This window comes from Streptomyces sp. W1SF4 (assembly GCF_003950035.1).
In the GTDB taxonomy this organism is placed as follows: domain Bacteria; phylum Actinomycetota; class Actinomycetes; order Streptomycetales; family Streptomycetaceae; genus Streptomyces; species Streptomyces racemochromogenes.
Map to the genome: position 1 here is coordinate 1,063,438 of NZ_CP034350.1, position 228,446 is coordinate 1,291,883.

Below are 228,446 nucleotides of genomic sequence, written 5' to 3' on the forward strand. Positions count from 1 at the left end.
CACCTCGGGTCCTGGTTCGCGTCCGTGACGGGCGTGCGCTGCTCGCCGAGGTCGATCCGCCCGTCCGCGGTCGAGATCGTCGCCGTGATCACGTCACCCGTGTGCAGGTAGTGCGGGTTGCGGGCCTGGGACTTGAAGAACGCCTTCCACTTCACGGCGGGCGGCAGCAGCGCGCCGATCTTCTCGACCGCCTTGGGCGGGGCCTTGAGGGCCGTGCCCCCGGGGGTCCCGGTGAGCAGCAGGTCTCCGGGGCCGAGGGTCTGGAAGCGGGCCAGCAGGGTCAGCGCCTGCGCCGGGCGGACGATCATGTCGGCGAGGGTGCGGTCCTGACGCAGCTCGCCGTTGACCGACAGCTTCAGCCGCAGATCGAGGAGGTGGACGAAGTCCTCGGGCTCCAGAAGCGCCAGGTAGGGCCCGGTCGGTGTGAAGGTCGGGTACGACTTGCTCTCGTAGAACTGCGTCTTGGTCAGCTGCACGTCACGGGCGCTGACGTCGTTCGTGAGCACCAGCCCGGCGACATACGAGGGCAGGTCCCGCTCCTCGACCACGGTGCCGACGGGCAGGGGTGCGCCCATGACGAGCCCGAGTTCGATCTCGTAGTCGAGGAACCTCACGTGCGACGGCCGGACGATCGCCTCGTCCGGGCCGCTCACCGAGCCGGACGCCTTGCGGAAGAAGGCGGGCGGGATGTCGCCGGTGAAGCCCGAGTCGCGGGCGTGGCTGCGGTAGTTGACCATCTGGGCGACCACCCGGCAGGGGGTGGTGACCGGCGAGAGGGCCGCTAGATCGACGATGGGCGTGCCCGTGTCGGCCGAGAGCGCCGCCTCCCGTACGGCGTCACGGTCGGCGATGAGTTCGGCGGTGGTGGCGGCCTTGGTGTCGATGGAGACGGCCCGGTTGCCGCGGAGGATCCACCAGCCGTCGGCGGTGCGCAGGACGTTCGTGCTCATATCAGTGCCTTCGTGAGGGGGTTGGGGTTCAGGACTGGGCGGCCTTGAGCAGGCCCAGCAGGCGTGCCGGGTCCATCTCGTTGTCACCCCGCAGGGCTTCGATGACGTCACGGACCCGCTGCGGGGAGGGGCTCGCGCCGAGGAAGTCACGGGTGGCAGGAGGTCCCCACTGGGCGAGGCCGGAGGTCGACATGGGCGCCCAGCCGGGCTCCAGGTCGCAGGAGAACAGGTCACCGTCGGCGAAGTGCTCCAGCATGAAGCGGTCGGGATCGCGCCAGTAGTCGAAGAGCTGGCTGCCCTGGACGTGCCGGCCGATGCCCCAGCTGCGCTGGTAGCCGCGCTCGGCCAGGTACTCGCCGCCCGCGGCGATCGAGTCGAGGTCGGTCACCTGGTAGGCGGAGTGGACGTAGCCGTTGCCCGGGCCCAGGTGCATGGCCAGCGTGTGGTGGTCAACGGCCCGGCTCCCCTGGTCGCAGCGGATGAACGCCATCGTCGGGCCACGTCCGCGCCGGCCGTCCAGGAACAGGAAGTCGGAGACGATCATCCCGAGGGTGTCCAGGTACCAGTCCAGGGCGCGCCCGAACACCCTTGTCTCCAGGACCACGTGCCCCAGACGCTGGATGCGGGAGGGTTCACGCGGCGGGCGCTGGGCGACGTTCGTGCGACGGTGACCGGTGCCGAAGTTGAGCAGGAGCGGCTGCTGCTCGGGCAGTGCGGGCAGTTCCTCCCCGCAGTGCACGACCTGGACCGGGAAACCGGAGGGGTCGAGCAGGTCGACCACCTTGCCGCCGCCGGGCACGTCCGCGTCCCGTACGGACGTGCCCGTGGCGCGGGCCAGCCGGTCCAGGTCGGCGCGCTCGGCGGCGCGGAACGCCGGGCCGATGAAACGGGAGGTCCGGCCGCGCCGGATCACCGTGCACGGCGAGCCGGCGAAGGTACCGCGCAGCCACAGCTCGTCCGCGCTCCGGGCGGCGATGCCGAAGCCGAAGTCCCGGGCGAAGACCTCGGCCCGGTCCAGGTCGGGCTTCTCGAACTCCAGCCAGGCCAGGTCGGCCACCTTGATCACGGGGTTGCGGGACCGTCCGGGGTGTTCGCCGCGCAGGGCGCCCTGCGCGCTGTGGAGGTCCTGATGGGCCGTCCTGACGTCCGGGACGCCGACTGCGGTGACGCGGGTTTCGGACATGGTGCCCTCCAAGCGACATTGCCGTGATGAGGAAATCATCAAGTCTGACGGTTCTGTGCGTCAAGGCGTTCGCGCCAGGAAATGATGAATTCATCAGGACTGCGATCGTCATCGCCTCGGCGGCTAGAATCCGGGCATGCCTACGTCAGCCCCGCCCAGCAACCGATTCGAGCGGCGTCGCGCCGAGACCCGCGGAGCCCTGGTCCGCGCGGCGCGCCGGATACTCGCCGAGACCGGGGACACCAGCGTCAGCATCCAGGTGATCGCCGAGCGCGCCGACGTCGGCTTCGGCTCGTTCTACAACCACTTCGATTCGAAGACGGAGCTGTTCGAGGCAGCGGTGCAGGACGCGCTGGAGGAGTACGGCCAGGCCTTCGACGATCACCTGGCCGGCATCGACGACCCCGCGGAGCTCGTCGCGACGGGCTTCCGGCTCAGCGCCCGCATGGCCGAGTCGCACCCGGAGCTGATGCAGGTGCTGCGCCGCCGCGGCCTGGGCCACATCCACGCGGACAACGGTCTGACCCGGCGAGCGCTGCGGGACCTGGAGGTGGGCATGGCCTCCGGCCGCTTCACCGCCGTCGACACGGCGGTCGCCCTGTCCGCCCTGGGGGGAACCCTGCTGTCCCTGGTGGAGCTGCGGTTCGCCCGGCCCGACGTGGACGGCGACGACGCCGCGGTGAACCTCGCCGAGATGGTCCTGCGCATGCTGGGCGTCCCGCCGCAGGACGCCCACGAGGTCGCCCGGCGCCCCCTCCCCGACCTCGCCTGACCGTCGTTCCGCGGACGGGACGGGCGACGTACGCGTCAGCCGGCCCGGAGGCCGACCGCCAGCGTCAGCTCGAGGATCCGGCGGGGCGACGCGAGGTCCGGAAACAGCTCCCGTACCTGCGACATCCGGTACCGGACGGTCTGGGGATGGACGAACAGCGCCGCCGCCACCTCGTCCCGCCTGCCCTGGTGCAGCAGCCACGCCCGCAGCGTCTCCTCCAGCCGCCGTGCGGTCGCGACGGGCAGGGCCCGCAACGGTGCGAGGGCTCGGGCACGCAGGTCCGCGAACGCCTCCGCGTCGGCGCTCAGCACCAGCTCGGGCAGGTGGTCCTCGGTGTCGCGGATGTCGGCGGAGAGGGAGCGCGCGCGTACGGCTCGTGCGTACGAGGCGGACGCACGGGTCCAGGGCCGGGGCGGGCCGACCACGGCGGTGCGGTCGGTCAGCTGTCTCAACAGGTGTGACCGGTCGGCATCGGGGACGAGCAGCACACCCGAGGTGTCCGGCAGATCGTCGAGGACGAGGGTGCTCGGGTCCAGCGTGCGGTAGGCGGGCCGGGCCTGGGCGGCCGGCAGCAGGACCGCGGTCAGCGAAACCGGAGGCTGCCAGCCGGCCCGTTGGACGGAGGCCAGCAGCACGTCCGAGGCCGCGCCCGTGAGGAGGTCGCGGGCCAGGTGCTCCAGGTGCCGCTCGTGCTCCCGGCCCCGGGCGGCCAGCTCGTCGGCATGGCCCGCGGCGCTCGCGGCGGAGAGCTCGTCGATGTAGGCGAAGGTCAGCTCGGCGAACTTGGCGACCTCGGCGGCGGGCAGACCCGCGGGTACCGCCCCCGCCGCCAGACATCGCCATGCCACACGGGCGCCGACGCGGTAGGCGCTGAGCAGGGCGTCCATCGAACGGCCGTCGCGCACCTCGCCGCGACCCAGCTCGTAGGCGGCGTCACCGGCGTCGCCGCCCGTGGCGTTCCCGCTCGCGAGGTCCAGGTAGTGCCCCAGGGCGGTGCGGACGGCTCGGCGGATGGTGCCGCCCATACGGCCGGAAAGGGCGTTGGCGTAGGGAGGGACCTCGTCGATGATCGCCTGGACGACCTCGTCGGCAGTGGTCTTCAGCGCGGCCCGAAGTGCGGTGACCGTCGTCGCATCCAGAGACAGATCGGTGACTCTCCGAATCGGATGACTCATCTTCATTCCCTGCGAACAATTCAGTCGGGCAGATTTACGTCCTGCGGTCAGGACTTTACGCCTTGAGGCGGATCAAGCTGGAGTCATGACGAGTGCAGCCCTCCGCAGTGGGGCGTGGAAACTGCTGGAGATGGTCACGACGCCGCTGCTGCCGTCGGATTACCTCGACCTGGTCAGTCCGCTGCGTGCGGGCGCTGACCTGCGGGGGCGCATCGAGGCCGTGCACCCCGAGACGGGTGACGCCGCGACCCTCGTGATCAGGCCGGGACGGGGCTGGCGCGGCCACGCGGCCGGTCAGTACGTGCGGATCGGGGTCGACGTCGACGGGAGGCGCCTGTGGCGCTCCTACTCCCTCACCTCGCCGCCACACCGCCGGGACGGCCGCGTCACGATCACCGTGAAGGCGATCCCGGGCGGCAAGGTCAGCAACCACCTGGTCCGCAGGGCGAAACCGGGCACGCTGGTCCAGCTCGACCAGGCGACCGGTGACTTCGTGCTGCCGCAGACCAAGCCCGCCAAGGTGCTCTACCTGACGGCCGGCAGCGGCATCACGCCCGTGATGGGCATGCTGCGTGACATCGCGCTCGATGACGTCGTCATGATCCACTGCGCGCCACAGCCGCAGGACGTGATCTTCCGCAAGGAACTCCACGACCTGGTCGCGGACGGCAGGCTGCGGCTCACCGAGGTGCACACCGACGCGGACGGCAGGCTCGACCTCGCCCGTCTCGACGAACTGGTGCCCGACTGGGCCGAGCGCGAGACCTGGGCCTGCGGGCCCGCGGGCCTGCTCGACGCCGCCGAGGAGCTCTGGAGCGCACACGGCGTCCGAGAGCGCCTGCACACCGAGCGCTTCCGCCCCGCGACCGTCGTCGCCGGTGACGGCGGCGACGGCGGTGGCGGTGGCGGTGGCGAGGTCACGTTCAGCACCACGGGCAAGACCGTCGACGCGGACGGCGCCACGCCGTTGCTGGACGTCGGCGAGGAGGCCGGCGTGCTCATGCCCTCCGGGTGCCGCATGGGGATCTGCTTCGGCTGCGTCACGCCGCTCAGGGAGGGCGCCGTCCGCGACCTGCGCACCGGCGAAATCACCGAGGCCGCGCCGGGCGTCCTCATCCAGACCTGCGTGTCCGCCGCGGCGGGCCCTTGCGACATCGAACGGTAGGAGCACCTTGACCGCCATCGACCCCACCGCCCACCTGACCGCGGAGCAGATCGAGGAGCTCGGCCGCGAGCTGGACGCGATCCGCGATGAGGTGATCGCCGCCCGCGGTGAGGAGGACGCCGCCTACATCCGCAAGGTCATCTCGGCGCAGCGCAAGCTCGAGCTGGTCAGCAGGGGCGTGCTGCTGTTCTCGTTCTTCCCGCCCGCGTGGCTGATCGGCACCGCCGGGCTGTCCGTGGCGAAGATCATGGACAACATGGAGATCGGGCACAACATCCTGCACGGCCAGTGGGACTGGATGCGGGACCCGAAGATCCACTCCACCACCTGGGAGTGGGACCACGTCTCGCCCTCCGACCAGTGGAAGCACTCGCACAACGAGCTGCACCACACGTACACCAACGTGATCGGCAAGGACAACGACCTCGGCTACGGCATCATGCGCGTGGACGAGGACCAGAGGTGGCACCCGTTCCACCTCGGCCAGCCGCTGTGGAACTTCATCAACGCCTGCTTCTTCGAGTACGGCATCGCCGCGTACGACCTGGAGCTCGGCAAGAACCTGAGCAAGCGCCGCCGCAGGGACCCGGAGTTCCGCGCGCGGGCCAAGGCCGTGGGCCGCAAGATCCGCAAGCAGGTGCTCAAGGACTACGTGATCCACCCTCTGCTGTCGGGCCCGTCGTTCCTCACCACCCTCGCCGCCACGTTCACCGCGAACCTGGTCCGCAACATCTGGACCCACTCGGTGATCATGTGCGGGCACTTCCCCGAGGGCGTACAGGTCTTCGAGCGCCGGTCGATCAAGGGCGAGACGCGTGGCCAGTGGTACCTGCGCCAGATGATGGGCTCGGCGAACATCAGCGGCAGCAGGGCCATGCACTTCATGACCGGCAACCTGTCGCACCAGATCGAGCACCACCTGTTCCCGGACCTGCCGAGCAACCGGTACGCCGAGGTGGCGGTGAAGGTGCGCGCGCTGTTCGAGAAGTACGAGCTGGAGTACGTCACCGGGCCGCTGCCCAAGCAGGTGTTCTCCGCATGGAGCAAGGTCTTCCGGCTCTCGCTGCCGAACAGGAAGCCCAGGGCGAAGACGCCGGACGGCGAGCGGGAGCTCGTCGCGGCCTGACTCCCCCGCCCGTCCGGACGCCGACGGCGGGCGGCGGGGTCAGCGGCCCCAGCGCAGCGCCGCCGTCTGCACCGGCGCGTCCCACAGCCGCAGCATCTCCTCGTCGGCGCGGCACAGGGTCACCGAGCACCCCGCCATGTCCAACGAGGTGACGTAGTTCCCCACGAGGGTCCGGGCCACCGGGACGCCCCGGGCCGCCAGTACCCGGGCCACCTCCGCGTGGAAGCCGTACAGCTCCAGCAGCGGGGTCGCGCCCATCCCGTTCACCAGGGCCAGCACCGGCCCGTCGGCGGCCCGGCCCACGTGCGCCATGCCGTCCAGCACGGCGCCCACCGCGACCTCCGCGATCTCCCCCGCCGGCATCATCGGGCGCCGCTCACGGCCCGGCTCGCCGTGGATCCCGATGCCCAGCTCCAGCTCGCCGTCCGGCAGGTCGAAGGTGGGACTGCCCTTGGCGGGAGTGGTGCAGGCGCTCAGCGCGACGCCGAAACTGCCCGAGGCCTCGTTGACCCGTCGGGCGACCGCGGCCACCTGCGCCAGCGGCGCGCCCTCCTCCGCCGCCGCCCCGGCGATCTTCTCGACGAAGAGCGTGGCCCCGGTGCCGCGACGCCCGGCGGTGTACAGGCTGTCGGTCACGGCGACGTCGTCGTCGACGAGCACTCGCTCGACCCGGATGCCGTCCTCCTCGGCGAGCTCGGCGGCCATGTCGAAGTTCAGTACGTCCCCGGTGTAGTTCTTGACGACGAACAGCACCCCCTGACCGGAGTCCACGGCCTTGGCCGCCCGCACCATCTGGTCCGGCACCGGGGAAGTGAACACCTCGCCCGGACAGGCGGCGGACAGCATTCCGTATCCGACGAAGCCGGCGTGCAAGGGCTCGTGTCCGGAGCCGCCCCCGGAGACGAGACCGACCCGCCCGCCCTGCCGTGCGTCCCGCCGTACGACGACCCGGGCACCGGCGTCCACGTCCAGATCGGGGTGGGCTGCGGCCAGCCCCCGCAGGGCGTCCGCGACCACGGTCTGGGGACTGTTGATCAGCATCTTCATAATGTGCCTCCCGGTCGGGGCCGACGGGTGAGCGTCAGGCCCTATGACCAGTGTGCTGCCGTCCCGCGGACACGAGAACCCGGGCGACCGCCTCGGAGAAGGCCGAGGAGCCTGGAGCGGCACCGCTCTCCACGCGGCCGGACCGCTCTCGCCTTTCCGGTACGGACGACCCGCCTTACGCTGAACCGGGGGGCTCGGGGCAGTCGAATGCCGGTCTTCGGACCGGCGGGAAGCGGGCACCCATGAAGGACCGCCTCACAGCACATGGGCTGGTCGGCGAACTGTCGGCCGAATTCGCCGGCACCATGATCCTCATTCTCTTCGGCTGTGGTGTCGTGGCCCAGGTCGTCGCCGGCGGAGGCCTGACCGACCCGGCGGGCGGCCTCGGAAACCACGACAGCATCGCGTGGGCCTGGGGTCTCGGTGTGACCCTGGGCGTCTACGTCGCGGCGCGGCTGAGCGGCGCCCACCTCAATCCCGCGGTGACCGTCGCCCTGGCCGCTTTCAAGGGCTTCCCCTGGAGCAGGGTGGCCCCCTACGCGCTGGCGCAGCTGGCCGGAGCCTTCGTGGCGGCGCTGATCGTCCGCTGGAACTACACGGAGGCACTGGCGAAGGCCGACCCGGGCCACACGATCAAGACGCAGGGCGTCTTCTCCACCCTGCCGGCCAACGGGAACCCGAACCTGCCGGTGACCGAGTGGGGCGCACTGCGCGACCAGATCATCGGCACCGCACTCCTCCTGATCCTGATCTTCGCGGTCACCGACCTGCTGGGCACGCCTCCCGGCGCCAACCTGGCACCGTTCATCGTCGGCCTGATCGTCGTGGCGATCGGCATGGCCTGGGGCACCAACGCCGGATACGCGATCAATCCGGCCCGTGACCTCGGCCCCCGGCTGGCCAGCTTCCTCACCGGGTACGGCGGGGCATGGAGGGATCAGTACGGCAACCTCTACTTCTGGGTGCCGATCGTCGGCCCGTTCATCGGCGGGGTGCTGGGAGCGGGCATCTACAAGCTCCTCATCGGCCGGTTCCTGCCCGCCGCGGAACCGGAGCCTCCCGGACGTGTACCGGCACCGGAGGAGAGCTGATCGCATCCCCGGCGGGCGGGACGGATCCGGCACGACGGCTCTCCCGTCCCGTCCCGTCGCGGATGACAGCCCCACACACGGCATCCCAAGAGGAGGCGGCACCCCATGGCTGACTTCGTCGGCGCAGTGGACCAGGGCACCACGAGCACCCGTTTCATGATCTTCGACCACGCCGGCAACGAGGTGGCGCGGCACCAGCTGGAGCACTCCCAGATCCTCCCGCGCTCGGGGTGGGTCGAACACGACCCGGTGGAGATCTGGGAACGCACCAACTCGGTCATCCAGAACGCCCTGCGGCACGGCAACCTCGACGCCTCCGACCTGGCGGCCGTCGGCATCACCAACCAGCGCGAGACGACCGTCGTCTGGGACCCGCGCACCGGGCGCCCGTACTACAACGCCATCGTCTGGCAGGACACCCGTACCGACTCCATCGCCGCCGCGCTGGAGCGCGGCGGCCAGGGCGACGTCATCCGCCGCAAGGCGGGGCTGCCACCGGCCACGTACTTCTCCGGCGGCAAGATCCAGTGGATCCTGGAGAACGTCGACGGCGTGCGGGAGGCCGCCGAGCAGGGCAACGCCCTCTTCGGCAACACCGACTGCTGGGTGCTGTGGAACCTCACCGGAGGCCCCGACGGCGGCATCCACGCCACCGACGTCACCAACGCCAGCCGCACCATGCTCATGGACCTGGAGACCCTCGACTGGGACGACGAACTGCTCGGCTTCTTCGACATTCCCCGGTCCATGCTGCCCACCATCAACCCGTCCTCCCACCCCGAGGCGTACGGACGGACCCGCACCTCCCGGCCGTTGCGGGAGGCCATTCCCATCACGGGCGTGCTCGGCGACCAGCAGGCGGCCACCGTGGGCCAGGTCTGCTTCGCGCCCGGCGAGGCGAAGAACACGTACGGGACCGGCAACTTCCTGGTCCTCAACACCGGGACGGAGCTCGTCCGGTCGCAGCACGGGCTCCTGACCACCGTGGCCTACCAGTTCGGCGACAGTCCCGCGATCTACGCACTCGAAGGGTCCATCGCGGTCACCGGCTCCGCCGTGCAATGGCTGCGCGACCAGCTGAAGATCATCGGGGACGCCGCCGAGAGCGAGCGCCTGGCAAGCACCGTGGAGGACAGCGGAGGGATCTACTTCGTCCCCGCCTTCTCCGGCCTGTTCGCCCCGTACTGGCGTTCCGACGCCCGCGGCGCGATCGTCGGCCTCGCCCGCTACCACGACAACGGCCACCTGGCGCGCGCCACCCTCGAAGCCATCTGCTACCAGAGCCGGGACGTCGTGGAAGCCATGGAGCAGGACTCGGGCGTACACCTGGACGTGCTCAAGGTAGACGGCGGGGTCACGGCCAACGACCTGTGCATGCAGACCCAGTCCGACATCCTCGGCGTACCGGTCAGCCGTCCCGTCGTCGCCGAGACCACCGCGCTCGGCGCCGCCTACGCGGCCGGCCTGGCCACCGGCTTCTGGCGGGACACCGACGAACTGCGCACCCACTGGCAGGAGTCCAAGCGCTGGAGCCCCCAGTGGTCGCAGGAACGCCGCACCGAAGGGTACGAGGGCTGGAAGCGGGCGGTGGAGCGCACGCTCGACTGGGCCAAGGTCGAATAGGTTCCGGCCGCCCCGGGTTCCGCCCGCGCCCGCAGCACCGAGGAGGAGACCATGGCCGATCCGGTGGCCCTCTCACCGCAGGCCCGCACACGGGCCCTGGCCGGCATGGGACGCGGCGAACTCGACGTGCTCGTGATCGGGGGCGGCGTCGTCGGCGGCGGCGCCGCCCTGGACGCCGCCACCCGGGGCCTGAGCGTCGGGCTCGTCGAGGCCCGCGACTGGGCCTCGGGCACGTCCAGCCGCTCCAGCAAACTCATCCACGGCGGCCTGCGCTACCTGGAGATGCTGGACTTCCGCCTCGTCGCCGAAGCCCTCAAGGAACGGGGTCTGCTGCTGCGGTACCTCGCCCCCCACCTGGTGCGTCCGGTGCCGTTCCTCTACCCCGTGCGACACCGCATCACCGAGCGCCCGTACGTCGGCAGCGGCGTGCTGCTGTACGACGCGATGGCCAGGGCCTCCGGCACCTCCGGCGGGCTGCCGCACCACCGGCACCTGAGCAGGAGCCGGGCCCTGCGCGAGGCCCCGGCCCTGCGTTCCGACGCCCTGGTGGGTGCCATCCAGTACTGGGACGCCCAGGTCGACGACGCCCGGCACACCATGTTCCTCGCCCGCACGGCCGCCTCGTACGGGGCGCTGGCGGCCAACCGGGCCCGCGTCAGCCGGTTCCTGCGGCAGGGCGAGCGGGTGGTCGGCGCCGTCGTCACGGACCTGGAGAGCGGCGAGGAGACGGAGGTGCGCGCCAAGCAGGTCATCAACGCGACCGGGGTGTGGACGGACGACACCCAGGCCATGGCCGGCACCCGCGGCCAGTTCCACGTCCGCGCCTCCAAGGGCGTGCACCTGCTCGTCCCCCGTGACCGGATCAACTCCCGTACCGGTCTGATCCTGCGCACGGAGAAGAGCGTGCTGTTCGTCATCCCGTGGGGCCGGCACTGGATCATCGGGACGACCGACACCGACTGGACACTCGACAAGGCCCACCCGGCCCTCAGCTCCAAGGACGTCACCTACCTGCTGGAGCACGTCAACAGCGTCCTGAACACCCCCCTGGCCCCCGAGGACGTCGAAGGCGTCTACGCCGGCCTGCGCCCCCTGCTGTCGGGCGAGGCGGCGGAGACCAGCAAGCTGTCCCGGGAGCACCTCGTCGCCCATCCCGTACCGGGACTCGTCGTGGTGGCGGGCGGCAAGTACACCACGTACCGGGTGATGGCCAAGGACGCGGTCGACGAGGCCGTCCGGGGCCTGGACGAGAAGGTTCCCCCCTGCGTCACGGACCGTGTTCCGCTGCTGGGCGCGGACGGCTACCTGGCGCTGTGGAACTCCCGGCACCGGCTTGCCGAGCGCTCCGGGCTCCATGTCGCCCGCATCGAGCACCTCCTGAACCGCTACGGCTCCCTGGCGTCCGAACTGCTCGCCCTGGTGGCCGCCGATCCGACGCTCGGCGAGGCGCTGCCGAGCTCCGACGACTACCTGAGGGTCGAGGCCGTGTACGCGGTGACCCACGAGGGCGCGCGCCACCTGGAGGACGTCCTGGCCCGGCGCACCCGGATCTCCATCGAGTCCTGGGACCGCGGCGTGGACGCGGCGCCGACCGTGGCCCGGCTGATGGCGCCCCACCTGGGATGGGACCGGGCGCACCAGGACCGCGAGGTCGACCACTACCTGGGGCGCGTCGCCGCCGAGCGCGAGGCCCAGCAGCAGCCGGACGACCTGACCGCCGACGCGGTGCGGCTCGGCGCCCCCGACATCATCCCCGTGAACTGAACGGGTGCGCGAACGTGCGGTGGCGCCCGAGTGATGCCGCCAGTTCGGCGGCGGCGCGGCGGGCGGCTGCCGCGTGGTGCGGGGAGTGCCACGCCAGCGCGACGCGCTCGGCGCGGGCGTAGGCCTCGGCGGCGGCCGTCTCCTCGCCGAGCAGGCGGTACAGGTCTCCCAGCGGGTGGGCCAGCGGCCGGGAGGCGTAGGCGGCTCCCGCCGCGCCCCCGAACTGGTCGCGGAGCGGCAGCAGATGGCGGACCAGCAGGCCGGCGGTGTCCACGTCGCCGCACAGGACGGCCAGTTCGCCGCGGTAGTCCAGTTCGATTCCGTACAGGTGGTCGGTCACCGGCGCGGCGGGGAAGGGGATCGCGCGGGCCTCGTCCAGCCGGCCCTGACGGGCCAGCAGGAGGGCGTGCGCCACGGCGACCGGCGCGCCGACCGCCTCGTGGACCTCGCGGACGCTTCGCTCGATGTCCGCCGTCCGCCCCTGGGTGAAGCGGATCGTCCACAGGCCCAGGGTGCGCGGCCCGTTCGCGTGCTGCGCCCCCACCCTGCGGAACAGCTCTTCGGCTCGGGCGTAGCGTTCCTCCGCCTCGGTGAACCGTCCCGCGATGGCGGCGAGCATGGCCTGGGTGGTGACGTTGATGCCGCGCGCCCACAGCATCTCGTACCGGTCGGCGAGGTGCAGTCCCTCGCCGGTGTGCCGGTCGACGCCCGCCGGGTCGTTGCGGGCGGCGGCCGTCATGGCGTCGAGGTGTTCGCAGACCCACCGGTACGCGGGCAGGTCGTGCGCGGAGGCCAGGAGGCGCAGCCGGGCGACGAGGGGGTCCCGGTCCTCGGCGTGGTGTTCGTGGGGAAGCAGTCGGGCGGAGGTCATCAGGGCGGAGGCCAGCAGTTTCGGTTCCCCGGAGGTACGGGCCAGCGCCAGCTGCGCGTCGGCCGCCGCCCGGGCGCGCGTGGCGTCCTCGCCGGCCACCGCGTCCGCCAGGACCTGGAGGACCCTGGCCCGGGTCTCCTCGTTCAGGGAGCGGTCCGCGGCCAGCCGCTCCAGCCGGGCGAGCGCCGTCCGGTCGAAGAGTCCTTCCAGCCGGCTGCGCCAGGGGGAGGGCTCGGTCCAGGCTCCGTAGACGACGGCGACCAGGTCGTCGCGGCGGGCCCGTACCGCGAGTTCCACGGCGCGACTGCGGGTGTGCCGGGCGGCGTCGGTGGCGCCGGCCCGGATCTGGGCGCCGAGCAGGCGCACCAGCAGGCCGACGGTCGCGTCCGGTGCCGCGTACGGGTCGGCGGCGGCCGCCGTGTGCACGTCGATGGCCTGCGCGAGCAGTCCGACGGCGACGTCGTGCGCGTACCTCCGCTCGGCCAGCTCGGCCGCGCGCAGGGCGTAGTCCACGGCCAGCGGGGCGTTGGCGGCGCGGCCGGAGCGGGCGAAGTGGTGGGCCAGTGCCGCCAGGTCGTCGGGGCGGTGGCGGCGCAGGACCGCGGCGACGCGGTCGTGCAGCCGGGCCCGGCGCACGCCGGTCAGGTCGGTGTAGACCGTGTCCCGTACCAGGGCGTGCACGAAACCGACCCTGCCCGGGCCCGGTTCGGTGAGCAGGTCGGCCGCGAGCGCGGCGTCGAGTCCCGCCAGGACCGTCTCCTCGTCCGCGTCGGCCGCCTCCACCAGCAGCGCCGCATCGGCCTCCGCGCCCATGACGGACACCAGGCGCATGGCGGCGAGCGCGGCATCGGGCAGCAGCGCCAGCCGGCGGCGCAGGACGTCCCGGACGCCTTGGGGGACCTCCGAGAGGGCGACGAGTTCGCCTTCGCTGTCCAGGAGCCGTGCGCTCTCCCACACGTAGAACGGGTTGCCTCCGGTACGTGCGGTGATCGCGGCCAGGGTGGCCGGGGCCACGGCGGTACCGCACACCGTGGTGACGACGGTGGCCACGGCGTCGGCCGGCAGCCCGCCCAGCGCGATCCGGTGCGGCGGCCGCGGAGCGAGCTGGGCGAGCGTCTTCGCCAGCCGGTCTCCCGCCTCCGAGGGCCTGTAGCAGGCGACGGTGAGCAGGGGTACGCCCGCGACCGCGCCCGCTGCCTCCAGCAGCGCCAGCGTCTCCGCGTCGGCCCGGTGGAGGTCCTCCAGCAACACGGCGAGCGGCCGCTCGGCAGCCGCGGCGGACAGCCATGCGGCGAACGCCCGGTGCATGCGGAAGCGGCCGGCCGTGGCTTCGTCGCGGGTGGCGACGGGCGCCGTCGTCGGCTCGTGCAGCAGGACGGCCAGCTCCGCCGGGGCGGCGGGCCCGGCCCGGCGGTCGAGCGCGCCCAGCGCCTCGACCCAGGCCCAGGCGGGCGGCGCCCCTTCGTACGCCGGGCAGCGCCCCACCACCACCGTCCAGCCGTCGCCCGCCAGCCGGTCGGCGAGCCGGCCGAGGAAGGCCGACTTGCCGGCTCCCGCCTCGCCGGTGACCAGCATCAGGCCTCCGCCCGCCCGTGCGGCGTGCGCGGCGGCCTCGGCGGTGCGCAGCTCCTCCTCCCGGCCGAGGAACAGCCTCCCCGCGTCGGCCCCGAGCGTCGGTGCCTGTGCCGGTGCCGGTGCTCCGCCGGCCCGGGCACTGTTCACGGCGGCCGCACGGGACACCGAGGACGGGACGGCCGTTCCGGGAGCCGCCGCCGTCGCGGCGCGCAGCACGTCCAGCCGCTGCTCCAGGATGGCCCGCTCGACGCCCCGCAAGACGGGGGAGGGATCGCAGCCCAGTTCCTCCCGCATGACGGACCCGGCCCGGCGCAGCGTGGTCAACGCGTCCGCCTGCCGTCCGCACGCCCACTGGGCGAGCGCGAGCAGCCGCCACCCTTCCTCCCGCAGCGGTTGCGCCGCCACCAGTTCGGCGGCCGCCCGTGCCGCCCCGGCCGGGGACCCGGTACGCAGGTCCGCCGCGGCGGCGAGCTCACGGGCGTCCGCCAACAGCTCGGTCAGCCGCGCCACTTCCGGGGCCGCCCAGTCCTCGTCGGCGTGTTCCTGGAACGCCGGCCCCCGCCAGCAGGCCAATGCCCCGGCCAGCAGTTCCCGGGCCTGGGGTGCCGGAGCCTTGCGGGCCAGCTCCAGCCGGGCCTCGAAGTGCCAGGCGTCCACCGCTTCGCCCGGCAGCCGCAGGGCGTACCCCGGCGCGGAGGTGACGAGCAGGCGCGCGGGGGCGCGGGGCGGCCGCTCCGGTTCCAGCAGTCGGCGCAGGTTGGACACGTAGGCGTGCAGGGAGACGAGGGCCTTGGCGGGCGGGGTGCCGTGCCACAGGTCCTCGGCGAGCCGGTCGACCGAGACCACGGCGCCGCGGGCGACCAGCAGCCGGGCCAGCACGGCACGCTGCCGCGGGGCTCCCAGGGGGACGGCCGTACCCTTCGTCGCGGCTTCCAGGGGGCCCAGCGCTCGTATCTGCAACACGCCGGTGAATGTACCGGAGATGGCGGAGACGACCGGTGGACGGAATCTAAACAAGCCTGCTCAGAGGGGGTTTCGGGGCCGGCTGGGCGACGGCGGCCGTGCGGGGCGGCGCCGATCGCGCGCTCCCGCCAAGTCGGCGCCAAGCGGGTGGGAAGCGAACGCCAAGGGGCGGTCGGCACGCTGCTCCTCCCCCGTCCGCCGACCGTCCCGGAGCAGTCAAGCGTGTCCTCCAGCCCCACCCCCGGCCCCGCCCGCCCGTACACCCACGAGATGGTGGTGGTGCACCGCGTCTTCCGGCGCGAGTCGGCCCTTCTCCCCCGGCTGGTACGGGCCGTACCCGACGGCGACACGGAACGCGCCGCCGTCGTCGGCGCCCACCTGACCGAGTACGTCACCGGCTTGCACCACCACCACACGGTCGAGGACGAGACGATCTGGCCGCTCTTGCGCGAGCGTGCCGACGCCGTCGCGGCCGGCACGGACACCGTCGCGCGCATGGAGGAGCAGCACGCCCGCATCGACCGGAGCCTGACCGAGGTCACCGCCCGGGCGCCCGCCTGGCAGCGGACCGCCGGCCGGATGTCCGCGGAGGAACTGGCAACGGCCCTGGAAGAGCACCGCGCCGCGCTCCTGGAGCACCTCGACGACGAGGAACGGCTGGTCCTGCCGCTGGTGGAGCAGCACTTGTCGGTCGCCGAGTGGGACGCGGTGGGCCGCCGCGGACTGGAGACCGTCCCCAAGGACAAGCTCATGCTGGCCCTGGGTTCGCTCCTCGAGGACGCCGACCCCCGGGAGCGTGCCTACTTCCTGGACAAGGCGCCCCTGATCGGCCGCCTGCTGTGGCGGGCCTTCGGCCGTCGCCAGTACGCCGCCGCCTGCCGGGCCCTGCGCGCGCCTCTCCACGGAGGTCCGCAGCGGTGACCGCCCCGGAGCAGGAATCGGCTGAAACCCGCTCTTACCCGGACGGGGTGGGCCTAGGGTCGGATCATGACCGCATTCAATGACACCGCTTACGAGTTCCGCACCGCCCGTCCCGAGGACGCCGAGGCCATCGAGGCCGTCGACGGGTCCTTCACCACCGGTACCGTCTTCGAGGTCGCCGTCAGCGAGGACGGCTTCGCCTTCCGGGAGGTGCCGGTGGATCCGCCGCTGGTGAAGGTGTTCCCCGAGGACGACGGCGGCGAGGACGGGGCGGACGGTGAGGACGCCGACGGCCTCACCTTCGTGGCCGTCGGCGCCGGCGGCGAGCTGGCCGGCTTCGCCGCGGTGTCCTACTCCCCGTGGAACCGTCGCCTGACCATCGAGGACATCGAGGTGGCACCGGGGCACCGGGGGCGGGGTGTGGGGCGGGAGTTGATGGAGCGTGCGGTCGGGTTCGCGCGGGAGCGCGGTGCCGGGCACATCTGGCTGGAGGTCACCAACGTCAACGCCCCGGCCATCCACGCCTACCGGCGCATGGGCTTCGCCTTCTGCGGCCTGGACACCGCGCTCTACCACGGCACCGAGTCCGAGGGCGAGCACGCGCTCTACATGAGCATGCCCTGCCCCTGAGCCGCGAGCAGGCGGGCGACGGCCGGGCCGGAGCCGTCGCCCGGCGCGACCGTCACGGTCAGCAGCCAGTCGGCGGCGCCGCCCGGCTCGGCGGGCGGCGCGTACCACTCCACCCGGGCGTCCAGCAGCCGGTCGCCGGCCTCCCGGCGGGCCGCGTACCAGGCCCGGAACGGCTCGGTCCGCCATACCGTGAGCGGTACCGCCCGCTCGCCGCCGCTGCGGGCGCCGCCCGGTCCGACCGCCCGCAGGGCCGCCGTGGCGGCCTCCGCGAGGGTCCGGGCCACCGGCACGTCCCGGGCACCGGCGAAGTGGAGCAGGTACTCCATGCGCTCGGCCTGCGGCGGGGTGCCGAGCACGGCGCGGCCAGAGTCGTACCACGTACCCCATTTGACGTTGGACACCAGGCCGGGCAGCCGGGCCATGTCCCGCGGGATCCAGAACAGGACCACGTCGGAGCGGCTCATGGCCTCCTCCTCCCAGGCGATCTGGTCCGGGTACGCCGGGTAGTCGCCGCCCGGCGCCGGCTCGGGCAGGAACACCACCAGCCGCCCGGCTCCCGACCACAGCGACCGCAGCGCGGCGACGGCGTCCGGGCGCCAGGAGGGCTCGGCCGGGTCCGTGGGGGTCGGGCCGCACAGGTACACGGCCGCCGCCCAGGACGCGGGCGGTTCCTGGCCGACGTGGACGACGGTGACGGGGCTCTCAGGGGACACGGGACACTCCGGGATCGGTCGTCGGGGCGAGGGTGGTCAGGAAGTCGAGCAGGACGGTGTTGAAGGCCCCGGGCCGTTCCAGGAAGCCGAGGTGGCCGGCGTCCGCCAGTTCCGTGTAGCGGGCGCCGGGGACCGCCCGCGCGACCTCCCGGCCCAGCGGGGCCGGCGCCAGCACGTCGTCGGCGAAGCCCACGACGTGCACGGGCACCGTGATCCGGCCGAACTCGGCCAGTCGGTCCCGGACCGGCGGACCCGGCCGGTGGCCGGCCGACCGGCCGGTCAGCGCGGCGAGTTCGAACAGATCGAGCCAGTGCGCCGTCGCCGCCTCGTCGGCGAGGGTCCGGGGCGAGAGGTTCTGTACGAGCCGGACGAAGGCCTCGTACTCGGGGGGCAGCGGGGTCCCGGCCCGGGCGGTGGCCGCCTCGGCGCGCGCCAGGGCCTCCCCGACCGCGTCGGGCCGGCCGCGGGTGGCGGCGAGCAGCGCGCCGCCCACCAGGCCGGGGTCGGTCAGCAGCAGTTCCTGGACGGCGAGCGAGCCGAGCGAGTGGCCCACCAGCGGGCACCCGGGGAGATCGAGGGCCAGCAGCAACTCGCGTATGCGGGCGGCCAGTTCGAAGGGGCCCGCGGCGGTCGGTCCGTGGTCGAAGGTGACGGCCCGGCGGCCCGCGGCGGTGAGGGCCGGGACCTGGTGGTGCTCCCAGATGCGGCCCGTCCCGCCCGCGCCGGCCACCAGGACCACCGGCGGGCCCGCCGCTCCGTGCACGGTGTACGCCGTCCCGCCCGGCGTGCGGCCGCTCGTGCGCGCCCCGGCGCCCGGGGCCGTCACGGCGCCATCCTGCGCAGGGCCGTCTGCACCCAGGCGGGGCGGCCGGTGTCCAGGCCGCGCAGGGCCACGTGGACCCACAGGAAGTCGGCCCGGGCCCGTACGTGTTCCCGCAGGCCGGGTCGTACCTCGCCGCCGGCCTCGCGGTAGGCCGCGAGGAGCCGGTCCAGGACGGCGGGGCCGCCCGCGTACAGCAGGTCGACGAAGTCGACGGCGGGATCTCCGACATGGGCGTTCGCCCAGTCCAGCAGGCCGGCCAGGACCGGCGGCCCGGAGGGCGGGCGGGTCACCAGGGTGTGCCCGGGGTGGACGTCGCCGTGCACCAGCGCCAGCCGCCCGGGCCACAGCCGGTCGTCGTCCAGCCATGACTGCCAGCGGCGCACCCCGGCCGCGGGGAGGGGGAGTTCGGCCCGGGCCCGGGCGAGCCGGTCCGCGGTGCGGGCGCGGACGGCGCCGGGGTCCGCCCCGTCCGCGGCCGCCCGTGCCGCGAGGGCCGGGGAGACGTCCGGCGGGGTCGTGTGCACCGCGACCAGGGTCCGGGCGAGCGGCTCCAGGTACCGGCCGGGGTGGGCCAGCGGGTCCATGGACCAGCCGTAGACCAGGGTGTCCGGGTCCTCGGTGCCCGCGGGCGTGCCCGGCAGGCGGGGGTAGGCGACCAGGTCCGGGGCGTGCAGGCGCCAGTGCGGCACGGGCACGGGCACGCGGTCGCGCACGGCGGTCAGCACGGCCCCTTCGAACGCCAGCAGCGCGGCGGCCTCGGGCCGCCGCGGCTGGCGCAGGATCCACCGCGTGCCGTCGGCGGCCCGCACGTGCACGACCCGGAAGTCCCAGCCCGATTCGTCGACCCGGGCGCTCCCGGGCTCGAGTTCCGCACCGAGCCGCCGCGCGGCCTCCCCGACGAGGTCCTCGGCCCGTGCGCGGCCGTCCGCGTCCGTGTCGGCGCGGCCGGCCGGCACGGACGGGCCGGGGCCGCGGGCGGGTGCGGCCGGCTCCGCTCCGGCGGGCCGGTTCACCGGTCCGCCCCGGTGGCGGCGAGGTACCGGTCCCGCGTGGCGTCGCGGTCCACCTTGCCGGTGTGGGTGCGTTCCAGCGCCGGGACGGGGACCAGCACGCTGGGGACGAGCTGCGGCGCGGCCGTGGCGGACAGGCGGGCGCGGACGGCGTCCGCCACCTCGGCGGGGTCGTGGTCGGGCAGGGGGACGAAGAACGCGGCCAGGGTGCTGTGTTCGGCGCGGTCCACGCGCGCGGCGGCGGCCTCCAGGACGCCCGGGCAGCTGCCGACCAGGCCCTCCACCTCGATCAGGTCCACCCGGTGGCCGCGGATCTTGACCTGGTGGTCGGAGCGGCCCCGGAACACCAGGGCGCCCCCGGGCGCCTCGGACACCAGGTCGCCGGTGCGGTACCAGCGGACGCCCTCGTGCTCGGTGAACCGGGCGGCCGTCCCGCCGGGATCGGCGTGGTAGCCCAGGGCCAGGCCCGGCCCGGACACGGACAACTCCCCCGTCGCGTCGACGCGTTGTCCGACGTGCGGCAGCGGGAGCCCGATCGGCAGGTCGCCGCCGGCCGCGGGGAGGGCGGGCGCACCCGGCCCGGCCAGCTGCACGGCGTGGGTGACCAGGGCGGTCTCGGTGGATCCGTACGTGTTGAGCAGGCGCACCCCGTCGGTGCCGAGCAGCCGCCAGCGGTCCAGCATGTCGGCCCGCACCGCCTCCCCGCCGATCACCACCGTCCGCAGGGACGCCGGAAGCCCCGCGCCCTGGTGCAGCAGGTCTCCGGCCAGGCCGTGCCAGAAGCCGGTCGGCAGCACCGCGACGGTGACCTCCTGTTCCTCGGCCACCTGGGCGAACCGCTCCCGGGCGGCGTCGTCGACGACGAGGGTGGCCCCGCCGGTCAGGGCCGGGAGGATCTCCTCCAGGCTCGTGTCGCCGCCGGCGCCGTGGAAGTGCAGCACGGTGGCGTCCGGCCCGATCCCGTACAGGGTGCGCAGCGGCGGCACCACGGCGGACAGCGCCCGGTGCGGCACCACGACGCCCTTGGGTTCACCGGTGGAGCCCGAGGTGAACAGCACGTACGCCGGGTCCTCGGGCCGGGCGCCGGCGGCGGGCGCGGCGGCGCTCCCCGGGGCGGGGGCGGCGGTCGCCCAGCGCGGGCGGTGCACCCGTGCGACCGGCGGCTGCCAGCCGGTGTCCGCGGTCGCCACGGCCTCCTCGACCCCCAGCCGGGCCAGGACCGACTCCAGCCGGGCCGGCGGGTGTGCGGCCTCCAGCGGTACGTAGGCCCGGCCCGCGGCGAGCACGCCGAGCAGGGCGGCCACGTCCCGGGCCGAGTGGTGCACGACCACCCCGACCGGCGGCTGCGGCCGGCCCGTGCGCGGGGCTACGGCGCCCGCGACCTCCAGCACCCAGGCGGCGAAGACGCCGTAGCCGATGACGAGTCCGTTGTCGATGACGGCCGGGCGGGCGGGATCGGTGCGCGCCGTTTCGAAGAACGGTTCCAGCAAAGGAATTCCGGTGTTTCCGGAGGACTGCATTGTGAATTTCCTCGTCCTGATGGAATATGAGCGGGTGCGTATTGTTGTGGAACACGATCTGGAAATACCCGTGCGCGACGGCGTGTTATTGGCCGCCGACCTCTACCGGCCCGACACGGCGGACCCCGTTCCCGTCCTGGTGCGCCGCACGCCCTACGGGAGGTCCGGCGCCCCGGGCGGCGCCTCCGTCGACGGACTGCGCCTGGTCCGCGCCGGGTACGCCCTGCTGGTGCAGGACGTCCGCGGCCGGTTCGGTTCCGGCGGCGACTTCGACCCGTACTGGCACGAGGCCGCCGACGGCGCGGACACCGTCGCCTGGGCGGTGTCGCAGCCCTGGTGCGACGGCTCGGCGGGGCTGTTCGGCCGGTCCTACGAGGCCATGGCCGCGCTGCTCGCCGCGGCGGAGCGCCCGCCGGGCCTGGGCGCCGTGGTCCCGCACGTGGCGGGATCGGGCTTCGACGAGGGCTGGACCCGCCAGGGCGGCGCCTTCCAGCTGGGTTTCGTCCTGTACTGGGTGCTCTACGACCTCCTGCTGGAGGGGGCCGGGCTGAGCGCGGCGGAGCGGGCCGAGGTGGCCGGGGCCGTCGACCGGATCGACGAGCTGTACCGCGATCCGGCGGCCGCCGCGGACCTGCTGGACCGGCTGGCGCCGTACTACCGCCGCTGGCGCGAGCACCCGTCGGGGGACCCGTACTGGCTGCGCGCCGCACCCCGCGCGGCGTACCCGGCGATCGACGTCCCCGTGCTCCACCTCACCGGCTGGTACGACATATTCCTGGCCGGCGCCCTGGAGAATTACCGGGGAATTCGGGAATGCGGGAACAGGACGCGTCTGGTGGTCGGCCCGTGGTCCCACTGCATCACCGGCGGGATATTCCCGCAGCGTCGTTACGGACTGGCCGCGGACGAGGCGGAACTCGATGTCACCGCTCTGCACCTGGAGCATTTCGACCGGCATCTGCGCCGATCCGGGGAGGGTCCCGACCGGTGCGACCCGGTACGGCTGTTCCTCACCGGTGCCGACGCCTGGCGCACCTTTCCCGACTGGCCCGTCCCCGGCACCGAGGACCTCGTGCTGCACCTCGACGGCCGCGGCCTGACGGCCGGCCCCGCCCCGACGCGCTCCGGGGCCGACCGGATCCGTCACGACCCGGCCGACCCGGTGCCCACCACCGGCGGCGCCACCGCCCTGCCCGGGCAGTTCACCGGCGGCGACTGCGGCCCGCTGGACCAGCGGGAGGTGGAACGCCGTCCCGACGTGCTGTGCTTCACCGGCGAGCCGCTGGACGCCCCGCTGACCGTCGTCGGTGACACCGTCCTGACCGTGTACGTCACCCCGGACGCCGCCGGTGCGGACGTGACGGCCAAACTCGTCGACGTCCACCCCTGCGGCCGGGCCGAGCTGCTGTGCGACGGCGTCCGCCGGCTCGCGGCGGGTGCGGACGGCGGGGGCGAGGGCGGGCCGGTGGAGGTCACCGTCGCGGTGGGGGCGGTGGGCCATGTGTTCCGCGCGGGCCACCGGATCCGTCTGGAGGTCGCGGCCAGCAACGCACCGCGCTTCGACGTCCATCCGCCGGCCGTGGCCCACCACACCGTCCACCACGGCGGTGACCATCCCTCACGCCTGCTGCTGCCGCGCCTGCCCGGCGTCTGACCCGGGGCCGGGGCCGGCGGCGTCCGGGTGGAAGACCGACAGGTCGGCCACCTTCTCGATCCGCCGGCCCGCCTCCCAGTGGGCCCGACGCAGCCGGCGCAGCTGGGCGCCGGACAGCTTGGTGCTGTGCTGCGGGATGGAGCGCACCATCCGGGCCCGCTTGGCGGAGGCCGGGTAGCGGTCGCGCACCCGGTACGGGTCGTTGAGCAGGTGGTGGGCGGTGCCCACGTGGAAGGCCGCCTTCAGCAGGGCGTAGTACGCCGCCGCCGCGGGTCCCTTGTCCCGGGCGCAGTGCACCAGCGTCCGCGTGGCCTCGAACAGGCGCCACGCCACCGGCAGCGCCGGAGTGGTGAACACGCCCGTCTCCTGGGCGATGCCCTCGCCGACGCCGTAGCGGAAGTAGCTGCGCATGTTGGCGAAGCCGTGCTGGGCGTCGTGGAAGATCCGCGCCTCGGGCAGGTACACCACGGGGATGCCCGCGAGCTGGAGCCGGAAGTCGAACTCCCGGTCCTCGCACCAGTGGATCAGCTCGTCGAAGTGGTAGCCGCCGATGTGGTCGACGATGTCCCGGTTGTAGATCAGCGGCGGGGACAGCGCGCTGACGTAGTCCCCCTCGTCGAACTCGCGGACCCGCGCCGTGAGCCGGCTGAGCAGGCCCTGCGACTCCCCGTACACCACCTGTCCCTTGACCACGGGCTCGGTGAGCACCGACCGCACCATGGCGCGGACGACGCCCGGGGCGAAGGTGCAGTCGGAGTCCATCAGCAGCAGGTACTGGCGGTCCGTGGCGGCGGCCCCGGCGTTGTAGGCCGCCCCGAGGTTGCCGACGTCCTCGATCTCCGTGACGGTCAGCGGGCGCGGATGCTCGGCGATGAGCTTCAGCACGGCGTCGCTGGGGCCGTTCAGCGCCAGGACGATCTCGACGTCCTCGTCGACGGAGGCGATGCAGTCGGCGATCCGCAGGTCGTCGCGCAGGGCGATGATCACGGCGGTCCGGGCGATGCCCTTGTCGACCGCGGCCTCGTCCACCGGGTCGGTGGCCATCCCGTTCTCCCTTGTGTCGTTCGTGTCCGTACGGTGGACCCGCGCGGTGGCGCGGGCCGGTCGGTGTGCGGTCATCGGGCGGGCGCCCGCAGCCGCAGGGGCAGGGCGCGCAGCGTGCGTTCGGCGATGGCCTCGGCCTCCGCCGGAGCCTCGGCGTGGGCGATCACCCCGGCCAGCACGTCACAGCCGCCGCGGTAGGCGGGCAGTTCGGTGCCGGGTTCCAGGTCCATGCCCCAGAACACGTCGTGCACCCCGGCCCGGCGGGCGACGTGCCGGGGGTCGCCGACCCACTCGACGACGCCGCCGTCCGCCGGTACGAACCGCTGCACCACGGCCCGGCTCCGCCGCGGCGTCAGCTCGTCGAGGTCCAGGGGCTGGCCCAGGGCGAGGCGGACCACGTTGGGCAGCGGATCCACGCCGGTGGCGAGCCGCATCACCTCGGTGGCGATCCGGGCGCCGGTGATCCGGCAGGTGATCTCCAGGAGGATCACCCGGCCGTCATGGGTGCGCAGGATGTCGGTGTTGATCACCGCGGGGTCCAGGCGCAGGGCCCGGGCGCCGCGCCGGACCGTGTCCGTGACCTCCTCGATCTGCTCCTCGGTCAGCACGCTGGGCAGGGTGTCGCCGCCCTCGAAGAAGTGCGGGGCGAACTCCTCCTTGCGCCCGTACTCCCGGTCGGCGAAGCCGAAGCGGTGCAGTTTCCCGTCGACCATGAAGGCCGCCAGGGTGTGCTCGGTGCCCTCCAGGAACTCCTCGATCACGATCCGGCCGCCCGGGCTGAGCAGCAGCGCCTCCTGCGCCAGCTCCCGCACCCGGTCCGCCGACTCGACCTTCATGACGCCCAGCGAACCGGTCTGGTCGCTGGGCTTGATGACCGCCGGCAGCCCGATGTCCTCGATCGCCCGCACGGCCTCGCCGACGCTCTCGGCGGTCGCGTACCGCGGCAGGTCGAGCCCGGCCTTGCGCAGGACCGCCAGCCGCCGGTCCTTGAACGTGCAGTTCAAGGCCGTCTCCAGGGGCAGGCCCGGGCAGCCGAGGTACCGGGCGAGCGTGCTGATCACCGGCGGGTTGTCCGCGCCGAGCGAGAACACGCCGTCGATCCGGTCGATGCCGGCGGCGGACAGCTCGGCGAGGACCGCCACGGCGTCGTTGGGGTCGCACTCCAGCAGGACGTCGGCGGCGGCGCGGACCCGGTCCGTGGGCCGTTCGGTGACCACCACCAGTTCCCGGCGGGGCGAGCGCAGTTCGCCCAGCGACCGGTCCATGCCCGAACCGAGCCCGCACACCAGCAGGCGGTCAGTCACGGCCGCCTCCCGCCGCGGCCGCGGGCGGCGGGGTGCGCAGGCTCAGCACCTGGAACACCTCGGCGTGGCCGGAGCCGGCCGTGACCGCCCCGCGGTAGCGCGCCAGGCCCTCCACGCCCTCGTCCCAGGCGGCGTGCCGGAGCTGGGAGACGTACGCGCGCATCGCCTCCACCTTGGCCCCGATCTGCCCGCCGATGTCCTCGGCGTACTGGAAGCGCGCCATCGGCGCCCACACCTCGTAGCCGAGCACCAGCCCGGGCGCCGGCATCGGGGGGCCGCCGGCCTCCTGGAAGAACTCGGAGCCGGCCATCCACAGGGCTTCGAGGGTGAGCTGGTGCACCATGCGGTGCTCGACGTCGTCGTCGTTGTCGTGCGGCAGGTACACCACCTGCGGCCGTACCTCGCGCAGTACCCGGACGAGGTCGAGGTGGACCCGGCGGCTGAGCGTGAAGTCGCGCGACGGCTCGTCGAAGCGGATGCAGCGGTGCACGCCCAGGGCCTTCGCGGCGGCCTCGGTCTCGGCGGCGAACTCGGCGTCGGTCACCGCGTCGTCCAGGGCGCTGCGCTCACGGCCGATGACGATCACCACCGTCACCCGGGCACCGTCGCGGACGTGCTTGGCGATGGAGCCGCCGCAGCCGATCACGTCGTCGTCGGGATGCGGTGCGACCACCAGGACGTCGGTCACCGCGGACTGGGTTCCCAGGGTTCCCGCGCTCACGCGCCGGCCTCCGGGGCTTCCCCGGCCCAGCGGGCCCACCCGGCGGTGACCGCGGCCGCCTCGGCGAACGGGGTGCGGGCGGTGAAGCCCAGTACCCGGCGGGCCTTGCCGTAGTCGGCGCGGGCCGTGGAACGGTACAGCTCCAGCTCCCAGTCGGCCACCGGTTCCCCGGCGGTGACGGACCCGGGTCCGCCCAGCCCGCGCAGCGCGCGGACGGAGTCGAAGAACGTGCCCCAGCTCAGTTCCTCGGAGTGCCCCACGAGGAACCGCTCGCCGGCCGCCGCCGCGGTGTCCACGGCGAGCAGTACGGCCTCGGCGAGGTCGTCGACGTACACGGCGTTGCACACGCCGCCGTCGTCACCGGCCGGGAGCTGGGCGAAATCGCCCGCCGGGCGGCGGAGCTGCGCCGTCGTCCACTGGCCGCCCCACGGGCCGAGGACCACGCCGGGCTGGATCACGACCGTCTCCAGGCCGTCGCCGTGGGCCCGGACGACGAGCTGTTCGGCGGCGAGCTTCTGCTGCTCGTACTCCCGGTCGGCGGGGTCGGCCGGGCGTGCGGCGGAGTCCTCGGTCAGGGCGCCGGTCACGGCGGGGTCGTACACGTCGACGGTGCTCAGGTGCACCACGCGCCGCACGCCGGCGGCGCGGGCCGCGGCCAGCACGTTCTCGGTGCCGGCGACGGAGGCGGACCAGCGGTCGTCCTCGTCACCGGAGCTGCCGAAGGCGCAGTGCACCACGGTGTCGCAGCCCTCGAACGCCTCCCGGAGCGCGGCCGGGTCGAGCAGGTCGCCCTGGCGGAACTCCAGCCGGTCCTGCGGCAGGACCGACAGCCGGGCGGCGCGGCCGAAGCCGCGCACCACGGGCCGGACCCGGGCCTCGGTGCCGAGCACCAGCCGCTCGACGAGCCGGCCGCCGATGAAGCCGCTCGCGCCCGTGACGGCCACGGTGCGTCCGGCCAGCGCGGGCAGGGCGCCGGACCCGGCCGTGGCCTCCCGGCCCCGGGTCGTCCACGGCTGCGCGGAGGCCTCGCGGGCGGGGCCGCCGTAGCACTCCTGGATCAGCTCGACCACCCGGACGCCGTCCTGGGGGGTGGAGTGGACGGCGGCCGTCCCGCGCACCGCCGCCGCGAAGTTGGCGAGCTGCTCGCTGAACAGCCCTTCCCACTCGTCCTGCGCCGGGGCCTGGGCGGGCACGTCCCCGCGGTGCAGCTCCACGCCGTCTGCGGTGACCAGGGTGCACTCCCCTGCCGGGAAGTCGGTGCCGATGGTCACCGTCGCCCGGGTACCGGTGACGGTGCAGCTGATGCCGAGGTCGCGCAGCCGGCTGAAGTCGCAGGTCACGTCGGTGGTGCCGAACCGCAGCCGGACGTGGGCGTCCGTCTCCACCCCGCCGAGCGAGTTGTCCTCGGCGCGGACCACCTCCACGTCGGGGCCCAGCCACCACAGCAGGGTGTCGAAGACGTGCGAGGCGGTGTCGGTGAGGACGCCGCCGCCCGCGAGCCGCCGGTCGAACATCGACCAGGAGACCGGCTCGTGGGCGTACGGGTGGCCCTCGGACCAGTCGACCCGTACGACCTCGCCGAGTTCGCCGGCGTCGATGAGCCGCTTGATCCAGGCGTAGGCGGGGAAGAGGCGGCGCGGGTGGGCCATGGCCAGCACCGGCGCGCCCTCGGCCGCGGCGGTCCGCGCCAGCCGGCGGGCGTCCTCGACCGAGGTGGTCATGGGCTTCTCCAGCAGGACGTGCTTGCCCGCCGCCAGCAGCGCCTCGACGATCGGCGCGTGCAGGGTGTGGGGGGCCACCACGACGGCGGCGTCGAAGGCGTCGGCGGCCTCGGCCGGGTCGGTGGCGAGCACCACCTGCTCGGCGTCGGTGCCGCCCAGTTCCCGGTAGAGGGCGAGCGCGGCCTCGGCCTGCCGGGGGTCGCGGTCGATCAGCGCGGTGAGCTGCACGTCGCCCTTGAGCGGGGGCAGGGCAGGCAGGTGGCAGCCGCGGGCGGCTGCGCCGCACCCGACGATCGCGAGGCGTACGGGAGTCATGGTCGTCTCCAGGGGTGTGCGGAACGGGGGAAGGGGCTTTCAGAGGGCGGGGTGGTGGACCCATACGTTGGGCTCGGCGTAGGTGCCGTGGCCGTCCTCGGCGACGTGCAGCGGCACCAGCCCGCCGGGCAGCGGGTACGCTCCGGGGCCCGGCAGCGGCCGGCCGAGGAACTCCTCCCAGCGCGGGACCGGCTGACGGATCACCAGCGAGCGGTCGGCGATGCCGAGCCTGCGCGCGCCCAGCTCCAGGTGGGTGCGCAGCCAGGGGTCGAAGCAGCGTCCGTCGGGCAGCCGCCAGGCGGCGTAGTCGGCGAGCGGGATCAGCGGGTAGTGCGGCTTGCGGGTGGGCCGGACCGGGATGACCACGCCCCGGGGGGCGTGCTCGGCGGCCCGCCGGCGTACCTCGGTGAGCAGCCGTTCGGCGTGCCCGGCCGCCCGGTGGGCGGGGTCCACGGACACCGACAGCATGCACACGGCGTCGGCCCGCTCCGGCGGGCCGTGGTCGACGGCCTCCACCAGCACCTCGTCGCTGCCTCCCGGCAGGGAGGCGGGGCTGCCGTCCCAGCGGACCGGCAGGCCGTTGGCCGCCGCGACCAGCTGCCCGTCATCGTCCACCAGGCACAGCTGGTGGGCGGGGTAGCGGTCGTACATACCGTGCCAGCGCCAGTTGCCCGGGGACTCCCAGCTCATGAACTCCGGCATGTTGGCGCCGATCAGGGCATCGACGGCGGGCAGCAGTCCGGGGTCCCGGGACAGGTCGGTCAGGGTGAGGGTCACCGGCGCGTCAGCCCAGCAGCCGGGTCCGGGCGGTGGCCCGCATCTCGCGCGAGCGCCGCAGGTCCGAGGTCACGCACACCCGCTTGAGCCAGCGGTCGGTGCCGTCGTAGCGGGCCCGGAACGGCAGCCGGCCGTGCACCGCCCGGTGGTTGTCGATGAACAGCACGTCCCCCTGGTCGGCGACGACCTCCCGCATCGCGGCGTCCACCACCTTGAACAGCGCGTCGTAGGCGCGCCGGGCGTCGGGGTCGTCCTCGGGGACGGAGGTGAAGTACGGGTCGAGACGCATGTACGGGTCGACGCGCGAGCCGTAGAGCAGCGGGCCGAGCGGCCGTTCGTCGATCATCCGCTGGATGGTGGCGAAGCGCGCCGCCTCCTCCTCGGAGGCGATGGTGTTGTTCTTCGGCAGGTGCGACTCGTCGGGCGCGATGTAGAAGCGCGGCTCGAAGAGGACGTCGATGTCGTCGGCGGACAGCGAGGACAGGTCCAGCTCGCCGACCGTCGTCGGGACGTGGTCCGGGTTGCGCAGCGCACCGAGGATCAGGTAGTCGCTGCGGTAGGGGTGGAAGGCGTCCTCGGTGTGCCAGGTGAGCAGCTCCTTGCTGCCCATGCCGAGCTGGTCGTTCTCGTGCGCCCGGATCGGGAAGATGTCGTGCACGAGGTGCCCGTCCTGCTGGGTGGCCCAGCCGAAGGGCTCGCCGAGCAGCGCCGAGTAGAGCATCAGCAGCAGTTCCTCGGGGAACTCCGGGCCGGGCCGACGGCGGCCGCGCCAGTGCTCGGGGGTGGGGCCGATGCGGTCCTGGTCGAAGTCGTGGCCGCTGACCACGGCGTGGCCGTGGCGGTCGGCCAGTTTGAACTCGCGCAGGAACCGCTGCACGCCCTCCGGCAGGCCGGCGGCGAGCCGGGGCAGGTCGTGCAGCAGCCCGGGGTCGCCGAAGGACGGGTAGGCGGAGGCCAGGCCGAGGCACAGGTCCGCCGTGGCGGAGGCCTCGTCGGGCGTCAGGGTGTAGGCGTGCGTGGACTGGTCGGTGAGGTTCGACATGCCAACTCTCGCTGAGTGGTCGGGATGGTTGCTGCTGCCCGCGGCCGGCCGGAGCCGGACCGGGGCCCTCGGGTGGTGCGGTGGTACGGGTGGGTCCGGTGGGTGACGGGCGGGTGGTCCGCGGGGTGCGGGCCCGCCGGTTCAGCGTCCGGCCGGCGTTCCGTCCAAGGACGGGGTGGTGAGCGCCGCGGCGAGCAGCCGGGGCGTGGGCGAGGAGAACAGGGCGCTCGCCCGGAGTCCGGCGGCGCCGGGGTGGGACTCGCGCAGCCGCGCGAGCAGGCGCATGGCGAGCAGTGACTGGCCGCCGTGGTCGAAGAAGTTGTCGTCGGGGCCCAGGTGCGGGTCGCCCAGGACCTCGCGGAAGAGGCCGAGCGTGACGTCCAGCGGCTCGCCGGGACGGCCGGGCGTCCCGGCGCCGGCGTCCTGGAGGGCCGGGGCCTGTGCCCGCGCCGGGGCGGGCGGGGCCGGCGCCGTACCGGCCGTCCAGGCGGCCAGCAGCCTCTTGTCGATCTTGCCGTGCGGGTTCTTCGGCAGGACGGCCACCCGGTGGAGCACCCGTGGCACCGCCCAGTCCGGCAGCTGTGCCTCCAGCGGCGCGACCAGCGCGTCCCGGTCCGCACCCGTGATCCGTACGGCCTCGCCGGGCGGTGGCGCCGCCGCGGGATCGGCGGGCACGGTGAACGCCCACAGGACCGTGCCGGTCGCGGGGTCGGGGAAGACCACGGCCTGGCCCACGCCGGCCGCCTCGCACAGGGCGCGCTCCACCCGGGCGGGCTCCAGCCGGTGCCCGCGGATCTTGATCTGGTCGTCGACCCGGCCGAGGAAGACCAGTTGCCCGTCGGGGTCGACGCGGCCGAGGTCGCCCGTCACGTACACGCGGGCGCCGGGTGCGGTGGCGTACGGGTCGGGGACGAAGCGCCGGGCGGTGGCCGCGTCGTCGTCGAGGAAGCCGCGTGCCAGCAGCGGGCCGCCGATGTGGATCTCCCCGGTCTCGCCGTCGGGCACCGGCCGGCCCTCGCGCCGGACGGTGATCTCCACGTCCCGCAGCGGGGTGCCGAGCGGTACCTCGTCGGCGTCGGCCGGCAGCCGTCCGGTGTAGAAGGTGGAGCTGACCGTGCACTCGGTGAGGCCGTACACGTGGGCGAGGGCGGCGGGCTGCCGGTCCTGCCAGTCCCGGTAGGGCCGGGGGTCCATCCGTTCGCCGCCGACCACCACGGTGCGCAGGGCCGGCGGGGTGGTCGCTCCGGCGGCCTCCAGCCAGCGGGCGTACTCCAGCCAGTACTGGGTGGACAGTTCCACCAGGGTGATCCGCCCGCGGGCCAGGGTGACGTGGAGCTCCTCGGCGTCCAGGGCCCGGGTGTCCTCCCGGCACACCACCGCCGCCCCTGCCGCGAAGGCGGGGAACACCTCCTCGATCAGTACGTCGAAGCCGAGCGAGGCCACCTGGAGCCAGCGGTCGTCCGGGGTCAGCGCGAGCCGCTCGGCGACGGCGGTCGCGAACCGGGCCAGGGCGTCCCGCTCGACGACCGTGCCCTTGGGCTGTCCGGTGGAGCCGGAGGTGAACAGCACGTAGGCCACGTCGGACCCGCCGGCCGCCGGCCGGCGCCGCGTCCCGGCCGGTCCGTCGTCCGCCGGACCGTCGGCCACTGTGCCGTCGGCCACCCGGCCGTCGTCCGCCGGGCCGTCGTCCGCCGGGCCCGGTGCGCCGGGCGCCGGTGCCGGGACGTACGCGGCCTCCGGCGCGTGCTCGCCGTCGCCGAGCCAGACGGCGGCCGCGGTGCGGCGGACCAGCGCCTCCCGGGCGGCGGCCGGGAGCCGGTCGTCCAGGACGGTGAAGCCCGCTCCGGCCTTCAGCGCCGCCAGCATCCCGAGCACCGTGCGGGCGGGATCGCCGAACGCCAGGCCCACCAGCCGTCCGGGTCCGGCGCCGCGCTCGGCGAGCGAGCCGGCCCAGGCGTCGGTCAGCCGGTCCGCCTCGCCGTACGCCAGCACCCGGTGCGGGGTCACCAGGGCCGGCCGGGCGGGATGCGCGCGCACCGACCGCTCCCACAGGTCGAGCACGTCGGGCCCGTGGCCGCTGCCGGTCGCGGCGGTCACCGGCCCGGCCCGCGGGTGCGCAGGAAAGCCGACAGGCCGTCCAGGCCCGCCCGGAAGCCCTCTTCCGGACCGCCGAAGCCCAGCCGGGCGCCGTGCGGGGCCCCGAAGGCCGTGCCCGGGACCAGCAGGGTGCGGTGGCGGTCCAGCAGCTCCAGGCAGAACCGTTCCACCGCCTCGGGGCCGGCACCGGACCGCTCCAGCTCGCGGAAGACCGGCAGCGCGCACACCCCGCCCTCCGGCGGGGTCCACCGGACCAGCCCGAGGGCCTCGTGCTCGGCCATCCACTCGGTCAGGTGCGCCAGGTTGCGCCGGGCCTCGGCCGCCCGCGCCCCGATCAGCACGTCGGCGCTGCGCATCGCCCGCTCGGCGATCAGCTCGACCAGCGGCGACAGGAACAGCGTGGTCCGGTCGCGCAGCGGGAAGGTGGCGGTGAGCAGCGGCTTGGGCGCGACGGCCCAGCCCACGCGCAGCCCGGGCAGGCCGAACGTCTTGGAGAAGGTGCCGTAGGAGACGGTGTCGCCGCCGTCCGCGCCGGGATCGGGCAGCACCTCCCAGCGGTGGGCGATCTCGGCGGTGGCCGCGTCCCAGACGAGCGTGGCGCCGGTGACGGCGGTCCGCTCCGTGAGGGCCTTCAGGCCCTGGGGGGAGAGGGACACTCCGGTGGGGTTGTGCGGGAAGTTGACGATCACGGCCGCGGTGCCCGGTGTGACCAGGGCGGTCAGCACCTCCGGGTCGATCTCGCCGTCGCGGACCGCCGCCGCCGACAGGGTGACGACGTCGCACCCCGCCGCCCGCGGATAGTGGCCGAGCGAGTGGTAGATGCCCTCCTGGACGACCACCCGGTCGCCGGGGTGCAGCAGCGTGCTCAGGGTCAGCGCGATGGCCTCGCTGGAGCCGTGCGTGACCAGCACCCGGTCGGCGTCGCCGCCGGCGTACCGGTCGGCGATGGCCGCGCGGACGCCGGCGCCGCCCTGCGAGACGCTGTCGTCCATGACGATCTCGTCGAGGTCGGCGGCGGAGATCCGGCACAGGTCGCGTATCTCGGCGAAGGTGTACGGGTGGACCCCGCTGGAGCTGATGTCGTGGATGTCCGGGCCGAGGTGCCGGCGGTACCACTCCTCCAGCACCGGAGGTTCTTCACGCCGTGGACGGAGACTGCTCATGGCTGTGCAACTGTCCCTTCTCTACCCCTGACGGGTTTCCCGCCACCAGCGCTGCCCGGAGAGCGGGAGCGTGTCGATGGGGTCGTAGTAGTGGTACGAGCCGCTGTGGGCGTCCGGGTCCGCCGCCTCCAGCGGGGTGAGGTAGCTCTTGCTCCAGTGCGAGACCCCGAGTTCCCGGTCGTAGGTGTCCGCCTGGTCCACCCACCGCTTGCCGGCCATCGGCACGTCGCACACGATGCGCGGCGTGGCGAACCCCGGCAGGTAGCCCATGATCTGACGCTGGATCTGCTGGGCGCTGTGCAGCGGGACGCGCCAGTGCTCGGCGTTCGGGATCATGTCGCACATGTAGAAGTAGTACGGAGTGATGCCGGCGTGGTCGCAGAGCGCGAAGCACAGGTCGAGCAGGTCGTGCGCGCTGTCGTTGACCCCGCGCATCAGCACGCCCTGGTTGCGCACGTCGTGCAGGCCGGCGCCCAGCAGGTTCCAGGCCGCGCGGGCCACGCCGGACGTCACCTGCTGGGCGGCGTTGGCGTGGGTGTGCAGCGCGATGCGCACGCCCCGGGACCGCGCCTTGGCGGCGACGCGTTCCACACCGCGCAGCACCGGGGCGGAGTTCCAGTGCTGGGGCAGTCCGATCAGGCCCTTGCTGGCCAGCCGGATGTCGCGGATCGACTCGATGTCCAGCAGCCCGTCCACGAAGCGCTCCAGCCGCGGCCAGGGCATGTTCGCCAGGTCGCCGCCGGAGACCACCACGTCCCGGATGCCCGGGGTGGCGCGCAGGTGGGCCAGGATCCGGTCGGCCCGGTCGGCCGGCTTGAGCTGGAGCTTGTTCTTGGTGACCTGCGGGGTGGAGTTGCCGACCAGGTCCATCCGGGTGCAGTGCCCGCAGTACTGCGGGCAGGTCGACAGCAGTTCCGCCAGCACCTTGGTGGGGTAGCGGTGGGTCAGCCCCTCCACCACCCACATGTCCTGCTCGTGCAGCGAGTCCCGGCTGGCCATCGGGTGCGAGGGCCACACCGGGTGCCGGTCGGAGAGGACCGGCAGCATGTAGCGCCGTACGGGGTCGTCGTAGAAGGCCTTGGTCAGCTCGCCGGGGCGGGCCGCCGAGGCCTCCGCGGCCATCGTGTTGATCATCTGGGGCGGCAGCAGGACGGACATCGTCGCCCGGTGCAGCCGGTCCTGCTCCCAGTCCTCGTAGAACTCCTCGTCGAGCAGGTCGCCGACGACGGCGCGCAGTCCCTTCGCGTCCTTGACGCAGTGGGCGCGCTGCCACTGCGGATCCGCCCACTCCGCCTCGGTGACCTCTCGCCATCCGGGGAAGCGTCTCCAGTCGGGTTCCACGAGCGGACGGCTCCGGTACTCGTAGACGGCCTCGAGAGCCGCTGATTCCGTCTGGCTGCGTGCTGTGTCCACCAACCCGCCACCCAATCCCGTCGGTTTCGTCCGTATCGCCTGACGTCAACCGATCTTGCAGAGCGCCGGAGTTGTACACGAGGCCAGGTTGTACGGGGCGCAGCTGCCGTACGCCCCTGTACAACCGGCCGGCGGGGGCGAAGGGTTGTACGAGCCCATGTACGGGGCGCCGGACGGGTGCGACCTTGTACAGTCCTGTGCCGGACGACCGAAGCGGAATGTCCGGGGAACGGGCGGTGGCCCGCCGGTTCGACAAGGAGCCGAAATCGGACGACCCGGGCGCGAAGTGGCCGGAACCCTCGACTGATGATTGATCGATTTGTCAGTGGCATGTACCAATGTCCGAGAGATCCGGTGCTGAGGTTTCCGGTAACCCGCGGGGGCCTCCAGCTCGACGCACCACCCCGCCGTGCGCCTCGACCAGGTTGTACGGCCCGGATGGACCATGCGCTTCGTTCAACACCATCGACGAGCAGGGGGAGAAGCATGCCCAGGCCAGAGCGGTTACTGGACCCCACGGCAGGACCGTTGGAGCAATTCGCCCACGACCTGCGCCTTCTGCGCAGGCAAGCCGGGAACCCCTCCTACCGGACCATGGCCAAACGCGCCCACTACTCCGTGGCCACCCTCGCCGAAGCGGCCCGCGGGCTGCACAAACCCTCGCTGAAAGTGACCCTCGCCTACGTGGCCGCCTGCGACGGCGACCCCGAGTCCTGGGCCCGCCGCTGGTACCGGCTCAGCAGCGAACTGGAAGGACCCGACGCCCCCGCCCGCGGACAGCCGCGCGGTTCCGGCCTCGTGCCGCCCCAGCCGTCCGCCGGGCAGCGCCGCCCCGCGGACGAGGGGCCCGCCCCCGCCGGGAGGGCGGCCGCGCCCCGCTCCCCCGCGCCGCCCGAACGCGGGGCCGGCCCCGGCCGGCGCCGGATCGCCGCCGGTTCCCTGACGGCCGACGAGCGGGCCGAACTGCGGCGGCTGCGCAGCGAGGTCAAGGAACTGCGGCACGCCAACGCCGTGCTCAAGGCGGCCTCCGCGATCTTCGCCGCGGACCTCCGCACAAACTCCCAGGTCGTGTACAACCCGGCGGACCGCCAAGATCCGTTGGCATGACCGGAACGCCGGCGGCCTGGGCCCCGGCGCACCCGGCGGACCCGACGACCGACCCTTGGGGACTGACCATGCGTGTGCTCGGAGTCAACGGCTGGCCCGGCGCCAGCCACGACGGTGCTGCCTGCCTCGTCGTGGACGGCGAAGTCATCGCCCTGGCCGAGGAGGAACGCTTCACCCGCAACAAGCACGCCTACGGCGAGGCGCCCTTGAACGCCGCCGCCTACTGCCTCGCGGAGGGCGGTCTCACCCTGGACGACATCGACGTCGTCGCCCACGGGTGGGACCTGCCCACGCTCTTCGCGGACCGCGGCCTGGACTGGTTCGACAGCGACGCCGACGCCCTCGAACACCTCCTGCCCAAGGCCCTCTTCCCCCGCTCCCGCGACCCCCGGCTCACGTTCGTCGACCACCACGTGGCCCACGCCGCCAGCGCCTACCTCCTCTCGGGACGCGACCGGGGCGCCGTCCTCGTCCTGGACGGCCAGGGCGAGAACGCGAGCACCACCCTCGCCGTCGGCATCGACGGCCGGATCAAGACCCTGCGCTCCCACACCCCCGGCTGGTCCCTCGGCTACTTCTACGCCGCCGTCTGCGCCTACGCCGGTCTCGGCGCCGACAACGCCGGCAAGATGATGGGCCTGGCCTCCTACGGCACCCCCGGCGACCTCACCTTCGGCGGTGCCCTCGGCTTCACCGACGAGGACTTCACCGTCGGCGTCGTCCCGCCCGACCTGCGCTCGACCGGCACCACCGACGAGGAGACGGCAACCATCCGGTACTGGCTGGAGCACCTGGAGAAGACCCTCCAGGACGCCCCCAACCGCACCGTGCGCCGCTTCGACCCGCGCAGCGGCCGGTACGCCAAGACCACCGACCGGGACCCGTTCGAGTACCGGGACCTCGCCGCCACCGCGCAGGCCGCGCTGGAGCGGGCGGTGACGGGCCTGGTCCGCGGCCTGCTGCGGGAGACCGGCGAGACCACGCTGATGGTCGCCGGCGGGGTCGGCTTCAACGCCACCCTCAACGGCAAGCTCATGCGGATGCCCGAGGTCCGGGACCTCTTCGTCCAGCCGATAGCGGGCGACGCGGGCGTCTCGCTGGGCGCCGCGGTCTGGGCCGCCGCCGAGGAGGGCGACCGGATCCTGCCCATGACCGGCTCGGTCGCCTGGGGCCCGCAGTGGTCCGCCGGGGAGATACGCGAGGTCCTGGAGGCCACCGGCACCGCGTTCACCGAGCCCGCCGACATCGCCGCGGCCACCGCCGGCGTCCTGGCCTCCGGCGGAGTCGCCGGCTGGTTCCAGGGCCGCGCCGAGGGCGGCCCCCGCGCCCTCGGCCACCGCAGCCTGGTCGCCGTGCCGGACCCGGAGTCCACCCGGGACCGGGTCAACATCCGCATCAAGGACCGCGAGGCGTGGCGCCCGTTCGCCCCCAGCATGCAGGAGGAGGCCGCCGAGGCCCTGATCGGCACCGCCACCCCGCTGCCGTACATGATCGTCACCACCCCGGTGACCGACGCCGGCGCCGCGGCCATGCCGGCCGTGGTCCACAGCGACCGCACCACGCGTCCGCAGACCGTCTCCGCCGCCGTGGACCCGCTCTACCACCGCCTCATCGGCGAGGTCGGCGGGCACACCGGAACCGCCGTCGTCATGAACACCTCCTTCAACGGCCGTGACGAACCCGTCGTGTGCACGCCCCGGGACGCCCTCGCCACCTTCCACCGGCTGCCGCTGGACGCCCTCGCCCTCGGCCCGTTCCTCGTGCGCCGCCCCGCCGGAGCCCTGGGGGAGGCCGGCGCGTGACCGCCCCCGCACACCAGGACGCTCCGCCGGCCGGGACGGGCGCCGCGCCGCCCGTCCCGGCCGGGCCCGCCGCCGAGGAGATCCACGGCCGCCTCACCGGCTGGCTCGCCGAGGCGGTCCTGACCCCCGACACGGACCTCACCGCCCCGCTGCGCGACCTCGGCGTGGACTCCATCGACCTGATCCGCACCGCCCGCCGCATCGAGACCTCGTACGGGGTACGGGTGCAGCTGCGCGAGCTGTTCGCACCCGGACTGACGGCGGCCTCCCTGGCCGCGCTGGTCGCCGAGCGGGCCGCCCGCCGCGGCGGAGCCGAGGCCGCCCCGCCCGGCACCGCACACGACCCGGTCGTCCTCACCCCCTCCCAGGAACAGGCGTGGGAGGAGCAGACGGGCGAACGCGGCCAGTGGAACCAGGCCATGCTCTTCACCACCCGGCCGGGCATCGACGCGGACCTGTTCGCCGAGACCGTGCGGCGGCTGGTCGCCGGCCACGCCTCGCTCCGCCTCGCCGTCGAGGAGCGTCCCGCGCGGCGGCCCCGGCAGCGGACGGCGGCCCTGGCGACCGACGGGCCGCCCGCCGACGCCCTGGGCCCGGTGCTCGACACCGTGGAGATCTCCGAGCTCGCCGACGCCGACCTGTCGGCGGCCGTCACCCTCCGGTGCGAGCTGGAGCAGCGCTCCCTGGACCCGCGGGCGGGCCGCGTGGCCCGCTTCGTCCGGTTCGACGCCGGTCCCTCCCGGCCCGGCCGGCTGCTGATCGTCTTCCACCAGCTCGCGATCGACATGCTGTCGTGGTCGGTGGTGCTGGCCGACCTGGAGGAGACCTACACGGCGCTGGAGGCCGGCCGGGACGACGTCTGGCCGGCCGAGGGCACCTCGTACCCCGAGTGGGCCGAGGCCCTGGCCGCCCATGCCCGCACCCCCGAGGCGGAGGCCGAGGCCGAGTGGTGGACGCAGGTGGCCCGCACCCCCGCCACGCTGCCGCCGGACCTGCCCGCCGCCGGGCAGGGGGCGCCGGCGCAGGCCGACCCGCGGGCCGCGAACACCGCGGCCACCGCCGCCACGCACCTGGAGGAGTTCCCGCCGGACCTCACCGCCCGCCTCCACGCCGCCGCCCGGGCCCACCGGGCCCACCCCGGCGACCTCGTGCTGCACGCGCTCGGGGAGGCCCTCGGCGAGCGGCTCGGCGAGCCGGCCGTACGCGTGGACGTTTTGCGCCACGGCCGCGAGGAGAGCGTCGGGGACACCCATCTGTCCCGCACCACGGGCTGGTTCACCGCCACCGTCCCGGTCCGCCTCGACCTGGCTCCCGGAACCCCGGCCGAACGGCTGGCCCGGACCGTGGGCCACCTCGCGGCCCTCCCCGGCGGCGGGGTCGGCCACGGAGCGCTCGCCCGGTACGGCCGGCCCCGGACGGCCGCCGTCCTGCGGGGCGCCCCGCCCAGCGACGTCTCGTTCGACTACGAGGGCGACGACGGCGACTCCCTGCCGCTGGGCACCCTGCTGACGGATCCGGCCCCGGAACCGGTGGGTGACATCACCGCGCCGCACTGGACCCGTCCGCACGCGGTGGAGGTGATCGCCACCACCGACGACGGGACGCTGCGCGTCGAGTGGTGGTACTCCACCGCCCTGCACAGGGCGGCGACCGTCCGCGCGCTCGCCGCCCGCCACCGGGCCCTGCTCACCGACCTCCTCACCGCACTGTCGCCCACCGCCCCCGAGGCACCCACCCGCTGAACGCCCCACGGACGGACCGGAACCTGCTGCCATGACCCTGCCCAGCGTGCTCGACCCCTTCTTCGCCCTCGCCCGATCCGACCCGGACCGGCCCGCGGTCGTCGACAACGGAGTGACCGTCGGCTACGGCCAACTGGCCGGCTGGGCAGGGTCCGTGGCCGACCTCGTCGCCACCCGCGGCCCGGCGGGCGCGCAGCCGCCGGTGGCCGTCCAGGTCCACCACACGGCCCGCGACATCGCGGCCGTCCTCGGCGTCCTCGCCGCCGGCCGCGCCTACGTCCCCGTGGCCGACGGCCCCGCCGGCCACGCCGACGCGGCCCTGCGCCGGCTCGGCTGCCGGGAGCTGATCGCCACCGCCGGCCCGGGGGAGGTGTCCGCCGTCGACCGGGTGCTGCGGCCCAACTGGGGCCGGACGCAGGCCCCGCCCCGCGAGACCGGGGAACCGGTGCGGGCCGAGGACCCCGCGTACGTGCTGTTCACCTCGGGTTCCACCGGCGCCCCCAAGGCCGCCGCGATCCCGCACGGCGCGCTGCACGCCGTACTGCCCCCGCTGCGGCGGCAGTACGGCGTCGGGCCGGAGACCGTGGCCCTCAACTTCCACCGCATGGACGGTGACACCAGCCTGGAGGAGGTCCTGCCGGTCCTGCTGGCGGGAGGGCTCGTCGTCCTGGAGGAGGACAGCGAGGCCGACCTCGACCGGGTCCTGACCGACCACGAGATCACCCTGGTCAACCTGCCCGTCGACTACTGGCACGTCTGGACCGGCCACCTGCTGGACTCGGGGCGGACCGTGCCGGCCTCGCTCGAGACCGTCGTGATCGGCGGCGAGGCCGTCCGCCCGGACATGCTGGAGCGCTGGCGGCGGCTCGGCGCGGACGAGGTCGTCCTGCTCAACACCTACGGGTCGACCGAGACCGCGCTCGTCACCCACAGCGCGGTCCTCGCCGGGCCGGGCGCGCCCGCCTCCTTCCCCGCCGGGGTGCCGATCGGACGGCCGCTGCCCTCCGTACGGCAGGTGCTCGTACCCCGCCCCGACGCGCCGCACGGGCCGGCCGAACTCCTCCTGGCCGGGCCCCAGCTGGCCCTCGGCTACGTGGACGACCCGGAGCGGACCGCCGAACGGTTCCCGGCAGGCGATCCCGCGCCCGGCGGCGAACGCTGGTACCGCACCGGGGACCTCGTCACGGAGACCGCCGACGGCTCGCTCGTCTTCCACGGCCGCATCGACCACCAGGTAAAGATCCGCGGCCACCGGGTGGACCTCCTCGACGTGGAGGGGGCCCTGGGTCGGCTCCCCGGCGTCACCGCCGTCGCCGCGGCCGGCCACCGCAAGGGCGACCACACGGCGCTGGTGGCGTTCGTCGTCCTGTCCGGCCCGGCCGGAAGCGGGGACGGCACGGCGGACCTGCGCGAGCGGCTGCGGGAGGCGGTGCCCGCTCCCCTGGTCCCCGACCGGATCATCGCCGTGCCCGAACTCGTGCACACCCGCACCGGCAAGGTCGACCGCGCGGGCACCCTGGACCGGTACCTGTGAGCAACCGCCTCTTCGACGCCTCCGTCGACCCCGCCGCCGTCCCCGAGGCGGACTCCCGCGGCCCCTGGGCCTACCTGTGGTGGCTGGTGCGCATCCGGCCCTGGCCGCTCGTGCTCGCCGCCGCGCTCGGCGTGCTCTGGATGATCCCCCTCGCGCTGGTCCCGCTGGTCATCGGCCGGGCGATCGACGCGGCCGGGCAGGACACGGCGCAGACCGGCCTGTACCTGTGGTCGCTGCTCGCCCTCGGCCTCGGCGTCCTGCAGGCCCTCGCCGGCGCCGGCCTGATCCAGGCCGCCGTCGGGGCCGAGGCCCACGCCCTGTCCACCACGCACCGGGTGCTGATGCGTCAGGTGGTCCGCCTCGGCGCCACCCTGCGCGGCAAGGCCCGCGCCGGGGACGTCGCCGCCTCCGCCGCCGCCGACGTGGAGAGCATCGGCAACTCCTTCGAGGTCATCGGCCGCACCGTGGGCGCGGTCGTCGCCGCCGTCCTCGTGGCCGTGGCGCTCACCGTCACCTCGCCCGTCCTCGGACTGGCCGTGCTCGTCGGCGTCCCCGCCGCCGTGCTCAGCATCGGCCCGCTGCTGCGGCCCCTCCAGGAACGCGACGAGGCGCAGCGCGAGCTGATGGGCGTCGCCACCTCCCAGGCCGGCGACATCGTCGCCGGGCTGCGCATCCTGCGGGGCATCGGCGGCGAGGCGGCCTTCGCGGCCCGCTTCCGCCGCACCAGCCAGCAGGTCCGCCGGGCCGGCGAGTCCGCCGGCCGCATGGAGGCCTGGCTCCAGGCCGCCGGGGTCTTCCTGCCGGGGCTGGTCACCGTCGGGATCGTCTGGCTCGGTGCCCGCCTCGCCCTGAACGGCACCATCACCGCCGGGGAACTCGTCGCGTTCTACGGCGCCTCCGCCTTCCTCACCCTGCCCGTGAGCACCGCCACCGAGGCCGCCGAGACCCTCAGCCTCGCCAAGGTCGCCGCCGGCCGGGTCTGCACCCTGCTGCGCCTGACCCCCGACACCGTGCGGCCCGAGCTCCCCGAGCCGCTGCCCGCCGGGGCCCTCGCCCTGACCGACCCCGACAGCGGCATCACCGCCGAGGCCGGCCGGCTCACCGTGCTCACCGGCCCGGCCGACCGCATGGCCGACCTCGCCGACCGGCTCGCCCGCCCCGGGCCCGCCGGCCCCTCGGCCGTCCGGCTGGGCGGCGTACCGCTGGACCGGGTGGACCCCGCCGAGCTGTCCGCGCGGCTGCTGCGCTCCGGACCGGCCGACACCCTCTTCAGCGGCACCGTGCGCGAGGAACTGAGCGCCGGTTCCACGCGGTCCCGGGAGGCGCTGGCCCGGGCCCTGTACGCGGCCGACGCCTCCGACGTCGTCGCGGCCCTGCCCGGCGGACCGGACGCGTGGCTGGACGAGGGCGGCCGCGCCCTGTCCGGCGGCCAGCGCCAGCGCCTCGTCCTCGCCCGCGCCCTACTCGCCGCCCCCGACGTCCTCGTCCTGGAGGACCCCACCGCTTCCGTCGACGCCCACACCGAGGCCCGCATCGTCGACCGGGTCGCCGCGCTGCGCGCCGGACGCACCACCGTGGTGCTCTCCGACAGCCCCCTGTGGCGCGGCGCCGCCGACCGCACGGTCCGCCTCGCCGCGGAACCGGACGCCGCCGCCGACGGCCCCCACCGCTCCGCAGGAGTGCCCTCATGACCACCACCCCCGCCTCCACCCGGGCCCCCGCGGCGGACCCGGACACCGCCGTGGACCCCGCTCCCGCCGGACCGTCCGCCGCCGGGCGCCTGCCCCTCGCGGACCGGGCCGAGGTCCGCGCCTGGACCGGCGCGTTCGTCCGTACCGAGGCGCGCCGGCTGGCCCTCACCTTCGGACTGTTCGCCGCCGCCCTGGTGGCCGGACTGATCGGCCCTCGGCTGCTGGGGCACCTGGTCGAGTCCATCAAGAACGGCACCACCGCCGGCCGGGTCGACGTCCTCGCCCTGACCTTCGTCGCCATCCTCGTCGCCCACGCCCTCCTGGCCCGCGCCGCCCGCACCCAGGCCACCCTGCTCGGCGAACGCGTCCTGGCCCGCACCCGCGAGGGCTTCGTCCGCCGCGTCCTCGGGCTGCCCCTGTCCGAGGTGGAGGCCGTCGGCACCGGCGACCTGCTCAGCCGGGCCACCAACGACGCCGACCGGCTGAACGAGAGCATCCGCCAGGCCGTCCCGCGCATCGCGCTGGCCGCCGTCACCCTGGTGTTCACCTTCGCGGCGATCCTGCTCACCTCGCCGCTGCTCGCCCTCGGCCTGCTGGCGGGCGTGCCCTTCGCCGCCCTGTCCACGTGGTGGTACCGGCCGCGGGCCACCCGCGCGTACGAGCGGCTGCTCGCGCAGGAAGCCGACGTACTGGCCGTCACGCACGAGAGCACCCGCGGCGCCGCCACCATCGAGGCCCTCGGCCTCGGCCCCCGGCAGACCGGCCGCCACGGCGCGGCCGTCGACCGGGTGGTCCGCACCCGGCAGCGCACCACCTGGCTGCAGACCATCTGGTTCCCCAGCCTGGACCTGGCCACCATGGTCCCGATGGCGCTCACCCTCCTGATCGGGGGTCTGGCCTATCAGCGCGGGGAGGTCGGGCTGGCGGAACTGACCGCCGTCGTCCTCTACGTCCAGGCCCTCGGCGAACCCCTCAACGACCTGCTGACCTGGACCGACGAGCTGCAGATCGGGAACGCCGCGCTGCGGCGCATCCTCGGCGTCGAACGGCTGCCCAGGGAGGAACCGCGTCCGCCCGCCGTGCTCGACGGGCACGCCCTGCGCCTGGAGGGCGTCGGCTTCGGCTACGGTCCCGGCCGCGAGGTGCTCAGCGGCATCGACCTGACCATCGCCCCCGGCGAGAAGCTGGTGGTCGTCGGCGCCTCGGGGGCGGGCAAGTCCACTCTGGGCAAGCTGCTCGCCGGGGTGCACCACGCCACCCGGGGGACCGTCAGCATCGGCGGCGCCGACGTGGCCCGGCTGCCGGTGGGCCAGCTGCGGCAGGAGGTCGTCCTGGTCACCCAGGAGCAGCACGTGTTCACGGGCACGCTGCGGGACAACCTGACCCTGGCCGCCCAGGAGGCGGGGGCCGCCGGGGACGCCGAGGGGACCACGGACCCGGCCGGCCCGGCGGACGACCGCCTGTGGGAGGCGCTGGAGACCGTCCTCCTCGCGGACTGGGCCCGCTCCCTGCCCGAGGGCCTGGACAGCGAGATCGGCCCGGGCACCGCCCCGGTCTCCCCCTCCCACGCCCAGCAGCTGGCCCTGGCCCGCCTGCTGCTGTCCGACCCGCACGCGCTGGTCCTGGACGAGGCCACCGCCCTGCTGGACTCGACGGCGTCACGCCGCGTCGAGCGCTCGCTGGCGGCCCTGATCGAGGGCCGCACGGTCATCTCGATCGTGCACCGGCTGGACTCCGTGCACGACGCCGACCGCATCGCGGTGATGGAGGCGGGCCGGATCGTCGAACTCGGCAGCCACACCGAACTCCTGGCGGCCGACGGGGCCTACGCGGCCCTGTGGCGCTCCTGGTCCGGGGCCGGCGCCCCGTCCCGGGGGGAGGGGGCGTCCCCGAAGAAGCCGTGACCGACCCGGCCGTGACCGCCCCCGGCCGGGTCGGGCGGGGGCGGGTCAGGCGGGGGCCGGGTCAGGCGGCGGGCGGGAACCTGTCCCACGCCCGGTGGCCGGCCAGGGCCTCGGTGACCCCTTCGACGGCCGAAGCGCCGTCCTCGCCCAGGGTGACGCCGGGGCCGTCGGCGGCGATGCCCAGGGCGCCGAGGAGCCCGGCGGCGCCGTTCCAGCCGCCGATGGCCTTACCGTGCCGGTAGGCCTCGGTGAGCAGGAGCGCGACCCGCGGGTCGCAGGCCTCGGGCGCGGGTGCCCCGGCCTTCGCGTCCCGTGCGCCGTGGGCGTCGGAGCCCGGTGCGGGCGTGCCCGCGAGCAGCAGGGCGTCGAATTCCACGGACCGGGCGGTGGCGTAGGTGCGCTGGACGGTGATGGGGTCGCCGTCCGCGGCGAGGGTGCCGCCGGTGGGGGCGACGACGAGCGGGACCATGCCGGAGTCCAGGACGGCCTGCCGGGCGGTCCGTACGCCGTCCAGGTCGGACGCCGGGTCGGCGATCAGGCCGACCACGCGGCCGTCCGCCGGCCAGGTGGATCCCAGCTGCGAGAGGGCGGGGCTGGGATCGGGCGTCACGAGGGGGACGGTCGCGGCGGGGGCGGGCAGTCCGAGGCCTTCGGCCACCTGCGCGCAGAGTTCGGGGTCGATGTTCGCCAGGACCCCCAGGGTGCGTTCCCGGACGGCCTGCTCGTGGCACTTGCCCAGCTCGAAGGTGTAGGCGGCGATGATGTGTTCGCGCTCGGGCGGGGTCATGCTGAGCCAGAAGAGCCGGGGCTGGGTGAAGTGGTCCGAGAAGGAGGCGGGCGCCTCGCGGACCTTGCTCGCCGCGGGGACCTCGACGGGGGCTTCCACGAAGGCGGCGGTGTCTGCGCCCGCGAGGAAGGGGCAGCCGCCGTCGAGGCTGTTGGGCCGGTAGGGGGCGACGCCGGTGTGGACGGCGCTCTGGTGCATGCCGTCGCGGAGCATGTCGTTGACGGGCGCGTGCGGCCGGTTGACGGGGATCTGACCGAAGTTGGGGCCGCCCAGCCGGCTGATCTGGGTGTCGAGGTAGGAGAACAGCCGGCCCGCGAGGAGGGGGTCGTCGGTGACGTCGATCCCGGGGACGAGGTGGCCGGGGTGGAAGGCGACCTGTTCGGTCTCGGCGAAGAAGTTCTTGACGTTGGCGTTCAGGGTCATCAGCCCGATGGGCTGGACGGGGGCCAGCTCCTCGGGGACGAGTTTGGTGGGGTCGAGGAGGTCGATGCCCTCGAAGGTCTGCTCCGGGGTGTCGGGGAAGACCTGGATGCAGAGCTCCCACTGCGGGAACGCACCGGCCTCGATGGCGTCGAAGAGGTCCCGGCGGTGGAAGTCGGGGTCGGTGCCGCTGATCAGCTGGGCTTCCTCCCAGACCAGGGAGTGCACCCCGAGCCTCGGCTTCCAGTGGAACTTCGCGAGGGAGGTGTCGCCGGTCGGGCCGACGAGGCGGAAGGTGTGGACGCCGAAGCCCTCCATCATCCGGTAGGAGCGCGGGATGCCCCGGTCGGACATGTTCCAGAGGGTGTGGTGGGTGGCCTCGGTGTGCAGGGACACGAAGTCCCAGAACGTGTCGTGGGCGCTCTGCGCCTGCGGTATCTCCCGGTCGGGGTGCGGCTTGCCGGCGTGGATGACGTCGGGGAACTTGACGGCGTCCTGGATGAAGAACACCGGGATGTTGTTGCCGACCAGGTCGAACGTGCCCTCGTCGGTGTAGAACTTCGTCGCGAAGCCCCGGGTGTCGCGCACCGTGTCGGCGGACCCGCGCGAGCCGAGCACGGTGGAGAACCTGACGAACACGGGGGTCTCCACGCCCTTCGCCAGGAAGGCGGCCCGCGTGACCTCACCGGCCGTGCCGTAGCCCTGGAAGACGCCGTGCGCCGCGGCGCCGCGCGCGTGGACAACGCGCTCGGGGATCCGCTCGTGGTCGAAGTGGGTGATCTTCTCGCGCAGGTGGTGGTCCTGGAGGAGGACCGGCCCGCGGGGTCCTGCCTTCAGGGAGTGGTCGCTCTCGTAGAGCCTCGCGCCCTGGGCGGTGGTGAGGTACGCGCCGCCCTGTGCGACCTGCGACTGGTCCGCCCCGGTGGCCTGGCCGGTGGGGCCGACCGTCTCGGGGCCCTCCTGGTCCGCCTTGGGCGGGAGCGGTGCCGCGGGGTCCACCGGTTCGGCCACGGACGGGGACACCGGTCCGGGCTTGCCCGGCAGACCGGCGTCGTCCGGCCGCGATGCCGCAGGGGTGCGCTTCGTGGTCATGTGTTCTCCCGGATTTCTCGAACGGAAGCCGGGCGGAGCACGCCGTCCCGCCCCTGCTTCCTCGGCCGTTCTCGTCGGCCGCCTACCCGCTCCGCCGGAATGAACCCCGTCGCGTCGGGACCCGGGTGCGCCGGCACGTACCGGGGTAGGCGCCCGGCATGAAGCAGACAGAGCAGTGGAAACCGGGTGAGATCGTCACGCAGAGCGGCATCTACGCCTGTGACTACGGCAGGGAACACCCGTGGAGCAAGAGCACCGACGTGCGCGGGCACCGGTTCCCTCCCCTCCCCTACGACTGCCCGGGGCGGGCGTGGACCCTGCGGACGCAGTCCCACCCCGACGCGGACTGACGGCAGGTGGCCGCGCGGCTGCGGACCAGCGACCCGCACGGCCCGGGGTGGCGCCGGGTGCGGCACGGCCGCGGGTTCCGTTACCTGGGGACGGACGGGCTGCCCCTCTCCCCGGCGGACCGTGAACGGGTGCGCGCCCTCGTGATCCCGCCGGCCTGGCAGGACGTCTGGGTCTGCCCCTGGCCCAACGGCCACGTCCAGGCGGTGGGGACGGACGCCGCCGGTCGGCGCCAGTACCTCTACCACCCGCGCTTCCGGGAGCGGCAGGACGCGGCCAAGCACGCGCACGTCCAGCGGGTGGCCCGCTCGCTGCCCCGACTGAGGAAGCGGGTGGCGAGCGACCTCGACGGGCGCGGACTGACCCGCGTCCGCGTGCTGGCCTGCCTGACCCGCCTCCTCGACCTGGGCTTCCTGCGCGTCGGCGGGGAGCGCTACGCCCGTGACAACGGGAGCTTCGGGCTGACGACCCTGCTGCGGGAGCACGCCTCCTGCCGGGGCGGGGAGATCCGCCTGTGCTTCCCCGCCAAGTCCGGCAAGCAGGTCACCCGGGCCCTCGTCGACGAGCAGGCCCACGCGGTGGTCCGGGCGCTGCTCCGGCGCAGGGAGCCGGGCCCGCGGCTCTTCGCGTACTGGGAGCGCGGGGCGTGGCACGAGCTCCACGCCGAGGACCTCAACGCCTACCTGCGGGACCGGTCGGGGCAGGACGTGACCGCGAAGGACTTCAGGACCTGGTGCGCGACCGTGCTGGCCGCGGTGGCCCTGGCCGTGTCCGAGGGCACCGCCGACGGCTCCCCCGCCCGCCGGAACGGGGTGGTGGCCCGCGCCGTGCGGGAGGTCAGCGGGTACCTGGGGAACACCCCCGCCGTGTGCAGGGCCTCCTACATCCATCCGCGCGTCATCGAGCTCTACGAGGAGGGGGAGACGGTCGCCCCGGCCCTCGGAACGCTCGGCAAGGACGGCGTCTTCGGCCGGCCGGCCACCCACGGACGCGTCGAACGCGCCGTGCTGCGGCTCCTGCGGTCCGGGGACGGAGAAGGGGAGGAGGACGGGGAGGGGTGAGGCTCGCAGGGTGCAGCACGCGGCGCCCGCCGGGTTCTCGGCGGGCGCCCGGCCGGCTCCTCGGCGGGTCAGTCGGACGGCGACCAGACGGCCGCCACGGTCCCGCTGCCCGGGTACAGCCGCTCCCAGCCGCCGGGTACGTCCACCACCACCACGCCCGAGGTCGGGAAGCCCGCCGCCACCCGCTCCAGCAGGTCCGGGGGTCCGCTGCCGCACAGGCCGGCGGCCAGTTCGTGGATGCCCGAGTTGTGGCCGACCAGCAGCAGGGACCCGAGGCCCCGCCCCCGCTCGGCCAGTACGGAGACGAGCACGCTCGGGGCCGCGTTGTAGAGCCGGTCGTCGTACACGGCGGGCGGCGGGTCCGCCAGCGCGGGGGCCGCCAGCTGCCAGGTCTGGCGCGTCCTGCGGGACGGGGAGCAGAGCACCAGGCCGGGCGCGAACCCGCTGTCCGCGAGCCAGCGGCCCGTGCGGGGGGCGTCGGCCCTTCCCCGGTCGCTCAGCGGGCGGTCGAAGTCGTCGGTCGGCTGGCCCTTGGGTACGGCCTTCGCGTGCCGCACCAGCAGCAGCCGGCACGGGCCGGTGGTCCTCGCCTGGTCCATACCGGCCGCCTGCCCACGGGGCGGGTGCGGAAACGCCTGCGGAGATGCCCGCGGATGCCCCTGCGGGTCCGTCACGGGTGGAAGAGGACCTTCACCATGTTGTCCCTCTTCTTCTGGAAGTCCTCGTACGCCCGGGGGGCGTCGTCCAGGGACAGGTGGTGCGTGGCGAAGCCCTCGGCGCCGAGGGGGTCTCCGTCGGTCAGCAGGGGGAGCAGGTCGTCGACCCAGCGGCGGACGTTGGCCTGTCCCATGCGCAGCTGGATCTGCTTGTCGAACATCGTCAGCAGCGGCATCGGGTCGGCGGCTCCGCCGTAGACCCCGGAGATGGAGACGGTGCCGCCGCGGCGTACGAGGTCGACGGCCAGGTACAGGGCGGCCAGGCTGTCCACGCCGGCCTTCTTCATCAGCGCGGCGGCCAGGGCGTCGGGGAGCAGGCCGGTGGCGGTCTGCGCGGCCCTGGCGCCTGCGCCGCCGTGGGCCTCCATGCCGACGGCGTCGATCACGGCGTCCGGGCCGCGGCCGCCGGTGGCGCCGCGGACGGCGTCGACGAGCTGGTCCCCGTACTGGAGCAGGTCGAAGACCTGTACGCCGTTTCCGGCGGCACGGGCGAGCCGTTCGGGCACCAGGTCGATGCCGATCACCCGGCCGGCCCCCCGGTGGGCGGCGATGCGGGTGCACATGTCGCCGATGGGTCCGAGGCCCAGGACGGCGACGCTGCCGCCCGGCGGGACGTCCGCGTAGACGACGGCCTGCCAGGCGGTCGGCAGGACGTCCGACAGGTAGACGAACCGTTCGTCGGGCGGTCCCTCGGGAACACGGATGGGGAGGGTGTCGGCGAAGGGGACGCGCAGGTATTCGGCCTGCCCGCCGGGGACCTGCCCGTAGAGCTTGGTGTACCCGAAGAGGCTCGCGCCGCTGCCGTGTTCGTGGACCTGGGTCGTCTCGCACTGCGAGTGCAGCCCGCGCTCGCACATGAAGCAGGTTCCGCAGGACACGTTGAACGGTACGACGACCCGGTCGCCGGCCTTCAGTTCCCGGACCTGCGGCCCCACCTCGGCGACCACCCCCATCGGTTCGTGTCCCAGGATGTCCCCCGCGTCCAGGAACGGCCCCAGCACCTCGTACAGGTGCAGATCGGATCCGCACAGTCCGGTCGTCGTCACTTCGATCACGGCATCCGTGGGTTCGACGATCCGCGGATCCGGAACGTTCGCCACCTCGATCTTGCGGCGGCCCTGCCAGGTCACGGCCTTCATCACGTCCTCCTCCGCTGCGCACGGCTCCGGTTCCCCGCGGCCCGGGTTCACGGCCGCTAAGCGGCGGCTGTCCACTCACGGCCGACCCATGCCTGCGGGACGTGCCCAATGACCCGTGCGGCGGCTGCTTGGGGGCCCCGGCAGGGGGCAGGCGGGCCGGTAGCGGGCCGCCGGGACCGGCCCCGTGGCCGATCACGCCTCGGGAGGCACACCGTGACCACCGCACGCGAGATCATGACGCCGGACGCGACCTGCGTCGGGGCGGACGACAGCATCCTGGACGCGGCGAAGAAGATGACCGGCCTCGGGGTGGGCGCGCTCCCGATCTGCGGCAGCGACCAGCGGCTGAAGGGCATGCTCACCGACCGCGACATCGTCGTGAAGGTCCTCGGCGCCGGGAAGGACCCCGCCACCTGCAAGGCCGGCGAGTTCGCCCAGGGCGAGGCGGTCACCATCGGGGCCGACGACGACACCGCCGAGATCCTGCGCACGATGACGCAGCACAAGGTCCGCCGCCTGCCCGTGATCGACGGCCACACCCTCGTCGGCATCGTCGCCCAGGCCGACGTCGCCCGCTCCCTGCCCGACCCGCAGGTCGGCCGGCTCCTGGAGGCCCTCTCCAGCTGACGCCCCGGCCGGCCGCCGCCGCTCACTCTCCGAGGAGGCGGCGGGCCTGCGCGAGCAGGCGCAGGAGTTCGGTGCGCGAAGGCCCGTCCGGGGCGTCCTGCGCGTCCCGGAGGTCCGGCGTCCGCGGGGGCCGCCGGGGCGTGCGGGTGGTCAGCACGTGCAGGGCCACGGCGGCCTGCCGGGCGAAGAGGCCCAGCAGGTCGAGTTCCGGCAGGCCGGACCGGGCCTGCGGGGAGGGGTCGAGGACCTCCAGGACGCCGAGGACCCGGTCCCCGCGGACGAGGGGGGCGGCCATCAGCGCGTCCGGGACGTAGCCGGTGGACTCGGCGATGTCCCGGTCGAAGGAGGCGTTGTCGCGCAGGTCGTCGACCACCATCGGCTCCCCCGAGGCGGCGACCCACCCGGCGATCCCCCGGCCCGCCGGGAAGCGGCGGCCCACCAGGAACTCCTGTCCCTGCCCGGAGACGGCCTCGAAGGCGAGTTCGCCGGCCGCGGCGTCCAGGAGCATGACGGAACTCGCCTGCGCGCCGAAGATGGCGCGTGCGGTGTCCACCACCGACTGCAGGAGTTCCGCCACGGCGGGATCCGGGCGGGGTGTCGCGGACGCGGCGGGTGCGATCGTCTGGGCCATGGGGCTTCCCTTCCGGCGCCGGTCGTTACCGGCGTCCGTGCACACGGACGTTGGCTGCGGACAGGTACAGGGCGTTCTTCAGCTGGAACGGTGTCAGCCGGGGGCCGCTCGACAGGATCCGCGCGCACAGCCCCGAGATGAACGGAGTGGCGTAGCTGTTGCCGGAGCTGCTGATCGAGGTGCCGCCGAGCCACGCCACCCGGACCTTCTGGCCGGGGGCGAAGAACTCCACCGGGGGCTCGGGGTTGTAGAGGTGGAGGTCCGGGTCGTCCTCCTGGTGGCTGCCGACCGAGATCACCGAGGAGAAGCGCCAGGGAAAGCTCTCCACGCGCGTGTTGTGCGCGGCGGCGACGATCACGGTCTGCTGGAAGTACGCCTCGTCGGCCAGCCGGCGCAGTTCCTCCACGAAGCGGTCGTGGGTGGTGGACAGGCTGAGGTTGACCACGTCGAAGCGCTGGCGCACGGCCCACCGGATCCCTTCGAGCAGGACGTCCCCGCTGCCGGAGAACCGGTCGCCGAGCACCCGGATGCTGGACAGCTCGCAGTCCGGCGCGGTGCGCCGGATGATCCCGGCGCAGGCGGTTCCGTGGCCGCAGGCGTCCCCCTCCTCCGTCTCCTCGACGTGGACCCCGTCGTCGTCCTTGAAGACCCGCCACGACCGGTCGACCGGGCCGACCATGGGGTGGTCCCGTTCGACGCCCGAGTCGACGACGCAGACGCGTACGCCGTGCCCGGAGCCGCCGACCAGGCCCTGCTCGGGCGGGTCCGGCGGGCCGTCGGCCTCCACGGGCACGTCGGCGGCGCTCCGCCCCCGCAGGCCCCAGGTCAGTGCGGGCCCCGGTTGGGGCGCGGCGGTCATCGTGGTCCTTCCTTTCCGGCTGCGGCGGCCCGTCCGGCGGCGGGTCCGTGCCAGGGCGAGAGGCCGTGGCAGCGGGAGAGCACGGCCTCGGCCCGGCGTACGGCGGGGAGGTGGCCCTTGGCGGCGAAGTGACGGCGGGCGCGCGTCGCGGCGGCGGCCGCGTCGGCGGGGCGGTCCAGTGCGAGGTCCGTACGGGCGAGGTCGAGGGCGGCGGTGCCCTGGACGAGGGGCGAGTCGGTGCGGGCGGCAGTGGCGAGCGCCCGGGCGGCGAGCCGGGTGGCGGCCGCGGCCCGTCCCTGCGCGGCGGCGATGCGGGCGCGCAGGCCGTCGAGGTCCGCCGACTCGGCCCGCGGCCGGGCCGGCCGGGCCCGCTCGGCGTCCAGTTCGGCGAGGGTGCCGCGGGCGGTCCGCCAGTCGCCGAGGTCCAGCCGGATGCGGGCGGTGTCCAGCAGGGCGCTGCGCAGCAGGGCCGTGGCGCCCAGGTCGCGCGCGGCGGTGGCGGCCCGTTCCAGGCTCAGCAGCGCCTCCTCGCGGCGGCCGGCCAGGTCGGCGACGGCCGCGGTGAAGATCGGCAGGAAGGCGTCGGCCTCCGCGTAGCCGAGCCGCTTCGCGAGGTGCCCGGCCTCCGCGAGGCAGGCCGAGGCCCCGTCGCGGTCGTCGTGGAGGGCCAGCACCACCGCCAGCGGGCAGTTGAGCGTCAGCCGGACGGCCCGGCGGCCGGCTCCCTGGCCGGCGAGGAGTTCGCGGCAGCGGGCCACGGCGTCCGGTACCGGCTGGGGGCCGCGCCAGAGCGAGACTCCGGTCGCGCCGAGGGCCGCGGCCCGCTCCGGCTCGGCGTCGGCGCGCACGGCGTGGTCCAGGGCGCCCGCGAGGAGCCGCTCCGCCCTCCGGTGCCGGCCTTCTTCCTGGGCGCGCTGGGCGAGCCGCAGGCAGGCCCGAGCCTGGCCGAGTTCGTCGCCGGCGGCCGCGAAGACGGGCAGGGTGGCGTCGGCGGCCTCCGCCGGCGACTCGTCGGCCGCGGCGGGGCCGGGGCCGCCGGATGCGCCGGGTCCGCCGGCGGACCGGCCGGCGGAGGCCAGGGCGAGGCGGGCGTGCGCGGTCTCCACCGCCTCCCCTCCGCCGGCCCGGGCCTCGGCCAGCACCTCTTCGAGCAGCGCCCTGCCTTCGGGGGCGCGCCCGAGGTCCAGCAGCGTCTGTCCGAGCCGCCTGCGGGCCGCCGTGCTGCCCGGCTCGCCGGGCGCGTACCGGGCCGTGGCCCTGGTGAGCACGTCGGCCGCCCACACCGGGTCGGCGTGGGCCAGTGCCAGGCGGCCGGCCTCGGCGAGGGCGTCGGCGGCGCGCCGGCGCAGCCCGTCGGTGTGCGCGTCCTGGGCGCCGAGCTCGACCCGGTAGCGGTAGGCCTGTTCGAGATGGCCGCCGACCGCCGCGCTGCCCCGGCGGCGGACCGAGTCCAGCCGGGCCGCCCGTTCGTGCCGGTCGGCCCGGTCCTGCTTGGACTGGCTGGCGTAGACGACCTCCTGGATCAGTCCCCCGGCGAAGCGGAACGCCTCGCCGTCCGGCCTGATCAGGCGGTGCCGGACCAGCCGGTGCAGCACGGGCCGCAGCCCGGGCCCGGTCCACTCCGGCGCGGGCCGTCCGGCGAGTTCCGCCAGTTCGCCGGCGGTGAAGTCGCCGCCCAGGACGGACGCCAGGCCCAGGGCCCGGTGCTCGGGCGGGTCGAGCGCGTCGATCCGGGCCCCGATCAGGGCCTGGAGCGGGAGCGGGACGCTGTCCGCGTCGACGGGGTCCCCCGCGACCAGCAGCTGCTCCAGGTGCAGCGGGTTGCCGCCGACCCGTGCCAGGACCCGTTGGCCGAGCGGGCCGCCGTGCGCCGTACCGCCGGTCAGCTCGGCGGCGAGGAGCTGTGCCTCGGCGTCGGAGAGCCCGCCGAGGGGCACGGCTCCCAGGGACAGCGCAGGCCGTGCGTCGAACAGTTGGGGGCGGGTGAGCAGCACGATGAGGACGGCCGCGTCGGTGAGTGCGCGCAGCAGCCGGTCGAGGGCGTCGAAGAGGGGCTGCGCGGCCCAGTGGCAGTCGTCGATCACCAGCACCACGGGTTCGGCCGCGGAGAGGCCGGCGAGGACCTTGGCGAGGGCGGCGCAGGTGTCGGCGGGCGAGGGGTTGGGGGTCCCGTCCAGCAGCAGGCCCTGGCGGAGCAGGTCGAGTTCGGGCGAGGGGGCGGCCGCTCCGGTCCCGAGGAGGTCGGCGACGGCGTCGGCGAGGGGTCCGAGGGTGGGCTGTTCGCCCCGGGCCCGGCAGCGCCCGACGCCGTGGCGCGGGCCGCCGGCCGTGGCCGTGGCCCGGTGGAGCCACTCCCGCAGGAGGCGGGTCTTGCCCTGGCCCGCCTCCCCTCCGACGACCAGGCGGCCGGCCCGGCGGGTGCGGACCACGCGCTCCAGCGCCTCGTCGACGAGGGCGAGTTCGCGGCTCCGGCCGATGAACGCGAGGTCGAACCGGCGCAGCGCCTCCGGGCCCTCCTCCTCGTCCAGGCCGAGCAGGCGGTGGGCGGCGACCCGGTCCTTCTTGCCCTTGAGCAGCAGCGGGCCGGTCCGCGCCGTCCGCACGCCCGGCCCGGCGGCGGCCAGGGTGCCGGGTCCGATGAGGATCTCCCCGGCGGCAGCGTTCTGTTCCAGGCGGGCGGCGACGTTGACCACCTCGCCGGAGACCATCGCCTGCCGCGCTGTCGCCGAACCGGTCACCGCCTGACCGGTGTTGAGGCCGATGCGCATCTCGAGCCGGACGCCGACGCCCTGTTCCAGCCGGAGGTTGAGGCCGGCGAGCGCCTCCCGCATGCCCAGGGCGGCGGCCACCGCGCGGCGGGCGTCGTCCTCCCGTACGGCCGGCACGCCGAAGACGGCCATGACGGCGTCCCCGATGAACTTCTCGACGGTGCCGCCCTGTTCCTCGATCCGCAGCCGCATCAGGTCGAACCAGCGGAGCGTCACCGAGCGCAGGGTCTCCGCGTCGAGCGCTCCGGAGAGCGCCGTGGAGCCCACCAGGTCGCAGAAGAGGACGGTCACCACCTTGCGCCCGGTCGGCCGGGCCGTGACCGGCCCCTCGGCACACGGGCTGCCGCAGGCGGGGCAGAACCGGGCGTCGGGCGGCAGTGCGCTGCGGCACGAGGTGCACGGCATGGGTTCCTCCGGTGGACGCGGGGCGGCGGGGGCGGCAGGGGTCAGAAGAGGGCGCCGCCCGCGACGTCGGCGTGGGCCTGTACTTCGGGGGCCGCCGCGTCGAGCCGCCCCCTGATGTCGACGAGCAGGGCCAGTTCCTCCGGGGCGAGGGCGCGCAGGACCTCCAGCTGGTCCTCGCTCAGGCGGTCGGTGTCGAAGCCCGCGTCGGTCAGCGCCCGCAGGCTGGGCGCCGGCGGGGCGCCGCCGGGCGGGGCGTCGTCGTGGGGCACGGTGTCCTCGGTCACGGGTGTCCTCCGGGGTCTGCGGCGAGCGAGAGGAAGAGCCGGGTCAGCAGGTCCGCCGTGTGCAGCGCGCTGACGGAGACGGCGGTCTGCAGGTCCGGGGGGAGCGCGAGCGCGTCCAGCACCCGGTGGAGGTCGTCAAGGTGGCCGCCGTCGAGCTCGGCGTGTTCCCTGAGGGTGCGGAAGGCGGCGCCGGGGAGGCCGGTGGCCTCGGCGAGGCGGTCGGCGAGCCGGGGGCCGGGGGCGTTGCCCTCCAGGACCGCGACGTAGCCGAGCAGCGTGACGGGGTGCTCGTGCTCGATCCGGTAGTACTGCGCTCCGGCGAGTTCGACGGCGACGGGGTGGGGTACGGCGGCCGGCCGGGCACCGGCGGCGGCGAGGTCGTCGAGCAGCCAGGCGTCGTGGTCGCGCTCCTCCCCGGCGTGGCGCAGGCAGTACGCCGCGAGGGTGCGGGCGGCCGGGCCGTCGAGCTCGGCGCACCGTTCGGCGGCGCGCTCCAGCAGCGGCACGGAGGCCCGTACGAGCGGGTGCATGGCCGCCAGGTAGCGGGGGTAGCGCTGCCGCAGCCCGTCCGGCCGCCACAGGAGCGCGGTCGCGGCCCGCAGGGCGGTGGTGGTGGGCATGAGCTTGGTCCTGAGCGCGAGGGACGCGGTGGCGGTCATCGCCGGCTCTCCCGCGCCGCGGGCGGTACGGGCGGCGGCTCGACCAGGTGCGCCCAGCGGGCGCAGCCCATGCGCCGCACCAGGGCGGCGGGTCCGGCGGCGCGCTGCTGCTGCTCGGCGAGCCGGTCGAGGAGTTCGCCGACCCGGCCCCCGCCGTCGCGGGCCGCGCCCGCGAGGACCTCGGGGCGGTCGGCGAGCGCGTGGCAGCTGCGGCAGTAGCCGGCCGGGGCGGGCGCCGTCCCGTGGCGGGCGTGCAGCCGCCGGGGGCCGACGGCACGCAGCATCCGCAGGACCGGGGAGCCGAGGGAGCGTTCCCGGACGGCCGGCCAGTCGTCTTCGGCGATGTGCCCGAGCCGCAGGTGCGCGGGGACGGGGCGGCGGTCCACCGTCCACTGGTTGCAGCAGGCGGTCACGGTCCCGTCGAAGGCGACCACCGGCCAGGCCGCGAGGGTGCACGGCGCCGCGGTGGAGCCGTCCGGTCCGGCGGGGGCGGCGGGGGCGAGGCCGGTGGCCCGGCCGAGCGGGCGGACCTCGTTGACGAGGAGGGGCACCCGGTCGGCGAAGGCGCGGCGGACGTCGGCGACGACGTCCGCCAGGTACGGGTCGTCGGGGCCGGTGCCGGTGAGGTGGATGCTGGCGGGGATCCCGGCGTCGAGGACGGCCCGCAGGGCGCGCAGCACGTCCGCGCGCGGGACCTCGCGCTCGTGGTGGACGTCCAGGCTCGCCGAGAAGTGGTCGAGGGAGGTGATCGCCCGCATGATCCGGTCGGGGACGCGGCCGCCGCGGGCGAAGAACATCCCGCTGAGCAGTGCCGTGCGGGAGCCCGCGGCGCGGGCGAGGCCGGCCAGGCGGGCGGCGAGTTCCGGCAGCAGCAGCGGTTCGCCGCCGGTCAGCATGACCACCTCGGGGCGGTCCTGCGGGCCGAACGAGCCGATGAAGCGCAGCAGGTGGGCCGGGTCGGGCTGCTCGGTGGCGGCCATGGAGGAGTCGGTGGAGCAGTGCGCGCAGCTCATCGGGCAGCGCCGGGTGAGCGCCACCAGCAGGCCGCCGCAGGGCACCGGCCGCAGGCCGATGAGTTCCGCCAGCTCCACGTCTCCTCCTCGGTGCGCGTGCCGCACGCTCGTGCCGCGCGCGGGTGGTGTCCCGGATCGTGGCCGTGCGCGCCGGATTTCCGGTTCACGAACGCCTGGTGACCGGTTGGTCCGCAGGTCGCGGCGGTCGGCGCCGGGGCGTGGCGGAGCGTACGGCGGCGGTCCGGGGGCGTCGCGCGTCCGTGTGCTCGGTGCATACCGGTGCCGAACCGGCGGCCAGGCGTTCCCGTACCGGGCGTCCGTACGTTTCTTCTCAGCCGGCGGGACGACGCCGACAACCGAAGGAGACGGACATGCCCGAGAACACGAACCCGGAGACCGAGAACGAGGACATCGAGGTCGTCGCCCACAGCGAGGACGAAGAGGCCGAGGCCGGCTGCATCGTCAACCACAGCCACGAGATGTGACGATCCGTCACCGCGTGTGAGCACCGCGCGGGCCCCCCGGCTCCCGGCAGTTGTCGCCGGGGCCGGGGGCCCGCGGCCACTCTGGCACCGGAACCGCTGGGAGCGGCACGACCATGAAGATCCTTCTCTGTCCGCTCAGTGACGGCGGCTACCTCTACCCCGCGGTCGCGGCCGGCCTGGAGCTCCGGCGCCGGGGCCACGACGTCAGCGTGCTGGGCCGGTCCACCGCGGCGGCCGCCGCGGCCGGTGCCGGACTGCCGTTCGCCGCGGCGGAGGAGTACGGCGGCCACCGGGCGTTCTCCGCCACCTGGTGGGGGCCGGGCGGCGCGGCGCAGTACCGGGCGACCGTGCGCGCGGCCCGGGAGACGGGGGCCGACCTGCTGGTCACCTCCGTGCTCTGCAACGGCGCCCTGCTCGCCGCCGAGACGCTGGACGTCCCGGTGGTGGTGATCGGGCTGTCGGTGCACCTGTGGGACTACGCGGCCGGCGGCGACGACGAACCGCACCTGGGCCGGACCCGGCAGAGCCGGACGCGGGACTGCCTGCGGATCCACGCCGACCTGCGGGAGGAGACCGGTCTGGCGGGGCGTGCGCCGCGGTGGGCGGACGAACCGCTGCTCGGCGACGCGTTGCTGCTGCGGGGGGACCCGGAGCTGGAGTATCCGGGCGGGCTGCTGCCCGAGCGGGTCCGGCACGTGGGGCCGCTGTCCTGGGAGCCGACGCCCGACCCGGCGCGGACCGAGGCGATCGGGGAGCACCTGTCGCGGTCGGGCAAGCCCGTCGTGTACGTCCATCTCGGCCGTTCCTTCGAGGGCGGCAGCCTGTGGCCGCGGCTCAACGAGGCCTTCACCGGCGGCCGGTTCCAGGCCGTGGTCGAGCAGGGCCGCTCGACCGACCCGCGGCCCGCCCCGGACGCGGACGTCCTGCTGGTCCGCGAACGGTGGATGGGACCGCTCGTCGACCGCGCCGGCCTCGTGCTGAGCAGCGGCACCTCCGCGCCCGTGCTGGCCGCGCTCCTTCGCGGACTCCCCCTCGCCCTCGCGCCCAACGGCTCCGAGCAGCCCCTGCTGACGGGCGCCTGCGTGCGGGCCGGTGTGGCCGCGCACTTCCCCAAGAGCCCGGCCGTTCCGGCTCAGGCCCTGCTGGAGTCCGCGTGGCGGGACGACGGCCTGCGGGCCCGCGCCCGCGTGCTCGGCGGCCGGCTGGCCGCGATGGACGGCGCGGCGCGCGCGGCCGACGTCGTCGAGCGGGTGGCCGGGGCGTCCCCGGCTCCCCCGGCCGGGGTGTCCGCGGCTCCCCCGGCCGGGCCGTCCGTTCCCACGAAGGAGAAGCATGAGTACGCGATCAGCGGGCCTGGATGAGGCCCTGGCCGGCCTGTCGGCGGGCGCGCGGCGCTGGACGGCGCGGCACGCGCCCTACCTCGACTCCCCGGCCGCCCGTGCCGAACTGCCGGTGGTGCCGCGCGTGAAGGCCCTCCTGCAGCTCGCGATGCTCCGCCGCTCCTGGGAGCGGTGCGCGCCCGCGGACCCCCTGCTGCCCGGGGTGACCGGGGTGGTCGAACGGGCGTGGCGGGACCCGGACTTCCCCCGGCTCCTCACCCTCGAAGGCCGGCACGCCCGGCAGTTCGAGCTGATGTACGGCGCGCTCGACCCGGCCGGCGCCGCCACCGGAGCGCCCCGTGCCGTACTGGACCGGCTGGCGGCCGGGAGCTACCTGACGCCGGGACGCAAGCCGCCGTTCCTGCACCTGGAGGCCCGGTTCTACGCCGATCTCGCGGGCGTCCCGCACCGGTTCGCCCCGTACGAGGAGCTGTACGCGGCGAGTCCGCTCCCCCGCGCCGCCACGCTGCCCGTGGCGGACCTGGACGGCTGCCAGGTCGCGCACACCCTCTGCTACCTCGGGGACTTCGGCCTGCGCGGCCTGCCGCTTCCCGAGGACGAGCGGGAGCGGGCGCTGCGCGTGGTGGAACGGCTGACGGACCACTGCGTGGGGCTCGGCGACTGGGACGTCACGGCGAAGCTGCTGCTCGCCCAGTACTGCCTGGGCGCGGACCCGCTGCGCACCCCCTCCGGCGCGGCCGGCCTGCGGATGCTGCACGCCGCACAGGCCCCGGACGGGGCGGTTCCAGGACGCTGTGCCGCCGAGCGGGCCCCGGCGGACGCCACGCCCGTGGAGTACTTCCGCAAGTCCTACAAAGTGACCCTCGTCGTGGCGCTGATGACGCTCGTCGTCACCGGCGGCCGGACCGGCGAACCCGCCCTGACAGCGGCAACGGCCGTACGGGAGAACCTGTGAGCATCGACCAAGCGGTGAACGTCGGCCTGCCCGTGAACATCGGCCGGGCACCCGGCTCCGGCCCGCAGGCCCCGGCCCCCGAGCCGCTCCCCTCCGGCGCCCGCCTCCTGAAGGGCGAGCGGAACTGGTGGTTCCTGGGCCCGGGCGGGGTGGCCCGGCTCCGCGACCGGCACGTCACCCCCGAAGGGGCCCTGCTCCCCGACGCGGAACGGCGGCTGCACGAGAGCGGCATGTTCGCCCCCGGCCGGATCAGCTCCTACGCGCTGACCGTCCTCACCAGCACCCACTGCAACCTGGGCTGCGGGTACTGCTTCCAGAACACCGCCCAGGACCAGGCGGGCGGCAGCCGGCCGCCCCGGATCGGCCGCTGCCGCCTCACCTCGGACACCATCACCCAGATCCTCGGCTTCACCGAGCGGCAGATGGCCGCCGCCGGCCTGGAGAAGCTCAGGATCCTGCTCTTCGGCGGGGAGCCCCTGCTCAACCCGCGCGGCTGTCTCGAACTGCTGGAGCGCGCCGCGGACATCGCGCCCACCTCGGCCTGGATGATCTCCAACGCCACGCTCCTCACCCCACACCTGGCCCGCCGGCTCGCGGACCTGGGGCTGACCTCCGTCCAGGTCACCTTCGACGGCGACCGCGCCGACCACGACCGCATCCGGGTCGGCCGGGCGGACGGCGGCGCCACCTTCGACAGGATCGTCGGCAACATCGCCGGGGCCTGCGAGGCCACCGCGCTCCAGTGGACGCTGCGGGTGAACGTCTCCCAGGAGACCTTCCACGGCGTGGACGCCCTGATCGACCGGCTGGCCGGCGCCCTCGACCCCGCCCGGTGCACGCTGTACTTCGCCCGGATCGGCGACGTGGGGGTCGGCTACGCCAACAGCCTGCTGCACACGGGCGAACTCCCGGCCGCCTTCGGCCGGTGGCAGCGCCGGGCACTCGACCTCGGCTTCACCGTGAGCCGCCCCGGCGCCCGCAAGACCTGCGTCACCTGCGGCCACACGGACGGCCGCTACGGCGCCGTGGTGAGCGCGGACGGCACCCTGGCCAGCTGCTGGGAGACCGCGGGCAAGCCCGACTGGGAGGTCGGCACGGTCGCCGACGGCTACCAGCCGGCCGAGCGGACCCGCGACCGCTGGATCGCCTGCCAGGACCTCTACCGCTACGACGAGGACGCGCGGACCCTCGCGCGGTTCCGCGACTCCGTCGACACGGCCCTGCTCGACTACCTGCACGAGACGGGGCGCCTGTAGCCATGGCCTCCCCCCTGGAGCGGCTGTCCTCGCGCGCGCTCGGCTGGCTGGCCGCGAACCTGCACCACTTCGACCCGTTCTCCGCGGGCGCCCGGTCCGCGGCGCCCCAGGGCAGGGCGAAGGCGGCGCTGGAGCTGGCGCTGCTGTGCCACTGCGCGGCCCGCCTGGGCCGCCCCGTGGACGGACTGGACGCGGCCACCGCCCTGGTCCGCCGGCTCTGGCAGGACCCGGCCCTGCCGCCGCTGTTCGCCGCCGTCCCCGGGTACGCGTCCGCGTACGGGCTGGCCTGCGCCGCACTGGCCCCGGACGGGATCGACGGCACGCAGGTCCGGGAGGCGCTCGCCGGGGTCGGCCCCGGGTTCCTCTCGCCGCGGGGCAGGACCCCCTACCAGCGCATCGAAGTCCGCCACTACGCGGACAAGGCCGGGGTCCCCCACACCGTCGAGCCGTACGCCGAACTCCTGCCGCACAGCCCGCTCCTCGCGCTCCGCCCCGTCGGCGACGGGGACGCGCCCGGCAGGGACGGGGGCGGGGGCGGGGCTCCGCTCACCGTCCCGCAGGCGTACGCGGTGACGCACACCGCCTTCTACGTGGGCGACTTCGGCCGCACCTCCCCTGGGCTGACCGGGGACGCACCGGCGCACGCCCTGGACCTGGTCGACCGGCTGCTGCTCCACTGCGTCGGGCACGACCTGTGGGACCTGGCCGCGGAACTGGTCCTCACCCGGTTCATCCTGGGGACCGACCCGCTGGACTCGCCCTCGGGAGCCGCGGCCGTCGCCCGCCTGGTGCGGGCCCAGCGGCCCGACGGGGCCCTTCCCGGCCGGTCGGCCGAGCTCGCGGCCCGGCCGGCCGCGCCGGGCCGCGCGTTCTTCCGGAAGGCCTACCACACGACCCTGGTCACCGCCCTGATGGCGCTGGTCGTCTCGTCGCCGAGGCCGTCGTGACCCCGCGGCTGACCCTGATCAACCGCGACTACACCCGGCTGTGGATCGGCCAGGCCGTGTCCTCCGTCGGGGACGCCGTCTTCAGCACGACGCTGGTGCTGTGGGTGGCCACCGTGCTGGCGAAGGACGAGCCGTGGGCGCCGCTCGCGGTCAGCGGCATCGTGATGGCGTCGAGCGTCGCCGTGCTGGTCATCGGCCCGCTCGCGGGCGTGTTCGTCGACCGCTGGGACAAGCGCGCCACGATGCTGCGCTCCGAGGTGCTCCGCGGCGCGCTGGTCGCCGTGCTGACGGCCGTCGCCTTCCTGCCGGCCGACGCCCTCCCGGCCGGCGTCTGGCTCGCCGTGGTCTACGCGACCGTCCTCCTGCTGCACACGGCCGGCCAGTTCTTCTCCCCGGCGCGCTTCGCCGTCCTCGCCGACCTGGTGACCGGGGACGCCGACCGCGCCCGGGCGGCCGGCATCGGGCAGGCCACGGGCGAGACGGCCTGGATCGTCGGGCCGCCGCTCGCCGCACCGCTGCTGTTCGGCGCCGGACTGCAGTGGGCCCTGCTCTTCAACGGCCTGACGTACGCGGTGTCCTACGCCGCCATCCGCTCCATCCGCCTCCCCGGCACCGGCACGAACCCCGCCGGACCGGGCGGCCCGCGGCGGCCCGCCGGACGGCAACGGGCTTCGCTGCGGCGGGAGTTCGCGGACGGCCTGCGGTTCTTCGCGGGCAGCGGCTTCCTGGTGGCGCTGCTCCTGCTCTCCGTCATAGGGCAGTTCGGGATCGGGGCGCTGGGCACCCTCAACGTCTTCTTCGCCACCGACAACCTCCACGCGGACGCCCGCCTCTACGGATACCTCGGCATGGCCATGGGCGCGGGCGGCATCGCGGGGGCGCTGGCCGGGGGCCGGGTGGTGCGGTGGCTCGGGGCCCGCCGGACCACCTGGACCGCCCTGCTGGTCAGCGGTGTGCTGCTGGTCGCCTACTCCCGGCAGACCTCCTTCACCGGCGGCACCGCCCTGCTGTTCGTGTTCACCGTTCCGCTCACCGTGCTGAACACCGCGATGTCGCCGCTGCTGCTGGCGGCGGCGCCCCCGGACTACCGGGGCCGCGTGATGGCCGTGTTCTACCCGGTGACCCGGCTGGCTTCGATGCTCTCCGCGGCCCTGTCCGGCTGGCTCGCCGGATCCGTCCTGCGGGACGCGCACGGCTCGCTCGGCGGGCTCCGGTTCGGCCCCGTCGACACGGTCATCGCCGCGTCGGGGCTGATCGTCCTCCTGGCCGGCTTCTACGCGATGGCCGCCCTGCCCCGTACGGAGGACGCCGCCGGGCGGACCGCCGGGCCAGACGTCCCGAAGGGCCCGCCCGCGCCGCACCCCGTATCCCGGCCCGAACCCAGATGAGGGAGCAGCGAGTGACACCGGAGCCCCGCCGCTATCCGTACGCCGAACGGCAGGACGCCGTCGAGGAGCTGCACGGCGTGCGCGTCCCCGACCCGTACCGGGCGCTGGAGGACGCCGAGGCCCCGGACACGCTGCGCTGGGTCGCGGAGCAGGACGCGCTCTACGAGGCGGAACGGGCGTCCTGGGCGGACCTGGAGCGATGGCGGGCCGAGGTGGCGGCGATCGACGCCGTGGACCGCGTCCGCTCGCCCGAGGTCCGCGGGGACAGGGTGTTCTGGCTGCGGCAGGACGCCGGACGGGAGCATCCCGTGCTGATGGTGGCGGAGGCCGGGGCGCAGCGGGTGCTGCTCGACCCCGTCGGCCTCGACCCGTCCGGACGCACCGTGCTCGATGCCTGGGAGCCCTCCGTGGAGGGCGACCTGCTGGCCTACCAGGTGTCCCGCAACGGTACGGAGGACTCGCTGCTGCGGGTGCTCGACGTGGCGACGGGGAAGGTCGTCGACGGGCCGGTGGACCGGGTGCGCAGGTCCTCGATCGGCTGGCTGCCCGGCGGCGGGGCGTTCTACTACGTCAGGAACCTCGACCCGCGGCTGCACCCCGGCGAGGGGCGCTACCACCGGCGGGTGTGCCTGCACCGGGTCGGCACCGACCCCGCGACGGACGCCGTGGTCTTCGGGGAGGGGCGGGACAAGACCCAGTTCTACAGTGTCCGCGTCACCGCCGACGGCCGCTGGCTGGCCGTCACGGCCACGCTCGGCACCGGCCGCGGCACCGACCTGCACCTGGCCGACCTGTGGGCGGGGCCGCCCGAGCGCCCGCGGCTGCGGGCCGTCCAGGAGGGCATGGACGCCGCCACCCGCCTCTACGCGGTGCCCGGCACCGGTCCCCGGGACCCGGTGTGGCTGCGGACCGACCGCGACGCCGCCCGCGGACGCGTCGTCTCGTGCCGGCCCGCCGAGCTGCACCTGGGCCCCGGCGCCTGGCGCGAGGTGGTCCCCGAACGGCCCGACGCGGTGCTGACCCACCTCACCGTGCTCTCCGGTCCGGAGCTGGAGCATCCGCTCGGCCTGGCCGCCTGGACGCGGAACACGGTGGCCGAGGTGACCGTGCACGACCTGGTCGAGGGCCGGCAGGTCGGTGTGGTCCCGCTGCCCGGGGCCGGCGCGGTCGGCGACTTCCGCGCGGGGCCGCCCGGCGGGCACGAGGCCTACTTCGCCTACACCGACTTCGTCACACCGCCACGGGTGCTGCGCTTCGACGCCCGCACGGGCCGGGTGACGCGCTGGGAGCGCGGCGCCCCGGACGCCCCGGGCACTGGGGGCGCGGTCACCCGCCAGGTGTCCTTCCCCTCGCGCGACGGCACGACGGTGCGGATGTTCGTGATCTCCCCGACCGGCCGCCCCGACGTGCCGCGCCCCGCCCTGCTCACCGGCTACGGCGGCTTCGGCAAGACCATGTCGCCCCGGTACCGCGCCCAGGTCCTCGCCTGGGTCAGGGCGGGCGGGGTGTTCGCCTGGGCGGGCCTGCGCGGCGGCGGCGAGGAGGGCGAGGCCTGGCACCTGGCGGGCAGCGGGAAGAACAAGCCGAACACCTTCGAGGACTTCGCCGCGGCAGGCGACCACCTGATCGCGCAGGGCTGGACCGGGCCGGGCCGGCTCACCGTCATGGGCGGCTCCAACGGCGGGCTGCTGGTGGGCGCCGCCCTCACCCGGGAGCCGGGGAAGTACGCCGGCGTGGTGTGCGCGGCCCCCCTGCTGGACATGGTCCGCTACGAACGGTCCGGCCTCGGGCCCAGCTGGACGCCCGAGTACGGCAGCGCGGACGACCCCGCCCTGCTGCCGGTGCTGTTCGGCTACTCCCCCTACCACCGGGTCACGCCCGGGACGGCCTACCCCGCGGTGCTGCTGGTCGCCGCGGACGGGGACACCCGGACCGATCCGCTGCACGCCCGCAAGATGTGCGCCGCGCTCCAGCACGCCACCTCGGGCACCGGTCCGGTGCTGCTTCGGCTGGAGCGCGGCGTCGGACACGGCGACCGGTCCGCGTCCCGCGCGGTGGCCCTGCAGGCCGAGTGCCTGGCCTTCCTGGCCCGGCAGGCGGGCCTGCCGGCCCCGGGGCGCCCCGGTCGGGACACGGCCTAGGTCAGCGCGGGGGTGCCGAGGCCGGAGCCGCGCGCGTACATGCGTATCAGGTGCGGCAGTTCGTACTGGGCCGCGTGCGCGGTGACCTCCCCGCAGGGCGAGGTCACCATGCCGGCGTCGATGAGCGCCTCCACCACCCGTACGGCGTGCCGCTCGTCGCAGCCGAGGGCCTCGGCCGCCTCGGTCAGGCCGAAGGGTCCCTCCCCGGTGCCGGCGGCGAGCCGTTCCGCGTCCCGGCCCCACTCCCGCGGCAGCGCCGCCCAGCCGTGGGCCAGCCACCGCCGGACGGACACGTCCCCGGAGGTCAGTTCGTCGAGCGCCCCGGCGGGGTCGGTGAGCCGGTCCGCGAACTCCCGCAGCGGCAGGTGGCGCAGGACCGCGAGCCGCATCCCGCTCACCCGGACCGCGAGCGGCGACCCTCCGCAGGCCCGCACGATGCGCAGGGCGGCCTCCCGGTCGGCCCGTACCCGGCCCTGGCCGACGAGCCCCGCGAGCAGCTGCACCGACTCGGCGGTGCCGAGCGGCGGGACGGGGATCCGGTGGACGGGTGCCAGTCCGCCCAGCTGGCCGCGCGCGGTGAGCAGCACCCTGCCCCGCCCGCCGCACGGGAGCAGCGGCCGTACGGCGCGTTCGTCGGGGACGTCGTCCAGGACCACCAGCACGCGGTGCTCCGCCAGCCATTCGCGCCACGCCTCGGGCCCGGACGGGCCCGGCCGGCCGGTGCGTTCACCGAGTTCCGCGAGGACGGCGGACGGCGGGCGGGTGCGGCCCTCCGCGTCCCGCAGGCCGACGCAGATCCGGCCGTCGGGGAACCGGTCTGCGAGGAGGTGGGCGGCCCGCACGGCGAGGGTGGTCTTCCCGGCGCCGGCGGGTCCCGAGAGCAGGGCGACGCGGCCGGCGCCCTCGTCCTCCAGGAATCCGGTGAGCCCGCGCAGTTCCTCGCCGTGCCCGGTGAAGTCGGCGAGGTCCGGCGGCAGGGAGACGGTTGGGCGGACGGGCCGCGGACGGGGGGCCGCGCCGGTCCCGGTCCGGTCGTCGCCGGCGAGGATCGCGCGGTAGCGGGCCGCCATGGCGCCGCCCGGCTCCAGGCCCAGTTCCCGGGCGAGGAGCTGGCGGTAGTCGTCGTACGCGGCGAGCGCCTCGGCCTGCCGGCCGGAGCCGCTGAGCGCGCACATCCAGGCGGAGCGGAGCCGTTCCCGGAGCGGGTGCCGCTCCACGAGTTCGCGCAGCTCCTCGGCCACCGCGGGTGCGCCGCCCAGTTCGAGTTCCGCCTCGGCCCAGCCCTCGTAGGCCGTCAGGCGGTGCAGTTCCAGCCGTTCGGCCTCCTCGGCGAGCCGGGGTGACTGCCGCAGGTCGTCGCCCAGCGGGGGCCCCTGCCACAGGTCGAGTGCCTGGCGCAGCAGCCGGGCGGCGGGGCGGCCCCGCTGCCCCTCGGCGGACCGCACGAGGGCGCGGAACCGCAGGAGGTCGAGCTCGTCCTCGGCCACGCGCAGCACGTACCCCGCTCCCGTGTGGGTGAGCCGCGGCCGGTCGGGGCCGTCGTCTCCGAGCAGGGCGCGCAGGGCGCTCACGTACACCTGGAGGTTCTTGCGGGCGGTGCGCGGGGGCTCCTCCTGCCAGACCGCGTCGGTCAGCGCGTCGACGGACACCGGGCTGTTGGCCGCGCCGAGCAGGGTGGCCAGGACGACCCGCTGCTTCAACGGGCCGAGCGGCAGCGCCCGGTCGTCCCGGTGGACCGTGAGCGGGCCGAGGACGGAGAACCTCAGCGTGCCGGACGGCGCTGGGGGCTGCGCGGACGGACGCGGCATCGGGCGAACCTCCGTGGGTGACGGGAGTCGGTCGGTCCGTCCGATGATCCGGGGGCCGCGCCCGTCACACATCGGTGCCGGGCCCGCACAGTCGTGCGGGCCGTACCTCCGTCATGGGGGACCGGACCCCCATAGAGCCGGCGGCGGCCCCCATCCCGGCAGCGGCCGCACCGGCGGGGGCCGGGCCGTGGCTAGGGGGCGTCCGCGGACTCCGCGGACAGGGCGCACAGGGCCGAGCGGTCGGGGGAGCCGGTCTTGGCCATCAGGCTCGCCATGTGCTTCTCCACCGTGCGGGGCGAGATGCACAGGTTCTGGGCGATCTGCTGGTTGCCGGGGCGTTCGGCGAGCAGGACGAACACCTCGTACTCGCGCGGGGTGACGCCCGCGGTGCGCAGGCCCGCGGGGATCCGCTCGCGGCCGCCGCGGCGTTGCGGGACGCTGACCCCCGCCTGCCGCATGAGGGCCCGGCAGGCTCCGGCCACCGGCGGTACGCCCGCGTCGTGGAAGTACTCCTCGGCGGTCCGCAGCCAGGCGACCGGTTCGCCCCAGGAGTCGGCGAGCGCCGCCTCGGCGGTGAGCCGCAGGGCGAGGTGCCAGGCTTGCGGGAACACGGCCGCCGCGCGGCCGGCCCGTTCCACGGCGCGCCGCGCGCCCTCGGGGTCGCCGTCGCGGCCGCGCAGGACCGCGTCCGCCAGGTCGAGGAACATCCGGTTCCAGGCGAGCTGGCCGCCCGGGGAGGCCAGCGCCTCCCGGTGCGCCTCGCGGCCGGTGTCCTCGCCGTCGAGGACCCGCAGCAGGGGGCCGAGCCCGTAGCGGCCGCTGAGGTAGAAGAAGCTCGGGTGCTCCCGCTCCCAGGCGAGCGCTGCCTCGATCTCGGCCTTCGCCCGGCCCCGGTCCTCCCCCATGAGCGCGCCGACGGCCTGGCACAGTCCGCGCTGGAGGGGCACGAGCATGGAGTCCTCGCCGCCCGCCCGGCGGAACCGGAGCAGGGCCCTGTCCTGGTCCCGGGCGCGTCCCTGGTGGGCGGCGAGCGTGGCGTCGACGAGGAGCAGGTAGCGGTGCGTCGAGAGGTTCTGGAGGCGGGCGCTGGCCTGAACCGACCGTTCGGTGATCTCCCGGGCCTGGTCCCAGCGGCCGCCGAGCACGCCCTGCATGGCGAGGAACCCGTCGACCGCCTGGAGCAGGGCCAGCGAGCCGAGTTCCCGGGCCGCCGTGCGGGCGGTCTCCAGGCGGGTCGCCTCCCCGGTCCGCATGAACGCGTTGGTGCCGAGCCGTACGAGTGCCTCGGCCCGGTACACGGCGAGCCGGTGCTCCTCGGCGACGGCCAGCATCCGTTCCAGGCAGGCGTCGGCCTCGTCGAAGCCGCGCTCCCGGGACAGCATGGCCAGCAGCTGCCACGCCTGGCAGGCCACCACGGGCCGGCCGCGCTGCTCCGCGGTGAGCGCGGCACGACGGGCGGAACGTTCCGCCTCTTCGAGTCGCTCGCGGCCGTCCTTGCCGCCCGGGCCGTCCCGCTGCGGCAGCAGCGCGAGGTGTCCCTCGACCACCGCGAGCGCCGCCTCCTGCTCCGGGCGGGGGTCGGCTCCGAGCAGGGCGCGGGCCGCCCGGATCCGGCGGCGCGCCTCCTCCTTCTGCTCCGCCATGGTCGCGACCCACGCGACCTGCGTGTGCGCCTGGGCCCGTAACTCCGCGGCGAGCGACCCGGCGGGCACGGGCGGGAGGTCGTCGAGCAGTGCGGCCGCCTCGTCGAGCCGCCCGGACTCGGCCTGGGCGATGGCCAGCTGCACCGTGACCTCGTGCCGCTCCCCGTCGGACGCGAGTCCCCGGGCGCGCTCCAGCAGCACGGCGGCCGAGCCCGACGCGCCGGCGTCCAGCATCTGCCGGCCCACCTGGGCGAACTGCCGGGAAGCGGCCTCCCTGTCACCCGCCGCCAGTCGCAGAGTGGCGATCAACTGCCGCTGGTCCCCGTCGAGTCCGTCGACGGAGTCCTCGATGGCCGAGGCCGCCCGGCGGGCCAGCGCGGCCTGCTCGGCGGGCGGCAGCGAGGCCCTGAGCGCGTCCGCCGTCAGAGCGTGGCGGAAGGCGTAGTGGTCGTGGGCGGCCCCGTCCGGGGCGATGATCCCGACCTCGGAGGCCGACCGGAGGTGGGCGAACAGGGCCCGGTCGTCGAGCCCGGTCACCGCCCGGAGGGCTCCGACGGAGAACCGGCCGCCCAGCGTCGCCGCGACGAGCAGCAGTTCGCGCACCGGTTCGTCCAGCCGGTCCAGCCGGCGCGCCCAGCTGCGGACCGCGCCCGCCGGCACCGTCGCCCCGCCCTGCTCCGCGAACCGCCACCCGTCGCCGTCCCGGCTGAGCCGTCCCGTGTCCAGCAGGTCGGCCAGCAGTACCTCCACCAGGTACGGGTTCCCGCCGGCCCACTGCGCGAGGTGCCGGTGCGCGGCCGGGGGCACTTCACCCGGCGCGGCGTCCAGGCACGCGGCCGCCATGTCCCGTACGGCGGCCCCGTCCAGCGGCCCCAGCTCGCGCAGGGCGACGGTGTTGCGCAGCTCGGCGGCGAGGGCGAGGTCCAGCGCCGGGCCGGGGTCGGGGCGCAGGGTGGCGACCAGGAGGACGGGCAGCTCCGCCACGTTGTCGACGAGGTATTCGACGACCGCGATCGTCTCGGTGTCGGAGTCGTGCAGGTCCTCCAGGAGGATCACGCAGCCCCGCTCGCGGCCGAGCACCGCCAGCAGCCTGAGCAGTGCCTCGGCCAGTTCGACCAGCGATATCGCGTATCCGGGCGCCGCCGCGGCGGACCGCCACTCCGGTACGAGGCCGGCCAGCGCGGGCCGGTAGGGCTGGAGTTCGGGATCGTCGGGTGCACCGGCCGCCCGGAACCGCGAGGACAGCGCCTCGGCCAGTGGCCGGAACGGTACGACGAGCCCGGTGGAGGTGGCGCGGCCGCGCAGCACCGGCATGTCCCGGTCGTACGCGCGCAGGGCGGACTCGCCCGCCAGCCGCGACTTGCCGATCCCCGCCTCGCCGACGAGGAACACGGCCCGGCCGGCACCTCTCCCGACGCTCTCCAGGGCCTCGTCCAGCACCCGTATCTCGGCGTCCCGCCCCACGATGACCGACGACGTCGCTCGCATGGGCGCAGGCTACTTGACCTTGTTCGGGCACGGCAAAGGGCCGGGGAACCCCGGCCTCCGCCATCCGGTCACGTCCTCGTCCCGGGCACATAACGTCCCGGGCCCGTCCTCGGCCCGGGCACGCCGCCGGGGCGGCGTGCCCGCCGTCCCGTCAGAACAGCGTGAGGGAGCCCGTGGTCCAGGGCACGTCGACCGAGAAGGCGGCGGCGTCGGAGTCCGCCGACCGGAGCAGCCGGCTGCGCAGTCCCAGCATCCCGCCCGTCCCGAACACGACCTCGCCGACCGGGTTCTCGTGGGCCGCGGTCTCGGTGCCGGCGCTGCCGTCGACGTACCTCACCGAGTCGTTGATCTGCATGGTCATCGTCCGTCCTTCGGGTCCGCGGGAGTGGTGGTCGTGCCGGTCCGTGCGGTGGTGCGGTGTGCCGCGTAGTGCGGTGTGCCGCGCGTGGTGCGGTGTGCCGCGTAGTGCGGTGTGCCGCGCGTGGTGCGGTGTGCCGCGCGTGGTGCGGTGTGCCGCGTGGTGCGGTGTGCCGCGTGGTGCGGCCGTGCGGTGGTGCGGTCGTGGTGTCCGGCGGGGGTCAGGCCGGGCCGGACGTGTGCAGGAGGAGCAGGGAGGGCACGCGGTCCGGGAACCCCGCCCGCAGGAGTCCGTGCCCGATCCCGGCCAGCCCGGTCAGCAGGCCGGGGTGCGCCACCCCGTCGGGGGCGCCGCTGCGGGCACCGGTCTCCTCGACGGAGCCCAGCAGCGCTCCGGCCCGGCGGATCCAGTGCGGGCGCGCCTGCGGGACCGCGCCGTGGCCGAGGAGTTCGCACAGTCCGGCCTCGCCGTGGCAGAGGCTGTCGTCGGCGGCCGGACTGTCCCGGCCCAGCGCTTCGACGGTCCTGCGGGCCCAGGCCGCGAGGTACGGGTCGTCCAGGGCGCCCGGCGCGTCCAGCACCGCGAGCGCGATGCCGGCGCGCCCCCGGCACCAGGCGGGGTCCCCGGCCCCGCCGCCCCCCGCCCCCGGGCCCGCGCCCGGCTCCGGGTCCCCGGCCCCGGCCACGGCCGCCCGCAGCGCGGACAGCCCCGCCACCCGGTACCGCCCGCCGGCCTCGCCCCCCGGGTCGGCGTCGGCCCCGGCCCCGGCGAACCGCAGCAGGGCCCACCCGAGCCCGGCGGCCCCCGTCGTGAAGCCCGGCCCCCCGGCCGTGGGCGTCGCCCCGGTCAGCCGGTCCGCGCAGGCCCGCGCGTCCCGCCAGACCTCCTGCGCCGCGTCACCGGCACCGCCGGCGGCCCGGTGCGCGGCCAGCAGCGCGACGAGCCCGCCCGCGACCCCCGCGCCCACCCCGTACTCCTCCTCGGACCGGGCCGCCGCGCCCGCCAGCCGCAGCGCGGCGGACGCCCACGAGCCGATCTCGGGGTCGTCCAGCAGCCGGCCCGTCTCGGCCAGCGCGTAGGCGATGCCGCCGAGGCCGGAGAACGCCCCCGAGCCCACCGCGCCGAGGTCATCGGGCCGGGCGCGCAGGGCCCCGAGCAGCCCGGGCACCGGCGCCAGGGCGGTCCGGGCCGCCTCCGCGTAGTGCCCGGCCCCGGTGAGCGCCGCCAGCTGCGCCAGGAACAGGGCCGGCCCGGTGTAGCCGCCGGCCAGGTCGGCCGGCATCGGGCCGATCCGCCAGTAGCGGTCGTCCAGCAGCTCCAGGCCGATCCAGTTGCTGCGCGGGCCCGCGCGGTAGGCGAGGGAGACCAGCCGGTCCCCGACGGACCGGGCCGCCGACAGCAGGCGCTCCGGCTCCGGGGCGCGTTCCGCCGTACGGGTGCGCCGGTCCCGGGCGGGCCGGTGCGCGGGCGCGCGGGAGGCCGTCGCCATCGCGGCCCGTACGACCCACTCCTGGTCCTGCCGGTCGACGGTGTCCAGGGCGGCGAGCCGCGCGGCCACCCGGGCGGTCCCGGACCGGTCGGTGCGGCCGCCCGACGGCCCCTCGGGCGCGCCCCGCAGCCCGTCGCCGCCCGGGCGGGCGGTGAACAGCGGGACGTCCCCCGCCCAGAGCTGGGCGATCTCCTCGTCCACCAGACCGGGCGCGAGGACCCTGCCGAGCGCGTCGGTCCGCAGGGTCTCCAGGACCCGCTGCCGCTCGTCCGCGTCCTTCAGCAGGGCCGGGTGCGTGGACTCGTCGAGCATGGTGCTGTACACCCAGGTGGGCCGTACCAGGACCCGCACCTCGTCCTCCGCGAACGCCTTCAACAGGGCCGTCCCGTGCAGCAGTTCCTCCCTGGCCGCGGCGACCGCCGTGTACCCGGCGCGGAATCCGGCGCAGAGCTCCTCGACGTGGGCCGCCGGCTCGACGGGGGCGCCGTCGGCGAGGCGCGGCCGGTTGGCGGACTCGCCGAACCTCCCGGCCCTGCGCACCAGGCGCATCCGGTCGGTGCCCGCGTCGGCCCAGTCCGCCCGGACGACGGGCGACACCGCCGCGCGGCCGCCGCCGACCGCGGACACGTCCAGGGCGCTGTGGTCGCCCACCAGCAGTTGGGGCAGCAGCCCGACGCGGTAGACGGAGTCGTGGAGCGCGCGGGCGGCGGGGTCCTGCGTGGCGGTGCCCGCGAGCGGCGGGTGGAAGAGGGTCTCCACGTCGACCAGGACGGGGTGGGCGCCGACGGCGATCAGGTTCTCGTGGTGCAGGTCGGTCCCGTCGACCAGGTGCAGCAGTGCCAGCAGGGCGCCTTGGCGGCGGTAGAACGCCTCGACCTCGCGGGCGCAGGCGCAGGGCCGCGCGGCGACGAACTCCACCCATCCGTAGTCGCCCCGGTCCAGCAGCCGCAGTGTACGCAGGTCCACGGAGCCGGGCAGCTGGTTGAACCAGGCGACGAGGTCGTTGAAGTGGCGGTGCACGGACAGCGGCCGCGGCTTGTACACCAGCCGGGTCCCGTCGGCGAAGCGCAGCAGCATCACGCTCCGCCCGCCCCGGTGCCCGTCGCCCGCGCCCGGCTCGATGCCGACGAGCGGTCCCGGGTCCCCGCCGGACCGCACCAGCAGGCCGGTGGTCAGGGACCCGTGGTCGTCGGCCAGCCGTTCCAGCGCCTCCGCGACGGCGTCCGCCGCGTCGAGCGCGGCCCGCCCCAGGATCCGCGCCAGCACCGGCCGCCCGGCGAGCAGGGCCGTGAGACCGCGGCGGGACGCGGTGCGCCCCAGGAAGTCCCGGAACCGGGCCCGTGTGTCGTCCCCCACCAGGCGCCCGGCGCTCCGGGCCTCGTACAGCTCCAGCACGAGCGTGCGCGCCGCGGCCCGGGCCAGCCTGCCGCCGAGGTGCCGTTCCAGATCCCGGCGTACGGCGGCCACGTCCACGAGCCCCCGCACCCGCCCCGGCAGGCGCCGCTCCAGCCGCTCCCCCGCGCGGGCGGTGAACGGCCGCAGCACCCACTCGAAGCCGCTCAGCCCCGGGTGGTCCCCCTCGGGCGCCACGGCCTCCCGGGGTGCGCGGGCCGTCGCCCCTTCGGCGAACGCGGCCCAGTCCGGCCGCCCTTCACCGCCTCCACCGCCGACGAGCCCGGCCTCCCACCACCGCCCGACCGCCGACAGCGAGCCCCCGTACCGCCCCTGCCCAGCCACCATCGCCCCTCCTCGGCCCCGCCCCGCCGCACTGCTCCGCGGCACGCACGATCCTGGTACGCGGGGTGCCCCCGCCACATGGGGGCGGGTCCCCCATGTTTTCCACCCCGCCTCGAGCAGGGCTCCGGCGGGACGCGAGCGCCCCGTGCCGCGCCGGGGCTTCCCCGTCCGATACCGGTCGCATGCCGCCGCCGAACCGTTTCCATACCCGCCGCTCCTAGCGTCCGGTACGGCCGCCCCGGCCGCCCCCGACCACCCCCGCGAGGAGACCCCGTGCTCGAAGGCTTCGGCGAAGCGCTCGCGGACCGGGAGTACTACCTGCCGCTGACCCGCGTGGCCGACCCCGGGCCGCGTTACGCCCCCGCGGAGGTGCCGCCGGGCCTGCACGGATCCGACCAGGGCATCTGGACCGTCTGGGGCGTCCCCGGGACCGGGCTCGCCGGACAGGGCTGGAAGATCCACGTGTCGGCGCGGCTGGACCGCGCGCAGCACGTGCTCGACACGGTCGCCGGTGTCTGCTTCCGCGAAGGCGTGCCGTTCAAGCACCTCAGCGCCCGGCTCTTCTTCCTGTTCCTCCATCACAAGCACGCCGGGCGGGCCCAGTCGGGCAAGTTCTGCGCCGTCTACCCGCCGGACACGCCGACCGCCCGCCGGCTGCTGGAGCGGCTGCGCGACGCGCTCGACGGGGAGGAGGGGCCGTACGTCCTCACCGACCGGCGCTTTCGCGACTCGCGGACGGTCCACTACCGCTACGGCTCCTTCGGCGCCCGCAGCCGGCTGCGGGCCGACGGCACCCGGGAGGGGCTGGTCCGTGACGGCTCCGGCCGCGAGGTGGCGGACCTGCGGCTGCCCGCCTTCCACCTGCCCGCGGGGATCACGGACCCCTTCGTCGAGGAGGAGGAGCGGCCGCACGCGGGCCCGATCCTGATCCGCGACTACGAGGTGACCGGCGCGGTGCGCCTGGGCAACGCCGGCGGCGCCTACACGGCCCGGGACCGGCGCACCGGCCGTACCGTCTTCGTGAAAGAGGCCCGCGCCCACAACGGCCTGGTCTTCGACGGGACCGACGCGCAGGCCCGGCTGCGGCACGAGTACCGCGTGCTGAGCGCCCTGCACGCGGCCGCCCCCGGGGTGGGCCCGGAGCCGCTGGAGCACTTCACGGAGTGGGAGCACGACTTCCTCGTCACCGAGTACGTGGCGGGGCAGCCGCTGGTGGCCTGGCTGAGCCGGTCCTCCCCGCTGGCCCGCGCCGACCGCACGGCCGGGTCCGTCGCCGCCTACTACGAGGAGTGCCGGCGCCTGCTGGACGGGCTGGAGGGCGCGCTGGAGCGGCTGCACCGCGCCGGCTACCGCTTCGGCGACCTCAGCCTGGGCAACGTCCTGGTCACCGCGTCGGGCGGGGTCCGGCTGGTGGACTTCGAGGCGGCCTCGGCGCTGTCCGAGCCGCCCTCGCCGATGGGCACCCCGGGGTTCACTCCGCCACCCGGCCTGGTCCGCGGCGAGTCCGATCCGCTGCTGGGGGACCGGTACGGCACGGCGGCGGTCGCGCTGGCGCTCCTGGCGCCGTTCAACGAGACCGCCGGACACGCGCCCGCCAACCTGGAGCTGCTGCGCCGCGACCTGGCGGACGCGGCTCCGCCGCGGGACCTGTGGCGGCGGGCGACCGCCTTCCACCCGCCGCAGGAGCCGGCGCGCGACCGGGCCCAGGACGGTCCCGGCCGGCCGCCCTCCCCGGCCGAGGTGGACGCCGATCCGCGGGGCTGCCTCACCCGGCTGGCCGAGCAGGTCGCGGCGGGGCTGCTGGAGACGGCCGACGCCGGCCGGCCGGACTGGGCCTTCCCGCCCTCGCCCGAGGCGTTCCGCACCAACAACGTGTGCCTGGCCTACGGCACGGCCGGGGTGGTGCACGCCCTGCGGTACGCCGGGGCCGAGGTGCCGCGGGAGATCGGCGAACGGCTGCGCCGCGACGCGCTGGCGCTGCGCGACGCGCTGCCCCCCGGCCTCCTCGTCGGCTCGGCCGGCATCGCCCCGGTGCTGGCGGGCCTGGGCTGGGCGGACGAGGCCGTCGACCTGCTCCGGGACGCCGACCGCCATCCGCTGACCGCCGCCTGCGGCACCCTGGCCGGCGGGCGGGCCGGGGTCGGCCTGGGCTGGCTGGCCCTGCACCGGCTGACCGGCGACGGCGGCCACCTGGAGCGGGCCGCCGCCGCGGGGACGGCCCTGTTGCGCACCCCCGACCTGCCGGCCGTCCTCGGCGAGCACGATGCCCGGGGCCTGCTGCACGGCCGCTCGGGCCTCGCCCTCTTCCTCCACCGCCTGGCCCGTGAGACCGGCGAGGCCCGCTTCCTGGAGGCGGGCCGCCTGCTGCTCCACCAGGAGCTGGAGCGGACCTTCCCGCTGGACGACGGCGCCCTGTCCGTCTCCGACGACGCGCGGCACACCCGCGCCATGCCGTACCTGGCCACGGGCGCGGCCGGGATCGCGGCGGTGCTCACCCGCTACGTGGCCACCGCGCCGGACGAGCGCTGCGCGGCGGCGCTGCCGGGGCTGGTCGCCGGCATCCGGGTCTCCTGCGCCACGAAGGAGGCGGGCCTGTACCGGGGGCTGGCCGGACTGGCCTGGTTCCTGGCCGGGCACGCCGAGCTCACCGGCACGGACACCGCGCGCGGGGACGCCGTGCGCGCCGCGACCGGCCTGCTGAAGTACGCCGTCCCGTACCGGCGCGGCGTCCGCTTCCTCGGCGCGGGCTCCCAGCGCTTCACCGCCGACCTGTCCAGCGGCGGGGCCGGTGTCCTCGTGGCCTTGCGGCGCCTGCTGGCCGGCCCGCTCCTGGCGCCCGCCGGGCGGGATCCGGCGGGGCGCCCCCCTGAACTCCCGGGCACGGCGGCGAGCCGCTCCGCGCCCGGGTACGCGGTCACCGACCGGACCGACCCCGACGACAAGAGGAGAACACCATGAGCCAGATCCTCGCGCTGCAGTCCCTGGACACCGAGCCGGAGGCCCAGTCCCTCCCGCCCTGCTTCAGCGTCGCCTGGAGCATCAGCGACATCTTCCCCGAGCCGATGTAGCGGGCCCGCACCCCCGGAGGGCCGGGGCCGGTGGCCCCGCCACCGGCCCCGGCCCGGCGCGTGCGCGGGACCGCTCCAGAAGCCGAAGAGGCGCATAAGTCCCTTGTGCCGGGTGTTCGCCGTGCAGTGGGCTGTCCCCCATGAAGACGAGAAGCGTCGCGGCACTGACCGCGGCCCTGGCCTTGGCGCCGCTCCTGGCCGCGGGTGGTGGGGGGCAGCGCGCGGTGGCCGCCGAGTCCGGGGCCGCGGCCGGCGCCGAGTCGGTGCTCCTGCACGGCCTCGACCTGGACTCGGCGACGATCCCCGAGTTGCGGGCGCGCATGGAGCGCGGGTCCCTGACCTCCACGGAGCTGACCCGGGCGTACCTCCGGCGGATCAGGGACGTCGACCCGAAGATCAACGCGGTGCTGCGCACCAGCCCGTCGGCCCTGCGGGAGGCGGCAGCCAGTGATGCCCGCCGCCGCCTGGGAAGGGCGCGGGGACCGCTCGACGGCATCCCCGTGCTGCTGAAGGACAACGTGGACACGCGCGACATGCCGACCACGGCCGGCTCGCTGGCGCTCGCCGGAAGCCCGCCGGCCAGGGACGCGGAGCTGGTCGGGAGGCTGCGCGCGGCGGGCGCGGTGGTCCTCGGCAAGGCCAACATGTCGGAGTGGGCCAACTTCCGTGCGGCGAAGCCCACGTCCGGCTGGTCGGCGGTGGGCGGCCAGACGCACAACCCGTACGTCCTGGACCGCAACCCGTGCGGGTCCTCGGCGGGCTCGGCCGCCGCGGTCGCCGCGTCGCTGGCCCAGGTGGCGGTCGGCACCGAGACGGACGGCTCCATCGTGTGCCCGGCCGGGATGAACGGGGTCGTCGGCCACAAGCCCAGCCTCGGGCTGGTCAGCGGGGCCGGCGTCGTGCCGATCTCCGCCGAGCAGGACACGGCCGGTCCGATGGCGCGCAGCGTCGTCGACACCGCCATCGCGTTCTCGGTGCTCAGCGGCCACGGCGCGGCGGGCGCCGACGGCGCCTTCGGCCTCACGGGGGCGCAGGACCCGCGCACCGGCGGTCTGCGCGGCAAGCGGATCGGTCTGTGGCGGCTCCCCTCGCTCGGAGCGGAGGTGGACGCCCTGATGACCCGGACCGCGGAGCGGCTGCGTACCGCCGGCGCGGAGGTCGTCGAGGTGACCCCGCCGTACCAGGAGCGGCTCGCGGAGCTGGAGTTCCCGGCCCTGCTGAGCGAGTTCCACCGGGACCTCGACGCCTACCTCGCCTCCCGCGGCGGGCCGCGCGACCTCGCGGGGCTGATCGCGTTCAACCGGGCGCACCCGGCCGAACGGACCTGCTTCGCCGGCCAGGAGCTGTTCGAGCAGGCCCTGGCCGCCCCGCCGACGACGGACCCCGGCTACCGGGCGATGCGGGCGGAGCTGAAGGACCTGTCGCGGCGGTCCGTCGACGAGACCATGGCGGCCCACGCCCTGGACGCCATCGCCGCCCCGGCGAACCCGCCCGCCTGGACGACGGACTGCGCGCGGGGCGACAACGACGTGATCCCGTCGTCCACCCCGGCCGCCGTCGCCGGCTACCCCTCGTTGTCCGTGCCCGCCGGTTTCGTCGGCGAGCTGCCGGTCGGCCTGCCCTGATGGCCGGGGACCGGCAGGACGCCGGGCTGCTGTCGCTGGGCGCGGCGGTGGAGCGGCACCTGGACGCCCGCCGCGCCCCCCGCTACCTGCCGACGGCAGGCCCGCGCGAGGTGCCCGGCGGGCGTCCTGGGGACAGGCCCTAGAGCGCCCCGGCGGTCTTGTCCGTCGGGGTGCCGCCCTCGTCCTGGGGCTGCGGGACGGCGGGCGGCTCCGGGACGGGAGGGGTGCGGACCAGGAGCGCGACCAGCACGGTCAGCGCGCCGAGCACGGCACCGACGCCGAAGCCCCACCGGACACCGGCCGCCAGCGCGCCGGTGGCGTCGGCGCCGTCGGCTGCCGCCGAGGCGGCGTGTCCCGTCATCACGCTGATGACCAGGGCGGTGCCGGCGGCGGCGGAGACCTGCTGGAGCGAGCCCAGGATGGCGGAGCCGTGGGGGTAGAGGTGCGGTGGCAGGACGGACAGGCCCGAGGTGAAGACGGGGGTGAAGACGAAGGCCATGCCGGCGCTCAGGGCCACGTGCAGGGCGAGCACCAGCCACGGCGAGGTTCCCTCGCCCGTGAGGGCGAACAGGGCGAGGCAGACCGCCGTGAGCACGGCCCCGGGTACGACCAGGCGCGGGGCGCCGAGCCGGTCGTAGAGCTTGCCGACCTGCGGGCCGAGCAGGCCCATGGTGAGACCGCCGGGGATCAGGAGCAGTCCGGTCTGCAGCGAGGTGAGGCCGCACACCTCCTGGAGGTAGATCGGCAGGAGGATGAACGCGCCCATGAGGCCCATGAAGGACAGGCACATCAGGGCGAGCGCCACCGAGAAGTGCCGGAAGGTGAAGGTGCGCAGGTCCAGCAGCGGGGTGGAGGAGCGCTGCAGTGCCAGCTGCCGCCAGGCGAACAGGGCCACCAGCACGGCGCCCACCGCGGTCGTGACCGCCGGGGACACGGGGGCCCGGGAGGCGTCGCCGGCGCCGAGCTCGCTCAGCCCGTAGACCAGGGCGCCGAAACCGGCCGCCGCCAGCGGGACGGACAGCCAGTCGATCGGGCCGGCCTGCGGCTCGCCGATGTTGACCAGGGTGCGCCGGCCGAAGAGGGCCATGGCCGCCGCGATGGGCAGCACGGCCAGGAACAGCAGGCGCCAGCTGCCCAGCTGGAGCAGCACGCCGGAGACGGCGGGGCCGAGGGCGGGCGCGACGGAGATGACGAGGGTGATGTTGCCCATGACGCGGCCGCGGTCCTGCGGCGGCACGAGGGTCATCAGGGTCGTCATGAGCAGCGGCATCATCACGGCGGTGCCGCTCGCCTGGATGACGCGGGCGGCCAGCAGCACGGGGAAGGCGGGCGCGGCCGCTGCCAGGGCCGTGCCGACGAGGAACAGCGTCATGGCGAGGCCGAAGGCGGTCCGGGTCGTCACGCGCTGGAGGAACCACCCCGTCACGGGGATGACGACGGCCATGGTGAGCATGAAGGCCGTGGAGAGCCACCCGGCGGCCGCCGCGGTGACCTCGAACTCGCGCATGAGCCTCGGGATGGCGTTGACCATGATCGTCTCGTTGAGGAACACGACGAACGTGGACAGCACGAGGACCCGCAGCACGGCGGTGACGCGGGCGGGCGGGTGGGCGGGCGGTGCGGGGGGTACGGACATGGTGCCTTCCGTCGGGTGAGCTTCCTGTGCACGGGGCCGGTCACGAGGACAGACCGCGGCGGCGGGAAGAACTCATCGGTGTCACCCGATCCTCTCGGCACGCCGGCCGGAGCTCAAACCATTTTGTCGGTCCGGACGGGGCGCCCGGGCCGGAGCGGGCACCCGGTCCGGCCCGGGCACCCGCTCCGGACCGACCGACATGGACGACGGCCCTGCGGGTAGGCGCGGCTCCGTGGACAGGCATCGGCGAGAAGACCTGACGGGCCCCGTCCTCGGCTGGGTGCTGGAGCGCTCGCACGACGCGTCGGCGCGCCAGATACCGGCCCTGATCGACCAGGCCGCCCGACGGCTGGGCCTGGCCGGGACCCGCCTGTACCTGGCCGACCTGCAACAGGTCCGCCTGCTGGCACTGCCCCAGCTCGCCGCCCCCCGGCCGGACGCGGACGAGGCGACCGAGGCGGACCGGCGGGCGGAGGGGCTCGACGTCGACGGTTCCCTGGCCGGTCTGGCCTACCGCAGCCAGCGCATCCAGGTGTCCCGGGACGGCACCACCGCCTGGGTGCCGGTGATCGACGGGGTCGAGCGCCTCGGCGTCCTGCGGGCCACCGGGCCGGTGACGGACGAGTCCGTGCGGGAGGCCTGCCGGGCCCTGGCCGGGCTGGCGGCGCTGATCGTCGTCTCCAAGTCCACCCACAACGACCTCCTGGTCGAACGGGTCCGCAGCCGGCCCGTGACCCTGCAGGCGGAGCTGCTGTGGGGGTTCCTGCCGCCGCGCACGATCGGCACCAGCCAGGCGACCTCGACGGCCGTGCTGGAGCCGGCGTACGACATCGGCGGGGACGCCTTCGACCACAACTTCGGCGACGGCCTGCTGCACGTCACCCTGCTGGACGCCATGGGCCACGACCTGGCCTCCGGGGGCGCCAGCGCGGCCGGCCTGGCCGCGTGCCGGTCGACCCGCCGCTCCGGCGGCACGCTGTCCGACATCGCCGTCACCATCGAGCGCACCCTCCAGCAGTGGATCCCGGACCGGCTGATGACGGGGATCCTCGCCAACCTGGACACCGAGCACGGGGAGTTCACCTGGGTCAACTGCGGGCATCCGCCGCCCCTGCTGATCCGGGGCGGCCACGTCCTGCCCGAGTTCCTGGAGCGCCCGGCCCAACTGCCGTGGGGCCTGGGGTTCCACGGCCAGGAGCCGCCCCGGCAGGACCGGGTGCGCCTCCAGCCCGGCGACCGGGTCCTGTGCTATAGCGACGGTGTCATCGAGGCGCGGTCGGCCGAGGGCGAGCTGTTCGGCGAGGAGCGGCTGGCCGACACCGTGATCCGCTCCATGGCCTCGGGCGCCACCGCCCCCGAGGCCCTGCGCCGCCTGGTCCTGGACGTCCTCACCTACCAGGACCAGCGGCTGTACGACGACGCCACCATCGTCCTGTCCGAATGGCACCCCACCGCCTGAGCGCCGGTCAGGGGCCGGTCTCGAACGCGGGCGGCTTCAGCCCGTCCAGGCACTTCGTCCGCGGTGCGGCCGGGTCGTCGAAGAAGGAGACGGTGATCTCCTGGGCGCACTTCGACGTCGCGAAGACCACGTGGGGTTCGTAGGGGATCGTGAAGACGTGGGCGTTGCTCAGGTTCCGGGCCACGTACGCCCCGTTGCTCGCCGCGGTCTGGGCGTCGAAGGCGCCCGACAGGACGAGGGTGGGGATGTCGCTCGTCGTGACGTCGCGGATGGAGGCGGGTGCCGCGGGGACCTTCCAGACGTCGCAGTCGGGGCGCAGGAAGGTGAGCCCGGGGGCCTGGGCCTGGACCGGGCGGGGGAAGGACGGGAAGGCCCGCTGACCGGCGCGCAGCGCCTGCGCCTCGGTCTCGAAGGGAGTCCACTCGCTGCAGAAGACGCCGTACACGAGCCCGTGTGACAGGCGGCCGATGGCCTGGGGACTGTACTTGCCGCTCGCCCACTGCTCGGCGATCCGCTGGGGCTTGCCGTTGGCCAGTTCCTCGAGTGCCAGCGGCACCTGCGGGGCCACGTGGGTGGCGGCGGTCATCCAGTTCACCAGGGCGCTGCCGTCCAGGACGACCTTCACCCGCTTGTCGCTGCCGGGGAGCGTGACGGTGGTGGTGACCGGCTTGGCCTCCAGTTCGCGGACGAGGCGTTCGAAGGTCCCGGCCAGGTCGGGGTAGCGGCTGTTGCAGGCCGGCTGTTCGGCGCAGGCCTTGAACAGCCCGCCGAAGCCCTCTTTGGCCGCCTGCCAGGTCACGGCCGAGCCGCCGGTGGAGGGCGGCAGGACCCCGTCGATGCCCACGGACCGGATGCCCTCGGGGTGCAGGCGCATGTAGACGAGCGCCAGTTGCGTGCCGTAGGAGATGCCGAAGACGTTCCACTCCTCGAGCCCGAGCGTCTTGCGCAGGTCCGCGAGGTCGGCGGAGCTCTCGATGTCGTTGTAGGCGCTCAGGTCCGCCCCGGTCGCGGCGAGCCGGTCGCGGCAGGCCTTGGTGGCCGCGACGTGCTCGCGCTCGGTGGACGGCGCGTCGTGGACGAGGCCGGTCGCACGCGCGTTGAACTCGTCGATGTTGCGGCAGGTGAGTGCCGGGTCGGCCGAGTACGTTCCGCGCTGGGACATGAGGATGAGGTCGCGGTCGCGGTTGAGACCGCCGTCGACCGCCATCCTGGCCTCTCCGACGGCGTCGTCGCCGGGCCCGCCGGCGAGCCACACGACCGGGTCGGGGCGGGGTTCGGCGGCCTTGGCCGGGACGACCGCGACGCCGAGGGTGATCTTGCGGCTGTCCGGCTCGGTGCGGTTCTCGGGCACGGTGAGCGTTCCGCAGCGCGCCCCGTCGAGTTCGGCGACCGGGTCGGCGGTCCTGGGACAGGGCCCCGGTTCGAAGCGGGCGTCGCCCACGGTCCGGGCGACCGTCCCGACCGGTGGCGGATCCTCGGCGCCCGGGACGTACCGCGCCTGGGCGGGCGCCGTGAGCAGGCCCGTGACGAGGACGCCGGTCGCGACGGCGGCCGACCGGGCGGGGAGCCGTCGCACGGTGCGCCGGCGACGGGGCGTGGGGTTGAGAGGCATCTGCCCTCCCGGTCACTTCGGGGTGATCGTGAACGGCGCCGGCGCGAGGCCGGCGACGCATCCGGTGTCGGGTGCGGCCGGACGCGCGAGGAACGAGGCCAGCACCTGCTGCGCGCACTTCGACTGCGGGACCACCCAGTGCCCGATCCCGGGGATCAGTACGGAGGTGGAGCGGGAGAGGGTGCGGGAGGCGTCCTTCGCGTAGCTCGCGCCGGTCTTCATGTCGAACGTCCCGGAGATGACGAGGGCCGGGACGGAACTGACGGTGGCCACCCGGTGCCGGGCCGCGTTGTCCGCGACGTTCCAGACCTTGCACACCTCGTACTCGAAGGGCAGTTGCGGGGTCTGTGCGAGGACCGTCCGCGGCCAGCCGGGGAAGGCCTCGCGTCCGGCGGCGAGGACGTCGGGCTCCGAGGTGCCCGGGACCCACTCGGCGCAGGCCACCGACTGGGTCAGGCCGTGGGCGACCAGACCGGTGGGCTGGACCGAGTCCTTGGCGCGGCCCTGCGCGAAGCGCCGCGGGTCGCCGCGGCCCAGTTCCTCCAGCGCTGCCGGGATGTCCACCGGCTTGACGTTGGAGCCGACCATCGTGTTCAGGAGGGTGCCGCCGTCGAGGACGACCTTCACCGGCTTCCCTTCGCCCGGCGGGCGGGCGTCGAGCGTCAGGGGGTTCGCCTCCAGCTCGGCCACCTGTGCGTCCAGGGTCTCGTCGAGGCCGGGGTAGCGGCTCTTGCAGGCGGGCTGGGCCGCGCAGGCGCCGAGGACGGCGTCGAGGCCTTCGCGGGCGCTGCGCCAGCCCCACGGCAGGATCGTGACCTGCGGGGGGCTGAGCGAGTCGACGGCCAGCGCCCGGATCCCCTCGGGGTGCAGGCGCAGGTAGGTGAGGCCCAGGTTGCTGCCGTACGAGTACCCGTAGACGTTCCACTGCGCGATGCCGAGGGCCGTGCGCAGGTCGGCGAAGTCGGCGGCGTTCTCGGTGGTGTTGTAGGCGCTCAGGTCGGTCCCGTCGGCGGTCAGGCGCTCCCGGCACTCCTTGAAGGCCTTCAGCAGGAGCTGCCTGGCCTCCGGGGCGTCCCAGCCGAAGGCGACGGTCTTCTCGTTGGCCCGGTCGACCTCCGGGCAGGCCAGGTTCGGCTGGTCGTGGAGGTTGCCGCGCTGGGCCATGACGATCAGTTCGCGGTCCTTGTTGAGGCCGGATCCGATCAGGAAGGGGATGTCGTCGAAGGTGTCGGCGCCGGGGCCGCCCGCCATGAACACCACCGGGTCCGGGGCGGGGTCCGCCCTGACGGACCTGATCACCGCCACGGCGAGCCTGATGGTCCGGCCGTCAGGGCGGGCCCGGTTCTCGGGGACCTCCAGGTACCCGCAGCGTGCCGTGCTCAGCGCCTCGACCGGCTCGGGCGTCTTCGGGCAGGGGCCGGGCACGAACCGTGCGGACGGCGCCGCCGGGCGGCCCGCCCCGGCGGGCTGCGCGGGCGCCCCGGCGGTGGTGCCCTGGGCCGGGCCGAGGGCCGGCAGACAGGCGAGGGCGGCCGTGGCGGCCGCCGCGTGGAGGGTGTGCTTCGTCATACCGGATCCCGCTCCTCGGCCGGCGGCCCCGAGCTCGGCGGTGCGGACGGAACGCACACCACCGACGCTACCGCCGGGTCGGGGACCCTGCACATCGGCCTCGCGTCACCGGTCCTGGATGCGCCGGAAGGGGTGCTCCGCCTCCAGTTGGAAGGCGATCTCCAGCAGGGTGCGTTCGGCGCCGGGGCGGGCGGAGAACATGACGCCCACGGGCAGGCCGTCCGGCGTGCCGCCCGGCGCGGGGAGTGAGAGCGAGGGGGTGCCGACGACGTTGTCCACCGGCGTGAAGGCCACGTAGGCGAGGATCCGCTCGATCAGCGCCGGGTAGGGAACGGCCGGGCTGAGGTGGCCGATCGGCGGGGTGGTGTGGGCGAGCACGGGGGTGAGGACGAGGTCGAGCCCGCGGAAGGCGGCCGCGTACGCCTCCTTGGTGCGCCGCAGCCTGCGCAGCACCGCGGGGGTGCGCCGCCAGTTCTCCAGGTAGGTCTCGCGCAGCCCCCGGCTGAGGGCGTCCATGCGGTTGCGGTCGAAGTCCGGGCCGAGGGTGCGGCCCGTGACGCCGATGAGGAACGACAGCATGCCCCAGTAGGTGAGGAAGTCGTCGGTGAAGGCGGGGTCGATGGCCATCTCCACCGGCTCGACGGTGTGCCCGAGCCCCTGGAGCAGGGCCGCCGTCCGTTCGACGGCCTGCCGGGTGGCGTCGTCGGAGCGGACGCCGTTCGGCGAGTCCGCGAGGAAGCCGATGCGCAGCCTCTGCCCCGAGGGGCCCTCGGCCAGGCCGACGGGCGGCAGCGCGGGGTTGCGCCAGTACGTCTCCGCGGCGGCGAGGAAGGCGGCGGCGTCGCGTACGGAGCGGCTCACGACTCCGTCGCAGACCAGGTCGAGCGGGAGCCTGCGGCTCTGGTCGTTCGGCACGACCCGGCCGCGGGTCGGCTTGAGGCCGACGAGTCCACAGCAGGCGGCGGGAATCCGGATCGAGCCGCCGCCGTCGTTGGCGTGCGCGAGGGGCACCGCTCCGGCGGCGACGAGGGCCGCCGCGCCGCCCGAGGAGCCGCCGGCGGAGCGGTCCGTGTGCCAGGGGTTGCGGACGGGTTCGGCGTCCTCGTACTCGGTGCTCGGGCTGAAGCCGAACTCGGGCAGCCGGGTCTTGCCGAGCACCGTGACGCCGCTGCTCAGCAGCTGCCGGGCGAAGGGCGCGTGCCGGCGGGCCGGGCCGGGCCGGAAGGCGGTGCTGCCGTGGCCGGTGGGCAGGCCCCGGTAGTCGGTGTTGTCCTTGACGAAGGTGGGCACGCCCGCGAAGGCGCCGGCCGCCGCCGGGGAGGGGTCGGGGGTGTCCGCGTACGCCTGGACCGCGTGGAGCCGGTCCTCGACGGCGCGGACCCGTTCCCGCGCGTCCCGGGCGGCCTCGGCGGCCGAGACCTCTCCCCGGCGGATCGCCGCGGCGAGGCCGACGGCGTCGTGCTCGCCCAGGGCGTCGTCCCGGAACGCGTGCACCCTGGTCCGGTCGTCGAAAGTGGTCACCGCTGATCAGCCCCCGCCCTGTGAGTGGTCGCCCGCCATCATTGCCTACCGAGAAGTAACACGGGAGGGGTTCCACGGGGTTCGGCGCGGGGAACGGCGTGGGATCACCGGTCCGGGTCCTCCTCGGGGGCCGGCAGGTAGGCGATGCACTCGACGTCGATCTGGTCCGCGAAGGCCATCAGGACGCCGGCCAGGCCGAGGGTGGTCTTCGGGTCGAGCGGGACCTCGCCGTGGTAGACGACGTACAGCCACTCCCCCGCGAGGTTCCGCAGCAGGCCGGTGACCTCGTCGGCGGGGATCAGCACCCCGCCGTCCGGTACGGAGACCAGGGGGATGGACGCGTTCACGGCGGCGCCGTCCTCGCTCCGCTGCGGATGGCGGGCCTCAGCTTCCGGGTTCGGCGGCCGCGATGGCGGCGAGGGCGGAGCCGGGATCGCTCTCGACGGCGAGGTCGCCCAGGGTGACGACGCCCACCAGCTCGCCCTCCTCCGTCTGCACGGGCAGCCGGCGCAGCGCGTTGCGGCGCATGAGGGCGACGGCGTGGTGGACGTCGTCGCCGGGCCGGACGGTGAGCGGGTCGGTGGTGCAGACGGCGTGCACGGTCGTCTCGGCCGGGTCCCGGTTCTCGGCCATGCCCCGGATGACCAGGTCCCGGTCGGTCACGATGCCGAGGAGCCGTCCCCCGTCGACGACGAGGACGTCCCCGATGTCCGCGTCCCGCATCACCCGCGCGGCTTCCGCCAGCGAGGTCGGCTTCTCTACGGTCACCGGGTTCGAGGTCATCACCTCGTGGACGCTCCGGGTCATGGGTCCTCCCGCTGTGCGAGCCGCTCCTGCAGACCGCCTACCCGCCACGGCGGCCGGTACGCCCCCGGGGCCGGCGCGCCGCGGCGGGATCCCCTACCGCGAGGGCGACCGGCACGCGCTGATCCCCCGCGGGTCCGGCCGGCGGTTCCACCGCATGCGCGACCACGGCAGGCACAGCTCGCCCGTGGCGGTGACCTCGCGCGGTACGAGGCCGTCGACGGGGACGGCCTCGCGGTGGCGGGCGTAGACGGAGTCCACGTAGCGGTGCCCGGTGTCGGCCGCGACGAAGACGACGGTCCGTTCCGGGGCGCGCCCGCGTTCGTGACGGGCCGCCAGGTAGCCGGCTCCGGTGGACAGCCCCGCGAAGACGGCGTGCCGACGCAGCAGGTCGACCCCGCCGGCGAGGGCCGCGTCGAAGGAGATCCAGTGCAGGGTGTCGTACAGCTCGTGGGCCACGTTGCCGAAGGGGATGGAGCTGCCGATGCCCGCGATGATGATCTCGGGGTCGCCGACGTGCTCCGCGCCGAAGGTGACGCTGCCGTACGGCTGTACGCCGACCAGTTCCACGTCCGCGCTGCCGCCCGGCCCCGCGCGCAGGTAGCGGGCGAGGGCGCCGGTGGAGGCCCCCGAGCCGACCCCGCCGACGAGGGTGAGGGGCCCGTCGCCGACCGCCCCGCGGATCCGGTCGGCGACGGCCCGGTAGCCGAGGTAGTGGACGTCGTCGTGGTACTGGCGCATCCAGTGGTACTCGGGGTGTTCGGCGAGGATCTCGTGGATCCGCTCGACCCGCCGCTTCTGGTCGAGCTTGAGGTCGTCGCACGGCTCCATCCGCTCCAGCGTCGCGCCGAGCACGGCGAGCTGGACGCCGAGCGTGCGGTCCACGGTCGTCGAGCCGACGATGTGGCAGCGCATGCCGTACCGGTGGCAGGCCAGGGCGAGGGCGTACGCGTAGATCCCGCTGGAGCTGTCCAGCAGGGTGTCGCCGCGCCGCACGGCGCCGGTGTCCAGCAGGTGGCGCACCGCCGCGAGGGCGGAGACCGCCTTCATCGTCTCAAAGCGCAGGCAGACGAGCCGGTCGTCGAGCCGTACCAGGTCGGGCCGGCCGACCGCCTCCGCGATGTGCTGGTCCATGGGGGATCTCCTCGGTGGTGGTGAAGGTCCGGGTGGCGGGGATGCCGTGCGCGTCCAGGGCGCGCAGGCAGGAGCGCACGCGGCGGCGCAGGCCGGGCGCGGCCGGGTCGAACAGCAGGCCGGCCACGGCCCCGCTGTGCGCGATCTGCACGCCCGCCGCCCCGACCCGCCGGGCGACGGCGGTGAGGGCGTCGAACTCCGGGTGGGCCAGCACGCGCTGGCCGATCCGGGCGCTGGCGGTGGCGACCTCGCCGAGCAGTCGGACGTCGCCCGTGGCCACCGCCCGTCGCAGCAGGGCGCGCAGCCGCTCGTACGCCCGCACCTCGTCCGCGCCGGCCTCGGCGGGCGGGCGTACGGGCAGGGACAGGGTGTCGACGGGCGCGCCGCCGCCGAGGAGGCAGCCCACCACGACCAGCGGCGGCAGGGCCGGGCCGAGGACCTCCAGGACGCGGCCCTCGCGCTGGGCGAAGAGCACCGGCCGGCCGTCCAGCATCAGCGGGTCGCAGGCCGTCTCGGCGCGGACGGCCAGCCGGGCGACCGTGTCGGGCGGCAGCCGCAGCCCGTACCCGTCGGCGACGGCGCGCACGGCGGCGATCACGTCGCTGGTGGAGCTGCCCATGCCCAGGCCCACCGGGACGCCCCCGCTGAGCCGCAGCTCACCGCCGCAGGGCGGGCGTCCGGTGCGCCGCGCGCACTCGGCGACCGCGAGGGCGGCGGCCCGCGCGGCCTTGGTCCGGCCCGCGGGCACGACGCCGAGCGCCTCGGGGCCGGTGCCGGGCCGGGGCTGGAAGCGGGCGCGGCCGGCGGGGCCGGCCAGGGGGAGGGTGACCAGGCCCGCGCAGCGGCGTCCGGTGCCGTCGAGGAAGACGCCCTGGAGGATCTCGCCGTGGTGGCAGGGGGCGCGCCCGGTGCCGGCGCGGGGACCACCGGGGGCGGCGGCGCGGGCGGGGGCGGTGCGGGCGCCGGGGATCATGCGCGGTCCCCCGTCCGGTAGCGGTACAGGACGGTCTCCCCGGCGCTGAACTGCGAGAAGGGAAACGGTTCTGCGGACAGGGCCGTCACCCCTGCCCCGAGGAAGGCGCGGGCCACCGCGCTGCCGCTCTGCGCGTAGACGACCAGCGGGACGCCGCGGGCCCGGCAGCGTTCCAGGACGGTGTCGAACGAGCCGTTGCCGAGGGTCATCCCGGTGGCGACGACGGCGTCGGCGCGCTCCAGCACCTCGTGCATGTCGTCGGTGACCGGGTCGCCCCACTGGGTCGTCTTCAGGTTGAAGTCGCAGGGCAGCGGTTCGCCCCCGCGCTCGCGGATCGCCGCGACCAGCGGGTTGACCACGCCGATCAGGCCGACCGAAGCGCCCCGCTCGATGCCGAGCAGCCCCGCGATGGCGGCGTCCCGGGCCCGGGCCCGGACCTCCGGGGTGCCGGCGGGCAGGACGACGGGCTCGGCCTCGCCCGCGGCCGCGGCGGCGGTGTGCGGGCGTACGGCGCCGAGGTAGGCGTCGAGCGCGGCGATCCGCAGCGGACGAGGGGCCTCGCGCAGCAGGACGTCGAGCGGGGCGCCGGAGTGGTCGCGGCAGACCGCCGGGTCGATCTGCCCGGCCTCGAAGGCACAGCCGCCGAAGGAGGCGCCGAGGCGGACGAGGACGTACTGGTTGAGGTAGGTGGTGTCGCCGCCGGCCAGCCGGGTGCCGTGGTGGATCCAGAAGACGCTGGTGGCCGTGAGCGCGGAGGGGAGCGGCCCGTGGGCTCCGGCGAGGACGGCCTCGGCGAGGGAGTCGACGGTGCGGGAGGTTCCGGGGGTGCCGGGGGTGCCGGTGGTGGTGCTGTGCACGGGTGTCCTTTCAGGGGGCGGGTCGGGGCGTCGCGGGCAGCGGGCCCCGGTAGCCGACGGCGGGGTGGCCGAGGGCGTCGGTGGTGAGTTCGGCGTCCACCTCGAAGACCTCGGCGAGCCGCTCGCGGGTCAGTACGGCGGCGGGGGTGCCCGAGGCGGTCAGGCGGCCGTGGTGCAGGAGCAGCAGCCGGTCGCAGTAGCGGGCGGCGAGCGAGAGGTCGTGCAGGGCGACCAGGACGGTCCGGCCGGTACCGGTGAGCAGTTGCATCAGTTCCAGCTGGTGGCGCACGTCGAGGTGGTTGGTGGGTTCGTCCAGGAGCAGCCCGTACGGCTGCTGGGCCAGCGCGCGGGCGATGTGGGCGCGTTGCCGTTCGCCGCCCGACAGGGCCCGCCAGGAGCGGCCGGCGAGCGCGGTGAGCCCGACGCGTTCCAGCGCGGCGGCGACCACCGCCCGGTCGTGGGCGCCGGGTCCGCGCCAGCGGTCGCGGAACGGGGTCCGGCCGAGGCCGACCACGTCGGCGACCGTCAGATCGCTGTCGGCGGCCGCGTCCTGGCAGACGAAGGCGACGTGCCGGGCGGTCCGGCGGGCACTCCAGTCCCGTACGCACGCGCCGTCGTAGCGGACGGTTCCGGCGTCGGGCACGCGCAGCCCGGCGAGGCAGCGCAGCAGCGAGGACTTTCCGGAGCCGTTGGGGCCCAGCAGGCCGACCGTCTCGCCGGGTGCGACGTCCAGGCTGACGCCGCGCACGACGGGCGTGCCCGCCACCGACCAGCTCAGCCCTTCGGCGGTGATCCTCACAGCTCCCCCCTCCTGCGCAGGACGAGGAGGAAGAGCGGGACGCCGAGCAGGGCGGTGATCACGCCGACGGGCACCTCGCGGGGCGCGAAGGCGATCCGGGCCAGCGCGTCCGTCCACACCAGGAACACCGCCCCCGCGAGGGCCGCGTACGGCAGCAGCACCCGGTGCCGCGGGCCGGCGAGGAACCGCACCCCGTGGGGGACGATCAGCCCGACGAAGCCGATGGCGCCGACGGTGGCCACGGCCACGGCGGTCAGCGCGGCGGTGACCACGAGCAGCAGCAGGCGGGTGCGCCGTACGGCGATGCCGAGGGAGGCGGCGGTGTCGCCGCCGAAGGCGAGCCCGTCGAGGGCGTGGGAGCACAGCCAGGTGGCGGCCAGGCCCAGCGGGGTGACGAGCGCGCAGACCGCGACGGTGTCCCACCGGGCCGGCGCCATCGAGCCGAGCAGCCAGTGGGTGACGGCCCGTGTGGTGTCCGCGTCCGCCGAGGCCATCAGGACGAGCGAGGTCAGCGCGGTGAAGAGCTGGCCGACGACCACGCCGGTGAGCACGATGCGGACCGAGTCCAGCCCGGTGCGCCGGAGCAGCAGCAGGAGCGCCCCGAAGGCGAGCAGCGCTCCGGCGAGTGCCCCGCCGGTGACGCCGAGCGCGCCCGCGCCCACGCCGAGCACGACGACGGTGACGGCTCCCGCCGAGGCGCCCGAGGAGACGCCCAGCAGGTAGGGGTCGGCCAGGGCGTTGCGGGTGACGGCCTGGAGGACCGCCCCGCAGACGGCGAGCGAGGCGCCCACGAGGGCCGCCATCAGCACGCGCGGCAGCCGCAGGTCCCAGACGAGGGAGTCCAGCAGCGGGGGCAGCGGCTCCACGGCCAGCCCGGTCCGGGCCCCGAACGCCCGGCCGAGGCCGTCCCAGCCGACGTCGGCGGTACCGGTGCGCACGGCCGCCGCCAGCGAGCCGGCCAACAGGGCGGCGGCACCGAGGACGCGGAACACCCGGACCGTACGCCCCCCGCGCCCCGGCGGCCCGGCCCCCCAGCCCCGCAACCGGGTGCCGCCGGACCGGGACCCGGTCCAGGAGCCGGAGCCGCGCTCCGTGCGGGCCCCGGAGCCGGGGCCCGCGCCGGAGGCGTCCGGGGCCGTGCGGTCGCGCGCCGACGGGAGCAGCAGGTCGGTCCCGGGCCCGGGGTTCGCCTCTGCGCCGGGGCCCGCGCCGGAGGCGTCCGGCATCGTGCGGTCGCGCGCCGACGGGAGCAGCAGGTCGGTCCCGGGCCCGGGGTTCGCCTCTGCGCCGGGTTCCGCGCCGGGGGCACCCGGCAGGAGGCGCGCGGGGGCGATGCCGCGCGGGGCGGGGTCAGCGGGCACGGCCGAGGTCCTTCAGCCCGGCGGCCAGCAGCCCGAGGGCGTGCACCGACCGTACGGAGGGGTCCAGTTCGATGCCCGGCACCTCGATGATCCGGCCGTCGCGGACCGCGCCCAGCCGGGACACCACCGGGTGCCGCGCCATCACGGCGCGCTTCTCGGCGGCGCTGTCGCCGGGCCGCCCGCGCTCCGAGAGGTCGCCGATCACGATGAAGTCCGGGTCGCGCTCGGCCACTTCCTCCCAGGACACTTCGGGCCAGTCCCCGTCGACGTCGTCGAAGGCGTTGCGCGCGCCGACGATCCGGCTCATCTCGCTGGGCAGTCCGCTCTTCCCGGCCACGTACGGCATGCCGTTGAAGACGGAGTAGAGGTAGACCACGGTCGGCCGGTCCGCGCCCCGGGAGGCCTCGGCGCCGGTCTCCGCGGCCTTGGCGACGGCGGCGCGCTGCTCGGCGGCCAGCCTGCCCGCGCGCTCCTCGGCGCCGAAGACGCGGCCGAGGTTCTCGTAGTCGGAGAAGAGCAGTTCGAAGGGGGACTTCCCGGCCGGGTTCCGGTCCGGGCAGTCCACGGCGCTGACGAACGCGGGCACCTTGAGGGCCGCCAGCTCCTCGCGGGTTCCGGCGCGGTCCGCGGTGAAGAGGTCGGCGGATCCGGCGACGACGAAGTCGGGCAGGGCGGCGCGCAGTTGCTCGCCGGTGGCGATCTTGGGGGCGATGACCGGGATTCCGGCGTAGGCGGCCTCGTACTGCGGGGGGACCTTCGTCTTGAGGTTGGCGGTCCCCGCCATCCGGTCCTGGAGGCCCAGTTCGAGGAGGGTCTCGGTGGAGGCCTGGTCCAGGGCGACGGCCCGTTTCGGGGGCGCGGTGACGGTCAGCGGCGTGCCGCAGCTGGTGACGGAGGCCGCCGCGGCGGCGCCGGGGGCTGCGGCCGCTCCGGAACCGCCGCCGCCCGCCGTGGAGCAGCCGGCGGTGGCCAGGGCGAGGGTCGCGAGGGTCAGGGCGAGGGCGGATCGGACGGGGTGGCGCATGGGTTCTCCGGTCGGGGAGGCGGGGCGGGCGTTGTCGTGCACCGGGCAGAAGTGCCGCGATGGAAGGGTACTGTAATGGCAATCATTTTCATTAACCACCTCGGGGGCGGTTCGCCGAACCGCCTCCCCACCCGCCAGGAGCACCCTCACCGTGGCCACCACACCCGCCCCGACCGCCGCCAAGTCCCCCTCCCCTCCCCCGCGTTCGATCCTGCGCGACCCCGCCTTCCTGCGCCTGTGGGCGGGCACCACCGCCTCGGGCCTCGCGACCTGGGCCCTGCCCTTCGTCCTCGGCCTCGCCGTGCTCCACCGCGACCTCGGAGCCGCCGGACTCGGCCTGGTCCTCGCCGCGCGCACCGCCGGATTCCTCGCCGCCGTGGCCGTGGGCGGCGTCCTGGCCGACCGGCACGCGCGCCGCGCGGTCGTCCTGTGGTCGGCCCTCGCGGCGGGTGCGGCCGCGCCCCTGCTCGCCGCCGGGCTGGGCCGCTCCCTCGTGCTCATGACGGCCGCCGCCGCCCTCGCCGGTGCCGGACAGGGCGCCTGCCGCCCGGCGTTCCAGGCGCTCGTCGCCGAGACCGTCGAACCGGAGCGGCGGCAGCGGGCCAACGCCGCCATGACCCTCGCGGTACGCGCCTGCACGCTCGCCGGCCCCGCCCTGACGGCACTGCTCGCCGCCTTCCTCGACGTCCGGACACTGCTCCTCGGCATCGGACTGCTCTGGCTGGTCGCCGCGCTCGTCCCCGCCCGGGGCGCGGGTCCGGCCGCACCGGCCGCGGCGGCGGGTCCCGCGCCGCGGGCCGGCTTCCGCGCCGAGTTCCTGGAGGGCATACGCGAGGCGCGCCGGCACCCCTGGTTCCTCGCCGGTCTCGCCGCCCTCGTCTGCGTGATCTCGCTCGGCTACTCCGCGACCAGCGTCGCCCTCCCGCTGATCAGCCGGGACCGCTACGGCACCGAGTGGGTGCTGGCCGCGGCCATGACCGCCTACACGGTCGGCGCGCTCGCCGGTGCGCTGCTCATGGCCCGGTGGCGGCCGCGCTCGCAGGGCTGGGCCGCCTTCGCCGGGCTGGCGGCGTACGGCTTCGCGCCGCTGAGCCTGGTCCTGCCCGTGCACCCGGCGCTCGTCGTCGCCGCGTACGCCGTCGCCGGGACGGGCATAGAGCTGTTCAACGTGCCCTGGTTCACGGCCACCCAGCGCGAGGTGGCCCCGGACAGGCTGGCCCGCGTGTCCTCGCTGGACTTCCTCGTGTCCTACGGCCTGGCCCCCGTCGGCCTGGCCCTGATCGCCCCGGCCGTCACCGCCTTCGGGGTCACCCCCGTCCTGACGGCCTGTGCCGCCGCCTGCTTCCTCGTACCGGCGGCGGCCGCCCTCGTCCCCACCGCCCGCCACTTCGCCCGCACGGCGCCGGCGGCACGGGACTGACCGGAGCGGGCGGTGGCCTGAACCGGGCGCCCGGCGGGGGCGTCGTACCGGCCGCGCTCACGGCCGCCGGCCCCCGGCCGGTACGGTTCCGGCATGGACGTTTCCGCAAAGAGTTCGAATCCCGAACGCACGGGCCGGGCGGCCCGGATCCTGGACGCCGCGCGGGCGCAGCTGGCGAAGGTGGGGGCCGCGGGGCTGTCCCCGGAGGGCGTCGCGCTCGAGGGCGGCCTCGCCGTCACCGACGTGGAAGCGGTCTTCCCGCACCGGGACGACCTGTTGACCGCCCTGGTCATCGACGCGTACGACGCGTCCGGCGCCGCGATGGAGCGGGCCGACGCCGAGGCGGCGGCCGCGGGGGCGCCGGCGGGCGCGCGGCTGCTCGCGGCCGCACGGGCGCTGCGGCGGTGGTCGTTCGAGAACCCGGCCGAGTTCACCCTCATCTACGGTTCGCCCGTGCCCGGGTACCACGCGCCGCAGGACACGGTCCCGCCCGCCTCCCGTACGCCCGCCGTACTCGCCGGGGTCATCCGCTCGGCCCTGGAGGCCGGTGAACTCACCCCGCCCCGGCGGACGCCGCCCGCCCGCCGGCTGCTGCTGCCCGAGGCCGTGGCGGCCTTCGGCGGCGTGCCCGGTGCCCCGTTCTCGGACGTCATCGAGCGCGGCATCGTCCTGTGGAGCAGCCTGATCGGCCTCCTGGTCTTCCAGGTCTTCAGCCGCACCCACGACAGCGTCAGCGACGAGGCCGCCTTCTTCGACTACGCGATCGCGGTGGCGGCCGAGGGCGTCGGACTCGACGTCCCGCTGACCGAGAAGACCGCCTGACCCGTCCGTCCCCTACGCGGCACCCGCAGAAAATCCAGGACGTGAACACCACCAGAACCCTCTGCTTCGTCATAGCGGCGCTGTCGTCGTACGCGGCGCTCGTCTACCGCCTGTGCCAGGCGCGCCGCAGCTGGCGGGACAGCGCCTACCGCGCGCTGATCACCACCCTCCTGCTCCAGTGCCTGACCTTCACGATGGGCGCCGTCGCCATGGGCGGCGGCAGCGTCCTCGGCGTCGGCAACCTCGCCATCCTCCTCATGCACCTGGCGGCGGTGGCCTTCTGCGTCAGCTCGCAGATCATCCTGCTGAAGTGGGCGGACGCCGACGAGGAGGCACTGCGCAGGGCGCGCTGGTGGACCGTCACCGGCTTCGCCCTGAACGTGCTGCTCGTCGCGCTGTTCCTGCTCGCCGACGGCACGAACCGGCCGTCCTCCGACTTCGACACGGGCAGCGGCCAGCCGCTGGTGCTCACGTACCTGCTGGCCTTCATCGTGTCGCAGGCCGTTCCCTGCGTCACGATCTTCCGCCAGTGCGGCCCCTACGCCGAGATGACCGACAACGCCTCGCTGCGGCAGGCACTGCGCATGCTGCGCGTCGCCGCCGTGGTCCTGTTCCTGTACTGCTCGGCGAGGACGGTCAACATCCTGACGTCGGCCGCGGGGATCGACATCGGGGTCTGGAAGCTCGCCTCGAACGTCTTCAGCGCGGCGGGCATCGTGATCCTGTCGCTGAGCCTGACCAACTCCTCCTGGGGCCCCTCGGCCACCCGGCTGCTGGACTGGGCGCGCAGCTACCGGTCCTACCGGGCGCTGTACCCGCTGTGGCGGGACCTGTACGAGTCCTCCCCGGACATCGCGCTGGAGCCGCCGGGCGCCTCGGTCTCCGAGATGGACTACCGGCTGCACCGCCGGGTCGTGGAGATACGCGACGGGTGGCGGGATCTGCGCCCCTACATCGACCGCACCGCCCCCGGTTCCACAGGGCCCGGCAAGGACGCCAGCGAGGAGCTGCGGCAGGCGTTCACGGAAGCGGCGCAGATCAAGCAGGCCCTGCTGGCGAAGCGGAACGGCACCGTCCCTCAGGACAGCAAGGACGACGGCGATTTCGACGACCGCGACACCGACAACTTCACGGCGGAGGTCGCATGGCTCACCAAAGTGGCGGCCGCCTACAGTAAGCTCGGCACCGCGAGTTGAAGCTCCCGCCCGGTTTGCATCCCCCGTCAAACCGGGCGGGCAGCTCCCCCGTTACCCCCCGTCTCCGCACGGGGCGGGACGGGCGGTTCACCGCCCGGACTGGCCCGGCCCATCCCCCGAGGGCCGGGCCAGTCCGTTTTTCACCGGCAAGCCAACCGACAAACCCCCGTGAGTCGAGTTAACTGCCAGCTATCGGCGAGACCCAACGTTGGCGGAGTCCAGCCCAATTGTCAACTGACCGCTAATCTGTGAAACTGACGTATAGCCAAGGGCTATACCGAGGAGGTGACGGGAGGAAGGATCACCATGACCGACACCGAGACCGAGGCCGATGACCGGCCCCTGCTCGCGACGCGCCTCGACGACCTCTTCAAGACCGTCCGCCCCAAGGGCAAGCACTGGACGAACGCCGAGGTGGCGGAGGAACTGAAGCGGGCCAACCCCGAACTCAAGGTCGGCGGTGTCTACCTGTCCCAGCTGCGGACCGGCAAGCGGTCCAACCCCTCCCCCGACCTCCTGGCCGCCCTCGCCCGCTTCTTCGGCGTCTCGGTCGCCTACTTCTTCGACGACAAGGTCGCCGAGTCCGTGCTCAGCCAGGTGGCCGCCATCGAGGCGCTGCGCCAGTCCGGCGTCCGCGCCGTGGCGATGCGGGCGGCCGGCATGAAGAAGGAGAACCTCGCCGCCATCACGGCCATCATGGACCAGTACCGGCAGCTACAGGGCCTTCCCCCGGTCACCGACTCCGGCGACCCCGGCGACCCCGAATGAGGGGCGCCTGGAAGGAGCGGGCCGCCGACCACGACCGCCGCAGCCGGCTGAAGAAGCTGCGCAAGGCCGGGGCACGCAGGCTCGCCGAACTCGACCTCCCCGAGGCCCCCGACGTCGCCGAGCTCTGCCGCCACCTCGGCGAGGTCCGCGACCGCCCGATCATCCTGGTCCCGATGCAGATGCCCTCGTCGCACCCGTGCGGCATGTGGGTCGCCGCCCGCGACGAGGACCTGATCTTCTACGACGCCAACACCACCAGCGCGCATCAGGAGCACATCATCTTGCACGAGCTGGGTCACATCATCTGCTGCCACCGCGGGGCCGGCGGACTGGACGAGGCGGCGGCCCGCCTCCTGTTCCCCGACCTCGACCCCGACATCGTGCGCGACATGCTCCTGCGCGCGACCTACGACGACGTCCAGGAGCAGGAGGCGGAGATCATCGCCTACCTGCTCTCGCAGCGCATGGGCGGCGCCGAACAGCCGCACGGCACCGACCCGGACGCGCAGGAGGGCGACGCCCCCGCCAAGAGCGCCACCCTCAGCCGCATCGAACGCACCCTGATCTGAGATGGGCCTACCCGGCGGCACCTCCCCCGGCGGACGCCACCTCCCCGGCCAGCAGGGCGACGGCACGCCTGATGTCGTCCTCGCGGTGCTCGCTGGTGATGAAGAACCGCAGCCGCGAGAGCCCCTCCTCCACCGCCGGGTGGAAGATGGGGTCGGCGATCACGCCCCGCTCGAAGAGGCCGTGCGCGACCCGCAGGGTCTTCGCCGAGTCCCCGAGGATGCACGGCACGATCGGGGTGCCTCCGCTGGAGCCCGTCGACAGCCCCGCCGCCCTGGCGAGGTCCAGGAAGAGCGCCGAGTTGCGCCGCAACGCCCGCACCCGCTCCGGCTGCGCCGTCATCAAAGCGGTGGCGGCCAGGGCGGCCGCCGCGTTGGCCGGTGTCAGGCCGACGCTGTAGACGAAGCCGGGGAGCGTGTGGCGCAGCCAGCGCACCATCCGGGCCGAGCCGCCGAGGTAACCGCCGCAGCCGGCGAAGGCCTTGGAGAGGGTGCCCATCCACAGGTCCACGTCGCGGCGGTCGACGCCGTGGAACTCGCCGACGCCCCGGCCGCGTTCGCCGACGGTGCCGATGCTGTGCGCCTCGTCCACCATCAGCAGGGCGCCGTAGCGCTTCTTCAGTTCGATCACGGCGGGCAGGTCGACGAGGTCCCCGTCCATGCTGTACGCGCCCTCGACGGCGATCAGGACCCTGCGGAACCGGGACCGGTTGAGCCTCAGCATCCGCTCCAGCTCGGCCGTGTCGTTGTGGGCGAAGGGGCGGCGGGCGGCACCCGAGAGGGCGCAGCCCTGGAGGATGCTGTCGTGGGCGAGCGCGTCGTGGACCACCAGGTCGCCGGGGCCCACGAGGTGGCCTATGGCGGTGACGTTGGTGGCGTGGCCGCTGACCAGGGTGAGGCAGTCCTCCACGCCGAGGAACTCGGCGAGGGCCCGCTCCAGCCGGACGGTCAGGTCGCGTTCGCCGGAGAGCACCCGGCTCGCCGAGACGGAGGTCCCGTACCGGTCCACCGCCTCGTGCACGGCCGCGTTGACCGCCGGATGGCCGGACAGGCCGAGGTAGTTGTAGCTGCCGAAGGACAGGTACGGGCGGCCGCCGATCACGGTGGTGTCGGTGATGGTGCCCTCGTGGACCCGGAAGTACGGGTACCCGGCCGGGCTGCCCGTGACCGCGTCCAGCCGCTCCTCGAAGCGGGCCACCTCGGGGAACTCGTCGACCCGTGCGGAGTCGGGGCTCCACTGCGGCGGTCCGCCCAGAAGTATCGTTTCCGCAGCCCTCGCGGGGACCGCCGGGAGCACCGGCGCGTCCCGGTCCCCCTCTCCGGCCGCGACGGCGATCAGCCGGCCGATGGTGAGGCCCGGCGTGAACAGCTCCTCGGCACGGAAGCCCGGGATCCGCTTGCCGATGCTGACCTCCAGTTCCTGGAGCATGAGGGAGTCGAAGCCGAGGTCGGTGACCAGCGACATGCCCGTGGCCAGGTCGGACAGCGGGAAGACACCGGCCCGCGACACCTCCTCCAGCACGACCGTGGCGACGGACTCCGCGCCCGGGCGGGCCGCCGCGGCCACGGCCGGCCGCTCCGCCGCCCACGCGTCCCCGGGCCCGTCCGGCCCGGCCGCCTCGCGGGCCGCCTCGTCCACGGCCCAGTGCCGGCGCGGGGCGAGCGGGCTCGGCGGCAGCGTGCACGGCGCTCCCCGCGGCCCGGGCACCGCGGGCCGCTCCGCCCCGGGGTCCTGCGTACGCCCCGCCTCCACCCCGGCGGCGGCCTCCGTCAGCCGCGCCACGGCGTCGGCGGCGTCCTCCACCACCACGGTCAGGCGTTCCCCGAGCGGAGCCCGGCGGGCCAGGGTGTCCGCCACCGCGGCCGGCTCCGGCCGGTCCTCGGCGATCACCGCGGCCAGCTCCCGGGCGTGCCGGGCCAGCCCCGCCCGGTCGCGGGCGGTGAGCACCAGCACGTGCGGCCCCTCCCCCCGCGCGGCGGGCACGGCCGGGCCGGGGGCCTGCTCCACCACCATGTGGACGCCGGTACCGCCGAAGCCGAAGGCGCTCACCCCGGCCCGCCGCGGCCCGCCCGTCTCCGGCCAGCGGACCGGAGCCGTCGGGACGGTCAGCCGCGCGGAGTCCAGCAGGGCGGCGTCGGCCGCCTCGAACTCCGGCTGGGGCGGGATCACTCCCCGGTGCACGGCGAGCACCGACTTGACGAGCCCCGCCATGCCGGCGGAGTTCAGCGAGTGGCCGACCACCGCCTTCACCGCCCCGAGACGGGCCGGGCGGGCGTCCGGGCCGCGCAGCTCGCGCAGGACGTCGAGCTCGACGGGGTCGCCGACCGTGGTGCCGGTGCCGTGCGCCTCCAGGTAGTCCACCGCGCCCGGTGCCAGGCCGGCGTCCCGGTAGGCGCGGCGCAGGGCGCGCAGCTGACCGGCGGCCTGGGGGTGCATCCCGCCCTGCACGGTCCCGTCGTTGGCCGTGCCGATGCCCCGGATCACCGCGTACACGCGGTCGCCGGCGGCCAGGGCGTCGGACAGGGGCCGCAGCACCAGGATCCCGGCGCCCTCCCCGAGGACGAACCCGTCGGCCTTCGCCCCGAAGGGCAGGCAGCGGCCGCTGCGCGAGATCGCCCCGATCCGGCACAGGCCCACCAGCAGGTCGGGGGTCAGCACCAGCTGGGCGCCGCCCGCCAGCGCGATGCGGGTGCGGCCGGCGCGCAGCGCGTACACGGCGTTGGCCACGGCCATGAGGCCGCCGGAGCAGGCGGAGTCCAGGGCGTAGCTCTCGCCGTGCAGGTCGAAGACCGAGCTGATGGTGTTCGGCCCCATGTTGAGCAGGAGCCCGGCGGCGGAGGTGCCGTGCAGGCCGTCGACCGCGCGGACCGTCTCCTGCCAGCGCGGGTCGGCCGCCCGCGCCCCGAACTCGCCGCCGGCCAGCTGGCGCATGCGCAGCCGCATGGTGCTGAGCTGGCGGTAGCCGCTTTCGGTGAGGGCGGTGATGACCGAGGTCTCCTCGCGGTCGAAGCCGTCGACCTCCCACCCCGCGTCCTGGACCGCCTCGCGGGCGAGGTCGATCAGCAGCCGGTGCTGGGGGTCCATGGCCCTGGCCCGGCGCGGCGGGATGCCGTAGTGCGCGGCGTCGAACCGGTCCACGTCCGGCAGCAGGGCCATGGTGTCGGTGTAGGCGGCGGAGGTGTCGCGGAAGTCGTCGCTGAGGAAGGCGGCGGCGCGCCACCGCGAGTCGGGTATGCGGGAGAACTGCGGCTGCGGGTCCGTCAGGAGCCGCCAGTACTGGTTGACGTCGCGGGCGCCGGGGAACCGGCACGCCATGCCGACGACGGCGACGTCGTCGCGCGTCACCGGGGCGGCTGGGGCCGCAAAGGGCCGGTCCGGCGGGTTCGGCGGGGTCATCGGCCGGCTGCCAGGCGCTCGCGCCACCACGCCACGGTCGCCTTGACCTGCTCGTCGACCGGGGTGGCCCGGACACCGAACGCGGTCTCCCAGGCGCTCGCGTCGACGACGAAGGGGCGGTCGAACTGGTAGCGGATCTCCTTGAGTTCGCGCAGCAGCGGGGAGAACAGTCCGCCGACGGCCAGGACGGCGGGGGGCAGAGCGCGGACCGCGACCGGTCCGGTGCCCGCCTCGTCGGCCAGCCGGCGGGTCATCTCGCGGACGGAGAGCGCCGGTCCGGTCGGCGCGTGCCAGGCCCGGCCCCAGGCGCGCTCGTCGCCCGCGGCCTCGGCCAGGGCCCGGGCCACGTCGGGGAGGTAGGTCCAGCTGTGCGGGGCGTCCGGGTCGCCGAGGGTGGAGACCGGCTTACCGCGCAGCAGCGGGGGCAGCACGCGGGCGGCCAGGTGCCCGCCGTCGGTGACGCCGGGTCCGAAGAAGTCCGAGGCCCGCACCTCGACGGCCTTGAGGCGGCCCTGTTCGTGCAGGGCGCGCGCCCGCTCCCAGACGGCCGCGCGGACCCGCCCCTTGGGGCCGGTCGCCGCGAGCGGCAGGTCCTCCGTCATGGGGACGTCCACGGGGCCGTACCCGTAGAGGTTGCCGAGCATGACCAGGACGGCACCGGTGGCCTCGGCGGCCGTGCACAACGACGCGGCCAGCGCGGGCCATTCGGCGGCCCAGCGGTGGTAGGGCGGGGACGCGCAGTTGTAGAGGGCGACGGCGTCCCGCGCGACCTCGGTCAGCCGGCCGCTGTCGCGGGCGTCCAGTGCGACGTGCTCGATGCCGGGCTCCGGGGCCCGGCCCGAGGCGGTGACGACCTTGACTGAGTGGCCCCGTTCGGCGAGCAGCCGAGCGGTGGCGGCCCCGGCGGGCCCGAAACCTATGACGACATGAGAGTTCACGTACGCACAGTAGCGCGGGGGGTACCGGTCCCCGGTAAGGCACCCTCGGGTCGCACCGGCCCGTTTGGCTGGAAGACGCCCGGTGGTTTGCGCCGGTCAGGAGGGCTTTGCGCAGTGGAACGGCCGCCGGGCGGCGGGCGGGGCACGGCGGACGGATCAGGATTCGAGAAGCGCCGGACCCCGGACCCCGCATAGCGTGGCTGCCGTACGGGTGCGGTGGTCACGCCGCACGGCCCGGAGCGAGCGATGGAGACACGAAGAGCATGGCCAAGAGGACGGACACGGGGTCGCCCGCGCCCCACATCGCCGACAGCCACGGTCTGATCCGCGTGCACGGCGCGCGCGTGAACAACCTGAAGGACGTCGCGATCGAGATCCCCAAGCGCCGGCTGACGGTGTTCACGGGCGTCTCCGGGTCGGGGAAGAGCTCACTGGTGTTCGACACGATCGCCGCCGAGTCCCAGCGGATGATCAACGAGACCTACAGCGCCTTCGTCCAGGGCTTCATGCCCACGCAGGCACGGCCCGACGCCGACGTGCTCGAAGGGCTGACGACGGCGATCATCGTCGACCAGCAGCGGATGGGCGCCGACCCCCGTTCCACGGTCGGCACCGCGACCGACGCCAACGCGATGCTGCGCATCCTCTTCAGCCGTCTCGGCGACCCGCACGTCGGCCCGCCCGCCGCGTACGCCTTCAACGTGCCCTCCGTGAGGGCGAGCGGGGCGATCACCGTCGAGAAGGGCGCCAAGAAGACGGTGAGGGCGACCTTCAACCGCACCGGCGGCATGTGCCCGCGCTGCGAGGGCCGCGGCAGCGTCTCCGACATCGACCTCACCCAGCTCTACGACGACTCCAAGTCCCTCAACGAGGGCGCCCTCACCATCCCCGGCTACAGCATGGACGGCTGGTACGGGCGGATCTTCGGCGGCTGCGGCTTCTTCGACCCGGACAAGCCGATCCGGGAGTTCACCAAGAGGGAACTGGCCGACCTCCTCCACAAGGAGCCGACCAAGATCAAGGTCGACGGCGTCAACCTCACCTACGAGGGACTGATCCCGAAGATCCAGAAGTCGATGCTGTCCAAGGACCTCGACGCGCTCCAGCCGCACATCCGGGCGTTCGTGGAACGGGCCACGACCTTCGCCACCTGTCCCGAGTGCGCAGGGACCCGGCTCACCGCGGAGGCCCGCTCCTCGAAGATCGGCGGGATCAGCATCGCGGACGCCTGTGCGATGCAGATCAGCGACCTGGCCGCATGGGTGCGCGGCCTGGAGGAGCCCTCGGTGGCGCCGCTGCTGGACAAGCTCCGGCACACCCTGGACTCCTTCGTGGAGATCGGCCTGGGCTACCTCGCGCTCGACCGCCCGGCGGGCACGCTCTCCGGCGGCGAGGCGCAGCGCGTCAAGATGGTCCGCCACCTGGGCTCGGCGCTCACCGACGTCACCTACGTCTTCGACGAGCCGACCACGGGTCTGCACCCCCACGACATCCAGCGGATGAACGGCCTGCTGCTGCGGCTGCGCGACAAGGGCAACACGGTGCTGGTCGTGGAGCACAAGCCGCAGACGATCGCGATCGCCGACCACGTCGTCGACCTCGGCCCCGGGGCGGGCACCGCGGGCGGCACGGTCTGCTTCGAGGGCACGGTGGAGGGGCTGCGGGCCTCCGGCACGGTCACCGGCCGTCACCTGGGCGACCGCACCGGCCTGAAGAAGACCGTACGGACTCCCTCGGGCGCCCTGGAGATCCGCGGGGCGGACGCGCACAACCTGCGGGCGGTCGACGTGGACGTCCCGCTCGGGGTGCTGGTGGTGGTCACCGGGGTCGCCGGCTCCGGCAAGAGCTCGCTGGTGCACGGCTCGATCCCGGCGGAGGAGGGCGTGGTCTCCGTCGGCCAGGGCCCGATCCGCGGCTCGCGCCGCAGCAACCCGGCGACGTACACGGGGCTGCTCGACCCGATCCGTTCGGCGTTCGCCAAGGCCAACGGGGTGAAGCCGGCCCTGTTCAGCGCCAATTCCGAGGGCGCCTGCCCAACCTGCAACGGGGCCGGCGTGGTCTTCACGGACCTCGGGATGATGGCGGGCGTCTCCTCCACCTGCGAGGACTGCGAGGGCAAGCGCTACCAGGCGTCGGTGCTGGACTACCGGTTCGGGGGCCGCGACATCAGCGAGGTGCTGGCGATGCCGGTGCGGGAGGCGCAGGAGTTCTTCGGTTCCGGCGAGGCCCGCGTCCCGGCCGCGCACCGCGTCCTGGACCGGCTCGCCGACGTCGGGCTGGGCTACCTCACCCTCGGCCAGCCGCTCACCACGCTGTCGGGCGGCGAGCGGCAGCGGCTGAAGCTGGCCACGCACATGGCGGACAAGGGCGGGGTCTACGTCCTGGACGAGCCGACGACGGGCCTGCACCTGGCGGACGTGGAGCAGCTGCTCGGGCTGCTGGACCGGCTGGTCGACTCCGGCAAGTCCGTGATCGTCGTCGAGCACCACCCGGCGGTCATGGCGCACGCGGACTGGATCATCGACCTCGGGCCGGGTGCCGGGCACGACGGCGGCCGGATCGTGTTCGAGGGCACGCCGGCCGACCTCGTCGCCGACGGCTCCACGCTCACCGCCGAGCACCTCGCGGCGTACGCCGGCGTCTGAGCGGCTCCCCCGGCGGCGCTTCCCGGACGGAACGCGGGCCGTCCGGGCACCGGTATCCCCACACCGGAGGCCGGACGGCCCGTGCTGTGCGAACGGAGACGGCACGCGCTCGCGTCGCCCGGTCCGTACCCCCACGGTGGGACCGTGCTCCGGTCGGCGTGCCGCCGGCCGTCGTCCGGCTCCGTCGCACCACCAGTCTGTGGCCGTCCGACTCCCCTGGGCGCACTTTCTGACGCGCCCTTTGCACAAGGAGACCGATCTTTGACGCGGGCCTGACGTTCCCGTTCCGGTTCGGTGGGGCTACTGCCAGTCGTCCCAGGGCGGGTCCTCGTCCAGGTCGAACGGCGGTTCGTCCTCGTGGGAGAGCGGGGGTTCCGCTTCGCCGGCGGGCGGGGCCCCGTGGGACGTGGTGGCCGTGGTCCCCGTGGCGGACGTGGTGGCGGTGGCGGCCTTGGTCGCGGTGAAGTCGGCCAGGGCCTCGATGACGCCCTCGCCGTACTTGGCGAGCTTGGCCTCGCCGACGCCTCCCACCCCGGACAGCTCCTCCACCGTGCCGGGCAGCAGCGTCGCGATCTCCCGCAGCGTGGCGTCGTGGAAGACGACGTACGCCGGGACGCCCTGCTCGCGGGCCGTCGCGGCCCGCCAGGCGCGCAGGGCGTCGAAGACCGGCACGGCCTCGGCGGGCAGGTCGACCGGGACCCGGGCGCTCTTGCCGGAGCGCGACCCGGAGTCCTTCTTCCGGGAGGCGGCCGGGGTCTTCTCCTTGCGCATCTGGACGGTGCGGCGCCCGCCCAGCACCTCGCCGCTCGCCTCCGTCAGCACGAGGGTGCCGTAGTCGCCCTCCACCGCCAGCAGTCCCAGCGCCAGCAGCTGGCGGACGACCCCGCGCCACTCGGCGGTGCTCAGGTCGGCGCCGACGCCGAACACCGACAGGGCGTCGTGGTCGAACTGGATGACCTTGGCGGTCTTCTTGCCCTGGAGGATGTCGATGATCTGCCCGGCACCGAACTTCTGGCGCCGCTCCCGCGCGAGGCGCCACACCGTGGACAGCAGCTTCTGCGCGGCGACCGTCCCGTCCCAGGACTCGGCGGGCGTCAGGCAGGTGTCGCAGTTGCCGCAGGGCTCGCCGGACTGCCCGAAGTACGCGAGCAGCCGGACCCGCCGGCAGTCGACGGTCTCGCACAGCGCCAGCATGGCGTCCAGGTGCGCGGCCAGGGAGCGGCGGTGGTTCTCGTCGCCCTCGGAGCCGTCGATGAGCTTGCGCTGCTGGACCACGTCCTGGAGGCCGTACGCGAGCCAGGCGGTGGCCGGCTCGCCGTCGCGGCCGGCGCGGCCGGTCTCCTGGTAGTAGCCCTCGACGGACTTGGGCAGGTCCAGGTGGGCCACGAAGCGGACGTCGGGCTTGTCGATGCCCATGCCGAAGGCGATCGTGGCCACCACCACGACGCCGTCCTCGCGCAGGAAGCGCGCCTGGTTCGCGGCGCGCGTGCGGGCGTCCATCCCGGCGTGGTAGGCCACGGCGTCGATGCCCTGCTCGACCAGGAAGGCCGCCGTCTTCTCCACCGAGGACCGCGACAGGCAGTAGACGACGCCGGCGTCCCCGTCGTGCTCGGCCCGGATCAGCTCCAGCAACTGTGCCAGCGGCTTGTCCTTGGCGACGATGCGGTACTGGATGTTCGGCCGGTCGAAGCTGGCGACGAAGTGCCGGGCGTCCTCCAGGCCCAGCCGTTTCGCGATCTCGGCGTGGGTGGTCTCGGTGGCGGTCGCGGTCAGGGCGATCCGCGGCACCTTCGGCCACCGCTCGTGCAGCATCGACAGGGCCAGGTAGTCCGGGCGGAAGTCGTGGCCCCACTGGGCGACGCAGTGCGCCTCGTCGATCGCGAACAGGGACACCTTGCCGCGGTCGAGCAGCCGCTGGGTGCCCTCGGTGCGCAGCCGCTCGGGGGCCAGGTAGAGCAGGTCCAGTCCGTCGGCGAGGAAGGCCTGCTCGACGGCCTGCCGCTCGTACGGGTCCTGGGTGGAGTTGAGGAACCCGGCCCGCACCCCGAGGGCGGTGAGCGCGTCCACCTGGTCCTGCATCAGCGCGATCAGCGGCGAGATGACGATGCCAGTGCCCTCTCTGACGAGCGCCGGGATCTGGTAGCAGAGCGACTTGCCGCCGCCGGTCGGCATCAGCACGAGGGCGTCGCCGCCCCCGGCGACCTGCTCGATGATCTGCTCCTGCTCGCCGCGGAAGGAGCTGTAGCCGAACACGCGGTGGAGTACCTGCAGGGAGTCCGAGATCTCGGGGGAAGCGTCCGAAAGAGCCATTCGAGAAGCCTAGCGGCCCCCGCCGACACCCCGTCCCGCCTGTGGACGGCCGGCGGCGGCACCCAGCCGCCACAGCGGCGCGGCCCGGCGGTCGCCCAGCGCGGCGAACAGGCGCCGGGCCTCCCCGGGGCCCAGGTCCAGCTCCTCGGTGATCCGGCGGGTGGTGGCGTACGCGATCCCCCGCGCCAGCGTCTCCCGCTCCCAGGCGGCGAAGCGGGCCAGGACGGCGGCGGGGTCCCGGTCCGGGCGCGGTGCGGGCGGGCCGGCGGGCAGGGCCGCGGCGCGGCGGCGTTCGCGTTCGATCTCCGAGAAGCCGCACACCGCGCGGGAGGCCTCCTCGGCCTCCGCCAGTGCGCCGGTGCCGGCCAGGGCGCGGGCGAGGGGGCTGAGGGAGAGGACCCGGTCCAGGGTGAGCCGGTGGACGGCGGCGGCCGAGGCGTCCAGGTGCACCGGCCGCGGGGCGTCCCGGGTGCCGCAGACCCCGCGCACCCCGCGGGCGGCGGCCACCAGCAGGGCGCTGGCCTCGGAGGGGTGCCAGTCGAAGACCCCGGCCACGACCGCGGTGTGCCCGGCGGTGAGGGTGAGGGCTGGTGCGCCGAGCCGGGGCAGCAGGTCGGGCGGGGGCACCTCGTTGTCGAGGCCGGGCCCGGCCACGTACACGCCGGTCGGCAGTCCCGTGGCCGCGCAGGCGGCGACGGCGAGGGCGTCGCCGAGCGGGCTGCGCAGGGTGGGCTCGTCGCCCCGGGCCACGATGTCGCCGCCCACGTCGACGAGGTCGATCCGCTCGGCGCGGCACCAGCGGGCGGCCGCCGCGATCTGGCGGGCGAGGCCGAGGGCGCCGCCGTAGGGGTCCAGCAGTCCCAGCCGCGGCCGCAGTTCGCCGGACAGCCGCGGCAGCAGGGAGCCGGCCGGGGCGACGGGCCGGGTCCCGGGGGTGACCAGGACGAGGTCCGGTGCGGCGGTCTCGGTGCCGTGGAAGTCGCCGGCGCTCCGGGGGCCCGGGACGGGGTCGACGACCAGCCGCTCCCAGGCGTAGGTCAGGACGAGGGCCGGGGTGTCCGCGCCGTGCAGGGCGGCGTGGACCATGGCGGCCGTGATGGCGTCGCCGCCGCCCCCGGCGGCGACGAGAAGTCTCCGTGTGTTCTCCATGGCGGCCACGGATACACCGCCCCCGGGGCGGAATCCCACCTTCCGCAAAAAGTACATATGAAGCTCTACACGCCGAAAGGCGGTTCATGGGAATTGCACTGCTGAAAACGGCCCCGGGGCGAACCTAAGGTGACGCCTGGTCACGAAGAGTGACGCCCTCTTTTGCCGAGAGAGAGTCGATTCCCCTGATGAACGCGCCTGTTCTGCTGCCGAGCCCGTCGTTCCCGGTCCCCTCCGCCGACACCGATCCGGAAACCCCCTACGAGCAGTACGTGTACGCCTACCCGCACCAGAAGGCGTACCGCCTCCTGGAGGACGGTCCGCTGCTCAGCGACCTGTGGTCGAGGGAGCGCCTCGACGCGCTCTCCCTCTACGCGCACATCCCCTTCTGCGAGATGCGCTGCGGCTTCTGCAACCTCTTCACCCGCACCGGCGCCCCCGAGGAGGTCACCGGCGCCTTCCTCGCCACCCTGGAGCGGCAGGCGCGCGTCACCCGCGAGGCGCTGGAGGCCAAGGGCGAGCCGATCCGCTTCACCCTCGCCGCGTTCGGCGGCGGCACCCCGACCTACCTGACCGCCGAGGAGCTCACCCGCCTCTGCGACATCAGCGAGAACATCATGGGAGCCGACCTCAAGGCCGCCTCCTGGTCGGTGGAGACCTCCCCCGCGACCGCGACCGCCGACCGGATCGCCGTACTCGCCGAGCGCGGCGCGACCCGGCTGAGCATCGGCGTCCAGAGCTTCCTCGACGAGGAGGCGCGCGCCGCGGTGCGGCCGCAGAAGCGCGCGGAGGTCGAGGCCTCGCTCGCCCGCCTCAAGGAGGCCGGGTTCCCGATCCTCAACATCGACCTCATCTACGGGATCGACGGCCAGACCGAGCGCACCTTCCGGGTCTCCCTGGACGCCGCCCTCGCCTGGGAGCCGGAGGAGATCTACCTCTACCCGCTGTACGTGCGCCCGCTGACCGGTCTGAGCACCCGCCACGCCAAGACGCTCCAGGACTGGAACGACCAGCGGCTGCGGCTCTACCGCTACGGCCGCGACCACCTCCTGTCCGCGGGCTACGAGCAGACCTCCATGCGGGTCTTCCGGCGGACCGGCACCGCCGCCGTGGAGGACACCGACGGCAGCGGCATCAGCGAGTACAACCAGCAGGCCGGCATGGTCGGGCTGGGCGTCGGCGCCCGCTCGTTCACCACCGACCTGCACTACACCACCGACTACGCCGTCGCGGTGCCCGAGGTGCGGCGGATCATCGACGACTACGTCGCCACCCCGACCGAACGGTTCCGGCGCGCCCAGTGGGCGTTCCGCATGGACGACGCCGAGCGCCGCCGGATGTACGTGCTCCAGCACCTGCTGGAGTCCACGGGCATGCGCGCCGACGCCTACCGGCAGCGGTTCACCACGCGCTTCGAGGACGACTTCGGGCCCCAGCTCGACTTCCTGCTGAAGCGGAACTGGCTGCGGGAGAGCGGCGGCACGCTGGGACTGACCCCGGACGGCATGGCCTGGGCCGACGCGATAGGCCCGATGTTCTTCTCCGACCGCGTCCGCGCGGACATGACCGCCTACCAGGACCGGTAGACGGCCGCTACGGCCGGATGCGGCGCCGCTCCGGGACGGATACGAGGACCAGCCCGAACAGCATCAGCGCCGCTCCGGCCGCCGCCGTCGGACCGGGCCGCTCGCCCAGCACCGCGACCCCGAGCACCGCCGCCACCAGTGGCTCGGTCAGGCTCAGCGTCCCCGTCGTGGCGGCGCTGAGCCGGCCGACGCCGCGCGTGAACAGCAGGTAGCCGAGCGCGGTCGTGCCGAGGCCCAGCCAGCCGATCAGCGCGAGCGCCCGGCCCGTGGCCAGCCCCTCGGGGGCCACCAGCAGGAACGGCGAGACCAGCAGCCCCGCGCACAGCACGCTCACCGGGGCCGCCGCGGCGAGGTCCGCGCCGTGGGCGGCCAGCTGCTTCGACGCGGCGATGTACACGCCGAAGCTCGCCCCGGACACCACCGCGAAGACCAGCCCGAGCAGGTCGGCCCGGGCCCCGCTGCCGGGCAGCAGCAACAGGGCGATGCCGGCCACGGCGCAGCCCGTCCCCCACAGCCAGCGGCGGGTGAGCCGCTCCCCGGCGAGCCACCGGGCGCTCAGCCCGCCCACCACGGGCACGGTCCCGAAGGCGACGGCCGTCGCCAGGGCCGCTCCGCCGCGCTGCACCGCCTGGAGGAAGCAGACCTGGAAGGCGGCCGTCACCAGCACGCTCAGGACGAGCCACCGGCCCGCTCCGGGCTTGCCCAGGGTGCGCAGCCCCGCCGGGCGGACCGTCAGCAGGCTGAGCACGAGCCCGCCGAGCAGCATCCGGCAGGCCCCGAGCGACACCGGGTGCACGCCGGTGTCCGCCCACAGCTGGGCGGGCCCCACCGTCCCCCACAGCACCGCCGCCGCCAGTACGGACGCCACCGCTCCCACGGCTTCCCCTTTCGCCACTTACGGAACGTGGCGAACGTATCCGGCGGGAGCCCCCGGACCCACTGGGGAAAACCATGGGATTCCGGCCGTCCGCGGGGCCCGGTCCGTGGCTTCGCACAAAGGCGCCGCCCGCGCGGGACAGCGGGAGATCAGCCCTTCCGCACCACGCTCGACTTCAGCTGCATGGCGCCGAAGCCGTCGATCTTGCAGTCGATGTCGTGGCCGTCGACTCCGTCGACGAGGCGGATGTTGCGGACCTTGGTGCCCGCCTTGATCCCGGTCGGGTGGCCCTTGACCTTCAGGCCCTTCACCACGGTGACGGTGTCCCCGTCGGCGAGCACGTTGCCGACCGAGTCCTTGACCACCCGCTCCTGGGGGGCGTCGCCGTCCTCGCCGGCCGCGGGAGGCCATTCGTGCCCGCATTCGGGGCAGACCAGCAGGGCGCCCATCTCGTACGCGTACGGGCCGGAGCATTCGGGACAGGGGGGAAGCACGTTCTCGGTCACCGCGGCAGTCTAGGCAGGAAACGCGCGGTGCCCCGCCGACGGCTGTCGGCGGGGCACCGGGTCGGGCGATGCGCGGGATCAGACCTGCGGGACCGGGTAGGTCGGGTACTCCACCCCGGAGACGTGCTGGACGACGCGGATCACCTGGCACGAGTAGCCGAACTCGTTGTCGTACCAGAGGTAGAGGATCGCGTTGTCGCCGTCGACCTTGGTGGCGCCGGCGTCGACGATGGAGGCGTGGCGCGAGCCCACGAAGTCCATGGAGACGGCGTCGGGCGCGGTGGTGAAGTCGATCTGGCGCTTGAGCGGCGAGTGCAGCGACACGCCGCGCAGGTACTCCAGGACCTCTTCGCGGGTCGTCTCGCGGCCCAGGCGCAGGCTCAGGATGGCGATCGAGACGTCCGGGACGGGGACGCGGATCGAGCTGCCGGTGATCGGGGCCTTGAGGTCGGGCAGCGCCTTGGCGACGGCGGAGGCGGCGCCGGTCTCGGTGATGACCATGTTGAGCGGCGCGGAGCGGCCGCGGCGGTCGGCCTTGTGGTAGTTGTCCAGCAGGTTCTGGTCGTTCGTGAACGAGTGGACGGTCTCCACGTGGCCGCGGAGCACACCGTACTCGTCGTCCATCGCCTTCAGCGGCGGGACGATCGCGTTGGTGGTGCAGGAGGCGCAGGACAGGACGCGCTCGTCCGGCTTGATGGTGTCGTGGTTGACGCCGTGGACGATGTTCGGGACGTCGCCCTTGCCGGGGGCCGTCAGGACGACCTTGTCGATGCCCGGGCGCAGGTGCTTGGAGAGGCCCTCGCGGTCGCGCCACTTGCCCGTGTTGTCGATGAGGATGGCGTCGTTGATGCCGTACTCGGTGTAGTCGATCTCGGACGGGTCGTTCGCGTAGATCACCTTGATGGTGTTGCCGTTCGCGACGATCGTGCCCGCGGCCTCGTCCACCGTGATGGTGCCCTGGAACTGGCCGTGGATGGAGTCGCGGCGCAGCAGCGAGGCGCGCTTGACGAGGTCGGCGTCACCGCCGCCGCGCACGACGATGGCGCGCAGGCGCAGGCCGTTGCCGGAGCCGGCCTTCTCGATGAGCAGGCGGGCGACGAGGCGGCCGATGCGGCCGAAGCCGTAGAGGACGACGTCGCGTCCCTCGCGGCGCTCGATCTTGTTCTCGCCGGTGGCGCCGACGACGGCCTCGGCGGTGAAGGCCTCGACCGACAGACCGCGGTCGTCGGTCTTGTAGGTGGCGGCGAGCATGCCGATGTCGATCTGGGACGGGCCCAGGTCGAGGGCGGTGAGGGCCTGGAGGAACGGCATCGTCTCGGTGACCGACAGCTCCTCGCCGTCGATCTGCCGGGCGAAGCGGTGGGCCTTGAGAATGCTCACGACCGACTTGTTCACCAGGGAGCGGCTGTGGAGCAGGATCGTGACGTCCCGTTCCCGGTGCAGCTTCCCGATGAGGGGGATCATCGACTCCGCGATCTCCTCGCGGGTCTTCCAGTTGGCGAACGAGTCCTCGTTGACAGTCACAGACGTTATCTTTCGAGCTAGGCGGCGCTCATATGCTAACCCGCCGCCGGATCGTTCCTTCAAGGGGGACCGCCTGAGCGTCGCCGGCGCCGGCCGCACCGGGCCTGAGCTGCGGCCTCCTCGTTTCAGTCGAGCACCGGCCGGGCCTCCGGGTGGGCGTCCCACCACTTCCGGTGGAAGTCGTTGTTGTCCACGTTCGCCAGGTACGCGGCGACCGCCGCGCGGAAGAGCAGCTCGGCCTGCCGCGCCGGGACCGCCGAGCGGTTCCAGGCGAGGCGGATGCGGCCGGTGACCGGCGTGCCGGCCAGGGGGCGCATCACGGTCCCGGCGACGGGCGGGGCCGTGGGCTGGCAGAGGGCGATGGCGCGGCCCGCGGCGATCAGGTCGTGCCGCATCTGGCGGTCGGTGATCCGGTGGCGCAGCGAGGGGGTGAAGCCCGCCTTCGCGCAGGCCTCGACCAGGGCCTCGGGGCCTCCGTCGTCGTCCTCCACAAGGGTCATCCACTGCTCTCCCGCCAGCTCGGCCAGGTCGAGGGTCGCGCGTCCCGCGAGGCGGTGCCCCGAGGACATCCGGATGCAGAACGGCTCCTGGGGCACCACCGTGCGGGCGGTGACCCCCCGGGGCAGCGGAACCTCGTAGTCGTTCACCTCGCCGTACACGATCACGTCGTACTGGCCGGCGCCGAGCATCCGCACCAGGGCCGTGACGGAGTCCTCCAGGTCCACGGTGACCTCCCGCCCGGACAGGGCCTGGTCGGTCCGGGCGAGCAGGCCGTCCAGGAGCACCAGCAGGATGCAGCCGAGCCTGAGCGGGGCGTCGGCCGCCAGCGCGCGGGCCTCGGCGCCCAGGGCGGCCATCTCGCCCAGCACCCGGCGCGCCCTGGCCAGCACGAAGTGGCCGAGGGCGGTGGGCTCCACGCCGTGGCGGCCCCGGGCGAAGAGCTCCCCGCCGGTGACCGCCTCGATCCGGCGCAGCTGGGCGGAGAGCGCCGGCTGCGAGATCCCCAGCCGCCTGGCCGCCTCCCCCAGACTGCCCGCTTCCGCGATCCGGCAGACGGCTTGCAGATGCCTCAACTCCAGCTGCATCCGGGCAGCTTACGAAGCGGCACGGCAGCGCACCATAACCCGCGCCTTATGCCCGCAGGGATGTCCCAATCTCGCCATGTCCACGCCCATACTCGGCGACGCGTACCGCCACCCACCCCCCACACACGATCGGAGTGGACTCGTGCAGCCCACCAGATGGACGGCGTCCGTGGCAGCCCTCGCGCTGACCGCGAGCCTCGCCGGCGCGCTGGCCGGCACCGCGTCGGCCGCGCAGCCGGATCCCGTACCACCCCGTCAGTCCAAGGCCGAGCGGGCCGTGGCCGCCGCGGACGCGGCCGTCCGCAGCGGCCTCGACACCCTGGTCAACTCCCCCCGCCAGCAGTACGAACGGCGCCTGGTCACCCCCTGGGTTAAGGACCTGTACTCCGTCGCGTACGAGCGCAGCTACCGGGGCCTGCCGGTCGTCGGCGGCGACGCGGTCGTCCTCGCGGACGGCGAGGGCCGGGTCCGCGCCCTCCAGTCGGCCTCCTCGACCGTGATCGACGTGGCGACCACCCCGGACGTCGACGCGAAGGCGGCCGAGGCCTCCTCGCGGCGCGAGCTGGAGAAGGTGGACAAGGTCGAGAGCAGCCGGCTCGTGGTCCGGCTCAAGGACGACAAGCCCGTACTGGCCTGGGAGACCGTGCTCACCGGCCGCACCCGCACGGCGCCCAGCCGGCTGCACGTCTTCGTGGACGCCCGCACCGGGAAGGTCGTCGACCGCTACGACGAGGTCGTGGCCGGCACCGGCAACAGCAAGTGGAACGGCCCCAACCCGCTGACGATCGACACCACCGCCTCCGGTGGCACGTACTCCCTGCGCGACCCGAACCGCCCGGGTCTGAGCTGCGCGGACTACAGCACCGGAACCGTCTTCAGCAAGTCCTCCGACTCCTGGGGCACCGGCAACCCGACCTCCAAGGAGACCGGGTGCACGGACCTGATGTTCGCCGCGCAGAAGCAGTGGGACATGCTCTCCCAGTGGCTCGGCCGCAACGGCGTCAGCGGCAACGGGCGCAGCTTCCCGGGCAAGGTCGGCCTGAGCGACCTCAACGCCTACTGGGACGGCAGCTCGGTCACCATCGGCCGCAACAGCGCCAACGAGTGGATCGCGGGCGTGGACGTGGTGGCCCACGAGTACGGGCACGCCATCGACTCCAACACCCCCGGCGGCACCAGCGGCCAGGAGGCCGGCCTGGGCGAGGCGACCGGCGACATCTTCGGCGCGCTGACCGAGGCGTACATCAACGAACCGGCCCCGTACGACACCCCCGACTACACGGTCGGCGAGGTCATCAACCTCCAGGGCCGCGGCCCGATCCGCAACATGTACGACCCGCCGGCGGTCAACAACGACCCGGCCTGCTACAGCTCCGCGATCCCCGGCACCGAGGTGCACAAGGCCGCCGGGCCGCTCAACCACTGGTTCTACCTGCTGGCCGAGGGCACCAGCCCGGGCGGCGGCAAGCCCAACAGCAGCACCTGCAACCAGACCACGCTGACCGGTGTCGGCGTACAGAACGCCGGCAAGATCTTCTACGGCGGCATGCTCCTCAAGACCAGCAGCATGTCGTACAAGAAGTACCGGACGGCCACGCTCGGCTCGGCCAAGTCCCTCGACGCCACCTGCAACCTGTTCAACCGCACCAAGGCCGCCTGGGACGCCATCAGCGTGCCCGCCCAGAGCGGTGACCCGACCTGCACCCCGAGCGGCCAGAACGACTTCTCGCTCTCCCTGAACCCGGCGTCCGGCACCGTCCAGCAGGGCGGCTCCGTCACCACCACCGTGGCCACCAGCACCACCAGCGGGTCCGCCCAGCAGGTGACGCTCACCGCGACGGGCCTGCCCGCCGGGGTCACCGCCTCCTTCAACCCGGCCACCGTGCAGTCCGGGCAGTCCTCGACGCTGACCCTCTCCGCCTCCTCCAACGCGGCGCCGGGGGCCTCCACCGTCACCGTCAAGGGCCAGGGCGCGTCCCTCGCGCACACCGTCGACTACGCCCTCACCGTGGGCGGCACCCAGCCCGACCCGACCGCGCCCGACATCAGCGTCGCCAACGTCCAGGCACACCTGGCCCAGCTCGGCACGATCGCCTCGCAGAACGGCGGCAACCGCCGGGCCGGCAGCGCCGGGTACACCCAGTCCCTCGCGTACGTGAAGGGCAAGCTCCAGGCCGCCGGCTACACCGTCACCGAGCAGGCCTGCACCTCCTGCACCTACCCGTCCAACAACCTGATCGCCGACTGGCCGGGCGGGCCCGCCGACAAGACCGTGATGTTCGGCGCCCACCTCGACGGCGTCTCGGCCGGACCGGGCATCAACGACAACGGCTCGGGCTCGGCGACCCTGCTGGAGAACGCCCTCGTCCTGGCGCAGAAGAACCCGACGATGACCCAGCACGTGCGGTTCGCCTGGTGGACCGACGAGGAGCAGGGCCTCAACGGCTCGAAGTTCTACGTCAACCAGCTCGGCAGCGCCCAGCGGGCGGCCATCAAGGGCTACTACAACTTCGACATGGTCGGCTCGCCCAACGGCGGCTACTTCATCAACAACGTCAACTCCACCACCGCCGCCCCGCTGAAGGCGTACTGGACCTCCCTGAACCTCGCCCCCGAGGAGAACACCGAGGGCCAGGGCCGCAGTGACGACTACTCCTTCCAGCAGGCCGGCATCCCCACCTCCGGCTACGCCGCCGGCGCCAGCGCCCGCAAGACCTCCGCGCAGGCCGCGAAGTGGGGCGGCACCGCGAACGCGGCGTACGACTCCTGCTACCACAGCGCCTGCGACACCCCGTCCAACATCAGCGCCACCGTCCTCGACCGCAGCGCCGACGGCGTCGCGTACGCCATCTGGAACACGGCCGTCGGCGGCGGCACCCCCGCCTCCGACTTCTCCATCGCCACCAGCCCGGCCGCCGGCTCCGCCAACCCCGGCGGCTCCGTCACCTCGACCGTGAACACCGCCACCGTCAGCGGCAGCGCGCAGACCGTCGCCCTGTCCGTGACCGGCGCCCCCTCCGGCGTGACCGCGACCGTCAGCCCGGCCTCGGTCCAGTCCGGCCAGTCCGCCACCCTCTCGGTGCAGGTCGCCGCGGGCACCCCGGCCGGCACCCACACCCTGACCGTCACCGGCACCGGTTCCGTCACCCACAGCACCACGTACACGCTGACCGTCGGCGGGGGCGGCGGCAGCTGCACCCCGGCCCAGGTCGTCGTCAACGGCGGCTTCGAGAGCGGCTCCGCCCCCTGGTCCACGACCTCCGGGGTGATCACCAACCAGTCCGGCCAGCTCCCGCACGGCGGCTCGTACATGGCCTGGCTGAACGGCTGGGGCAGCTCCCGCACGGACAGCGCCTCACAGTCCCTGACCCTCCCCGCCGGCTGCGCCTCCGGCCGGCTCTCCTTCTACCTGCACATCGACACCGACGAGAACGAGAGCGTCGCCTACGACACCTTCACGGTCTCGGTGGGCGGCCAGACCCTGGCGACCCTGTCCAACCTGGACGCGGGCTCCGGCTACACCCTGAAGAGCTACGACGTCTCCCAGTTCGCCGGGCAGACCGTCGTCCTGCAGTTCAAGGGGGTGGAGGACCAGTCCCTCCAGACCTCCTTCGTGGTGGACGACGTGACCCTCCAGACGAGCTGACCCGACGGCACCACCCCAGGAGCCCGGCCGGCGCCACCGGCCGGGCTCCGCCGCGTGCGCTCAGCCGTCCTGCGCCATCACCTCGACGAGCTCCGGCAGTTCCCGCAGCAGGGCCACGGTCTGGTTCAGCAGGCGTACGGCGGCGTCGGCCCGTCCGCGCCCGATCGGCGCCGGGGCGGAGGGATCACCGGCCCGCTCCTTCAGCTCGGTGAGCAGCCCGCGGACCTCGACGGCTCCCGCGTTGACCTCGCGGATCCGGCCCTCGACGCGGAGCAGGAGGTCGGGGACGGGGAGCGGTGGGCCGGCGGGACCGCCCCCGGTCGTCCCGGCCGTCCCGGCCGCCGGGGGCCGGGCCGCGGGCACGGCGGCCCGGACCGGCACCGCAGCGGCGGGTTCCACCCGGTCCGCGCCGGCCTCGGGGTCGGTGCGCCCGGTCGCGGTCTCCGCCCCCGCCGGTTCCGGTTCCGGCGCCGGCGCCGGCGCCGAGGTTGGGCCGGCGGGGGCGGGGGTCGGGGCCGGGGCGGCCGAAGCGGTGGCCGGCTTGCGCGGTCGCGTACCGGTCTCCTTGGGGAACACCTCGTCCAGCCACAGCGGGGTCATCGGCCTGCCGGGCATCTGCATCCCGGACCCGCTGACGCGCAACGGCTGCCGGTCTCCGTCCTCCATCGCCGCGACGAGGGACTTCAGCAGGCCGACCGCACCCTTCCGGTTGTGCCGCAGCGCCTGGAGGACGTTGGGGACGCCCCGCCGGGCCCTTCGTACGCGTTCACCCGAATCTCCGAGGACCTCCTGACCGTCCAGGGATCCCCGGTCCGCCTCGACGATGCCGAACGAAGCCAGCCAGTGCGCGGCACGGTAGGCGACGAGCTCCTCGAACGCCTGGTCGTCGCCGTCCGCCGAGGACAGCAGGTCGCGCAGGGAACGCCCGGACAGGACGATCCCCTCACGGACCTTGCTGGTGAAGATCTGCCCGATGCGCGGGTTCCACGGCTGCGGGTAGCTCAGTGACGTCAGGGCGGACCAGGCGCGGGCCCGCTGGTTGATCTCGTCGGCCTTCAGCTGGGACGGGGGCCCCTCACTGAGCGCGCGGCGCAGCAGGTGCCGCTTGTGGGGGTCGACCGGGAACAGCTCCTGCAGGAGGGCCATGGAGCGCAGGTCGCGCAGGTCGGCGACCGACATCTCCGGGGTGGCGTCCGGGTGCTCCCGGACCGGCGCGAACCCGGACAGCACTTCGGCGGTCTTCTCGTCCATGAGCCCGCGCGCCACGTACATGCCCAGCACACTGCGCCCCAGCGCCCGTGAGCGGTCGATCGGATCGAACTCCAGAGGGGGGTGGACGTGGTCGCGACGGTTGCTCATCTGCACGATGCGGTACAGGCGCTTCGGCGTCGGAGTGCCGACGACGAGGTGGGCGTCCACCACCGCGATGGCTTCGGCGCGTCGCGCCCTGGGGGCGTCCTTGGGGTCCAGGCCCTCCGTCGACTCCGCGAACTCCCTGTTCAGCAGGGTGGAGAACTCGGACAGCCATTGGTTGGGGTCCCAGACGATCTCGTCGCCGGGCCGCCCCAGCTTCTCCGCCGGGACACCGGCGAGCACCTCACCCGAGGTCAAACGGAAAATCGACTGACGCTTTTGCGTTCGATTGTTTCCGCGTACGGCCATCCAGCCCCAGAAGGCCTCCGGGTGGAGCGGTTCGCCCTTCGCGTCGCGTTCCGGCGGCTCCACGAGCCGCACCTGCTGCGGAACGTACATCCCTGGTTCCTGCTGACCATTGAGGACGAGGTCCTCCTCCAGGTCGTACGGCCTGACCTTGTCCCGCTTCGAGAGCGCGTCAGCCGCGTCCTCGGCGTCCATCAGCAGCGCCTGACGGTTCTGCGCGGTGCTCTGCAGGGCCGCCAGGAACCGTTCGGTTCCCTGGTCGTCGACCTGGCTCCAGGGCTGCACGGAGGACAGGATCCTCTCCGTTCCCCGCCCCACCGTCGGGTCAGCGATTGAGCGCCAGATCGAGCTGATGCGCTCGTTGTGACTCCACTGCACCCCGCCCGCACCGTGCATGCGGACCACCGCCACCACCATGTCGCCCGCGTCGGTGCGCAGGCGCCGCACCGACCCGCCCTTGAGCCTGCGGACACCAGCGGCATCCGGCTCGCCGACGGCCGCCTCCGGGTCCACGATGAACGGCGCCACGTTCTCCAGTGCGGCACGCGGGACGTTGACGCCGTCGGTCGCCAGGACGGCCTCGATCCACGCGGCCTGCCTCTCGGGGGAGGGCGGTAACGGAAAAGGGGCCTGAGCGTTCACGTCTGTCATGGCCGCCACGATGGCATACCCGGCATCACCCGGAAGGCCCAAAGCGAACATCCCGCCCCGAGGGGGTTAAAGGCAGAACGGGCGGTCGAATCGCACGCTTCTCGGAAACAACCTCGCCCCGTAATCGCGAATGATTCACCCTCTCGGGCGATTGACAGATACGCCAGCGTCCAGCCATCAACCCGCCGCCGTGTCGAAAACCGCGGCGGCACCGGCACCGCTGTGGACAGGTGTGGCGACGGAGGCGGGTTGCTACGTTGCATCGGTCCGTCGATCAAGGAGTTGCCGCACATGTCCGACATCAAGGTCCGCGCCGTCACGCCCGGGGACTTCGCCCAGTGGCGTGCCCTGTACCGGGGCTACGCCGACTTCTACCAGGTGGAGCAGACCGAGGAGGCGGCCGCCACCGTATGGGCGTGGGTGAACGACCCCGGGCACGAGGTCGGCGCCCTGGTGGCCGAGGACGCCGGGGGACGACTGCTGGGGCTGGCGCACTACCGCCCCTTCGCCCGGCCGCTGTCCGCGACCGTCGGCTGCTTCCTGGACGACCTGTTCGTGGCCCCCGAGCACCGCGGGTCCGGCGCCGCCGACCTGCTGCTCGAAGCCCTGCGCGAGCTCGCCGCCGCGCGCGGCTGGAGCGTCGTGCGGTGGATCACCGCCGACGACAACCACCGGGCGCGCTCCAAGTACGACCAGGTGGCCACCCGGACCATGTGGGTCACCTACGACATGACACCGGGCCGCCGCTGATCACGCCGCCCGCGCCCGCGTCGGACCCGACGCCCCATCAGGTCATCCGTCCCGGACTCTTGACTCCTTTCGAGCCAGTCGGGATTCTCGTCCCACCTTTGTGCGGGGCATGACAATTCATGCCCGGATCCGATCGCGCCGCATCCGACGACCGAGACATGAGTGATGACCTTGACCCCTCACCCGCCCCCACGGCCGTACCGCGGCGCCGCGCGCCGACGGCGCCGCCTCGCGCTCCTGACACCGCTCGTCGCCGCGCTGGCCATGCTGCTCGGCCCCGCGCCCCTCTCCTCCGCCGAAGCCGGCTCCACCACCGACGCCGGCTGGTGGAACCCCACCGCCCGGCCCCAGCCCGACTCCGCGATCAACGTCACCGGTGAGCCCTTCAAGGGCACCGACGCCCAGGGCAAGGTGCGCGGGTTCGTCGACGCGCACGACCACCTCATGTCCAACGAGGGCTTCGGCGGCCGTCTGATCTGCGGCAAGCCCTTCTCCGAGGCGGGCGTCGCGGACGCCCTCAAGGACTGTCCCGAGCACTACCCCGACGGCACCCTCGCCGTCTTCGACTTCATCACCAAGGGCGGGGACGGCAAGCACGACCCCAACGGCTGGCCCACGTTCAAGGACTGGCCCGCCCACGACTCGCTGACCCACCAGCAGAACTACTACGCCTGGGTCGAGCGCGCCTGGCGCGGCGGGCAGCGCGTCCTCGTCAACGACCTCGTCACCAACGGGGTGATCTGCTCGGTCTACTTCTTCAAGGACCGCGGCTGCGACGAGATGACCGCCATCCGCCTGGAGGCGCAGAAGACGTACGACATGCAGGCCTTCGTCGACAAGATGTACGGCGGCCCCGGCAAGGGCTGGTTCCGCATCGTCACCGACTCCGACCAGGCCCGCGAGGTGATCAAGCAGGGGAAGCTGGCCGTCGTCATGGGGGTCGAGACCTCCGAGCCGTTCGGCTGCAAGCAGATCCTCGACGTCGCCCAGTGCGGCAAGGCCGACGTCGACCGCGGCCTCGACGAGCTGTACAAGCTGGGCGTGCGCAGCATGTTCCTCTGCCACAAGTTCGACAACGCCCTGTGCGGGGTCCGCTTCGACGAGGGCGCCCTCGGCACCGCGATCAACGTCGGCCAGTTCCTGTCGACCGGCACCTTCTGGCAGACCGAGCAGTGCGCCGGCCCGCAGAAGGACAACCCGATCGGCCTCGCGGCGGCTCCGGCGGCGCAGAAGGAGCTCCCGGCCGGCGTCGCGGTCCCCTCGTACTCCGCCGACGCCCGCTGCAACAAGCGCGGTCTCACCGAACTCGGCGAGTACGCCGTCCGCGGCATGATGAAGCGCGGGATGATGCTCGAGGTCGACCACATGAGCGTCAAGGCCGCGGGCCGCGCCTTCGACATCCTGGAGTCCGAGTCCTACCCGGGCGTCATCTCCTCGCACAGCTGGATGGACCTGGGCTGGACCGAGCGGCTCTACAAGCTGGGCGGTTTCGCGGCCCAGTACATGAGCGGCTCCGAAGCCTTCAGCGCGGAGGCCAGGCGTACGGACGCCCTGCGCGACAAGTACAAGGTCGGCTACGGCTACGGCACCGACATGAACGGCGTCGGCGGCTGGCCCGGCCCCCGGGGCGCGAACACCCCGAACCCGGTGAAGTACCCCTTCACCAGCACCGACGGCGGATCCGTCATCGACCGGCAGACCACCGGGCAGCGCACCTGGGACCTCAACACCGACGGCGCCTCGCACTACGGCCTGGTCCCCGACTGGATCGAGGACATCCGGCTCACCGGCGGCCAGGACGTGGTGGACGACCTGTTCAAGGGCGCCGAGTCCTACCTCGGCACCTGGGGGGCCTCCGAGCGGCACCGGTCGGAGGTGAACCTCGCCGCCGGCTCCTCCGCCTCGGCCTCGTCGTCCGAGTGGTGGAACCCCTTCGTCGACTACTCCCCCGGCCGGGCCGTGGACGGCGACTCCGGCTCCCGCTGGGCCAGCGAGTGGAACGACGGCCAGTGGCTGCGCATCGACCTCGGCTCCACGCACCGGATCGGGCGCGTCACCCTCGACTGGGAACGGGCGTACGGGAAGGCGTACCGGCTGGAGACCTCCACGGACGGAACGAACTGGCAGACGGTCTGGTCCACCCCCGACAGCGACGGCGGGCTCGACACCGCCCGGTTCGCCGGGGTGACGGCCCGCTACCTGCGCGTGCAGGGCGTCCAGCGGGCCACCCAGTGGGGGTACTCCCTCCACGAGGTCCGCGTCTACAGCAGCTGACGCCACCGGCGGGGCCGGCCGCAGCGCCCGGCCGGCCCCGCCGCCGTACCCGAAGTCCCCCCACCCCGAGGAGTTCCGTGCCCCGTATGCCGTCGGCCGAGCGGCGCGCCCAGCTGACCGAGGCGGCGATCCGCGCGATGACCCGCGACGGCGTCGCCCGGACCACGACCCGCTCGATCGCCGCCGAGGCCGGCGTGTCCCTGAGCGTCTTCCACTACTGCTTCGACTCCAAGCAGGAGCTGCTGGAATCCGTCCTCGACGCGATCACCGCGCACTACATCTGCGTGGTGCGGGAGGCGATCCGGCCGAAACCCACGCTCCGCGAGACCGTCCGGGCCGGATTCCAGGCGTACTGGGACCACGTGGACGCCCAGCCCGGCGAGCACATGCTCACCTACGAGCTCACCCAGTACGCCCTGCGCCGGCCCGGGTTCGAGCACCTGGCCCGCCGCCAGTACGAGCTGTACTGCCAGACGTACGAGGAGCTGATCGGGCAGCTGTGCCGGGACATGGGGCTCACCCCCAAGGTCCCGGCCCCCGTCCTGGCCCGGTACCTGGCCGCCATGACCGACGGGCTGACCCTGAGCGTGCTGGTCCTCGGCGAGGAGAAGACCGCCGCGGCGGTCCTCGACATGATCACCGAGCACGTCGTGGGACTGATGGAGGGCTGACCGGCCGCCGTCACCCCTGCTCCGCGGCCTCCCAGACGGTGGTGATGTTGCAGAACTCGCGGATGCCGTGCCCGGACAGCTCCCGCCCGTACCCGGACCGCTTGACCCCGCCGAAGGGCAGGGCCGGGTGGGAGGCGGTCATCCCGTTGACGAAGATGCCACCCGCCTCCAGCTCGGCGACGAAGCGCTCGAGGTCGGAGTCGTCCCGGGTCCACACGTTGGAGCTGAGTCCGAAGGGCGTGCGGTTGGCCCGCTCCACGGCCTCGTCGAGGCTGTCCACCCGGTAGAGGGTGGCGACGGGGCCGAAGGTCTCCTCCAGGTCGACGCGCATCCCCGGGGTGACGTCGGCCAGCACCGTCGGCTCGTAGAACCAGCCGTCGGGGCGGCCGGGCGGGCGACGGCCCCCGCACAGGACCGTGGCCCCGTGGCGCACGGCGTCGTCGACCAGCTCCTCCACGTCGGCGCGGCCGCTCTCGGTGGCCAGCGGGCCGACGTCGGTGGACTCCTCCATGGGGTCGCCGACGGTCAGCGCCCGCATGCCCTCGGTGAACAGGCGGGCGAACTCCTCGTAGACGTCGGTGTGCACGATGAACCGCTTGGCGGCGATGCAGGACTGGCCGTTGTTCTGCACCCGCGCGGTCACCGCGGTCTTCGCCGCCCGGGCGACGTCGGCCGAGGGCATCACGATGTACGGGTCGCTGCCGCCCAGCTCCAGCACGGTCTTCTTGACCTCGTCCCCCGCGACGGAGGCCACGGCGCGCCCGGCCGGCTCGCTGCCGGTCAGGGTGGCCGCCGCCACGCGGGGGTCGCGCAGGATGCCCTCGACGGGGCCCGAGCCGATGAGCAGGGTCTGGAAGCAGCCCTGCGGGAAGCCCGCCCGCTGGAAGAGGTCTCCGAGGTACAGGGCCGTCTGGGGGACGTTCGACGAGTGCTTGAGCAGGCCCACGTTGCCGGCCATCAGCGCGGGCGCGGCGAAGCGCACGACCTGCCAGAGGGGGAAGTTCCACGGCATGACGGCGAGCACGACGCCCAGGGGCCGGTAGCGGACGCGGACGGACGAGGCGCCCGCGTCCCGGACGTCGGCGTCGGCGGGGTGCTCGTCGGCGAGGAGGGACTCGGCTCGGGCCGCGTACCAGCGCATCGCCTTGACGCACTTGGCGGCTTCCGCGCGGGCCCCCGCGAGCGGTTTGCCCATCTCGACGGTCATGGTGCGGGCGACGTCCTCGGCCTCCGCCTCCAGCAGGTCCGCGGCACGCTCCAGCAGCGCGGAGCGCTCGGCGAAGGTGGTGCGCCGGTACGTCGCGGCCGTGCGCGCGGCCAGGGCCAGGCAGCGTTCGATGCCGGCGGCGTCGAGGGCGTCGAAGGAGAGCAGCGTCTGGCCCGTCGTGGGATTGACGGTGGCGATGGGCATGCTCCGACCTTGCCCGGCCGACCCCGCCCCCGCAACGCGAGGACCGGCCGTCGTGCGTACCCGGCGCTAGCGCCGCCCGCGCGGCTTGCCGCCCCGCTTGGCGGCGGGCTTGCCGCCCGGCTTGCCGCCGGAGCGGGCGGCGGGTTTGCCGGCCCCGCTCTTCGCGCCGCCCGCCTTGGCACCGCCCGCTTTGCCGCCCGTCTTGCCGCCGGCGCCCGCCACGGCCTTGCGCTGCTTGGGCTGCGGCGGGGTGGGCTGCCGGCCGCGGGTGCTGTTCACGGTCCGGCCGCGGACGATCCCGATGAACTCCTCCACCAGGTCGGTGGTCTTCTCCTCCGGCCAGGACAGCGCGATCCGCGAGGCGGGGGCGTCGGAGACCGTCCGGTAGGTGAGGTCCTTGCGGTGGTGCAGGCGGGCCAGGGACTGCGGGACGACGAGGACGCCGATGCCCGCCGCGACCAGCTCGATGGCGTCGGCCGTGGTGGCCGGCCGCTCGAAGGCGGGGCGGCCGGGCAGGGTCTCCCAGACGAGCACGTCGTCGAGGGGGTGCAGCACGATCTCGTCGGCCAGGTCCTCGGTGGTGATCTCCTCCACGGCGGCCACCAGGTGGTCCTTCGGGACGACCACGACGGTCGTCTCGGTGTAGAGGGGGATCGCGCTGAGGTCCGCCCCGTCCACGGGCATCCGTACGAACCCGGCGTCGGCGTCGCTGGTGCGCAGCGCGGCGAACGCCTCGGCGGCGGGCACGCCGACGAGGGTCAGCGGGACGTCGGGCAGCCGCTCGTTCCAGATCCGCACCCACTTCGTGGGCGTCACTCCCGGGACATAGGCGAGCCGGAACGAAGGGGGTGTATCCGAGCCTGTCACCCCCCAAGGCTACCGGTCGTGGTCGGAGGTAGCGCACATGCTCGATACCCTTGACCCCATGACGTCGCACCAGAGCACCCAGACGATGAAGCCCGCGACCGCGGCGAAGAAGCTGGGTGTGTACCTCGAGGCCACCCCCGCAGAGTTCCAGGAGGGCGTGGTCTCGCGCGCCGAGCTGAACGCACTCCAGGCCGAGCCGCCGGCCTGGCTGGTGGAGCTGCGGCGCAACGGCCCGCACCCGCGTCCGGTGGTCGCCTCGAAGCTGGGCGTCTCCATCGCCGGTCTCGCGCGCGGCGGGATCACCGAGGCGCTCACCACCGAGCAGATCGAGGCGATCAAGCAGGAGAACCCGGAGTGGCTGCAGAAGGAGCGCGCCACCCAGGCCGAGGTCCGCAAGGAAACGGTGCGGATCAAGGAGAAGCAGGCGCAGGACGCGGCCCGGCGTGCCGGGAAGCAGGACTGAGCCCCTTCACCACGGGACACGACGACGGCCGGGCCGGGACCCTTCGGGGTTCCGGCCCGGCCGTTCGCCGTCCAGGGGCCCCGCAATGGTCCGTTTCGTGTGACCACGTGAAACCCGTTCGGCCGTGCGGCGTTAGCAGGACGTACGGACCGGCGTGCGCGCCCGCGCCCGCGCCGCTCCGTGCGACGACGCCGACCCCGGCCTGACGGGCCGCACGAGCACGAGTACGAGGGACACGATGACGGACCCCATGCCGGCCGGATCCGGCCGGCGCAGACTTGCCGCCCGCTGCCGCCGCATCACCGAGGCCCCTTCCTTCGGGATGGGCGTCTTCGCGGTGATCCTGCTCAACGCGGCGCTGATGGGCCTGGAGACGTACAGCGGGCTGGCCGCCGGGCACCGCCAGGTCCTCCAGGCGGCGGAGCAGGCCTGCCTCACCGTCTTCACGCTGGAGATGCTGGTGCGGGCGGGCGCCCACGCCGACCGGCCGAAAGCATTCTTCCGGGACCCCTGGAACATCTTCGACCTGCTGATCGTCACCTCCGCCTTCCTGCCGTTCCTGCGCGAGAACGCCACCGTCCTGCGGCTGCTGCGCCTCGCCCGCGTGCTGCGCACCGCCCGCTTCCTGCCGCACCTGCGGATCCTGCTGCTGGCGGTCGGCCGCAGCCTGCCGGGCACGGCCAGTTTCCTGTTCGTCGGCGCGCTGGTCGTGTACGTGTACGCCATGGTCGGCTGGGTGAGCTTCGCCTCCGCCGACCCGCAGCACTACGGTTCGATCGGGCGGGCCGCGCTCACCCTGTTCCTGCTGACCACCCTGGACGGGCTGACGGACGCGGTCCGGGCGGGGCTGGAGATCTCGCGGTTCAGCATCCTCTACTACGCCTCGTACGCCCTGCTGGCCTCCTTCGTCCTGGTCAACGTCCTGATCGGGGTCGTGCTGAACTCGCTGGACGAGGCGCGGGAGATGGAGGAGGCGGACGCGCGGGCCCGGGAGCGCGCGGCGAACTCCACGGAGCCGGCGGACGAGGTCCGGGACCGGATCGCCGCGACCCGTCTGGCGCTGGACGACCTGGAGGCGAGCCTCGATCTGGCCGGGGCGGTGCCGCCTCCCGCCGCGGGGCCGGAGCTCCTGGCGGAGCGGCGGCTCGAGACCGCCAGGTAGCGGCCCGCGGGCCGGGACCGGCGCCGGGGCCGGGCGGCCGGGTTTCGGCCATCCCCGGCGCACGCGCCCCCTGCCACTGCCCCAACTCCCCCACCCCGTGCGAGAGTTGTCCACAACGCCGAGCCGCTGGGCAACGGGGAGGGTGGACGGTCATGAGTGCCGAGGTGCGTACGGTCGAGGTCCCCCTGGGGGACGGCACCGACGGGGTGCTGCGGGTGCAGATCCGCGAAGTCGACGAGTCGCTGGCGCGGGTCGGGCGCGGCGGCGGCTCCGTCGTCCGGGCGTCGCGCTCCTTCGGGGAGATGGTGGACGGCATCCGGCCGCTGGCCGACAGCTTCGTGGGGCGGCTCAGCGGGCTCGCCCACCGGCCGGACGAGATCACCCTGGAGTTCGGGGTCTCCCTGTCGGCCGAGGCGGACATCGTCATCGCCAGCACCACCACCCAGGCCAACTTCGGCGTGACCCTGACGTGGAACTCCCCGGCCCCGCGGAACGCCCCGCAGAGCGACCCGCAGAACACCCCCTGATGACGGCGGCGGGCGGGGCCGGGCAGGCGGACGCCCTGCTGGGCTCCGCGATCGTCCGGGTCGCGGGCCCGGCCGGACCGGTCGGGGTCGGCTTCCTGGTGGCCCCCGACCTGGCGCTGACCTGCGCGCACGTCGTCGCCGACGCGCTCGGCGCGCCCCGTGCGCAGGTGTCGGCGCCGGCGGGCGTCCTGACCCTGGAACGCCCCCTGTCCGGGGCCTCCCGGCAGGTCCCGGCCGAGGTGGAGCACTGGGTCCCGCTGCGGGCGGACGGCACCGGGGACATCGCGGTCCTGCGCCTGCGGACGCCCGTGGAGGGCGTGGGCGCGCTCGCCATGGCCTCCCCCACGAGCGTCTGGGACCACCTCGTACGGGTGGCCGGCTTCACCGCGGCCTTCCCGGGCGGCGTCTGGCACGCGGGCCGGCTGCGCGGCTGGACCGCCGAGAACTGGGTGCAGCTGTCGGGCTCCGACCAGCAGGGCGTGGCCGTGGACCGGGGGTTCAGCGGCAGCCCCGTCTGGGACGAGGAGGCCGGGGCCGTGGTCGGCATGGTGGTGGCCGCCCAGCTGTCCGGGGACCGGCAGAGCTTCGTGATCCCCACCCGGACCCTGATCGCCGAGGTCCCCGCGCTCGGCCCGCTGCTGAGCCCCGCCTCCCCGTTCCGGGGTCTCGCCGCCTTCCGGGAGGCCGACGCGGAGGTGTACTTCGGCCGGGACCCGGAGGCCGAGGACGTCGCCGGGCTGCTGGACGGCGGCGCGCGCTCCCGCGTGGCCCTGGTCGGTCCGTCCGGCTGCGGGAAGTCCTCGCTGGCCCTGGCCGGGGTGGCGCCCCGGCTGCGCGCCCGGGGGTACGAGGTCCTGGTGGTGCGGGCCGCCGAGGGGCTGCCGGTGCGGACGGCGCTCGCGGCGGAGCTGGCCCGCCTCGGCGGCGGGGCGGCGGGGCCCCGGGAGCTGGAGGAGGACCTGGCCGGGCGCGGCCTCGCCGCCGCGGCCCGGTCGGCCCTCGGGGACCGGGCGGGCCGGCTGCTCGTCGTACTCGACCAGGCGGAGGCGCTGCTCGCGGAGGGCCGGTCCGGCGACGACGGCTCCGCGGCGCTGCTGTTCCCCGAGGCGCACCCCGCCGGGCTGCGGGTGCTGCTCACGCTCCGGGCCGACTTCCTGGAGGCCGCCCTCGCGCACCCCGCCCTCGGCCGGGCGGCGGTCCGGCCGCTGCTGCCGATGACCCGGGCCCAGATGTCCGAGGTCATCCTGCGGCCGCTGGCCCGGATCCCCGCCGTGTCGTACGACCCCGGGCTGGTCTCCCGGATGCTGGACGACGCCGGCGCGGAGCCGGGGGCGCTGCCGCTGCTGGGCTTCGTACTGGCGCGGCTGTGGGACGAGCAGGCCATGGGCCGGCTGCGCTTCGCCTCGTACGAGGAGATCGGCGGCGTCCGCGGCGCCCTGGGCCGGCACGCGGAGGCGGCCTGGCGGGCCTGTGTCGCTGAGGCGGACGAGGAGGAGGCCCTGCGGCTGCTGACGGCGCTGGTCAGGATGGCGCCGGGCGGCGAGGCCCCGCTGCGCGGGGTGCTGAGCCGGGCGGACGCCGGGGAGGAGCGGTGGCGGATCGCCGGCCTGCTCGCCGAGCGGCGGATCCTCGTCGTGGGCGGGGACGCGGAGCGCGGCCAGACCGTCGAACTGGCCCACGAGGCGCTGATCGGAGCCTGGCCCACGCTGGCCCGCCGGGTCGCGCGGGACCGCGAGTTCCTCACCTGGCGGGCCGGCTTCCGGCGCGACCTGGACCGCTGGGAGGAGCTCGGCCGGCCCCGCGACCAGCTGCCGACGGGCGCGCCCCTGGACGCCGCCGTCGCCCAGACGGGGCTGCGCGGCGACGAACTCTCGGTGCGCGAGCGGGAATTCCTCGAAGCGGGCCTGACCCGCCGCGCCGAGGAGGCGGCCCAGGCCCACCGCTCCCGCCGGCTCAGGCAGGCGGGCATCACCCTGCTGGCCATCCTGCTGGCCGTCGCCGTGCTCGCGTCGTGGCAGCTGTACGGGGCGAACGAGAAGCTCGACGAGGACCTCGGGCGCGGCGCCTCCCCCCAACTCGCCCAGCTGGCGTCCCGGCTGGACGACGTCTCACTCACCACCTCGGCCCTGATGAGCGCCGCGGCCTACCGCACGGCCCCCGGGCCCCAGGCGGAAACCTCCCTCTTCGAGCAGTACCTGCGCACCCGCCACGTCGAACGGATCGTGCTGGAGGGCAGCGGGGAGGTGCGCGACGCCGCCCTGAGCGAGGACGGCAGCCGCCTGACGCTGGGCCTGGTGGGGGGCGACATCGTCTCGGCCCATCCGGGCTCGGGTGGACGCGAGCCGGGCGTCATCATGCGCAACGCGCGCCTGGCGACCGCCTCGCCGGACGGCCGCACGTCAGCGGCCTCCTCCTTCCTGGGGCGGCTGACCGCAGGTGTCCTCGCGGAGGACGGGAGCCGCCGCACCATCGAACTGCGCGGTACGGAGCAGTCCCGGGTGAACGCCCGGCCCGCCACCGACCTCCGCTTCGACGCCTTGGGAAAGCGTTTGCTCGCCGCCGTACCGGGCGAGGGGGTTTCCGTCTGGGAAGCGGAGTCCTGGCAGCGCGTCGGCGACCACCTCGCCCCGCCTGACGGCTGGACCGTCTCCCAGGCGTGGTTCGGGCCGGACGGCAGCACCGTGATCGGCCGGATCGTCCCGGACGGCGCCGAGTCGGGCGCGACCGGCCGGCTCGTTCGCTGGAACCTGTCCGACGGGCACCGCGAAGAGGGGCCCTGGGCCGGACAGGACGTGGGCACGGTGACCGTCAGCGGCGACGGCACCACTCTCGTGCGGTGCACCAATGACGGAGTCCTCCAGGTCTGGGACCTGGCCGGACAGCCCAGGGTGCGGAAGCAGTACAACACGGGTCAGCTGGGGCTGGTGTGCCCTCTGTACGTGCCCCGGCTCGACCGGACCGGACGCTTCCTGGTCAATCCCGCGCAGCGGTTCGGCGCCGAGCTCGGCCGGTACCGGTTCCTCGTCCTTGACCTCCAGGAGGGCCTGCCCGCCACCCTCGACCTGCCGGCACCGGCTCAGCAGGACCAGGTCATCGCGGGCAGCGGCCGGCTTCCGGCGATCAGCCTGGCCGGTCCTCCCGGGGCGATGAGGATGGCGGTCAGCTCGGGCTCCACGGTCGTCATCGCCCGGGTGCCCGCGCCCACCGCCTTCGACAGCTCCATGCTCACCAGCCTGATCAGGGCCATCGACGTCGACCACGGGCGCGTCGTCACCGTCGACGGGGACGGGAAGGGCCTGCGCCTGTGGGACCTGAACACCCGGGCACAGCTCGCGGCGGCCCGCCCCTCCGCCCAGCTGGCGAAGCTCTACCCGACCTTCAGCCCGGACGGCAAACGGCTGCTGACGGTGACCGCGGACGGTCTCGGCGTCCTGGTGTGGGACCTGCCGGCGCCAGGAGGCGGCACCGGCCTCACCGAGACCCGCCGGATCACCCCGCCGGGCCCGCCGGGGATCGACCCTGCAGGCGCGGACCCGCGGACCGGCCGCACCCCTGCCTGGGTGAGCGTCTGGTTCGACGGGAACGACCACGCGGTGGTCTCGGCCGTCTCCTACGTCTCCCGGTGGGACCTGAAGACGGGCGCACGGGCGGGCCGGATCTACCAGCCGCCGGCCTCGGAGCTGGTCGACCTGTCGACGGCGGCCTCCACCATCTTCGCCGTGGCCCGCCCAGGGCACCGGCAGGCGGCCGTACGGGCGGTCGGGGAGCAGATCGTCCTGTGGGACTTCGAGACGGGTGAGGCCGAAACGCTCCCCGCCAAGGACGAGGACGGCCGGGTGAGCCAGCTGGCCTTCGACCCGGCCGGGCGGACGCTCGCGGTCCTCACCACGGACGGGCGCCTTCAGATCCGGGACGTGGAGGGCAGGGCGCCGACCAGGACGATCGCCTACCAGGGGATCCAGTGGCTGAACGGCTTCGCCGACGCGTCCACCTTGAGCACGGTCGGCACGGTCAACTCCTTCACCTTCTGGGACGTGGCTCAGGGCGCGGAGAAGTACCACTTCACCCCCGGGTACGGGGCGGCCGGGGACTGGTCGGCGGACGGCAGGCGGCTCGCCTGGTCGGAGGGCTCCACGCTGGACGTGCTGCCCCTCGACCCCGAGCGGTGGCGGGGGCGCGCCTGCGGCCTGGCAGCCCGGGAGCTGTCCAAGAGCGAGCGCAGGCTCATGCCCCCCGGCAGCCGCTCCGACGCCTGCGCCGCGCTGAAGCAATGAGCGGGCCCCCGCCCGGGGTGCGGGCGGGGGCTCGGACACACCGGCGGGGTCAGTCGCCGTCGCGGACCGCGACGATGCCGTTGAACACGCCGACGTACGCCGTGCCGTCGGGGCCGAGGGTGATCGGCGCCCAGTTGTTGTCGTACAGGGGCCCGGTGCCGGTCAGCTGCCGCCAGCGGCGCTCACCGGTGCGGAAGTCGACCGCGGTGAGGTACCAGGAGTCGATGCCCCAGAAGTTGGGCTCCTTCTCGTAGAAGTAGAGCAGCCCGTTCGCGGTGGAGAGCTTGGGGACCACGGAGGGAGCGCGGATGGCGCTCTCCCACACCGTGTCGCAGCCGCTGCCGTCGGCGCGGACGTCGATGCGGCTGACGCCGCCGACGACCGACTTGCCCAGGAGCAGCGAGGTGGGGTTCTCGTAGCCGTAGTTGTTCTCGACGACGATGCTGTTGCCCCAGGTGATCAGGGAGTTGTCGGTGGTCGAGGCGCCGGAGCCGAAGACGGGCACCTTGCACACCAGCCGCCGGTCGGCGGGGACGTCGGCGCCCCGCCGGTAGACCAGGACGTTCATCCGGTCGTCGGCGTTGTCGGTGATGGCGACGTAGCCGTCGCCGAAGAGGTCGGGGGTGGTGCCCGAACCCTGGTTCACGGAGCCGGGCTTGGTCCCGGTCCCGCGGTCGTACGTCTGGCGCCACTGGGCCTCGGGGGTGCCGTCGGCGCGGGTGCGGAAGCCGTAGAGGGCGTGGTCGGTGACGATGGAGACCCCGTCCTCGGCGACGGAGAAGGAGTTCTGGATCTCCTCGCCCGCCAGCCGGACCGACCGGATCTGCCCGTTCGCCGGGTCCACGGTGCCGACGCGGCCCTGGCGGGTGACCCACCAGATGCGGCCGTTCCAGTCGGGCATGACCGAGGTGACGGGGTCGCAGGTGCCGCTGGGCCACAGGTTGGTCCAGCTGACGCAGTCGTGCGGGACCTGGCCGGTGAGGTCCCAGTCGTTCTCGACGGTGAACTTCCAGCTCCCGTCGGGGTTCTGGGAGTGGGCCAGGCGCAGGACGTGCTGGCGGGAGTCGGCGAGCACGGCGCGGTCCTGGTCGTCCAGGTAGAAGTAGGCACCGCCCGAGGTGTCCTTGAAGATCTTCGCGAAGTCGAGCGAGGTGATCGCCTCGACCGTGGAGGAGCGCTGCGGGAGCTGGTGTTCGGCGAGCGTGGCGAGCGTACGGGGCTCCAGGAGCTTGACCTTGAAGCCGGAGAAGGTGCCGCAGACGGTGACGAGGCGGCCTCCGGCGTCGAAGGTGGCGGTGGCGCACTCGCCGCCGAGGGCGGCGACCTTCTCGCTGGTGACCCGGGGGTTCTTCCCCAGGGGGCCGGACCACGGCGAGGTGGCGCTGCCCGCGGCGTCGGAGTGCATGCCGCTGCGGCCGTTGGGCGCGAGGAAGGGGTGCTGCGGCGGAGCCTCGCCGGGCAGCGGGGCGGGGGTCGCGGGTCCGCCCTCGTACTGGCTGACCAGGCGGTGGCCGGGGGCCTTGGGGATCTCGTCGGCCCGGGCGGCGGGGGCGAGCCCGCCGATCACCGTCAGGGCGGCGACGGCTGGGACCGCGGCGCAGTTCAGCGCTCTTCGGAACATCCGGTCATCCTCCTTGCTCCTGGGTCTTGTTGACGTTGCGTCTGACGTCGCGCCGCCGCCAGACGCTAGATCGCACTGCCCGAGGAGTCCATGGACGAGCCGGATGATTCACGCACGCGCAACAGTCGATCAGCCGTCCGCGACGTCGCTCCAGTGCGCCGTGCGGTCGCACCAGCGGCCGAGCAGTACCGGATCGTGTCCGACGGCCAGCAGACCGGCCCCGGTCTCCTCCCGGTACTCCTCGACCACCCCGACCAGAGCGGCGGTGGTGGAGGCGTCGAGCATCGCGGTCATCTCGTCGCAGACCAGCCAGCGCGGCCGCAGCACCAGCGCCCGGGCCAGACAGGCGCGCTGGAGCTGGCCGTCGCTGACCTGGTGGGGGCGCCGGGCGAGGAGGCCGGCGCCCAGGCCGACCCGGTCGGCCAGTTCGGCGACGGCCGCTTCGGCCTCCGCACGCCGGCCCGTGGCGCGGAGCGGTTCCGCGACGAGGTCGTACAGGCTGAGGCGGGGGTCGGCGGAGAGGCGGGGCTGCTGGAAGACGACGCCGACTGCGGTGCGCAGGGAGCGCGGGGCCCGGTACCGGAAGCCGGTCACGGTGCGGCCGTCGAAGACCACGGTCCCCCGGTCGGGCCGGTGCAGCAGGGCGGCGACCCGGGCCAGGGTGGACTTGCCGCAGCCGCTGGGCCCGAGCAGCCCGAGGGCCTCGCCGGGGTGCAGCGCGAGGTGCGCGTCACGCACGACGGGGCCCCGGCGGTCGTAGCCGGCGGTGATGCCCTTGAGCTCAAGCACGGTGGCAGGCCACCCCTTCGGTGAGCGGGGGCCGGGTGGTCCGGCAGGTGGCGTCGGCCAGGGCACAGCGGGCGGCGAAGGCGCAGCCGGGCGGCAGGTCGCCCAGTTCGGGCGGGGTGCCGGGGACCGGGGTGAAGGCCCGCTCGGGCAGGGCGTCGAGCAGGCCCCGGGCGTAGGGGTGGCGGGGGCCGGGCTCGGCGAAGAAGGTGTCGGCGGGGGCGAGTTCCACGATCCGGCCCGCGTACATGACGGCGACGGTGTCGGCGACGCGCTGGGCGGCCGCCAGGTCGTGGGTGATCATCAGCAGGGCGCGGCCGGCGTGGCGGGTGTGGGCGCGCAGTTCGTCGACGGTGCGTTCCACGAGGTCCCGGTCGAGGCCGGTGGTGGGCTCGTCGGCGAGGAGCAGGGGTGCGTCCCCGATGAGTGCGAGGGCGGTGGCGGCGCGCTGGGCGAGGCCGCCGGAGAGCTGGTGGGGGTGGTGGTCGAGGTGGCTCTCGGGGAAGGCGGCGCGGGCGGCCGCGGCTTCGGCGGCCCCGCGCGGGTCGTCGGCGGCGGTGAGTTCCCGGACGGTCTCCTCCAGGTGGGAGCGGACGGTGCGGACGGGGGTGAGGTGGGCGGCGGGGCTCTGCGGGACCAGGGCGACGCGGCGGCCGCGGACGGTGCGGGCGAGGGTCTTCTCGTCGGCGGCGAGCAGGTCGAGGCCGTCGCCGAGGCGGGCCGATCCGGCGGTCTCGGCGTTGCCGGGGAGCAGGCCCAGCAGGGCGGAGGCGAGGACGGACTTGCCGCAGCCGCTCTCGCCGACGAGGGCGAGGCATTCGCCGGGGCCGAGGTGGAACGTGGCGTCGGAGACGGCTTCGACGTGGCGTCCGCCGCCCATCCGGAAGCGGACGGAGAGCCCTGCCACCTGGAGGACGTCACCACCGGCGTTCAGGGGGCCGGGGCGCCCCGCCGTCCCGGCGGACCCGGACCCGGGCGCGGTGCCGGATGCCGATCCGGGCGCGGTCCGGGGCGGGGTCTCGCCTCCCGGCAGGGACGAGGGGGTGGGGTGCGGGGTCACAGGGTCAGCTCCGAGCGGCGGCGGGGGCTCAGGCGGTCGCGCCAGGCGCCCGCGAGGCCGGCGATGGCCAGGGTGGGGACGATGAGCAGCAGGCCGGGGAAGAGGGTGGGCCACCAGTCGCCGGCGAGCAGAGAGCCGCGGCCTGCCTGGACGAGGGTGCCGAGGCTGGCCTGGTGGGCGGGCAGGCCGAGGCCGAGGAAGGAGAGGGCGGACTCGTGCCACATGGCGTGCGGGATCATCAGCACCGCGGCCAGTCCGGCCTGCGGCAGCACTCCGGGGACCAGGTGGCGGACGGTGACCCGCCACCGGGAGGCGCCGCCGGAGACGGCCGCGTCCACGTAGGGGCGGCCGCGCAGCGAGAGCACCTCGGCGCGCACGATGCGGGCGGTGGAGAGCCAGTGCGTGAGCGCGACCGACACCACCACGGGCCAGACGCCCGGCCGGAACAGGGCCACGACGAAGATCCCGAGCAGCAGGTGCGGGATGGCGGAGAGGGCGTCGACGGCCCGCATCAGGAGCCGGTCGGTGCGGCCGCCCAGGGCTCCGGCGGCCGCGCCGACGGCGGTGCCGAGGACGGTGGCGACGAGCGCGGCGACCAGGCCGACCAGCAGGGAGACGCGCAGTCCGTGGACGCAGCGCAGCAGCAGGTCGCGGCCGAGGTCGTCGGTGCCGAAGGGGTGCCGCCAGGAGGGCGGCAGCAGCTTCGCTGGGAGGTCCACGGCCTGCGGGTCGAACGGGACCAGTGGGGGCACCAGCAGGACGGCGAGGACGAGGAGGACGGTGACGGCGGCCGCGGTGCGCACGCGCAGGGCGCGGGTGGAGCGGCGGTCCGGGCCGTGCCGGCGCCAGGCGGTGTCAGCCATCGAAGCCCACCCTCGGGTCGGCCAGCCCGTACAGCAGGTCGGACAGCAGGTTGCCGACGAGTACGGCGGCGGTGGCCAGGACGGTGAGCGCGGCCAGCAGCGGGAAGTCCACGGAGGTGGCGGCGGTGACGGTGGCGGCGGCGATGCCGGGCCAGCTGAAGACGGTCTCGACCAGCAGGGCGCCGGTGATCAGCTCGGGGACGCGGGAGCCGATGAGGGTGAGCACGGGCAGCATGCCGGAGCGCAGCCCGTGGCCCAGCAGGACCCGCCGCTCGGACAGGCCCCGCGCGCGGGCGCCGCGTACGGGGTCCTCGGCGAGGGCGTCGGCCACGCCCTGGCGTACGTAGAGGAAGAACCAGGGCAGCTGGGAGACGCCGAGGACCAGTGCGGGCAGGACGAGGTGGGTGGCGGCCCCGGAGAGGGTGACGGTGTCGTCGGCGGCGTCGGTGAGCCCGCCCGAGGGGAGCAGGCCGAGCCGTACCGAGAAGAACCAGACGGCGAGCAGCCCGAGCCAGAAGGCGGGGGCCGCCTCCAGGGTGTAGGCGAGCCCGGACGCGGCCCGGTCCAGGGCTCCGCCCTGGCGGCGGGCGGCGAGCACCCCGAGCAGCGTGCCCAGCAGGACGGCCACGGCGAAGGCGGATCCGGCCAGGAGCGCGGACCACCCCAGGCGTTCGGCGATGACGTCGGCGACGGGCTGGCGCATCACGGCGGAGTCGCCGAGGTCGCCGGTGAGGGCGGAGGCGAGCCAGTCCCACCACCGGGCGGGGAAGGGCCGGTCCGCGCCCAGGTTGGCGCGCAGCTGGTCGAGTTGGGCCTGGGAGGCGGTGAGTCCGGCGGTGCCGGCGTAGGCCTTGACGGGGTCGAAGGGGGACAGCGCGGCGACGGCGAAGACCCCGAAGGTGACGGCGAGGAGGACGGGGACGGCGGACAGGGTCCGCCGTCCCGCCATCCGCGCCATCGGCCCCCAGGGCGCCTGGCCGGGCCGGCTGCCCGGACGGCGGCCGGGGCGGCTGCCCGGACGGCCTCGCCCCAGGCGTTGGCGAAACGTCACTTCCGCTTCGGCTTCCAGCTCTCGACGTTCCACCAGGGGCCGGAGCCGAGGCCGTGGTCGTGCGGCTCGACCTGGGTGGAGGGACCCTCCCACTTGTCGTTCACCACGTAGAGGTGGTCGATGTGGGTGAGGAACACGTAGCCCGGGTTCTGGACGAGTTCACGCTGCACGGTGTCGTAGGCGGCCTTGCGGGCGGCGGGGTCGCCGTTGGTGCGGCCGTCGGCCACGGCCCGGTCGACGGCCGGGTTGGCGTACTGGGCCATGTTGTTGAAGCCGTCGCCCGCCAGGGAGGAGGTCAGCAGCTGGTACTGGTCGAAGTCGGGGTCGGCCGGGGAGCCGCCGCCGGCGAGGACGGCGTCGGTCTTCATCCGGGGCTCGATGACCTCCCAGGTCCCGGCCTCGGTCTTCACCTCGATGCCGGCCTTCTTCGCGTCGGAGGCGAAGGCCAGCGCGTGGTCCTGGCGGATCTTGTCACCGGAGGTGTACCAGAGGGGGAAGGACGCACGGACCCCGTCCTTGGCGCGGATGCCGTCGTCCGCGGTCTTCCAGCCGGCCTCGTCGAGGATCTGCCCGGCCCGTTCGAGGTCGTACGGGCGCTCCGTGCCGGGGGTGAACCAGCGGCTGTCGGTGGGCACCGGCCCGTAGGCGGCCTTGCCCGCGTCGTCGAGGAGCTTGTCGACCATGGCCTGCCGGTCGACGGCGATGTCCAGGGCCCGGCGCACGGCCACGTCGCCGGTGACGGGGTGGTGCGTCGGCAGGGTCACGTTGCGGTAGTCGAAGGTCTTGGCGGCGTACGTCTTGCGCGCCTTGTCCTGCGCGAAGCCCCGGGCGAGGTTCGGGGGCAGGATGGCGGCGTCCAGTTCCCCGGCGCGCAGCCGGGTCGCGCGGACGTCGTCGTCCTTGACGACGGCCATGGTGAACTTCTTCACGGCGGGTTCGCCGCCCCAGTAGTGGGGGTTGGCCCGGAAGCTGATCTTCTCGCCCTTGGACCAGCCGGTCAGCAGGTACGGGCCGGTACCGACGGGCTTGGTGGTGAACTCGCCGCTGTTGACGTCCTGGCGGCCCGCGACGTGCTCGGGGGCGATGGGCAGTACGGTCCGCTCGGCGAACGGGGCGTAGGGGTACTTGAGGGTGAAGACCACCTTGTCGGCGCCCTGGGCCGTGACGCTCTCGACGGCGTCCAGTTCGGTCCTGGAGGCGTTGTTGGTCTTCGGGTCGAGGATGGTCCGGTAGGTGAACTCGACGTCCTTGGCGGTGAAGGGCTCCCCGTCGCTGAACTTCACACCCCGGCGCAGCCTGTACGTGTACGTGCGGCCGTCCGCGGAGACCTCGGGCAGGGCCTCGGCGAGCGCGGGCTTGAGCTTCATGTCCGCGTCGTGGGTGAGCAGCCCGTCGAAGATCTTGGAGTTGCCGTCCTTGCCGTAGCCGAGCAGGGGGCTGAGGCTCTCCGGCTCGGTCGCGATGCCGACCACCGCGGCGTCCGCCGTCGAGGCGGCCCCCGAGGGGTTCGAGCAGGCCGCCAGGCCCGTGATGAGCGCGGTGGCGAGCGTCGCGCCGGCCGCTCCCCGTACTGTCCGGGCCGTCATGCTGTGCACATCCCTGTTCAAAATCATCCGTTATTGCAAAGAGATCGCAATAATGCCAGACAAGAGCAGATGAAGACGAACCCGCACAGACCGCCACCCCCGGCCGCGCCCGGCGGTCCCGGGGTCTTGTGGGTCCGGCCCCGCCGTGCCATATATGTCTAGACCAATAACGGACCCATGCCGGAAGGGGCATCCCGTGCGCGGCACCACCTCCCCGCGCCGCGCCGGGGCGGCGGCGCTCGCCCTCTGCCTGGCCGCCGCCCTGGCCGCGTGCGGCGCGGACGGCGACACCCGGCCCCCGCCGGCCCCCACCGGGCTCACCGCGCAGGCGGGCAGCGCCACTTCGGTCCACGTGATGTGGCGGGCACCCGCCGCCACCGACGGGGTCGGCGGCTACCAGGTGTTCCAGGGAGGCCGGTTGGTCCGGGAGGTCCCCGCCGACAAGACCATGACCGACATCACCGACCTCGCCCCGGGGACCGCGTACACCTTCACCGTCCGCGCCAAGGACGCCGCCGGGAACCGCTCCCCGTTCAGCGCCCCCGCCGGGGCGACCACCCCGGCCGCCAAGGCGGAGGACCACCAGGCCCCCACCGCCCCGCCCACCGCGGACGGCCGCGCCGAGGGACCCCACGAGGCCCGGCTGAGCTGGGGCGCGGCGACCGACGACACCGGCGTGACCGCGTACGACGTCTACCAGGCCGGCGTCCGCGTCCACACCGCCCCCGGCACGGCCGGCTCCACCACCGTCACCGGGCTGCAGCCGGGCACCGCCTACGTGTTCACCGTCCGCGCCCGCGACGGCTCCGACAACTCCTCCCCGGACGGCCCGCCCGTGGCGGTGACCACCCCCGCCGACCCCGCTCGGGCCCCGGACACGGCCCCCGGCTCCTTCACCGCCGCCGCGTCCCCCGGCGCGGTGGAGCTGACCTGGACCGCCCCCGGCACCGGCCGCACCACGAGCGAGTACCAGCTCTACGTCAACGACCGGCCCGTCACGGTCATCCAGTTCGGCGCCGGGGCCGTGCCGCAGGGCCGGGCCGCCTACCGGCTCACCACGACCGAGCCGGCCGGGACGGTCTGGACCGTGAAACTGCGCGCCCGGCTGCCCGACGGCAACTGGGGCGCCTTCTCCGAGGAACGGCGGATCCTGCTGGCCGGCTGACCGCGGCCGGGCCGGCCGCGGAGCCCATCCGTCCCGAACGGCAGACCCCGCGAAAGAAGATCGCGCACAATACATCCGTGTTCGGTGAGTACTCGGTCAACCACAATCAGGCAGACTCCACGTGCGGCGACCCCGCACCGGACCCGGCCACCCCCCAGCGACACCTGCCGGGCAACCTGCCCCCGGAAACGGCCGGGTTCATCGGCCGCGAGGACGAACTTGACACCCTCGAACGCCTGTTGGGCGAACGAAGACTGGTCACCCTGACCGGGGTCGGCGGCGTCGGCAAGTCCCGGCTCGCCCTGCGCGCCGCCACCCGCCGCAGCCGGTCCCCCCGGCCCGGCGGCCCGGGCCCCGGCCGCGCCTGGCCCGACGGGATCTGGTGGGTGGAACTCTCGCCGCTGCGCGACCCCGCGCTGCTCACCACGACCGTCGCGCACGCCATCGGCCTCGCCGACCACTCCGTGCACCCCCTCGACGAGGAACTGTGCGCGTGGATGGCCGACAAGGCCCTGCTGCTCGTCCTCGACACCTGCGAGCACATGGTCTCCGAGGTCCGCCACCTCGCGGGCGAACTGCTGCAGTCCGCACCCGGACTGACGGTCCTGGCCACCTCCCGCGAACGGCTCGACTCCCCCGGCGAGACGGTGCTCGAAGTCCGGCCGCTGCCCTGCGAGGGGCCCGACAGCGAGGCCCTCGCCCTCTTCCGGGCGAGCGCCCTCGCCGCCAGCCCCACCGCCTCCGCCGTCTTCGCCGACCCCGCCCGGTCCGGCACCGCCGCCGAACTGTGCCGGCGGCTGGACGGCATCCCGCTCGCCCTGGAACTGGCCGGGGCCCGGATGCGGCTGTGGAGCCTGGAGCAGATGGCGCAGCGCCTCGGGACGCGCTTCGAGGTGCTGTCCGGGACCCGCGCCGCGCTCCCGGCCCGGCACCAGACCATGCGGACCGCGATCGGCTGGAGCCACGAGCTGTGCGAGCCGGTGGAGCGGCTGCTGTGGGCCCGCCTCTCCGTGTTCAGCGGGGACTTCGACGTCGCCGCCGCCCGCGCCGTGTGCGCCGGCGGGCCGCTGCCGGCCGCGCGGGTGGAACGGGTACTGGAGGGGCTGGTCGCCAAGTCCGTCGTACGCCGGTCCCGGGAACGCGGGGCCGGCTCCCGCTACCGGATGCTCGACACCATCCGGGAGTTCGGCCACGACTGGCTCGCGGAGCTGGACGAGGTGCGGGCCGTCGCGGATCGTCACGCCCACTGGTACGCGGCGCTCTGCGGGGCCGCCGACCGGGGCTGGCTGGGGCCCGGCCAGCTGGACTGGTACCGCAGGACGAGCGCCGAGCACGCGCAGCTGCGCACCGCCCTGGAGCACCTGCTCGGCACGGACCCCGCGGCGGCCCTGGAGATGGCCGGGGCCCTGTGGTTCTTCTGGTTCTCGTGCGGGCACGTCCACGAGGGCCGGGGCTTCCTGGAGCGGGCCCTGCGCGGGGCGCCCGAACCCGGGGCCGCCCGGGTCCAGGCGCAGTGGGCGCTCGGGCTGACGATGCTGCTCCAGGGCGACATGGACGGGGCCCGGGCGATGGGCGCCGAGTGCGTCCGGGCGGCGGCCCTGCTCGCCGACCCGGAACGGCGGCTGCGCGCCGCCTACCTGCGGGCCGTGTCGATCCTGATGCCGGGCGACCCGGTGGGGGCGCTCGCGCTGGCGGGGCCCCGGGCGCGGGCGGCGCACGAGGGGCGGGCCGACGGGCCGGGGCGGCTGCTGTGCCGGCTGGTGACGGCGTACGCCCTGTGCGACCTCGGGCGCTACGAGGAGGCCGCCGAGGAGGCGTACGGGCTGCGCGAGGCGTGCGCGGACCTGGGCGAGCGCTGGCTGCGGGCGTACGCGGACTACGTGCTGGCCGTCGCGGCGCTGGGGCTCGGCGAGTACGGCGAGGCCGCGCGGCACGTACGGGCCATGCTGTCCGGGAAACGGCTGCTGGGCGACCGCTTCGGCATCGCGCTGGGCCTGGACGTGCTGGCGGCGGCGGTGGCCGGCCTCGGCGACGGGGAGCTGGCGGCGCGCCTGCTCGGCACCGGGCACGCCTGGTGGCGCACGGTGGGCAGGCCGCAGATGGGCTCGCCCTCGCTGACGGCCCTGCGGGACCAAGGCGAGCGGCAGGCCAGGGCGGCGATCGGCGACGCGGCGTACGAGACCGCGTTCCGGGGTGGTGCGGCGGCGCCCACCGGCTAGACACGGCCCAGGGTCCGGCCGGTGGGCGGCGTAATGCCCGGGCTCCCGTCAGTACGGGAGGGGTCTGCCCGACGGTGTGCGCAGGTCCAGGTCTCGGGGGGCGGGCTTGGGGACGGGCTTGCGGATCAGCTGCTGACGCATGCTGCCTCCTCGCTCAGACCAACGCCGGGCGACGGGGTTCCACCGTCCGGCCTTCGGGGAGCAGTTCGCCGGTGTCGTCGAAGATGACCACCCCGTTGCAGAGCAGGCTCCAGCCCTGTTCGGGGTGGGAGGCCACGACGCGCGCGGCCTCGTGGTCGGGACTGTCGGCGGGCGGGCAGGGGGGCTGGTGGGAGCACATGGCGCACCTCCTCGCAGTGTGGGGCGGGAGGGCCGGTGGTCACCCGGTCGAACCCACGATCCACGGTGGCGGTGAGTATTACCGATCGCCACCCTCCGGCGGAAGCCATATTCGACGTCCAGTTCAGGGTGTGTATGCCCGCTTACCATGCGCTCATGCCAGACATCCGGATCATTCGCCGCACGCCCCTCCCGCCGGCCGAGGTGTGGAGGCGGCTCACGGACTGGGAACGCCACGGCGAACAGGTGCCGCTGACCCGGACGACCATCGAGACGGAGCCGCCGACGCGCGCCGGAACGCGCTTCACCGCGCGCACGGGAGTGGGAAGCGTCACGTTCGACGACACCATGGAGGTCGTCGTCTGGGAGCCCCCGCGACTGGTCCGGCTGGAGAAGCGCGGCAGGGCGGTGACGGGCTGGGCCGAGATCGAGCTCCGCCCGGCCCCCGGCGGGGGCACGGAGGTCCACTGGCGCGAGGACGTGCGCCTGCGCCCCCTCCCCCGCGCCCTGGACCCCCTGGTGGCCCGCGCGGGCCACCGCGTCTTCGCCCGGGCCCTGGACCGGCTGCTGCGGCCCTGACCGGCCGGGCTAGGGTGCCGTGATCATCACGCACCCCCGGGAGGGTTCCTTGGCCACACCCCCGCCCGGGTACGGCGCCGGCCCGTACGGCCCGTACCCCCCGCAGCAGGTCCCTCAGCCGGGCCCGTACGCCGCACCGCCCGGCCCGTACGCCGTGCAACCGGGTTCGCACCCCCCGCCGCCGGGCCCGTACGCCCCCGCGTCGGCGTATCCCGCGCAGCCGGGTCCCTCCGCCCCGCAGCCGGCGTACGCCGTGCCGCCGCAGGGGGCCGGGGACGGCTGCCGGGTGTGCGGGTGCCGGCCCGCCGCCCCCGCCACCGTGCGCGGCCACCAGGGCCTGCTCGTGGTGATGCGGTTCCTCAGCCTGCCCGGGCCGTTCTGCCGCGACTGCGGTACGGCCACCTACCGCCGGATGTCCTCGGACACCCTCTGGCAGGGCTGGTGGGGGCCGCTGTCGGTGTTCATCACCCCGTTCACGCTGCTGCTCAACCTCGGACCCCGGGCGGCGTTCCGGCGCCTCGCGGAGCCCGCGGGCGGCTTCCGGCCCCCGCTGGACCCGGGGAAGCCCCTGTGGCGGCGGCCGCCGGCGCTGCTCCTGCTCGTACCGGCCCTGCTGGTCGCCGTCGGCGTCCCGGCGCTCGTCGTGGTGGGCCTGCTGATCCGCGAGGAGGCCCCGCCGGTGCTGGCGGTCGGCCAGTGCGTGCGCAACACGGGTGACTGGAAGGACCAGGACCTGGTGGTCACGGACTGCGGGTCGGCCCGGGCGCAGTTCCGCGTGAGCAAGCGGCTCACCACGGGCGCGGCCTGCGCCGCGGGGGACTTCCTCTCCGACCCGAAGTACGGCGGCGACGGCTGGACCCTGAACTGCCTCACCCCGCTGCGCTGAAGCGGGCCGCCCCGCCCCGGGAGGACCCGGGGCGGGGCGGGGGGGCCGCCGCGGCTAGCGGATCGGCATGCCCGACAGGGTGCGGGCGATCACCAGGCGCTGGATCTCGCTCGTCCCCTCGAAGATCGTGTAGATGGCCGCGTCCCGGTGCATCCGCTCCACCGGGTACTCCCGGGTGAAGCCGTTGCCGCCGAGGATCTGGACCGCCTGGGCGGTGACCTTCTTCGCCACCTCGCTCGCGAAGAGCTTCGACATCGAACCCTCGGCCGAGGTGAACGGCTTGCCGGCGACCGCCATCCAGGACGCCCGCCACACCAGCAGCCGGGCCGCGTCGATCTGCGTGCGCATGTCCGCGAGCTGGAAGGCCACGCCCTGGTTGTCGATGATCGGGCGGCCGAACTGGGTGCGGGTCCTGGCGTAGTCGAGGGCGACCTCGTACGCGGCACGGGCCGTGCCGACGGCCATGGCGCCGACGGCCGGCCGGGAGGCCTCGAAGGTGGCCATCGCGGCGTTCTTGACCCTCTCCCCGCCGCCCGCCGCCGCCCGCTCGCGGGCCCGGGCGAGGCGCTCGTCGAGCTTCTCCTTGCCGCCGAGCAGGCAGGAGCCGGGGATCCGTACGTCCTCCAGGACCACCTCGGCGGTGTGCGAGGCGCGGATGCCGTGCTTCTTGAACTTCTGGCCCTGGGACAGACCGGGGGTGTTCGGCGGCACGATGAAGGAGGCGTGGCCCTTGGTGCCGAGCTCGGGGTCGACCACGGCGACGACGATGTGGACGTTGGCGATGCCGCCGTTGGTGGCCCAGGTCTTGGTGCCGTTCAGCACCCACTCGTCCTTGGCCTGGTCGTAGACGGCCCGGGTGCGCATCGCTCCGACGTCGGAGCCGGCGTCCGGCTCGGAGGAGCAGAAGGCGGCGACCTTGACGTCGTCGGGGGTCCCGTACATCTGCGGGATCCACGTGCCGATCTGCTCCTCGGTGCCGTTGGCGACGACCCCGATGGCCGCGAGGCCGGTTCCGACGATGGACAGGGCGATGCCGGCGTCGCCCCAGAACAGCTCCTCCATGGCCATGGGGATGCCGAGGCCGGTCGGGTCGAAGAACTGCTGGGCGTAGAAGTCCAGCGAGTAGATGCCGACCTTGGCCGCCTCCTGGATGACGGGCCACGGAGTCTCTTCGCGCTCGTCCCATTCGGCGGCCGCGGGCCTGATCACGTCGGCGGCGAAGCCGTGGATCCAGTCCCGGACCTGCCTCTGGTCCTCGTTGAGCTCCATGGTGAACTCCGCCATGTCCCCTCCAGCTGTCTCACACGGTTACCGTTACTGCCGGTAACCCTCATCGTGGCCACAGTCTGTTACCGGCCGGTAAGCACTGTCAAGCGCCGCCGATTCGGTGACGGGGGTACGCGGGGTGTTACGTTGCGTGGGCGTCACGCACCATCGCAAGGGCGGGGAGAGAAACACGTCATGGAGACCAGTCAGCAGCCGGGCGAGCCGGGAGCGGGAGAACGCCGCCGGCGCGAGCTGCTCGAAGCGGCGGACCGCGTCGTGCTCAGGGACGGCCCCAAGGCCTCGATGAACGCCATCGCGGCCGAGGCCGGCATCACCAAGCCGATCCTCTACCGGCACTTCGGCGACAAGGCGGGCCTCTACCAGGCACTCGCCGTACGCCACACCGACGCCCTGCTCGACTCCCTGCGGGCCGCGCTCGACGCCCCGGCCGAACGCCGCAAGCGGGTGGAGTCCACCCTGGACACCTACCTCGCCGCCATCGAGGCCCGCCCGCAGGTCTACCGGTTCCTGATGCACCCCGCCGAGGACTCCCACAGCAACGAGCGCGGCTTCGACGTCGGCCTGCACTCCGCCCCGCTGCTGCGCCGCCTCGGCGAGGAACTGGCGGAGGTGGTCGGCGAACGGGTCGACCTCGGCCCCGGCGGCGAACAGCTCGCCCGGATCTGGGGCCACGGCATCGTCGGCATGATGCACGCCGCCGGCGACTGGTGGCTCGGCGAACGCCCCTGCGAGCGGGCCGCGCTGGTGGCCGGCCTCACCGACCTGCTCTGGGGCCGCCTGGCCACCGCCGGCAACCGCGCGGACGGCCCCGGCTTCTGACCCGCGCCGCCGTTCAGGCCTTGCCGCCGCCCCACGGGGCCCTGGCGATGGCCCGGCGCAGCCGGCGGGCGCGCAGGCCGGTCACCCGGTCCGCGTAGACCGTGCCGTCGAGGTGGTCGCACTCGTGCTGGAGGCACCGGGCGAAGAACCCGGTCCCCTCCACGCGCACCGGGGCCCCGTCGGAGGTGACCCCCTCGACGACCGCCCGGTCGAAGCGGACGGTGCCGGCCTCCAGGCCGGGCAGCGACAGGCAGCCCTCGGGGCCGCGGAACTCGTCGCCGTCCGCCTCGACCAGCCGGGGGTTGACGACGTGTCCCACATGGCGGACGTCCTCGTCGTCGGGGCAGTCGTAGACGAAGACCCGCAGCCCCGTCCCGATCTGGTTCGCGGCCAGCCCGACGCCCTGGGCGGCGTACATCGTGGCGAACATGTCCTCGATGAGCCGGTCGAGTTCGGGCCCGAAGTCGGTGACCTCGGCACAGGGAGAGTGCAGCACCGGGTCGCCCAGCAGGGTCATCGGGCGTACGGAACCGGTGGTACCGGGGAGGGGACGCTGTCGCATGGCGGTAAGGGTACGACGGGCGAATATATGAGGAGATCCGCGGCGACCTGGGGCGCCGCGGTCAAGGCCGCGGCCGGTACTGGATAGGCTGGGGCGACCGACGCTAGGAGGACAAGGGACGATGGCAGGCAACACGGAGCCGCTTTCGCCGCGGGCCAAGCTGGCCGTGACGGCGGGCAAGGCCGCGGCGGCGGTGTCGCGGGCCGCGGGACGCGGAAGCGGATCGGTGATCGGAGGCAAGGTCGCACTCAGGCTGGACCCCGATCTTCTCGGCGCGCTGGCGCAGCATCTCGATGTCGTCCTCGTCTCCGCGACGAACGGCAAGACCACGACGACCCGCCTGATCGCGGAGGCCCTGCGGGCCAGCGGTCCGGTCGTGTCCAACGCGCTGGGCGCGAACATGCCGGCCGGCATCACCTCGGCGCTCGCCGGCGGCTCGGACGCCAAGTACGGCGTCATCGAGGTGGACGAGAAGTACCTGGCCGGGGTGGCCCGGGACGTCACCCCCAAGGTGATCGCCCTGCTGAACCTCTCCCGTGACCAGCTGGACCGCGCTGCCGAGACCCGCATGCTCGCCGAGAAGTGGCGCGAGGGGCTCCAGGGCTCCAAGGCGGTCGTGGTCGCGAACTGCGACGACCCCCTGATCGTGTGGTCGGCGTCCTCGTCGCAGAACGTGGTGTGGGTGGCGGCCGGCCAGGAGTGGAAGGACGACGCCTGGTCGTGCCCCTCCTGCGGTGGCGTCATGCAGCGCCCGGGCGACGACTGGTTCTGCGGCGAGTGCGGCTTCCGCCGCCCCGCACCGAGCTGGGTGCTCTCCGGCGACCACGTGCTCGACCCGCACGGCAGCGCCTGGCCGATCCACCTCCAGCTGCCCGGCCGAGCCAACAAGGCCAACGCCGCCACCTCGGCCGCCGTGGCCGCCGTGTTCGGCGTGCCGCCGCAGGTCGCGCTGGAGCGCATGTACCAGGTGCAGGCCGTGGCCGGCCGCTACGACGTGGTCAGCTTCATGAACCGCGACCTGCGCCTGCTGCTCGCGAAGAACCCGGCGGGCTGGCTCGAAACGTTTTCGCTGATCGACGGGCCCCCGGCGCCGGTGGTCCTCGCGGTCAACGCCCGCGGCGCGGACGGCACCGACACCTCCTGGCTGTGGGACGTGGACTACCCGCGCCTCGCCGGGCACCCGATCTTCGTGATCGGCGACCGCAAGCTCGACCTCGCGGTCCGCCTCGAGGTCGCCGGCCTGGACTTCCGCGTCTGCGAGACCATCGACGAGGCCGTCCAGCTGGCGCCGCCCGGGCAGATCGAGCTCATCGCCAACTACACGGCCTTCCAGGACGTGCGCCGCCGCGTCGGCAACTAGTACCCGTACCTTCGAAGGACAAGAGCATGAGCGACAACAGCCTGCGTCTGGTGTGGGTCTACCCCGACCTGCTCAGCACGTACGGAGACCAGGGCAACTGCCTCGTCGTGGAGCGCCGGGCGCGCCAGCGCGGGCTGGACGTGCAGCGCGTGGACGTGCGCAGCGACCAGCCCATCCCGACCTCGGGCGACATCTACCTGATCGGCGGCGGTGAGGACCGGCCGCAGCGGCTGGCCGCCGAGCGGCTGCTGCGCGACGGCGGCCTGGAGCGCGCCGTCTCGAACGGGGCGATCGTCTTCTCCGTCTGCGCCGGGTACCAGATCCTCGGCAACGAGTTCGTCAACGACATGGGCGAGCGCCAGCCGGGCCTGGGCCTGCTGGACGTGGTGACCGTGCGCGGCGAGGGCGAGCGGTGCGTCGGCGACGTCATCGCCGACATCGACCCGCGCCTGGGCCTGCCGCAGCTGACGGGCTTCGAGAACCACCAGGGCATCACGCACCTCGGCCCGACGGCGCGGCCGTTCGCCCGGGTGACGATGGGCCGCGGCAACGGCACCGGCGACGGCACCGAGGGCGCGTACAACGACACCGTCTTCGGAACGTACATGCACGGCCCCGTGATGGCGCGGAACCCGCTCATCGCGGACCACCTGCTGAAGCTGGCCCTCGACGTGAACGCGCTGCCGGCCATGGACGACCGCTGGTACGACGCGCTGCGCGCGGAGCGCATGGCGGCCGCCACGCAGTCCGCGTAGGGGCGCTCGCGCGCCTGCCGCACGGCCTCCGGCCCGGATCCCCTCGGGGGTCCGGGCCGGTGTGCGTCCGGCTGGTGTGCGTTCGGTCGGTGTGCGTTCGTACGATCTTCTGTTTGTTCCGACCATCCTGTGGAGGATGGTTCAGTCCGGCGGGAAACCGCTTGTAGGGTGACGGGTAGTTCCAACCGGACGACGTGGTCCGGTCGTCGGCCCACGTTGCAAAGGTTCTTCCTGCCATGCGCATTGGTGTGCTCACTTCCGGCGGCGACTGCCCCGGCCTGAACGCCGTCATCCGCTCCGTCGTACACCGCGCCGTCGTCGACCACGGCGACGAGGTCATCGGCTTCCACGACGGCTGGCGCGGCCTCCTGGAGTGCGACTACCGCAAGCTCGACCTGGACTCCGTCGCCGGCATCCTGGCCCGCGGCGGCACCATCCTCGGCTCCTCCCGGGTCCAGCCGGCGCACCTGCGCGACGGCGTGGAGCGGGCCCGCGGGCACGTCGCGGACCTCGGCCTGGACGCCATCATCCCGATCGGCGGCGAGGGCACCCTGAAGGCGGCCAACCTGCTCGCCCAGGGCGGCCTGCCGATCGTGGGCGTGCCGAAGACCATCGACAACGACATCGCCTCCACGGACGTCACCTTCGGCTTCGACACCGCCGTCGGGGTCGCCACCGACGCCCTGGACCGGCTGAAGACCACCGCCGAGTCCCACCAGCGCGTGATGGTCGTCGAGGTCATGGGCCGCCACACCGGCTGGATCGCCCTGCACTCGGGCATGGCGGCCGGCGCGCACGCCATCGTCGTCCCGGAGCGCCCCTTCGACATCGAGGAGCTGACGGCGATCGTCGGCGAGCGCTTCTCGGCGGGCAAGCGGTTCGCGATCGTCGTGGTCGCCGAGGGCGCCAAGCCCCTCCCCGGCACGATGGAGTACCAGGCGGGCGGCAAGGACCAGTACGGGCACGAGCGCTTCGCCGGCATCGGCAACATCCTGGCCGTCGAACTGGAGCGGCGCCTGGGCAAGGAGGCCCGCCCGGTCATCCTGGGCCACGTCCAGCGCGGCGGCACGCCCACCGCCTACGACCGGGTCCTGGCCACCCGCTTCGGCTGGCACGCGGTGGAGGCGGCGCACCGCGGCGAGTTCGGCATGCTGACGGCCCTGCGCGGCACGGACATCGTGATGGTCCCCCTGGCCGAGGCCACCTCGACCCTGAAGACGGTCCCGACGGACCGCTACGACGAGGCCCAGAACGTTCTGTGATGTTTCCCCCCTTCTGAGACCGCCCCCGGACACGATCGCGTCCGGGGGCGGCATTACTGTGGTGGGGCGCCACAGTCAAGGGAGTGAAGGCATGGATCACAGCGGGCACGGCATGGACATGAACATGGACCTGCCGCCGTTCACTCTCGGGCGCGGACTGGAGTTCTCCTTCGACGCCTTCTTCCTGTTCGGCTCCCTGCTGGGGCTCGCCCTGTACGGGTGGGGCGTGTGGCGGCTGCGCGGACGCGGGGACTCCTGGCCGGTGGGCCGGACCCTCGCCTTCGTCGCCGGCGTGCTGACGGTGATGCTGGTGATGTGCACCAAGCTGAACGACTACGGCATGGTCATGTTCAGCGTGCACATGGTCCAGCACATGGTGATCAGCATGGTCACCCCGATCCTGCTGCTGCTCGGGGCGCCGGTGACGCTGGCCCTGCGGGCGCTGCCGCCGGCGGCGCGCGGGCACAAGGGGCCGCGCGAGCTGCTCCTGATGCTGCTGCACAGCCGGTACATGCGGATCGTCACCCACCCGGCCTTCACCATCCCGATGTTCATCGCGAGCCTCTACGCGCTGTACTTCACCCCGCTCTTCGACTTCCTGATGGAGAGCAGGGCCGGCCACATCGGCATGATGGTCCACTTCCTGGCCGTCGGCCTGATCTTCTTCTGGCCGATCATGGGCGTGGACCCGGGCCCGCACCGCCCCGGCTACGTGATGCGCATGCTGGAGCTGTTCGCCGGCATGCCCTTCCACGCCTTCTTCGGCATCGCCCTGATGATGGCGAGCGAGCCGATGATCAAGACGTACGCGAACCCGCCGGCCTCCCTGGACATCGACCCGCTGCTCGACCAGCAGTGGGGCGGCGGCATCGCCTGGGCCTTCAGCGAGATCCCCTCGGTGCTGGTGCTGATCGCCCTGATCTACCAGTGGTACCGCTCCGAGCAGCGGGTGGCGCGGCGCTCGGACCGGGCCGCCGACCGGGACGGCGACAAGGAGCTCGCCGCCTACAACGCGTATCTCGCCTCGCTCCGGCAGCGCGGCCAGTAGCGCGGAACCCGTATCAGGAGCCACCATGGGGCATGACCGGATCCGTTAAGGCGATGGCCGTCACGACCTTCGCCGCTCTGGTGGCCGTCTCCACGTACTCGGTGGCGCTCGGCAGCAACGGCTGGCTGTGGTTCGGCTGGGTGGTGCTGGGGCTGCTCACGATGGGGCTTGCCGCTTCACACAGCGCATGACCCTCCCGGCCCCCCGTTGACCGTCCGTAGGATGGCCGTGACATAGCGGCATCGACGGGAGCGGCCTGGTGTTCTACCACTTGCTCAAACACGTACTGCTCGGTCCGCTGCTGCGGCTGCTGTTCCGGCCGCGGATCGAGGGGCTGGAGAACATCCCCGCGGAGGGCGCGGCGATCGTCGCGGGCAACCACCTGTCCTTCTCGGACCACTTCCTGATGCCCGCGATCCTCTCGCGCCGGATCACCTTCCTCGCCAAGGCCGAGTACTTCACCGGGCCCGGCCTCAAGGGCCGGCTGACCGCCGCCTTCTTCCGCAGCGCCGGGCAGATCCCGGTGGACCGCTCCGGCAAGGACGCCGGGCAGGCGGCCCTGCGCGAGGGGCTCGGCGTGCTGTCCAAGGGCGAGCTGCTCGGGATCTACCCGGAGGGCACCCGCTCCCACGACGGGCGGCTCTACAAGGGCAAGGTCGGCGTGGCGGCCATGGCCCTGGGCGCGGGGGTGCCGGTGGTGCCGTGCGCGATGCTCGGGACCTTCGAGATCCAGCCGCCCGGCCAGAAGCTCCCGAAGATCCGGCGGGTCACGATCCGCTTCGGGGCTCCGCTGGAGTTCTCCCGGTACGCGGGCATGGAGGGCGAGCGGGCCGTGCTGCGCGCGGTCACGGACGAGATCATGTACGCGATCCTGGGCCTCTCCGGCCAGGAGTACGTGGACCGGTACGCGGCCGAGGTCAAGGCCGAGGAGGAGGAGAAGCGGAAGAAGGCCCGGCGCTCCTCGCGCTGAGCCTTCTCCCGCTCTTTCCCACGGGTACCGCCAGGTACCGTCAGGTACTGCCGGGGGGTCCTTAGCGGACGACCGCCGGGAGCTCCTCGTGCTGCGGCAGCGCGGCGGCCGGGGCCTCCGCGAGGGACTTCGCCGCGGCCGGGGCCGGCGGCACCGGGGTGGCGTGCGGGCCGCACTTCACGTCCTGGGCGTCGACCTTGCCGGTGAGCAGGTAGGCGTCCACGCGGGTGTTGATGCAGGGGTTCACCAGGCTGGTGACGCCGTGCGAGCCGGCGTTCTGCTCGGTGATCAGGCGCGAGCCCGCCAGGCGGCGGTGCAGCTCGACGGCGCCCTGGTACGGGGTGGCCGCGTCACGCTCGGACTGGACGATCAGGACCGGGGCGATGCCGCGCTTGGCGCCGACCTCGATCGGGGTGCTCTGCTTGGACTTCCAGGTCGCGCAGGGGAGGTTCATCCACGCGTTCGACCAGGTCAGGAACGGGTACTTCTTGTGCAGCTCGGAGTTGTCCCGGTCCCACTTGGCCCAGCTGGTGGGCCACTTGGCGTCGGCGCACTCCACCGCGGTGTACACGGCGTTGCTGTTCTCGGAAGCGGCATTGCCCTTGGTGTCGGACATGTCCGGGGCGATGGCCTCGATCAGCGGCTTCTCGTCACCGGCGGCCCAGGCGCTGAACGCCTGCGCGACCGGGACCCACGAGGAGTCGTAGTACGGGGCGCCCTGGAAGAAGCCGATCAGCTCGGCCGGGCCGACGACGCCGCCGAGCGGGTTGGCCTTGGCCTTGCCGCGCAGCTCCTGGTACTTGGCCTCGACCTTGGCGCGGGTGTCGCCGAGGTGGAAGACGGCGTCGTTCTTGGCGACCCAGTCCTGCCAGTCGTTCCAGCGCATCTGGAAGGCGACGTCCTGCTCCAGGTTGGCCTGGTACCAGATGTTGTCGGTGGCCGGGTTGACCACGCTGTCGACGATCATGCGGCGCACGTGGCCCGGGAAGAGGGTCGCGTAGACCCCGCCCAGGTAGGTGCCGTAGGAGACGCCGAGGTAGTTCAGCTTCTGCTCGCCGAGGGCGGCCCGGATGACGTCCAGGTCGCGCGCGGTGTTCGGCGTGGTCATGTGCGGCAGCATCTCGCCGCTGCGCTCCTTGCAGCCGTCCGCGTACTCGGCGGCGAGCTTGCGCTGGGCGCGCTTGTCGGCCTCGCTGGACGGGACCGGGTCGGCCTTGGGGGCCTTGACGAACTCCTGCGGGTCGATGCAGGAGATCGGCGCGGAGTGGCCGACGCCGCGGGGGTCGAAGCCCACGAAGTCGTAGGCCTTGGAGGTGTTGACCCACAGCGGGCTCTTGGTGGTGATCCGGCGCGGGAAGCGCATGCCGGAACCGCCCGGGCCGCCCGGGTTGTAGACGAGGGCGCCCTGGCGCTCCTCCTTGGTGCCCGTGCTGACGGCACGGTCGACGGCGAGCTCGATCGTCTTGCCGAAGGGCTTGGTGTAGTCGAGCGGGACCTTGACCCAGCCGCACTGGATCGGCTTCTCGAAGCCCCAGTCGGCAGGACAGTCCTTCCAGTCGATGCCGGCGCGCGCGGCGCGGGCGGCGGCGATCTGGACGCCGATCGCCTCGGCACCGCCGTTGTCCCGGCCGGCCGGAGCGGCCGAGGCCGGCGGCGCGAGCAGCAGGCCCGCGGCCAGCGCGCCGGTGATGAGAGTGGCGGCGCTCCCCAGCGTCGCATTGCGTATCACGTGGTTGATCCCCCTGGTCATGTGCCGCCCGGAGCGGCAGGTTTGGGACAGGGGGATCCTTTCGTCTGACCGGTACCCGGCAACAGAGCGCGGTCCAGTTCTTTGCCAACCCGATAACCGGAAACGTGTGTACCGCTGAGCGGTGTCCCATTACCCCGCTTCTGTCCCCCCGTCACCACCCGTAGGTGCGCAGCGCCCCGTCGAGGAGTTCGCGCAGCCGCAGCGCGTCCGGGGCGAGGGCCGTGACGAGCACGGCCGGTCCGGCCAGCGGGGTGGCCGCGGCGAACTCGCCCAGGACGGCGGCCCGCGGCGGGTCCTGCGCGAAGCGGGGGTCGACGACCAGGAGCTGGCCGAGGGCGCGGTGGCCCGCCGTGACGGCCGGGCCGTCCCAGCCGCCCGGTGCGCCGGGGCCGCAGGACAGCTCCTGGTCCAGCAGGGGCCGGCCGTCCCGGGTGACCGTGAGCCGGCTGCGCAGCAGGCCGGGGGCCTCGGCGCTGCGTCCCAGCACCTGTTCCTCGCGCAGCAGGAGGCGGGCGGTGGGGGCCAGTTCGGCGCGGGTGGTGGCGCGCAGGTCGCTGCCGCGCACGGAGACGAGCGGTTCCGGCAGCCAGCGCACCGCCGCCCCGTCGGCGAGCGAGAGCCGTACGTCGTACTGCGCGGGCTCCGCGGTGCGGCCGGGCAGGGCCAGGGTGGCGGCCGCCGAGCGCAGCGCGAGGCGGGCGCCGGGTCCCGCCTCGGCCTCCACCGTGAGGTGGTCGCCGCCGAGGGGGGCGCTCATCGCGCCGACCAGCATCACTCCCGCCTCGGCGTCCTCGCCGCGGGTGCGGCGCAGGGCGAGCGGCCCCTCCCCGGCCAGCAGGGGCAGGGCGGTGCCGCCGCGCCCGTCGGCGGCGGCGCGGATGCGGGCGGTGGCGCGGAGGGCGGCCGGGTGGAGGGCGGCGGGGGGCGCGCTGGTCACCGTACGGCCCAGGCGGCGATCCGGGCGCGCACCCACTCGGCCACCGGGGCGACGCCCTCGGGGCCGCGCAGGGACTGGAAGGCGACGGGCAGGTCGCCGCGCTGGGCGGCGGCGTCGCGGGCCATGCGTTCCAGGTCGGAGCCGACGTGGGGGGCGAGGTCGGTCTTGTTGACGACCAGGAGGTCGGAGGTGGTGACGCCGGGGCCGCCCTTGCGGGGGATGTCGTCGCCGCCGGCCACGTCGATGACGAAGATCTGGGCGTCGACCAGGCCCCGGGAGAAGGTGGCGGTCAGGTTGTCGCCGCCGGATTCGACGAGGATCAGGTCGAGGGGGGCGCTGCCGAGGAAGGCCTCCTCCAGCTCCTCCACGGCCTCCAGGTTGGCGGAGATGTCGTCGCGGATGGCGGTGTGGGGACAGGCTCCGGTCTCGACGGCGCTGATCCGCTCCGGGGGCAGGACGGCCTCGCGGAGCAGGAACTCGGCGTCCTCCCGGGTGTAGATGTCGTTGGTGACGACGGCCATGGACAGTTCGGTGCGCAGGGCGCGGCAGAGGGCGGCGACGGTGGCGGTCTTGCCGGAGCCGACGGGTCCGCCGAGGCCCACGCGCAGGGCGCGCCGGGTGCCGTCGGCGCGCAGCGGGAGAGCGGCGTGGGTGTGGCGGCGGGGGTAGGTCACGTCGTGGTCGAGGTGCACGGCAGGTCTCCAAAAAGGGGAAGGGGTGGGGGTGCTCGCGCTCAGGAGGCGAAGAGGCGTACCGCCCAGTCGGCATGTACCTCCGCCGCGATCTCCAGCAGCGGTGAGGAGGCCGCCGGCAGCACGTCCGCGCCCTCGGTGCGGGCGAGCAGGGCGGCCTCGGCCGCCCGGGCGGCGACGGCGTCGAGGTCGGGGGCGAGGCGGGCGAGGACGGCGCTGGCCTCGAAGGGATCGAGGCCCAGCAGCCGTACCGTCGCCGTGGCCGGCCCGCTGACGCTCTCGTACGCCGCCACGTGCGCGGCGTCCGGCGCACCGAGCCCGGCGGCCCGGGCGGCGAGGCCGAGCACGACGGGCTGGTGGGCGCCGCGCGGGAAGGCGGCGGCCAGCGCGTCGAGTTCGGCGGCGGGCCAGATGGCGCGGGCGGCCCGCAGCAGCTGCCGGCCGAGCCGCCGCGCGGCGGCGCGCAGCGCGGGCGAGGGGGTGCGGGCGTCGGCGGCGGCGTCGAGTGCGGCCGGGTCGAGGCCGAGGGCGGCGGCCGCGGCCAGCCCGGCGGCGGTGAGCCCGGCGGTGTGCAGCCGGCCCCGGCAGAACTGCTCCAGGGTGGCGGCGTCGTGGATGCGGCCGGCCTTGCAGGCGGCCTCCGCCCCGCCGGAGTGGGCGTGCCCTCCGGCGGGAAAGCGGCCGTCCGCGAGTACGAGCAGCGCGGCGAGGCTCATCGGCGGGGACCCATCGGAGTTCGGGGGCCCATCAGAAGAGGAAGTATCTCTGTGCCATGGGCAGTTCGGCCGCGGGTGCCGGCTCCACCGCCTCGCCGTCGATGGTGACGGTGAAGGTGTCGGGGTCGACCCGTACGTCCGGCATGGCGTCGTTGTTGCGCATGTCCGCCTTGCCGAGCTTGCGGGTGTTCTCGATGGCGGTGAACCTCTTGCCGAGGCCGAGGCGTTCGGGGAGGCCGTCGTCGAGGGCGGCCTGCGAGGTGAAGTTGAAGGAGTTGAGGGCGGGCGCGCGTCCGATGCCGCCGTACATGGGCCGGGGCAGGACCGGCTGCGGGGTGGGGATGGAGGCGTTGGCGTCGCCCATCTGCGCGTACGCGATCTGGCCGCCCTTGACGACGAGCTCGGGCTTGACGCCGAAGAAGGCGGGGGTCCACAGCACCAGGTCGGCGAGCTTGCCGACCTCGACGGAGCCGATCTCCCTGGCGAGGCCCTGGGCCACGGCGGGGTTGATCGTGTACTTGGCGACGTAGCGGCGGGCGCGGTGGTTGTCGGCGGGGCCGTCGCCGGGGAGGAAGCCGCGGCGCTGCTTCATCACGTGGGCGGTCTGCCAGGTGCGCAGCACGACCTCGCCGACGCGGCCCATGGCCTGGGAGTCGGAGGAGATGATGGAGATGGCCCCGAGGTCGTGGAGGACGTCCTCGGCGGCGATGGTGGAGGGCCGGATCCGGGACTCGGCGAAGGCGAGGTCCTCGGGGACGGCGGGGTTGAGGTGGTGGCAGACCATCAGCATGTCGAGGTGTTCCTCGACGGTGTTGAGGGTGTGCGGGCGGGTGGGGTTGGTGGAGCTGGGCAGGACGTTGGGCTCGGAGACCACGGTGATGATGTCGGGTGCGTGGCCGCCGCCCGCGCCCTCGGTGTGGTACGAGTGGATGGTCCGCCCGGCGATGGCCGCGAGGGTGTCGGCGACGAAGCCGGCCTCGTTGAGGGTGTCGGTGTGGATGGCGACCTGGGCGCCGGTCTCGTCGGCGACGCTCAGGCAGGCGTCGATGGCGGCGGGGGTGGCCCCCCAGTCCTCGTGGATCTTGAAGCCGAGTGCTCCGCCGCGCAGCTGGGAGAGCATGCCCTCGCGGGACATGGTGTTGCCCTTGCCGAGCAGGCCGATGTTGACGGGGTAGGCCTCCAGGGCCGCGAACATCCGGGCGAGGTGCCAGGGGCCGGGGGTGACGGTGGTGGCCTTGGAGCCCTCGGCGGGGCCGGTGCCGCCGCCGACGAGGGTGGTGATGCCGGAGGCGAGGGCCTCGTCGACGACGGTCGGGGAGATGAAGTGCACGTGGGCGTCGATGGCGCCGGCGGTGAGGATCTTCCCGTTGCCCGCGATGATCTCGGTTTCGGGGCCGATGACGAGTGCGGGGTCGACGCCGTCCATCGTGTCGGGGTTGCCGGCCTTGCCGATCCCGCAGATGCGGCCGTCCGCGATGCCGACGTCGGCCTTGACGACGCCCCAGTGGTCGAGGACGACCACGCCGGTGATGACCGTGTCGGGGGCGCCCTCGGCGCGCGTGGTGCGGGCCTGTCCCATGGACTCGCGGATGACCTTGCCGCCGCCGAAGACGGCCTCGTCGCCGGAGTTGCCGGGTCCGCCGCTGAGGTCCCGTTCGATCTCGACGAAGAGGGCGGTGTCGGCGAGCCGGATCCGGTCACCGGTGGTCGGCCCGAAGAGGTCGGTGTAGGCCCGGCGGGAGAGTTCAGCCATCGAGCGGCCCTCCGGTCTCGCCGCGCAGTCCGGGCACGGTGCGCCGTCCGCCGATGGGTACGAGTTCCACGGCGACGGGGATGCCCGGCTCGAAGCGGACGGCGGTGCCGGCGGCGATGTTCAGGCGCAGGCCGTGCGCGGCCCGCCGGTCGAAGTCGAGGCCGGGGTTGGCCTCGGCGAAGTGGTAGTGGGAGCCGACCTGTACGGGCCGGTCGGCGGCGTTGAGGACGGTGAGGCGGGTGACGGGGCGGCCTTCGTTGAGGCGCACCGGGCCGTCCCCGTGGACGATCTCGCCGGGGATCATGCTGCGCTCCCGCTCAGACGATCGGGTCGTGGACGGTGACGAGCTTGGTGCCGTCGGGGAAGGTGGCCTCGACCTGGACGTCGTGGATCATCTCGGGGATGCCCTCCATGACCTCCGCCCGGGTGAGCACGGTGCGGCCGGATGCCATCAGCTCGGCCACGGTCCGCCCGTCGCGGGCGCCTTCGAGGAGGTGCGAGGTGATCAGGGCGACGGCCTCGGGGTGGTTGAGGAGCACCCCGCGCGCCCTGCGCCGCGCGGCCACGTCGGCCGCCACGTGGATCAGGAGTCTCTCTTGTTCGTGTGGTGTCAATTGCACCTGTATCACCAAGCTTCCGGGACATGGTCGTCGTCGCGCCGGGGAGTGACCGTACCGGCCGGTCAACTCTTTGTTGACCTGCGCTTATCCGTGCCAAGCGTCTCTTGCCCAACACAGGACGAGGCTTTCCGTCCCGATCACCGCCGCTTTACCGGAGCGTGGGTGATCTTTGGCGGAAGAGCGAGGACCATACCGTAGGGGCCTTACTTTTCCGCCGAGTTAACACACGTTTCGGGAAGGCTCCCGGTTCAATGCCGCCCCGGTCCCGGCGGGGCGGTTCGTATACGGCCGGCGGCCGGGTTCAGCAGCCCCTGAGGGTGCGCGCGGAGGCGTCGGCGGGCCAGGGCAGGGCGATCCACACGGTCTTGCCGCCGTCCTCGGTGGGGGTGACCGAGAGCCGGCCGCCTGCCTCGGCCGCGAGCCAGCGGATGATGACCATGCCGCGGCCGTTGTCCTGCTGGACGGCGGCGGGGAGCCGCTTGGGCCAGCGCGGGTGACTGTCCGTCACTCCCACGCGCAGCCATTCCTCGCGTTCGAGGCGGACGTCGACGGTGAAGGTGGGCGACTGGCCGAAGGTGTGCTGCACGGAGTTGGTGGCGAGTTCGGAGACGATGAGCCGGACGGTGTCCGCGGTGCCCGCGTCCTCGGGCAGTCCCCAGTCGCTCAGTACCCGGGCCACGTAGCGGCGGGCGGCGGCCACCGACACCGGATCGCTCGGCAGAGTGACGGATGCTTCCAGCTGATCTGCCATGGCGACGTCCCTTTCCCACCGGGACGGAGCCGCCCCGGATCTACGCTGAGCGCCAGAGTGCCACCCATCGTGCCGCCGTTTCCGCCGTTCCCCCAAGATATGCATATATCTGTCGCTCAATGCGGTGAACTCTGCTACGGAAGAGCGTATTTGGAGGGCAGACTGGTGCGAGGTGTGCCGGTGGAAGGAGAGCGGGTATGCAGCACGGTCCCGCGGTGCGTCGGCGCAAACTCGGCGAGGAGCTGCGTGCCCTGCGCGACCGCTCCGGGCTCACCAGCGGCGAGGTGGCGCGCATCGTCGGCTGGCACCAGTCGAAGGTCAGCCGGATCGAGACGGGCCGCAGCGGTGTGAAGACGGAGGACATCCGGCTGCTGCTGGACGCCTACGGGGACGTGGTGAGCGCCCAGCAGCGCGCGCTGCTGGAGGCCCTGGGGGCCTCGGCGGCCGGCCCGGCGGCGAGCGGGGACGCGGCGCGGGGGCGGCAGTGGTGGCACGACTACCGGGGCCTGCTCCCGCAGGAGTACCGGGACTTCATCAGCCTGGAGGCCGGGGCCCGATCGGCGCGGACCGTCGAGCTGTCGGTGGTGCCGGGGCTGCTCCAGACGCCGGACTACGCGCGGGCGGTGACCCGGGCCGCGCTGGGCGGGCTGCCGGAGCCGAAGGTGGACGCGCTGGTCGACGTACGGCTGGCGCGGCAGGCGGTGCTGCGGTCCGATCCGCCGCTGGAGCTGAGCGCCGTGCTGGACGAGGCGGTGCTGCGCCGGCAGATCGGCGGGCCGGGGGTGATGGAGGAGCAGCTGCGGCATCTGGTGGAGGTGGGGCGGCTGCCCCAAGTGCGGCTGCAGGTGCTGCCGTTCACCGTGGGGGGCCATCTCGGCCTGACCGGACCGTTCGTAATTTTCTCATTTCCGAACATCGCCGATCTGGATGTGGTGGTGCTCGACCATTTGACGAGTAGCCTCTATCTGGAGCGGAAGGAAGACCTTGAGGCGTACAGCGCCGCGTTCCGCACCATCCAGGCGCACGCCCTCCCGCCCCGTGACTCGTCGGATCTGATCAGCTCTATCGCTGACGACGCGTAGAAGGAGGCACCCCCGTGTCCGCAACCCCCTTATCCACCAGCGGACTTCTGAAAAGCGCGCGGTGGCGGCGGAGCAGCCGCAGCACCGGAATGAACAACTGCGTGGAAGCCGCCGCCCTCAGCGGCGGCCTGCTGGCCGTCCGCGACTCCAAGCGGACGGACGGCCCGGCCGTGCTCTTCACCGGGCCGGCCTGGGACGGCTTCCTCGCTTCCGTAAGGGCGGACGTGCGCGTGTGACGTGACGCCTAGCGGTCCGTGGCCCCGGCCGGAGCGGTCCGCAGGACCGTGCCGACGGCCCGGCTGATCTCGTCCCCCGTGAGATCCGCCCGAGCCGTCAGCCGCAGCCGGGAGATGCCGTCCGGCACCGACGGCGGACGGAAGCACCCCACGGACAGACCTGCCTCGCGGCAGTCGGCGGCCCAGCGCAGTGCCGCCGAAGCCGACGGGGCCCGAACCGACACCACGGCCGCGTCCGGCCGGGCCGCGGTCAGGCCGGACGCGGTGAGCCGCCCGTACAGCTCGGCGGCCACCTCCCGGACCCGGGCCGCCCGCTCCGGCTCCCGCTCCAGCAGGCGCAGGCTCGCCAGCGCCGCACCGGCGGCGGCCGGGGCCAGCCCGGTGTCGAAGATGAAGGCGCGGGCCGTGTTGACCAGGTGCCGGATGACCTTGGCCGGCCCCAGCACGGCGCCGCCCTGGCTGCCCAGTGACTTCGAGAGGGTCACCGTGGCGACCACCCCCGGCGCTCCCGCGAGCCCGGCGGCGTGCAGCGCGCCGCGGCCGCCCTCGCCCAGCACCCCCAGCCCGTGCGCGTCGTCCACGACCAGCGCCGCGCCCTCGGCCCGGCAGGCGGCACGGTAGCCGTCGAGCGGGGCGGCGTCCCCGTCGACGGAGAACACCGAGTCGGTCACCAGCAGCGCCCGGCCCCCGTGCCCGGCCAGGGTCTTGCGGGCCGTCTCCGGGTCGCCGTGCGGGGTGACCGCGACCTCGGCCCGCGAGAGCCGGCAGCCGTCGACGATCGAGGCGTGGTTCCCGGCGTCGGAGACGACGAGCGTGCCGCGGCCGCTGAGCGCGGTGACGGCGGCGAGGTTCGCGGCGTATCCGGACGAAAGCACCAGAGCGGACTCGAACCCCGTGAACGCGGCGAGTTCCCGCTCCAGTTCGGCATGAAGTTCGGTCGAGCCCGTGACCAGGCGCGATCCAGTGGCCCCCGCACCCCAGCGCTCGGCCGCCGCGCAGGCACCCCGCACGGTCTCCGGGTGCCGGGACAGCCCCAGGTAGTCGTTGCTCGCCAGGTCCAGCAGGGGCGAGGAGGCGGGCCTCGGGCGCAGGGTCCGCACCAGCCCGGCCTGCTCTCGGACGCGCTCCGCGCCGTCGATCCAGGCGAAGACGTCCTCGGGTTGCGGGGTGTGCTCGGTCATCGGCGGTCCTCGCGTCGCGTCTCGCGATGTGTCTCGCGTTTTGTCGGCAGTCGACAGATCTGCTCGACCCTATCCGCCGGGACCCGAGGGACTGGTGTGGCGATCCACACACCTCCTTCCGGCCATGTTGTCCGATCTCTCCTTGGCCGGGAGTGGTCGCGTGGGACAGGATCGGGCGCATGGACCTGCTGAACACCCTGGTGGAAAAGGGACTGCGGCGCGAGCTGCCGACCCGCGAGGAGGCGCTCGCCGTACTGGCGACCTCCGACGACGAACTGCTCGACGTGGTGGCCGCTGCCGGCAAGGTGCGCCGCCAGTGGTTCGGGCGCCGCGTCAAGCTGAACTACCTGGTCAACCTGAAGTCGGGGCTCTGCCCCGAGGACTGCTCGTACTGCTCCCAGCGTCTGGGGTCGAAGGCCGAGATCCTCAAGTACACGTGGCTCAAGCCCGACGAGGCCTCCAAGGCGGCCGCGGCCGGCGTCGCCGGCGGCGCCAAGCGGGTCTGCCTCGTGGCCAGCGGCCGCGGTCCGACCGACCGTGACGTGGCCCGCGTCGGCGAGACGATCGCCGCCATCAAGGAGCAGAACGAGGGCGTTGAGGTCTGCGCCTGCCTGGGGCTGCTCGCCGAGGGCCAGGCGGAGAAGCTCCGTGAGGCGGGTGCGGACGCCTACAACCACAACCTGAACACCTCCGAGGCCACGTACGGCCAGATCACCAAGACGCACACCTACGCGGACCGTGTCGACACGGTGCAGAAGGCGCACGCGGCGGGCCTGTCGGCCTGCTCCGGCCTGATCGCCGGCATGGGCGAGAGCGACGAGGACCTGGTCGACGTCGTCTACTCGCTGCGCGAGCTGGACTCGGACTCCGTCCCGGTCAACTTCCTGATCCCCTTCGAGGGCACCCCGCTGGCCAAGGAGTGGAACCTCACCCCGCAGCGCTGCCTGCGGATCCTCGCGATGGTCCGCTTCGTCTGCCCCGACGTGGAGGTCCGGATCGCCGGCGGCCGCGAGGTGCACCTGCGCTCGATGCAGCCGCTGGCGCTGCACATCGCCAACTCCATCTTCCTCGGCGACTACCTCACCAGTGAGGGCCAGGCCGGCCAGGCCGACCTCGACATGATCGCGGACGCCGGTTTCGAGGTCGAGGGCGCCGGTACGACCACCCTGCCCGCACACCGCGCCGACGCCGCGGCCGCCGCCCCCGCGGGCGGCATGTGCGGTTCCTCGGCCGGCGGCTGCGGCCCCGCGGCCGACGCCGACGCGGAGGCCGGCGCCGGGGCCCACGGCTGCGGCTCCGCCTGCGGCGGCTGCTCCGGACACGCCGAGCAGGCGCCGGCGCCCGCCCAGGCGGAGGCCGGAGAGGTGCGTTCGGACCTGGTGGCGGTGCGCCGGCGCGGCGCGGGGACGGACGTCGCCCCCAATGCGTGACCAGTTCCCGCTGCACGACCCGCTCGACCCGGCGTCGGACACGGCGGAGCTGCTCGCCCTGGACCGGCAGCACGTCTGGCACCCGTACGGCCCGATGCCCGGGCGGCAGGAGACCCTCGTGGTCTCCTCCGCCTCGGGGGTCCGGCTGCGGCTCGCCTCCCCCGCCCAGGGGCGGGAGGAGCTGGTCGACGGCATGTCCTCCTGGTGGTCGGCGATCCACGGCTACAACCACCCGGTCCTGAACGAGGCCGCGGCCTCGCAGCTGGGCCGGATGTCGCACGTGATGTTCGGCGGGCTCACCCACGAGCCCGCCGTCCGGCTGGCCGCCCGGCTGGTGGAGATCACCCCGGCCGGGCTGGAACACGTCTTCCTCTCGGACTCCGGGTCGGTGGCCGTCGAGGTCGCCGTCAAGATGTGCCTGCAGTACTGGCGTTCGCTGGGCCGCACCGGCAAGACCCGGCTGCTGACCTGGCGCGGCGGCTACCACGGCGACACCTGGCAGCCGATGGCCGTGTGCGACCCCGACGGCGGCATGCACGAGCTGTGGCAGGGGCACCTGCCCCGGCAGGTCTTCGCCGACGCCCCGCCCGGGGACTTCGACACCCCCGTGGACCCCGGGTACGCGGACCACCTGCGCTCCCTGGTCGCCGCGCACGCCGACGAACTCGCCGCGGTGATCGTGGAGCCGGTGGTGCAGGGCGCGGGCGGCATGCGCTTCCACCACCCCGGTTACCTGCGGCTGCTGCGCGAGCTGTGCGACGAGTACGGGGTCCTGCTGATCCTGGACGAGATCGCGACGGGCTTCGGCCGCACGGGCGCGCTCTTCGCCGCCGACCACGCGGGCATCACCCCGGACGTCATGTGCCTGGGCAAGTCCCTCACCGGCGGCTACCTCACCCTCGCGGCCACCCTGTGCACCGAGCGGGTCGCCGACGGGATCTCGCGGGGCGAGGTCCCGGTGCTGGCGCACGGGCCGACCTTCATGGGCAACCCGCTCGCCACGGCCGTGGCCCTGGCCTCGATCGACCTGCTGCTCGGCCAGGACTGGGCCGGCGATGTCAAGCGGATCGAGGCGGGCCTGCGCGAGGGCCTCGCCGGCGCCCGCGCCGTACCCGGGGTCAAGGACGTACGCGTGCTCGGGGCCATCGGCGTGATCCAGCTCGACCACCCGGTCGACGTGTGGGCGGCCACCCGGGCGGCGGTCCGCGAGGGCGTCTGGCTGCGCCCGTTCCGCGACCTGATCTACACCATGCCCCCGTTCGTCACCGGCGACGCCGACGTGGCCCGGATCTGCCGCGCGGCCGTCGCAGCGGCGCAGGAAGGCTGAGATGTCCGTAGTCGTCGTGTCCGGGACGGGCACGGAGATCGGCAAGACGGTAGTCACCGCGGCCGTCGCGACCGCCGCGCTGGCCGCGGGGCGTTCGGTGGCGGTGCTCAAGCCCGCCCAGACCGGGGTCGGCCCGGACGAGCCCGGGGACGCCGCCGAGGTCGTACGGCTCGCCGGCCCGGCCGTGACGGCGCGGGAACTGGCCCGCTACCCCGAGCCCCTGGCCCCGGACACCGCCGCGCGGCGCTCCGGGCTGGCGACGCTGACCCCTGCGGGGATCGCGGAGGCGGCCGCGCGGCTGGCCGCCGAGCACGACCTGGTGCTCGTGGAGGGCGCGGGCGGGCTGCTCGTGCGCTTCGACGAGGAGGGCCACACCCTGGCGGACGCGGCGCGGCTGCTGGCGGCGCCGGTGCTGGTGGTGGCGTCGGCGGGGCTGGGCACGCTGAACAGCACCGACCTCACGGCGCAGGCCCTGGCGGCCCGGTCCGTGAAGGGGCTCGGGGTGGTGGTCGGCAGCTGGCCCGCGGCTCCCGACCTGGCGTCCCGGTGCAACCTCGCCGACCTCCCCAAGTCCGGGCTCCCGCTGCTGGGGGCCGTGCCGGAGGGGGCCGGCGCCCTGGAGCCCGCCGCCTTCCGCGCGGCCGCGCCGGGCTGGCTGGGGGCCGCGCTGGACGGCACCTGGTCGGCGGAGTCCTTCCTCGCCGAGTGGCCCGCCTGACCTGCGGCGCGGGCGGGGCCGGCGGGGGGTCAGTGGCGGGTCAGTGGCGGGTCAGTGGCCCCCTGCCGGCTCCTTGCAGCCGCCCTCCACGTACACCCCGTGCGCCTCGACGCGGGCGGGGTCCGCGGCCCGCCCCGACACGCAGGGGCCGGTGCCGGGGACCATCAGCGCGAAGCCGGGTCCCTGGCCGGCGCTCCCCTCGTACACGTCGCCGGCGTCGACGGGGTAGCCCAGGCGGCGCAGCAGCGTGGTCAGTGCGGCGGGGTCCGCCGCGTGCGCGGCGGCCAGCTCCGTCCTGATCCGGGCCGCGTGGGCCTCCCCGCGGCAGCGGGCGGCGGGGCTCAGCTCCGTCTGCTGCCGGTACGCGTGGTTCTCCGCGTACTTGCGCGACTCGGGATCCGTCGGCCCGCTGCCGCCGCCGGCGGCAGCGGCCGTCGGCGAGGCGGTGGCGGTGGCACAGCGGGCCGCGACCTCCGCGAGGAACGCGGCGTTCGGATCGGCCGCAGGCGCCTGGGCCCGGGGTGCCGGCGCCGGGCCGGAGGCGCAGCCGGCGAGCAGGAGCGCCGCGGCGAACAGCGCGGCGGCCGTGCCCCGGACAGGTGCGGTGCGGGACGTCAAGGTCGTGCCTTCCTTCTGTGCGGGGCCCCAAGTGCGGTGGCCGGAGTGCCGATTATCGTCCGCGCCCTCCGAGGGAGACGGTTTCGGGGCGGGCCCGGACGGGGAACAGCCCCGAAGGGCACGCGCAGCCGTGTCGTCCGCCGCCCGTCCGCCGCCCGTCCGCCGCCCGTCCGCGCCCGGAGGCCCGTCATGCCCAGCCCGGTCCCCGATCCGGTCCACCACCCGTGCTTCGCCCGGTTCTACGCCCGCGCCAGCACCGCCGCCGAGACCCGTGCCGGCATCGGCGCCCTGCGCGGGGAACTCCTGGCGGGGATCTCCGGCCGGGTCGTCGAGATCGGCGCGGGCAACGGGCTGAACTTCGCCCACTACCCCGCCGCCGTGTCCGAGGTCGTCGCCATCGAGCCGGAGCGCACCCTTCGACGGCTCGCCGCGGCCGCCGCCCTGCGCGCCGAGGTGCCGGTGGACCTCGTTCCGGGTGTCGCCGAGGCGCTCCCGGTCAAGAGCGAGGCCTTCGACGTCGCGGTCGCCTCCCTGGTGCTGTGCACCGTACGCAACCTGCCGCGCGCCCTCGCCGAACTGCACCGGGTGCTGCGCCCGGGGGCCGAACTCCGCTTCCTGGAGCACGGGCTGGCTCCCGGCCCGGGGATGGCAGCCGTCCAGCGGGCGCTCGACCGGACGGTGTGGCCCCGCCTGTTCGGCGGCTGCCACACGGCGCGCGACCCGCTCGCCGCGATCGAGGCGGCCGGCTTCCGGATCGCCTCGCACCGCTCCTTCCGCCTGCCCGAGCGCGGCCCGGCGCTGCCGACCTCGTACTGCGTCATCGGCTCGGCCCGGCGGCTGGACGACTGAGCCGGCGCCCTTTCCCCGTACCCCTTCCGGCGGACTGCCGGTCAGACGCACCCGGCAGGCACCACAATCGGGCCGGGGACGCGCGGTCCGGCGCGGCCCGGCGCTTGTCAGGAGTGGAGCGGAGGGGGAGCGTGGCACACGAGGCGCGGCCGGGGCAGCTGGTCAACCACCGTTACCGGCTGGACCGGACCCTGGGGGCCGGTGGAATGGGGCGGGTCTGGAAGGCGTACGACGTCCAGCTCGACACCCACGTGGCCGTCAAGGAGCTGCTCCTGCCCTCGGGGCCGTCGGCCCCGGATCCGGCCGACCGTCTGGAGCGGGCCATACGGGAGGCCCGCAGCGCGGCCAGGCTGCGCGACCACCCCAACGTGGTCACGGTCCACGACGTCACCCTCGTGGGCGGGGTGCCGTGGATCGTCATGGAGCTCGTCAGGGGCTCGACCCTGCAGGAACGGCTGCGGGAGTCGGGCCCGTTGCCGGTGGAGGAGGTCGCGCGGGTGGCCGCGGCGCTGCTGAAGGCGCTCGGCGCCGCGCACGCGCAGGGCATCGTCCACCGCGACGTCAAGCCGGCCAACGTGATGCTGACCGAGGACGACCGGATCCTGCTGGCCGACTTCGGGATCGCCCTCAACGAGGCGGACGACGGCCTGACCGGGACGGGGGTGGTCATCGGTTCGATGCCGTACCTGTCGCCGGAGCGCGCCCGGGGCGAGAAGGGCGGCGCCCCGGGTGACCTGTTCTCCCTGGGGACGACCCTGTACGAGGCCGTCGAGGGGGTGTCGCCCTTCAAACGGGAGACCAAGGTCGGCTCCCAGTACGCGGTCGCGCACGACCCCGTCCCGCCGCCGCGGCGGGCGGGGCGGCTGCGGCCGCTGATCGAGGGGCTGCTGGAGAAGGAGCCGGACGCGCGGCTGACGGTGGCCGGGGCCCTGGAACTCCTCGCGCCGGCCGCACCTCCGCCACCTCCGCCACCTCCGCCACCCGCGTTCCCGCCTCCCCCGGCCCCCGCCTCCCCGCCGCCCGCGCCGGAGCCGAGACCGCGGCGCGCGTCGGCACCCGCGCCGGGGGGACGGGCCGCCGCGGCGCCTCCGTCCGCCGCGCGGCCGGCGTCCGGCCGGCCCGGCGCCCGCGTCCGGGCCGGGAGCCGGGCCCGGCGGGTGCCGCCCCCGCCGCCGCGCCGGGCCCCGCGCACCCTGGCCCTGTTCGCCGTGGCGGCGGTCCTGCTCGCCGGGGGCTCGTACGCCGCCTACCAGTGGACCCGGACCCAGTACTTCGTCGGCGTGAACGACGGGCACGTGGCGGTGTTCCGGGGCATCAACCAGAAGCTGGGCGGCACTCCCCTGTGGGAGGTGGAGACCGATCACCCCGAGATCGAGCTGCGGTACCTGCCGCTGTACCAGCGCAAGCAGGTGGAGTCGACGATCACGGCCGCCGGTCTCGACGAGGCGCGGGGCCGGGCGGCGCAGCTAGGCCTCCAGGCCTCGGCGTGCGCCAAGAACGCCGGCGAGAACGGGGAGGACTCCGTCCTCACCGAGGAGGAACGGATCCTGACGGACCAGTGCCCGAAGTGAGCCCACCGGCCCGGCGGGCCCGGCCGTTCACCCGGACGGCCGTCCGCGCGGAGGGTCAGCCGGCCAGCGGCTTGACCCAGCGGGTCCAGATGTCCTCGGGGCCGTAGCCGGCCGCCCGCCACGCCCCGTGGGCCTGTTCGTTCCCGTCGAGGACCATCGCGTCGGCGCGCCGGCCGCCCAGTGCCGCGAACCGCTCCTCGGCGGCCGCCAGCAGCGCGGAGCCGATGCCCCGCCGGCGGTGGTCCGGGTGCACGGCGAGCCGGTACAGATGGCAGCGCCAGCCGTCGAAGCCGGCGATGACGGTACCGACCAGCTCGCCGTCACGCCGGGCGAGCAGCAGGGCCTCGGGGTCGCGCGCGTGCAGGCGTCCGACTCCGGCCAGGTCGTCGCTGATGCTCGCGCCCTTGGCGGCCTCCTTCCAGAAGTCCAGGACTGCGGGCAGGTCGGGGGCCGAGGCGGGGGCGATGTGAAGATCGTTCATTCACCGGATCCCACCATCCGCGGCCGCTCGTCCAAAAGGACGACCCATTCCCTTTGCCTTTCCTTTACCATGGGCTGAACGGTTTTCCCGATCCACGACGAAAGGTGTGAGCCTCCGCCCATGGGCGAGCCTCCAAGTCACCGACATCCCGGTACGCGACACCGCGCGGCCCCCCTCCTCCTGACCGAACATGGGACGGAGGTGAACGACCGATGACCGAGGTACTCCTGCTCATCGTGGCGCTGCTGCTCTGCCTTGCCTGTGGAGTGTTCGTCGCCGCCGAGTTCTCGCTGACGACCGTCGAGCGCAGTGAGCTCGAACGGGCCGTCGAGCGCGGCGAGCGCGGAGCGGACAGCGCGCTGGCCGCGGTCCGCAGCCTCACCTTCCAGCTCTCCGGAGCGCAGCTCGGCATCACCGTGACCGGCCTGGTCATCGGCATGATCTCCAAGCCCTCGATCGCCGCCCTGCTCACGGGCCCGTTCGAGGACCTGGGCCTGTCGGCCGGCGCCGCGTCCTCCACCGCCCTGGTCCTCGGCACCGTCCTGTCGACGGTGGTCCTGATGGTCGTCGGCGAACTGGTCCCCAAGAACTGGGCGATCTCCTCTCCGCTGGCCATCGCCAAGCGCGTGGCGACCATGCAGCGGGTCTTCTCGCGCACGTTCAGGCCGCTGATCAGCCACCTGAACACCACCGCCAACCACATGGTCCGGCGCATGGGCATGGAGCCCGCCGAGGAGCTGGCCTCCGCCCGCAGCCCGCAGGAGCTGGTGGCGCTGGCCCGGCACTCCGCCAAGGCCGGCGCGCTGGAGAAGGACACCGCCGAGCTGTTCGTGCGGACCCTGAACCTCGCCGACCTGATCGCGGAGAACGTGATGACCCCGCGCGTCCAGGTCACCGCCCTCGACGTGCACACCACCGCCGAGGACGTGGCCAACGCGACCATGGCCACCGGACTGTCGCGCTTCCCCGTCTACCGGGGCAGCCTCGACACCGTGGTCGGCATCGTCCACATCAAGGACGTACTGGCCCTGCCCGCCGCCGAGCGGCACCGCCACCCGGTCTCCCGGCTGCTGCGCGAGCCGCTCCTGGTGCCGGAGTCCCTGACCGTGGACCGGCTCCTGGACCGGCTGTCGGGCAGGCAGACGATGGCCGTGGTGATCGACGAGTACGGCGGCACGGCCGGTGTGGCCACGCTGGAGGACATCGTCGAGGAGGTCGTCGGCGAGGTGCGCGACGAGCACGACCCGCACGAGACCCCCGACCTGGCCCCGGCCGGTACGGACGAGGCGGGCCGCACCCTGTACTCGGCCGACGGTGCGGCGCGCACCGACCAGCTGCGGCGGATCGGCCTGCGGGCGCCCGAGGGGCCCTACGAGACCCTGGCCGGGCTGATAGCCACCGAACTGGGCCGGATCCCGGCCGTCGGCGACCGCCTGGAGCTGGACGGCTGGCGCCTGGACGTGGTCGACGCCAGCGGACGCCGGGCCGCCCGCGTCCTGCTGCACGAGCCGGCCGGACCCGTCGGCGACGAGACCGCGGAGGAGACCCGATGACCGCGATCCAGCTGCTGATCGGCCTGGCGACCCTGGTCGTCAACGCCTTCTTCGTCGGCGCGGAGTTCGCGCTGATCTCGGTCCGGCGCAGCCAGATCGAGCCGTACGCGGAGCAGGGCGACCGCCGGGCCCGCGCGGTGCTGTGGGGCCTGGAGCACGTGTCGGCCCTGATGGCGGCCGCGCAGCTCGGCATCACCCTGTGCACCCTGGTGCTCGGCGTGGTGGCCGAGCCGGCCATCGCGCACCTGCTGAGCCCGCTGCTCGACGCGGTCGGGGTGCCGTCCGGAGTGACGCACGCGATCTCCTTCGTGATCGCCCTGGCGCTGGCCACCTACCTGCACATGCTGTTCGGCGAGATGGTCCCGAAGAACGTGGCCCTGGCCGAGCCGGTGCGCACCGCGCTGGCACTGGGGCCGCCGCTGGTCGCCCTGGCCCGGGGGCTCAAGCCGGTGATCTTCGCGGTGAACGCCTTCGCCAACGCCCTGCTGCGGCTGCTGCGGGTGGACGTGAAGGACGAGGTCGCGGCGACGTTCTCGGACGACGAGCTGGCCCGGATGGTCAAGGACTCCAGTGACGCGGGGCTCATCGACGACCGGGCGAGCGAGCGGCTGCACGACGCCCTGGAACTTGGCCGGCGCCCCGTCACGGACGTGGTGCTGCCCGTGGACCGGGTCGTCACGGCCCGGCTCGGCATCACCGCGGCCGCGCTGGAGGCCCTGTCCGCCGAGTCGGGGTACTCCCGCTTCCCGGTGGTCGACGCCCGGCAGCGGATCCTGGGGTACCTGCACGTCAAGGACGCCCTGGACGTGCTGGAACGGGACGAGCCGTTCCCGCGTTCCGCGCTGCGCCCGATCGCTCAGGTCCGGGCGGACACCCCGCTGGACGACGTGCTCACCGCCATGCGGCGCAGCCGTACGCACCTGGCGGCGGTCCTCGGGGCGGACGGGGCGCTCGCGGGCCTGGTGACGATGGAGGACGTGCTGCGCGAGCTGTTCGGCCGGCCCGCCTCGGCCTAGGCCGAGGCCTGGGAAGGGAGCCGTACCGCGCGGTAGCATCGCTCCGCCATGGAGATGAATGCGTCGTACACCAGTTTTGTCGCGGTCGGGGACTCCTTCACCGAGGGGATGTCCGACCTGCTGCCGGACGGCTCCTACCGGGGCTGGGCCGACCTGCTGGCCGCCCGGCTCGCCGCGCGCGAGCCGGGCTTCCGCTACGCGAACCTGGCGGTGCGCGGCAAGCTGATCGGCCAGATCGCCCAGGACCAGGCCCCCGCCGCCGCCGCGATGGGCGCGGACGTGGTGACCCTGGTGGGCGGGCTCAACGACGCGCTGCGCCCCAAGGTGGACATGGGCAGGGTCCGGGCACACCTGGAGGGTGCGGTGGAGCTCCTCGCCCCGTCGTGCAAGCACCTGGTGCTGATGCGCTCGCCCGGCCGCAACGGCCCGGTGATGGAACGCTTCCGGCCTCGCATGGAGGAGCTCTTCGGCATCCTCGAGGAACTCGCCGGGCGCCACGGGGCGCTGCTGGTGGACCTGTACGGGGCGCCCGTGCTCGGGGACCCGCGGCTGTGGGACGTGGACCGGCTGCACCTGACCCCGGAGGGTCACCGCAGGGTCGCCGAGGCCGTCTGGCAGACTCTGGGGCTGCCCGCCGAGGAGGACTGGCGGGCGCCACTGCCCCCGGCGGCCGCGCCGGGCTGGCCCGTGCGCCGGGCCGAGGACCTGCGTTTCGCCCGGCAGCACCTGCTGCCCTGGGTGGGGCGCAGGCTGACGGGCCGCTCCTCGGGTGACGGCCGCCCCTCGAAGCGGCCGGAGCTGCTGCCGTACGGGACCCCGCCGCTCTCGTAGCAACCCACAATCCCGAGGGCTGCCCCTACCTGCGCAAACGCACAGCCGCGGCCCAAGTAGAATCCCTACACGTGACTGCCAAGCCCCGCATCCCCAATGTCCTGGCCGGCCGCTACGCCTCCGCGGAGCTCGCCGTCCTGTGGTCCCCCGAGTACAAGGTCACGCTGGAGCGGCGGCTGTGGCTCGCCGTGCTGCGTGCCCAGAAGGACCTCGGCATCGAGGTCCCCGACGCCGCCCTCGCCGACTACGAGCGCGTCCTGGAGACCGTCGACCTCGCCTCCATCGCCGAGCGCGAGAAGGTCACCCGGCACGACGTGAAGGCCCGCATCGAGGAGTTCAACGCCCTCGCCGGTCACGAGCACGTCCACAAGGGCATGACCTCCCGCGACCTCACCGAGAACGTCGAGCAGCTCCAGATCCGGCTCTCGCTGGAGCTGGTGCGCGACCGTACGGTCGCCGTGCTGGCCCGCCTCGGCAAGCTCGCCGGCGAGCACGCCGAGCTGGTCATGGCCGGCCGCTCCCACAACGTGGCCGCTCAGGCGACCACGCTGGGCAAGCGCTTCGCGACCGCCGCCGACGAGCTGCTCGTCGCCTACGACCGCCTGGAGAACCTCCTCCAGCGCTACCCGCTGCGCGGGATCAAGGGCCCGGTGGGCACCGCCCAGGACATGCTGGACCTGCTGGGCGGCGACGCCTCCAAGCTGGCCGACCTGGAGCAGCGGATCGCCGCCCACCTCGGCTTCGCCCAGGCGTTCACCTCGGTCGGCCAGGTCTACCCGCGCTCGCTGGACTACGACGTGGTCTCGGCCCTGGTGCAGCTGGCCGCCGCCCCCTCCTCGATCGCGAAGACGATCCGCCTGATGGCCGGCCACGAGCTGGTCACCGAGGGCTTCAAGCCCGGCCAGGTCGGCTCCTCCGCGATGCCGCACAAGATGAACACCCGCTCCTGCGAGCGCGTGAACGGCCTCATGGTCATCCTGCGCGGCTACGCCTCGATGACGGCCGAGCTGGCCGGCGACCAGTGGAACGAGGGCGACGTCTCCTGCTCGGTCGTCCGCCGGGTGGCCCTGCCCGACGCGTTCTTCGCCTTCGACGGCCTGCTGGAGACCTTCCTGACGGTCCTCGACGAGTTCGGCGCCTTCCCGGCCGTCGTGGCCCGCGAGCTGGACCGCTACCTGCCCTTCCTCGCCACCACCAAGGTGCTGATGGGCGCGGTGCGGGCCGGTGTGGGCCGCGAGGCCGCGCACGAGGTCATCAAGGAGCACGCCGTGGCCTCCGCCCTGGCCATGCGCGAGCAGGGCGCCGAGCGCAACGAGCTCCTGGACAAGCTGGCGGCCGACGAGCGGATGCCGCTGGACCGCGCGCAGCTGGACGCCCTGATGGCCGACAAGCTCTCCTTCACGGGCGCCGCGGGTGACCAGGTCGCCGCCGTGGTCTCCCGTATCGAGGCCATCGCCAAGGAGCACCCGGAGGCCGCCGGTTACGCTCCCGGGTCGATCCTCTGACCCCCGACGAGCTCGAAGCCGCCCGCGGCCGCGTCCTCCCGGACGTGGTCGCGGGCGGTCTGCGTGTGCTGTTCTGCGGGATCAATCCGGGTCTCCTCTCCGCCGCGACGGGCCACCACTTCGCCCGCCCCGGCAACCGCTTCTGGCCGGTCCTGCACCTGTCGGGTTTCACGCCCCGCAGGCTCGCCCCCGAGGAGCAGCGGGAGCTGCTGTCCTACCGCCTGGGCATCACCAACGTCGTCGCCCGGGCCACCGCCCGCGCCGACGAGCTGAGCGCCGAGGAGTTCCGCGAGGGCGGCCGCATCCTGACGGCCAAGGTGGAACGGCTGCGCCCCCAATGGCTCGCCGTGGTCGGCGTCACCGCCTACCGGACGGCCTTCGGTGAGCGCAGGGCCCAGATCGGCCCCCAGGAGCGCACCATCGGCGCCACCCGCATCTGGGCCCTGCCCAACCCGAGCGGCCTGAACGCCCACTGGACCGCCGAGTCGATGGCCGAGGAGTACGCCCGCCTGCGTCGGGCCGCGAGCTCCGACGGCCCCTGAATCCCGCCGCCGGCTACGGCGGGTCGACGACGGTGACCCCCGCCATCAGCATGAAGGGGAACTCCTTGTCCCACTGGGCGACGCAGACCACCAGCCACCGCTCCCCGGCCCGCCACAGGTGCACGTGGTCGGTGATGTTGCACAGCTCGTCCCACGGCGCCGGTATCTCCTCCCCGTCGAACCCCCGCTCCAGCAGCGATCCCAGGGCGAACACCTGAGGCGGCCCCCACCGGTCGGTCGCCGCCTGGGCGAGCGCCGCGTACTCGGCGCTGATCTGGTCCTCGGCCTCCTCCCAACCGGATCCGTCGTCGTCCCAGAAGTCCCGGGTCCGGCTGAGCTGGACCAGGTGGTACCCCGGGCCCGCGCTGTGCTCACCGGACACGGCCGGCCCGGACGGGAACTCCCGCGTTCGCAGCCGGTCGATCGTGTCGAGATGGTCTGCCGTGGTCATGCCGTCAGTATCGGTCGGGCCACTGACAACTGGCCCGGCGTCACGCGTCGCGCCTGCGCACCGCCAGCCAGCCCGCCGCCAGGGCGGCGAGGGCCCACAGCCCGGCCACCGCGAGCCCGCTCCAGGGCCCCAGCGCCCCGTCCGGCTGCGCCCTCATCACCATCTGGCCGGCCCGGTCCGGCATGAACCGCATGGCCCCGCCCGCGACCTGACCCACCACGAAGGGCACGATCAGGAGGAAGGGTATGAGCAGGCTCATCACCAGGGTGCCGCTGCGCACCAGGGCGGTCAGGCCCGCCGACAGCAGGGCGATCAGGGTGAGGTAGGCGCCGCTGCCGAAGACGGCGCGGACCGTCCCGGGGTCGCCGAGGGACAGGGCGCCGTCGCCCATGAACGCCTGCCCGGCGACGAAGGTGACGAGACCGGTGACCTGTCCGACGACGAAGGCGAGTCCGGCCACGGCGGCGGCCTTGGACAGGTACAGCCGGGTCCTGTTGGGCACGGCGGTCAGCGAGACCCGCAGGGCACCGGCCCGGAACTCGCCCGCGAAGGCGGTCGCGCCGAAGGCGATGGCCGCTATCTGGCCGAAGTTGATGCCGAAGAAGGCTGCGAGCAGGCGGTCCTCGCCCATGGCTGCGGGCTCGGAGGTGCCGATGGCGGCGGCGGTGAGGACGGTGACGCCCGCGGTGGCGGCGAAGACGGCCACCAGCGATCCGAGGACCGCGCGGGCGGACCGTATCTTGATCCATTCCGAGCGCAGGACGGGGACGGTGGGCAGGGCTGCGGCGGTCACGGCGGTGGCTCCCATCGGGTTCAGGCGGCGGTGGCGGAGAAGGGGGTGCGGTCGGCGGTGAGGTCGAGGTAGGCCTGCTCCAGCGAGGCCCGCTCGTCGGAGAGTTCGAGCACGGCGATGCCCTCCCGGGCGGCGAGGGCCCCGATCCGTTCGGCCCGTATGCCGTCGACGGTCCAGCGCCCGTCCTCGGCGGCGGCCATGCGCAGACCCTCGCGGGCCAGGGCGGCGGCCAGCCGGTCGGGGTCGGCGGTCCGCAGCCGCACCCTGGGTGTGCTGCGGGCGTCGATGAAGTCGCGGAGCGAGGTGTCGGCGAGCAGTCTGCCCTGTCCGAGGACGACGAGGTGGTCGACGAACGAGGCGGACTCGGCCATCAGGTGGCTGGAGACGAAGACCGTGCGTCCTTCGGCGGCGAGGCTTCGCATCAACTCGCGGATCCAGATGATCCCTTCCGGGTCGAGGCCGTTGGTCGGCTCGTCCAGCAGCAGGACGGCCGGGTCGCCCAGCAGCGCGGCGGCTATGCCCAGGCGCTGGCGCATGCCGAGTGAGAAGGTGCCGATGCGGTGGCGGGCGACCGCCGCGATGCCGGCCTGTTCGAGGACCTCGTCCACCCGGGCGGCCGGGATGCCGTTGCTGACGGCGAGGGCGAGGAGGTGGTCCCGGGCCCTGCGCCCGGCGTGCGGCGCCTGCGGGTCGAGCAGGGCGCCGACTTCACGCAGCGGGGTCCGCAGGTCGGTGAACCGGCGCCCGGCGATGGCGGCGCTGCCGGCGGTGGGCCGGTCCAGGCCGAGGATCAGGCGCATGGTGGTCGACTTGCCGGCCCCGTTGGGCCCCAGGAAGCCGGTGACCCTGCCCGGCAGGACGTCGAAGGTGAGGTGGTCCACGACCCGTCGGGTGCCGTGGTCCTTGGTCAGTTCGCGGATCTCGATGCGGTTCATGGCTCAAGATTCGCCGTCCGGCCCGTGCCCCTTCCTCCCCCGTGCGAGGGTGCCGTCTCCCCCACGTGGGGGAGACGGCACCGGCCCGTCCGCTGCCACGATGGGGACATGATCCGAATGCTCCGTGCCCCGTTCCGGCCGGTGATGTACTCGCGCTGGCTGCACCTGTGCGTCCCGGTGCTGCTGCTCGCGCTGTGGATGTTCATCAACCCGCGCGCCCCGTGGATGCCCCTGCTCATCGTCATACCGTTCGGCTTCGTGCCGTGGGTGCGGCTGGCCGAGGGGCTCCAGGCGCAGTTCCTGCTCACCCCGCAGGACCGGGTCGGTGAGGACGGCCTCATCGGCAGTGCCGCGTCGGCGCGTTGGGCGGACCGGTGGCGGACGGTGCTGTGGCTGGAGATACGCCTCGTCGTCGCCGGCGCGGCGATGTTCGCCACGGTGTGGCTGCCGGTCCAGGCGATCGAGCTGACCACGATCGCCCTCGGGCACCCGCTCAGCGCGGACCTCGCCGTGCCGTTCACGCCACCGCGCTGGGCGGCGGCCCTCCTCGTGCCGGTGCCGCTCCTCCTGCTCCTCGTGATCGTGGTCCTGCTCGGCGAGCTGATCACCACCATCGCCCGGCGCCTGCTGGGGCCGTCGGCCGCCGAGCGGCTGACCGCGCTGGAGGCCCGGACGGAGCAGCTGCTGGAGCGCACCCGGATCGCGCGCGAGCTGCACGACTCCATCGGGCACGCCCTGACGGTGGCGGTGATCCAGGCGGGTGCCGCACGGGCGGCGGCAGACCCCGAGTTCACCGACCGTGCGCTGAGCGCGATCGAGGAGACCGGCCGAGCCGCGCTGGAGGATCTGGAGCGGGTCCTGCTGGTGCTGCGGGAGTCCGCGCAGCCGCCGTCGCAGCGGCCGACCCTGTTGGAAGCGGACCGGCTGCTGGAGTCGGCCCGTGCCTCGGGGGCGGAGGTCGACGCCCGACTGACGGGCCCGCTGGAGAAGTTGCCCGGCCCGGTCACCCGTGAGGGGTACCGGATCCTGCAGGAGGCGCTCACCAACGTGCTGCGCCACTGCGGTCCCGTTCCCGTCCGGGTACGGGTGGACGTGGCCGCGGGCCGGCTGGAGCTGGAGGTGACGAACCCGCTGCCGGAGCGGCCCTCCTTCACGAGGGGCGGCGGGAGCGGTCTGCGGGGCATGAGGGAGCGGGCGGCGCTGCTCGGCGGCAAGGCCGAAACCGGGCTCCACGAGGGGGGTTGGCGGGTGCGCGCGAGGCTTCCGCTGGAGCGAATACCCTGACCGGATGCCGGTTACCGTACTGCTCGTCGACGACGAGCCCCTGGTGCGCGCGGGTCTGCGCGCCGTCCTGGAGGCCCAGCCCGACATCGAGGTGGTGGGCGAGGCCGCCGACGGGGCGTCGGTCATCCCCCTGGTGCGGCAGTTGCGGCCGGACGTGGTGGCGATGGACGTACGGATGCCGCTGCTCGACGGGATCGAGGCGACCAGGGCGGTCCTGCGGTCGGTGGACTCCCCGCCGAAGATCCTCGTGGTCACCACCTTCGAGAACGACGAGTACGTCTACCAGGCGCTGCGCGCCGGAGCCGACGGCTTCCTGCTGAAGCGGGCCCGCCCCTCGGAGATCGTGCACGCGGTACGGCTCGTGGCCGAGGGCGAGACCCTGCTCTTCCCCGCGGCCGTACGGGCCCTCGCCGCCGAGTACGGGAACCGGGAGGCCCGTGCGGTCCTGGAGCGGGCCGCGCTGACGGAGCGGGAGGAGGCGGTGCTGCGGCTCATGGCCCGGGGGCTGACCAACGTGGAGATCGCGCGGGAGCTGATCGTCGGGACGGAGACCGTGAAGTCCCATGTGAGCGCGGTCCTGGGCAAGCTGGGGGCGCGCGACCGGACCCAGGCGGTGATCGCGGCGTACGAGTCGGGCTTCGTCTCGCCGGCCTGAGACGGGAGCCGGTTCCCGCAGGTGGGGGGCCGCTTCTCGCCGCCGTGCCGGGTGCGCAGTACGATCCGCGTGACAAGGTCGTTAGCTGGGAGGACACACGTTGGGGCAGCTGACCGGCGGGGATCCCTCTCTGCTCCGGCGCATCAATTCGGCCGTGGTGCTTCGCGCGCTGCGGGCGGCCGGATCGCCCACCCTGACCGACCTCACACGGGTGACCGGGCTCTCCCGGCCGACCGTCGAGGGGGTCGTGGAGGGGCTGATCGGCACCGGCCTGGTGGTCGAGGCGGTCGCCGAGGAAGGCGCCCGCCGCCAGGGCCGGCCGGCGAGGAGGTTCCGTTTCCGCGCCGAGGCGGGGCACCTGCTCGGCATCGAGATCGGCTCGCACCGGATCGCGGTGCTGCTGTCCGGGCTCGACGGCCGGGTCATCGGGGCCGGCACCAAGGACGTCTCGGAGACCGCTTCGGCCGATGAGCGCCTGGAGCGCGTCAGGACGGCGGTCGCCGATCTGCTGCGCCGGGCCGGGATCCCCCGCGACTCGCTGCGCGCGGTCGGTGTCGGCAGCCCCGGCATCGTCGAGGCGGACGGGACGGTCCGCCTGGGCACGGCGCTGCCGGGCTGGACGGGACTGCCGCTCGGCGAGCGGCTGCGGCGCTCCTTCCGCTGCCCGGTCCAGGTGGAGAACGACGCCAACGCGGCGGCGCTCGCCGAGCACTGGAAGGGCGCGGCGCGCGACATCGACGACATGGTGTTCGTGATGGCCGGCCTCAGCCCGGGTGCCGGTTCGCTGATCGGCGGCCGGCTGCACCGGGGCTTCGGCGGGGCGGCGGGCGAGATCGGCGCGCTGCACCTGCTGGGCCGGGAGGCCACCCCGGAGCGGCTGCTGTCGACGACGGGCGAGCCCCTGCACCCCCTGGACGAGCCGGCGGTCGCCGAGGTGTTCGCGATGGCCAGGCGGGGCGACGAGCGGGCCGTGGCGGCGGTGGACCGGTTCCTCCAGCGGCTGGTGCACGACGTGGCGGCGCTGGTGCTGGCGATGGACCCGGAGCTGGTGGTCGTGGGCGGCTGGGCGGCAGGACTGGACGGGGTCCTGGAGCCCCTGCGCCGGGAGCTGGAGCGGTACTGCCTGCGCCCGCCGCGGGTGGCGCTGTCCATGCTCGGCGAGGCCGCCGTGGCGACGGGCGCGCTGCGCCTGGCCCTGGACCACGTGGAGGAAGAGCTCTTCGCGGTGGAGCGGACGGTCACGGCCCGCCGCTGACCTGGCGGGCGGGACGTCCGGGTACGGAAGACCCCGGGGCCGCGGGGCTCCCGGGGTCCGTGTGCGGGTCGGTCAGGAGGCGGCGCGGGTCTCGGTGATCTCCACGCCCGAGTCGCCGAAGGTGAGGCGGCAGGTGTCGGCGCGGTACGTGGCCACCGAGACGGCGGCGGTGCCGGCGGCGGTGAAGTAGCGGGTGGTCACCAGGAGCACGGGCGCGCCGGGCAGCCGGTCCAGCTCCTTGGCGTCGTCGGCCCGGGCGGAGCCGAGCTCGACCGAGCGGTCCTGCCCCTCCAGCGGGAGCCGCTGGAGTTCGCGCATGACGGCGCGGGCCCGGGCGGGGCCGGCGGGGGCGTCGATGGCGGAGAGCCCGGGCACGGAGGCGGCGGGCACGTACAGCAGCTCGGCGGCGACGGCCTGGCCCTGCGTGACGCGGGTCCGGCGCACGGTGTGCACGGGCTCGTCGGCGGCGGTCCCGAGGACCCCGAGGACGGCGGTGGCGGGGACGGCCTCGACCGCGTCGACGGCCTCCCAGCCGTCGGCGCCCTCGCCGGGCCAGCCCTGCTGCGCGCTGGCGACGGCGACGCCCACGCGCGGCGGGGCCACGGTGGTGCCGACGCCGCGGCGGCGCTGCAGGCGGCCTTCGAGTTCGAGCTGTTCCAGGGCTTGGCGCAGGGTGGCGCGGGCGACTCCGAAGCGCGCGGCGAGCTCGCGCTCGTTCGGCAGGACCTCGCCGACCGCGAAGTCCTGGTCCAGCGCGTCGCTGAGCACGGTCTTCAGGTGCCAGTACTTCGGCTCCGGCACCGATTCGAGCTGCGTCGTCCCCACCCTGACTCCTCCTGCGGTCACCGCTGTCACCGTGGCCGGCGACGCCGTGTTCCAGCGGCGTTTTCGCGCCGCAGTTCCGCGCCCTTGTTTATTAAAGGTTCCTGCACTATCCGCGACGATAGGACGGCACACCCCCTTGGTCAAGACCAATCCTCGCCGCTTTGCCGGGCAGATCGGACATATGCAGCAACCCGTTCACAGGATGTTCTCGCTCGGCACCCGCACGTCGCGCGGACTTCGCAAAGGCTTGTAGCCGGACGCTACTCGGCGGTAATCATGGACGCAGTCGTTACTGACGGCCTGTCTCATACGCGTCCACCCGACGAGGAGCAGCATGACCGCCACGGTCTCGTTCACGATCGATTCGCCGCTGGGCCCCCGCACCGCCACCGTCGCCTACGAGCGCAAGGGCGCCGGCGAACCGCTTCTCCTGCTGCACGGCATCGGCCACCACCTCCAGGCCTGGCATCCGGTGACCCAGGTCCTGGCCGCCGACCACGACGTCATCGCCGTCGACCTGCCCGGCTTCGGCGCCTCCGGCCCCCTGCCCGCAGGCGTCCCGTACGACCTCGCCACCATCACCCCGGCCCTCGGCGCGCTCTGCGCGGCGCTCGGCGTCGAGCGCCCGCACGTCGCGGGCAACTCCCTGGGCGGGCTGCTCGCCCTGGACATGGGGCGCACCGGTCTCGCCCGCTCGGTCACCGCCCTCTCCCCCGCCGGGTTCTGGTCGGAGCCCGAGCGGCGCTACGCGTTCACGGCGCTGCGCGCCATGCGCGCCGGGGCCAGGGCGCTGCCCCTGCCGGCCGTGGACCGGCTCTCGCGCAGCGGACCGGGCCGCGCCGCCCTCACCGGCAGCATCTACGCCCGCCCCGCCCACCGCGCCCCGGAGGCCGTGGTGGCCGAGACCCTCGCCCTGCGCGGGGCCACCGGCTTCGAGGAGACCCTGGCGGCGGGCGGCTCCGTACGCTTCACCCACGACGTGCCCGGCATCCCCGTCACGATCGCCTGGGGCACCCGGGACCGGCTGCTGCCGCGCCGCCAGGGCGTGCGGGCCAAGCACACCGTCCCCGGGGCGCGGCTGGTCCGGCTCCCGGGCTGCGGCCACGTGCCGATGAACGACGACCCGGCACTGGTGGCGCGCGTCGTCCTGGACACGGCCCGGGCGTCGCGGCGGGACGACAGGGGCGAGGGCGTGCCGCACACCACCGGCTGACGGCTGTTCACCCACGGTTCGCGCGGGCGACGCGGTCGGTCCCGTGTGCGAGGGCACACTGGTCCGGCCCGCCCCCGCCGGCCCCTGGAGACGCAAGCCATGGCACCGATGCCGCACACCCGCCGGACCCTGCTCGGCGGTTCCCTCGCCGTCCCGCTGGGCCTGGCCCTGTCCACCGCGCTGGCCTCGCCCGCCCTGGCCTCGCCCCGACGGGCCGCCGCCTTCGTCCGCTCCGGCCGCCCGGCGGCGCTGTGGGGCACCCAGTCGGGCGAGGTCACCTCCCACTCGGCCGCCGTCTGGACCCGTTCCGACCGTCCCGCCCGGATGTACGTGGAGACCTCCCCGAGCGAGTCGTTCCGCTACGGCGTCCGCCGCCACGGCGGCCCCTTCCTCGGCCCCGCCACCGACCACACCGGCACCACGACCCTGCGGGACCTGCCGCCCGGCCGGCGCGTCCACTACCGGGTCGTGCTCACCGACCCCGACGACCCCCGCCGCTCCGGCGATCCGGTGCACGGCAGCTTCCGCACCACTCCCGTCTCCCGCAGCCACGACGTGCGCTTCCTGTGGTCCGGGGACCTGGCGGGCCAGGGCTGGGGCATCAACCCGGAGCTGGGCGGTTACCGCGTCTTCGACGAGATGCGGCTGCGCGACCCCGACTTCTTCCTCTTCAGCGGGGACACGATCTACGCGGACGGGCCGATCAAGGCCGCCGTGCCGCTGCCCGACGGGCGCGTCTGGCACAACGTGACCACGGAGGAGAAGTCCAAGGTCGCGGAGACGCTGGACGAGTTCCGCGGGAACTTCCGGTACAACCTGCTGGACCGCAACCTGCGCGACTTCTACGCCCAGGTCCCCGTGGTCGCCCAGTGGGACGACCACGAGGTGCGCAACAACTGGTACCCCGGGCAGCTGCTCGACGACCCCCGCTACACCGTCAAGGACGTCGACACCCTCGCCGCCCGCGCCCGCCAGGCCTTCGGCGAGTACTTCCCGGTCACGGACCTGCGCGGCGGGCGCACCGAGGGGCGGATGTACCGGGTGCTGCGGCACGGCCCGCTGCTGGACGTGTTCGTGCTGGACATGCGTACGTACCGCAACGCCAACTCCCCCGGCCGCCAGAGCGAGGACCGGGTCGGCATCCTCGGCGCCGAACAGCTGGCCTGGCTCAAGCGGGAGCTCTCCCGCTCCCGCGCCACCTGGAAGGTGATCGCCGCGGACATGCCGCTCGGCATCGTCGTCCCCGACGGCGCGGCGGACTTCGAGGCGGTGGCCCAGTCGGACCCGGGGGCGCCGCTGGGGCGCGAGCTCCAGATCGCCGAACTCCTGCGGCACATCAAGCACCAGCACATCACGGGCACCCTCTGGCTGACCGCCGACGTCCACTACACCGCCGCCAACCACTACGCGCCCGAGCGCGCGGCCTTCTGCGACTTCGCGCCGTTCTGGGAGTTCGTGTCCGGGCCGATCGGCGCCGGCGGCTTCCCCGCGGGGCGGCTCGACGCGACCTTCGGCCCCAAGACGGAGTTCGTCCAGTCGGCGCCGGTCGCCAACATGTCCCCGGCGGAGAACCCCCCGTACTACGGCGAGGTCGAGATCGACGGCGGCAGCGGGGAGCTGACCGTCCGGTTGCGCCGCCAGGGGGGCGGCGTACTCTTCACCCGGGTCCTCCAGCCGGGCCGCGTCGGACAGTCGTGACCACCACCCGGTGACCGGCCGGCGGCTCCCGGCGACTCGTCGGGGCCCGGTCCGGGCCTGAGTCGGGCCCAGTCGGGGCCCAGTCGCCCACCGGCCGGTCGCCAGGGGAAATCCACTGGAAAACCAGGCGAAACCGACCAGATCGACGCTTAACCAGTCGGTCACAGATCGTTCGTGATCACGCAACACCGCTGAGCCAGAGTGGGGTGCATGACTGACCGTAACCCCGCCTCCGCCGCCCAGCGCCCCCACCGCCACCACTGGCGCCGGGACCTCGTCGAACTCGCCGCCCTGTTCTGCGCCGTCGCGGTCGCCGACGGCATCGCCAACCTCGTCGCGCACGGCCCGGACGGCCCCGTCCTGCTGGTCGCCTCGGCCGTCGCGCTCCTGGTCACCGCGGCCTTCCACACCTGGTGGGCACGCCGGCACAGCCATGCGCCGCCCCCGCCGGCGAAGGCCCCCTCCGATACCGTCACCCCCGCCGCGGGGACCGCGCCCGCCAACCCGGCCCTCTGGCGGATGCGGACGACCGTGCGCGACGAGCCCGGCAGCCTCGCCGCGCTGTGCACCGCGCTCGCCCGCGAGGGCGTCGACATCCTGACCCTGCAGACGCACCCCCTCCCCGAGGGCGGCACGGTCGACGAGTTCCTGCTGCGCAGCCCGCGCGAACTGGCGGCCGCCGACCTGACCCGCGCCGTCGCCCAGGCCGGCGGCCGCAGCACCTGGATCGAGCGCGCCGACGCCCATGACCTGGTGGACGCCCCCACCCGGGTCCTGGGCCTGGCCACCCGCACCGCCCTGGACGCCGCCGAACTCCCGCTCGCGCTGCGCCAGCTGCTCGGCCGCTGCACCATCCAGTCGATCCCCGCCACCACCCTCTCCGGCCGCCCCAACACGGGCGCCGACGCCCCCGTCGAGGGCGTCCTGGAGTCCACGGTGATGCGGCTGCGCGACCCCTCGGGCGGTGCGATCACCGTCGAGCGGCCCCACCTGCCCTTCACCCCGACGGAGTTCGCCCGCGCCCGCGCCCTCGTCGAGCTCGACGCGCGCCTCGGGCACCGGATGCCGCGGAGCCAGGACGTGCTGACGCTGCCCGAGGGCAACGAGATCACCGTGCGCCGTGCCGACGGCTCCGACCTGGCGGCCGCCCGCGCCATGCACGAGCGGTGCAGCGAGCGCACCCTGGGCCTGCGCTACCACGGCCCGGTCGCCGACGCCGACCGCTACCTCGGCCACCTGCTCAGCCCCCGCTTCGGCCGCACCCTCACCGCCACCACCGCCTCCGGCAGGCTCGTCGCCCTCGGCCACCTGCTGTGGGACGGCGACGAGACCGAGGTGGCCCTGCTCATCGAGGACGACTGGCAGCGCCGCGGCATCGGTTCGCAGCTGCTGCGCCGGCTCATCGCCATGGCCGTCGAGGCCGGGTGCGACAGCGTGTACGCCGTCACGCAGGCCTCCAACACCGGGATGGTCGCGGCCATGCGCGGCCTCGGCCTGCCCCTCGACTACCAGATCGAGGAGGGCACCCTGGTGATCACCGCCCGCCTCGACGCGACCCCGGTCGTCTCGCGCCTGCCGTACGAACTGCCCCGCGCGCAGGCCCCGTACGGGAACCGGCAGCACCCCGGGCGCTGACCGCGGGCCCCGCACCGCCGGCCGCTCAGCCCGCCCGTCAGGAGGCTGAGCGGCCATGGTGATGACGAAGTCACCCCCCGCGTAAGAAGATGTGCGCATGCCAGACACCCTCCAGACCGACAGCGCAGCGCGTCTGCCCCGCCAGGTCGCCGACGCCTACGTCGACGACCTCATCGCACTCGACCCGATCCAGGGCACCTACCTCGGCGTGGCCGCCAGCTCCGGCCGACTGCCCGACTACTCCCCCGCCGGCCGCGCCGCGGTCGGCGAACTGCTGCGCACCACCCTCGCCCGGCTGGACGCCGCCGAGCGCCTGCCCGGTGCCGGCACGGACGCCGAGCGCCGCTGCGCCCGGCTGCTGCGCGAGCGGCTGAACGCCGAACTCGCGGTGCACGAGGCCGACGAGGACCTGCGGGCCGTCAGCAACATCCACTCCCCCGCGCACTCCGTCCGCGAGGTGTTCACGCTCACCCCCGCCGACACGGAGGAGGAGTGGTCCGCGATCGCCGAGCGGCTGCGCGCCGTACCGGCCTGCTTCGCCGGCTACCGCGAGAGCCTCGCCCTCGGCCTGGAACGCGGACTGCTCGGCAGCCCGCGCCCCGCCGCCACCTTCGTCGAGCAGCTCACCACCTGGGCCGGCCAGGACGGCGACGGCTCCCGCGACTTCTTCGGCGAGTTCGCCTCCGCCGGGCCCGAGTCCCTGCGCGCGGAACTGGACGGGGCGGCGGCCGCCGCGACGGCCGCCGTAGCCGAACTGCGCGACTGGATGCGCGACGTGTACGCCCCGGCCGTCGCCGACGCGCCCGACCCGGTGGGCCGCGAGCGCTACGCCCGCTGGTCGCGCTACTTCAACGGCACGGACCTGGACCTGGACGAGGCGTACGCCTACGGCTGGGCCGAGTACCACCGGCTGCTCGCGGAGATGAAGGCCGAGGCGGCCAAGATCCTGCCCGGCGAGCCGAACCCGTGGGACGCGCTGCGCCACCTGGACGAGCACGGCACCCACATCGAGGGCGTCGACGAGGTCCGCGCGTGGCTGCAGGGGCTGATGGACGAGGCCATCGAGAACCTCGACGGCACCCACTTCGAACTCGCCGAGCGGGTCAAGCGGGTCGAGTCGATGATCGCGCCGCCCGGCGGCGCCGCGGCCCCGTACTACACCAACCCCTCCGAGGACTTCTCCCGGCCGGGCCGCACCTGGCTGCCGACGATGGGCCAGACCCGCTTCCCGGTGTACGACCTGGTCTCCACCTGGTACCACGAGGGCGTTCCGGGCCACCACCTGCAGCTCGCCCAGTGGACGCACGTCGCCGACCAGCTCTCCCGCTACCAGGCGACCGTGGGGCTCGTCAGCGCCAACGCCGAGGGCTGGGCGCTGTACGCGGAGCGCCTGATGGACGAGCTCGGCTACCTCAAGGACGCCGAGCAGCGGCTGGGTTACCTGGACTGCCAGATGATGCGCGCCACGCGCGTGATCGTGGACATCGGCATGCACCTGGGCCTGGAGATCCCGGCCGACTCGCCGTTCCACCCGGGCGAGCGCTGGACCGTCGGCCTGGCGCAGGAGTTCTTCGGTCTGCACAGCGGCCGCCCGGCGGACTTCGTGGAGAGCGAGCTGACCCGCTACCTGTCGATGCCCGGCCAGGCCATCGGGTACAAGCTGGGCGAGCGCGCCTGGCTGCTGGGGCGGGAGAACGCCCGTGCCGCGCACGGTGACTCCTTCGACCTGAAGAAGTGGCACATGGCGGCACTGTCGCAGGGGTCGCTGGGCCTGGACGACCTGCTGGACGAGCTGTCGCGGCTCTGACCGCATGACGCAGGGCCGCCCGCTCCCCCGTGGGGGGGGCGGGCGGCCCCGGGCCGTCGCGCGGGTTCAGCAGCCGCAGTCGTCCGAGTCGGTGGGCGCGGTCAGCGGGTCGGCCTCGGTGCGCTGCTGGGTACCCTGCCAGGTCTCGACCTCGAAGCCCTCGCGGATCCAGTACTCGATGCCGCCGAGCATCTCCTTGACCTGGAAGCCCAGTTCGGCCAGGGCGAGGGCGGAGCGGGTGCCGCCGTTGCAGCCGGGGCCCCAGCAGTAGGTCACCACGGGGACGTCCTTGTCCAGGAGCTTCTCGGCCTGCTCGGGGATCAGCGCGGTGGGCAGGTGGATGGCGCCGGGCACGTGGGCCTGGTCCCAGGACGGCGTGGAGCGCGAGTCGATCAGCTGGAAGCCGAGGTCGGCGCCCTGCTCGCGGTGGGCCTTGAACGCGGCGGCGACGTCCGACACGTCGGCGTGGAAGGCCAGGCTGGCGGCGAAGTAGGCGGCCGCGGCGGCCGGGCTCGCCGGGGGGACCCGGAGCACGGGGTTGACGGTGGCGGGGGTGCTGGTCTGGTTCTGCGTCGTCGTCATGGCTCAGAATCTACGAGCAGTCGATCAAGGCGAGAAGTGGATTTCCCCGGGCTTTCCCTTGAACCTCCGGGGATTCCCCTGCTAGACCTCCCGCATGACCGGTTATTCCCCCGACGCCACCGACTGGCGGATCCTCGCGGCGCTCCAGCAGGACGGCCGCGCCAGCTTCACCGAACTCGCCCGCACCGTCTCGATGTCCGCGAGCGCCGTCACCGAGCGGGTCCGCCGCCTGGAGGAGGCCGGGATCATCACCGGCTACACGGCGGTGGTGGACCACGAGAAGCTGGGCAAGGCGATCCTGGCCCTGGTGCGGCTGCGCTATCCGCACGGCAACTACAAGCCGTTCCACGACTTCCTGGAGGCCACCTCCGAGATCCTGGAGGCCCACCACGTCACCGGGGACGACTGCTTCGTCCTCAAGGTGGCCGCCCGTTCGATGGCCCACCTGGAGGAGGTCACGGGCCGGATCGCCGGGCTGGGCCCGGTGACCACCAGCGTCGTGTACTCCTCCCCGCTCGCCCGTCGCCCGCTCAGTCCGTGATGCCCGCCGTGCGGTGGCGCACCACGGAGCCGCCGCGCTGCTTGACGATCTCCAGCTGCGCCTGGACCCGGGTGCGCAGGTCGCCGACATGGCTGACGATGCCGACGCTGCGGTCCCGCTCGCGCAGCGAGTCCAGTACGTCGAGCACCTCGTCCAGCGCCTGGTCGTCGAGGCTGCCGAAGCCCTCGTCGATGAAGAGGGTGTCCAGGCGCATGCCGCCGGCCTCGTCGGTGACCACGTCGGCCAGGCCCAGGGCGAGGGCGAGGGAGGCGAAGAAGGTCTCGCCGCCCGAGAGGGTGGCGGTGTCCCGCTCGCTGCCGGTCCACGCGTCCAGCACGTGCAGCCCGAGGCCGGAGCGGCCGCGTCCGCCGGACCGGGCGTCGGAGTGGACGAGGGTGTAGCGGCCGCCGGACATCCGCAGCAGCCGTACGGTCGCGGCGGCGGCGACCTGCTCCAGCCGCGCCGCCAGCACGTACGCCTCCAGGCGCATCTTGCGCTCGTTGTCGGCGGAGGTGCCCGCGGTGAGCCCGGCCAGCCGGGCCACCCGCTCGTACGCCTCGCGCAGCGGGCCCAGGGCGCGCAGCTCCTGCTCCGCCTGGCGCGAGAGCCGGTCCAGCTCGGCGCACCGCACCCGGGCGGCGTCCACGGCCGAGGCGGCGGAGCGCAGCCGTGCGGCGGCCCGCTCCTCGGCGGCCGCGGCGGCGGCCGGATCGGCGGGGGGCAGGGCTGCCGCGGCGGTGGTGTCCCGCTCGGCGTGCCGGTCGGCCAGCATCGCCTCCTCGGCCTGCCAGGCGTCGAGGCGGTGCTGGAGGGCGGTGCGCTCGTACTCGGGGAGCACGGCGTCGGCGGCCTGCTCGGTGGTGTCGAACCCGGCCTTGTAGGCGGCGGCGGCGAGCTGGTCGTCGGCCTCCTTCAGCCGGGCGGCGGTGGTCTCGGCCCGGCGCAGCGCGGCGGCGGCCGTGGTGACCATCCGGATCCGGTCCTCCAGGGTGCGGGCGCGGGCGGCGACGCTGGGCGAGTCGGCGCGGACGAGGACCAGTTCGGCTTCGAGGGAGGCCTGCTCCTCGTCGAGGGCCTCGCGCCGGGAGGCCCGGGCGGCGGCCCGGCGCTCGGCGTCGAGCCGCTCGGAGCTGCGCGCCTGGTGCTCCCGTTCGGCGCGGGCGAGCCGTTCGCGGGCGGTGTGGAGCGCGGCGGCGTCCGCGTGGGCGGCGGCGTGGCGGGCACTCAGCTCGGCGGTGAGGTCGAGGAGTTCGGCGGTGGTGGCGTCCCCGGCGGCGGAGGCGGCCTCGGCCTCGGCCTCCCGGACGGCGGCGAGCCGGCGCTCGACGGCGGCCCTGCGCTCCTCGGCCTGCTCGAAGCGGGCGTGGGCGGCGTCCTCGGCGGCGCGGTCGACGTGCCCTGGGGCGGGGCGGGCCGGGGCGGGGTGCTCGGCGGACCCGCACACCGTGCAGGGCTCCCCGGGGGTCAGCGCGGCGGCCAGCTCGGCGGCGATGCCGCGCAGCCGGGCCTCCTTCAGCTCCAGCCAGCTCTCCCGGGCGGCGGACGACTCCTCGCGCGCCCGCAGCAGTTCGCCCGCGGCGGCTTCGGCGTCGGCGGCGAGGGTGTCGCGCCGCCGGGCGGCGGTGAGCTGCATCCGGGCGGGCTCCAGCCGCCCCGCGAGCTGCTCGGCGAGGGTGAGGGCCTGCTGCGCGCAGTCGACCTGCTCCTGGAGGGCGGCCCGGGTGGCCTCCCAGCGGGCGAGCCACTCGGCGGACTCCTGGTGGCGCTCGTCGGCGTCCCGGGACTCCCGCTCCAGCGTGGCCCGCTCCCGGCCGATCTCGGCGCTGCGCTGTTCGGCGCGCTGGGCGGCGCCGGCCGCGCCGAGGTCCTCGCGCAGGCGCTGCTCGACGGCGGCGAGCTGTTCGGTGCCGGCTCCGGCCAGGGCGGGGGGCAGCTCCGCGCGGGCCAGGGTCTCGGCGTGCGCGGCGGTGAGGTGTGCGGCGGCCGCGGCCCCGCGCAGTTCCAGGGCGGGGGCCACGAGGGCGCCCCGGCGGGCCCTGTCCAGCAGGGCCCGTACCCGCTCGCGCTCCGGGGCGGCCTGTGCCAGCAGCTCCGCCCGGCGGGCGGTCTCGGCGTGGCGGTGCTGGAGCCGGGCGAGTTCCCGCGCCTCCTCGGCGTCGCGGCGGGCCGCGGCGTGGCGTCCCTCGACGGCGGCGAGCGCGTACTCGGCGACGGTGAGCCGCTCCCGGGCGGAGCACCGGGCGACGGCGGCCCAGGCGCGGACGGCCTCGGCGAGGCCGGGGTCGCCGGGCTGGTGGCCGGGCAGCGGCCAGGCCCGCAGGTCGGCGCAGTGTCCGGCGGCCTGGGCGAGCCGCTGGGCGGCGGCGAGGACCTTCTCGTCGCCGGCCCGGACCTTGGCCTCGGCGGCGCGGCGCCGTTCGGCGAGCAGGGTCTCGACGGCGGCGAAGCGGCGGGTGTCGAAGAGCCGGCCGAGGAGCCGGCCGCGGGCTTCGGCGCCGGCCCGCAGGAACTGCGCGAACTCCCCCTGGGGGAGCAGGACGACCTGGCAGAACTGCTCCCGGCTCATGCCGAGGAGCTGTTCGACCTCCTCGCCGATCTCCTGGTGGGAGCGGCTGAGCGCGGTCCAGCCGTCGCCGGTGTGCTCGCGGAGCCAGGACTGGGCCTTGTCCTTGGTGGTGCCGGTGCCGCGCTTCTTGGGGCGGTCCTGTTCGGGGCGCCGGGTGATCTCCAGGCGGCGGCCGCCCGCGGTGAGCTCGAGGGTGACCTCGGTGGGGGTGTCGGGGGCGGCGTGGTCGCTGCGCAGGGTGGTGCCGGGGGCCTGGCGGGAGCCGGGGACGGATCCGTAGAGGGCGTAGCAGACGGCGTCGAGGACGGAGGTCTTACCGGCTCCGGTGGGGCCGTGCAGCAGGAAGATCCCGGCGCCGGAGAGGGCGTCGAAGTCGATGGTCTGGGGTTCGGCGAAGGGCCCGAAGGCGGTGATGTGGAGCCGGTGCAGCCTCATCGGCCGGCCTCCTGGCGGACGTCCTCGGCCCGTACGGCCTCGAAGGCGCCGCGCAGCACGGCCCGCTCGGCCTCGTCGGCGCTGCCGCCGCCGCGTACGTGGGCGACGAAGTCCTCGGCGATCTCCTGGTCGCTGCGGCCCTTGAGGCGCTGGGCGTAGGAGGCCGTGCCGTCCTCCTCGCGGCCTTCGGGGTCGAAGGCGAGGCTGAGGGTGTGCGGGAAGCGGCCGGCGAGGCGGGCCATGGGGTCCTCGGGGCGGGCGGGGTCGGTGAGGGTGGCCTCGATCCAGGCGTCCTCGTACGCGGTGTGCGCGGGGTCCTCCAGGAGGTCCTCCAGCCGTCCGCGCAGCCGGGCGAGGGGGCGGGGCACGGGGGTGTCGATCCGCTCGGCGGTGATCTCCCCGGCCGGGCCGAGGTCGATCAGCCACATGGTCTTGCGGTGGGCCGCCTCGGAGAAGGAGTAGGCGAGCGGGGAACCGGAGTAGCGGACCCGTTCGTTGATCGTCTGGCAGCCGTGGAGGTGGCCGAGGGCGGCGTAGTCGACGCCGTCGAAGACGGAGGCGGGTACGGCCTCGACGCCGCCGACGGCGATGTCGCGTTCGCTGTCGCTGGCCTGCCCGCCGGTGACGAAGGCGTGGGCGAGGACCACGGAGCGGGTGCCGGGGGCGCGGCCGGCCAGGTCGGCCCGGATCCGGTCCATGGCGGCGCCGAGCACGGCCTCGTGGCTGACCTTCTCGGCGGCGAAGGTGTCCTTGACCAGTGCCGGTTCGAGGTAGGGCAGCCCGTAGAAGGCCACGTCACCGTGTACGTCGGCCAGCACGACGGGGTCGGCGCAGCCGGCGGGGTCGGTCCTGAGGTGGATCCCGGCCCGGCCGATCAGGCCGGCGCCGACACCGAGGCGGCGGGCCGAGTCGTGGTTCCCGGAGATCATCACCGTCGGGACGCCGAGGTCGGCGAGCCGGTGCAGGGCCCGGTCGTAGAGCTCGACGGCGGGCAGCGGGGGCACGGCCCGGTCGTAGACGTCGCCGGCGACGAGGACGGCGTCGACCTCGTGCTCCCGGACGGCTTCGACGAGGTGGTCGACGAAGGCGGCCTGGGCTCCGAGCATGTTCACGCGGTGGAAGGACCGGCCGAGGTGCCAGTCGGAGGTGTGCAGGAACTTCACTCGACCGCTCCGACCCGCACGCTTGCTCTCCTCTGGTTCCGCACCGACCATCCAGGCTAACCCGTGCGCGGGCGCGTCCCGGCCGGACCGGGGAATCCGCCCTTCCGAGGGGGCGGAGGGGGCCGCGTGTTGCGGGGGCGTGGCGGCGATGCGAAACCTCCGTGGCCGAACTCCGTTGGCGGTTCCGGGCACTTGTGGCCCCCGCGGCCCGCTGGTTGGCTTCGCCGCATGCCGCTCTCCGGACCTCCGCGTCTTCGTCCCGCGCTGCTCGCCGCCGGCTCCGCCGCGCTGCTCGCGCTCAGCACCGCCGTGCCCTCGGCCGCGGCGCCCCCGGCTCCCGGCCCGGCCGCCGGCTCGGTGGTGCTCGACTGGTACGACGCCACCGCGCGGACGGTGGCCGCCGCGGCCGCCCCGGCCCAGATCACCAACAGCCGCACCTGGGCGATCGGCTGGATCGCCGCCGCCCGTGCCGCCCGCGAGGCCCCCGGGGGTCCGGGCCGGGGCCGCTTCCAGGACGCGGCCGTCGCCTCCGCCGTGCACGACGCTCTGGTCGCGCTCGCCCCGTCCCGCAGGGCCGACCTCGACGCGGCCCTGGCCGCCACCCTCGGCGGGATCCCGGACGGGCCCGCCGAGGACCGGGGGGTGGCCGCGGGGGCCCGGCAGGCCGCCGCGGTGCTCGCGGAGCGTGCCGGGGACGGCCTCGACCCGGCCTCGTCCAACGCGCCGTTCAGCGTGCCGCCGGCCGCTCCCGGTGTGTGGCAGCCCACCCCGGACGGCTACGCGCCGGCCGCGCAGTACGGCAACCGCCTCGGCCGGCCCTTCCTGCTGGAGCGGGCCGACCAGTTCCGGCCGGGGCCGCCGCCCGCGCTGGACTCCCGGCGCTACCGGGCCGACCTGGCGGAGGTGCGGGCGTACGGCTCGGCCGACAGCACGGTGCGCACGCCGCGCCAGACCGAGACGGCCACCTTCTGGTACGGCGGTTCGCTGACCCTGTTCACGGAGCCGCTGCGGGTGGCCGTGGCCCGTTCGCACGGCTCGTCCGCCGACCGGGCGTCGCTGGTCGCGCTCTTCCACGCGGCTTCGGTCGACACCCAGATCGCGACCTCCGACGGGAAGTACACGTACGTGCGCTGGCGGCCGGTGACGGCGATCCGGACGGGGGCGGTCGACCCCGACCCGGCCTGGCGGCCCCTGCACCAGACGCCGGCCCATCCGGACTACCCCAGCGGCCACGCCACGTACGCCGGCGCGGCGCAGACCGTGCTGGACGCGCTGGTGGGGCCGGCGACGGCGCCCTTCGAGATCAGCAGCCCGACCGCGCCCGGGGTGCGCCGCACGTACACGGCGTGGAGCGGGCTCACCCGGGACAACGTGGACGCCCGGGTGTGGTCGGGGATCCACACCCGTACCGCCGACGAGGCGGGCGTGCGGCTGGGCGAGGCGGTCGCCCGCCACGCCCTGCGCAACGCCGACCGGCTGCTGGGCGGGCGCGGGGTTCAGCCGTCGCCGTAGGCCTCGCCGCCGAGTTCGAAGCCCGCGGTGCCGGCGGTGGCGTCCGCGAGCCAGGCCTTGAAGGCCTCGACGTCCGCCTCGGGGAGGCCGATCTCGATGGAGACGGCCTCCCCGTAGCGGACGTCCAGTACGGCGCGGCCGGTGGCGCGCAGGTCGTTCTGGGTCTTGCCGGCCCGCTGGTGGTCGACGGTGACGGTGGCCAGCCGGTAGCGGTGGCGGGTGATGGTCCCGAGGGCGTCGAGCGCCTCGCCGACGACGCCGCCGTAGGCCCGGATGAGCCCGCCGGCCCCGAGCTTGACGCCGCCGTAGTAGCGGGTGACGACGGCGACCGCGTAGCGGACGTCGCGCCGGGTCAGCATCTGCAGCATGGGCACCCCGGCGGTGCCGCCGGGCTCGCCGTCGTCGCTGGCCTTCTGGACGGAGGCGTCGGCGCCGATCACGTAGGCGTAGCAGTTGTGCGTGGCGGTGGGGTGCTCCTTGCGGACGCGGGCGATGAACTCCTGCGCCTCCCGCTCGGTCGCGGCGGGCGCGATCGAGCACAGGAACCGGGAGCGGTTGATCTCCGCCTCGTGCGTCCCCTCGCGGGCCACGGTCACGTACTGGTCTGCCTTCACCGCTCCACCCTACGGTGAACCGGAACGGGGAATCGGACGGGTGTCCGCGCCGTTGATCCTGCCGAACGGTCCGGCGGAACGAGTCCGCCGGGCGGCCACGGCAGGAGGCGGCGCACGTGTACGGCGACCAGGCGACCATCCGCAGGATCCTCACCGAGCTCGGTGACACCTGGGCCGTGGTGGGGCTGTCGAACAACCGGGACCGGGCCGCCTACGGGGTGGCGAAGGTGCTCCAGCGTTACGGCAAGCGCGTGGTGCCGGTGCACCCGAAGGCGGAGACGGTGCACGGGGAGCCGGGCTACGCGTCGCTGGACGCGATCCCGTTCAAGGTGGACGTGGTGGACGTCTTCGTGAACAGCGCGCTGGCCGGGCAGGTCGCCGACGACGCGGTGGCCGCCGGTGCCGAGGCCGTCTGGTTCCAGCTGGACGTGGTCGACGAGGCCGCCTTCGCGCGGACGCGTGCGGCGGGGGTGGAGATGGTGATGGACCGCTGCCCCGCGATCGAGATCCCCGCCCTGTAGCCGGTCAGACCGGGTGGCCGCCGGCGCCCTGGACCGGGGGGATCGAGACGGCCATGGTCATCAGCATCGGGACGGTGCCCTCGTTGCGGTAGGCGTGCGGGAGGTTCGCCTCGAAGGAGACGGCGCCGCCGGCCGGGACCACGTAGCGGTCGTCGGCGAGGTCGAGGGTCAGTTCCCCTTCCGTCACGTGCAGCATCTCGAAGGTTCCGGCCGGGTGCGGGTCGGAGGCCGTGCCGTCTCCGGCCTCCAGGCGGTAGGTCCACATCTCCACGGGCCCGCGCCGGTCGTCGCCGAGCAGCATGTGGGCCTCGCTGCCCTCCCCGCTCGACCACATCCGCACCCCCTGCCCCGGCAGCACCACGCGGGCCCGCGGGCCCCGGTCGTGGTCGAGGAGGGTGGTGATGCTGACCCCGAGGGCGTCGGCCAGCTTCACCGTGGTGCCCACGCTGGGGTTCGTACGGGCCTGTTCGATCTGGATGATCATGCCGCGGCTGACGCCCGCGCGGGCGGCCAGGGCGTCGAGCGTGAAGCCGCGTTCGCCGCGCCACCGCTTGAGGTTGCGGGCGAGCGCCTGGGTGAGCTGTTCGAGGTCCGACACCATTCCGTCCAATATTTTGGATGACACAGTCCAACAGACTGAACTAACCTGCGGTGTATTCGATGCTGCACTCCACCGTTCACCGCACTGTACTGCGAGGCCCCCTGCCATGACCGCCCTCTTCGCCCTGGCCACAGCCGTCCTGTGGGGCCTCGCAGACTTCGGCGGCGGGCTGCTGACCCGGCGGATACCGGCGCTCACGGTGCTGGTGGTCTCGCAGGTCGCCGCGGTCGTCGTGCTCGGCGCGATCGTGCTCGGCACCGGCGCCTGGAGCGAGGCGGGCCCGCAGCTGTGGTTCGCGGTGGCCGCGGGCCTGGTCGGGCCGGCCGCGATGCTCGCCTTCTACAAGGCCCTGGCCCTCGGCCCGATGGGCGTGGTCTCCCCGCTCGGCTCCCTCGGGGTGGTCGTGCCGGTCGGCGTGGGGCTGGCCGTGGGCGAGCGGCCGGGACCGGGCCAGTTCGCGGGCATCGCCGTGGCCCTCGTCGGCATCGTCCTGGCCGGCGGCCCCGAGCTGCGCGGCGCCCCCGTGCAGCGGCGGGCGGTGGTGCTGACCCTCGTCGCGGCCTTCGGCTTCGGCGCGGTCATGGCCCTGATCGCCGAGGCCTCCACCACGTTGACCGGGCTCTTCCTCGCCCTGTTCGTCCAGCGGGTCACCAACGTCGCCGTCGGCGGCGTCGCCCTGCTCGCGCAGACCCGGCGCGGCGTCCCGGCCCTGCCGGAGGGCACCGGGCCGCGGGTGCTGTGGAGCATGCTGCCCGCCCTGGCCTTCGTGGGCCTCGCCGACGTCGCGGCCAACGGCACCTACTCCATCGCCGCCCAGAACGGCCCCGTCACCGTGGCCGCCGTACTGTCCTCGCTCTACCCGGTGGTCACCGCGTTCGCCGCGTTCGCGGTGCTCAAGGAGCGCCTGCGCAGCGTCCAGGCGGCGGGCGCGGGCCTGGCCCTGGCGGGTACGGTCCTGCTCGCCGCAGGCTGAAACCACCGGCCGGGACCCCCACCGGCCAGGACCGCGCCCGGCCCGGACCGCCACCGGCGGCACCGCGTACGGCTCAGGGCTGCTCGGCCTGTGCCAGCAGGGCCAGCCCGCGCAGTTGCTCGGGGGTCATCCCGTCGGGGATCGGCACCGGCGCGGGCGTGCGCAGCGGCGGCTGCCAGCCGGTCTCCGGCTCCCACCGCCGTACGATCCTGGCCGGCGCCCCCGCCACCACGGCGTGGTCGGGCACCTCACCCCGTACGACGGCCCCCGCGGCCACGACGACGTTGCGGCCCAGCTTCGCGCCGGGCAGGATCACCGCCCCCGTGCCCAGCCAGCAGCCCGGCCCGATCTCCACCGGGGCGCTGCGGGGCCACTGCCGGCCGACGGGCTCGTCCGGGTCGTCGTAGCTGTGGTTGGTGGAGGTGATGTACACCCCCGGCCCGCAGAAGGTGTCGTTGCCGATGGTGATCCGGGCGTCGGCGATGACGTGGCTGCCCCGGCCGAGGACCACCCCGTCGCCCAGCACCAGTACCGGGTCGGCGCCGAGGTCGAGGTCCGGCATCATCCCGGCGGTCAGGGTGACCTGCTCGGCGATGATGCAGTGCCCGCCGAGCCGGATCCACCGTTCGCCGAACACGGTGCCCTGCGGGAAGGCGAGCCGCGTGCCCTCGCCGATCGCGCCGAAGCGCAGCCGGCCCGGGTGCTCGGCGGTGACCGCACCGGCCCGCTGCATCCAGCGCCAGCCGGCGTGCACCGCGCGGCTGGCGACGCGGCCGCGCAGGGCCGCCAGGGATGAGAACGTGTTCTGGTTCTTCGGCACCCGGCCACGGTAGTGCGCCCCGCGCCGGACGTCGGGACCCGGATCCTGTGATCTTCACCCCATCGCGGGGCGGCGCCGTCCCGTGCCCTACGGTGCACGTGGCGCGGCATCCGGAACCAGCCGGAACCACACGAGGGAAGTGACCATGACCCATCAGCCGAACCAGGCGCACCAGGCACACCAGGGGGCTCTCATCGCGGGCGTCGGGGACCGGAAGCCGTCGGTGGACCCGACGGCCTTCACCGCCCCGACCTCCGTCGTCGTCGGCGACGTCACGCTCGGCGCCGGCGCGAGCGTCTGGTACTCGGCGGTGCTGCGCGCAGACTGCGGCCCGATCACGCTGGGCGCGGACAGCAACGTGCAGGACAACTGCACGGTCCACGTGGACCCCGGCTTCCCGGTGTCCATCGGCGAGCGCGTCTCCATCGGGCACAACGCGGTGGTGCACGGCTGCACGGTCGAGGACGACTGCCTGATCGGGATGGGCGCGACCGTGCTGAACGGCGCCGTGATCGGCGCGGGTTCGCTGGTAGCCGCGCAGGCCCTGGTGCCGCAGGGCATGGTGGTCCCGCCCGGCTCGCTGGTCGCGGGCGTGCCGGCCAAGGTGCGGCGCGAGCTCACCGACGAGGAGCGCGAGGGGATCAGGGTGAACGCCGCGATGTACACGGAGCTGGCGGAGCAGCACCGCGCCTCGGTGGCCCCCGGCGCCTGACCGTCCGGCCGGCCGGGGGCCTCGGCGTCAGTCCGGGGCGCCCGCCGGGGCGGTGGCCGGCTGCGGCGAGGGCTCGGCCGCGCGGGCCTCGGCGGCCGCCTTCTTCATCCGGCTGCGCAGGACCAGGGTCACGGTGAGCCCGATCAGCAGGGCCACGACCAGGGCCAGCCAGGAGAACCGCTTCAGCCAGGGCTCGGCGACGATGCCGACGTAGTAGATGACGGCGGTGGTGCCGCCGGCCCAGAGGATGCCGCCGAGGACGTTGGCGACGAGGAAGCGCCAGTAGGGCATCCGCAGTACGCCGGCCAGCGGGCCGGCGAAGATGCGCAGGAGGGCGACGAAGCGTCCGAAGAAGACGGCCCACATGCCCCAGCGGTCGAAGGAGCGCTCGGCCATGGCCACCTGGTCGGGCCCGAAGTGCTTGGGGAACCGCCTGCCGAGTCTCTCCAGCAGCGGCTTGCCCCCGCGGCGGCCGATGGCGTACCCGATGGAGTCGCCGATGATGGCGCCCGCGATGGCGCACAGGCCGAGGACCACGGGGTCGATCTGCCCGTGCTGCGAGGCGAGCAGCGCCGAGCTGACGAGGATGATCTCGCCGGGGAGCGGGATGCCCAGGCTCTCCAGCCCGATGACCAGTCCCACCAGGAGATAGACACTGATCGCCGGGATCTCCTCCAGCCATTCCTGGATGTGCACCGGTACGTCCTCCCTCGTCGCCTCCGGCGGGCCCCCGAGACACGCCGAACGGGCAGCCTATCCGCTCCCCGGAACGCCCTTCGTCCATGGCGGGCGTTCTCGGGACGAACGACCGGCGAACGCCCGGGGTTCCGGCGACACGCCGATACCGGCCCCGGACAGCACGGCGGGAGCGGCCCGCGCCGGACCGCTCCCGCCCCCACTGTGCCGCTCCCGGCTCCCTTTCGCGGCGTGACGCGCCGCGCGGGACGTCCTACGCGTTCGGGCGCAGCGTCCAGACGACGGTCATCTCACCGGTGACGGCCTCGTCCTCGCGCTGGATGGCGATGGTGACGGGGAACTCGGGGCGGCCGCCCGCGTCGAGCTCGGCCACGACGTCGGCGGCGGGGCGGCCGAGGGTGGCGGTGGCGGTGACGACGCCCTTGGCGAGCTTCTTGTAGCCGATCTCGGCCTTCACGGCGAGCGGCACGGCGCGCGAGAGCTGGTCGCCGAAGGCGGCCAGGACGATGGCGCCGCTGGCGGACTCGGCCAGGGTGAACATGGCGCCGGCGTGCGGGCCGCCGACGTGGTTGTGGAAGTCGGGCTGGTCCGGCAGGCGGACGACGGCGCGCTCCGGGGTGGTCTCCAGGAACTCCAGGTTCAGGGTGCGGGCCATCGGCACCGTCTGGGCGAGCAGTTCGCCCACGTTCATCTGTTCTGCGCTCATGGCACGCGATGTTACCCACGAGTAGATGGAGTTGGCCAGAGCGGGACGGGGGGCGGACGTGGCTCCTGTCAGCCGCTCCCACTATGGTTACCGGCCATGTGGCCAGGACAGCAGCAGCAGCCCGGGGGAGAGCAGAACCCCCAGGACCCGCGTCAGAACCCGTACCAGCAGCAGCCGGGACAGCCGAACCCGTACCAGCAGCAGCCCCAGCCGGGATTCGGTGAGCAGCAGCCCGGCTACGGATACCCGCAGGCGGGCTACCAGACCCCGCCCCCGGTCCAGCCGTGGGGCAACGCCCCCCAGCAGCAGCCCCCGCCGCGGCCGTCCGGCGGGAGCCCCTTCTCCACCCGGACCGTGGCCATCGTCGCGGCCTCCGCGGTCGTGGTGACGGCGGCCGCCACCGCCGCCTTCGTGCTCACCCGGGACGACGAGGGCGCCAACCGCGCCGACGACAAGCCCGCCGCCTCCTCCCCCGCGCCGGTCGCCCCGGTCTCGCCCGCGGCCCCCAGCGGCGCCAACCCGCGCGCGGGCGGCGACGTGAAGCCGGTGATCCCGGGCTGGAAGGTGGTCATCAACCCGAAGCACGGCACCGCCTTCGACGTCCCCCCGGAGTGGAACGCGCTCGGCTCCGGCGTGATCGCCGGCTTCGAGGACGAGGAGAAGAAGGACGGCTCCCCGCTCGTCACGTTCTCCGCACCCGCCTACTTCAAGGAGGACTGGTGCAAGGTGGACTCCAACAAGGACGGGCGCGAGGAGAGCACCTCCCTGGCCGGCACCGGCACCAAGGGCGGCCAGGGCGCCAAGGACACGGCCGGGGCGGCGCACAGCGAGGCGGGCACCTGGGTGTTCGCCGGGTACTCGCAGAAGCTGCCCAAGGAGATGGTCAAGATCTCCGAGTCGAAGGAGTACACCACCCTCTCCGGCCTCAAGGGGCACGTCGCGACGGCGACCGTGAGCGGCGTCCCCAAGGAGAACAAGTGCTCCTCGGACGGCAAGAGCATCGCCTTCAGCTTCAAGAACTCCAAGGGTGACTTCGCCAGCTGGGTCCTCTACGGCGCCGCCGGCGTTCCCGGCGAGGTCGACCAGGCGACCCAGGACAAGATCCTCAGCTCGGTCCGCCTCAGCGGCGGCTGATCCCCCACCCCGCACGACCCCGCACGATCCCCGGGCCGATCATCCTTTTTCCGTTATTTCGTTTGGATTCTCGGCCCGGGGCAGGGGATAGTCCCGGAGTGAGCCCCCACACCGTCCTCCGGACCCCCCGCCGCCGGCCCGCCTGGGCCGGACGCAACTACAGCCTCCTGACGGGCGCCGCGGTCGTCACCAACCTCGGCAGTCACGGGGCGCTCATCGCGGCCTCCTTCGCCGTGCTCGAAGCGGGCGGCAGCGGCGCCGACGTCGGCCTCGTCGCCGCCGCCCGTACGCTGCCCCTCGTCCTCTTCCTGCTCGTCGGCGGGGCGCTCGCCGACCGGCTGCCCCGGCACCGCGTGATGGTCGCGGCCAACGCCCTCAACTGCGTCTCGCAGGCCGCCTTCGCCGTGCTCGTCCTCGCCGGCGACCCGAAGCTGTGGCAGATGATGCTGCTGACCGCGCTCTGCGGCACCGGCACCGCCTTCTTCAACCCCGCCGCCGAGGGCATGCTCCTGTCCAGCGTCTCCGGCGAGCACGCCAACCGGGCCTTCGCCCTCTTCCGCATGGCCATGAACGGCGCCGGCATCGGCGGCGCGGCCCTCGGCGGCGCCCTGATCGCCGCGATCGGCCCCGGCTGGGTACTGGCCGTGGACGCGGCCGCCTTCGCGGTCGCGGGCGCCCTGCGCGCCTTCCTCGACGTGGGCCCCACCACCGGGCGGGCTCCCGGCGGGGGCCTGCTCGCCGACCTGCGCGAGGGCTGGGTGGAGTTCCGGACCCGGCCCTGGCTGTGGAGCATCGTGCTCCAGTTCTCCGTGGTCGTCGCCGTCGTGGGGGCGGCGGAGGCGGTGTACGGGCCCCTCGTCGCCCGCGACCGGCTGGGCGGGCCGGCGCCCTGGGGCGTGGCCCTGGCCTTCTTCGGCGCGGGCACCATCGCCGGAGCGCTCCTGATGATGGTGTGGAAACCGCGCCGCCTGCTGCTGGTGGGCACCCTGTGCGTGTTCCCGCTGGCGCTTCCGTCGGCGGGACTGGCGGTACCGCTGCCGGTCTGGGGGCTGTGCGCGGTGATGTTCTTCAGCGGCGCCGCCATCGAGGTGTTCGGCGTGAACTGGATGACCACGATGCACCAGGAGATACCCGAGGAGAAGTTCTCCCGGGTCTCCGCCTACGACTGGTTCGGCTCGGTGTCCATGCTGCCGCTCGCCACCGCCCTGGCCGGCCCCGCCGAGTCCGCCTTCGGCCGCACCCAGGCCCTGTGGGGCTGCGCGGCGCTGGTGGTCGCCGCCACCGCCCTGGTCCTGCTCGTACCGGAGGTGCGCCGGATCACCCGCAGGCCCCCGCCCGTGAAGGGTTCCGCACCGGCCCCCGCGCCGGCGCAGGCCGCCGGGGCCGTCGGGGTCACCCCAGGCTGAAGGCCCCCTGCGGCGGGGCCGGGGAGGGGACCGCGTCCGCGTCGGCGACCGGACGCGCCCCGCGCATGAACCGGGCGAGCCCCTCCCCCGACTCCACCCGGGCGGGGAAGGCGTCGGCGGCGCACCGCCGGGCCAGCGCGGCCAGCGGCAGCGGGGCGTCCGAGGCGAGCAGCACCGCGTTGCCGAAGCGGCGCCCGCGCAGCACCCCGGGCTCGGCGATCAGGGCCAGCTCCGCGAAGGCGGCCGCGAAGTTGGCCAGCTGGGCCTTGAGGAAGCCGAACGGCGCCCCGTCGGCCAGGTTCGCCGCGTACAGCCCGCCGGGCCTCAGCACGCGCGCAGCCTGCCGCGCGTATTCCGCCGAGGTCAGCTGGGCGGGCACCCGTGAGCCCCCGAAGACGTCGGCGACCAGCACGTCCGCGCTCGCCTCGGGGGCGGCCTCCAGCCAGGCCCGCGCGTCGGCGGCGTGCACGGTCACCCGGGCCCCGGCGGCCAGCGGAAGGTGACGCTCCACCAGCTCCACCAGGGCGGCGTCGAACTCGACCACGTCCTGCCGCGACCCCGGGCGGACGGCCGCGGCGTAGCGCGGGAGGGTGAGCGCGCCCCCGCCCAGGTGCAGCAGGTCCAGGGCGGCCCCCGGCTCCGCCGCGCAGTCCAGGACGTGCGCGAGGCGGCGTACGTACTCGAACTCCAGGTGCTCGGGCTCGTCGAGGTCGACGTAGGACTGCGGAGCCCCGTCGACGGTGAGCAGCCAGGCCCGCTCCCGGTCCACGTCCGGCATCAGCTTGGCGGTGCCCTGGCCCACTTCCCGGACCACCGGGATCTGTTCGTCGCTCACCCCACCATTGTCAGGCCCCCCAGACGGCCGCCGCGTCGGCCGCGTGCCCGGCGGCCTGCGCGAGCCCGGCGCGGGCGGCGGGGTCCCGCCGCGCGGGGTCCAGGACGTTGCGCCCGAAGGCCTTGCGGGCTTCCGGGGAAGGGGTGATCAGCAGCACCCGGGCGCCGGCCGCCCGCAGCCGGGCCGCCTGGGAGGCGGGCGAGGGGACCAGGGCGGATCCGAGCGCGATCGGGGCGAGGATCACCACGCGCGCGTAGCCGGCGGCGAGGTCGGCGTTGGTCGCCGAGCGGACCCCGCCGTCGATGAACCGGCGTCCGCCGACCGTCACCGGGGGCCACACGCCCGGTACGGCGCAGCTCGCGGCGACGGCGTCGACGAGCCCGGCGCCGCTCTCCCGGTCGAAGTCGGCGGGGGCCCCGCTGAGCGCGTCGACGGCGGTGACGACGAGCCGGCGCTCGGGCCAGTCGGGCGACACGAGCCGGGCCGCCAGCACCTCGCGCCGCGCCGCCTCCGCCCCGGTCTGCGCGGCCAGGGCGAAGGCGCCGACGCGGCGGCGGTACGCGGCGGCGTCCCGGGAGCGCACCATCGCCAGGGCGTAGCGGGCGAAGACCCCGGCGCCGAGGCGGGCCGGGCGCTCCCCGGACGCGTCGCCGAGCTGGCGCTCGTACAGTTCGCGGGCGGTGAGGCCCGCGGTGAGCTGGGCGCCGACCACGGAGCCGGCCGAGGTCCCGACGACCAGGTCGGCGGTGGTCAGGTCGACGCCCGCGCGGGCGAGCCCGTACAGGATCCCGGATTCCCAGCCGACGCCGGTCAGTCCTCCGCCGCCGAGCACCAGTGCCGTTCCGCCGCCCATGTCGGCCCCCTCTTCCCTCGCGTCCGCGCCCGCCGGTGGGCGGTGACGGCAGTCTGGCAAAGCCTGACCGCCGCCACCACGGCCGGGGCTACCCGAGGACCTCGGTCACCGTCCCCGCGCCGACCGTGCGGCCGCCCTCGCGGATGGCGAAGCCGAGCCCGGCCTCCAGGGGCACGTCCCGGCCCAGCTCGACGGTCATCTCGACCGTCTCCCCCGGCCGGGCGACGCCCGCCGCGCCCAGGTCCACGTCTCCGACCACGTCGGCGGTCCGGACGTAGAACTGCGGCCGGTAGCCGGTCGAGACGGGGGTCGTCCGGCCGCCCTCGCGGGCGGAGAGGACGTACACCCGCGCCGTGAAGCGCCGGCGGGGCGCCACGCTGCCGGGCGCCGCGACGACGTGCCCGCGGCGCACCCCGTCGCGGTGCACCCCGCGCAGCAGCAGCGCGACGTTGTCGCCCGCCTCGGCGGACTCCATCGGCTTGCCGAAGGTCTCCAGGCCGGTGACCACGGTCTCGACGGGCTCCCCGTCGCCCCCGAGGACGCTGATCCGGTCGCCGAGCCGCACGGTGCCGCGTTCCACGGCGCCGGTGACGACGGTGCCCCGGCCCGTGATGGTCAGGACGTTCTCGACCGGCAGCAGGAACGGCGCGTCGGTGTACCGCACCGGCATGGGCACGTACGTGTCCACCGCGTCGAGCAGCGCCTCGATCGCCCCGGTCCACTGCGGGTGGCCCTCCAGCGCGCCGAGCCCGGAGACCCGTACGACCGGCGCGGAGTCCCCGCCGTAGCCGTGCGCGGAGAGCAGGTCGCGGACCTCCAGCTCGACCAGGTCGGTCAGCTCGGGGTCGCCCGCGTCGGCCTTGTTGAGGGCGACGACGATGTGGTCCACGCCCACCTGGCGGGCCAGCAGGACGTGCTCGGCGGTCTGGGGCATGACCCCGTCGAGGGCGGAGACGACGAGGATCGCCCCGTCGAGCTGGGCCGCGCCGGTGACCATGTTCTTGATGTAGTCGGCGTGGCCGGGCATGTCGACGTGGGCGTAGTGCCGGGTGTCGGTCTCGTACTCGACGTGCGTGAGGTTGATGGTGATGCCGCGGCGGGCCTCCTCGGGGGCCCGGTCGATGCGGTCGAACGGCACGAAGGAGGCGCCGCCGCGCTCGGCGAGGACCTTGGTGATGGCGGCGGTGAGGGTGGTCTTGCCGTGGTCGACGTGGCCCATGGTGCCGATGTTGAGGTGCGGCTTGGTGCGGGTGAAGGCCGTCTTGGCCATGATCTCTTCCCGTGGCTCGAAGCTGGATCGGGACCCCTGGATCCTGCCGACCCTCCCCCTGCGGGGTCCGCCGGACGATCCGGGAAGGGTCAGCTTCGTGCGCCGTCGAACGCGGCGAGTGCCGCTGCGGCGAAGGCCTCTGCGAGGGCGACGGCCGAGGAGGCCGGGACGGCAGCCTTCGGCGCGTCCGCGACTGCGGACGGCGCTGCGGGGAAGGCGTACCGGGACATGCCGCTGATCCTGCCGGAGGGCGCGGCCGACGTCGAACGATTTACCGCGGCGGCCGCGCCCCGGGCAGGCGGCGGGCGCGGGCCTGGCCCTGTCTCCGGGGGCCGCCCCGCCGAGGTCCGGGGACCGCCCCGTCGAGGTCCGGGGACCGCCCCGTCGACGGCCGGATGGACGCCCGGAGCGGGCCGCGGCGAGGCCCGGAGCAGGCCTCGGTGCCGTCCGGATGAGGCCTGGATTACGGCGGGGCGCCATATGTGTCGGTTAGTCTCCCCGGATGTCCCTCCTCCTCGCGCCCATGGCGCGGCTGGCGCTGCTCGTCGTGCTGCTGGTCGCGGCCGGGGCCTGCGTCCTGCTCTACGAGCCCCAGCGGCTGCTGTCGCAGGGCTGGCCGCCGGGACTGCCGGTGGGCACGGGAGTGCTCCTGTTCGCGGGTGCGTACGGCGTGTGCACGGCCGCGTTCGTGCCGCGGCCGCTGCTCAACCTCGCCGCGGGGGCGGTGTTCGGATCCCAGTTCGGGCTGATCGCGGCCGTCGGCGGCACCGTGGTCGGAGCGGGTCTCGCCTTCGGGCTGGGCCGGATCATGGGGCAGGAGGCGTTGCGTCCGTATCTGCGCGGGCGCTGGCTGGAGGCGGCCGACGGCCAGCTCAGCCGGCACGGCTTCCGCTCGGTGCTGGCGGTGCGGATCTTCCCCGGGGTGCCCTTCGCCGCGGCCAACTACCTCGCCGCCGTCTCCCGCTGCGGCTGGCTCCCCTTCCTCCTCGCGACGGCACTCGGTACGGTGCCCAACACCGCCGCCTACGTGATCGCCGGAGCCAGCGCCTCCTCCCCCGGATCGCCCGCGTTCCTGGTCTCGTTCGGCTTCATCGCGCTCTCCGGGACGGCCGCGGCGGCGGTCGCCTGGCGCAAGCGCCACCGCCTCGCACCCGCCGCCGGCGCCGGGCCCGCCCCCGGGCACCCCCCAGTGGTCACGGCCGCTCCCCACGGGCCCTAGCATCGGACCCGAACTGCCCGACGATCACAAGGACGAGCGCACCCCGACATGAGCTGGTTCGAATCCCTAATCCTCGGTCTCGTCCAAGGGCTTACGGAGTTCCTCCCGATCTCCTCCAGCGCCCACCTGCGGCTGACCGCGGCTTTCGCGGGCTGGCACGATCCGGGTGCGGCCTTCACGGCCATCACCCAGATCGGCACCGAGGCCGCCGTGCTGATCTACTTCCGCAAGGACATCGGCCGGATCATCTCCACCTGGTTCCGCTCCCTGTACACCAAGTCGCTGCGCTCCGAGCAGGACGCCAAGATGGGCTGGCTGGTCATCGTCGGCTCGATCCCGATCGGCGTCCTCGGCGTGGCGTTCAAGGACCAGATCACCGGCCCCGCGCGTGACCTGCGGCTGACCGCGACCACCCTGATCGTGATGGGCCTCGTGCTCGGCTTCGCCGACTGGCTGGCCTCGCGCGACGAGGAGGGCGGCCGGCACCGCGTGGTCAAGCAGCGCAAGACGCTGCGGGAACTGGGCGTCAAGGACGGCCTGGTCTTCGGCCTGTGCCAGGCGATGGCGCTGGTCCCGGGCGTCTCCCGGTCCGGTGCGACGATCTCCGGCGGTCTGCTGCTGGGCTTCACCCGCGAGGCGGCGGCGCGCTACTCCTTCCTCCTGGCCATCCCGGCGGTGCTGGCCTCGGGCGCGTTCGAGATCAAGGACGTGGTCGAGAACCCCGGACACATCTACTGGGGGCCGACGGTCTTCGCCACGGTGCTCGCCTTCTTCGTCGGCTACGCGGTCATCGCGTGGTTCATGAAGTTCATCTCCACCAAGAGCTTCATGCCGTTCGTGATCTACCGGATCCTGCTCGGCATCGCGCTGTTCGTGCTCATCGGCATGGACGTGCTCAGCCCGCACGCGGGCGAGTCGGGCTCCTGACCCGGCCGGCCGGACCATGGCCGGAACTCGACGCGGGGGCCGCCCGGGAACGTTCCCGGGCGGCCCCCGCGTCGTTGTCCCCGCAGAGGCCTGGAACCGAACAACAGGGGGTGTCCCATGGGCCGCGTGGTACTGGAGCGTTTCCCGGCGGGGAGTCCGCGGGGGAGCTGGCCCGCGGAGGAGTACGCGGCGCAGCGCACGCGCGAGGGCGTGCCGGCGGAGGTGGTCATGGACCTGGCCACCGACGCGTTCCTGGTCGTGATCCGGCAACGGGAGGCGCATTCCGGTCACTGAGCGGGGGCCGGCGCGAAGCAGTGACCGCACGCCCCTTGGCCTCGCCGCCCCGCAGCCCCAGACTGACCCGATGACGCAGCGTGTGGACCTGGCGACGGTGCTGGACCGCCTCGCCATCGACGAGGTGGTCTCGGGGTACGCGGCGGCCGTCGACGACGGGGACTGGGCCGCCTACCGCGCCCTGTTCACGCCGTCCGGACGGGCCGACTACAGCTCGGCGGGCGGGGTCGAGGGCCCCGCTGCGGAGGTCGCCGACTGGCTCGCGGAGACCATGCGGCTGTTCCCGGTGCGCCAGCACCTGATCGTCAACCGGGTGGTCCGGCTGGAGGACCGGGACGGCTGGCCCGGGGACTCGGCGGAGGTCCGGGCGGACTTCCTGAACCCGATGCGGCTGGCCGGCCCCGACGACACGGGCACGGCCCCCAACTTCGTCGCCGCCGGCCGCTACTCCTTCGCCCTCGCCCGCACCCCGGACGGCTGGCGGCTGACGGGGGTCACGGTCCACGAGAAGTGGCGCCACATGTCGGCCTGACCCGGTCCCGGGCCCCGGGCCGCGCCCGGCCGGGGGCGGCCCCACACTGGAAGCGGAGGCGCGTCATGCTGCTCGCGAAGCGGACCCTGCGGTGGCGTGCGGCGGCCGCGGTCGCCGCCGGGGCGCTGCCCTGCCTGGCCTTCCCCGCGCCGGGGCTGTGGTGGTCCGCGTACGTCGTCCTCGTGCCCTGGATGCTGCTGCTGCGTTCCGCCCCCAGCGGGCGGCGCGCCGCGCTGGAGGGCTGGCTCGGCGGGGCCGGGTTCATCGTGGCGGTGCACCACTGGCTGCTGCCGAGCCTGCACGTGTTCCTGGTCCCCCTCGCCGTGCTGCTGGGGCTGCTCTGGATCCCGTGGGCGCTGCTGGTGCGGGAGTTGCTCGGCGGTGTGCCGGGCCCGCGCCGGGCGGCGGCCGGGCTGGTCCTCGTACCGGCGGGCTGGCTGCTGTCGGAGCTGGCCCGGTCCTGGCAGGGGCTGGGCGGGCCGTGGGGGCTGCTCGGGGCCAGTCAGTGGCAGATGCCGCCGGCGCTGCGGCTGGCCTCGGTGGGCGGGGTGTGGCTGGTGAGCCTGCTGGTGGTGGCGTTGAACTGTGCGGTGGTGCTGCTGGTGGCGGTGCCGCGGGCGCGGGTCCCGGCGGTGGCGTCGGTGGCGGGGTGCGCGGTGCTGACCGGGGTGGTGTGGCTCTGGCTGCCGCGGCCCGAGGTGTCGGGCGTGCTGCGGGTGGCCGTCGTACAGCCCGGCCCGGTGGGCGGGGCGGACGGGGCGGAGCGGCGGTTCGACGTCGAGGAGCGCCTCACGCGGGGCCTGGCCGGGACGCACCCCGACCTGGTGGTGTGGGGCGAGAGCAGCGTCGGCGCGGACCTGGCGGCGCGGCCCGACCTGTCGCGGCGGCTGGCGGCCCTGTCGGCGGAGCTCGGCGCCCCGCTGCTGGTCAACGTGGACGCCCGGCGCTCGGACCGGCCCGGGATCTACAAGAGTTCGGTGCTGGTCGCGCCGGAGGGGCCCACCGGCGACCGGTACGACAAGATGCGGCTGGTCCCCTTCGGCGAGTACGTGCCGGCCCGCGCGGTGCTGGGCTGGGCCACCTCGGTCGGCAGGGCGGCGGGCGAGGACCGGATGCGCGGCGCGGCCCCGGTCCTGATGGACCTGCCCGGCGGGGTGCGGCTGGGCCCGCTGGTGTGCTTCGAGTCGGCCTTCCCCGACATGAGCCGGCACCTGGTCCGCGAGGGGGCCGGGGTGCTGGTCGCGCAGTCGGCGACCTCGACCTTCCAGGACAGCTGGGCACCGGCTCAGCACGCCTCCCTGGCGGCCCTGCGCGCCGCCGAGACGGGCCGCCCGGTGGTGCACGCCACCCTGACCGGTGTGAGCGCGGTGTACGGGCCCTCGGGCGGCCGGGCCGGGCCCGCCCTGCCCACCACGGCGAGCACGGCGTCCGTGTACGAGGTGCCGCTCGCCCGGGGCACGACCCCCTTCGTCCGCTTCGGGAACTGGCCCGCCGGCGCCGCCCTGGCCGCGCTGGGGCTGTACTGCGCGGCCGGCGGGGTGCGGGCGGTCAGGCCCGGGAGGCCTGCTCCAGAGCCGTCAGCACCACCCGCTCGCACAGTTCGTGGGTGAGCAGGGCGTCCCGGGCGCTGAGCACCGTGCCGCTCTCCACGGCCTCCAGGAAGGTGTCCACGGCCTGCTCGATGCCGCGCTGGCGGGCGACGGAGACCCAGTCCCCCCGCCGGCGCACGGTGGGCTGGCCCCGGTGGTCGACGACCTCGGCGAGGTTGGACACCTGGCGCTTGGAGTCCTGGCCGGACACCTCCAGGACCTCCTCGGCGGATCCGGACCGCCGGTTCATGATCCCCAGGGCGGTGAAGCCCTCGCCGGACATCTGGAGCACCACCTGGGACATCAGCCCGTCGCGCACCACGGCCCGTACGTCGACGTGGTCGGCCTCGCCGGGCAGCAGGAAGCGCAGGGTGTCGACGACGTGGATGAAGTCGTCCAGGACCAGGGTGCGGGGGTCCTCGGGCAGACCGACCCGGTTCTTCTGCATGACGATCAGGTCGCGCGGGTGGTCGGCGCACAGGGTGTAGCCGGGCGCGTGGCGGCGGTTGAAGCCGACGAAGAGTCCGACGCCGAGCTCCTCGGCGCGTTCCACCAGGCGCCGCGAGTCGGCCAGCTCGTAGGCCAGCGGCTTGTCCACGTAGGTCGCCACGCCCGCCTCCAGCAGCCGCTCGACGATCACCGGGTGGGTGTCCGTCGGGGCGTGCACGAAGGCGGCGTCGAGGCCTTGGGCGAGCAGGGAGTCCAGCGTGGTGTGGCGGCGCTCGCGCGGTACGCGGTGGGCGTCGCCGATCCGTTCGAGGGTGGCCGGGGTACGGGTCTGCAGGTGCAGCTCGATCCCGGGACGGGTGCCGAGGACGGGCAGGTACGCCTTCTGCGCGATGTCGCCGAGTCCGATGACGCCGACCTTCACCGGGAGCCTCCTGGTATGTGCCGTATGGGACAGCGGCAGCTTAATCCCTGGTGGGAGGGGGCGCGTTCGTCCAGGATGTGGACCATGACCTCCAACGGATCACACCGCCCCGAACCCTCCACCACCGCCGGCGAGCGGGAGATGCTGGACGGCTGGCTCGACTACCACCGTTCCACCCTCGCCTGGAAGTGCGAGGGACTCTCCGAGGAGCAGCTGCGCCTCACTCCGCTCACCCCCTCCACGCTGAGCCTGATGGGCCTGGTGCGGCACATGGCGGAGGTGGAGCGGTACTGGTTCCGGGAGATCGGCCTGGGCGCGGACCTTCCCGACCTGTACAGCACCCGGGAAAACCGGGACGGAGACTTCCACTTCACCGACGCGGACACCTGGGCCGACGCCGAGAAGGTCTGGCGGACCGAGGTCGAACTGGCCAAGCAGGCGGCCGCGGACCGCTCCCTGGACGACCTGTCGGACGCCGGGAGCCACCACCGCGGGGAGGTCTTCAGCCTGCGCTGGATCTACACCCACATGATCGAGGAGTACGCCCGGCACAACGGGCACGCGGACCTGCTGCGCGAGCACGTCGACGGCGCCACCGGCGAGTAGCCGGGCCCGGGCCGGTGTCCGCCGGACACCCCCTCCCCGTCACCCGTGCGGGGTGAATATCGGCCCAGGGTTTTCACAACGGGGTGCTCGCACAGCAGAGTTGCGCGGGTGCACCCAACCCGAACCTCGACGAAGCTGCTCCTCGGCGCCGCCTGTACCGTCTCGGCCGTCTCCGGCTGCGTGAACGTCAACCCCGTCCAGCCGGTCCCGGCGGCGGCCCCCGTCGGCGGGCAACCGCCCCGGCACGAGCCGCGCGGCGGGCCGGGGGCGCTGCCCGTGGCCGTCCAGGCGCCCGCCCTGGAGGCCCTGAAGGCGGTGCCCCGGGAGGGCGTGCGCCCGTCGGCCCCGACGGCGGCGGGCCGGGGCGCCGCGCGCGCGGTGCCCGGGCCGCGCACCGGGGACGGGGAGGCCGCGGGGCCCGCCGCCGGGGTGCCCGACATCCCGGTGCCGGCGGAGCCGGGCGGTCACGGCGAGGGGGTCCCGCGGGGGCGTGCGCACGGCGCGGGGCAGCACGCGGGGCTGCCGCCCGGCCTGGCGCGGGAGCTGCCGGCCCGGCCGGCGGACGTGTGCGCGCTGGGCCGGCGGCACGGTGACTGGGACCCGGACGGCCCGGAGGCCCGCATCTGCGCGGGCGTCGAGGGCGCCGGGGCCGACTGAAGACCGGCAGGGGCCCCTACGAACCCTGGACGCGGCCTACGCCTGCTCGGGGAACGGTCTGGGCCCCGGGCCCGCCTCCGCCGCCAGCCGGCGCTCCAGGCGGGCGATGGCGGCCCGCACCCCGTTGCCGTACCCGTCGTCGGACAGCGCCCCGGTGGCCGCCCGGGCCCGCGCGAGGTGGACCCGGGCCTCGTCGGGCCGGCGCAGCTTGGCGTAGTCGGCGGCGAGGCTGAGGTGCAGCGACGGGTAGAACACCCGCACGGCCGGATGCGGCTCGGCCGGCCCGGGCGGGGCCTCCCCGAGCCGTTCGCCGAGGCAGTCGGCGGCGGTCAGCGCCCGCAGGTCCCAGGCCAGCTCGTCGGCGGGGTCGTCCTGGGCGTCGGCCAGGTAGTGCGCGAGGGTGCAGCGGTGGAGGGAGTCGCCGTCCGCGCCGATCTCGGACCAGATCTCGCCGAGCCGGTTGCGGGCCTCCTCGCGGTCCCCGGCGTGCAGCAGGATGACGGCCTGGCCGATCCTGGTCATGACGGCGTCCTCCGACGCCTCCTGCTGCTGCTCCCTCAACGGGGCCTCCGGCTCGCTCCGCCGGACCCGCTCCGGTCCGGTCATCACGAAGCTAGCCGCAGGCACCGGCTCTGGCGCCGAGGCGCGGGGTGGTGTCAGCCCAGGTCCGGGATCCGCCAGTCGATCGGCTCATGGCCCTGGGCCGCGACGGCCTCGTTGATCTGCGTGAAGGGGCGGGATCCGAAGAACTTCTTCGCCGACAGCGGCGAGGGGTGGGCGCCCTTGACGATCACGTGGCGCTCCTCGTCGATGAGCGGGATCTTCTTCTGCGCGTAGGCGCCCCAGAGCACGAAGACGACCGGGTCGGGGCGCTCGGACACGGCGCGGATCACCGCGTCGGTGAACTTCTCCCAGCCCTTGCCCTTGTGCGAGTTGGGCTCGGCCTCGCGGACGGTGAGGACGGCGTTGAGCAGCAGGACTCCCTGCTCGGCCCACGGCATCAGGTACCCGTTGTCCGGGACCGGCAGGCCGAGCTCCTCCTTCATCTCCTTGTAGATGTTGCGCAGCGAGGGCGGGGTCTTGACCCCGGGCTGCACGGAGAAGCACAGGCCGTGTCCCTGGCCGGCGCCGTGGTAGGGGTCCTGGCCGAGGACCAGGACCTTCACCTTGTCGAACGGCGTGGCCTCCAGGGCCGCGAAGACCTGCTCGCGGGGCGGGTAGACCGGCCCGTTCGCCCGCTCCTTCTCGACGAACTCGGTGAGTTCCCTGAAGTAGGGCTGGTCCAGCTCCCCGCCGAGAACGGGGAGCCAGGACTCGGGCAGCATCTGGGTCACGTCGACAACCTCCGGTACAAGTTCGTGCAACTGATCCGAACCTACCGGGGACCACTGACAACGCCGCCACCCGGGCACCGCCCCGGGGTCACCAGCTGGTCTTGCGGCGCAGCTCCCACATCTGCATGGCGGTCTGCGGGTCCAGGGCCCGCTCGGCGCCGGCGATGTCCTCGCGCGCGCCGACGTACAGCTTGCCCTGCCACAGCGGCAGCAGCCGGACGTCCTGGGCGAAGATCTGCTGGGCCTCCTCGAACTCCCGGACACCGGCGGACCGGTCGCCCTCGCGGCGGGACTTGGGCAGGAGCTCGTTCTGGATCTTCGCCGGCTCGTACGGGGTACCGACCGCGTTCTCCTTGCCGACGAACGGGGCGATGAAGTTGTCGGGGTCCGGGAAGTCGGGGAACCAGCCTCGGCCGAAGACCGGGTACTGGCCGTTCTGGTAGCCCTCCTGGAAGGTCTTCCACGGCTGGCCGCGCAGGTTGATCTTGAAGAGTTCGCTCTCCTCGAGCTGCCGCTTGATCTCGGTGAACTCGTCGGCGGTGGAGGCGCCGTACCGGTCGGTGGTGTACCAGAAGGTCAGCTCGACCTTCTGGGTGATCCCGGCGGCCGTGAGGATCTTCTTGGCCTTGGCGACGTCGGGGTTGCCGTAGATGTCGTAGAAGGGCGTCTTGTGGCCCACGACGCCCTTGGGGACCATCGAGTACAGCGGCTCGGCGGTGCCCTGGTAGACCTTGGAGACGATCGCGCCGCGGTCGATGACCTGGGCGATGGCCTGGCGCACGGCCGGCTTGTTGACCTGCGGGTCGTTCGGGTTGAAGACCAGGTAGCGGATCTCGGCGCCGACGTTCTCCACGACTTGGACGCCCTGGGCGTGCGAGGCGGGGGTCTGGAGGTCCTTGATCTCCGCGGCGGAGAGGCCGCGGTAGGTGGCGTCGATCTCCTTGCCCTTGAGGGCCGCGATCATCTTCTTCGAGTCGGCGAAGTAGCGGATCGTCACGCCGTCGTTCTGGCGGTTGGCGAAGCCGGTGTAGCTCTCGTTGCGGCCGAGGACCGCCTCGCCGCCCTCCGTGTACGAGGTGAGGACGTAGGGGCCGGAGCCGATGACCTTGTTGTCCTGGCGCACCTTGTTGGCCGGGTACTCCTTCGGCGCGACCAGGGAGGCGGCCGGGGAGCCCAGGACGTAGGGGAAGGTCGCGTCGGGGGTCTTCAGGTGGAAGACGACCGTGAGCGCGTCCGGCGCCTCGATCTTGTCCAGGCTGTTGAAGAGGCCGGCCGGACCGGACTTGTGGTTGATCGTCCTGATCCGGTCGAGGGAGTGCTTGACCGCCTTGGCGTCCAGCACCTCGCCGTCGGAGAACTTCAGGCCCTTGCGCAGGACGCAGCGGTAGGCGGTGTTCGCCGCGTCGGTGAACTCGCAGGTCTGGGCCGCGTCCGGCTGCGGCTTGGTGCTGCCCGTGGGGAAGGCCAGCAGGGTCTGGTAGACGTTGCGGTACAGCTCCCAGGAGCCGTCCCAGGCCGCGGCCGGGTCGAGGGTGCTGGGCGCGCTCATGGTGCCGACGGTGATGCGCTTCGCGGCGGCGTCATCGTCGTCCGCGAACAGGCCGCATCCTGCCAGCAGGGATATGGACGCAACGGCCGCAGCGATCTGCAGGCATCTGGTCCGGTTGAACACGTGCACGCTCCTCGATCAGCCAGGGGTGCGGCAGACCCTACCGCAGTGCCTCACAAATCCAATGGGTAGGTTTCGTGAGGCACTTGACCGATTTAGGACCGATTCGATACGCATTTGCCTCCCGTTTGGAGGCAAATGCGTCCGGTTATCGGTCAGTGCACACCGGCATTGAGGAACATTCCCCCGTCGACGACGAGAGTTTGTCCGGTGATCCATTCCGCTTGTGCAGATGTCAGGAATGCGGCGGCCCCGCCGATGTCCTCCGGGACCCCCAGCCGGCCGAGCGGATAGGCCGCCGCGGCCTCCTGCTCGCGGCCCTCGTAGAGCGCCTGCGCGAACCTGGTCTTGACCACCGCCGGGGCGATCGCGTTGACCCGGACCGCCGGCGCCATCTCGTGCGCGAGCTGGAGGGTCAGGTTGATCATCGCGGCCTTGCTCATCCCGTACGCCCCGATGAAGGGCGAGGCGGAGACCCCGGCGATGGAGGCGATGTTCACGATCGCCCCGCCGTGGTCCTTCTGCCAGGCGTGCCAGGTCCGCTGGGCGAAGCCGAGCGCCGAGATCACGTTCGTCTCGAAGACCTTGCGCGCCACCCCGAGGTCCAGGTCGGCGATCGGGCCGAACACCGGATTGGTGCCCGCGTTGTTCACCAGGAAGTCGACGCGGCCGAAGGCCTCCATCGCCCGCTCCACGGCCAGGGCCTGGTGGGCCTCGTCGTGCGCCTTTCCGGCCACGCCGATCACCCGGTCCGCGCCGAGCCGCTCCGCGGCCTCCTTGAGCGCGTCCTCGTTGCGCCCGGTGATCACGACCCGGTCGCCGCGGGCGACGAGCGCCTCGGCGATCCCGTAGCCGATCCCCCGGCTCGCCCCCGTGACCAGGGCGACCTTGCCGCTGCCGGTGCGCCCTTCGCTACCGCTGTCCGTGCCGTTGTCCGTCATGTCGTGCACCCGCCTCTCGTGGGACCGTCAGTTGAGCGGGCCGCCGGCCACGTACAGGACCTGGCCGGAGACGAAGCCGGCGTCCTCGCCCGTGAAGAACGCGATGGCGTTCGCGATGTCGTCGGGGCGGCCCACCCGCTGCACCGGGATCTGGGAGGCGGCGGCCAGCTGGAACTCCTCGAAGCCCATGCCGACGCGGGCGGCGGTCTGCGCGGTCATCTCGGTCACGATGAAGCCCGGGGCGACGGCGTTGGCGGTGATGCCGAACTTGCCGAGTTCGATCGCCAGGGTCTTGGTGAAGCCCTGCAGGCCGGCCTTGGCGGCGGCGTAGTTGGCCTGGCCTCGGTTGCCGAGCGCCGAGCTGCTGGAGAGGTTCACGACGCGGCCGAACTTGGCCTCCACCATGTACTTCTGACAGGCCCTCGCCATCAGGAACGCCCCGCGCAGGTGCACGTTCATGACGGTGTCCCAGTCGGTGTCGCTCATCTTGAAGAGCAGGTTGTCGCGGAGCACGCCCGCGTTGTTGACGAGGACCGTCGGGGCGCCGAGCGTGCTCGCGACCCGCTCCACGGCCGCCTCCACCTGGGCGGCGTCGGAGACGTCGCAGCCGACCGCCAGGGCCCGGCCGCCGGCCGCCGTGATCGCCTCGACGGTGTCCTTGCAGGCGGCCTCGTCGAGGTCGAGCACGGCGACCGCCCGGCCTTCTGCGGCCAGCCGGATCGCGGTGGCCGCGCCGATGCCCCGGGCCGCCCCGGTCACGATGGCGACACGCTGCTCGGTGGTGGACATGCTGTTCTCCTCGCCCTTGAGAGGCGGCCGCCCGGAGGTGAGCAACCGCTTAGTAGCCTCAGCTGAGGAGACGCTAGGAGCCCTGACACCCCGTGTCAACGGCTCCCGGCGGCGGCGGCGCGGACCTGCCCGGAAATCAGCGGACGAGCAGCTCCAGCAGGCGTTCCACCTCGGCGGCGGGATCGGCCGTCAGGCCGGTGTGCACCGGACCGGGCTGCACCACCGTGCTGCGGGGGGCGATCAGCCAGCGGAACCTGCGCCCCGCGTCGTCGCCCGCCGCCTGCCCGGCCTCCTCGCCGCCCGCGCACAGCCCCTCGACCGCGCGCAGCGCGGCCCGTACCCCGGCCACGTCGGCCCCGGGGTCCAGGGCGAGGAGCTTCGCCTCGTCGAGGTGGGTGCGCGCGGCGACGTAGGAGTGCGCCCGGCAGTAGACGATGACTCCGGCGTTGAAGCACTCGCCGCGCTCCATCCGGGGCACCACGCGCACCAGCGCGTATTCGAACACGTCCCGCTTGGTCACTCGTCGCCGCTCTTCTGCTTGTTCTTGTCCGACTGGGGAGGGAGGCGCTCGGCGAGCCAGCCCGGCGGACCGGACCGCTGCCTGACCTCGGCCTCCATGGTGATCCTCTCGTGGATCGTGGCGGCGCGCGGCAGCAGTGCCTCCACGTAGGCGCGGCGCACCGCGTCGGTGGAGCCGAAGCCCGGCTCGTCGACGAGCCACTCGTCGGGGACGTCGGCGGTGACCTCGGTGAGCAGTTCCTCGGTGACCAGCGGGGCCAGCTCGGCGGCCGCCGCCGCGATGTCCGGGCCGACGGGGGCCAGGACGTGGTCCGAGGCGTTGTAGGGCTTGGCGGAGGCGGCCTGGGCGGTGGGCCAGTTGTGGTGCCAGATCATGGTGGCGCCGTGGTCGATGAGCCACAGGTCCCCGTGCCAGACCAGCATGTTCGGGTTGCGCCAGGACCGGTCGACGTTGTTGATCAGCGCGTCGAACCAGACGACGCGTCCCGCCTCGACCGGGTCGGTCCGGTACGCGAGGGGGTCGAAGCCGATCGAGCCGGGCAGGTAGTCCATGCCCAGGTTGAGCCCGCCGCTGGCCTTGAGCAGCTCCTGGACCTCCTGGTCGGGCTCGCCGAGCCCGATGACGGGGTCGAGCTGCATCTGCACCAGCCGCGGGACCCGCAGGCCCAGCCGCTGGGCGAGGCGCCCGCAGACGACTTCGGCGACCAGGGTCTTGCGCCCCTGGCCGGCTCCGGTGAACTTCATGACGTAGGTACCGAGATCGTCGGCCTCGACGATCCCCGGGAGCGAGCCGCCCTCACGCAAGGGCGTGACGTAGCGGGTCGCGATCACTTCGGACAGCATCCGCCCAGGTTACGGGGGTCAGCGCGGCTGAGCCCACCGCACGAGCAGGGCTTCGGCCGTGGTGACGGCCGCCACCAGCGCGAGGGAGTTGCGGATCACCTCGGCGGTGCAGGAGGCGGGCACCCCGGCGATGGCGTCGGAGGGGACCACGACCTCGTAGCCGAGGTTGACGGCGTCGAAGACGGTGTTCGGGATCGCGATGTTCGAGGAGACCCCGGTGACGACGAGCGTGCGGACCCCGAGGTTGCGCAGCAGGGCGTCCAGGCCGGTGCCGGCCATCGGGGAGAGCCCGTGCAGCCGGCGGACCACGAGGTCCCGGCCGTCCACGGTGATGGGGGCGGCGACCCGCACCGCGTCGCTGCCGGTGAGCTGTCGTACGGGCAGCTTCCCGGCGGCCCGGAAGAGCCGTGCGTTGGTGTTCGCCCCGAGCCCGTCGGGCCGCCGTTCGGCGACCGCGTGCACCACCTGTACGCCGGCTCCGCGCGCGGCGTCCACGAGCGCGGCGACCCGGTCCAGCATGCCGGAGTCCCGGGCCTCCTTCGCCAGCTCGGGCAGGGCGCTCTCCTCGCCCACCACACCGTTCTGGCACTCCACGGTGAGCAGCGCGGTGGTGGACGGATCGAGTTCCGGCATGACTCCCCCTGGCGTGGCGACGGAAGAGCACGCATGATTCCTGACACACAGTCAGATGTGAAGGGGTGCGGGACGGATGGACGGGACGGGCGCCGGGGCGGCGCAGCGGCGGGGCCGACGGATCATGATGAGCGGCAAGGAGGTGGACGCGTTCCTGCGGGAGCAGCGCACCTGCCGGGTGGCCACGGTCTCCCCGGACGGGCGCCCGCACGTGGGCGCCCTGTGGTTCGCCTGGGACGGCACCTCGATGTGGCTGTACTCGATCACCCGCAGCCGCCGCTGGGCCGACCTGCGGGCCGACCCGCGGATCTCGGTCGTGGTGGACGCCGGGGAGGAGTACGGGGAGCTGCGCGGGGTCGAGCTGTCCGGCAGCGCGGTCTTCGTGGGGGAGGCGCCGCGCACCGGCGAGCCCTGCCCCGAGCTGCTGGAGCCGGAACGGCTCTTCCCCCTCAAGAACTTCGGGATCGAGGAGATGCCGCACGACGGCCGCCACGCCTGGATCCGCCTCACCCCGGACTCGGTGGTGTCCTGGGACTTCCGCAAGATGTGAGGGCTTCGGACATGACCAGGTGGTGACCGGCGGCTACACCGCCGCGGCCGCCTCCGTCAGGGCGGCGACGGCGGCCCTGACGGAGGGCCGGCGGCCCGCGTCCGTCCGCCAGACGACGTACACGTGGCGGCGGACGGTGTCGACCGCCGGCAGCAGCCGCACGCCGGGCGGCACCGGCCCGCGGCCCAGCCGGGGCGTGACGCAGACGCCCAGCCCGGCCTCCACGAAGGCCAGCTGGGTGTGGTGCTCCTCGGCGATGTGCGCGATGCGCGGTTCGACGCCGATGCCGCGCAGGGTGAACACCAGCCACTCGTGGCAGAACTGCCCCTCGTTCCACGAGATCCAGTCGTCGCCGGCGAGGTCCCCGAGGGAGATCTCGGCGCGCCCGGCCAGCGGGTGCGCCGCGGGGACCGCGATGTCGGCGGCGTCGTCCAGCAGGTGGGCCCGGGACAGTTCGGCCGGCACCGGCATCCGTTTGTTGTGCCAGTCGATGGCCAGCGCCATGTCCAGGTCGCCGCGCACGACGGCCGCCATGCTCTCCTCCGGCTCCCGTTCCCGCACCATGGCCCGCAGTTCGGGATGGGCGGCCCGCAGCGCGCCGAGGGCGCGGGGCAGCAGCCCCCGCATGGCGGTGGGGAAGGCCCCGATCCGCAACTCCCCCACCGCACAGCCCCGCTGGGCCTCCACGTCGGCCTGCGCGAGCTCCACCTGGGAGATGATCCGGGCGGCGTGGTCGGCGAGCAGCCGCCCCGCGTCCGTGAGCCGGACCCCGCGCCCGTTCTTGGCGAGCAGCGGCTGGCCGACCTCCCGCTCGAGCTTGGCCATCTGCTGGGAGACCGCCGATGTGGTCACATGGAGGCCGCCCGCGGCGCCGCTGACCGAGCCGTGGCGGGCGAGGGCGTCGAGGGTGCGCAGGCGCTCCAGGTTCAACATGTAAGCGATGCTACGCCTTCCCTCCAACGAACTCTCGCTTGTCCTACGAGGTCGGGCACAGCAGAGTGAACCGCATGAGCGCACCGACCACCTCCCGCCCCACCGCCCACTCCCCCGTACGGCAGCCGGCCCGCCGGGGCACCGGTGGTGCCGCCCGCCTGGACTGGCGCGTGCGGTTCGCCCTCCTCTCGGTGGTGTGGGGCTTCAGCTTCCTCCTGATCAAGGTCGGCACCGAGGCGTTCGCGCCCTTCCAGGTCGCCCTGGGCCGGGTGTTCTTCGGGGCGCTCGCCCTCCTCGTGGTGCTGCTGGTGCGCCGGGAGCCGCTGCCGCGCGGCCGGCGCACCTGGGCCCACCTCACGGTGGCGGCGCTGCTGCTGAACACCGTCCCGTTCTCGCTCTTCGCCTACGCCGAGCAGAGCATCCCCTCCAGCCTGGCGGGCATCTGCAACGCCACCTCCCCGCTGTGGGGCATGGCGCTCTCGCTGGTGGCGCTGTCCGAGGACCGCCCCACGCGCCGCCGCTTCGCGGGCCTGGGCATCGGCTTCCTGGGCGTCCTGACGGTGCTCGGCGCCTGGCAGGGCTTCGCGGGCGTCGACGCCAGGGGCACCGCGCTGGCCCTGCTGGCCTCGCTCTCCTACCCCATCGGCTGGATCTACGTCCGCCGCACCCTGGCCGGCACCCCCGGCTCCCCGGTGGCGCTCACCGGGGCCCAGCTCATGGTCTCCACGGTCCAGCTGGCCGCCGTCAGCGCGCTGTTCACCCCGGCCCCGGCCGGCTTCCCGCTGTGGCCGACGCTCGCCGTGGTCGCGCTGGGCGCCCTGGGGACCGGAATGGCGCTGCAGACGCAGTACGGGCTGGTGTCGGAGATCGGGCCGACCACGGCGCAGATGGTCACCTATTTCATCCCGGTCATCGCCACCACCGCCGGCGTCCTGGTCCTGGGCGAGCAGCTGCACTGGAACACCCCGGTGGGCGCGGCGGTCATCCTGGCGGGTGCGGCGCTGACCCAGTCCCGCTCCGCCCCGCGCAAGGCCGCCTGACCGGCCCGGACACCACCCGCCCCACGCCCCGCGCCCCGCCCCCGCCGCACGCCGCGGCGGGGGCTGCCGCGCTCAGTCGAAGCGCCCCTGGGCCTCGGGGCGGACCGCCGCGGCCACCGCGTCGGCCAGGCCCCCGACCTCCGCCGGATCCAGCCCGGAGACGGTGATCCTCACCCCGGGGCCCGCCTGGACGCGGTAGCCGGCCCCGGGGCGCACCGCCCAGCCGGCGGCGAGCAGCCGGGTGACCGCGGCCGTCTCGTCGGCGACGGGCACCCACACGTTCATCCCGCTCCGCCCGTGCGCCCGTACGCCCCGCTCCGCGAGCGCGGCGACCAGGCCGTCCCGGCGCAGCCCGTACGAGCGGGCCACGGCCGCCCGGTCCACGGCGCCGGAGGTCCACAGGTCGACCACCGCGTACTGGAGCAGCCGGCTCACCCACCCCGGGCCCAGCCGCTGCCGTCCCCGGACCCGGTCCATCGTCACCGCGTCCCCCGTGAGCACCGCGAGCCGCAGGTCGGGGCCGTACGCCTTCGCCGTCGAGCGGATCAGCGCCCAGTGCCGGGTCACCCCGCCGAGGGGGCACAGCGGCAGGTCGACGATCCCGTGGCCGTGGTCGTCCTCGATGAGCAGCACCTCGGGACGCCCGGCCAGCAGCTCCCTGAGCCCCGCCGCCCGAGCCACGGAGACGGCGGCACCGGTCGGGTTCTGCGCGCGGGCCGTGACCACCAGGGCCCGGGCCCCCGCCTCCAGCGCCCGCGCCACCGACTCCGGCACCGGTCCCTCGTCGTCGACGGCCACCGGGACCACCCGCAGGCCGAGGGCGGGGGCCAGGTCCAGCACGCTCCCCCAGCCCGGGTCCTCGACGGCCACCGCGTCCCCGGCCCGCAGGTGCGCGGCCAGCACGCGCTCGATGCCGTCCAGGGCCCCCGAGGTCACCGCGAGGGCCCCGGCCGGGACCCCGTCGGCCTCGAAGCCGGCGCGGGCGAGCCGGGCGAGGTCCGGGACCACCGGGTCCTGCCCGTACAGGGTCGGGGCTTCGGCGTACCGCCGGGCGGCGGCGGCCAGCGCCCCGTCCAGCGGGGGCAGCAGCGCCAGGTCCGGGTTGCCCTGCGCGACGTCGCGCACGCCCTCGGGCACCGGCACGCGCCGCACGTCGCGCGGGGCGGTCGCGGGCCGGGACCGGACCCGGCTGCCGCGCCGCCCGTCGGTCTCGATGACCCCGCGTTCGCGCAGGGTGCGGTACGCGGCGGCCACGGTGTTGGGGTTCACCCCCAGCGCGGCCGCGAGTTCACGCATCGGCGGGAGCAGCGCCCCCGGGGCGAGCGCGCCCGATCCGACGCCGGTTTCGACACTGGCCGCGATTTCCGATGCGCGGCGCCCACTGATCAGATACTCTCCTAGCACAAACGACATTATGCACTAGTGCAATGGAGTACGCACCATGAGCGCCACCACCGTCGCCGACTACGAGCCCACCGACCGCACCGTCCCGAGCCGCGCCCGCCAGCGGGCGCGCTACGACCGCGAGACGGTGCACTCGATACTCGACCAGGCCTACCTGTGCCACCTCGGGTTCGTCCGCGACGGCGCCCCGGTGGTCCTCCCCACGCTGTACGGCCGGGTGGGCGAGACCCTCTACGTGCACGGCTCCACCGGATCGCGCCCGCTGCTGGCCGCCGGGAAGGCCGACCCGGGCCTGGCGGTCTGCCTCACGGTGACGCACGTGGACGGTCTGGTGCTGGCCAAGTCCGCCTTCCACCACTCGATGAACTACCGCTCGGTGGTCGTGCACGGCACCGCCTACCAGGTCACCGACGAGGAGGAGTGCCGGATCGCGCTGGACGCCCTGGTCGACCAGGTCGTACCCGGCCGCTCGGCGGACTCCCGCCCCGCCAACGCCAGGGAACTGGCCGCCACCGCGGTGATCCGCCTGGACCTGAACGAGGTGTCCGCGAAGGTCCGCACGGGCGGCCCGAACGACGACGCCGAGGACCTGGACCTGCCCTTCTGGTCGGGCGTGGTCCCGGTGGCACCGGCGTACGGGACCCCCGTCCCGGCCGCCGGCCTGGCCCCCGGCATCGCCGTCCCGGATTACATCACCGCACTCTGAGGCTCCTGGGCGGGCCGGTCCTCCGGCCCGCCGCCGGCCACGCGGCGCGCACTGCCACCGGGCCGGCCCGCCTCGGCCGCGATCAGCGCCCCGACCGCCGCCAGCAGCAGTACGGTGCCCAGCACCACGGCGCCGGTCAGCCGCTCCCCGAGCACCGCGACGGCGATCACCGCCGCGCTGACCGGCTCGATCAGCATGACCACCGACACCGTCGCGGCACGCACCGCCGCCGCCCCGGTGAAGTACAGCGCGTACGCCAGCGCCGTCGGCACCACGGCCACGTACACCAGCAGCCAGAGCACCCGCGCCGGCTCGGCGGTGTGCGGCAGCAGCCCCTCCGCCGCCGCGAGCGGCAGCAGGCACACCGCACCCACCGCCACCGACCACGCGGTGGTGACCAGCGGGTCCCCGCCCGCGCCGCGCCGCCCGAGCCACCGCGCCCGCAGCGTCATCGCCGCGTACCCGGCGGCGGACAGCAGCGCCCAGCCGACCCCGAGCGGCCGCACCTCACCGCCCCCGGAGCCCAGCACCAGTACGGCCAGTCCCGCCAGGGCACCGACGACGGCGGCCACCCCGCCCCGGCCCAGCCGCTCGCCCATCCAGTACCGGCCGCCCAGCGCGATCAGCACGGGCCCCGCCCCGAGGGTGACCACGGTGCCGACCGCCAGGCCGGTCTCGCGCACGGCCCCGAAGTAGGCGGCCTGGAAAAGGGTGAACATCAGCCCGGTGGCGATCAGCGAGGCCGCCGACGGCCGGACGGGCCGGGCCGCCCGCGCCGGGCGGCGGCGTACGGCGAGCACCCCGAGGAGCACCGCCAGCCCGCCGGCGCAGCGCCAGAAGGACAGGGCGAGCGGACCGAGGTCACTGGCCAGGAAGAGGAGGGAGGCGGCCGCCCCGGCGGTGCCCCAGGCGGCTCCGGCGACGACGAGGTACAGCAGGCTGCGCCCGGCGGCGGGCGAGTGGTTCGACACGTGTTTCTCCGCGCATGCGTGAAGGACGAGGACAGGAGGTCATCGCTTCGCGGGCAGCGCGTACCGGCCCGGGGGCTCCCCGGGCGGGTTCGTTCGTCGTGCTGGAGGCAGCCGCCCGCGCTAGGCGGCCGGCGGCGGAAGAACCGCGGAGAAAACGGTGGAAGGCATGTCCAGCACCCTACGCGGCCTCCGGCGCCCGGACCACCCCTGACCGGAATCCCAGCCCCCGGCTACGCGCTGCTCGGCTCCCGGTCCTGCACCGGCGGCAGCGGCGCCTCCTGGACGACCACCGGCGCGGGCCGCGAGGACTGCGCGATGAAGGCGCCCCCGAGCACCAGGGCGCCGCCCAGGACCTGCGGTCCGGAGAGCTGCTCGCCGAGCAGCACCCAGGCCAGGACGGTGGCGACGACCGCCTCCAGGCAGGCCACCACGCCCGCGACCTGCGGCGAGAGCCTGCGCACCGAGACCACGCCGGTCAGGTACGCGAACACGGTGGCGACCAGCACCACCCAGCCCAGCAGCGCCAGGGCCGGGACCCGGACGTCGCCCATGGCGGCGTCCCCGCCCAGCACCTGCCAGTCGATCTGCCACGGGCGGGCGATCACGGTCATCACGAGGGCGCCGACGACCATGCCGTGCGCGATCACGCCCAGCGGGTCCGGCGCGTCCTCGGCATCGGCGCCCTGGTCCGCGAAGACGAAGTAGAAGGCCTGGCAGCAGGCGGCCGCGAGGCCGAGGAGCACCCCGAACAGGTCCAGGCGCAGCCCGGCCCAGATCTCGACCACGCAGGCCAGCCCGGCGACGGCCACCGCCGCCCCGGCCGCGGCCGCGCGGGTCACGGGCTTGCGCTGCACGAAGCGTATGTAGCCGAGCAGCAGCGCGGGGCCCAGGTACTCCAGCAGCAGGGCCACGCCCACCGGGATCCGGGACAGGGAGGCGAAGTAGAAGGCCTGCACGCCCGCGACGGCGACCAGCCCGAAGCCGGCCAGCAGCAGGGGCTTGCGCCGCACCAGGGCCCGGTGCCGCCAGGCGAGCGGGGAGAGCACCAGGGCCGCTCCGGCCACCCGGAGCCACACCATGTGCAGCGGGTCCAGACCCGCCTCGATCAGCGGCTTCGCCGCGACACCCGAACCGCCGAACGCGCATGCCGAGACGAGGGCGAGGCCCAGTCCGGCGTTCTTCCCTGACGCTTGCATCGGGCCATCATGGCAGGGCCGGACAGGAGCGTCACCCGCGAGACACCTGTTGAGACACACCCGAGATCATCCGGCCGGGGAACCCCGTACCTGACAGGTCGTCAGTCTTGTATGTTCCGCCCGCCGGGGCTACCTTCCGCCGCACGTACCCGACGAGAAGGGGTGGACGCATGGCTGAAGTCACCGCGGAATCACGCATCGAGGCGCCCGCCGCGAAGCTCTGGGCCCAGCTGACCGACTGGGACGCGTACGGGCAGTGGAGCATGACGCACACCGACTTCCCCAAGGGCGGCCCCCAGACCCTCGCGGTCGGATCCACCTTCAGCGAGAACATGAAGATGATGGGATTCCCCGCCGAGGTCCTGTGGACGGTCTCGGAACTGGAGGAGCAGCGCGTCTTCGCCATCACCGGCAAGGGCCCGATGGGCGTCGCGGTGCTCACCCGCTACACCCTGACCCCCGACGGCGGGGCCACGAAGGTCCGCATCGACGGGGAGTTCACGGGCGCGGCCGTCTCCCTGATGGCGGGCAAACTCAAGGACTCCGCGACGGCCGCGCTGAACGAGTCCCTGCGCAAGCTGGCCGGCCTGGTCGCCTGACCCCTGCCCGGGTCCGGGGCCGGACGCACGACGAGGCGCGCCCCGCGAGCGGACTCGCGGGGCGCGCCCGCGCGTGCCCGGCCGGTACGCGTCCCGGCCGGGCGCGCGTCCCGTCTCAGTGTTCGTCGGCCAGGATCAGGTACAGCTTCTTGCGGGCGTCGTTGATGACCGCGAGGGCCTTCTCCCGCTGCTCGGGCGAGCCGGTCTTGAAGACCTGCCCGAAGGCCTCCATCAGCCCGCCGGCGGCGGCACGGACCTCGTGCACCGCCTCGAAGTCGAAGCCGCGCCCGGCATCCGCCCAGGGGGCGTCGGGGCCCGACTCGGCCTCGGCGCGGCCGGCGTCGGTGAGCGTGAACAGCTTCTTGCCGCCCTCGCTCGCGCTGGTGATCAGCCCCTCGTCCTCGAGCAGCTGCAGGGTCGGGTAGACCGAGCCCGGGCTGGGCTTCCACGCCCCGCCGCTGCGCTCGCCGATCTCCTGGATCATCTCGTAGCCGTGCATCTGCCGGTCGGCGAGCAGCGCGAGGATCGAGGCGCGTACGTCGCCCCGCCTGGCCCGCCCGCGCGGTCCGCCGCGTCCGCCCCGCCCACCGAAGGGCCCGCCCCCGAAGGGCGGCCCGAACGGGCCGAAGGCGGCGCGCAGCCCCCTGAACTCCTCCCGACGGTCCGGCCCGCAGTGGCCGTGGCCCCGTCCGTGGTCATGTCCGTGGTCGTGCTGTCCGCGTGAACGCATCACTGCGCTCCTTTCGTCATCTCTGCCATGTCCGTCATGCCAGTCGTCGTTTCGACTCCCTCACTATCGCTGACCCATCGCGATGCGTCAACGATATATCGGAAACTATCGCCGACGGTCGTCCGAGCATGGCCGTGACCAGGCCAGTCACCCGGAATTGGCCTTTGTCCGTCATCGGAGAACCGCCCTACGGTCGGCCCCATGCGCATCCGAATCGTCGACGCCTTCACCGACCGCCCCTTCCAGGGGAACCCCGCCGGAGTCCTGCTCCTCGACGGCGGCTTCCCCCCGGACGCCTGGCTCCAGCGGGTCGCCGCCGAGGTGAACCTCTCCGAGACCGCCTTCGCCCACCCGCTGCCGCCCGGCGGCGACGCCGAGTGGGCGCTGCGCTGGTTCACCCCGGCCGCGGAGGTGGACATGTGCGGCCACGCGACCCTCGCGACCGCGCACGTCATCGCCGCCGCCGGCCTCGCCCGGGGCCCGGTCCGCTTCGCCGCGCGCTGCGGGGTCCTCACCACCGACGTCGCCGGGGACGGGACCGTCACCATGGACTTCCCGACCTCGTCCCTGACCCCGGTGGAGCCGGTCCCCGCGGTGGAGCGCGCGCTGGGAGCTCGGGCCGAGTCGTTCCACGACACCGCCGAGCACATCGGCGACCTGCTGGTGGAACTGGCCGACGAGCGGACCGTGCGCGAGCTCGCACCCGACCACGCGGCCCTGCGCGCCTACGCGCGGCGCGGGGTCATCGTCACCGCGCCGGCCGAGGACCCCTCCCGCGGCTACGACTTCGTCTCGCGCGGCTTCTTCCCCGCCGTCGGCATCGACGAGGACCCGGTGACGGGCAGCGCCCACACCGCGCTCGCCCCCTTCTGGGCGGCGCGCCTGGGCCGTACCGAGCTGACCGGCCTCCAGGGCGGGAGGCGCACGGGCCTGGTCCGGGTCCGCCTCGCGGGCGACCGCACCCTCCTGACGGGCCGCGCCGTCACGGTCGTCGACGGCGAACTGCTCACCGCCCCCTGACGCGCCCGGACGGCTACGGCGTCGGCAGCCAGCCGACCTTGCCGGCGAGCAGGGCGTACCCGCCGAAGGCCACGATGTCGAGCAGGGCGTGCGCGACGACCAGGGGGCCGACCCGGCCCCAGCGCCGGTAGGCGAGGACGAAGACGACGCCCATCACCATGTTGCCGATGAACCCGCCGATGCCCTGGTAGAGGTGGTACGAGCCGCGCAGCAGGGAGCTGGCGAGCAGCGCGGCCGTCGGCGACCAGCCCAGCTGCCCGAGCCGGCGCAGCAGGTACGCCAGCACGATGACCTCCTCGACCACGGCGTTCTGCACCGCGGAGAGGATCAGCACGGGGAACTTCCACCACACGTCGGGCAGGGCCTCCGGCACCACCGTCAGGTTGAAGCCGGTGGCCCGGGCCGCCAGGTAGAAGGCGAGCCCGGCGCTGCCGATGCCGGCGGCCACGAGCGCGCCCCGGGCCAGGTCCGGTCCGGGGCGGGTGCGGTCGAAGCCCAGCACCCGCAGCCCGGGCGCACCCTCGCGGGTCAGCAGGTGCGCGACGAGGAGCACGGGGACCAGCGCGGACGCGATCCCGAACAGCTGCCAGGCCAGGTCCAGCCACGGCCGCCCGGGCGCGTAG

195 protein-coding genes and 1 pseudogene (2 of these 196 only partly in view) are annotated in these 228,446 nt (G+C 74.4%); 91 read left to right on the forward strand and 105 right to left on the reverse strand.

The features are described from left to right. Together D1J60_RS05150 and D1J60_RS05155 are read right to left on the reverse strand one after the other, a co-directional pair. Positions 1 to 950: the 5' portion of a fumarylacetoacetate hydrolase family protein gene (locus tag D1J60_RS05150; RefSeq protein ID WP_125820302.1), read on the reverse strand. Its footprint begins 1 nt before the window's first position; 950 of the gene's 951 nt are visible here — the first part of the coding sequence; its start codon is at positions 948 to 950; only part of the stop codon is in view: it crosses the left edge, with 2 bases visible at positions 1 to 2. Between the two features lie 28 nt (positions 951 to 978). Further along, on the reverse strand, positions 979 to 2,133 hold the full coding sequence (locus D1J60_RS05155; protein WP_125820303.1) for a VOC family protein: 1,155 nt from the start codon (positions 2,131 to 2,133) through the stop codon (positions 979 to 981). 136 nt (positions 2,134 to 2,269) lie between these two features. Between D1J60_RS05155 and D1J60_RS05160 the strand changes: the two genes are divergently transcribed. Continuing rightward, the gene (locus D1J60_RS05160; protein ID WP_185899517.1) at positions 2,270 to 2,905 is read left to right on the forward strand and encodes a TetR/AcrR family transcriptional regulator; all 636 of its coding nucleotides are present in this window, start codon (positions 2,270 to 2,272) and stop codon (positions 2,903 to 2,905) included. 35 nt (positions 2,906 to 2,940) lie between these two features. Here the strand turns inward: D1J60_RS05160 and D1J60_RS05165 are convergent, their stop codons facing one another. Then, positions 2,941 to 4,080, reverse strand: coding sequence for a PucR family transcriptional regulator (locus tag D1J60_RS05165; protein WP_125820304.1), 1,140 nt, complete (start codon positions 4,078 to 4,080; stop codon positions 2,941 to 2,943). A gap of 85 nt (positions 4,081 to 4,165) precedes the next feature. Here D1J60_RS05165 and D1J60_RS05170 point away from each other — a divergent pair, with 85 nt between their 5' ends. Together D1J60_RS05170 and D1J60_RS05175 are read left to right on the forward strand one after the other, a co-directional pair. Then, the gene (locus D1J60_RS05170; protein ID WP_125820305.1) at positions 4,166 to 5,245 is read left to right on the forward strand and encodes a ferredoxin reductase; all 1,080 of its coding nucleotides are present in this window, start codon (positions 4,166 to 4,168) and stop codon (positions 5,243 to 5,245) included. Between the two features lie 7 nt (positions 5,246 to 5,252). Then, the gene (locus D1J60_RS05175; protein WP_125820306.1) at positions 5,253 to 6,371 is read left to right on the forward strand and encodes an acyl-CoA desaturase; all 1,119 of its coding nucleotides are present in this window, start codon (positions 5,253 to 5,255) and stop codon (positions 6,369 to 6,371) included. Positions 6,372 to 6,410: 39 nt separating this feature from the next. On the opposite strand, the gene dhaK is transcribed toward D1J60_RS05175, so the two are convergent. After that, positions 6,411 to 7,418, reverse strand: coding sequence for a dihydroxyacetone kinase subunit DhaK (gene dhaK, locus D1J60_RS05180; protein WP_125598906.1), 1,008 nt, complete (start codon positions 7,416 to 7,418; stop codon positions 6,411 to 6,413). A 242-nt stretch (positions 7,419 to 7,660) separates the two neighbouring features. Between dhaK and D1J60_RS05185 the strand changes: the two genes are divergently transcribed. From D1J60_RS05185 to D1J60_RS05195, 3 genes are all read left to right on the forward strand, one after another. Then, a complete protein-coding gene (locus D1J60_RS05185) occupies positions 7,661 to 8,509 on the forward strand; it encodes an MIP/aquaporin family protein (protein ID WP_125598909.1) in 849 nt (282 codons plus the stop codon). A 105-nt stretch (positions 8,510 to 8,614) separates the two neighbouring features. Then, a complete protein-coding gene (gene glpK / locus D1J60_RS05190) occupies positions 8,615 to 10,132 on the forward strand; it encodes a glycerol kinase GlpK (protein WP_125820307.1) in 1,518 nt (505 codons plus the stop codon). A gap of 51 nt (positions 10,133 to 10,183) precedes the next feature. Further along, positions 10,184 to 11,896, forward strand: coding sequence for a glycerol-3-phosphate dehydrogenase/oxidase (locus D1J60_RS05195; protein ID WP_125820308.1), 1,713 nt, complete (start codon positions 10,184 to 10,186; stop codon positions 11,894 to 11,896). On the opposite strand, the gene D1J60_RS05200 is transcribed toward D1J60_RS05195, so the two are convergent. Beyond that, positions 11,880 to 15,305 carry a BTAD domain-containing putative transcriptional regulator gene (locus tag D1J60_RS05200; RefSeq protein WP_125820309.1) on the reverse strand — a complete coding sequence of 1,142 codons (3,426 nt, stop codon included), beginning with the start codon at positions 15,303 to 15,305 and terminating at the stop codon, positions 11,880 to 11,882. The two genes, D1J60_RS05195 and D1J60_RS05200, sit on opposite strands and share 17 nt — an antisense overlap. A gap of 222 nt (positions 15,306 to 15,527) precedes the next feature. Between D1J60_RS05200 and D1J60_RS05205 the strand changes: the two genes are divergently transcribed. After that, a complete protein-coding gene (locus tag D1J60_RS05205; protein WP_241253151.1) occupies positions 15,528 to 16,226 on the forward strand; it encodes a hemerythrin domain-containing protein in 699 nt (232 codons plus the stop codon). 66 nt (positions 16,227 to 16,292) lie between these two features. Continuing rightward, positions 16,293 to 16,856: a GNAT family N-acetyltransferase gene (locus tag D1J60_RS05210; RefSeq protein WP_125820310.1), complete on the forward strand. Its 564-nt coding sequence runs from the start codon at positions 16,293 to 16,295 to the stop codon at positions 16,854 to 16,856. On the opposite strand, the gene D1J60_RS05215 is transcribed toward D1J60_RS05210, so the two are convergent. Genes D1J60_RS05215 through D1J60_RS05230 form a run of 4 tightly spaced genes read right to left on the reverse strand, consistent with a single transcriptional unit; the run spans position 16,832 to position 20,922 of the window. Continuing rightward, on the reverse strand, positions 16,832 to 17,569 hold the full coding sequence (locus D1J60_RS05215; protein WP_125820311.1) for a nucleoside 2-deoxyribosyltransferase domain-containing protein: 738 nt from the start codon (positions 17,567 to 17,569) through the stop codon (positions 16,832 to 16,834). The genes D1J60_RS05210 and D1J60_RS05215 overlap by 25 nt on opposite strands. After that, positions 17,559 to 18,395 (reverse strand): alpha/beta hydrolase, encoded by an 837-nt coding sequence (locus D1J60_RS05220; protein WP_241253152.1) that lies wholly within the window; start codon positions 18,393 to 18,395, stop codon positions 17,559 to 17,561. The genes D1J60_RS05215 and D1J60_RS05220 overlap by 11 nt, the downstream gene beginning before the upstream one ends. Continuing rightward, entirely contained in the window at positions 18,392 to 19,405 is a 1,014-nt protein-coding gene (locus tag D1J60_RS05225; RefSeq protein ID WP_241253153.1) for a macrolide 2'-phosphotransferase, read from the reverse strand. The genes D1J60_RS05220 and D1J60_RS05225 overlap by 4 nt, the downstream gene beginning before the upstream one ends. After that, on the reverse strand, positions 19,402 to 20,922 hold the full coding sequence (locus tag D1J60_RS05230) for an AMP-binding protein (protein ID WP_125820312.1): 1,521 nt from the start codon (positions 20,920 to 20,922) through the stop codon (positions 19,402 to 19,404). Before D1J60_RS05230 ends, D1J60_RS05225 begins: the two co-directional genes overlap by 4 nt. 34 nt (positions 20,923 to 20,956) lie before the next feature. Between D1J60_RS05230 and D1J60_RS05235 the strand changes: the two genes are divergently transcribed. After that, a complete protein-coding gene (locus tag D1J60_RS05235; protein WP_241253154.1) occupies positions 20,957 to 22,576 on the forward strand; it encodes a CocE/NonD family hydrolase in 1,620 nt (539 codons plus the stop codon). On the opposite strand, the gene D1J60_RS05240 is transcribed toward D1J60_RS05235, so the two are convergent. The 9 genes from D1J60_RS05240 to D1J60_RS05280 all read right to left on the reverse strand — a co-directional run bounded on the left by D1J60_RS05240 (position 22,541) and on the right by D1J60_RS05280 (position 34,173). Then, a complete protein-coding gene (locus tag D1J60_RS05240) occupies positions 22,541 to 23,620 on the reverse strand; it encodes a glycosyltransferase (RefSeq protein WP_125820314.1) in 1,080 nt (359 codons plus the stop codon). The two genes, D1J60_RS05235 and D1J60_RS05240, sit on opposite strands and share 36 nt — an antisense overlap. 71 nt (positions 23,621 to 23,691) lie before the next feature. Beyond that, positions 23,692 to 24,924: an ATP-grasp domain-containing protein gene (locus D1J60_RS05245; protein WP_125820315.1), complete on the reverse strand. Its 1,233-nt coding sequence runs from the start codon at positions 24,922 to 24,924 to the stop codon at positions 23,692 to 23,694. Next, complete coding sequence (locus tag D1J60_RS05250) at positions 24,917 to 25,645, reverse strand: PIG-L deacetylase family protein (protein ID WP_241253155.1); 729 nt, start codon at positions 25,643 to 25,645, stop codon at positions 24,917 to 24,919. Before D1J60_RS05250 ends, D1J60_RS05245 begins: the two co-directional genes overlap by 8 nt. Continuing rightward, positions 25,642 to 27,681, reverse strand: a complete 2,040-nt coding sequence (locus tag D1J60_RS05255) for an NAD-dependent epimerase/dehydratase family protein (RefSeq protein WP_125820316.1) — start codon at positions 27,679 to 27,681, stop codon at positions 25,642 to 25,644. Before D1J60_RS05255 ends, D1J60_RS05250 begins: the two co-directional genes overlap by 4 nt. Before the next feature lie 39 nt (positions 27,682 to 27,720). Next, the gene (locus D1J60_RS05260) at positions 27,721 to 28,458 is read right to left on the reverse strand and encodes a GNAT family N-acetyltransferase (RefSeq protein WP_125820317.1); all 738 of its coding nucleotides are present in this window, start codon (positions 28,456 to 28,458) and stop codon (positions 27,721 to 27,723) included. A 7-nt stretch (positions 28,459 to 28,465) separates the two neighbouring features. After that, on the reverse strand, positions 28,466 to 29,500 hold the full coding sequence (vioC, locus tag D1J60_RS05265) for an arginine beta-hydroxylase, Fe(II)/alpha-ketoglutarate-dependent (RefSeq protein ID WP_125594353.1): 1,035 nt from the start codon (positions 29,498 to 29,500) through the stop codon (positions 28,466 to 28,468). Positions 29,501 to 29,641: 141 nt separating this feature from the next. Further along, complete coding sequence (locus D1J60_RS05270; protein ID WP_125820318.1) at positions 29,642 to 31,597, reverse strand: amino acid adenylation domain-containing protein; 1,956 nt, start codon at positions 31,595 to 31,597, stop codon at positions 29,642 to 29,644. After that, complete coding sequence (vioD, locus tag D1J60_RS05275) at positions 31,594 to 32,724, reverse strand: capreomycidine synthase (protein ID WP_241253156.1); 1,131 nt, start codon at positions 32,722 to 32,724, stop codon at positions 31,594 to 31,596. Before vioD ends, D1J60_RS05270 begins: the two co-directional genes overlap by 4 nt. Before the next feature lie 57 nt (positions 32,725 to 32,781). Next, complete coding sequence (locus D1J60_RS05280; RefSeq protein WP_125594356.1) at positions 32,782 to 34,173, reverse strand: lysine 2,3-aminomutase; 1,392 nt, start codon at positions 34,171 to 34,173, stop codon at positions 32,782 to 32,784. Between the two features lie 528 nt (positions 34,174 to 34,701). On the opposite strand from D1J60_RS05280, the gene D1J60_RS05285 reads away from it, so the two are divergent. The 6 genes from D1J60_RS05285 to D1J60_RS05310 all read left to right on the forward strand — a co-directional run bounded on the left by D1J60_RS05285 (position 34,702) and on the right by D1J60_RS05310 (position 43,953). Next, positions 34,702 to 35,280, forward strand: coding sequence for an XRE family transcriptional regulator (locus tag D1J60_RS05285; RefSeq protein ID WP_241253157.1), 579 nt, complete (start codon positions 34,702 to 34,704; stop codon positions 35,278 to 35,280). A gap of 68 nt (positions 35,281 to 35,348) precedes the next feature. Beyond that, positions 35,349 to 37,082, forward strand: a complete 1,734-nt coding sequence (locus tag D1J60_RS05290; RefSeq protein ID WP_125820321.1) for a carbamoyltransferase C-terminal domain-containing protein — start codon at positions 35,349 to 35,351, stop codon at positions 37,080 to 37,082. Then, positions 37,079 to 38,824: a condensation domain-containing protein gene (locus D1J60_RS05295; RefSeq protein WP_125820322.1), complete on the forward strand. Its 1,746-nt coding sequence runs from the start codon at positions 37,079 to 37,081 to the stop codon at positions 38,822 to 38,824. The genes D1J60_RS05290 and D1J60_RS05295 overlap by 4 nt, the downstream gene beginning before the upstream one ends. Before the next feature lie 31 nt (positions 38,825 to 38,855). Next, on the forward strand, positions 38,856 to 40,358 hold the full coding sequence (locus tag D1J60_RS05300) for an AMP-binding protein (protein WP_125820323.1): 1,503 nt from the start codon (positions 38,856 to 38,858) through the stop codon (positions 40,356 to 40,358). Further along, the gene (locus D1J60_RS05305; RefSeq protein ID WP_125820324.1) at positions 40,355 to 42,049 is read left to right on the forward strand and encodes an ABC transporter ATP-binding protein; all 1,695 of its coding nucleotides are present in this window, start codon (positions 40,355 to 40,357) and stop codon (positions 42,047 to 42,049) included. Before D1J60_RS05300 ends, D1J60_RS05305 begins: the two co-directional genes overlap by 4 nt. Next, a complete protein-coding gene (locus tag D1J60_RS05310; protein ID WP_125820325.1) occupies positions 42,046 to 43,953 on the forward strand; it encodes an ABC transporter ATP-binding protein in 1,908 nt (635 codons plus the stop codon). The genes D1J60_RS05305 and D1J60_RS05310 overlap by 4 nt, the downstream gene beginning before the upstream one ends. A gap of 61 nt (positions 43,954 to 44,014) precedes the next feature. Here the strand turns inward: D1J60_RS05310 and D1J60_RS05315 are convergent, their stop codons facing one another. Further along, on the reverse strand, positions 44,015 to 46,252 hold the full coding sequence (locus tag D1J60_RS05315) for a catalase (RefSeq protein ID WP_125820326.1): 2,238 nt from the start codon (positions 46,250 to 46,252) through the stop codon (positions 44,015 to 44,017). Between the two features lie 158 nt (positions 46,253 to 46,410). Between D1J60_RS05315 and D1J60_RS05320 the strand changes: the two genes are divergently transcribed. Further along, complete coding sequence (locus tag D1J60_RS05320) at positions 46,411 to 46,602, forward strand: hypothetical protein (protein ID WP_125820327.1); 192 nt, start codon at positions 46,411 to 46,413, stop codon at positions 46,600 to 46,602. Between the two features lie 6 nt (positions 46,603 to 46,608). After that, positions 46,609 to 47,661: a DNA topoisomerase IB gene (locus D1J60_RS05325; RefSeq protein WP_125820328.1), complete on the forward strand. Its 1,053-nt coding sequence runs from the start codon at positions 46,609 to 46,611 to the stop codon at positions 47,659 to 47,661. A gap of 68 nt (positions 47,662 to 47,729) precedes the next feature. Here D1J60_RS05325 and D1J60_RS05330 read toward each other — a convergent pair whose 3' ends face one another. Together D1J60_RS05330 and D1J60_RS05335 are read right to left on the reverse strand one after the other, a co-directional pair. Then, entirely contained in the window at positions 47,730 to 48,260 is a 531-nt protein-coding gene (locus D1J60_RS05330) for a histidine phosphatase family protein (RefSeq protein ID WP_125820329.1), read from the reverse strand. A gap of 71 nt (positions 48,261 to 48,331) precedes the next feature. Beyond that, positions 48,332 to 49,516, reverse strand: coding sequence for an alcohol dehydrogenase catalytic domain-containing protein (locus D1J60_RS05335; RefSeq protein WP_125820330.1), 1,185 nt, complete (start codon positions 49,514 to 49,516; stop codon positions 48,332 to 48,334). Between the two features lie 213 nt (positions 49,517 to 49,729). On the opposite strand from D1J60_RS05335, the gene D1J60_RS05340 reads away from it, so the two are divergent. Further along, complete coding sequence (locus tag D1J60_RS05340) at positions 49,730 to 50,143, forward strand: CBS domain-containing protein (RefSeq protein ID WP_206436485.1); 414 nt, start codon at positions 49,730 to 49,732, stop codon at positions 50,141 to 50,143. 22 nt (positions 50,144 to 50,165) lie between these two features. Here the strand turns inward: D1J60_RS05340 and D1J60_RS05345 are convergent, their stop codons facing one another. The 6 genes from D1J60_RS05345 to D1J60_RS05370 are packed head-to-tail and all read right to left on the reverse strand — an operon-like array spanning position 50,166 to position 56,840. Then, on the reverse strand, positions 50,166 to 50,774 hold the full coding sequence (locus tag D1J60_RS05345) for a GAF domain-containing protein (RefSeq protein ID WP_125594368.1): 609 nt from the start codon (positions 50,772 to 50,774) through the stop codon (positions 50,166 to 50,168). A 25-nt stretch (positions 50,775 to 50,799) separates the two neighbouring features. Beyond that, positions 50,800 to 51,633: a S8 family serine peptidase gene (locus D1J60_RS05350; protein ID WP_125820331.1), complete on the reverse strand. Its 834-nt coding sequence runs from the start codon at positions 51,631 to 51,633 to the stop codon at positions 50,800 to 50,802. After that, complete coding sequence (locus D1J60_RS38605; protein WP_125820332.1) at positions 51,630 to 54,806, reverse strand: adenylate/guanylate cyclase domain-containing protein; 3,177 nt, start codon at positions 54,804 to 54,806, stop codon at positions 51,630 to 51,632. The genes D1J60_RS05350 and D1J60_RS38605 overlap by 4 nt, the downstream gene beginning before the upstream one ends. Positions 54,807 to 54,847: 41 nt before the next feature. Further along, a complete protein-coding gene (locus D1J60_RS05360) occupies positions 54,848 to 55,075 on the reverse strand; it encodes an aroma-sacti cluster domain-containing protein (RefSeq protein ID WP_125823881.1) in 228 nt (75 codons plus the stop codon). Between the two features lie 11 nt (positions 55,076 to 55,086). After that, positions 55,087 to 55,749 (reverse strand): iron-containing redox enzyme family protein, encoded by a 663-nt coding sequence (locus tag D1J60_RS05365; RefSeq protein ID WP_125820333.1) that lies wholly within the window; start codon positions 55,747 to 55,749, stop codon positions 55,087 to 55,089. Then, positions 55,746 to 56,840, reverse strand: a complete 1,095-nt coding sequence (locus D1J60_RS05370; RefSeq protein ID WP_125820334.1) for a radical SAM protein — start codon at positions 56,838 to 56,840, stop codon at positions 55,746 to 55,748. The genes D1J60_RS05365 and D1J60_RS05370 overlap by 4 nt, the downstream gene beginning before the upstream one ends. Before the next feature lie 520 nt (positions 56,841 to 57,360). On the opposite strand from D1J60_RS05370, the gene D1J60_RS05375 reads away from it, so the two are divergent. From D1J60_RS05375 to D1J60_RS05400, 6 genes are read left to right on the forward strand one after another with little or no spacing between them, the layout of a single operon-like run. Further along, positions 57,361 to 58,608 (forward strand): glycosyltransferase, encoded by a 1,248-nt coding sequence (locus D1J60_RS05375; RefSeq protein ID WP_125820335.1) that lies wholly within the window; start codon positions 57,361 to 57,363, stop codon positions 58,606 to 58,608. Then, positions 58,580 to 59,542 carry a hypothetical protein gene (locus D1J60_RS05380; protein ID WP_125820336.1) on the forward strand — a complete coding sequence of 321 codons (963 nt, stop codon included), beginning with the start codon at positions 58,580 to 58,582 and terminating at the stop codon, positions 59,540 to 59,542. The genes D1J60_RS05375 and D1J60_RS05380 overlap by 29 nt, the downstream gene beginning before the upstream one ends. A 38-nt stretch (positions 59,543 to 59,580) precedes the next feature. Then, positions 59,581 to 60,798: a radical SAM protein gene (locus D1J60_RS05385; RefSeq protein ID WP_125823882.1), complete on the forward strand. Its 1,218-nt coding sequence runs from the start codon at positions 59,581 to 59,583 to the stop codon at positions 60,796 to 60,798. 2 nt (positions 60,799 to 60,800) lie between these two features. Continuing rightward, positions 60,801 to 61,745: a hypothetical protein gene (locus tag D1J60_RS05390; RefSeq protein WP_125820337.1), complete on the forward strand. Its 945-nt coding sequence runs from the start codon at positions 60,801 to 60,803 to the stop codon at positions 61,743 to 61,745. Further along, positions 61,742 to 63,133 carry an MFS transporter gene (locus D1J60_RS05395; protein ID WP_125820338.1) on the forward strand — a complete coding sequence of 464 codons (1,392 nt, stop codon included), beginning with the start codon at positions 61,742 to 61,744 and terminating at the stop codon, positions 63,131 to 63,133. Before D1J60_RS05390 ends, D1J60_RS05395 begins: the two co-directional genes overlap by 4 nt. A gap of 11 nt (positions 63,134 to 63,144) precedes the next feature. Beyond that, a complete protein-coding gene (locus D1J60_RS05400; RefSeq protein ID WP_241253159.1) occupies positions 63,145 to 65,274 on the forward strand; it encodes a prolyl oligopeptidase family serine peptidase in 2,130 nt (709 codons plus the stop codon). On the opposite strand, the gene D1J60_RS05405 is transcribed toward D1J60_RS05400, so the two are convergent. The 4 genes from D1J60_RS05405 to D1J60_RS05420 form a co-directional block, all read right to left on the reverse strand. Beyond that, complete coding sequence (locus tag D1J60_RS05405; protein WP_125820340.1) at positions 65,271 to 67,082, reverse strand: BTAD domain-containing putative transcriptional regulator; 1,812 nt, start codon at positions 67,080 to 67,082, stop codon at positions 65,271 to 65,273. The genes D1J60_RS05400 and D1J60_RS05405 overlap by 4 nt on opposite strands. Positions 67,083 to 67,273: 191 nt before the next feature. Continuing rightward, entirely contained in the window at positions 67,274 to 70,213 is a 2,940-nt protein-coding gene (locus D1J60_RS05410; RefSeq protein ID WP_125820341.1) for a LuxR family transcriptional regulator, read from the reverse strand. Positions 70,214 to 70,364: 151 nt separating this feature from the next. Then, entirely contained in the window at positions 70,365 to 70,574 is a 210-nt protein-coding gene (locus tag D1J60_RS05415; protein ID WP_125603309.1) for a hypothetical protein, read from the reverse strand. A 217-nt stretch (positions 70,575 to 70,791) separates the two neighbouring features. Further along, entirely contained in the window at positions 70,792 to 73,800 is a 3,009-nt protein-coding gene (locus D1J60_RS05420; protein ID WP_241253160.1) for a type 2 lantipeptide synthetase LanM family protein, read from the reverse strand. 270 nt (positions 73,801 to 74,070) lie between these two features. Between D1J60_RS05420 and lanKC the strand changes: the two genes are divergently transcribed. Continuing rightward, the gene (lanKC, locus tag D1J60_RS05425) at positions 74,071 to 76,755 is read left to right on the forward strand and encodes a class III lanthionine synthetase LanKC (RefSeq protein WP_164720844.1); all 2,685 of its coding nucleotides are present in this window, start codon (positions 74,071 to 74,073) and stop codon (positions 76,753 to 76,755) included. A gap of 250 nt (positions 76,756 to 77,005) precedes the next feature. Beyond that, positions 77,006 to 78,633, forward strand: a pseudogene (locus D1J60_RS05430) (amidase family protein). Here the strand turns inward: D1J60_RS05430 and D1J60_RS05435 are convergent. Continuing rightward, positions 78,630 to 80,126, reverse strand: a complete 1,497-nt coding sequence (locus D1J60_RS05435) for a DHA2 family efflux MFS transporter permease subunit (protein ID WP_125820343.1) — start codon at positions 80,124 to 80,126, stop codon at positions 78,630 to 78,632. The pseudogene D1J60_RS05430 and the gene D1J60_RS05435 sit on opposite strands and share 4 nt — an antisense overlap. 232 nt (positions 80,127 to 80,358) lie before the next feature. On the opposite strand from D1J60_RS05435, the gene D1J60_RS05440 reads away from it, so the two are divergent. Next, complete coding sequence (locus D1J60_RS05440) at positions 80,359 to 81,585, forward strand: PP2C family protein-serine/threonine phosphatase (protein WP_241253161.1); 1,227 nt, start codon at positions 80,359 to 80,361, stop codon at positions 81,583 to 81,585. Between the two features lie 7 nt (positions 81,586 to 81,592). Here the strand turns inward: D1J60_RS05440 and D1J60_RS05445 are convergent, their stop codons facing one another. The 11 genes from D1J60_RS05445 to D1J60_RS05495 all read right to left on the reverse strand — a co-directional run bounded on the left by D1J60_RS05445 (position 81,593) and on the right by D1J60_RS05495 (position 93,239). Further along, entirely contained in the window at positions 81,593 to 83,197 is a 1,605-nt protein-coding gene (locus tag D1J60_RS05445) for an alpha/beta fold hydrolase (protein WP_125820345.1), read from the reverse strand. A gap of 12 nt (positions 83,198 to 83,209) precedes the next feature. Further along, complete coding sequence (locus tag D1J60_RS05450) at positions 83,210 to 84,766, reverse strand: alpha/beta fold hydrolase (protein ID WP_125820346.1); 1,557 nt, start codon at positions 84,764 to 84,766, stop codon at positions 83,210 to 83,212. A 105-nt stretch (positions 84,767 to 84,871) separates the two neighbouring features. Next, complete coding sequence (locus tag D1J60_RS05455) at positions 84,872 to 86,287, reverse strand: amidase (RefSeq protein WP_125820347.1); 1,416 nt, start codon at positions 86,285 to 86,287, stop codon at positions 84,872 to 84,874. 104 nt (positions 86,288 to 86,391) lie between these two features. After that, on the reverse strand, positions 86,392 to 86,634 hold the full coding sequence (locus D1J60_RS05460; RefSeq protein WP_125601454.1) for a DUF6213 family protein: 243 nt from the start codon (positions 86,632 to 86,634) through the stop codon (positions 86,392 to 86,394). Positions 86,635 to 86,671: 37 nt separating this feature from the next. Then, positions 86,672 to 87,094: a CBS domain-containing protein gene (locus D1J60_RS05465; RefSeq protein ID WP_125820348.1), complete on the reverse strand. Its 423-nt coding sequence runs from the start codon at positions 87,092 to 87,094 to the stop codon at positions 86,672 to 86,674. Positions 87,095 to 87,187: 93 nt separating this feature from the next. Next, the gene (locus tag D1J60_RS05470; protein WP_125820349.1) at positions 87,188 to 88,225 is read right to left on the reverse strand and encodes a pyridoxal-phosphate dependent enzyme; all 1,038 of its coding nucleotides are present in this window, start codon (positions 88,223 to 88,225) and stop codon (positions 87,188 to 87,190) included. Further along, positions 88,146 to 89,198 (reverse strand): GHMP kinase, encoded by a 1,053-nt coding sequence (locus D1J60_RS05475; RefSeq protein ID WP_125820350.1) that lies wholly within the window; start codon positions 89,196 to 89,198, stop codon positions 88,146 to 88,148. The genes D1J60_RS05470 and D1J60_RS05475 overlap by 80 nt, the downstream gene beginning before the upstream one ends. Then, positions 89,195 to 90,055, reverse strand: a complete 861-nt coding sequence (locus D1J60_RS05480) for a DUF364 domain-containing protein (RefSeq protein ID WP_125820351.1) — start codon at positions 90,053 to 90,055, stop codon at positions 89,195 to 89,197. Before D1J60_RS05480 ends, D1J60_RS05475 begins: the two co-directional genes overlap by 4 nt. A gap of 10 nt (positions 90,056 to 90,065) precedes the next feature. Beyond that, positions 90,066 to 90,854, reverse strand: a complete 789-nt coding sequence (locus D1J60_RS05485; RefSeq protein WP_125820352.1) for an ABC transporter ATP-binding protein — start codon at positions 90,852 to 90,854, stop codon at positions 90,066 to 90,068. Then, positions 90,851 to 92,215, reverse strand: a complete 1,365-nt coding sequence (locus D1J60_RS05490; RefSeq protein ID WP_347147183.1) for an iron ABC transporter permease — start codon at positions 92,213 to 92,215, stop codon at positions 90,851 to 90,853. The genes D1J60_RS05485 and D1J60_RS05490 overlap by 4 nt, the downstream gene beginning before the upstream one ends. Next, positions 92,205 to 93,239 carry an ABC transporter substrate-binding protein gene (locus D1J60_RS05495; protein WP_125820353.1) on the reverse strand — a complete coding sequence of 345 codons (1,035 nt, stop codon included), beginning with the start codon at positions 93,237 to 93,239 and terminating at the stop codon, positions 92,205 to 92,207. Before D1J60_RS05495 ends, D1J60_RS05490 begins: the two co-directional genes overlap by 11 nt. 151 nt (positions 93,240 to 93,390) lie before the next feature. On the opposite strand from D1J60_RS05495, the gene D1J60_RS05500 reads away from it, so the two are divergent. The 5 genes from D1J60_RS05500 to D1J60_RS05520 all read left to right on the forward strand — a co-directional run bounded on the left by D1J60_RS05500 (position 93,391) and on the right by D1J60_RS05520 (position 98,014). Continuing rightward, positions 93,391 to 94,659, forward strand: a complete 1,269-nt coding sequence (locus D1J60_RS05500; RefSeq protein WP_125820354.1) for an MFS transporter — start codon at positions 93,391 to 93,393, stop codon at positions 94,657 to 94,659. A gap of 93 nt (positions 94,660 to 94,752) precedes the next feature. Next, complete coding sequence (locus tag D1J60_RS05505) at positions 94,753 to 95,481, forward strand: TetR-like C-terminal domain-containing protein (protein WP_125820355.1); 729 nt, start codon at positions 94,753 to 94,755, stop codon at positions 95,479 to 95,481. A 41-nt stretch (positions 95,482 to 95,522) separates the two neighbouring features. Continuing rightward, entirely contained in the window at positions 95,523 to 96,677 is a 1,155-nt protein-coding gene (locus D1J60_RS05510; protein ID WP_125820356.1) for an MAB_1171c family putative transporter, read from the forward strand. 306 nt (positions 96,678 to 96,983) lie between these two features. After that, positions 96,984 to 97,445 (forward strand): helix-turn-helix domain-containing protein, encoded by a 462-nt coding sequence (locus tag D1J60_RS05515; RefSeq protein WP_125604513.1) that lies wholly within the window; start codon positions 96,984 to 96,986, stop codon positions 97,443 to 97,445. Then, positions 97,442 to 98,014: a toxin gene (locus tag D1J60_RS05520; RefSeq protein WP_125604511.1), complete on the forward strand. Its 573-nt coding sequence runs from the start codon at positions 97,442 to 97,444 to the stop codon at positions 98,012 to 98,014. The genes D1J60_RS05515 and D1J60_RS05520 overlap by 4 nt, the downstream gene beginning before the upstream one ends. Positions 98,015 to 98,021: 7 nt before the next feature. On the opposite strand, the gene D1J60_RS05525 is transcribed toward D1J60_RS05520, so the two are convergent. Both D1J60_RS05525 and D1J60_RS05530 read right to left on the reverse strand, forming a co-directional pair. After that, on the reverse strand, positions 98,022 to 101,408 hold the full coding sequence (locus D1J60_RS05525; protein WP_125823885.1) for an aminotransferase class I/II-fold pyridoxal phosphate-dependent enzyme: 3,387 nt from the start codon (positions 101,406 to 101,408) through the stop codon (positions 98,022 to 98,024). Next, complete coding sequence (locus tag D1J60_RS05530) at positions 101,405 to 102,346, reverse strand: NAD-dependent epimerase/dehydratase family protein (RefSeq protein ID WP_125820357.1); 942 nt, start codon at positions 102,344 to 102,346, stop codon at positions 101,405 to 101,407. Before D1J60_RS05530 ends, D1J60_RS05525 begins: the two co-directional genes overlap by 4 nt. Positions 102,347 to 102,609: 263 nt before the next feature. Between D1J60_RS05530 and D1J60_RS05535 the strand changes: the two genes are divergently transcribed. Further along, positions 102,610 to 104,991 carry an excinuclease ABC subunit UvrA gene (locus D1J60_RS05535; protein WP_125820358.1) on the forward strand — a complete coding sequence of 794 codons (2,382 nt, stop codon included), beginning with the start codon at positions 102,610 to 102,612 and terminating at the stop codon, positions 104,989 to 104,991. A 300-nt stretch (positions 104,992 to 105,291) separates the two neighbouring features. Here the strand turns inward: D1J60_RS05535 and recQ are convergent, their stop codons facing one another. Both recQ and D1J60_RS05545 read right to left on the reverse strand, forming a co-directional pair. Continuing rightward, positions 105,292 to 107,301 carry a DNA helicase RecQ gene (gene recQ / locus D1J60_RS05540; protein WP_125820359.1) on the reverse strand — a complete coding sequence of 670 codons (2,010 nt, stop codon included), beginning with the start codon at positions 107,299 to 107,301 and terminating at the stop codon, positions 105,292 to 105,294. Between the two features lie 9 nt (positions 107,302 to 107,310). Beyond that, complete coding sequence (locus D1J60_RS05545; protein ID WP_125820360.1) at positions 107,311 to 108,450, reverse strand: DUF1152 domain-containing protein; 1,140 nt, start codon at positions 108,448 to 108,450, stop codon at positions 107,311 to 107,313. A 188-nt stretch (positions 108,451 to 108,638) separates the two neighbouring features. Between D1J60_RS05545 and D1J60_RS05550 the strand changes: the two genes are divergently transcribed. Then, entirely contained in the window at positions 108,639 to 110,036 is a 1,398-nt protein-coding gene (locus D1J60_RS05550; protein WP_125820361.1) for an STM4012 family radical SAM protein, read from the forward strand. Positions 110,037 to 110,043: 7 nt separating this feature from the next. Here D1J60_RS05550 and D1J60_RS05555 read toward each other — a convergent pair whose 3' ends face one another. From D1J60_RS05555 to D1J60_RS05570, 4 genes are all read right to left on the reverse strand, one after another. After that, positions 110,044 to 110,931, reverse strand: a complete 888-nt coding sequence (locus tag D1J60_RS05555) for a DMT family transporter (RefSeq protein ID WP_125820362.1) — start codon at positions 110,929 to 110,931, stop codon at positions 110,044 to 110,046. Positions 110,932 to 111,062: 131 nt separating this feature from the next. Then, positions 111,063 to 111,419: a zinc ribbon domain-containing protein YjdM gene (locus D1J60_RS05560; protein ID WP_125820363.1), complete on the reverse strand. Its 357-nt coding sequence runs from the start codon at positions 111,417 to 111,419 to the stop codon at positions 111,063 to 111,065. A 78-nt stretch (positions 111,420 to 111,497) separates the two neighbouring features. Then, positions 111,498 to 112,943, reverse strand: coding sequence for a glyceraldehyde-3-phosphate dehydrogenase (locus D1J60_RS05565; protein ID WP_125594894.1), 1,446 nt, complete (start codon positions 112,941 to 112,943; stop codon positions 111,498 to 111,500). Positions 112,944 to 113,068: 125 nt separating this feature from the next. Further along, entirely contained in the window at positions 113,069 to 114,028 is a 960-nt protein-coding gene (locus tag D1J60_RS05570; protein WP_125820364.1) for a LysR family transcriptional regulator, read from the reverse strand. A 142-nt stretch (positions 114,029 to 114,170) separates the two neighbouring features. Here D1J60_RS05570 and D1J60_RS37155 point away from each other — a divergent pair, with 142 nt between their 5' ends. Continuing rightward, positions 114,171 to 117,674 carry a M28 family peptidase gene (locus D1J60_RS37155; protein WP_241253162.1) on the forward strand — a complete coding sequence of 1,168 codons (3,504 nt, stop codon included), beginning with the start codon at positions 114,171 to 114,173 and terminating at the stop codon, positions 117,672 to 117,674. A gap of 60 nt (positions 117,675 to 117,734) precedes the next feature. Here D1J60_RS37155 and D1J60_RS05585 read toward each other — a convergent pair whose 3' ends face one another. After that, positions 117,735 to 119,984, reverse strand: a complete 2,250-nt coding sequence (locus D1J60_RS05585; RefSeq protein ID WP_125820365.1) for a hypothetical protein — start codon at positions 119,982 to 119,984, stop codon at positions 117,735 to 117,737. Between the two features lie 291 nt (positions 119,985 to 120,275). Here D1J60_RS05585 and D1J60_RS05590 point away from each other — a divergent pair, with 291 nt between their 5' ends. The 3 genes from D1J60_RS05590 (at position 120,276) to D1J60_RS05600 (ending at position 123,679) form a co-directional block, all read left to right on the forward strand. Next, positions 120,276 to 120,734: a GNAT family N-acetyltransferase gene (locus tag D1J60_RS05590; RefSeq protein ID WP_125820366.1), complete on the forward strand. Its 459-nt coding sequence runs from the start codon at positions 120,276 to 120,278 to the stop codon at positions 120,732 to 120,734. Between the two features lie 264 nt (positions 120,735 to 120,998). Then, positions 120,999 to 123,008, forward strand: coding sequence for a discoidin domain-containing protein (locus tag D1J60_RS05595; RefSeq protein WP_125823887.1), 2,010 nt, complete (start codon positions 120,999 to 121,001; stop codon positions 123,006 to 123,008). 77 nt (positions 123,009 to 123,085) lie between these two features. Beyond that, positions 123,086 to 123,679, forward strand: coding sequence for a TetR/AcrR family transcriptional regulator (locus D1J60_RS05600; protein ID WP_125594890.1), 594 nt, complete (start codon positions 123,086 to 123,088; stop codon positions 123,677 to 123,679). A 10-nt stretch (positions 123,680 to 123,689) separates the two neighbouring features. Here D1J60_RS05600 and D1J60_RS05605 read toward each other — a convergent pair whose 3' ends face one another. Next, positions 123,690 to 125,090, reverse strand: a complete 1,401-nt coding sequence (locus D1J60_RS05605; RefSeq protein ID WP_125820367.1) for an NADP-dependent succinic semialdehyde dehydrogenase — start codon at positions 125,088 to 125,090, stop codon at positions 123,690 to 123,692. 66 nt (positions 125,091 to 125,156) lie between these two features. Continuing rightward, positions 125,157 to 125,957 (reverse strand): LysR family substrate-binding domain-containing protein, encoded by an 801-nt coding sequence (locus tag D1J60_RS05610; RefSeq protein ID WP_125820368.1) that lies wholly within the window; start codon positions 125,955 to 125,957, stop codon positions 125,157 to 125,159. A 58-nt stretch (positions 125,958 to 126,015) separates the two neighbouring features. On the opposite strand from D1J60_RS05610, the gene D1J60_RS05615 reads away from it, so the two are divergent. The 4 genes from D1J60_RS05615 (at position 126,016) to D1J60_RS05630 (ending at position 132,383) form a co-directional block, all read left to right on the forward strand. Continuing rightward, a complete protein-coding gene (locus D1J60_RS05615) occupies positions 126,016 to 126,420 on the forward strand; it encodes a DUF5997 family protein (RefSeq protein ID WP_185899284.1) in 405 nt (134 codons plus the stop codon). Between the two features lie 238 nt (positions 126,421 to 126,658). Then, complete coding sequence (locus tag D1J60_RS05620) at positions 126,659 to 127,582, forward strand: ion transporter (protein ID WP_125820369.1); 924 nt, start codon at positions 126,659 to 126,661, stop codon at positions 127,580 to 127,582. A gap of 152 nt (positions 127,583 to 127,734) precedes the next feature. Beyond that, positions 127,735 to 128,109, forward strand: a complete 375-nt coding sequence (locus tag D1J60_RS05625) for a CU044_2847 family protein (RefSeq protein WP_125815406.1) — start codon at positions 127,735 to 127,737, stop codon at positions 128,107 to 128,109. Continuing rightward, positions 128,109 to 132,383, forward strand: coding sequence for a trypsin-like peptidase domain-containing protein (locus D1J60_RS05630; RefSeq protein WP_125820370.1), 4,275 nt, complete (start codon positions 128,109 to 128,111; stop codon positions 132,381 to 132,383). Before D1J60_RS05625 ends, D1J60_RS05630 begins: the two co-directional genes overlap by 1 nt. A 49-nt stretch (positions 132,384 to 132,432) precedes the next feature. On the opposite strand, the gene D1J60_RS05635 is transcribed toward D1J60_RS05630, so the two are convergent. From D1J60_RS05635 to D1J60_RS05660, 6 genes are all read right to left on the reverse strand, one after another. After that, on the reverse strand, positions 132,433 to 134,004 hold the full coding sequence (locus D1J60_RS05635) for a hypothetical protein (protein ID WP_125820371.1): 1,572 nt from the start codon (positions 134,002 to 134,004) through the stop codon (positions 132,433 to 132,435). A 129-nt stretch (positions 134,005 to 134,133) separates the two neighbouring features. Further along, positions 134,134 to 134,793 (reverse strand): ATP-binding cassette domain-containing protein, encoded by a 660-nt coding sequence (locus D1J60_RS05640; RefSeq protein WP_125820372.1) that lies wholly within the window; start codon positions 134,791 to 134,793, stop codon positions 134,134 to 134,136. After that, entirely contained in the window at positions 134,786 to 135,670 is an 885-nt protein-coding gene (locus D1J60_RS05645; RefSeq protein WP_125823888.1) for an ABC transporter ATP-binding protein, read from the reverse strand. Before D1J60_RS05645 ends, D1J60_RS05640 begins: the two co-directional genes overlap by 8 nt. A gap of 176 nt (positions 135,671 to 135,846) precedes the next feature. Further along, entirely contained in the window at positions 135,847 to 136,713 is an 867-nt protein-coding gene (locus D1J60_RS05650) for an ABC transporter permease (protein WP_125820373.1), read from the reverse strand. Then, entirely contained in the window at positions 136,706 to 137,671 is a 966-nt protein-coding gene (locus tag D1J60_RS05655; protein WP_125820374.1) for an ABC transporter permease, read from the reverse strand. Before D1J60_RS05655 ends, D1J60_RS05650 begins: the two co-directional genes overlap by 8 nt. An 89-nt stretch (positions 137,672 to 137,760) precedes the next feature. Then, positions 137,761 to 139,350 (reverse strand): ABC transporter substrate-binding protein, encoded by a 1,590-nt coding sequence (locus D1J60_RS05660; RefSeq protein WP_125820375.1) that lies wholly within the window; start codon positions 139,348 to 139,350, stop codon positions 137,761 to 137,763. 196 nt (positions 139,351 to 139,546) lie between these two features. Between D1J60_RS05660 and D1J60_RS05665 the strand changes: the two genes are divergently transcribed. Beyond that, positions 139,547 to 140,515, forward strand: a complete 969-nt coding sequence (locus D1J60_RS05665) for a fibronectin type III domain-containing protein (RefSeq protein ID WP_241253163.1) — start codon at positions 139,547 to 139,549, stop codon at positions 140,513 to 140,515. A 77-nt stretch (positions 140,516 to 140,592) separates the two neighbouring features. Continuing rightward, on the forward strand, positions 140,593 to 142,734 hold the full coding sequence (locus tag D1J60_RS05670; RefSeq protein WP_241253164.1) for an NB-ARC domain-containing protein: 2,142 nt from the start codon (positions 140,593 to 140,595) through the stop codon (positions 142,732 to 142,734). A 154-nt stretch (positions 142,735 to 142,888) separates the two neighbouring features. Here D1J60_RS05670 and D1J60_RS05675 read toward each other — a convergent pair whose 3' ends face one another. Next, on the reverse strand, positions 142,889 to 143,074 hold the full coding sequence (locus D1J60_RS05675) for a DUF5999 family protein (protein WP_125820377.1): 186 nt from the start codon (positions 143,072 to 143,074) through the stop codon (positions 142,889 to 142,891). 155 nt (positions 143,075 to 143,229) lie between these two features. Here D1J60_RS05675 and D1J60_RS05680 point away from each other — a divergent pair, with 155 nt between their 5' ends. Beyond that, complete coding sequence (locus D1J60_RS05680) at positions 143,230 to 143,652, forward strand: SRPBCC family protein (RefSeq protein WP_125820378.1); 423 nt, start codon at positions 143,230 to 143,232, stop codon at positions 143,650 to 143,652. A 49-nt stretch (positions 143,653 to 143,701) separates the two neighbouring features. Then, the gene (locus tag D1J60_RS05685) at positions 143,702 to 144,538 is read left to right on the forward strand and encodes a hypothetical protein (RefSeq protein WP_125820379.1); all 837 of its coding nucleotides are present in this window, start codon (positions 143,702 to 143,704) and stop codon (positions 144,536 to 144,538) included. A 54-nt stretch (positions 144,539 to 144,592) separates the two neighbouring features. On the opposite strand, the gene D1J60_RS05690 is transcribed toward D1J60_RS05685, so the two are convergent. Next, positions 144,593 to 145,822, reverse strand: coding sequence for an acyl-CoA dehydrogenase family protein (locus D1J60_RS05690; protein WP_125820380.1), 1,230 nt, complete (start codon positions 145,820 to 145,822; stop codon positions 144,593 to 144,595). Positions 145,823 to 145,999: 177 nt separating this feature from the next. On the opposite strand from D1J60_RS05690, the gene D1J60_RS05695 reads away from it, so the two are divergent. Then, positions 146,000 to 146,644: a TetR family transcriptional regulator gene (locus tag D1J60_RS05695; RefSeq protein ID WP_125602021.1), complete on the forward strand. Its 645-nt coding sequence runs from the start codon at positions 146,000 to 146,002 to the stop codon at positions 146,642 to 146,644. A gap of 13 nt (positions 146,645 to 146,657) precedes the next feature. On the opposite strand, the gene def is transcribed toward D1J60_RS05695, so the two are convergent. Beyond that, positions 146,658 to 147,206 carry a peptide deformylase gene (gene def, locus D1J60_RS05700; RefSeq protein WP_125820381.1) on the reverse strand — a complete coding sequence of 183 codons (549 nt, stop codon included), beginning with the start codon at positions 147,204 to 147,206 and terminating at the stop codon, positions 146,658 to 146,660. A gap of 121 nt (positions 147,207 to 147,327) precedes the next feature. On the opposite strand from def, the gene D1J60_RS05705 reads away from it, so the two are divergent. The 6 genes from D1J60_RS05705 to D1J60_RS05725 all read left to right on the forward strand — a co-directional run bounded on the left by D1J60_RS05705 (position 147,328) and on the right by D1J60_RS05725 (position 152,601). Beyond that, entirely contained in the window at positions 147,328 to 148,566 is a 1,239-nt protein-coding gene (locus tag D1J60_RS05705) for a MurT ligase domain-containing protein (RefSeq protein ID WP_125602014.1), read from the forward strand. Between the two features lie 26 nt (positions 148,567 to 148,592). Further along, positions 148,593 to 149,321 (forward strand): glutamine amidotransferase, encoded by a 729-nt coding sequence (locus tag D1J60_RS05710; protein ID WP_125602011.1) that lies wholly within the window; start codon positions 148,593 to 148,595, stop codon positions 149,319 to 149,321. A gap of 236 nt (positions 149,322 to 149,557) precedes the next feature. Continuing rightward, a complete protein-coding gene (locus tag D1J60_RS05715; RefSeq protein WP_007262778.1) occupies positions 149,558 to 150,583 on the forward strand; it encodes a 6-phosphofructokinase in 1,026 nt (341 codons plus the stop codon). A 91-nt stretch (positions 150,584 to 150,674) separates the two neighbouring features. Further along, entirely contained in the window at positions 150,675 to 151,631 is a 957-nt protein-coding gene (locus D1J60_RS05720) for a cytochrome c oxidase assembly protein (protein WP_125820382.1), read from the forward strand. 32 nt (positions 151,632 to 151,663) lie between these two features. After that, positions 151,664 to 151,822: a hypothetical protein gene (locus D1J60_RS37160; protein WP_164720846.1), complete on the forward strand. Its 159-nt coding sequence runs from the start codon at positions 151,664 to 151,666 to the stop codon at positions 151,820 to 151,822. Positions 151,823 to 151,890: 68 nt separating this feature from the next. Then, entirely contained in the window at positions 151,891 to 152,601 is a 711-nt protein-coding gene (locus D1J60_RS05725) for a lysophospholipid acyltransferase family protein (RefSeq protein WP_125602004.1), read from the forward strand. A gap of 61 nt (positions 152,602 to 152,662) precedes the next feature. Here D1J60_RS05725 and D1J60_RS05730 read toward each other — a convergent pair whose 3' ends face one another. The 8 genes from D1J60_RS05730 to D1J60_RS05765 all read right to left on the reverse strand — a co-directional run bounded on the left by D1J60_RS05730 (position 152,663) and on the right by D1J60_RS05765 (position 159,820). Further along, a complete protein-coding gene (locus D1J60_RS05730) occupies positions 152,663 to 154,330 on the reverse strand; it encodes an alpha/beta hydrolase (RefSeq protein ID WP_241253165.1) in 1,668 nt (555 codons plus the stop codon). A gap of 172 nt (positions 154,331 to 154,502) precedes the next feature. After that, the gene (locus tag D1J60_RS05735; RefSeq protein WP_125820383.1) at positions 154,503 to 155,288 is read right to left on the reverse strand and encodes an urease accessory protein UreD; all 786 of its coding nucleotides are present in this window, start codon (positions 155,286 to 155,288) and stop codon (positions 154,503 to 154,505) included. Then, a complete protein-coding gene (ureG, locus tag D1J60_RS05740; protein ID WP_125606204.1) occupies positions 155,285 to 155,980 on the reverse strand; it encodes an urease accessory protein UreG in 696 nt (231 codons plus the stop codon). The genes D1J60_RS05735 and ureG overlap by 4 nt, the downstream gene beginning before the upstream one ends. Positions 155,981 to 156,021: 41 nt before the next feature. Beyond that, complete coding sequence (locus tag D1J60_RS05745; RefSeq protein WP_125820384.1) at positions 156,022 to 156,696, reverse strand: urease accessory UreF family protein; 675 nt, start codon at positions 156,694 to 156,696, stop codon at positions 156,022 to 156,024. A 31-nt stretch (positions 156,697 to 156,727) separates the two neighbouring features. Then, the gene (locus D1J60_RS05750; RefSeq protein WP_125820385.1) at positions 156,728 to 158,449 is read right to left on the reverse strand and encodes an urease subunit alpha; all 1,722 of its coding nucleotides are present in this window, start codon (positions 158,447 to 158,449) and stop codon (positions 156,728 to 156,730) included. Continuing rightward, on the reverse strand, positions 158,442 to 158,753 hold the full coding sequence (locus D1J60_RS05755; RefSeq protein WP_125820386.1) for an urease subunit beta: 312 nt from the start codon (positions 158,751 to 158,753) through the stop codon (positions 158,442 to 158,444). Before D1J60_RS05755 ends, D1J60_RS05750 begins: the two co-directional genes overlap by 8 nt. A gap of 13 nt (positions 158,754 to 158,766) precedes the next feature. Further along, entirely contained in the window at positions 158,767 to 159,069 is a 303-nt protein-coding gene (locus tag D1J60_RS05760; RefSeq protein ID WP_125820387.1) for an urease subunit gamma, read from the reverse strand. Between the two features lie 301 nt (positions 159,070 to 159,370). Further along, positions 159,371 to 159,820 (reverse strand): ATP-binding protein, encoded by a 450-nt coding sequence (locus D1J60_RS05765; RefSeq protein ID WP_125603067.1) that lies wholly within the window; start codon positions 159,818 to 159,820, stop codon positions 159,371 to 159,373. A 197-nt stretch (positions 159,821 to 160,017) separates the two neighbouring features. On the opposite strand from D1J60_RS05765, the gene D1J60_RS05770 reads away from it, so the two are divergent. Both D1J60_RS05770 and D1J60_RS05775 read left to right on the forward strand, forming a co-directional pair. After that, complete coding sequence (locus D1J60_RS05770; RefSeq protein ID WP_125603068.1) at positions 160,018 to 160,902, forward strand: helix-turn-helix transcriptional regulator; 885 nt, start codon at positions 160,018 to 160,020, stop codon at positions 160,900 to 160,902. A 14-nt stretch (positions 160,903 to 160,916) separates the two neighbouring features. Continuing rightward, on the forward strand, positions 160,917 to 161,138 hold the full coding sequence (locus D1J60_RS05775; RefSeq protein ID WP_125820388.1) for a DUF397 domain-containing protein: 222 nt from the start codon (positions 160,917 to 160,919) through the stop codon (positions 161,136 to 161,138). Between the two features lie 8 nt (positions 161,139 to 161,146). Here D1J60_RS05775 and D1J60_RS05780 read toward each other — a convergent pair whose 3' ends face one another. Continuing rightward, a complete protein-coding gene (locus tag D1J60_RS05780) occupies positions 161,147 to 162,319 on the reverse strand; it encodes an 8-amino-7-oxononanoate synthase (protein ID WP_206436487.1) in 1,173 nt (390 codons plus the stop codon). 179 nt (positions 162,320 to 162,498) lie between these two features. Between D1J60_RS05780 and bioB the strand changes: the two genes are divergently transcribed. From bioB to bioD, 3 genes are read left to right on the forward strand one after another with little or no spacing between them, the layout of a single operon-like run. Continuing rightward, positions 162,499 to 163,749 carry a biotin synthase BioB gene (gene bioB / locus D1J60_RS05785; RefSeq protein ID WP_125820389.1) on the forward strand — a complete coding sequence of 417 codons (1,251 nt, stop codon included), beginning with the start codon at positions 162,499 to 162,501 and terminating at the stop codon, positions 163,747 to 163,749. After that, entirely contained in the window at positions 163,742 to 165,076 is a 1,335-nt protein-coding gene (locus D1J60_RS05790; RefSeq protein WP_125820390.1) for an adenosylmethionine--8-amino-7-oxononanoate transaminase, read from the forward strand. The genes bioB and D1J60_RS05790 overlap by 8 nt, the downstream gene beginning before the upstream one ends. Position 165,077: 1 nt before the next feature. Then, entirely contained in the window at positions 165,078 to 165,794 is a 717-nt protein-coding gene (gene bioD / locus D1J60_RS05795) for a dethiobiotin synthase (RefSeq protein WP_125820391.1), read from the forward strand. Positions 165,795 to 165,845: 51 nt separating this feature from the next. On the opposite strand, the gene D1J60_RS05800 is transcribed toward bioD, so the two are convergent. Beyond that, on the reverse strand, positions 165,846 to 166,412 hold the full coding sequence (locus D1J60_RS05800) for a hypothetical protein (RefSeq protein ID WP_125820392.1): 567 nt from the start codon (positions 166,410 to 166,412) through the stop codon (positions 165,846 to 165,848). A gap of 189 nt (positions 166,413 to 166,601) precedes the next feature. Between D1J60_RS05800 and D1J60_RS05805 the strand changes: the two genes are divergently transcribed. Both D1J60_RS05805 and D1J60_RS05810 read left to right on the forward strand, forming a co-directional pair. Then, the gene (locus D1J60_RS05805; RefSeq protein ID WP_125605482.1) at positions 166,602 to 167,261 is read left to right on the forward strand and encodes a class I SAM-dependent methyltransferase; all 660 of its coding nucleotides are present in this window, start codon (positions 166,602 to 166,604) and stop codon (positions 167,259 to 167,261) included. 131 nt (positions 167,262 to 167,392) lie between these two features. Beyond that, a complete protein-coding gene (locus tag D1J60_RS05810; protein ID WP_125820393.1) occupies positions 167,393 to 168,832 on the forward strand; it encodes a serine/threonine-protein kinase in 1,440 nt (479 codons plus the stop codon). 55 nt (positions 168,833 to 168,887) lie between these two features. Here the strand turns inward: D1J60_RS05810 and D1J60_RS05815 are convergent, their stop codons facing one another. Further along, on the reverse strand, positions 168,888 to 169,313 hold the full coding sequence (locus D1J60_RS05815; RefSeq protein ID WP_125820394.1) for a GNAT family N-acetyltransferase: 426 nt from the start codon (positions 169,311 to 169,313) through the stop codon (positions 168,888 to 168,890). A 212-nt stretch (positions 169,314 to 169,525) separates the two neighbouring features. Between D1J60_RS05815 and D1J60_RS05820 the strand changes: the two genes are divergently transcribed. The 5 genes from D1J60_RS05820 to mug all read left to right on the forward strand — a co-directional run bounded on the left by D1J60_RS05820 (position 169,526) and on the right by mug (position 174,760). Further along, positions 169,526 to 170,866: a hemolysin family protein gene (locus tag D1J60_RS05820; protein ID WP_125820395.1), complete on the forward strand. Its 1,341-nt coding sequence runs from the start codon at positions 169,526 to 169,528 to the stop codon at positions 170,864 to 170,866. Beyond that, entirely contained in the window at positions 170,863 to 171,882 is a 1,020-nt protein-coding gene (locus D1J60_RS05825; protein ID WP_125820396.1) for a hemolysin family protein, read from the forward strand. Before D1J60_RS05820 ends, D1J60_RS05825 begins: the two co-directional genes overlap by 4 nt. Positions 171,883 to 171,930: 48 nt before the next feature. Then, positions 171,931 to 172,713 carry an SGNH/GDSL hydrolase family protein gene (locus D1J60_RS05830; RefSeq protein WP_125820397.1) on the forward strand — a complete coding sequence of 261 codons (783 nt, stop codon included), beginning with the start codon at positions 171,931 to 171,933 and terminating at the stop codon, positions 172,711 to 172,713. Positions 172,714 to 172,784: 71 nt separating this feature from the next. Next, positions 172,785 to 174,218: an adenylosuccinate lyase gene (gene purB, locus D1J60_RS05835; RefSeq protein ID WP_007262806.1), complete on the forward strand. Its 1,434-nt coding sequence runs from the start codon at positions 172,785 to 172,787 to the stop codon at positions 174,216 to 174,218. Next, positions 174,215 to 174,760: a G/U mismatch-specific DNA glycosylase gene (gene mug, locus D1J60_RS05840; RefSeq protein ID WP_125596743.1), complete on the forward strand. Its 546-nt coding sequence runs from the start codon at positions 174,215 to 174,217 to the stop codon at positions 174,758 to 174,760. Before purB ends, mug begins: the two co-directional genes overlap by 4 nt. 13 nt (positions 174,761 to 174,773) lie before the next feature. Here the strand turns inward: mug and D1J60_RS05845 are convergent, their stop codons facing one another. From D1J60_RS05845 to D1J60_RS05855, 3 genes are read right to left on the reverse strand one after another with little or no spacing between them, the layout of a single operon-like run. Beyond that, positions 174,774 to 175,211, reverse strand: a complete 438-nt coding sequence (locus D1J60_RS05845; protein WP_125820398.1) for a hypothetical protein — start codon at positions 175,209 to 175,211, stop codon at positions 174,774 to 174,776. A gap of 40 nt (positions 175,212 to 175,251) precedes the next feature. After that, positions 175,252 to 176,004 (reverse strand): ABC transporter permease, encoded by a 753-nt coding sequence (locus D1J60_RS05850; RefSeq protein ID WP_241253166.1) that lies wholly within the window; start codon positions 176,002 to 176,004, stop codon positions 175,252 to 175,254. Between the two features lie 20 nt (positions 176,005 to 176,024). After that, a complete protein-coding gene (locus D1J60_RS05855; protein ID WP_125820400.1) occupies positions 176,025 to 176,939 on the reverse strand; it encodes an ATP-binding cassette domain-containing protein in 915 nt (304 codons plus the stop codon). A 108-nt stretch (positions 176,940 to 177,047) separates the two neighbouring features. Here D1J60_RS05855 and D1J60_RS05860 point away from each other — a divergent pair, with 108 nt between their 5' ends. The 3 genes from D1J60_RS05860 to D1J60_RS05870 all read left to right on the forward strand — a co-directional run bounded on the left by D1J60_RS05860 (position 177,048) and on the right by D1J60_RS05870 (position 180,133). Continuing rightward, positions 177,048 to 178,223, forward strand: a complete 1,176-nt coding sequence (locus tag D1J60_RS05860) for a histidine kinase (protein ID WP_125820401.1) — start codon at positions 177,048 to 177,050, stop codon at positions 178,221 to 178,223. Between the two features lie 4 nt (positions 178,224 to 178,227). Beyond that, complete coding sequence (locus D1J60_RS05865; RefSeq protein WP_125596758.1) at positions 178,228 to 178,878, forward strand: response regulator transcription factor; 651 nt, start codon at positions 178,228 to 178,230, stop codon at positions 178,876 to 178,878. Positions 178,879 to 178,978: 100 nt separating this feature from the next. Beyond that, positions 178,979 to 180,133: an ROK family transcriptional regulator gene (locus D1J60_RS05870; protein ID WP_125596761.1), complete on the forward strand. Its 1,155-nt coding sequence runs from the start codon at positions 178,979 to 178,981 to the stop codon at positions 180,131 to 180,133. 72 nt (positions 180,134 to 180,205) lie between these two features. On the opposite strand, the gene D1J60_RS05875 is transcribed toward D1J60_RS05870, so the two are convergent. Continuing rightward, entirely contained in the window at positions 180,206 to 180,958 is a 753-nt protein-coding gene (locus tag D1J60_RS05875; RefSeq protein ID WP_125820402.1) for a GntR family transcriptional regulator, read from the reverse strand. Positions 180,959 to 181,292: 334 nt separating this feature from the next. On the opposite strand from D1J60_RS05875, the gene D1J60_RS05880 reads away from it, so the two are divergent. The 4 genes from D1J60_RS05880 to D1J60_RS05895 all read left to right on the forward strand — a co-directional run bounded on the left by D1J60_RS05880 (position 181,293) and on the right by D1J60_RS05895 (position 187,311). Continuing rightward, entirely contained in the window at positions 181,293 to 182,171 is an 879-nt protein-coding gene (locus D1J60_RS05880; RefSeq protein ID WP_125820403.1) for an alpha/beta fold hydrolase, read from the forward strand. 108 nt (positions 182,172 to 182,279) lie between these two features. After that, entirely contained in the window at positions 182,280 to 183,869 is a 1,590-nt protein-coding gene (locus D1J60_RS05885) for an alkaline phosphatase D family protein (RefSeq protein ID WP_125823891.1), read from the forward strand. A 210-nt stretch (positions 183,870 to 184,079) separates the two neighbouring features. Then, positions 184,080 to 185,504 (forward strand): GNAT family N-acetyltransferase, encoded by a 1,425-nt coding sequence (locus tag D1J60_RS05890; protein WP_125820404.1) that lies wholly within the window; start codon positions 184,080 to 184,082, stop codon positions 185,502 to 185,504. Positions 185,505 to 185,601: 97 nt separating this feature from the next. Further along, positions 185,602 to 187,311: a DUF885 domain-containing protein gene (locus tag D1J60_RS05895; protein WP_125820405.1), complete on the forward strand. Its 1,710-nt coding sequence runs from the start codon at positions 185,602 to 185,604 to the stop codon at positions 187,309 to 187,311. A 66-nt stretch (positions 187,312 to 187,377) separates the two neighbouring features. On the opposite strand, the gene D1J60_RS05900 is transcribed toward D1J60_RS05895, so the two are convergent. Continuing rightward, positions 187,378 to 187,893 carry a rhodanese-like domain-containing protein gene (locus D1J60_RS05900; RefSeq protein WP_125596774.1) on the reverse strand — a complete coding sequence of 172 codons (516 nt, stop codon included), beginning with the start codon at positions 187,891 to 187,893 and terminating at the stop codon, positions 187,378 to 187,380. 94 nt (positions 187,894 to 187,987) lie between these two features. Between D1J60_RS05900 and D1J60_RS05905 the strand changes: the two genes are divergently transcribed. Next, positions 187,988 to 188,434: an Lrp/AsnC family transcriptional regulator gene (locus D1J60_RS05905; protein WP_007262840.1), complete on the forward strand. Its 447-nt coding sequence runs from the start codon at positions 187,988 to 187,990 to the stop codon at positions 188,432 to 188,434. On the opposite strand, the gene D1J60_RS05910 is transcribed toward D1J60_RS05905, so the two are convergent. Both D1J60_RS05910 and D1J60_RS05915 read right to left on the reverse strand, forming a co-directional pair. Then, a complete protein-coding gene (locus tag D1J60_RS05910) occupies positions 188,424 to 191,435 on the reverse strand; it encodes an SMC family ATPase (protein WP_125820406.1) in 3,012 nt (1,003 codons plus the stop codon). The genes D1J60_RS05905 and D1J60_RS05910 overlap by 11 nt on opposite strands. Further along, positions 191,432 to 192,598: an exonuclease SbcCD subunit D gene (locus tag D1J60_RS05915; RefSeq protein WP_125820407.1), complete on the reverse strand. Its 1,167-nt coding sequence runs from the start codon at positions 192,596 to 192,598 to the stop codon at positions 191,432 to 191,434. Before D1J60_RS05915 ends, D1J60_RS05910 begins: the two co-directional genes overlap by 4 nt. A 228-nt stretch (positions 192,599 to 192,826) precedes the next feature. Here D1J60_RS05915 and D1J60_RS05920 point away from each other — a divergent pair, with 228 nt between their 5' ends. Next, positions 192,827 to 194,110, forward strand: coding sequence for a vanadium-dependent haloperoxidase (locus D1J60_RS05920; RefSeq protein ID WP_125595061.1), 1,284 nt, complete (start codon positions 192,827 to 192,829; stop codon positions 194,108 to 194,110). On the opposite strand, the gene D1J60_RS05925 is transcribed toward D1J60_RS05920, so the two are convergent. Beyond that, a complete protein-coding gene (locus tag D1J60_RS05925) occupies positions 194,095 to 194,724 on the reverse strand; it encodes a YigZ family protein (protein ID WP_125595060.1) in 630 nt (209 codons plus the stop codon). The two genes, D1J60_RS05920 and D1J60_RS05925, sit on opposite strands and share 16 nt — an antisense overlap. Positions 194,725 to 194,840: 116 nt before the next feature. Here D1J60_RS05925 and D1J60_RS05930 point away from each other — a divergent pair, with 116 nt between their 5' ends. Then, positions 194,841 to 195,245, forward strand: a complete 405-nt coding sequence (locus tag D1J60_RS05930) for a CoA-binding protein (RefSeq protein ID WP_125595059.1) — start codon at positions 194,841 to 194,843, stop codon at positions 195,243 to 195,245. 4 nt (positions 195,246 to 195,249) lie between these two features. On the opposite strand, the gene D1J60_RS05935 is transcribed toward D1J60_RS05930, so the two are convergent. Continuing rightward, positions 195,250 to 195,843, reverse strand: a complete 594-nt coding sequence (locus tag D1J60_RS05935; RefSeq protein ID WP_125823892.1) for an XRE family transcriptional regulator — start codon at positions 195,841 to 195,843, stop codon at positions 195,250 to 195,252. 109 nt (positions 195,844 to 195,952) lie between these two features. Here D1J60_RS05935 and D1J60_RS05940 point away from each other — a divergent pair, with 109 nt between their 5' ends. Continuing rightward, a complete protein-coding gene (locus tag D1J60_RS05940) occupies positions 195,953 to 196,819 on the forward strand; it encodes a DMT family transporter (RefSeq protein ID WP_125820408.1) in 867 nt (288 codons plus the stop codon). Positions 196,820 to 196,892: 73 nt separating this feature from the next. On the opposite strand, the gene D1J60_RS05945 is transcribed toward D1J60_RS05940, so the two are convergent. After that, positions 196,893 to 197,639, reverse strand: coding sequence for an acyltransferase (locus D1J60_RS05945; protein ID WP_125820409.1), 747 nt, complete (start codon positions 197,637 to 197,639; stop codon positions 196,893 to 196,895). Positions 197,640 to 197,784: 145 nt separating this feature from the next. On the opposite strand from D1J60_RS05945, the gene D1J60_RS05950 reads away from it, so the two are divergent. After that, the gene (locus D1J60_RS05950) at positions 197,785 to 198,351 is read left to right on the forward strand and encodes a gamma carbonic anhydrase family protein (RefSeq protein ID WP_125595056.1); all 567 of its coding nucleotides are present in this window, start codon (positions 197,785 to 197,787) and stop codon (positions 198,349 to 198,351) included. 27 nt (positions 198,352 to 198,378) lie between these two features. Here D1J60_RS05950 and D1J60_RS05955 read toward each other — a convergent pair whose 3' ends face one another. Together D1J60_RS05955 and D1J60_RS05960 are read right to left on the reverse strand one after the other, a co-directional pair. After that, positions 198,379 to 199,047, reverse strand: coding sequence for a DedA family protein (locus tag D1J60_RS05955; RefSeq protein ID WP_125820410.1), 669 nt, complete (start codon positions 199,045 to 199,047; stop codon positions 198,379 to 198,381). Positions 199,048 to 199,300: 253 nt separating this feature from the next. Further along, complete coding sequence (locus D1J60_RS05960; protein WP_042800586.1) at positions 199,301 to 199,738, reverse strand: DUF4442 domain-containing protein; 438 nt, start codon at positions 199,736 to 199,738, stop codon at positions 199,301 to 199,303. A gap of 111 nt (positions 199,739 to 199,849) precedes the next feature. Here D1J60_RS05960 and D1J60_RS05965 point away from each other — a divergent pair, with 111 nt between their 5' ends. Continuing rightward, the gene (locus tag D1J60_RS05965) at positions 199,850 to 200,887 is read left to right on the forward strand and encodes a hypothetical protein (RefSeq protein WP_125820411.1); all 1,038 of its coding nucleotides are present in this window, start codon (positions 199,850 to 199,852) and stop codon (positions 200,885 to 200,887) included. A gap of 98 nt (positions 200,888 to 200,985) precedes the next feature. Then, complete coding sequence (locus D1J60_RS05970) at positions 200,986 to 202,293, forward strand: MFS transporter (RefSeq protein ID WP_125820412.1); 1,308 nt, start codon at positions 200,986 to 200,988, stop codon at positions 202,291 to 202,293. On the opposite strand, the gene D1J60_RS05975 is transcribed toward D1J60_RS05970, so the two are convergent. From D1J60_RS05975 to D1J60_RS37165, 4 genes are all read right to left on the reverse strand, one after another. Next, complete coding sequence (locus D1J60_RS05975) at positions 202,280 to 203,071, reverse strand: fused MFS/spermidine synthase (protein ID WP_125823893.1); 792 nt, start codon at positions 203,069 to 203,071, stop codon at positions 202,280 to 202,282. The two genes, D1J60_RS05970 and D1J60_RS05975, sit on opposite strands and share 14 nt — an antisense overlap. Before the next feature lie 67 nt (positions 203,072 to 203,138). Further along, positions 203,139 to 203,981: a patatin-like phospholipase family protein gene (locus D1J60_RS05980; RefSeq protein ID WP_125820413.1), complete on the reverse strand. Its 843-nt coding sequence runs from the start codon at positions 203,979 to 203,981 to the stop codon at positions 203,139 to 203,141. 88 nt (positions 203,982 to 204,069) lie between these two features. Next, the gene (gene tuf / locus D1J60_RS05985) at positions 204,070 to 205,251 is read right to left on the reverse strand and encodes an elongation factor Tu (protein ID WP_125595050.1); all 1,182 of its coding nucleotides are present in this window, start codon (positions 205,249 to 205,251) and stop codon (positions 204,070 to 204,072) included. A gap of 89 nt (positions 205,252 to 205,340) precedes the next feature. Then, entirely contained in the window at positions 205,341 to 205,481 is a 141-nt protein-coding gene (locus D1J60_RS37165) for a hypothetical protein (protein ID WP_164720848.1), read from the reverse strand. Positions 205,482 to 205,753: 272 nt separating this feature from the next. Between D1J60_RS37165 and D1J60_RS05990 the strand changes: the two genes are divergently transcribed. The 5 genes from D1J60_RS05990 (at position 205,754) to lnt (ending at position 209,833) form a co-directional block, all read left to right on the forward strand. After that, positions 205,754 to 206,470: a VTT domain-containing protein gene (locus D1J60_RS05990; protein WP_125820414.1), complete on the forward strand. Its 717-nt coding sequence runs from the start codon at positions 205,754 to 205,756 to the stop codon at positions 206,468 to 206,470. A gap of 48 nt (positions 206,471 to 206,518) precedes the next feature. Continuing rightward, positions 206,519 to 207,397: an undecaprenyl-diphosphate phosphatase gene (locus D1J60_RS05995; RefSeq protein WP_125595048.1), complete on the forward strand. Its 879-nt coding sequence runs from the start codon at positions 206,519 to 206,521 to the stop codon at positions 207,395 to 207,397. A gap of 117 nt (positions 207,398 to 207,514) precedes the next feature. Next, entirely contained in the window at positions 207,515 to 207,691 is a 177-nt protein-coding gene (locus D1J60_RS06000) for a hypothetical protein (RefSeq protein ID WP_125595047.1), read from the forward strand. A gap of 70 nt (positions 207,692 to 207,761) precedes the next feature. Beyond that, complete coding sequence (locus D1J60_RS06005; RefSeq protein WP_125820415.1) at positions 207,762 to 208,223, forward strand: nuclear transport factor 2 family protein; 462 nt, start codon at positions 207,762 to 207,764, stop codon at positions 208,221 to 208,223. A 65-nt stretch (positions 208,224 to 208,288) separates the two neighbouring features. Continuing rightward, on the forward strand, positions 208,289 to 209,833 hold the full coding sequence (gene lnt, locus D1J60_RS06010) for an apolipoprotein N-acyltransferase (RefSeq protein WP_125820416.1): 1,545 nt from the start codon (positions 208,289 to 208,291) through the stop codon (positions 209,831 to 209,833). Here the strand turns inward: lnt and D1J60_RS06015 are convergent. Further along, complete coding sequence (locus D1J60_RS06015; RefSeq protein ID WP_125595044.1) at positions 209,772 to 210,683, reverse strand: Gfo/Idh/MocA family oxidoreductase; 912 nt, start codon at positions 210,681 to 210,683, stop codon at positions 209,772 to 209,774. The two genes, lnt and D1J60_RS06015, sit on opposite strands and share 62 nt — an antisense overlap. A gap of 84 nt (positions 210,684 to 210,767) precedes the next feature. Here D1J60_RS06015 and D1J60_RS06020 point away from each other — a divergent pair, with 84 nt between their 5' ends. Then, complete coding sequence (locus tag D1J60_RS06020) at positions 210,768 to 211,289, forward strand: DinB family protein (protein WP_125820417.1); 522 nt, start codon at positions 210,768 to 210,770, stop codon at positions 211,287 to 211,289. Positions 211,290 to 211,397: 108 nt separating this feature from the next. Next, positions 211,398 to 211,946, forward strand: a complete 549-nt coding sequence (locus tag D1J60_RS06025) for a hypothetical protein (RefSeq protein WP_241253639.1) — start codon at positions 211,398 to 211,400, stop codon at positions 211,944 to 211,946. 36 nt (positions 211,947 to 211,982) lie between these two features. On the opposite strand, the gene D1J60_RS06030 is transcribed toward D1J60_RS06025, so the two are convergent. The 8 genes from D1J60_RS06030 to D1J60_RS06065 all read right to left on the reverse strand — a co-directional run bounded on the left by D1J60_RS06030 (position 211,983) and on the right by D1J60_RS06065 (position 218,674). Further along, complete coding sequence (locus D1J60_RS06030; RefSeq protein WP_125595041.1) at positions 211,983 to 212,552, reverse strand: hypothetical protein; 570 nt, start codon at positions 212,550 to 212,552, stop codon at positions 211,983 to 211,985. A 50-nt stretch (positions 212,553 to 212,602) separates the two neighbouring features. After that, complete coding sequence (locus D1J60_RS06035; protein WP_125595063.1) at positions 212,603 to 213,271, reverse strand: uracil-DNA glycosylase; 669 nt, start codon at positions 213,269 to 213,271, stop codon at positions 212,603 to 212,605. 97 nt (positions 213,272 to 213,368) lie between these two features. Further along, positions 213,369 to 214,952, reverse strand: coding sequence for an ABC transporter substrate-binding protein (locus D1J60_RS06040; RefSeq protein ID WP_125595040.1), 1,584 nt, complete (start codon positions 214,950 to 214,952; stop codon positions 213,369 to 213,371). Positions 214,953 to 215,104: 152 nt separating this feature from the next. Next, positions 215,105 to 215,890 (reverse strand): SDR family oxidoreductase, encoded by a 786-nt coding sequence (locus tag D1J60_RS06045; protein ID WP_125820419.1) that lies wholly within the window; start codon positions 215,888 to 215,890, stop codon positions 215,105 to 215,107. Between the two features lie 27 nt (positions 215,891 to 215,917). After that, positions 215,918 to 216,679, reverse strand: a complete 762-nt coding sequence (fabG, locus tag D1J60_RS06050) for a 3-oxoacyl-ACP reductase FabG (protein ID WP_007262869.1) — start codon at positions 216,677 to 216,679, stop codon at positions 215,918 to 215,920. A gap of 136 nt (positions 216,680 to 216,815) precedes the next feature. Beyond that, positions 216,816 to 217,199 carry a DUF3037 domain-containing protein gene (locus D1J60_RS06055; RefSeq protein WP_007262870.1) on the reverse strand — a complete coding sequence of 128 codons (384 nt, stop codon included), beginning with the start codon at positions 217,197 to 217,199 and terminating at the stop codon, positions 216,816 to 216,818. Further along, entirely contained in the window at positions 217,196 to 218,041 is an 846-nt protein-coding gene (locus D1J60_RS06060; protein ID WP_125820420.1) for a HipA family kinase, read from the reverse strand. The genes D1J60_RS06055 and D1J60_RS06060 overlap by 4 nt, the downstream gene beginning before the upstream one ends. 18 nt (positions 218,042 to 218,059) lie before the next feature. Continuing rightward, the gene (locus D1J60_RS06065; RefSeq protein ID WP_164720849.1) at positions 218,060 to 218,674 is read right to left on the reverse strand and encodes a cysteine hydrolase; all 615 of its coding nucleotides are present in this window, start codon (positions 218,672 to 218,674) and stop codon (positions 218,060 to 218,062) included. Between the two features lie 76 nt (positions 218,675 to 218,750). Here D1J60_RS06065 and D1J60_RS06070 point away from each other — a divergent pair, with 76 nt between their 5' ends. Next, entirely contained in the window at positions 218,751 to 219,224 is a 474-nt protein-coding gene (locus tag D1J60_RS06070; RefSeq protein ID WP_125595037.1) for a pyridoxamine 5'-phosphate oxidase family protein, read from the forward strand. Between the two features lie 33 nt (positions 219,225 to 219,257). Here the strand turns inward: D1J60_RS06070 and D1J60_RS06075 are convergent, their stop codons facing one another. Further along, complete coding sequence (locus tag D1J60_RS06075) at positions 219,258 to 220,157, reverse strand: LysR family transcriptional regulator (protein WP_125595036.1); 900 nt, start codon at positions 220,155 to 220,157, stop codon at positions 219,258 to 219,260. Positions 220,158 to 220,195: 38 nt separating this feature from the next. Between D1J60_RS06075 and D1J60_RS06080 the strand changes: the two genes are divergently transcribed. Continuing rightward, positions 220,196 to 221,197: a DMT family transporter gene (locus D1J60_RS06080; RefSeq protein ID WP_125820422.1), complete on the forward strand. Its 1,002-nt coding sequence runs from the start codon at positions 220,196 to 220,198 to the stop codon at positions 221,195 to 221,197. Positions 221,198 to 221,269: 72 nt separating this feature from the next. On the opposite strand, the gene D1J60_RS06085 is transcribed toward D1J60_RS06080, so the two are convergent. After that, positions 221,270 to 222,601 carry an aminotransferase class I/II-fold pyridoxal phosphate-dependent enzyme gene (locus D1J60_RS06085; RefSeq protein ID WP_125820423.1) on the reverse strand — a complete coding sequence of 444 codons (1,332 nt, stop codon included), beginning with the start codon at positions 222,599 to 222,601 and terminating at the stop codon, positions 221,270 to 221,272. A gap of 37 nt (positions 222,602 to 222,638) precedes the next feature. Here D1J60_RS06085 and D1J60_RS06090 point away from each other — a divergent pair, with 37 nt between their 5' ends. Beyond that, a complete protein-coding gene (locus D1J60_RS06090) occupies positions 222,639 to 223,307 on the forward strand; it encodes a pyridoxamine 5'-phosphate oxidase family protein (protein WP_125820424.1) in 669 nt (222 codons plus the stop codon). Here D1J60_RS06090 and D1J60_RS06095 read toward each other — a convergent pair. Next, positions 223,289 to 224,278, reverse strand: a complete 990-nt coding sequence (locus tag D1J60_RS06095; RefSeq protein ID WP_241253167.1) for an EamA family transporter — start codon at positions 224,276 to 224,278, stop codon at positions 223,289 to 223,291. The two genes, D1J60_RS06090 and D1J60_RS06095, sit on opposite strands and share 19 nt — an antisense overlap. A gap of 230 nt (positions 224,279 to 224,508) precedes the next feature. Further along, a complete protein-coding gene (locus D1J60_RS06100) occupies positions 224,509 to 225,474 on the reverse strand; it encodes an EamA family transporter (RefSeq protein WP_125820425.1) in 966 nt (321 codons plus the stop codon). A gap of 170 nt (positions 225,475 to 225,644) precedes the next feature. Between D1J60_RS06100 and D1J60_RS06105 the strand changes: the two genes are divergently transcribed. Further along, positions 225,645 to 226,073, forward strand: a complete 429-nt coding sequence (locus D1J60_RS06105) for an SRPBCC family protein (RefSeq protein WP_125600149.1) — start codon at positions 225,645 to 225,647, stop codon at positions 226,071 to 226,073. A gap of 115 nt (positions 226,074 to 226,188) precedes the next feature. Here D1J60_RS06105 and D1J60_RS06110 read toward each other — a convergent pair whose 3' ends face one another. Further along, positions 226,189 to 226,803: a PadR family transcriptional regulator gene (locus tag D1J60_RS06110; protein ID WP_125820426.1), complete on the reverse strand. Its 615-nt coding sequence runs from the start codon at positions 226,801 to 226,803 to the stop codon at positions 226,189 to 226,191. 201 nt (positions 226,804 to 227,004) lie between these two features. Here D1J60_RS06110 and D1J60_RS06115 point away from each other — a divergent pair, with 201 nt between their 5' ends. Beyond that, positions 227,005 to 227,823 carry a PhzF family phenazine biosynthesis isomerase gene (locus D1J60_RS06115; RefSeq protein ID WP_125820427.1) on the forward strand — a complete coding sequence of 273 codons (819 nt, stop codon included), beginning with the start codon at positions 227,005 to 227,007 and terminating at the stop codon, positions 227,821 to 227,823. Positions 227,824 to 227,836: 13 nt separating this feature from the next. Here the strand turns inward: D1J60_RS06115 and D1J60_RS06120 are convergent, their stop codons facing one another. Further along, on the reverse strand, positions 227,837 to 228,446 hold the 3' portion of the coding sequence (locus tag D1J60_RS06120) for a CPBP family intramembrane glutamic endopeptidase (protein ID WP_185899547.1). The gene runs 188 nt beyond the window's last position; the window shows 610 of its 798 coding nt (coding positions 189-798); its start codon lies off the right edge, out of view; its stop codon occupies positions 227,837 to 227,839.

Coding starts and splice junctions, on each gene's coding strand:
- D1J60_RS06020 (WP_125820417.1), top strand. CDS start 210,768: ATGACCTCCAACGGATCACACCGCCCCGAACCCTCCACCACCGCCGGC.
- D1J60_RS05290 (WP_125820321.1), top strand. CDS start 35,349: ATGCGTGTGCTCGGAGTCAACGGCTGGCCCGGCGCCAGCCACGACGGT.
- D1J60_RS05365 (WP_125820333.1), bottom strand. CDS start 55,749: ATGACCGCCACCGCGTCCCTCGCGCTCAGGACCAAGCTCATGCCCACC.
- vioC (WP_125594353.1), bottom strand. CDS start 29,500: ATGTCGAACCTCACCGACCAGTCCACGCACGCCTACACCCTGACGCCC.
- D1J60_RS05475 (WP_125820350.1), bottom strand. CDS start 89,198: ATGATCCCCGGCGCCCGCACCGCCCCCGCCCGCGCCGCCGCCCCCGGT.
- D1J60_RS05315 (WP_125820326.1), bottom strand. CDS start 46,252: ATGACCACGAAGCGCACCCCTGCGGCATCGCGGCCGGACGACGCCGGT.
- D1J60_RS05435 (WP_125820343.1), bottom strand. CDS start 80,126: ATGTCCGTACCCCCCGCACCGCCCGCCCACCCGCCCGCCCGCGTCACC.
- D1J60_RS05890 (WP_125820404.1), top strand. CDS start 184,080: ATGACTGACCGTAACCCCGCCTCCGCCGCCCAGCGCCCCCACCGCCAC.
- def (WP_125820381.1), bottom strand. CDS start 147,206: ATGCGACAGCGTCCCCTCCCCGGTACCACCGGTTCCGTACGCCCGATG.
- D1J60_RS05570 (WP_125820364.1), bottom strand. CDS start 114,028: ATGCAGCTGGAGTTGAGGCATCTGCAAGCCGTCTGCCGGATCGCGGAA.
- D1J60_RS05625 (WP_125815406.1), top strand. CDS start 127,735: ATGAGTGCCGAGGTGCGTACGGTCGAGGTCCCCCTGGGGGACGGCACC.
- D1J60_RS05645 (WP_125823888.1), bottom strand. CDS start 135,670: ATGGGCGGCGGACGCCACGTCGAAGCCGTCTCCGACGCCACGTTCCAC.
- D1J60_RS38605 (WP_125820332.1), bottom strand. CDS start 54,806: ATGCCGTGCACCTCGTGCCGCAGCGCACTGCCGCCCGACGCCCGGTTC.
- D1J60_RS05495 (WP_125820353.1), bottom strand. CDS start 93,239: ATGCGCCACCCCGTCCGATCCGCCCTCGCCCTGACCCTCGCGACCCTC.
- D1J60_RS05590 (WP_125820366.1), top strand. CDS start 120,276: ATGTCCGACATCAAGGTCCGCGCCGTCACGCCCGGGGACTTCGCCCAG.
- D1J60_RS06070 (WP_125595037.1), top strand. CDS start 218,751: ATGGACGGGACGGGCGCCGGGGCGGCGCAGCGGCGGGGCCGACGGATC.
- D1J60_RS06115 (WP_125820427.1), top strand. CDS start 227,005: ATGCGCATCCGAATCGTCGACGCCTTCACCGACCGCCCCTTCCAGGGG.
- D1J60_RS05755 (WP_125820386.1), bottom strand. CDS start 158,753: ATGATCCCCGGCGAGATCGTCCACGGGGACGGCCCGGTGCGCCTCAAC.
- bioD (WP_125820391.1), top strand. CDS start 165,078: ATGTCCGTAGTCGTCGTGTCCGGGACGGGCACGGAGATCGGCAAGACG.
- D1J60_RS05615 (WP_185899284.1), top strand. CDS start 126,016: ATGACGTCGCACCAGAGCACCCAGACGATGAAGCCCGCGACCGCGGCG.
- D1J60_RS05415 (WP_125603309.1), bottom strand. CDS start 70,574: ATGACCATGCAGATCAACGACTCGGTGAGGTACGTCGACGGCAGCGCC.
- D1J60_RS05170 (WP_125820305.1), top strand. CDS start 4,166: ATGACGAGTGCAGCCCTCCGCAGTGGGGCGTGGAAACTGCTGGAGATG.
- D1J60_RS05410 (WP_125820341.1), bottom strand. CDS start 70,213: ATGCGAGCGACGTCGTCGGTCATCGTGGGGCGGGACGCCGAGATACGG.
- D1J60_RS05830 (WP_125820397.1), top strand. CDS start 171,931: ATGGAGATGAATGCGTCGTACACCAGTTTTGTCGCGGTCGGGGACTCC.
- D1J60_RS05865 (WP_125596758.1), top strand. CDS start 178,228: ATGCCGGTTACCGTACTGCTCGTCGACGACGAGCCCCTGGTGCGCGCG.
- D1J60_RS05390 (WP_125820337.1), top strand. CDS start 60,801: ATGGCCTCCCCCCTGGAGCGGCTGTCCTCGCGCGCGCTCGGCTGGCTG.
- D1J60_RS05980 (WP_125820413.1), bottom strand. CDS start 203,981: ATGGGCGGCGGAACGGCACTGGTGCTCGGCGGCGGAGGACTGACCGGC.
- D1J60_RS05825 (WP_125820396.1), top strand. CDS start 170,863: ATGACCGCGATCCAGCTGCTGATCGGCCTGGCGACCCTGGTCGTCAAC.
- D1J60_RS05605 (WP_125820367.1), bottom strand. CDS start 125,090: ATGCCCATCGCCACCGTCAATCCCACGACGGGCCAGACGCTGCTCTCC.
- D1J60_RS06090 (WP_125820424.1), top strand. CDS start 222,639: ATGAGCGCCACCACCGTCGCCGACTACGAGCCCACCGACCGCACCGTC.
- D1J60_RS05885 (WP_125823891.1), top strand. CDS start 182,280: ATGCCGCACACCCGCCGGACCCTGCTCGGCGGTTCCCTCGCCGTCCCG.
- D1J60_RS05255 (WP_125820316.1), bottom strand. CDS start 27,681: ATGACTCCCGTACGCCTCGCGATCGTCGGGTGCGGCGCAGCCGCCCGC.
- D1J60_RS06105 (WP_125600149.1), top strand. CDS start 225,645: ATGGCTGAAGTCACCGCGGAATCACGCATCGAGGCGCCCGCCGCGAAG.
- D1J60_RS05895 (WP_125820405.1), top strand. CDS start 185,602: ATGCCAGACACCCTCCAGACCGACAGCGCAGCGCGTCTGCCCCGCCAG.
- D1J60_RS05375 (WP_125820335.1), top strand. CDS start 57,361: ATGAAGATCCTTCTCTGTCCGCTCAGTGACGGCGGCTACCTCTACCCC.
- D1J60_RS05320 (WP_125820327.1), top strand. CDS start 46,411: ATGAAGCAGACAGAGCAGTGGAAACCGGGTGAGATCGTCACGCAGAGC.
- D1J60_RS05445 (WP_125820345.1), bottom strand. CDS start 83,197: ATGCCTCTCAACCCCACGCCCCGTCGCCGGCGCACCGTGCGACGGCTC.
- D1J60_RS06060 (WP_125820420.1), bottom strand. CDS start 218,041: ATGCTGTCCGAAGTGATCGCGACCCGCTACGTCACGCCCTTGCGTGAG.
- D1J60_RS05940 (WP_125820408.1), top strand. CDS start 195,953: ATGACCGCCCTCTTCGCCCTGGCCACAGCCGTCCTGTGGGGCCTCGCA.
- D1J60_RS05505 (WP_125820355.1), top strand. CDS start 94,753: ATGGACGTTTCCGCAAAGAGTTCGAATCCCGAACGCACGGGCCGGGCG.
- D1J60_RS05300 (WP_125820323.1), top strand. CDS start 38,856: ATGACCCTGCCCAGCGTGCTCGACCCCTTCTTCGCCCTCGCCCGATCC.
- D1J60_RS05965 (WP_125820411.1), top strand. CDS start 199,850: ATGTGGCCAGGACAGCAGCAGCAGCCCGGGGGAGAGCAGAACCCCCAG.
- tuf (WP_125595050.1), bottom strand. CDS start 205,251: ATGGCCAAGACGGCCTTCACCCGCACCAAGCCGCACCTCAACATCGGC.
- D1J60_RS05420 (WP_241253160.1), bottom strand. CDS start 73,800: ATGGTGGCTGGGCAGGGGCGGTACGGGGGCTCGCTGTCGGCGGTCGGG.
- D1J60_RS05345 (WP_125594368.1), bottom strand. CDS start 50,774: ATGGCCCAGACGATCGCACCCGCCGCGTCCGCGACACCCCGCCCGGAT.
- D1J60_RS06075 (WP_125595036.1), bottom strand. CDS start 220,157: ATGTTGAACCTGGAGCGCCTGCGCACCCTCGACGCCCTCGCCCGCCAC.
- D1J60_RS06000 (WP_125595047.1), top strand. CDS start 207,515: ATGGGCCGCGTGGTACTGGAGCGTTTCCCGGCGGGGAGTCCGCGGGGG.
- D1J60_RS05230 (WP_125820312.1), bottom strand. CDS start 20,922: ATGCAGTCCTCCGGAAACACCGGAATTCCTTTGCTGGAACCGTTCTTC.
- D1J60_RS05450 (WP_125820346.1), bottom strand. CDS start 84,766: ATGACGAAGCACACCCTCCACGCGGCGGCCGCCACGGCCGCCCTCGCC.
- D1J60_RS05655 (WP_125820374.1), bottom strand. CDS start 137,671: ATGGCGCGGATGGCGGGACGGCGGACCCTGTCCGCCGTCCCCGTCCTC.
- D1J60_RS05750 (WP_125820385.1), bottom strand. CDS start 158,449: ATGGCTGAACTCTCCCGCCGGGCCTACACCGACCTCTTCGGGCCGACC.
- D1J60_RS05720 (WP_125820382.1), top strand. CDS start 150,675: ATGGATCACAGCGGGCACGGCATGGACATGAACATGGACCTGCCGCCG.
- D1J60_RS05745 (WP_125820384.1), bottom strand. CDS start 156,696: ATGAGCCTCGCCGCGCTGCTCGTACTCGCGGACGGCCGCTTTCCCGCC.
- dhaK (WP_125598906.1), bottom strand. CDS start 7,418: ATGAAGATGCTGATCAACAGTCCCCAGACCGTGGTCGCGGACGCCCTG.
- D1J60_RS05910 (WP_125820406.1), bottom strand. CDS start 191,435: ATGAGGCTGCACCGGCTCCACATCACCGCCTTCGGGCCCTTCGCCGAA.
- D1J60_RS05595 (WP_125823887.1), top strand. CDS start 120,999: ATGCTGCTCGGCCCCGCGCCCCTCTCCTCCGCCGAAGCCGGCTCCACC.
- D1J60_RS05465 (WP_125820348.1), bottom strand. CDS start 87,094: ATGACCCGGAGCGTCCACGAGGTGATGACCTCGAACCCGGTGACCGTA.
- D1J60_RS05765 (WP_125603067.1), bottom strand. CDS start 159,820: ATGGCAGATCAGCTGGAAGCATCCGTCACTCTGCCGAGCGATCCGGTG.
- D1J60_RS05160 (WP_185899517.1), top strand. CDS start 2,270: ATGCCTACGTCAGCCCCGCCCAGCAACCGATTCGAGCGGCGTCGCGCC.
- D1J60_RS05330 (WP_125820329.1), bottom strand. CDS start 48,260: ATGGACCAGGCGAGGACCACCGGCCCGTGCCGGCTGCTGCTGGTGCGG.
- glpK (WP_125820307.1), top strand. CDS start 8,615: ATGGCTGACTTCGTCGGCGCAGTGGACCAGGGCACCACGAGCACCCGT.
- D1J60_RS05535 (WP_125820358.1), top strand. CDS start 102,610: ATGGCCAAGAGGACGGACACGGGGTCGCCCGCGCCCCACATCGCCGAC.
- D1J60_RS05900 (WP_125596774.1), bottom strand. CDS start 187,893: ATGACGACGACGCAGAACCAGACCAGCACCCCCGCCACCGTCAACCCC.
- D1J60_RS05860 (WP_125820401.1), top strand. CDS start 177,048: ATGATCCGAATGCTCCGTGCCCCGTTCCGGCCGGTGATGTACTCGCGC.
- D1J60_RS05660 (WP_125820375.1), bottom strand. CDS start 139,350: ATGACGGCCCGGACAGTACGGGGAGCGGCCGGCGCGACGCTCGCCACC.
- D1J60_RS06005 (WP_125820415.1), top strand. CDS start 207,762: ATGACGCAGCGTGTGGACCTGGCGACGGTGCTGGACCGCCTCGCCATC.
- D1J60_RS05620 (WP_125820369.1), top strand. CDS start 126,659: ATGACGGACCCCATGCCGGCCGGATCCGGCCGGCGCAGACTTGCCGCC.
- D1J60_RS05310 (WP_125820325.1), top strand. CDS start 42,046: ATGACCACCACCCCCGCCTCCACCCGGGCCCCCGCGGCGGACCCGGAC.
- D1J60_RS05675 (WP_125820377.1), bottom strand. CDS start 143,074: ATGTGCTCCCACCAGCCCCCCTGCCCGCCCGCCGACAGTCCCGACCAC.
- D1J60_RS05805 (WP_125605482.1), top strand. CDS start 166,602: ATGCCCAGCCCGGTCCCCGATCCGGTCCACCACCCGTGCTTCGCCCGG.
- D1J60_RS05635 (WP_125820371.1), bottom strand. CDS start 134,004: ATGTTCCGAAGAGCGCTGAACTGCGCCGCGGTCCCAGCCGTCGCCGCC.
- D1J60_RS05790 (WP_125820390.1), top strand. CDS start 163,742: ATGCGTGACCAGTTCCCGCTGCACGACCCGCTCGACCCGGCGTCGGAC.
- D1J60_RS05650 (WP_125820373.1), bottom strand. CDS start 136,713: ATGGCTGACACCGCCTGGCGCCGGCACGGCCCGGACCGCCGCTCCACC.
- bioB (WP_125820389.1), top strand. CDS start 162,499: ATGGACCTGCTGAACACCCTGGTGGAAAAGGGACTGCGGCGCGAGCTG.
- D1J60_RS05525 (WP_125823885.1), bottom strand. CDS start 101,408: ATGACCCCGCCGAACCCGCCGGACCGGCCCTTTGCGGCCCCAGCCGCC.
- D1J60_RS05995 (WP_125595048.1), top strand. CDS start 206,519: ATGAGCTGGTTCGAATCCCTAATCCTCGGTCTCGTCCAAGGGCTTACG.
- D1J60_RS05195 (WP_125820308.1), top strand. CDS start 10,184: ATGGCCGATCCGGTGGCCCTCTCACCGCAGGCCCGCACACGGGCCCTG.
- D1J60_RS05680 (WP_125820378.1), top strand. CDS start 143,230: ATGCCAGACATCCGGATCATTCGCCGCACGCCCCTCCCGCCGGCCGAG.
- D1J60_RS05990 (WP_125820414.1), top strand. CDS start 205,754: ATGTCCCTCCTCCTCGCGCCCATGGCGCGGCTGGCGCTGCTCGTCGTG.
- D1J60_RS06110 (WP_125820426.1), bottom strand. CDS start 226,803: ATGCGTTCACGCGGACAGCACGACCACGGACATGACCACGGACGGGGC.
- D1J60_RS06100 (WP_125820425.1), bottom strand. CDS start 225,474: ATGCAAGCGTCAGGGAAGAACGCCGGACTGGGCCTCGCCCTCGTCTCG.
- D1J60_RS05845 (WP_125820398.1), bottom strand. CDS start 175,211: ATGACCACGGCAGACCATCTCGACACGATCGACCGGCTGCGAACGCGG.
- D1J60_RS05975 (WP_125823893.1), bottom strand. CDS start 203,071: ATGCCGGACGTGGACCGGGAGCGGGCCTGGCTGCTCACCGTCGACGGG.
- D1J60_RS05585 (WP_125820365.1), bottom strand. CDS start 119,984: ATGACAGACGTGAACGCTCAGGCCCCTTTTCCGTTACCGCCCTCCCCC.
- D1J60_RS05855 (WP_125820400.1), bottom strand. CDS start 176,939: ATGAACCGCATCGAGATCCGCGAACTGACCAAGGACCACGGCACCCGA.
- D1J60_RS05350 (WP_125820331.1), bottom strand. CDS start 51,633: ATGACCGCCGCGCCCCAACCGGGGCCCGCACTGACCTGGGGCCTGCGG.
- D1J60_RS06035 (WP_125595063.1), bottom strand. CDS start 213,271: ATGCTGCCCGAGTCCTGGCTCCCCGTTCTCGGCGGGGAGCTGGACCAG.
- recQ (WP_125820359.1), bottom strand. CDS start 107,301: ATGGCTCTTTCGGACGCTTCCCCCGAGATCTCGGACTCCCTGCAGGTA.
- D1J60_RS05780 (WP_206436487.1), bottom strand. CDS start 162,319: ATGACCGAGCACACCCCGCAACCCGAGGACGTCTTCGCCTGGATCGAC.
- D1J60_RS06065 (WP_164720849.1), bottom strand. CDS start 218,674: ATGCCGGAACTCGATCCGTCCACCACCGCGCTGCTCACCGTGGAGTGC.
- D1J60_RS05705 (WP_125602014.1), top strand. CDS start 147,328: ATGGCAGGCAACACGGAGCCGCTTTCGCCGCGGGCCAAGCTGGCCGTG.
- D1J60_RS05240 (WP_125820314.1), bottom strand. CDS start 23,620: ATGGCCACCGACCCGGTGGACGAGGCCGCGGTCGACAAGGGCATCGCC.
- D1J60_RS37160 (WP_164720846.1), top strand. CDS start 151,664: ATGACCGGATCCGTTAAGGCGATGGCCGTCACGACCTTCGCCGCTCTG.
- D1J60_RS05520 (WP_125604511.1), top strand. CDS start 97,442: ATGAGGGGCGCCTGGAAGGAGCGGGCCGCCGACCACGACCGCCGCAGC.
- D1J60_RS05710 (WP_125602011.1), top strand. CDS start 148,593: ATGAGCGACAACAGCCTGCGTCTGGTGTGGGTCTACCCCGACCTGCTC.
- D1J60_RS05470 (WP_125820349.1), bottom strand. CDS start 88,225: ATGGACCAGCACATCGCGGAGGCGGTCGGCCGGCCCGACCTGGTACGG.
- D1J60_RS05920 (WP_125595061.1), top strand. CDS start 192,827: ATGCCGCTCTCCGGACCTCCGCGTCTTCGTCCCGCGCTGCTCGCCGCC.
- D1J60_RS05335 (WP_125820330.1), bottom strand. CDS start 49,516: ATGAAGGCCGTGACCTGGCAGGGCCGCCGCAAGATCGAGGTGGCGAAC.
- D1J60_RS05155 (WP_125820303.1), bottom strand. CDS start 2,133: ATGTCCGAAACCCGCGTCACCGCAGTCGGCGTCCCGGACGTCAGGACG.
- D1J60_RS05545 (WP_125820360.1), bottom strand. CDS start 108,450: ATGGAGAACACACGGAGACTTCTCGTCGCCGCCGGGGGCGGCGGCGAC.
- D1J60_RS06030 (WP_125595041.1), bottom strand. CDS start 212,552: ATGACCGGACCGGAGCGGGTCCGGCGGAGCGAGCCGGAGGCCCCGTTG.
- D1J60_RS37165 (WP_164720848.1), bottom strand. CDS start 205,481: ATGTCCCGGTACGCCTTCCCCGCAGCGCCGTCCGCAGTCGCGGACGCG.
- D1J60_RS06045 (WP_125820419.1), bottom strand. CDS start 215,890: ATGACGGACAACGGCACGGACAGCGGTAGCGAAGGGCGCACCGGCAGC.
- D1J60_RS05630 (WP_125820370.1), top strand. CDS start 128,109: ATGACGGCGGCGGGCGGGGCCGGGCAGGCGGACGCCCTGCTGGGCTCC.
- D1J60_RS05905 (WP_007262840.1), top strand. CDS start 187,988: ATGACCGGTTATTCCCCCGACGCCACCGACTGGCGGATCCTCGCGGCG.
- D1J60_RS05815 (WP_125820394.1), bottom strand. CDS start 169,313: ATGAACGATCTTCACATCGCCCCCGCCTCGGCCCCCGACCTGCCCGCA.
- D1J60_RS05770 (WP_125603068.1), top strand. CDS start 160,018: ATGCAGCACGGTCCCGCGGTGCGTCGGCGCAAACTCGGCGAGGAGCTG.
- lnt (WP_125820416.1), top strand. CDS start 208,289: ATGCTGCTCGCGAAGCGGACCCTGCGGTGGCGTGCGGCGGCCGCGGTC.
- D1J60_RS05165 (WP_125820304.1), bottom strand. CDS start 4,080: ATGAGTCATCCGATTCGGAGAGTCACCGATCTGTCTCTGGATGCGACG.
- D1J60_RS05210 (WP_125820310.1), top strand. CDS start 16,293: ATGACCGCATTCAATGACACCGCTTACGAGTTCCGCACCGCCCGTCCC.
- D1J60_RS05515 (WP_125604513.1), top strand. CDS start 96,984: ATGACCGACACCGAGACCGAGGCCGATGACCGGCCCCTGCTCGCGACG.
- fabG (WP_007262869.1), bottom strand. CDS start 216,679: ATGTCCACCACCGAGCAGCGTGTCGCCATCGTGACCGGGGCGGCCCGG.
- D1J60_RS05695 (WP_125602021.1), top strand. CDS start 146,000: ATGGAGACCAGTCAGCAGCCGGGCGAGCCGGGAGCGGGAGAACGCCGC.
- D1J60_RS05950 (WP_125595056.1), top strand. CDS start 197,785: ATGACCCATCAGCCGAACCAGGCGCACCAGGCACACCAGGGGGCTCTC.
- D1J60_RS05405 (WP_125820340.1), bottom strand. CDS start 67,082: ATGCCGCGTCCGTCCGCGCAGCCCCCAGCGCCGTCCGGCACGCTGAGG.
- D1J60_RS05690 (WP_125820380.1), bottom strand. CDS start 145,822: ATGGCGGAGTTCACCATGGAGCTCAACGAGGACCAGAGGCAGGTCCGG.
- D1J60_RS05880 (WP_125820403.1), top strand. CDS start 181,293: ATGACCGCCACGGTCTCGTTCACGATCGATTCGCCGCTGGGCCCCCGC.
- D1J60_RS05380 (WP_125820336.1), top strand. CDS start 58,580: ATGAGTACGCGATCAGCGGGCCTGGATGAGGCCCTGGCCGGCCTGTCG.
- D1J60_RS05715 (WP_007262778.1), top strand. CDS start 149,558: ATGCGCATTGGTGTGCTCACTTCCGGCGGCGACTGCCCCGGCCTGAAC.
- D1J60_RS05185 (WP_125598909.1), top strand. CDS start 7,661: ATGAAGGACCGCCTCACAGCACATGGGCTGGTCGGCGAACTGTCGGCC.
- D1J60_RS05820 (WP_125820395.1), top strand. CDS start 169,526: ATGACCGAGGTACTCCTGCTCATCGTGGCGCTGCTGCTCTGCCTTGCC.
- D1J60_RS05960 (WP_042800586.1), bottom strand. CDS start 199,738: ATGAACGTGGGCGAACTGCTCGCCCAGACGGTGCCGATGGCCCGCACC.
- D1J60_RS05550 (WP_125820361.1), top strand. CDS start 108,639: ATGAACGCGCCTGTTCTGCTGCCGAGCCCGTCGTTCCCGGTCCCCTCC.